The sequence below is a fragment of the Lactococcus sp. S47 genome (assembly GCF_016517475.1).
In the GTDB taxonomy this organism is placed as follows: Bacteria; Bacillota; Bacilli; order Lactobacillales; family Streptococcaceae; genus Lactococcus; species Lactococcus lactis.
Window position 1 is genome coordinate 57,672 of sequence record NZ_JACVUB010000002.1, and the last position, 205,265, is coordinate 262,936.

The window sequence follows — 205,265 nt, forward strand, 5'->3', positions numbered from 1 at the left end:
TACTGACAGAAAAAGTTACTGACAGATCTGTCAGTAACTTTTTAACCTTCTTCATCTTCGTCTTTAATTTTATTTGCTTCTTCGGCAAATTTTTGCGCAACTGCTTCTAATGCCAAGGTTTCTTCGTCTCCAAGGTAATGGTCATCGTTGATTTCATCAAGGTTTACATACATATCCAAATGACCTTTGAGATTATCAAATTGAACTGGAGCATCTCCACCATATTCTCCATCTAAATTAAGAAGAATTTTTTGACCGCCTAAGGCTTCGATTTCTATTTTACTTGTTTTAATGTATTCCAAATTAACATCATCCAAATGTTTTCCATTAGCTACAATCGCAAGTAAAGCAATAAGTTCAAATAGATTATCTGTTTTCACCAAAATCAGTGTGAAAAGTCCATCATCTAATTTAGCATCAGGTGCAATCTTTTCAAAGCCACCAACTGAATTAGTAAGTGCGGCAAAGAACATTGAAATATCACCCTCAAATACGCCTTCATCATGAACAACACGAACCGGTGCTTTACGCACACGAGGTAAAAGTTCTGCACCCTTTGCTAAATAGGCCAAATAACCAAAAGCCGTTTTTAAATGACTGGGAACACTGTAAGTAAGTTCTGTCAAACCGCCCCCAGCAGCGATATTAATAAAATACTGTTCATCTTGTGTTTCTCTGATTACAGCATGACCGACATCAATATTTAGAATCTGATTTTTACCAATAATTTCAATCGCTTCAAGCGGTTTTCCTCTTGGAATTTTTAAAGCCCTAGCAAAATCGTTTGTCGTTCCCGTTGGAACAATAGCTAATTGAGGACGTTTCTCAAAAGGAGAAATTCCAGCTACAACTTCATTAATAGTACCATCACCACCAGCCGCAATGATTAAATCAAAGCCAGCTTCTGTTGCTCTTGCCGCCTCTTTTTTTGCAGAATCTTGTTCTGCTGTGGTTTGATAAGCACTGGCCTCATAACCATATTGCTCTAATTTATCCAAAATATCTGCAATATGTTTTTTTATAATTTCTTGACCCGATGTCGGATTGTAAATCAATCTCGCCTTCATCATTTTCTCCGAAACCTTCTCTCATCCATTCTTAAAAAATAATTTACTGACAAACTCCCAAAAGAGTGACCCCATCAATTGAACCAAGGTTCAAATTTCTGTCAGTAAATTTACGCTCTCACTAAAGTCTGTCAGTAATATTCAATACAAATTAGTTTATAAATCAAGCAAATCTTGCTCTGACCAGATTTCAATTCCTAAGTCTTGAGCTTTTGTCAGTTTGCTACCTGCTTCTTCTCCGGCGACTACCAAATCAGTTTTCTTAGAAACAGAACCAGAAACATTTGCTCCCAACGCTTCCAATTTTTCTTTTGCTTCTGAGCGCTTCAAAGTCGTCAATTTACCAGTTAAGACAACTGTCTTACCTGATAATATTCCTTCAACATTAACAGCCCCTAAATAATCAAAATTTACACCAGCATTTTCAAGTTCATCTAGTAAAATTTTTGCTCCGTCAGTTTCAAAATAAGAAACGACAGCCGTAGCAATGACCCCACCTAAAGATGGAATTTCAGAAATTTCTTCTTCTGTTGCTTTAGAAAGCGCTCGAAGATTAGCAAAACGTTCCAAAAGTAATTTAGCCGCTTTACCACCAACATGACGAATTCCTAAACCAAATAATAATTTTTCCGCCGAATTTTCACGACTCTGCGCAATTGCTGACACAATTTTTTGAGCCAATGTTTCTTTGACCTTATCTAATGTCAGTAAATCTTCAATCGTCAATTGATATAAATCAGCAACATCAGCCACCAATTTTTTATCAAAAAGTTGTGAAATGACTGACGGACCTAAGCCCACAATATTCATAGCATCACGACTAGCAAAATGAATTAGTTTTTCCCGAATTTGCGCCGGACACAAGGGGTTAACACAGCGTAAAGCCACTTCATCTTCAAAATGAATTAACTCCGAACCACACTCTGGACATTTCGTTGGAATTTCTAAGCCTTCAAGATCTTCTGGCCGTTTATCCAAAAGTACTTTCCCAACCTTCGGAATAATATCCCCTGCCTTATAAATCAAGACATGATCGCCAATACGGATATCTTTTTCTTCAATATAGTCCACATTGTGCAAAGTTGCTCGAGCAACCGTTGTCTGTGCTAAAAGAACCGGGGTCATATTTGCTGTTGGGGTGACAACTCCTGTCCGACCGACAGTCCAGTCAACAGACAAAATTTCTGTTTCTGCTTGTTCAGCTGGAAATTTGTAAGCAATCGCCCAGCGCGGTGCCTTAACCGTAAAACCTAATTCCTCCTGCTCAGCAAGATTATTAACTTTTACAACAACCCCGTCAATATCATAGGGGAGTTCGTCACGCAGACGGGTAGCCTCTTCAATAAATTCCCAAATTTCATCCATATTTCGAGCAAATTTACGTTCAGGATTGACTTGGAAACCAAGTTTTTCAAAATATTCTAAGACCTCTTCTTGAGTGTCATTGGTTGCTGGACTTGCTTCTTGATAAAGGAAAGTTGCAAGACCACGTTTGGCAACTATTTTCGTATCAAGTTGACGTAAAGTCCCAGCTGCCGCATTTCTTGGATTAGCAAAAGGAGCTGCTCCTTCAAGTTCACGCTCTTTGTTCAGTTTAGCAAAATTCTTACGTGGAAGATAAGCTTCACCACGTACCACAATATCAATTGCTTCTTTAAGCTTTAAAGGAACATCTTTGATCCGTTTCACATTTTCTGTGATATTTTCACCCGTTGTCCCATCGCCCCGAGTCGCTGCAGTCACAAGCAAACCATTCTCATAATAAAGAGACAATGAAAGACCATCAATTTTTAATTCACAAATATACTCTGGATTAGCAATTTCCTTGCGGACTCGTTCTTCCCAAACTGCTAATTCTTCACGCGAAAAAACATCCCCTAAACTATAGAGATTATAAGGGTGTCTAAATTTAACAAATCCGTCTAAAATAACCCCACCTGTTCGGTGCGTTGGAGAATCCGCTCTAGTTAGTTGTGGATTTTCAGCCTCCAATTTTACCAATTCTTGATAGAGTCGATCGTACTCACTGTCTTCTACCGAAGGCTCATCTAAAGTATAATATTCATAAGCATACTGATTTAATTTTTCCGTAAGCTCTTTAATTTTTGACTCGATATTCATAGCTCCTATTTTAACACAAAAGACCAGTCAGTATGATTACCGAAGCACATCAAAAAGGCAAATTTCTATTAAAAAAATGATGTAATTTAAAACAAAAAAACTTGCTTTTCCAAGCAAGTATCTTTTTTTATTAAGGCGACGGTCGGATTTGAACCGACGATTAAGCTTTTGCAGAGCCATGTGTTACCACTTCACTACGCCGCCACAACATTAACTATTATAGCGGAAAAATAAATTTATGGCAAGCATGAGCTCACTCTACTTCCAGTTAAATCATTTGAGTCACGACCGACAGGCTTTAACAATCATTTGCTAACTCCAAATCAATAAAAAATGACTTGAGCTATGCAACTTTTCTGTTTTAATTACCAATTTTAAAATTTGTTTCTGTGTCCATAAAGACCAAATCCCGCTGAACATTTTCTCTGCTGACAACATGAAATCTTCTTCCATCTTTTTGAATCAAAAAATCGCCAACTAAAGCCAAATCTCCTGAAATTGACTCAAAATTTAAAACGTTTTTATTCCATTCATTCCAAGAAAGCCGTTCTTGTTCAAAAGCCTGCCTAACCCATATTTCATGAATTGGTCGATGCGAAATTTTCCAGACTTCTACAAGCTGTCCCCTATATTTTGCTTGCATAAAACCCCTTTCTGTTACACATGAACTACTCAGTAAAGATATTTTAGCAAAATGAACAAATTTGTCAAAAGCTAGTTGGAAATTTAACCCTTGTTCTTTTCATATCGGAAACGTTTTTTACATGAAAATAACTTATAATCTGATATTTTTACTTTATTAGGCTTTAAAGTTCACCAAAAAATTAATAAAATACAGTTACGTACCCTTTATACTACTTTTTCCACTTTTGGAGTGTTTTCTTTACATTCCAATAAAAATAAAAAGACACTTTCGTGTCTTTTATTTTTAAAGTTCTTCACCATTTGTTGCGATAACTTTTTGATACCAAGTAAAGGAGTCTTTTTTCGAACGTTCTAATGTCCCATTTCCTTCGTTATCCTTATCTACATATATGACGCCATAGCGTTTTTTCATCTCACCTGTCCCAGCAGAAACAAGGTCAATAAAGCCCCACGGAGTATAACCCATTAAGTCAACTCCATCATAATCTACAGCATTTTTCATTGCTTCTATATGAGCTTTTAAATAATCTACTCGATAAGGGTCGTGAATACTTCCGTCAGCTTCAACTTCATCTACAGCACCAAAACCATTTTCAACAATGAAGAGTGGTTTTTCATAACGTTCATAGAACCAATTCATTGCATAACGTAATCCTAAAGGATCAATTTGCCAGCCCCATTCAGAAGCTTTAACATATTCATTTTTGACTAAATCTTTATCTTCATTGTAATCAAAAGTAGGAGCTTTACCATGGTCTTTAATTGCAAAACTCATGTAGTAAGAAAAACCAATATAATCTACTTTTCCTTCTTCCAATGCTTTCAAATCATCATCAAGAATATCAAGTTTAAATTCCTTACGGTCAAAATAGGCTTTTAAATAGCTTGGGTAATGTCCGCGAACATGAACATCTGCAAACCAATAGCGACGTTGCATAGCAACGGTTGAAGCCATCATATCTTCTGGTTTACAAGTTGCAGGATAAATCGGACACATGGCAATCATACATCCAATTTGGAAATCTGGATTGATTTTATGTCCCAGAGCGACAACTTTGGCAGAAGCAACCAACTCATAATGAGCCGCTTGATACATCATTTCTTCACGTTCTTTTTCGCTTGCTCCTTCTGGGAATTTTAAACCAGAGTTAGTAAATGGTGCAAAATCACGCAAATAGTTTGCTTGGTTGTTGATTTCATTGAAAGTCATCCAATATTTAACTTTATCTTTATAACGATTCATTACGACTTCTGAAAAATGGACAAAGAAATCAATGAGTTTACGATTACGAAAGCCACCATATTCTGTCACTAAGTGATAAGGAAGTTCAAAGTGAGATAGAGTAATTACAGGTTCAATCCCATGTTTTAAACACTCATCAAATAAATCATCATAGAATTGCAATCCTTCTTCATTAGGTTCTGCTTCATCTCCATTTGGAAAAATACGAGTCCATGCAATGGAAGTTCTAAAACAATTTAATCCCAATTCATCAAAGAGTGCAATATCTTCTTTGTAGCGATGATAAAAATCAATAGCCTCATGATTCGGATAATTTTCTCCCTCAATTACCCCATCTGTGATTTTTCTCTCTACTCCATTGCTCCCTGCTGTCATGACATCAGCAACAGAAACTCCCTTTCCGCCGGCATTCCATCCTCCTTCAAGTTGATGTGCAGCAACTGCTCCTCCCCAGAGGAAGTCTTTTTTTAAAGTCATAATTTCTCCTTTTAAATTTTTAGAATTAACATTTTTAATAAGATAAGCTCAAGAATTCTTGAGCTCATCTAAAATTTGCTATTATTCAGCAGCATTAATTTCAGCTTCTGTTTCAGCTTCTTCTTTAAGAAGAATATTGTCATAAGCTTTGGCAAATGGCCAGTAGAGAAGTGATGTCAATGCAAGGATAATAACTTGCCAAACCATACCTTGCCAGCCACCTACAAGGTATCCTGAAAGAACTGCAGGTGTTGTCCATGGAACATAAGCTCCGTTAAATGGTGGAATGATTCCTAGATAAATCACTAAGTAAGTCAAGATTCCTGAAATCAATGGTGCTAAGATAAATGGAATTGCAAGAATAGGATTTAAGACAATAGGAAGACCAAAGAGAATTGGTTCATTAATATTGAACACTGCAGGTCCAATTTCCATACGTCCTAAAGTTTTACCTTGAACTGATTTTGCACTCACTAAGAGGAAGATAACCAAACCAATGGTCAAACCAGAACCAGTAACTGTCAAGTATTGGTCCATGAATGATTGTGTAACGATGTGGGCTCCATTTGAAAGACTGAGATGTCCTGCTTTATAGAGGGCAGCATTGTCAGCAGAGTTGGCTTGAAGCAATGGTCCCATAATCCCACCGATGATTGTCGCTCCGTGAACACCGAACCACCAGATAAATACTGGCATAAAGGCAATAACGAAGACGCCGACAGGACCATCAGTTACGTGTTGTAATGGAGTTTGAATCCATTTATAAACTAATTCAATGAAAGTTGTGTTGAATCCGATTGTTGTAATTCCGTGAACAACTCCAGCTAAGGCAATGATTGCTCCTGCAGGAACAAGTGAAGTGAATGATGCCGCAACGTTTTCTGGAACTTGTTCTGGCATTTTAATTGTGATGTTACGACGCATAAAGCCAGTGTAAATCCAACCGACTAAGAGTCCGACGATGATTGAAAGAACCATCCCTTTCCCACCTAACCAAGCTCGGTCAATTACTCCCCCTACTTGATAAGCAGTTGAAACTTTAGTTGGGTCAGTAACAGATGTTACTTGATGAATTGTGTCTGGTTGCAACAAGATGTGAACGATAATACCAGTTAAACCAGCAGGAACTCCTTCATAACCTGCATCTCGAACCCACGCGTAAGCAATACCGAATACGGCAAGCAAGGCCATAATACCAAATGAAGCATTATTAATTTGTAAAAAGAGTGGGCCCAATTTGATTTTGTTCATGAAGTCTTGGCCTGCTTGGAATGGCAATTGACCAAGAATCAAGAATACTGAACCAATAATGATAAATGGAATAGGATAAATCATACCATTTTTGATTGCCGTGACTGCACGGGTATTCAAAAATTTCATCATTGGAGGCATGATTTTGTTTTGAATAAAATTGTTCATGGTTGAACAGTCTCCTTTACTTTTTTTGATGAACTGGTTTCACGTTCATCTTTTCTACATTTTCATTATAACACTAAAGAGCAAAAGAAAGAAAGCGGTTTCTTGTTTTTCCAAAACTTTGGTTCTGTACCACTCGTGAAGACTAATGTGCCAAAAATGTCATATAAGTTTCCTTTAAGGTTGCGAAAATTAGCCTTGCAAATTATATTTGTTATCTCAATTTAACTTTTTTTGTTTTATCCATCAAACGATTAGGAACGGCTGAGCAGATAAAAAAGCCAATTTGGCTTTTTAATTTGATAATTGATAAACCAAATCTGTTAAACGCTCAGTCAAATAAACTGTTGGTAATTGACTCGTCAAATCATAATGCGTATTGATTCGGTGTTCATTAATTCGATAAGTAAGGACAAAATCGCTCAGTTCAGCAATACTTGAATTCAATTTTGGTGTGATACATGAAATATAGACATCTTTATTAGAGCGCAGACTGGTCAGTACTTCAATGATTTCATTCGTTTCCCCAGAGATGGATAAAGCAATTACCAAAGTGTTGGTGGTATTTTGTAATTTTGAAGCAATTGGATAAGTCACATCACTAAATGAAAAGGTATTAATTCCAACTCCCGCTAATCTTCTGGCTGCATAATCGCAAATTAAACCGCTGGAACCTACTCCTGTAAAAATGATATTGTCACTTTCAATGACTCGATGTGCCAGATTATCCAAACGTTGTTCAATATCGTTAGAGAAAATATCTAGTGAAAAGGGAATTGCCATATTTGAGCTTCCTTTTTCCAATTCTTTTTTATCAATAATGTACTCTTTAAAATCTGTATATGAATCATAACCCATTTTATGAATGAGACGCATGACGCTAGAAGTTCCAACATGCGCTTCCAGAGCAATATCACGGACTCGCATATAAGGAATTTTATCAACATTATCTCGTAAATAACTATAACAAGTTCTTTCCGTGTAGGTTAATTTTTGAAAGTCAACATTTCCAAAAAAACTCATCATTCTCTCCTTTCTTCTTTAAACTTTTTGGTTAGAAAAAAGTTGCGTCTCCGCAACTTTTAATTTTGCTTTTCTAATAAGCTAGGAGCTATATTATTTGTTTTCAAGTGCTTGCAGGCGTTGTTCTTGACCGACAACTTCTACAGCAAGGTCTTTAAAGGTAATCGCATTCATTAAGTGGTCTTGAGCATGAACCATGTAAAGATTCCAACCAATTTTTTCGCCTTGAGCTAAACGTGTCAAAAGGTCAGTCTGAACGTCATGTGCTTCACGAAGTTGTTCGCTCGCTTCGTTTAATGAACTTTCAGCTTCGGCAAATTCACCAGCTTTGGCTTGTTGAATGGCTTGGAAGGCTAAACCTTTGGCATTTCCTCCACTCATGATAATGCCCATTACAACACCCATGTAGTCATCACTTGTTGGATTCTCGTATTTATCAGTCATTTCTTATCTTCCCATTTCTCTTTGCTTAGATTTTTACATAGTAAAAGAGCTTTCGCTCTTTCACAAGTTTGAAATTTTCAAACCTTAATTCATCAAGTTTTCAGCTGCTGCAAGAACTTTATCTCCGCGCATCATTCCATAATCTTGCATTTTGATAACGTCCATTGGCACACCAGCGATTTCAGCTTTTTTAGCAACTTCACCTTTCATGAAGGCAACTTGTGGGCCTAAAAGAAGAACGTCAGGTTTTGGTGAGCCTGTTCCGGCAAGCATGTTATCAATGTCCGCTGTTGATTTTGCGAAAATTTCGTAATCTTTCCCGTTATCTGCTGCTGCTTTTTGCATTTTTGATACCAAAAGTGATGTTGACATACCGGCTGCACATGCAAGTGCAATAACTTTATCTGCCATAATTATTTCTCCTTATTCTTAACGTTTTATAATTTAACGTTCTTTATAAAAATAATTATAACGTTTTCATTTTCATAATGCAAGCGTTATCTATTTTTTGAAAGTGCTTTAAAAATTTTACTAATTAGTTTATTTTTCGCTTTGTAGCAAGCTTTAGGAGACTTTTATGGCATAAAATAAAAAAGCTACTATCAAATAGTAGCTTTTTGAAATATTTGTTTCTCTTTTTGGAACAAATTTATTATTTTTTAAGATGATAATCAATCGATTTATGAGCTAAAATTTCTAAAATAGCTAGTACTGGGAGTTGCGTGGTCAAATTCCCTAAAGGATACTGTTTGGACCATTCGTTAACAAGATTGTACGAGAGTTGGTAATCAGCAAGTTTAGCAACGGTGCAATCTTCATTATTTGTAATCGAAATAATTTTTGCTCCGCCCGCTTTAAACTCCAATTCTTTATTAACAACTTGTTCTGTTTCACCTGACACAGACATGATTACTGCCACAACATTTCCCATACCCTGAACTTGAACAGCTTGAAACGGGTCAGAGATAACGAAGCTTCGTAATCCAGTATTTACAAAATATTTAGTAGCATACTCACTTAAGGAACCAGATGTTCCTAAACCTAAAAACACGGTATAATCAGCTTTAGCAATCATTTGTGCAGCATTATTGAGTTTTGCCTGATAATTATCTGTATTCATTCGACGTAAAAACATGTTGAATTCGAGCATATTATCATAATGTTGCTCTTCTGGTGTTTTTTCTTTGAGTTGATTTTTGAGGTAAAATTTTAAATCAGACCAACCTTCAAAACCAAGTTTTGTACATAGTCGGACAATTGTCGAAGTTGAAACATGGGCTTGACTTGCTAAATCACGAATCGTCATTTGTTGGACTTCTTCAGGTGATTTAAGGATAAAATCAAAAACTAGCGTTTCAAGCTCGTTAAGTTTACTGATTTGTTCGGGTAGAAACATCATTTTTTACTCTCCGTATTTGGAAATATTTAGCTCCGCCACAAATTCTTTTGAAAATTTACTGACAGAATCATTGTTTGAAAGGATTTGCCAAATTTTAGCAAAACTGTCAGTAAAAATTACTGACAGCTTTTATCCTTATAATAATTGAAATTTTCTTAGCCTTTTCCAAAAACGAAAGCATAGATTAAGCCAAGAATTTCATGACCATAATAATTAGGATAATAAAGAAGATTATTGACTTTTGTCTTTGCAGCAAAGCCTTCTACTTTTACACCTTCTTGTTTTGTTAGATACAAGGCTCGGTAAAGATGAAAATCGCTAGTGACAATCACAGTTTTTCCGTCAAAATATTTTTTAGAATAAGCGATATTTTCCGCGGTATCACCCGCCTTATCTTCACTAATAATTCTGTCAGCCCTAATATGATGAGTGATCAGATAATTTTTCATACTAAAAGCTTCACTAACAGGCTCGTCAGCTCCTTTTGCTCCAGACACAATAATTTTGGCTTGCGGATTATTCTTAGCAAGCAAAAGTGCTGCATCTAGCCGCTCTTGAGTAATCTTGGCTGGTTTTTTATTTTGATTTATTCGTGAGCCAAGGACTAAAATTGTTTTAATGTCTGTGGAGTTTTCAGCAGTTCTGTCAGTAGATTTGCTAAAAATCAAAGCAAGACAAATTACTGAAATCAAAAGAATTAGACCAACAAAAGCGCCTATAATCTTAAAAACCTTTTTCATTAATTAGAAACTTTGTTTACGAGAATCACGTGTTTTACGGGCATTTTTATTGCGCTCAGCACGGCGTTTTTTCTTGTTATCTTCTTCAATTTGCCATTTAATTGCACGTTTGTAACCTGGTTTAACGTGTTTTTTACCTTTTTTAAGGGCACCAATGGTTTTTGTTGAAATTTCATCTTGTTTTTTCGTCCGTTTTTCACGACGGTCACGGTCATAAGAATCAACAATTTCACCATCTTTAATAGCTTTTGGTTGGAATGTAACACCCATTTTTTCAATCTCACGAATACTTGAATCATCAGAAGGACTATAGAGGGTAATGGCTGTTCCTTGTAATCCATTACGGCCAGAACGACCCACTCGGTGAACAAAGAAAGTTAAATCTTTTGGAATTTCATCATTGATAATGTGTGATACACCTTCAATATCAATTCCACGCGCGGCAATATCGGTTGCCACAACATATTGATAATCCAAATTTTTAATTGAATTCATGATACGTTTACGTTCACGTGGCGGTACATCACCATGAATTTTTGCAACTTTAAGCCCGTTACTTGTCAAGAAATGATGAATGTCATCAACACGACCTTTGGTATTGGCAAAAATCATTGCCATGTAAGGATTCGTTGCTTTTGTCAATTGGAGCAAAAGTTGATTATGAGAACTTCCTTTGGTAGAAACAAGCCAATTTTCGATTGTATCTGAAATTACTGTCTTATTGGCGATTTTTTGCATGACAGGATTATGCAAATATTTTTTCAAAAATGGTTGAAGTTTTTGAGGAATAGTTGCTGAGAAAACGAGCATTTGCACGCGTTTACCAAAACTTGAAGCAATTTGGTCAACATCTGCCAAAAATCCCATGTCAAGCGTCATATCCGCTTCATCAACAACAAAAGTATTAGCAGTATGCACAATTAAAGCATTAGAATTGATTAAATCATGGATTCGACCTGGTGTTCCAATTACGACATGTGGTTGTGATGATTCCAATTTTTTGATTTGACGGGCCTTATCAGTCCCACCAACAAAGTTTGAAACACGAAGCTTGTCATTAACTTTTGTAAATTCTTGAGCTGCTTTGTAAATTTGAGTAGCTAATTCACGTGAAGGAGCCGTAATGACTGCTTGCACTTCATCAAGATCAGTATCAATTTTTTGGAAAATTGGGAGTAAAAAAGTGTGTGTTTTTCCTGAACCAGTTTTTGATTCCCCTACCAGGTCACGGCCTGAGAGAACAATTGGAATCAATTTTTCTTGTACTTCAGTTGGTTTTTCAAATTTGATATTCTCTAACGTTTGGTTAATATAATCTTTAAAATTAAAGTCTGTAAATTTCATTTTTTTCTTTCATTTGTTGAGGATTATTCGTTTCATTTAAAAAATGACGAATCTCTGTTTTTGCTGATTTATCCATGGAAGGGACTTTTTTCTATTATATCAGAAAAAAAACATTTAAGAAACCAGTTCTTGCCACTATTTAAACTCATTTTTAAAATCTGTCAGCATTTTTATTTTTAAAATTTACTGATGGCGCTAAAATTAGAAAAAATTGCTGACAGCTGTTCAACGTTGAAGTCAGTGATTATATTATAAATAAAAAGTTACTGACAGAAATCCTGTCAGTAACTTTTATTTTCCATTATTCATTAACTTTACTTTTTAAAACCTTATGTTCAAGCTTACTAGGCCAGAAACTTGAAGTTTCAAAAAGATTTGATTCTTCAAAAACTTCTTCTGAGCTAAATTTATCACCAACTTCATTTGTTCTTAAAATTTTAGCAACTTCAAAGGCACAGATGACTAATAATATAGCCACACATAGTAAGAAAATGACTGACAGACTTCCTTGAATCATTGTATTACGCATGGTTGCTTGCGCATTCGTTAATGCTAGACCAGATAATTTACCAGAAGCCACTTGGGCTTTTGCTGCTGAATAAGAAGCAAAGTAACCAATATTGACATCATTTGAAAAGATTTTTTGCCAACTGGCCGCAAAAGTTACACAAACATCCCAAACTAAAGGAAGTGCTGGAATCCAAACCCATTTAAGATAACCTTTACGGATAACCATGACACAAACAATAGCCAGAGCTACCGCCGCAATTAATTGATTAGAAATCCCAAAGAGCGGATACATGATTTTTATTCCACCATTCGGATCAGAAACGCCCATCAAAAGCAAAGCACCCCAAACTCCAACAATCACTGCTGTCGTTATAATTTTACTAGGTAACCAATCATCATCACCTAAGCGACCTAATTTTTTGAAGCCACGCAGAGCATCATTAAGTAAATAACGAGTCGATTTTGTTGCCGCTGAAACAGCGGACAGGATAAAGAGCGCCTCAAACATAATCGCAAAATGATACCAGAATCCCATCATATTTGTCCCACCAATAAGTGGAACCTTATGTAGAATATTTGACATTGAAACGGCTAAAGTTGGTGCACCACCAGTCCGTGAAACGATTGATTGCTCACCTACATCTTTTGCCACTTGCTCAAGTGCCTTTTCACCAGTCGTTCCTTCCCAGTCAATACTGAGTTTTGAACCGTCAGGCATCATGGCTACATTTGGAATTGCTTTGGCAGCATTATATTCAGCACTTTTATCTGCTTGATAACTTGAAGCTGCGAGTTTTTGAATACTAGCTTGAGGGGTATTCATAGAATAATAAATTCCAGGATTAAGAGAAATCGCAGCGACTAAAGCCATAATAGCAACGAATGATTCAAAGAGCATCCCACCATAACCAATCATTCGCGTTTGTGACTCTTTAGCAATCAAATGAGGTGTTGTTCCAGAAGACATCATTACATGGAAACCAGACAAGGCTCCACAGGCAATCGTAACAAATAAGAAGGGAAAGAGGGAACCAGCAAAAGCAGGACCATCTGTATTATGTGCAAAATTAGTCAGAGCTGGAATCGTAACATCTGGACGCACACCAACTACAGCTATTGCTAAAACAGCAATTGTACCAATTTTCATAAACATGGATAAGTAATCACGAGGCGTAAGTAAAATCCAAGCGGGGATAATGGCTGCAATGAAAGTATAGCCCATGACCCACCAAACTAAAGCAGTTGGCGAAAGCATGAAAATATGCGCAAATGAAGATTCTGAAACCCAACGGCCACCAAAAATAGCAACTAGAAGGAGAATAAAACCAATCGCTGAAATTTCATTCACGTGCCCTGGGCGAATATATTTCAAATAAATTCCCATTAATAAGGCAATTGGAATGGTCATCCCAATCGAAAAGACTGCCCAAGCAGAATTTGCCATCGCCGTCACACAAATCAAAGCTAAAACAGCAAGAACAATCATTGTCATGATAAATACAATAAATGAAGTCAAGCCACCAGCAAATCTGCCAACTTCATCATGAGCCATTGCCCCAATAGATTTTGCTCGACGACGATGAGAATACCAGAGAACAAGCATATCTTGTACCCCTCCGGCAAAAATAACTCCAAAAATAATCCAAATTGTCCCTGGTAAGTAACCCATTTGTGCCGCTAAAACTGGTCCAACCAAAGGCCCAGCTCCAGCAATTGAAGCAAAATGGTGACCGAATAAAACAACTCGATTGGTTGGGTCGAATTCTTTTCCGTCATTATGGCTTTCCGAAGGGGTTGCCCGTAAATCATTTGGACGCATAATCTTACGTTGAATATATAAAGCATAAAAACGATAGCCAATCAAATAAGAACATACTGCTGCAATAACAAACCAAATCGCATTAATCGTCTCTCCTTGAGCCAGAGCAATCAACGACCAAGCAAGACCGCCTAGTAAAGCGACCGCCACCCAAATGATAATTGATAGAAGACTGGGTTTTGGTAAATGTTTTTTCCAGTCTTTCATTGTTTCTTGAAAATTTGCCTGCTTTAAATCTTTAATTCCGACAATTTTTCCTTGTTTATTCCGTAACAAAAATAGCTCTTCTTCTTCGGTAAAGTTTGAAGAGTTTCCAATATCTTTCATAATCCTCTATTCCTATGCACTTATCAATGCATTTGACCTTCCATATTTTTTAAAACAAAAATGTAACCGATTACAATAATATTTTAGCACTATTTAATCAAAAATATAAACATTTAAGTTTAAAAAAATCTCCTTAAAACATCTTTTTGTAAAAATAAGATAAATTTCCAAAAGAATAGTCTAACATTAAAAAAGGTTTCTCTAAAATAAAAAAAGGCTCTCCTTAAAGGAGAGCCTCATCATCATTTTATTTTGCTTTAGCATAAAGTTCGTTAACTTTATCCCAGTTTACAAGATTAAAGAATGCTTCAATGTAATCAGGACGTACATTGTGATATTTAAGATAGTAAGCATGTTCCCAAACATCAAGTCCTAAAACTGGTGTCAACCCTTCAGAAATTGGATTATCTTGATTTGCAGTTGATACAACTTTCAATTTTCCAGCTTCATCAACAACTAACCAAGCCCATCCTGAACCAAAACGACCTGTGGCTGCAGCTTTAAATTCTGTTTTGAAAGTTTCAAAACTACCAAATTCTTTCGCAATTGCATCCCCAATTTCGCCGTCAGCATGGTTTTCAGAACCGTCAGTGTTTGGACGAAGCCAAAGCCAGAATTGACTATGGTTCAAATGACCACCACCATTATTACGAACAGCTGTACGAATGTCTTCTGGAATTGCTGACAAATCTGTCAATAATTCTTCAAGGCTAAGGTCATCAAGTTCATTATGTTTTTCAATTGCTGCATTAAGATTATTCACATAAGTTTGATGATGTTTTCCATGATGCAAACGCATTGTTGCTTCATCAAAGAAAGGTTCAAGCGCATTTGGCGCGTATGGAAGTTCAGGTAATGTAAATGCCATAGTAATTTCTCCTTTTAAGATGTGAACCCATTTTGAAGTCTTAATACTTTGGTATTTTGACTAGATTGAGAATGAATTCAGTTAGTTTATTTTTTTAATTCTATTCTCATTATAGTCGTTTTTGAAACCATTGCCAAATGATTTGATTTGTAATTTATTATTTTCTTTGTTGGATAAAATTAAGCATATTAGTCGAGTAAAGGAGCTCAACCTTTCGACATTCTTCAATATTTTTTGAACCAGTTAAAACAAATAATTTATTCAAATCTTGTTTCCATTGTTCAATAACTTCTTCTACTTTTTCAGGCCCTGTTTGCATAAGATTTTTCAAGATAAAACCAGCAGAACTTGACAAATCAGCCCCTAAAATTAAAGATTTAAAAATCTCTTGAGCCGAAGTAATTCCACCTGTTGCAATCAAACTTTTTCTATTATCAGCCATTTTAGCTTCTAAAAGACTCTCAATCGTTGACAAACCAAATTCATCCAAGTTAAAACCATTTTTACTCCGTTTACGTTCAATCCAAGCAAAATTAGTTCCGCCAGCTCCCCCAATATTTATTCCTGAGACAGCTGTTTTTGCGAGTGCTTTAAAGGTTTTTTGTGAAATTCCAAAACCGACCTCTTTGACAATGACTGGAACTTCTAATTGACTTGCAATTTCATTAATATTTTCTAACCAATAAAATTCACGGTCTCCTTCATCCATTGGCAATTCTTGCGCTGTATTGACATGGATTTCTAAAGCATTTGCCTCAATCATATCCACCGCTCGCTTGGCATTTTCTAGAGAATGACCTGCGCCGATATTGGCAAAAAGAAAACCAGAAGAGTGTATTTTACGAACTTCACTGAATCCAGCAGCTAGTTCTGGAAATTTCAAAGCAATCGATTGAGAACCGACCGCCATAGCTAAATGCTGATTCTTCGCAATTTCTGCTAATTGAGCATTGATTTTATCTGCTCGCTCTGTTCCACCAGTCATCGCTTCAATATAAAAGGGAAATTCAAAATTCTGTCCAAATACTTCTGATGAAAAGTTGATTTTTTCAGTAGATAATTCTGGCAAACTATTAGGAATGATTCGACTATCAGAAAAAGTCAGGCCCAAGGTCTGATTTTTTTCTTCACGCCAATATTTATAAGCTAACGATATGTGTTCATCTTTGCGATGTTGATGGATTTCTTTTTCAGTTTTCATCAGTTATTTCTCAATTCATTAAAATCTAACTCTGCATTTTTAGCAGACTTATCTCAGTTATTTTTTTGAGCAACCTTAAATTTTTCAAGATTGATTCCATATTCCGATAATTTATTTTGGACTTCAGCAATAGCTTGGGTATTTTGAGCAAATAAAATAATATTCTCCCCAAAACCAGCCCCAGAGATTTTAGCAGCAAATTCAGGATAGCTATTGAGTAAGTTTAAAGCAATAGCTAATTCTTTAGTCATATAGCCTTCTGGAATATTCTCCAAAAGCAAAAGTTGATTTTCTGATAACTTTTCTTTGAATAAAGCAAAATCTTGAATGTCAATCGCCGTTGCCAATTCAATGACCAGCTCATTTGAAGCTTGATAAAATTCATCAGAAAGCTTTATTTTTATTTTTTCACTCGTTTTTGCCGCTTTTCCTGTTTGAACCACATAAGTTGCCCAAGGAATTTCGAGAGGTATGACTCGCTTATGATTTTGATAAAAAACAGAACCACCATACATAATAGCAGCAATATCGCCCATTGAACCTGAGCCTTGAACTTCAAAATGCGTTTTTGCGGCAATTTCAAAACGTTTTTCAAGTGACAACTGCAAATCAAAAAACTGATTGACTGCATTAACTAGACCACAAACGACTGAAGCACTTGAGCCGTAGCCTTTTTTATTTTCACCAAAGCCTAAATCACTGACAATCTCAAGAGAAATTTCTGGAGATGATGATAAAATTTTACTGACAGATTTTTTTTCAAAGCTGTCAGCAGCTGACAAAGTATTTTTTAAAGATGTCAGTGCAAAATTCCACGGATTTTCTTTAGTAAATTCAATTTTAGACAAAGAAAATTCAAAATCAGACAGTCCAACATTTGTTTTGAAAATTGATTTCCCTGTAGTAGCTGAAATTCTTACTTCAAAATTTGTTTCAATTGTTGTGATAAGGGCGAGGTTTCCTTCTTTTGTGACCGAATATTCTCCCGCAAAAAAAAGTTTTCCTGGCACTTTGATTGTCATTTTTTTCTCAGAGATATTCATAAGCGCCCCCAGCACGTGCGATATCAAATGTTAATTCTGGAAATTCCGCTTGTAATTTAGCTAAGAGAATTTTTTCAGTCGCGTGGTCAGTAATAATTTTGACGTTTGGACCGGCATCGATAGTCACAAAAGCAAGCAATCCTGATTGATAAGCCTGATTCACAAAGTCAATCACGTGTCTTGTTTCATGCGTGAAATAATCAAAAGGTTGATTAGAGAGACGATTTTGTTCATGCATACCTAATGCATTATCCTGAGCAATTAGACCAACTTTTTCAATATCAGCATTTAAAATGGCCTGCTTCATTTCTTCCAGTTGAATGGCTGATTTTTCAACCCAAGCACTGTAAGTTGGTGCAGTTTGTGCCAATTGCATGCCCTTAGTTGACGACATTTTTTTCTTTTCAGCAGAGATTTCAGCAACAATCATTGAAAGACCAATATCTTCGTTGTAAAAAGATTCCGCAAAGGAAGATTGATGATCTTCTCCTTTATTCCAAACTGAAAAATTTCCAAAAATTGACCGAGAAGCCGACCCTGAACCGCGTCTAGCTATTCGTGACATTTCTGAATCATCTTTTTCTAAATCTAAAAGTCCAAACATAGCAGCTGTCAGAGCAGCAAAACTTGAAGCACTTGAAGCCAAACCAGCAGCTGTTGGCACATGATTTTCTGATTGAATCATTACTTTAGGGAAATTTCCATATTGTCCACGCATCATTTCCAAAAATTGACTGACACGGCTGCTATCTGCCACTTCAGAATTCAAAATCAAGGAATCAGACTCATTGTCAGTAAATTCAACAGAGGTTGTTGTATAAAATGGCTCCAGAGTCATTGACAAAGAAGAGGTTGTTGGAATATTTAGAGCGATATCCGCTTTTCCCCAATATTTAATCAAGGCGATATTTGTATGCGCCCTTGCAGTAACAATATTTTTCATGAAACTATTATATCAAAAATTTGATTCTTTCTTCTCTCCTATCATTTCAATAAGTTATTTTTTACACTAAAAAATACATTTTTTCAGACTAAATGATGAATTTACAGCCAAAAGAGAAACAAAAACTTGATTTTCAAGAGGAAATTTTATAAAATTGTCAGGTACGTTTTTGTATTCATAATTATGATATTGGAAAAAGTTTATCGAATTTTTCCTTCGATAAGACTTTAATTTAACCAAAATATGCTAATTTGCAGTTCACATTTTCAAAATGAGAAACTAATCTAGCAGGAGAATTGTTAATAATGACTATCAATAAAATGGGGACGGGAATTGCCCATTCCAAACTAATCTTAATTGGAGAACATTCCGTTGTATATGGTCAACCAGCAATTGCCTTACCTGTAACAATTCTTAAAACTACAGTGACAATTACCTCATCAAAATATGGCCAATACATTGAAAATAACGAATTTCGTAGAAGACTTGATTTAATGGGAGATGAATTTGAAGGAATTCGTCAACTCATTATGCGCTTACTCTCTAAATTTCATTCATCAAAAATGCCATTCTCTTTAGAAATTGATTCAAATATTCCTCAAGGACGTGGCTTGGGAGCTTCTGCTTCATTGGCAACTGCCATTATCAGAGCTTTTTATGATTTCTTTGATGCTGAACTTCCGCAAAAAGATTTACTCTTTTATGCCAACTTTTCAGAAAATATTACTCACGGAAAATCTTCTGGAATTGATGTGGCAACTGTAAATTCTGAACACCCTTTGTGGTTTATTAAAGACAGCACAATTGAACCCTTTGAACTCAATCTTCATGGTTTTATCGTGATTGGCGATACTGGTGTTCACGGCTTTACGAGTCAAGCCATCAATATTGTTCGCGAAAAACTTGTTGAAGAAAAAGAAAAAACACAAGATTCAATTAATCATTTAGGTCAATTAGCGACCGATTCAAAAGATTTTTTGATGACAGACAAACTCAAAGAATTTGGTCATGTCATGAATAAAGCTCACGAAAGATTATCTGATTTGGGAGTTTCTCATCCACGTCTAGATAATTTAGTCGAAACTGCTCGTAAAAATGGTGCACTTGGTGCTAAATTAACTGGTTCAGGGCTAGGTGGTGTCATGGTTGCTCTTGCTGAAAATGAAAAAGATGCTATTCGTATCAGTCAACGTCTTCTAAAAAATGGCGCCAAAAATACTTGGATTTACTCTTTTTAAGATGGTTGATGACCATCTTTTTTTGTTATAATGAATCTATCAATTTGCACTAAGGATAACTTATGGAAAATCAATACGAAATTCTTCAATCACTCATCGAAAAAATGGAAATTGTTACTGTTGGCTCGGCTGTCAGTAAAACAAAGCTAAATCGTAAAGAAATCATTGATTTTGTACGTTCACAACATTCTTTAAGAATTTTTGATGAGGAAAATCAAAAATGGATTAACGAAAATGTTGACGGGCACTGTTAAATTTTACTGACAGAAATTTTAATCAATCAAAAATATAAAAAAGTTACTGACAGACTGCCTGTCAGTAACTTTTTGCTTATAAATCATGAAATTCTGCATATAATTCTTGACGATTTAGACCTCGTTCTTTAGCAATTTGTTTAATGGCAACATTGGGTTTTACACTTTGTTCAACTAAAACTTTAACTGCTTCGAGCGCTGTCAATTCTGGCTCTTGAACTTCTTGAGCCACTTCATCCGCTCCTGAAACAATAATTAGGCATTCCCCTTTTATTGGTTGGTCCGTTAAAGATTCTAAAACCTCTGAAATCTTACCACGACGATATTCTTCATAAATCTTCGTTAATTCGCGAACTAAAACAACTTCTCTATCCCCATAAATTTCCTGCATGTTAGCCAAAGTATCCGCAACTCTAAAAGGACTCTCATAGAAAATTTGTGTTTCTGGATAAGAAAGCTTACTTTTCAAGAACTTTTGCTGCTCCCCTTTTTTTCTAGGAAGGAAGCCATAAAAAATATGAGGTTGAGGAACTAATCCTGAGGCAATCAAGGCAGTAATTCCTGCTGAGGCACCAGGAAGAGCGATAACATCAATTTCTTCATCAATTGCAGCTAAAACTAAATCATGGCCTGGGTCAGAAATTGAAGGCATTCCAGCATCAGAAACCTGTGCAATAGATTGTCCTTTTTTCAAAAAATCAATTAATTTAGGAATTTTTTCTTGGGAATTATGTTCATGAAACGACTCTTGCGGAACTTTAATTTCAAAATGGTTTAAAAGGCGCAAAGTATTTCGCGTATCTTCTGAACAAATCAAATCTACAGTTTTCAAAGTTTCAAGAGAACGTAGAGTCATATCTTGCATATTGCCAATTGGTGTTGGAACCAAATAAAGACTTCCAGCAGTTTTTAGGCCTTTAAATGACCGTTGAATACTAAATTTATTTTCCATCAGCGATACAAAAGCTCCAAACAATCTAAACAAGATTCCCCTTCAGCCAATCGTTCTGCATAATGCAGATGGCAAACATGGAAACCTTCATTAAAAATTTGAATCAAGTTAGGATTTGGCTGGTCTTTAGGCGTTTCTTTTTTAACTTCTTTTTTCTCAAATTCTGCCAAACGGTCACGCAATTTTTCTAATTCCATGCGTAAGGTTGCATTTTCAGTCATTGATGCTTCAAGCACTTGGCGAATTCCTGAAATTTGCGTTAATGTGGTATTTAATGTATTTTCAAGTTCGCCCAGTTGGTCGAAAACATCATATTTATCAGCCATGATTCACCTCAATTTCTGCAAGTTCAAAATCCTTGCTATATTCTCCAAAGCGGATTTTTACTCTATTTTTTAAAACATTTAAGCCAACAACTTTTCCTTTTCCTTCTGAGGTAGTTACAAACTCACCAAAATCTGGGAAAAGTTGTTGGGCTTCTTTATAAAAACTATCTTCATAAGTTAAACAGCACATCAAACGACCGCAAAGACCGTTCAATTTATTTTGTTTCAAAGATAGATTTTGATTTTTGGCCATTTTGATTGAAACATTTGGAAATTCATAAACAAACTCAGAACAGCACAAAGGACGTCCACAAGGTCCAAGTCCACCATGAATTTTAGCCGCATCTCTTGGCCCAATTTGGCGAAGTTCAATCCTAATTCTAAAAGTTGTTGCCAACTCACGCAAAAGCAATCGAAAATCAACACGATTCTCTGCTGTAAACGAAATAAAAAGTTGCATTTGGTCGAAATTATAAGCAACATCAATAATTTTCATTTCCAAACCTTGTTCGATGACAAGTTGGCGAACTTTATCTTTGGCTTGTTTAGAACGTTCTTCAAGTTTTGCAATAACTTGGAGATCATCCTCATTTACTTCACGCACAATCGTGTGGTGAATTTCAAGATTCGCTTCTTCAGAAATTTCACGTACAATTTTTCCGTAAAAGTTTCCCTTATCTGAACGAAGGATAACTTCTGTTTGTGGAGCAAGTTCTATATCACTTATTGCAAATACATTTGATTCGCCATGTGCAAATTTTATTTCATAAATCATAATATTCTCCTGATATAAGATTTTTCAATCAAAGGATAAGTTTGACAAGTTTCATAAAACAAGAAAAGTTAAACTTGACTCAAATCGGACATTGCTTTTCCACATTTTTATTGCCTGAAATGTTTTTAAAAGTTCCTGACTCATTCTTTCTTGATTAAAAAGTTGTAATAAAAGTTCAAACGCTTGATTTTGTTTTTCTTTGTCATCAAAAATTTCGACTAATTCTTTCAAATACAAGAACGCCTCGTCAGCAGATGTTTTTAGAAGTTTTACAAATTGTTGAAGTCTTTGGAGCCCTTCGTTAAACCAGCTCTGCTGAGCTAATTCTAATGCTTTGTCAGTCGAATTACAGATTTCCGCAAGAAGTTCTGCTTGTGTTTTTAAAATACCATTCTTTTCCAAAAAATCTTGTAAGTATTGAACATTTTTTGGAAAATTAATAATTTGCGTCCGTGATTTTATTGTTTGTAAAATCATATTTTCATTGTCTGTCAGTAAAAAAACAACAATTTCTGTTTCTGGTTCTTCAATTGATTTCAATAGAGCATTTGCTGCATTAGGATGCATTTTTTCAGCTTCCTTAATTAAAAGCACCTGTTGATTTCCCTCATAACCAGATTCATTGAAAACCTGTGTCAGCTCCCGAATTTGTGCTGTTTTAATCGTTTGTCCATCAGGTTCAACGATATGTAAGTCGGTAAATTCTTGTTGGGCAACAAGACGACAGGAACGACAATGACCACAAGGCAAAGCATTTTCAGGATTCTCACAAAATAAGGCTTGGCTCAGCCAGATTGCTAATTCAAAAGAACCAAATCCCCCTGAAAATAAATAAGCATGACTTAATTTTCCATGTTGCAAAATCGTTGAGAACTGCTTATAAAGTTGAGGCTGAATATCTTTTATTTCCACAAGAAACCTTTCTAAATATTTACCAAATCTAGTCTAAATAACAAAATTAAAAAAACTATTTAACATCCTCATTTTTTGAAAAATGTAAGTATTTTTTAGCATTCTTAATTTTGCTGACAGATTAAATTGTCTTTAAAATTCACTGACAAATCTTTTTTTGAGGACGGAAAGTGTATCAGCTACCACTTTTTCTAAAGGTTGACTTGCATCTATTTTTACAAAACGCTCAGGTTCTTTTACAACAATCTCCAAATAACCTTCACGAACTTTACGATGCATCTCAGCTCTTTCCAAGTCTAAACGATTTACCTCATCAGCTCGATTTTTCATAATTCGCTCAAGGGCAACATCCGTATCAACATCAAAATAAAGCGTCAAATCAGGCTTCAACCCATCTGTTGCAAAATAGTTAAGCCAATCAACAACTTCGACACCCAAATCACGGCCATACCCCTGATAGGCGACAGATGAATCAATAAATCGGTCAACAATGACAACTTTACCCGCTTGTAAAGCTGGCAACATTTTTTCTTGCATATGTAAACGACGCGCCGCCGCAAAAAGCATTAACTCGGTTTTAGAATCAATCTCTGTATTCTTTGGATCAAGAATAATTTGGCGAATTTCTTCCGCCACTCGAACACCGCCTGGTTCACGAGTTGGGACAATTTCGCGCTTCATTTTTTGGATTTCAGGTAAAATTTCTTTTAAAACCGTTGTTTTTCCTGCTCCATCGGGTCCCTCAAGGGAAATTAGAATTCCATTCATAGCCTCTATTATACCAAAAAAACAAATATTTTATCTTTTTTCTAAAAATAATAGGGTCTCTTTTTGCGTAATTTTACTAAAAATTGTATAATATAACTGAAACAGCTTACTTGATTTGTTAATTCAAATAAATACGAGTAACATTCAATAAAAAATTTTCCACTTGAAAGGACAACTATGAAAAAAATTCTTGTTGTTGATGATGAAAAACCAATCTCAGATATCGTAAAATTTAATTTAACCAAAGAAGGTTTTGAAGTCTTTACAGCTTTTGATGGTGAAGAAGCTCTTGAAGCATTTAAAGAAGTACAACCTGACCTTATTCTGCTTGATTTGATGTTACCTAAACTTGATGGTCTTGATGTTGCACGTGAAATCCGTAAAACTTCTGACACTCCAATTATTATGGTGTCAGCTAAAGATAGTGAATTTGACAAAGTAATTGGTCTTGAACTTGGTGCTGATGATTATGTCACAAAACCATTCTCAAACCGTGAACTATTAGCTCGTATTAAAGCAAACTTGCGTCGTATCAATGTCGCGCCTGCTGAATCTACTGACAATGTCAAGAAAGAATTGATTATCGGAAACCTCCGTATCAATCCAGCACACTATGCGGCTTATAAAAATGATAAACAACTCGACCTTACACACCGTGAGTTTGAATTGCTTTACTACCTTGCTCAACACCTTGGCGAAGTGATCACTCGTGAAAACCTTTTGGAAACCGTTTGGGGTTATGACTACTTTGGAGATGTTCGTACAGTTGACGTTACTGTTCGTCGTTTACGTGAAAAAGTTGAAGATACTCCAAGCCGTCCACAATACGTTTCAACACGCCGCGGGGTTGGCTACTACATGAGCAACCCACATGATTAAATTTTTTAATTCAATGATTTTTAAAGGAGTAGTTGCACACCTACTTCTTTTTGTCATCCTTTTTATGAGTAGTTTTGATTACAATTTTGCTCATTTAAGTACTTTTATTGGTTATTACTTATTTTCACTCGTCTTTGTTTTAGTCTTTCTCAATCAGCAACATCGCATGATTGTGAATGTTTCTAAACAGATGAATGACATAAAAAATGGCTATTTAAATCGCGATAAAATCCCAAAAGGGACGAGTGAAATCAATGAATTATATGATGAAATTTTAAAACTTGGTGAAGATATTGTTCGCACGCAGAACAATCTTGAAAATCAGCGTAATCAATTAGATAGTATTCTCGCATATATGGTTGATGGCGTCATTGCCACCGATCGTCGTGGAAATATTATTATGGCCAATAAATCAGCTTTGCACTATTTGAATACAGATAATGATCTCTTGATGCAAAAAAATATTGTTGAAGTTTTAAAAATTACTGACCAATATAATTTTTATGATTTATTAGAAAAAGAACCTGAAATAACTATTGAGACACATGATTCTGGGAATGAATCCATTTCGCTCCACATTAAATTTGCCCTCTTTCGTCGTGAATCTGGTTTCATCTCAGGAATTATTGCCGTCTTACATGATATGACTGAACAAGACAAGGCCGAACGAGAGCGCCGTCTCTTTGTTTCCAATGTTTCTCATGAACTCCGAACTCCGCTCACCTCAGTAAAAGCCTACTTGGAAGCACTAGAAGACGGAGCCATTGAGGATAAAGAAACAGCTTCATCCTTTATTAATGTTTCACTTACTGAAACTAATCGGATGATTCGAATGATTTCCGACCTTTTGACTTTATCAAGAATGGATCAAGACCGAATCGTTCTTAATAAAGAAATGATTAATTTAATTGCCTTCTTAGACTATCAAATTAACCGTTTAGACCAAATTTTAGAAACCGAATCAAACGATTTAATCTCTTCTAATTTCACTCTAGTCAGAAAATACTCTGAACAGCCCATCTGGGTCGAAATTGATACCGATAAAATTGCTCAAGTCATTGACAATATCATCGGAAATGCAATTAAGTATTCACCTAAAGGTGGAACTATTACAATTTCCGTTGAAAAACGTGAAAGTGACGTTCTAATCTCCATCAGTGACCAAGGAATGGGAATTCCAAAATCTGATTTACTTAAGATTTTTGACCGTTTCTACCGAGTTGATAATGCTTCAAGAAATTCAAAAGTTGGGGGGACAGGTTTAGGCCTTTCCATTGTCCATGATATTGTTAAAATACATGGCGGAACAATTTTTGCAAGCTCCGAAGGAGAAGGAAAAGGAACGACCTTTAGTTTCACTCTTCCATATTCTTTAGAAGCCGCAGATGACTGGGATGATGGTACTGATGAGTTTGAATTTGAGGATAATGAATAATTTTCCCTAAAAAGAGTCCATACATATTTGTGGACTCATTTTTTGAATAAACCTAGACTTTTAACACAAAAAACTCTCTTAAGCTAATGAATTACCTGATAAATTTATTTTCAAATAAAATATAAAAGCTCATGGCAATCCCACTATTTTTCTGCTACAATAGACTGTATGACTGAACAAAATGGCTTTAAATATTCCATTTTAGCCTCTGGTTCAACAGGAAATTCTTTTTACTTAGAAACCCCAAAGAAAAAAATTCTTGTTGATGCCGGACTATCTGGAAAAAAAATAGAAAGTTTACTATCAGAAATTGACCGTGACATTCATGATATTGATGCTTTATTAATTACCCATGAACATAGTGACCATATCAAAGGGATTGGTGTTTTGGCAAGAAAATATGGTATTGACCTTTACGCAAATGAAGATACTTGGTCTGAACTAGATAGTAAAAATGCTTTAGGAAAAATCCCTGTTGAACAAAAACATCTGTTTGAAATGGGAAAAACAATGACTTTTGGTGATATTGATATTGAATCTTTCGGCGTGAGTCACGATGCCATCGCACCACAGTTTTATCGTTTCATGAAAGATAACAAGAGTTTTGTTATGCTAACTGATACAGGTTATGTATCCGATAGAATGCGTGGAACCATTGAAAATGCAGATGCTTATCTTATGGAATCAAACCATGACATTGAGATACTCCGCATGGGAGCTTATCCTTGGCGGACAAAGCAACGTATCCTAAGTGACCAGGGCCACTTATCTAATGAGGACGGCGCTGAGGCTGCTTTTAGTATTCATGGTAATAAGACAAAACGAATCTTTCTAGGGCACTTGAGTTTAAATAATAATATCAAAGAACTTGCTCATCTTACTATGGATGGTTACTTACAGCAACATGATGTCGATACCAAAAAGGACCTGAAGATCCTTGATACTAGTCACGAACATGCTAGTCAACTTTACGATATTTAGTTACTCAACAGCAAATAAAAAAAGAACCCTAAGGGTTCTTTTTTTATTACATCATACCACCCATTCCCATGCTAGGGTCCATTGGAGGCATAGCTGGAGCAGCTGGTTCTGGATTATTAGCAACTACTGCTTCAGTAGTCAAAATTAAACCAGCAACAGAAGCCGCGTTTTGCAAAGCTGAACGAGTTACTTTTGCGGGGTCAACAATTCCTTCTTCAATCATATTAACCCATTGACCAGTTGCAGCATTGAATCCTGTACCTACTTCTTCTGAACGAAGTTTATCAATGATAACTGAACCTTCATATCCTGCATTGGCAGCAATTTGACGAACTGGTTCTTCAAGAGCACGGCGAACAATGTTAATACCTGTTTGAATATCTCCTTCTTCTGAAAGTTTATCCAAAGCAGCAATAGCATTAACAAGTGCTGTACCACCACCAGAAACAATACCTTCCTCAACGGCTGCACGTGTTGCATTAAGTGCATCTTCAATCAAGAGTTTCATTGCTTTGAGCTCTGTTTCAGTTGCAGCACCAACTTTAACAACTGCAACACCACCAGCTAATTTTGCAAGACGTTCTTGTAATTTTTCACGGTCAAAATCAGAAGTTGTTTTTTCAATTTGCGCTTTAATAATAGCTACACGATCAGAAATAGCATCAGCAGAACCAGCACCTTCAACAATTGTTGTGTGGTCTTTATCCACAGTTGCTTTAGCTGCTTGTCCTAAAGCTTCAAGAGTAGCATCTTTAAGATCAAGACCAAGTTCTTCAGTAATTACTGTACCACCTGTCAAGATAGCCAAATCTTCCAATTGAGCTTTACGACGATCACCAAATCCTGGTGCTTTTACAGCTACAACATTAAAGACACCTTTAATCTTATTAAGAACAAGCGTTGGCAATGCTTCTCCATCAACATCATCAGCTACAATAAGAAGTGGACGATTTGTTTTCAAGATTTGTTCAAGGAGCGGTAAAATTTCTTGAATGTTTGAGATTTTTTTGTCGGTAATAAGAATATAAGGATTATCTAATTCAGCAACCATTTTTTCTGTATTAGAAACCATATATTGACTCAAATATCCACGGTCAAATTGCATTCCTTCAACAACATCGAGTTCAGTTTGCATCCCTTTTGATTCTTCAATGGTGATAACTCCGTCAGAACCTACACGTTCCATTGCATCAGAAATATACTCACCCACTTTTTCACTACGTGATGAAACGGTAGCTACTTGCGCAATTGCTGATTTATCGTGGACAGGAATTGCCATCTCTTTAATTGACGCAACAGCTGTTTCAGCAGCAAGTTCAATTCCTCGGCGAATACCAACTGGATTTGCACCTGCGGTAACATTTTTTAAACCTTCACGAACGATAGCTTGTGTCAAAACTGTCGCTGTTGTTGTACCGTCACCTGCGATATCATTTGTTTTTGAAGCAACTTCTGAAACAAGTTTAGCTCCCATATTTTCAAAATGATCTTCAAGTTCAATCTCTTTGGCAATCGTTACACCATCGTTTGTAATTAAAGGTGATCCATATGATTTTTCAAGAACAACATTGCGACCTTTTGGTCCAAGGGTTGTTTTTACTGTATCAGCAAGAATATCAATCCCACGCATCATCGCTGTTCTAGCATCACTTGAAAATTTAATATCTTTTGACATTTTAGCTCCTTTTTAAGAATATATTTTTAATTTTATAGATTTTAAGATAGACAAAAGACAACCAAAAAAATGATTGCTTTTATAATTTTACTCTACAATTGCAAGAAGGTCTGAATCTTTGAGAATCAAGAATTCTTCACCATCCATTTTTACGGTCGTTCCAGCAAATTTTTCAAAAATTACTGTGTCCCCTACTTTTACGAGTGGAGAAATCAGTGTTCCATGATGATTTGTTTTCCCTTCACCGACGGCAACAACTTCAGCTGTTTGAGGTTTTTCTTGGGAAGCGCTTGTTAACACAATTCCACCCATTGATTTTTCCTCTTCTTCTTTTACACGTAAAACTACGCGATTCTCTAAAGGTTTCAACATTATATTTTCCTCCATTTTTTATTTTTTAGCACTCTTATTAAACGAGTGCTAACATATTCTTATTTTATCTCAATGGTCAGATTTAGTCAAGAGAAAACATTTAGATTTTATGAAATAAATTAGAAAGGGAGTTCTTCCGCATCAAGTAAGGTTTCTTCAGTCTTTATAGCGCTTTCTCGTAAAGCGATTGTTGCCCTACTTTCAAGTAAATCATAACTCAGTCCTAAGATTTCTGTGACATAATGTTTTTGATTTTGCTTATCCGTATAATTTCTAGTTCTAATTTCTCCTTCAATTGAAATAAGACTTCCTTTTTTTGCGTAAGAAACTAAAGTTTCTGCAGATTTTCCCCAAATAATAATTGAAATAAAATCTGCCTCTCGTTCTCCTTTTTCATTTTTGAAACGGCGATTGACTGCTAAGGTCACACGGACATATGATTTATCATTTGTTGTTTTTGAAATTTCTGGCGCACTGGTTAAGCGTCCAATTAACATGGTTTTATTCATAATAAAATCCTCCTAACTTTTTATACGTAAAGTTAGGACATTTGTCACAAAAAAAATAAAAAATCTATCAATTGATAGATTTTTATGGTTTATTTTGCATTTAAAGCTGCAACAGTCATGTAATTATATGGACTATTGAAGTGTGGTAAGAAGAATAAATCAAGTAAGGCTAATTCATCAATCGTTTTCTTTTCTTGAATAGCTAAACTAAACATATTAATATTTCCTGCAATTATTTCACTCTTGCTAGCAAGTTGAGCACCAATAATTCTGCGACTTTTTGTTTCATAAACGATACGAATTTTCACACTATCATTATTTTCATGAAGGAACCATGCTTTTTGCTTATCTTCAAAATCACTAAACGAAACTTCTAGGCCGATTTTTTTCGCAGCTTTAACCGACAAGCCCGTAGAAGTCATATTGTAACCAAAAATAGAGATTCCATTAGAACCTTGTACACCAACAGACTCTATTGATTTTCCTCCAATATTATGACCAGCAACAATCCCTGAGCGAACAGCGTTTGAGGCAAGGGCAATGTAGGTGAAGTCTTGTAAAGCATTAGAATAGATTGTGGCAACATCTCCTACAGCATAAACATCTGGGTCACTACTTTGTTGATGTTTATCCACTTTGATTGCTCCATTTTTAAAGGTTTCTAAATGTTCACCAGCCAGTGCACTATTGGCTGTAAATCCAATACAATTAATAACGAGGTCAACATCATAAGTTGATTTATTAGTTACAATCTGTGATACATGACCTTTTTCATTTGCCTTAAACTCTTGAGCCAATTCCCCAAAATGGAGTTCAATTCCATGTTGGGCAAGATTTTCATCCATTCCTTTAGCAAACTCTTCATCATAATATGAAGCAAGTGAAGTACTTTCTGCATCAAAAAGTAGAACTTCTTTTCCACGACGTTTGGCAGCTTCAGCAATTTCTGTCCCAATATAACCAGCACCAATCACAGCAATCCGTTTCACATCATTCTTAGCAAACTCTTCGTCAATGGCTTGCCCTTCTTGAAAAAGTTTTAAAAAATGAATGCCTTTAAGATCTTTTCCTGGCAAGTTAGGAATAATTGGACGTGAACCTGTTGCCAGAACGAGTTTATCATAACTTTCTGTAATCTTTTCTCCAGTTTTTGACTTGGCATAAATCATTTTATTAGTAAAGTCAATTTCTGAAACTTCTGTTTCTGTTAATATCTTTACTCCCTTTTTTTCAAAATCTTCTGCTTTGGCATAAAACAGCTCATCTGGTTTTTCAATTTGTCTTCCGACCCAAATAGCTGTCCCACACCCCAAGTAACTCATATTACTGTTACGGTCAATCATAACAATCTCATGGCCTGGATATTGATCAATTAATGTATTTGCTGTAGCAATGCCTGCGTGGTTCGTACCGATAACTACGATTTTCATGCTAATAATTCTCCTTTAAATGTAAAATTCTTTTTACATTATTCAGTTTAGCATAAGTCCTTCTATTTTCTTTTGTAAGCGCTTGTGAACTTTGTGAAAAATTTATTTTATTTTTTTTAGATAAAAAAACTGCCAAAATAAACTATTTTGACAGTTTTATTATTATGCTTGCCACATTGTTTCTGAATCAAAAGCTTTACCAGCGGATAAATCTGATGATAATTCAATGATTCCACGAACCTCAGGAGCATTTGGTAATTCAAGTTCACGAGCTGAACAAAGCATTCCGTAAGATTGAACACCACGAAGGGCTCCTGGGAAAATCAATGAGCCGTTAGGCATCATAGCACCAGGTAAAGCAGCAACTGTTTTTAAGCCAAGAGCTGCGTTTGGAGCACCACAAACAATTTGTACTGGATCGGCAAAACCAACATTAACTTTACAGATATGTAAATGGTCTGAATCTGGATGATCTTCCATTTCAACAATTTCAGCGACAACAAATTTGGGTTGTGCATCGTGAACAAGAACATCGCTAAATCCTGATTTACCAAGCTCTTTGTTCAACGTTTCAATATCATCAGATGATAAGACGACTTGACCATTTCCTGACAAATTAGCCAATAGAGATTTCGCTTCAAAAATATTCCAAGCAACCGTCGCTCCAGTTTCTTCAATAAAAACACGAGCTACTTTTCCCTTACGTTCGAAGTTTACTTTTTCTCCCTTATCATTTGCAGTGATAAGCATTAAAACGTCACCGACATTTGTGTTGTATGTTGCAATCATTTTCTTATTTTTCCCTTTTAATTTCTTAACTTTGATTATTATAGAATATAATCCTTAATATATCAACGCTTATCCTGCGATGATACTATTTCGCACTCGCTAAGAAAGTATTGACTTCTTCTTTTGTTTTACGTAATTTATTTACTAGACGAGCTTTTTCTTTGCCATCCTCAATCACGACAAAACTTGGAATTCCCATAATTCCCCATTCAATCGCAAGATCCATATATTCATCACGGTCTACTTCAACAAATTTAAAGTCTGGATTTTCTACTTCAATTTCTGGCATTTTTGGCTTAATAAAATTACAATCTCCGCACCAACCAGCCGTGAAAAAGAAGACTGTCTTTTCCGGTCCTTTTACAAGTTCGGCTAAATTTTCAATATTTTCTGGAATAATCATTCTACATTCTCCTTTTATTTCTAAATGAATACTAAGCTTTCTTACAGAATTTCTTCATTTTTTTCAAAGACTTCTAAAGTTTTAGCATTGATTTCAAAAGTGATTGCCTTATTTTCACTGACAAGTCCTCCCTCAAAAAGAGCACCCGTAGTTGGCTCCTCAAAAATCCAAAAAGCGTCTATTTTTCTTGTTGAAAAATGTTGCCGAGCTCTGTCAGTAAGTTCATGAATCACTTCTTCTTCCATAGTTTTATAGCCATGATAAGCAACGTGAGCAACTGTTGCACCCGCAATAATTCCCAAACCAAACTTTAGTATTTTTTTCATATGGAAATTTTAACATATTTCTTGGTATAATTATAGTGTAAATCATCAAAATTTTTGCTGACAAATCTGTCAGTAAATGTTTCAGTATTCCGGAGGAGAAAAATGGAACTATTCGACAAAGTAAAAGCACTGACAGAAATTCAAGCGACTTCTGGTTTTGAGGGACCTGTTCGTGACTATTTAAAAACACGCATGATTGCTCTTGGTTATCAACCAGAATTTGATGGTCTTGGTGGTATATTTGTCACTAAAACTTCAAAAGTAGCAAATGCCCCACGTATTATGATTGCAGCCCACATGGATGAAGTTGGCTTTATGGTCAGCTCAATCAAGGCTGACGGAACATTCCGGGTCGTTCCACTTGGTGGTTGGAATCCTTTAGTTGTCTCTGGACAACGTTTTACATTATTCACACGTACAGGTAAAAAAATTCCTGTCGTAACTGGTGGGCTTCCTCCACATCTTCTTCGTGGAACTGGTGTTACTCCTCAAATTCCTGCCATTTCTGATATTGTCTTTGATGGAGCTTTTGAAAATGCTGCAGAAGCTACAGAATTCGGAATCGCTCAAGGTGATGTAATCATTCCAGAAACTGAAACAATTCTCTCTGCTAATGGTAAAAATATTATTTCTAAAGCTTGGGACAATCGTTATGGTTGTTTAATGATTCTTGAACTTCTTGAATTTTTAGCTGACAAAGAATTACCTGCTACATTGATTATCGGAGCCAATGTTCAAGAAGAAGTTGGCCTTCGTGGAGCCAAAGTTTCTACAACTATGTTCAAGCCTGATTTGTTCTTTGCTGTTGATTGTTCACCTGCTAGCGATACGTTTGGTGATGACAACGGTCGTCTTGGAGAAGGAACAACGCTTCGTTTCTTTGACCCAGGTCATATTATGCTCCCTGGAATGAAAAATTTCTTGCTTGAAACTGCTGATAAGGCTAAAGTTAAAACCCAAGTTTATATGGCTAAAGGTGGAACTGATGCAGGTGCTGCCCACTTAGCTAATAATGGAGTCCCTTCGACAACGATTGGTGTTGTTGCTCGTTATATTCACAGTCATCAAACAATTTTCAATATTGATGATTTCAATCAAGCACAAACTTTCTTGAGAAATATCGTAACATCACTTAGTACTGAAAAAGTAGCTGAAATTAAAAACTATTAAATTTAAAAAACAAAAGAAAAAATCACTAGGAAACCTATCCTAGTGATTTTTTGTATTTTATTGACCAAAGTTATAATTAGGCAATATCTTTTTCCAACCAGCAGCTATATCACTTGCCGAACCACCAATAGAAAAATCATATGTGGTTGTAGGGGCACCAGACTTTGTAGCCCAGAAGCTTGTCGTAGTGTCTCCACCGAGATTAACCTCTTGTGTCTTACCATTTGATAATTTAACATTAACTTTTCCTGGTTTTTCACCCGTAGAAACTAATACTTTACTCTTAGTCACATTTGGATCACTATTAGGGTCAGTAAATTTTTGACCAGGTCCGAAAATATTTGGATCGGCAGCATTAATTGCATTCACCAAATTAGCTGTAAATTTTGCGTTATTAATAAAACCTGAATTCTGAGACATTGCAGAATTGTCATCGTGACCAGCCCAACTACCAAGTGTCACTGAAGGTGTCGAAAGCATCATCCAAACGTCTGTATAATTATCAGTTGTTCCTGTTTTACCAGCCCATTGAACATTAGTTGCAAGAGAAGAATTAAGGCTTTGTAGCTCACCATAAAACTTACTTGTTTTTTGAGATTTGATAGCATCTTGAAGCATATATTCCATAATGGTAGATGTTGCTTCAGAATATACTTGAGTCCCCCCAGTAGTTTGATGTTGATAAATTACATTTCCTGTATCATCTTTGATACTATCAACAATATACCATGGTTCATATTTTCCACCATTGGCTAAAGTTTGATAACCATTCGTATGTTGAACCACCGTTGGATCAATTCCTCCTCCAAGAGGAAGTGACTCTACAGAATAATCTGCAACATCATATCCCATCTTCGTCATGTAAGGTTCAACAGATTTTCCTTTATTCAAAATCGTTTGGTAGGTCCAATAAGCAGGAATATTATAAGAAACATTCAAGGCTTCTGAAAATGGCATCATCTCCGTTCCCTTATTGCCGACGTGTTCGATGTCTTGCCCACTCGAATATTTTGCGGGATAGTTAGATAGAACACTTGCAGAACCCATCAAGCCCATGTCAATTGCCGGTCCATAAGCTAGTATTGGTTTGATTGAAGAACCAGGTGAACGTTTAGTATCAAAGGCATGGTTTACTTGGCTTTGTGAGAAGTCTAATCCACCAATAAAGCCATAAACAGCCCCTGTTTTATTATCCATTAAGACATTACCAGTTTGAATAAGACCCGTACCGTCTTGCATCAAACCACTGTAATTAGTTACGGCATTTTGCATTGCATCATATACTTGTTGATTTATAGTTGTAGTTACTGTATAACCACCGTTTTGCAATGACTGTTCAGCTAATTCTCGATAACGTTGTTTAGTACTATCATTTCCTAAATCAGTTGCCGAAACTTTATCTCGCTTAATCAAATAATTATAGATATCAGTAATTGCTTCATTATAAACAACATTATATAAATAACCATGTTCTTGTGATTGAGCTACTCCTGGTTGTAAAAATTCTGTTGAAATATCATAAGCTTTGTATTTCTTGTAATCAGCTTCTGAAATATAGCCCCCACGATAAAGATAAAACAAGACTTCTTTTTGACGTTCAAGACCATAACTCATGTTTTCTTTTGACTTTAGAGAACCATCAGCCGCATAAGGAGAATAGACGATAGGGCTTTGTGGCAACCCAGCAATAAAAGCAGCCTCAGGTATTGTTAAATCCTTAGCAGATTTTCCAAATATACCAAGAGCAGCTTCTTGAATCCCTGCAATATTTTGTCCTTTATTGTTTCGCCCAAAAGGTGAGACATTTAAATAATCAGTCAAAATTTGGTCTTTACTCAAGTAGCTATTAAGTTTAAGAGCATAGACAATTTCACTAGCTTTACGTTGGAAGGTAACACTATCTCCTAAAACTTGTTGTTTAATTAACTGTTGGGTAAGGGTTGAACCACCAGAACTTGTGCCACCACCTACTGAACCAAGAATTCCACGAACAACTGCCTTAGGAACCACGCCCTTATTCGTTTTAAAGCTATCATCTTCTGTTGCAATTAAAGCATTTTTAACATTAGGAGAAATCTCGTCACTTTTGACAGTAACACGCACCAAATCACTAGAGATATCCGAAATTGCTTGACCATTACTATAATTAATGACAGAAACGCCATGAATATCATTAATTTTTGCAAGCATTTCCGTTTTATTTGGTGTCTTCGTTTGCTCAACCAATCGAGCAAAATAGCCTACACCTGTCGCCGCACCAAAGACACCCACTAAAGCAAAAATTATTCCAAAAATTACAATTAGTCCGCGGACCACCTTAAAAGTGATTGACCAACCCGATTTTTCATCATTATCTTTAGGATTTTTGGACAGAGACTTACTTTGTTTCCGCCGCTTATTTTCCATTTTTTCTTTTAAACGCGCACGTGCTTCTTCTTGCGAGTCAATTGAGGATTTTTTCATGCCTTTATTATATCAAATTTAAAATAATTTTTCGCCACTTTCAGAATTTTTTTTATTAATTTGTTATAATGTAAAACAGTGCTGTTAATTTTTTTACTTTTTATCCAAAGTGGACAGCTCAATCATTATAGAAAGGATTTTTTTATGAACATTTTTGACGAACTTAAAGCACGTGGTTTGGTTTTCCAAACAACGGACGAAGCTGCGCTTTCTAAAGCGCTGACGGAGGACATGGTTTCCTATTATGTAGGATATGACCCTACCGCTGATTCCCTTCATTTAGGTAATCTTGTACTAATTTTGACAATGAAACGTCTACAAATGGCTGGACATAAACCTTATGCGCTTGTTGGTGGTGCAACTGGTTTGATTGGTGATCCTTCTTTCAAAGATTCAGAACGTTCACTTCAAACAAAAGACACTGTAACAAAATGGTCTGGAAAAATCCGTAGTCAGCTTGAGCGTTTCTTGGATTTTGAAAATGGTGAAAATAAGGCAGAAATGACCAATAACTACAACTGGTTTGAAAATCTGACTTTTATTGATTTCCTCAGAGATGTGGGTAAACATTTCACCGTTAACTACATGATTTCTAAAGACTCTGTAAAATCACGGATGGAAAGTGGAATTTCTTATACAGAATTTGCTTACCAAATTATGCAAGGTTATGATTTCTACGAATTGAACCAATTGCACAATGTTACTTTACAACTTGGTGGTTCTGATCAATGGGGAAATATGACTGCTGGAACAGAGCTTTTACGTCGTAAAGCGAACAAGCAAGGTCATGTTATTACTATTCCATTAATTACAGATTCAACTGGTAAAAAATTCGGTAAATCAGAAGGAAATGCAATTTGGCTTGATGCTGATAAAACATCTCCTTATGAAATGTACCAATTTTGGCTTAATGTTGATGATGCAGATGCTGTAAAAATGTTGAAAATTTTCACCTTCCTTTCATTAGAAGAGATTGCTGAAATTGAAGAACAATTTGAAGCAGCTCGTCATGAGCGTTTGGCCCAAAAAGTTTTGGCTCGTGAAGTTGTCAGCTTAGTTCACGGAAAAGTAGCTTATGAACAAGCAGTTAAAACATCAGAAATCTTATTTGGCGGCGGAGATTTGCGTCAATTAGATGCTAAATCAATCTTAACTGGTCTTAAAGCAGCTCCACAACATCAAGTTACTGATGATGAAGATTTAACTTTAGTTGAACTTTTAATCTCTGCTGGAATAGCTCCTTCAAAAAGACAAGCTCGTGAAGATATTACAAATGGTGCGATTTATATCAATGGTGAACGTGTTCAAGCACTTGATTATGTTATTACAGATTCAGATAAAATTGAAAATCGTTTAACTGTCATTCGTCGTGGGAAAAAGAAAAACTTCGTTTTGACTTATTAATAAAACAAAAATTCTGTTCTAAATGGGACAGATTTTTTTATTAAAAAATTTGAGCATTGCTCTTTCTTTTAGGCCACAATATGTTATAATAACTGTACTGAATATGTTTTTAGGTGATCAAAATGATAGATAAAAAATTTGAAGATAAGTTAAATAAATTGCGTGAGATGTACATCAATAAACGTCCTGAAGAATCTGAAAAACTTGATGATAGTAAGAAATTTGAAGCTTTCATGGCCCTTTCGGATGAAGAAAAAGAAGAAAAGCTCAACGCTAAACTTGAACTACTTACTGATAAGCTCGTTACCCTTGATGAAAAATTAGGGGATTTGTTGGCTAAAAATGCAAGTGCCGATGATATTTCTGAGCTTAAATATTATATTGATGCAGTTAAAAATAAAAAATTAATTCTTGAACAAAAACTTGAATTAATTAAAAATGGTGAGTTTGATGCTGCTCGTAAAGAACGTGTAAAACGTCAACTCACTGATTTGGAACTCAAACGTTGTAAAGCGCTTTTAGGTAAAAAAGACTGCTCAAAAATCAATGAAAAAATTGCTTTGAAGAAAAAAGCAATTAATCGTTTGAAATAAATTATGTAGATTAGGTACGGTAGAGCTAGCTTTGATAGCTCTACTTTGTACTTTTTAGCGCTCATTAGTCAATTACACAGAAAGGACTCTATGCTCCATATTATTTTTTATGTCATTGTTTTCCTTTTGGTATTAGTTTTTTCAAATGTCCTTAACAAAGTTTTCCCAAAACTTGCCCTCCCTCTTATTCAAGTGGTTTTAGGACTTATTTTGGGCTTTTTTGGTGCTGACGAGGTTTTACATGTCGCACCTGAATTTTTCTTAGGATTTATTATTGCTCCTCTTCTTTTTAGAGAAAGCGAAGAAGCTGATGTCAAACACATTTTAAAACATAGTAAAATTATTTTAGTTTTAATTTTCCCTCTTGTCTTCATTACAACCCTTGGATTGGGTTTGATTTCTAATTGGATTTACATGGGATTACCTTTAGCTGCTTGCTTTGCCTTAGGAGCAAGTCTCGCTCCTACTGATGCTGTAGCTGTTGGAGCTTTATCAAAGAATTTCTCTTTCCCTCGTCGGGTTATGAGTGTTTTGCAAGGTGAAGGTTTGCTCAATGATGCTTCCGGAATTATTTCTTTTCAGATTGCTTTAGTTGCTTTAGTTACTGGTTATTTCTCTTTCCCAGATGCAACAATGAAATTAGTTATTTCAGCACTTGGTGGAGCTGCTATTGGTTTTACTTTAATTTACATCAAAGGACTTGTCTTAAGACTTCTGGAAGATGTTGACGCACGGGATGTTTCTGGTTATCTTCTTTTAGAGCTGGTTGTTCCTCTTGCTGCCTTTCTCATTTCCGAAGAATTACATGTTTCTGGAATCATTGCTGCAGTTGTTGCTGGAGTCATGTCAGCAAACGGTCTTAAGAGAACTACTTTATTTGATGCTCAAGTTGAAAAACTCAAGAGTACAATTTGGGATACTTTAACATTTATTTTAAATTCCTTTGTCTTTCTTTTCTTAGGAATTGAACTTTATCAACTTGTAGTTCCACTTTTAGTTGATCCTGTTTATTCATCAGCACTTTTAATTGTTCTTGCTCTTGCCTTGACTGCTGGATTATTTGCACTCAGATTTATTGTCATTGCTTTTTATTATTGGCTTCGCTCCCTTAAACAAAAACAACCGTTTTCTGCTTATTGGAATGATGTATTTCTCCTCACTTTTGCTGGTTCTAAAGGAACAGTAAGTATCGCAACGATTCTTTTGGTTCCACGAACTGTAGATATTCAACCCGTTCTCGTCTTTCTAGCCGCTGCGGTAACTGGCTTAAGTTTCTTAGTTGGAATGTTCATTCTTCCTTTCTTTGCGGTTAAAAAAGTTTCTAAAGTTAATAATATCTCTAAAATTGCGATTTTATCTGAGGTAGTTGATGAATTACATCAGGATATGAAATCGGCTAAAAACCCTCAGGGTTATGATATCGCTATTGATGCTTATCAGGAACGAATTCAACAATTAATTATTGAACAAGAGTCAACAGATATGGCGATTGATTACAATGATTTGCAACTTTTGATTATCCGAATTGAATCTGAAGGTCTTGAAGTTGCCTTGCGTGAAAATAAAATTTCAATGTATACTTACCGAACTTATCAACGATATATTCGCTCATTAGAAACAAGTATTGTCCATTCACTGGTTTCCAGTATCCAATTTGTTTATGTTATTGCCTTGCGTGCTTTTCATTTACTTACCTCTCGTGTCTTACATGTTGACTTTTATTTCAAGAAAACAAAGGCGGCAATGGAAACAACACGAGATGAAATTACTGAACTTTATTTCAATAATACCGAACTTATCTTGCAAGCTCTTGATAATTTAAATGGTGTCTTTGATGAGCAACTATTGAATTTCTTGCAATCAGAACGTTTAAGAACATCTGAAATCGTCGCAACTGGTGGTCATATTTCACGGATGATGAATAAGGCTCAGCCTAACAACATTACCGAAATGATGCGGGCCTATTATTTGGAACGTAAAGTCATTTTTGAACATGAACTTTCTGGAGCAATTACTGCACGAGAAGCCAAAGATATGCGTCTTAATGTTAATATTCTTGAAGATTATTCACTTGCAAGTAATCATCATACATTACTTTTTGACTTCTTAGAACGTCGGAAAAATAAAAATTAAAATAAAAAGTTACTGACAGACCTGTCAGTAACTTTTTATTTTTCAATTCTAATAATCGTTTCTAACTCAATATTTCCTTGAATCGCTCTTGAAATCATGCAAGAACTTTCTGCCCGTTTGGCAAGTTTAATTGCTTTAACTTCATCTGACTCTTTTGTCAATTTCATAGCGACATGATAAGTTATTTTTTCATAAGTAAAGGTTCCTTTTGTCACATCAACTATTCCTTTAGCATCTACTTTCAGATGTTCCAGGAGAATATCATTTCGCTCAAGCATGGCAGCTAATGTAATCGAATAACAGGTACTGGCTGCTCCGAGTAGCATTTCATCAGGATTTGTTCCGACTCCTGGACCATCCATAGTTTTAGGAATTGAAATTTTTTCATTCAGTGCCCCAGCCTGTAAGTCACCGATGGAATTCCTTCCCCCTAACCAATCAATACGTGAATTAAAAAGATGTTTTACCATTTTTTATCCTTTCAATTTACTGACAGAAAACATATGACTCTCCTATTTTCTGTCAGTAAATTCAATAAAAAGTCTGTTCAATGACAGACTTTTCTTTAGAATGTTTGAGCTTCTAACTCTACTTTATTAATGAATTCAGCAAGAAGTTCTTCTGTTTTTTCTGGATCATAAGCATGTCCTTCAACGGCAATTTGTCTAAAATCGCTACCGATAAAATTGAAGATTGCTGACATGTAAATTGTTGCTGGATCTTGTGCTCCATAAACTCCACCATTAGCTTGTAAGTGCAAGACTTTTTTGCCATTTGCTAAACCAACAGGACCTTCGGCTGTATATTTGAATGTTTTACCGGCAACATTGACTGTATCAACCCAAGATTTAAGTTCAGCAGGAATCATCAAGTTATACATTGGATTAGCAATGACTACTTTATCAGCTGACAAAAATTGTTCTGTAAAACCAGCAAAACGAGCCAATTTATCTTTTTGTGAAGCTGTAAGTTCAGCATTTTCACCTGCGAACATTGCACTGACCAATTCAGTATTCAAAGTTGGAATATCAGCACTGAAAACATCTAGTTCTTCAATTTCATCTTCTGGATGAGCAGCTTTATAGGCTTTGACGAAAGCATCAAGACCTTTGAGTGAAAGTGAATAATCAGCAGTAAGTGGGTGACCTTTTACAACAAGAAGTTTAGACATATTTTGTTCCTTTATAGAAATTATTTTTGTGTTATAAAAATTATTATAGCAAACTTTTCTAAATTATCAATATATTTAGTACGTGAAAATTTACACATGTAAACATTTTACTGACAGAAATTCTGTCAGTAAAAAAACAATCATTTAGATTGTTTTTATTTTACTTTTTACGTCCCAACAAGCGGAATAAGCCAAGAACCCAAGTCACTAAAACAAGAAATGTTGAAAAATAGAAGGCCACGTGGAAACCGTGTAAAAAGACATCTGGTTGATTGTGCAAATAAGTTGTTACCTTATAACCCAACTGATTAGACATCGCTGTGAATAAAATCAATGTTGCTAAAGACGTCCCTAAAACAAAGGCCATATTACGGGCAAGAGAATTAACTGACCCAGCAATTCCTAAATACTTACGGTCAACAGTTTCCATAATCAAAGCATTGTTCGGACTTTGGAAAATCCCCATAGACATTCCTTGAATCAAAAGAATAACAACAACTAGCCATGGAGCAGAATGCGGATTTATCAGTAAATAGCCGAGCTGTGACAAAACAATCCCTGAAATCCCTACAAAAGTAACAATTTCTTTATCCATTTTATCTGCTGCCGAACCTGCTAAAGGGCTAGCAATCAGCATAGCAACAGGATAAGCCATCATAATCATCCCTGCCAAGCCTGGCCCATAATTTCTAAAATCTTGTAAGTAGAATGGTAACAAAATACTTGAGAACATCGCTACTGTAAAATTAAAGAGAGCCATAATAATACTCATTGAAAATAATTTTGATTTAAAAATTCCTAAATCAAGCAAAGGCTGAGCGACCTTTTTCTCTGTTAAAATAAATATTCCAAAGAGAATAAAGCCAAGCAATGCACCAATAATAATTAATGGATTGGTCCAACCCAAAGCTTGCCCAAAATTAAGAGCTAAGAAAAGCAAAACAATAACAGAAGTCATTAATGTTCCACCTTTAAAATCAATATCCGACCATTTTCCACTGGTTTTTTCTTTTGGCAAAGCATGATTTCCAAAAATCCATGCTAAAATTCCGATAGGGACATTTATCCAAAAAATATAATTCCATGAAGCGACCTGTAAAATCAGTCCTCCAAGGGCAGGTCCAGCGATTGAGCCAACCGATACAAACATCGCTGAAATGGAAAGTGCTCTTGCTCGACTTTCAGGTGGGAAAATTTCTGAAATAATTCCAAAACCGGTTGCCATAAACATTGACGCCCCAATAGCCTGAATCACCCGTGCAAAAAGAAGAAAACCTAAGCCCCAACCAAAATTTAACCCAGCAAGTGCAGAGCCTAAAATAAAAATTCCCCAACCAATGCGGGCAATTCGTGATTTACCTATTAAATCGCCTAAACGGCCAAAAATCAGTACAATCGCTGAAATTACAATTAAATAGATTGTCACCACCCAAGTGATTTGAGAAGTAGAGACATGAAGCTCCTTTGACATTGTTGGTAGAGCAATATTAACAATTGAACCATCCAATGTTGACATAAATGTAAATATCCCTAAGGCAATTAAAGCCTTTATTCTGTCTGACATAAAATCCTTTCCTATAAATTGAGTATCATCTTCTTTAAATAAAATTCCTAATAAGTCTTGTTATACTGATGAACTCAATTAATTTTTTCTAAGTTTATAAATAACGTTGGTAATTATATCCTTGTTTCCAATCTTTGTCAAGTTTAGACTATCAATCGTAGTTTCCTAATCAAATGAAAATGCTACTCATAATATTATAAGTAGCATTTTTTATTATAAGAAATCAGCAAATTCTTCTTCTTCAGTTTGGTCCCAGTTTTCACCAGTAATTGTTGTGAGCATAATTCCTTTGACCGCACGGTCAACCATCCCCTCAACATCCATTCTCTTTTCATATTGAATACAATTTTCAAGTTTTGGATTTGTTTTTGGAGAAGGTGGTGCAAAGACAGTACAACAATCTTCAAATGGTAGAATTGATAAATTAAAAGTATCGATTTTTTCAGCTATTTCAATAATTTCATTTTTATCCATTGTTACTACTGGTCGAATAACTGGAGTATTAGTTACTTCATTAATGGCAGACATTGAGCCAAGCGTTTGGCTAGCAACTTGTCCCAAAGATTCTCCATTAATAATCACTTTTCCACCACGTTCTTCACGAACCCGATCAACCACGCGCATCATAAAACGGCGTGTAATTGTCATCAAATATGCTTGTGGAGCCTTGGCTTTTATTTCTTCTTGAATCTCGGTAAATGGTACTTCAATAAAGGTAATTGAACCTCCAAAAACGGTTAATTTAGCCGCTAAGTCTTTGGCTTTCTTCAAAGCTCCTGGTGAAGTGTAAGGAGGGCTAGCAAAGTGAACAGCCTCAATCTCAACTCCGCGTTTCAACGCTAAATAACCTGCAACTGGCGAATCAATTCCACCTGAGAGCATTAGATGTCCACGTCCTGCCGTTCCGACTGGCATTCCTCCAGCACCTTTTATATCTTCAAAACTAAGATAAGTCGCATCTTGTCTGATTTCAACGCGCAATGTGATATCAGGCTTTTTCATTTGTACTTTTGCGTAAGAGAAATTATCAAAAACAACATCTCCTAAAGCAATATTTAATTCTGTTGAATCTAATTCAAAGTTATGGTCAGCTCGTCTGGTAGCAATTTTAAAAGTCTGCCCTTCGCTATAAATCTCCTTAAAAAGTGCCACAACTTCTTCTTTGATAATGGGCATTGATTTTTCGACTTTGATTGAAGGTGAAAAATTTTGGATTCCAAAAACTTTTGTTAAACGATTTGAAACTTCAGCATAATCTGCTCCATTAAGTTCAATGTGTGCTCTATCTCTTACTGCTGTAATTTTTAATTCAGGCATATCTGCAAGGACTTCGCGGATATTTTTTGCCAAACGATTGATAAAGTAACCACGATTTTTTCCTTTGGTTGAAAGTTCACCATAACGAACCATGATTTCATCATATAATACAGTCATTTTTATTCTCCTATATTCTTTTGCATACTTTTAATCATTAAATACTTCAAAAAATTGAATAATTTAAGTTAAAAAACCAGTCAAAACTTCTTTAATTAAAGAAAAAAAGCACGCAGCGTTCTAATTATAACACAATGTGTCCCTTTTTTTATAGGCATTTTTAAAATTATTGTCTCATTTATAAAGGATTTCTTAAGGCTCTATTGAGCTTGATATACTCTATTTTTAAAGCAAAATAAAAAGCCACTAGATTATTGACCTAGTGGTAATTTTTATCAATGATTTATTTTTATATACTTTCAGGAGAATATTTTTCAGACATAATCTGAACTAATTTTGATCCTAAAAAAATACAGTATCTGATGAGCACATAAGTAACGATTGCAATTGCTATAAGGATTTCCATATTCGCTAATAATTCTAAATTCAGGAACTGAAAAACGCTGAGTTTACTTGTTAAATTTACCGCAGTTGCAGAAATAACGAGAGGAAATGTAAAGGCAGCATAACTAGGATAAAAGGCACTTCTCAAAAGTTTTGTCAGCAAGCCTAAAGTTATAAAATAGATAGCTTGCGATAAAATAAATAAAAAGATAACGAATATTTTAGATTTTGCTTCTACAACAGTGAGGTATCCTACTAAACCAAGTGAACCCGGTGCCGTGATAATTGTAATCAAAGGAAGTAAAGATTTGTGCATTTTTCGTAAAATGAAAACTCTATGCATAACAATAGGAAGAAGAATAAAGTAAAAGAGTAATGTTATCCAAACCACAACTTTACCCACTTCAAGACCGAAATCTGGTGATGTTGCCGATATTACCCCAATGCCTACAAAAGTAATAAACCAGCTTGGATAAACATCATGTATTTTTAATTCTTTTGGTAGCACATGAAGATAAATAAAATACATCATTAAGATAAGATGCAAGATTAAAGCAGTCCACCAAGTAACATTCGCAAGAAGACTAAAGCCGGACAAACGTTTTAAAAATACGCTTAGTACCATTAAAGACATCGTAAAAGTTGGTGAAACAGAGGCTACAATTGGGTCATTCAAAGTCGAAATTGTATGTTTCATTGCCAGTACTATCTTGAGCAAAATTAAAAACATCAGGAATAAACCTAACATATCGTAAGAATTTCCTAAAATAGGGTAACCTTTACTGTAAAGGAGATTCCCTAAGGATATTAAACCCAAAATTAAGCCACATATCGGGAGGGGAATTTGTTTTAAAAATGATATGAATTTTGAATACATCATAGACTTCTCTTTCTATATTTTTTATTAATTCGTCTTTAATAATTGATTCTATTAATAATATATAATAGTTGATTTAATTTGTAAAATAAATTATTATAATCATATAAATTAAAAAAAATAATTTGTTATTTTGTATTTTAAGGAGAAAATCACATGTTTTCATTATTTGAGACCTTTATCGTCGTTTATGAAACTAAAAGTTTTACCTTAGCTGGAAAATATTTATTTATTTCCCAACCCACTGTAACCGTGAGAATTAAGAAACTCGAAGAAGAATTAAAATCAACATTATTTTTAAGAGGAAAACACCAAGAAATCATTCCGACTGAAGCCGCCATATTATTCTATCCCAAAGCTATTGCCTATCTAAAAAAATGGGAGGAAGACCAAGCTGAAGTTCAAAAAAAATCCCTTGCAAAACATCCTTTCAAAATTGGGGTTTCACACAGTGCTGCTCTAAGTATTATGCCAAGAATCTTTAAAGTATTTGAAGGCGAGTTGGAACATTTAGATGTAGAAATTAATATGTATGACTCAGAAAAAGTATTTGAATTAGTTGCAAATCATGATTTACATTTTGGAATCATTGAGCGATTACTCATTAGCGATCAAACCGAAACATTTCCTTTATTTTTAGATGAATTAGTACTTGCTGGAAATACGGATTCAGAAACATTCTTTACCAGAGAATCTGGTTCAGGAATTGGATATTATATCAAAAGATATCTCAAATCCGCTCCTTCTGCTCAAAGAAACATCGTTCGTATGAATAGCAATGAGATGATTATTTCCCATATCAAAGCAGGCTTAGGTTCTTCTTTAATTTCTAAATCATTTTTAACTGATGATATCCCTTATCAAGAACTTGGGAGTAATTATCATAGAGAGTTTCTAGGAGTTTCTTTTGATGAAGAAAAAGACCCTATGATTCAAAAATTAATTAGTAAAATAAAAAAAGAAATCGAAATTCATTAGAATTAATAAAAATAGAAAAACATGAGCAAACTGCTTTTGTTTTTTTATTATTTTTATTAATAATAATGATAAAATAAATTCATTTTACACATTATAAAAATAGAGATAAAATAATTATAGATTTTATAAAAGACATCAGAAAAAGGGGTTGAAGGAGGAGATAGAATTGGCTTTTATCATCATTAGTTTTGTAATTTCTATCATTTTAATTTTATGTACTATGATTAGTTATCTTTGGCTTTTTAACAGATAGGCTTTATAAAAAAATATATATAAATTGAAAAGGAGCTAAAAATGAAAATTACAAGCAGAAAAGTAGTTGTTATAGGAACAGGTTTTGTTGGAACAAGTATTGCTTATTCAATGATTAATCAAGGACTTGTTAATGAGTTGGTTTTGATAGATGTTAATCAGGATAAAGCTGAGGGTGAAGCCTTAGATTTATTAGATGGCGTTTCTTGGGGGCAAGAAAATGTTATTGTGAGAGCTGGAGATTACAAGGATTGTAAAAATGCTGATATTGTGGTCGTTACGGCTGGTGTGAATCAAAAACCAGGTCAATCACGTTTAGATTTGGTCAATACAAATGCTAAAATTATGCGCTCAATCGTGACTCAGGTTATGGACTCAGGTTTTGATGGTATTTTTGTAATTGCTTCAAATCCTGTGGATATTCTTACCTATGTCGCTTGGGAAACTTCTGGTCTTGATCAATCTCGAATTGTCGGAACTGGTACAACTTTGGATACTACTCGTTTTAGAAAAGAGTTGGCCACAAAGCTAGAAATTGATCCACGGAGCGTTCATGGATATATTATTGGCGAACATGGCGATTCTGAAGTTGCAGTTTGGTCACACACGACGGTAGGTGGAAAACCTATTCTTGAATTTATTGTTAAAAATAAAAAAATAGGGGTTGAAGATTTGTCTAATTTGTCAAATAAGGTAAAAAATGCTGCCTATGAGATTATTGATAAAAAACAGGCTACTTATTACGGCATTGGAATGAGTACAGCTAGAATTGTCAAAGCCATCTTAAATAATGAACAAGCAATTCTACCAGTTTCTGCCTATTTACGTGGTGAATATGGTCAAGAAGGTGTCTTTACCGGTGTTCCATCTATTGTAAATCAAAATGGTGTTAGAGAAATCATTGAACTAAATATTGATGCTTATGAAAAGAAACAATTTGAAAAATCTGTCAGTCAACTTAAAGAGGTAATAGAATCTATTAAGTAATCTATCCAAACCTTACAAACATAAAGGAAAATAAAATGCTTGCTCTACTCTTTTTAGTCATTGCTTCACTTTGGGGATTAATCTGGTTTAACATTAATGAGTCCGATTGATTAATAATTTTTTACTAGGTTCAAAAATTTAACTGATAATAATTAGCACAAAAAAGTCACTAAATCTCTAGTTTAGTGACTTTATTATCGTTTTAAATCTAATTATTTGATTAAAAGGCTTATTAAAATAAGTGCAAGAACTACTTGAAAGACTAAAATAGATAAACCATAAATCAGTAATTTTTTTCCTGCTTTTATAAATTCAACCAAATTTAGTCGTAAACCAATAGCAGCTAAGGCAATGGTTTCACACCAACCGGATAGAAATTTTGCGGTAGCTGAAACTTCCGGCACAAAATGAATCAATGTATCTAAAGTACAAAGCACTAAGAAACCAAGAACATACCAGGGTAAAAAAGAATTTCTTTTAATTTTTATTTGAGTAGGTCCTTGTTCATTTCTTTTTTGTTTTTTACTTCTGAAACCAAAATATAAAACAACAAAAACGAGCATGATAATTCGCATAATTTTAAATAGAGTGGCTAAGGTTGTTGTGTTTGGATTTACCATTGTTGCTGAAGCAACGACTTGACCAACAGATTGTTCTGTTCCACCAATCAGTGCCCCCCTTAATAAATCATTATTACCGAACATCCAAGTTCCTAAAAATGGAAGACTTAGCATTAAAATAGTTCCCATAAGATTGACCATCGCAATCGATGTTCTTTTCTCACTGGTTTCAGCTCCAATAACTGGTTCAACTGCGGCAATTGCTGATGAACCACAAACTGCATTCCCAGAAGCCATTAGGGCAGAAACATTAGCAGAAAATCCTAGTTTTTTACCCATAAACAAAACAAAAATAATTGTTGAAATCATTTGTATTAGTATAAATCCTACTCCGGAGAATCCTAACTTACCAATGGTTTGGAAAGTGACTGTGGCCCCTAAAAACATCACTGAAAATTCCAGAAGTTTTTTTTCTGACCAAGCTGTTCCTGCAAACAAAGTGACTTGTTTGAAGTACAAATTACCTAAAATAATTCCTAATAATATTGCAATGGTTGCTGAACCTAAACTATGGAAGATGAAACGATTGAGTAAATAACTTACTATAGCAATGGCAAAGGAGAGCAGAAAGCCTGGCAAAATACTCATTATGGCCTGTCTATCATTTTTAATATAATTTTTTAATTTTAACATTTTTCTACTTTTTCCTTTTTTAATTGTCTAGCATCAATTAGTTTACACGATCTCCTTTATTTTGTAAAATAAATTATTATCATTTTTAAAATTACTTTTATTAATTAAAGGAAGATTTATGTTCGCTTTACTCGAAACTTTTATTGCTGTGTTTGAAACCAAAAGCTTTACCAGAGCTGCTAATCAATGTTTTATTTCACAGCCAACCGCAACTGTTAGAATTAAAAAATTGGAGGAAGAACTAAAAGTTCACCTTTTTTCAAGAGGGCAACACCAAGAAGTAATTCCCACAGAAAGTGCCCACCTTCTTTATCCTAAGGCTTTAAAAACGCTCAATGATTGGAATGAATTACAATTTTCCCTAAAAAATCAGACACCTAGTCGTAAACCTTTTAAAATTGCTGCTTCCCATAGTTCAGCAACTACTGTTTTACCTTTGATTTTTAAAAATTTAATTCCTGAACTTGAACAACTTAACATTGAATTAATGATGCTTGATTCTCAAGAGGTTTTTGATTTAATTCGTAATCATGAAATTCATTTTGGAATTATTGAAAAACCGATGATGGATGAAACCATCGAAACTTTCCCACTTTTTAAAGATGAACTCGTTCTTGCTGGCAATCCAGAAAGTGACATCTTTTTTATTCGCGAAGCAGGGTCTGGTGTGGCTCATTATACACATAATTATCTTAAAGAAAATAATCTTAATCCAAAGAATTTGGTCAGCGTCAATAACAATGATATGATTGTCAGTCAACTTAAGGCTGGCATTGGCCTGTCATTGATTTCAAAACGATTTATTAATGAAAATATTGCTTTTCAAGGTCTTGGCGAACGTTATCAACGCATTTTTTATGGTCTTTCTTTTTTGTCTGAACAAGACAAATTGCTCAAAACTGTGATTAAAAAAATCAAAAATTTAAGTGAGTTTTAAAAAATTTACTGACAGAAATTCTTTAAGGTCATTCATCATTTTCTAAATTTCTGTCAGTCATTTTATCAGCATTTTTTACTGACAGTAAAAAAATCTTCTCAAGCCCATGCTTAAAGCGTTTACTGACAAAAAAATTTCTGTTAATTTTTTGAAAATATGTTAAAATAGAGAGAATAAAAAATTACAAGGAGTACTATTTTGGCTGAAATCGAAGAACTTAATGACCAAATGAAAGTCCGCCGTGAAAAAATGGAAAACCTGCGCGAAGCGGGAATTGACCCATTTGGACATAAATTTACACGTACGCACAACTCACAAGAACTACACGAAGCTTATGACGAAAAGACGAAAGAAGAATTGCATGAACTTGCACTTTCAGGAATTGTCGCTGGTCGTTTGATGACTAAACGTGGTAAAGGTAAAGTCGGTTTCGCCCATCTTCAAGACCGCGAAGGCCAAATTCAACTTTATGTTCGTAAAGATGAAGTCGGCGAAGAAAATTATGAAATTTTCAAAAAAGCTGACCTCGGAGATTTCCTTGGTGTTGAAGGCGAAATCATGAAAACTGACATGGGTGAATTGTCAATTAAAGCAAAAAAATTGACTTTCCTCTCAAAAGCGCTTCGTCCTTTGCCTGAAAAATTCCATGGTTTGACTGACACTGAAACACGTTATCGTAAACGTTATTTGGATTTGATTTCAAATAAAGAAAGCTTCAATCGTTTTGTCACTCGTTCTAAAATTATCAGTGAAATCCGTCGTTATATGGATGGTCGTGGATATCTTGAAGTTGAAACTCCAGTACTTAACAACGAAGCCGGTGGTGCTGCTGCTCGCCCATTCTACACACATCATAACAGTCTTGATATTGATATGGCGCTTCGTATTGCAACTGAATTACACTTGAAACGTTTGATTGTTGGTGGAATGGAAAAAGTTTATGAACTTGGCCGTGTCTTCCGTAACGAAGGAATGGATATGACTCATAATCCAGAATTCACAACAATGGAATCTTATGAAGCTTATGCTGATTTTGAAGATATCATGGATTTGACAGAAGGAATCTTCCAACATGTTGCTAAAACAGTGGTTGGTCAAGATGTTCTTGAATACGATGGTAAAGAAATTAATGTTGGTGGAAAATTCAAACGTGTTCACATGGTTGATGCCATCAAGGAAGTTGCTGGAGTTGATTTCTGGCCTGAGATGACTTTTGAAGAAGCAACAGCTCTTGCTAAAGAACATGATATTCATGTTGAAAAACATTTCACTTCTGTTGGTCATATCATTAACGAATTCTTTGAAAAATATGTTGAAGAAACTTTGATTCAACCTACTTTCGTTTTTGGTCATCCAAAAGAAATTTCACCACTTGCTAAAATGAATGAAAAAGACCCACGTTTTACTGACCGTTTTGAACTTTTCATCAACGGTAAAGAATACGCCAATGCTTTCAGCGAATTGAATGACCCAATTGACCAATTGGAACGTTTTGAAGCTCAAGCTAAAGCTAAAGAACTTGGGGATGATGAAGCAACTGGTGTCGATTATGATTATGTTGAAGCACTCGAACACGGTATGCCACCAACAGGTGGACTCGGTATCGGGATTGATCGCTTAGTGATGCTTTTTACTGGCACAACTTCAATCCGTGACGTTTTGCTTTTCCCAACTATGAAATAAAAAATAAAAACCGCTTTTGGCGGTTTTTTTATTTCTGTCAGTAAATTTTTATTGGCAAAAGTACTGACAGAAATTAGCTACACTTAAATTTTAACTTATTCAAATTCAAAACTTTGATCAGCAACATAAATCTGACTTTGGGGAATTCCAACGGCTTTTATTTTCTTATCTTTACTAATAAAAATAGCGCCATAAACTTCCGGATTTTCTGTCAGCCAATTTTCAATTGGACCGTCAGCAAAAAATAATCGGGTCGTTTCAATTTCACCATCAATTGATTTTTGGGATAAAACAGTAACACTGGCCAGCTGATTATGGTGTGGATAACCTGTTTTGGAGTCAATAATATGATGGTAAATCTTATCATTCACTTTCAAGTAACGCTCAGAAATTCCCGAAGTCACAACAGAACCTTCACCAGACAAAAGCTGTAGCACAGGTTTTTTATCATTAGTTAAAGGATTTCTAATGCCTATGCGCCATTTTTTATCTGTCTGATGTGGAGCTTCTCCCACCAATAGAAGATTTCCTCCTAGATTAATGATGCCGGAGGAGATACCGTAAGCATCCCAAAAATCTTTAATCCGGTCGGCAATATAACCTTTTGCTATCGCTCCTAAGTCAATTTCCATCCCTTTTTCTGGCAAAAATATTGAAAATTCATCATCCCTTAGAATAATCCTATCTGGATTAATTACTTTTAACTTTTCATCTATTTCTGCTTGAGTTGGCAATTTAGCGTCTGAAAAGCCAATATGCCAAAGTTTAACGAGAGGACCAATTGCTGCATTAAAACCAAATGCTTCCTTGCTTTTTTCAAGCGCTATTTTTGTTAAGCCATAAACTACTCCTGATACTTGAACAGGCTCTATTCCTGCTTTATGATTGACAGCCATCAATTCTGATTGGTCACGATTTACTGTAAAAAGCTGCTCATAATACTTGATTAATTGATAAGTTTTATCTAATAATTCCTCGTCTTGATGACCATAAATTGTTAAGCTAATGACTGTCCCTAAAGCTCGATAAGTTTTGGAAATTTTCAAGGTTGACTTTTTTTCTAAAATTTTCATCAGTCTTCTTCTTCCGATTTTCCTCTTAATTCTCCAATATCATCAAACTCCCAAGTTTCTCCCTCTTCCAAAAATTGTAGATAGGCCGAATTTTCAGGTTCAATCACTTCTTCATACTCAGAAGCTCCTGTATCTGCATCGGAAAGAACTGGCAATCCTTGATTCGTTTCTTTAGTCCACCAAACTTCATCGGTTTCTGTAGAGTTTTTACTTTCCTCACTCTCAATTATTTCTTTATTATTCTCTTTTTTTAGCGAAGGAAGTCTCATCGGTTTTAATGTTTTACTGTAAATCATAAAATTATTAAAACAATGCTCCAACCAGCTAATTGTCCGTTCATCGATCAATTCATCTTGTTGATTAAATGCTTCAGCTGCTCGTCCTAAAAGAAATTGATTGGAAGGTAAAACAAAAGCATCCAGACCCGGTGAACTCAAAATTTGTCGAAGGTTTTCTTGGGCAAAAACAGTTCCCATATTTCCCAGAGAAACCCCAACAATCATAACCGGTAGACTGTTCAATGGCTGAGGTTTTATCCATGACAGCCATTCTATCAATGATTTCAAAGCAGCAGTAATCGCATGATCATATTCAGGCGTTGAAAAAATCAAACCATCCGCTTCTCTTATTGCCTCTGCAATTTTCTGAACCCCTTCAGGAATTTCTCTGATATCCTCAGAAAATAGTGGCAGGTCTGTAATTTCTACTATTTCAATTTGTGCTTCTTTTGTAAAATGTTTTTTCATGTACCAAAGGAGTTTTCGATTATAAGAAAAACTAGCATTGGTCCCAACAATGGCGATAAACTTCATCCCATTTCCTCTTTCACTTGGTAATTTTGGGTAAGTAACTCTTAAAAAATGTCCTTACTTCTCTTTATATTATAAATAAAAAACCACAACTCTATACGAATTGTGATTCAGATATTATTTTTCCCGACTCAAATCTACTTCTTCAAGTGGAATAATTTTTGTATTATACTTCCATTTATAACCAAAATAAAGAATAATGAAAATAGGAATTGCAGCGTATAAAGCTAAGCCTTCACCCCAGTGCTCACTAAAGAGCATGGCTGGGTCAAGATTAATGGCAATTGCCGCAGTCATCAAGAGCGCAACAATTGGACCAAATGGGAACCATTTAGCTTTGTAAGGAAGATCTTCCAATTTTTTCCCTTGAGCAATATAGGCTCTTCTAAAACGGATATGACTGATAGAAATTCCAAGCCAAGCAAGAAATCCTGTTAGTGATGATAAATCAACCAAGAAAAGATAAATTTGCGTTCCAAATATTCCAGTTAAGAAAGCAATAAAACAAATAATTGTTGTGGCTAATAGGGCATAAAAAGGAATTCCATTTTTTGCTGTTCGTCCAAAGAATTTTGGTGCGCCTTTTTCTTGTCCCAATGAATAAAGAATACGTGTTGAAGCATACATTACTGAATTTGCTGATGAAATTACCGAAGTAAGAATGACCGCATTCATAACTGAAGCTGCAACTGCAAAGCCAATATTTTTAAAGACAATAGTAAATGGACTCATGACAGCTGTCGAATTTGGATTTAACAAGCGAGGGTCTTTAAAATTGATAATTGCAGCAATCACAATGATTGAAAAGATGTAAAAGAGTAAGATACGCCAGAAAATAGAGTTCATTGCTTTAGGAATTGACTTACCTGGGTCTTCAGATTCACCTGCGGTAATCCCTAAAAGCTCAGTTCCTTGAAAAGAGAATCCGGCAATAAGTAAAACTCCAACAAATCCTGAAATTCCACCAACAAAGCCATGATTGCCAGCACTTAAATTGGCAACGACATCAACATTTCCTTGTCCCAAAACTCCAAAAATGGTAAGTAAACCAATAGCTAAAAAGAGGACAATCGTAATCACTTTAATCGTTGATAACCAATATTCTGTTTCCCCGAATGCTCCAACCGCCATAACATTAATAATAAAAATTAAGACCGTCGCAATTCCTGAAAATATCCAAGACGGAAGGTGCGGGAACCAAAACTGCGTAATCAATCCTGCTGTCGTTAAATCCACGGCAATGGTAATCGCTCCATTGAGCCAATAGTTCCACCCTAATGCAAAGCCAAAAGCAGGATCAACATAACGACCGCCATAATCGGAGAATGAACCTGAGGTAGGCAAATATGTCGCCATCTCACCTAAGGAAGTCATTACGAAGTAAACCATAATACCAATAAAACAATAAGCAAGAACTGCGCCCCAGGGACCTGCTTGACTAATTGTTGCTCCTGAGGTTAAAAATAAACCTGTTCCAATTGTACCACCCAATGCAATCATGGTGATGTGGCGCTGTTTAAGGTTGCGCTTGACCTGATTTTGATTTTCCATAATCTTTGCTTTCTAATCTCTTGTTTTTTTCTACAAACCAGAGCACGAACAAATAAAAAGACCAGTTGTCTTTACAACCGGTCTCTTGAGAATCACCGGCATAGATACTTGAGCGTACTCTAAAGCTGTATCTATACCTACTGTATGACACAACTCTTATCTATGCAAATGATGATGGCGTAATGAGAAGTTATTCATTTCGTGATTCTCCTTTCGTGATTTTTCTATATTCTATACCTTTTTTTTAGAAATTGCAAGAATTAATTTGATAAAAATTTATAATTACTCATTTTTATGTTAAAATATTCCTATGAATACGAATAAAAAAAATAATACAATTCTTTTTACAATCTTTGGGATTGTCTTAGTTATTGTCGTTGGACTCCTTGTTTTCTTTGCAAATCGTCCAAAAACAACTGATAATACAGCAAGTAGTACAAGCACTTCTTCAAGTCAAAAAGTTGATTATCCAACAAATTATAAATTACATGATGCAGTAAAAAATTCTACAACTGCCCTTAATGATTTGACTTTGCCACAACTTTCTACAACTGTTGCTGAGGATGAAGCTGAGGTCGAAATTAAAACGACTGCTGGAAATATCAATATTAAACTTTTCCCTAAATTGGCCCCTAATGCGGTTCAAAATTTCCTTGTTCTTGCCAAAAATGGTTACTACAAAAACAATGAATTCTTCCGTGTCATCAAAGATTTCATGATTCAATCTGGTGACCCTTCTAATCAAGGAACTGGTACTGCTTCAATTTTTGGTGGGAAAACATTTGATACTGAAATTTCTAATCAACTGTATAATATCCGCGGCGCACTTGCTTTAGCAAATACTGGCCAAGCAAGCTCTAGCAGTTCACAATTTTTCATTGTGCAAAATTCCCAAGATATGACCAGTCAAATTCAAGACAAGACTAAATATCCTCAAAAAATAATTGATGCTTATAAAAAAGGGGGATACCCAAGTTTAGACGGAAGTTACACTGTCTTTGGTCAAGTTATTTCAGGAATGGATGTCGTTGATAAAATCGCTAAAGCCGAGGTTACATCAAGTGGTTCTGGCGAAGCTTCATCTCCTGTTGACCCTGTAAAAATTAAATCTGTTAAAATTCTTAAAAACTGGAAATTTTAATAAATAAAAAGTTACTGACAGAAAATCTGTCAGTAACTTTTTTATTTCAATAAGTTTTTCATATCTTCTGGCATGTCTAATTCAACATGAACCATTTCGTCAGTAAAAGGATTTAAGAACTGTAAATGGTGACAGTGAAGGGCTTGACGTGAAATCAAATCATGATTTCCACCGTATAAATCATCACCAATTAAAGGATAACCCAAATGAGAAAAATGAACACGAATTTGGTGAGTTCTGCCTGTATGCAAAATAATATCAAGAAGGGCTAAATCATTTTTTCGCTCAGCAACAACGTAAGAAGTCAGGGCATCTTTTGCTTTTTCATCAAAGCGAACTTGCCTTTGAATAATTGAATCATCACGACGTCCAATTGGTAAATCAATTCGACCAGAATCTGGTAAATCTTGGCCATTTACAATAGCAAAATAGCGTTTTTCCATCGTGTCGCGAAATTTATGTTGATTCATTAAAGCATGTGCATAACGATGTTTAGCTAAAAACATGATTCCACTGGTATCACGGTCTAGTCTAGTGATAATATGCACCGTTTGATTAGCATAATTTTTTTGACTAATATATCCTTTGACAGCATTTGACATGGCCCCAGTCGGATGCAAGGACCCTGTAATTGATGGCTTGCCTGCTGGCTTTTCAACCACTAAATAGTGGTCATCTTCAAATAGGACATTGAGTGGAAAATCATCGGGAATTAACTTTTCATTATCTGGCTCATCTGGGACTGTGACCGTAACCAAATCATCTTTTTCCAGACGATAAATAGCATTTTTTTCCTGACCATTAACTGTAATTTTTCCACCATCAAATTTCACTTTTGTCAGTAATCTCCTAGAAATACCGTGACGGCTTAGCATTGATTTAACCATGCTTCCTTCAATCTCGTTTCTAAAAGCAAACTGCATTACTCAACCTCCCCAATAAAGGACTTACTGACCCGTTCCCAAAATGGTGTGTGAGCACAATTTGCAAAAGAAATCGTTGTTCCATCCAATGAAAACTCAATTGATTTAATATTTTTGTATTCAAAAGTCAACTGATCAAAAGTCAAACTATAATCATCCTCTGGCGCAGGACAAACAGTGATTGTATCTTTCTCAGCCACAATCATTGGTGAACCTAATGTTCGATAGACGACATTGTTCAAACTTGCAATTTCAGCAACTTGCATTGCTTTTACCCGCGGATGAACAACGGCTCCCCCAATTGATTTATTGTAAGCCGTTGAACCTGTTGGAGTTGAAATTGACAAGCCGTCCCCACGAAAACGTTCAAAAAGATAATCAGAAATTCTAACATCCCCAACCATCGTTTTACTTGCACGTCGAATCGTTGCTTCATTGAGAACATGTCGTACAATTTGATATCCGTCAGTAAAACTAACTTGAACACGAATGAGTGGATAGTGAATCGCTTGAGCTGGATTTTCATCATAAAGAGCCTCTACGACTTCAAACAAATCTTCGTCAGTAAAATCAGTATAAAAGCCCAAATGCCCCGTATGAACACCCAAAAATCGCACACGATCTAGCTGATATTCGTACATGTGCATTGCTCTTAGAAGCGTCCCATCTCCTCCAACTGAAATCACAATTTCAGGATTAATATCATCAAAAACGAAATGTTCAGCTTTCAAAATCTTGCTCAATTTATTGAGCGTTTTTTTGGATTTTTCACTCGAATTTCCAATAAGCCAGACTTTTTTACCAAAGTTCATTTTCTTCACCATTTTCTTTTTTAAAGTCTTGTTTTTGCTGAGGACTATCAAAAAGTAACTGTGCTTCTTGAATATCCTCACGGATTTCGCCCATTTCCAAATCAAGTTGAGCAGCTTCACGCGCTGCATTAGTCAATCTTGCCTTGACATCCTCAGGAATCAAGCCCCCGTACTTGTAATTAAGGGAGTGTTCAATCGTTGCCCAAAAATTCATGGCTAAAGTTCTAATTTGAATTTCAGCATTGACAATTTGGAAACCATCAATTGTATCAATTGGATATTCAACAATTACATGATAAGAACGGTAACCAGAAGCTTTTTGGTTATTAATATAATCACGTTCTTCAATAATTTTAAAATCTTTGCGTTTACGTAAAAGCTCCAATACATCCCAAACATCATCAACAAATTGGACCATCACTCGAACACCAGCAATATCTTCCATTTCAGCTAAGTTTTCTCGTGTGTAACCACGAAGTTTGGCCTTATTTCTGATTGATTCTCGACGTTTCACTCGCCCCGTAACAAATTCAATCGGAGAATAAAGTCCTTTCTTCAAATATTGCTTACGAACGCCCCGAAATTTTATTTTTAACTCACCAACTGTTTGGATATAAGGGTCCAAGAATTCTTCCCAATTAAACATTTTTTCACTTTGCAAAAGCAATTGCTCTCACATACTCCTTTTTTGAGTATTTAAATCTTAAACGATTTCTGACTTCTATATTTATTAGAATCACATCTAATATTTTAACATAAGTTTGCTTTATTCACATTATTGCTACTTAAATGCTTTAAATTTCAATAAAAAAAGAGCAATCATTTTGCCCTTTTTAGTTCTTAATTATATTTTTTACTTTTATCTTTTTTGAAAAATATCTCTGTAGTTCAATAACAATAATGATTGAAACGATAATCAATAAAGTCCATGAAGAGATTTTACCTAAATCAACAAATTGCCAAGCTTTTAACTGATAAGAATAAGTCCAAGCACTAAAATAAGAACCAATATTCTCTGCAAAATAAATAAAGAGACCGATTAAAAAGAAACTCAAAATTGCCGGCATTTGATAACGTTTTGTCCGCAATACAAAAGTAAATTTAGTTTTCCAGAAAATCATTAAAATAAAGAGATAAAAGATATTTCTGAAATCAAAGCCAAAGGTTCCACTAAAAAAGTTGAGATAAATAAGAACAGAAATACCAATGGACATCAACCAATGCGGCCAATTGATTGCTTCTAAATCAAACTCTTTTATTGCCCGAACAATATATGAGCCAATTGCCGAGTACATAAAAGCACTGTATAAGGGAACATCCATAATTTTAAATAAGCCGGCATCTGGATAGGACCAACTCCCATGCTTTACTTTAAATATTTCTAAAATCATTCCCAAAACATGGAAGACCATGATTGGAATTAAATCATAAGCTCGCTCATATTTGCTGACCAAAAGTATCATTTGAATGACGATGACACAAATCAATAAAGTGTCATAACGTGCAAGATGTGGAATTTTGATGAAGGTAGTCACAATTAATGACAGAATAATGGTAATTCCAAAAATTGCTGACCGAAATTGTTTCAAACCAAAATCCCAAAAATCTTTTAAATGATATTTCTCTTCTACTTTTTCCATAGCCTTAATTCTATCATATTTTCAATCCTTTTCTAGTCTCCTTCATTTTTAAAACTTCCCTTTGTTTCTCTGCTTTGAGCAAGCTTTTCTCCCTCTTCAACTTAGGGCGCAACTTTACTTATAGTCAGCCTTTTGATATACTTTTAATTAATATATCGTTTAACCCAACTGAAAGGAAAGATATTTTCTTTAGAAAATTATCTTAAAAATTAATTAATGAGTACGAATTTGGAGATTGAGTATAAGTCGCTATTGTCGCTGGCTGAGTATGACCAGCTCAAAAAACTCTTTACTCACGTAACCCCTGTTAGGCAAACTAACCACTACTTAGATTCAAAAGATTTTAAATTACGCAAGAAAAAATTGGCTTTGCGTATTAGAACTTTTGATAAGTCCGCAGAAATGACTTTAAAAGTTCCGCAAGAAGTTGGAAATATTGAATATAATATTGATCTCAGTCTTGAAGAAGCTCAACAACTCCTTGGCGAGCGAAATATTGTCTGTGGAGAGACTGATTTAAGTGAAATCTGTGAGTTACTAACTGCACGAGATATTAATCTTGAGGAAATCACTTTAATTGGAAGTTTGACGACGATTCGTTATGAGCAACATCTTCCAATTGGGCTTGCTGCATTAGACAAGAATGATTATCTAGGGCATACTGATTATGAGCTTGAGCTTGAAGTAGATGACAGCAAACAAGGGAAAAAAGACTTTTTTGACTTTTTAGATAAAAATCGAGTTGAATATCGTTTTTCAAAATCCAAAGTTGTTCGTTTTTTAGACTGTTTAAGACATTTACGAAAATAATTTTTAAAATTTTACTGACAGAATCCTGTCAGTATTTTTTTATAAAAAAAATGTCTGACAAGCATCAGGCAGTTTTTTCAATTTGTTCTAAGTATTGTTGTAAGAGGGCATGAGGACAATCTTCAATTTTCAAACATTCCTCATTAGTCATAATCAGACTTGCTGGAGAGGCTTGAAAATCATTTTTTCTAAAATCTTTTAACATTAAAGCGAGATGTCTTTTAGCAAAAGAACGATATTCCATAAAATTCAGAGTAGACACGCCGATTTCTTTCAAAATCTGCTGACGAACTTGAACTGTATAATCTAAAATCGTCGTTTCTTCTAAAACATCCTGCAACAATAAGAGAAAAGCTCTTCCTTGTTTTCGTCCGTAAAGATTTACAGTTAGATAATCAAGTGATACTTTTCGCAAACGGTCATAACAAGCATTTAACGAAACAATATTTTTAGGCAAATCTTCTGCATCCCGTAGTTGCTTAGCCGCAGGTAAAGTGACAATCGGATATAAATGCCAATCATTATGATCAAATGGTTCTAAATGGTCTAAAATGGGAGTGAAGTAATAATGAGTCTCCAACATAGTTTTTCTTCCTTGGTTTTGGGTATCGTTTCATGGTTGAGAAGAAGTGATAATCAGAATCTATAGAATACAACTTTTTTCCAAATTCCAAACTTCATCTAATGAAGCAGTATTACTCTACCAAGTCTCCTCTCTTTTTTTTACTATATTAACAAAAAAAGTCTGCTCACTCAAATAATACACAATACCAATTACATTATTGACACGTGAGCTCACTTTTATTCCCTTACTTACAAGCGCTCAATTTCCTCTTTAACGGCAAGATTAGTTTGAGCAAAAGCTTCAGAAAAGTTTTGGTCAAGTTCTTTAATATGACCCACACGTACCTTTTTAACAAATTTCAAATCTTTTAATTTACTCAATAGATCTGAAAGATTTTCATTATTGACATAGAGTAAACTATAATTTGATTTTTGGCTTGTATAAACCACATCTCCAAATTTACTTAATTGTCTTGTTCCTTTATATGAATAGCAATAAACATAAACTGCAATTCGCTCCTTTATAAAAAGGGGGCGAATTTCTTTTTTCTCAATGCTTTCCATGATGTCGTCCATGTTGCCCTCCTTTCAACGGTAAATTCTCATCAACATAAATCTGTTCCGAAATACTATTTGTAATTTTCTTAGTCAAAGCTGTCAAAATTTGTTGAAGGTCATTTTCTGCCAAACGAAAGGCATAAACCTTCTCATTCAAATTTATTTCATGCTGAAGCGCTCTTAGCTCTGGGCGAAAAGCGATATATTCAGAATTATCCTGTAAAGTTTTAAGCTGACTTTGTAAATTTTCATCTGCCATAAAATCAGCTTTAGCTTTCTGATAAGCTTCAACTTCTGGAAATTTCAAAAACTCGTCCATTATCTTTTCCAACAAATTATCTATTTCCAATAGATTTTGGTCGATTATTAACATATTTTTATTATATCATAAATATCAAATGATACACTTTACTGTTATTTTTAGCAAAAAAGAATATGACTCTTGATACAAATTTATTAATTTGGTATAATAATTAACACATTATTGGAATTATCTGATAATTTAAGGGAGGAAAACTTTTGGAAAATCTTCAAGAGAAACATGAAGCTCAACGGGGCTTACAGAACCGACATATTCAACTTATTGCTATTGCTGGAACGATTGGTACCGGACTTTTTCTAGGAGCTGGGAAAACCATTCAAATGACTGGTCCAAGCGTTATCTTTGCTTATATTCTTATTGGGATTGCGATGTTCTTTTTCTTAAGAACAATCGGAGAAATGCTTTACAACGACCCTAGTCAGCATTCATTTTTAAATTTTGTCACAAAATATTCAGGCGTCAGGACAGGTTACTTCACTCAGTGGTCTTATTGGTTAGTTATTGTTTTTGTTTGTATCTCTGAATTGACAGCAATCGGAACTTATATTCAATTTTGGCTTCCTCAGGTTCCACTTTGGTTGATTGAAATTGTCATGCTAGCTCTTCTTTTTGGACTTAATACTTTAAATTCTCGCTTTTTTGGTGAAACTGAATTTTGGTTTGCGATGATTAAAGTAGCAGCAATCATTGGAATGATTGTCACTGCGATTATTTTAGTAGCTGGTAATTTTCACTATAGCACTGTTTTAAGCGGAAAAACCGTTCATGACTCTGCTTCACTAAACAACATTTTTGATGGCTTTCAACTCTTCCCACATGGTGCTTGGAACTTTGTTGGTGCCTTACAAATGGTTATGTTTGCCTTTACTTCTATGGAATTTATTGGAATGACTGCGGCAGAAACAGTTAATCCTAAAAAGAGTTTACCAAAAGCAATTAATCAAATTCCAGTACGTATTTTACTTTTCTATGTTGGAGCACTTTTGGCTATTATGGCTATTTTCAACTGGCACTATATTCCGGCTGATAAATCTCCATTTGTTATGGTTTTTCAACTTATTGGAATCAAATGGGCAGCGGCGCTCATTAACTTTGTTGTCCTGACTTCTGCTGCTTCAGCGCTTAATAGTTCATTATTTTCAGCAACACGAAATATGTACTCACTTGCTCAACAGCATGACAAAGGAAGATTAACTCCTTTTACAAAACTTTCTAAGGCGGGAATTCCTATCAATGCCCTTTATATGGCAACTGCTCTCTCGCTTTTGGCTCCTGTCCTGACTCTTATTCCTCAGATAAAAAATGCTTTCGATTTTGCAGCCTCTTGTACGACTAATTTATTTTTAGTGGTTTACTTTATTACCCTCTACACTTATTGGCAATATCGCAAATCTGAAGATTACAATCCTAAAGGTTTCTTGACACCAAAACCTCAAATTACCGTTCCCTTTATCGTAGCTATCTTTGCAATTGTCTTTGCTTCTTTGTTTTTCAATGCTGATACCTTTTATCCGGCCTTGGGAGCAATTGTCTGGACAATTTTCTTTGGACTCTACTCGCACTATAAAAAAATCTAAGCGAGTCATCTTTTCCTAGACAGAGTGACTTCTGAAAAACTAAATGAAAAAGCGTATAATATAATATTATGAATACAAATCAAAATGAAGAAAATAAGCCCTCACAACGTGGTTTAAAAAATAGGCATATTCAACTTATTGCCATTGCTGGAACAATTGGTACAGGACTATTCCTCGGTGCCGGAAAATCGATTCACCTCACCGGCCCATCAATTATTTTTGTTTATTTAATAATCGGTGCGCTTATGTATATTCTCCTAAGAGCTATCGGGGAGATGCTTTACCAAGATCCCAATCAACATTCCTTTTTAAATTTTGTTTCACGTTATCTCGGTGAAAAACCTGGTTACTTTATTCAGTGGTCTTATTTACTGGTTGTTGTTTTTGTAGCTATGGCTGAGCTAATTGCTATTGGGACTTATATTAATTTTTGGTTGCCGGATTTACCAATTTGGATGACAGAAGTCTTTGTATTAGTTCTTCTAACTTTATTGAATACTTTAAATCCAAAATTTTTTGGAGAAACCGAATTTTGGTTTGGGATGATTAAAATTGTGGCGATTATTGGTTTGATTTTAACGGCAATAATCCTCATTTTTAGTCATTATCATACAGGAACTGATACTGTTAGTGTAACTAATATCACCAAAGGCTTCGAGTTCTTCCCAAATGGGCTTTCTAATTTCTTTGAAAGCTTCCAGATGGTCATGTTTGCTTTTGTTTCGATGGAATTCATCGGAATGACTGCAGCAGAAACAGATAATCCTAGACCAACTTTGAAAAAAGCGATTAACCAAATTCCAATTCGGATTGTCCTCTTTTATGTTGGGGCACTGTTGGCAATTATGAGTATCTACCAATGGCGCGATATTCCGGCTGATAAATCACCATTTGTTACCATTTTCCAACTCATTGGAATTAAGTGGGCAGCGGCTTTAGTGAACTTTGTCGTACTAACTTCTGCTGCTTCGGCTTTAAACTCTGCCCTCTTTTCAATCACTCGTAATCTTTATTCTTTATCAAAACTCAATAATGATAAAATACTTAAACCATTTACTAAATTTTCAAAAGCTGGTGTACCAGTAAATGCTTTACTTTTCACCTCATTATTAATTCTATTTACTCCATTCATCTCGATGATTCCTGCGATTTCTAATTCTTTTGTCTTTATTACCAGTGTCGCAACCAATCTTTTTCTAGTGGTTTATCTGATGACCTTAATTACTTATCTTAAATATCGGAAATCAAGCGATTTTGATCCTAAAGGGTTTGTTTTACCTGCAGCCCACATCTTTATTCCATTAGCCATTGCTGGATTTGTCTTAATCTTTATTTCACTATTCTGCTTTAAAGATACAATTGTTCCGGCTATTGGTTCTGTGATTTGGGTTCTTATTTTTGGACTATTTACTTTCTTTAAAAAAATAAAAACAGCTGAATAATCAGCTGTTTTTTTAATCTTCAAGTTCGAGTTCAATTTCTTCAGTTTCGACTACTTTTTCTTCTTTTTTAGCTTTAGTTGCCTTAGATTTTGTTGAAGTATCTTCTGTAGTTTCTGCTACTTCTGCTTCATCAAGAAGACCGTGTGCGGCACGAACTTTATGGTCAATTTCATCAAAGATTTCTTGATGTTCTTTGAGATAGTTCTTCGCTTTTTCTGCTCCTTGACCAATTTTTTCGTCATTGTAAGCAAACCAAGCGCCTGATTTTTTGATGATTCCTTCATCAACAGCAATGTTTAAAAGTTCACCGGTTCTTGAAATCCCTTCACCAAACATGATATCTACGAGAGCAACCTTGAATGGTGGAGCCACTTTGTTTTTAACGACTTTGATTTTTGTGATTTTACCGATTTGGGTCTTGTTATCTCCAGAACCTTCTTCGATTTTTGTTGAACCACGTACATCAAGACGTACAGAAGCGTAGAATTTCAATGCACGACCACCAGGTGTTGTTTCTGGCGAACCAAACATAACCCCAACTTTTTCACGCAATTGGTTGATGAAAATAGCTGTTGTTTTTGTTTTATTAATATGTCCTGCAAGTTTACGCATGGCTTGTGACATCATACGAGCTTGAAGCCCAACTGAACTGTCTCCAATTTCACCGTCAATTTCGGCTTTAGGTACCAAAGCTGCAACTGAGTCAATAACAACTAAGTCAACTGCACCAGATGTAATCAATTTTTCAGCAATTTGAAGCCCTTGTTCACCATAGTCTGGTTGTGAAAGTAAAAGTTCATCGATATTGACACCGAGCGCTTTTGCATATTCTGGGTCAAGCGCATTTTCAGCATCGATAAAGGCTGCAATTCCACCTTCTTTTTGAACCGCTGCAACGGCATGAAGAGCGACTGTTGTTTTACCAGAAGATTCTGGTCCGTAGATTTCAACGATACGTCCTTTAGGATATCCACCTGCACCAAGCGCAATATCAAGTGCAAGTGAGCCTGAACTTACTACTGACACTTTCTGGTTGGCTGCTTCGCCAAGACGCATAAGTGAACCTTTCCCAAAGTCTTTTTCAATCAGAGCAAGTGCATCTGCCAAAGCTTTGTCACGTTCAGCGCCATATTTTTTGGTAATATCATCAAAATTTGTTTTTTTCTTTGTTGCCAAATTTTATCTCCGTTATTCTTTATTTATTGTTTAATTATAGCATTTTTCAGGATTTTTTATAAGCCCCTATATTCTATCTATACGTTTTTTTATTAACTTTGTCACTGAGTTTTTTAAATTAATTTTTAAAAGCTGTCAGTAAAAATCAAGTCATTATTTTTGCTGACAGAATGGGCAAAAGTGGGTCCCCCGACCAGCCACTTTTATTTTTTGAATTTCATTGCCACAACGCACACATTTTTCCCCTGTTTTTCCATACACTCGTAATTCGTCCTGCATTTTTCCTGTTGAACCTAAAGCACTATAAGTTCTGATGCTTGAGCCGCCTAATTTAATTGCTTTTTGCAAAATTTCAATGATAGAATCATGTAAAAGACGAATAGAACTTTCTGTCAGTTGATTTGCCACTTTTTCTGGATGAATCTTTGCTAGCCAGAGCACTTCGTCAACGTAAATATTTCCAAGTCCAGCCACTAATGTTTGTTCAAGTAGAAAAGGTTTAATTTTCTTTGTCGATTTCTGCAATTTTTCTCGGAAAATCTGTTCATCAAAAGTTTCATAAGTTGGCTCCGGACCAATGTTTTTCTTCAAAAAATATGGAAGGACTTGGTCAGTAGAAATCAATTCCCAAGTTCCAAATTTTCTTACGTCAGCATAAATTAATTGTTCGTCAGTAAATTTAAGGGCTAAATGGTCATGTTTTTCCATTGGAACATTGAGACTTGCAAGTCGATATTTTCCTTCCATCCGCAGATGAGAAATCAAACGATCTTTCTCGCCAATTTCAAAAATTAAATATTTTCCGCGACGTGAAATGCCATGAATGGTTTTTCCTGTCAATTCTTTTTTCAATTGCTCAAAACCAGTTAAAACCATTCTTGGATAAGTGGCTTCTATAGATACAATTTTTTGTCCAACAATTCTTTTTTCAAGCTCTCTTCTCACTGTTTCAACTTCTGGTAACTCTGGCATTTTTCCCTCACATCAAAAAATTTACTAACAAGTCTGTCAGTAAATTTTAATTCATTTTTTACTGACAACTTTCTTTTGTATTCTTAATTAAATTTAAATATAAAAAAATCACTGACAATTTATCATTAGATAAGTTTCATCAGTGACTATTTTAACATTTCTCATTCATTTTTTTATGATAAAGATTTCAAAATTTATTTTCCAGAAGCACCATAATTTGATAAGACGCGAGCTGATGGGTCAGTAACTTCTGCCCCAACCCAATCGCGATTTGGCATCCAAAAATCAAGAATCCAATCTTCATATCCTGGATAAAATTCTTCAAAAATCTCACGATACATCAATGATTCTTTGGTAAATGGTGTATGTTTTGGATACTTTTCACTGGCCTTTGCTAAGTCTTCATCAGAATATTTTTCGTCAGCAAATTCTTTTAAATAGTCAACCATTGAGTGACCAACAGCGTCAGAAAAAGCAGCTTTTTCTCTGAATAAAATCTCATCTGGCAATAGTTCAGTTCCTTCAAAAGCATGACGCAAGAGATATTTCCCTTTGCCATAAGTATTCAATTTTCTGCTGGGATTAATAGACATGACATAGGCCGCAAAATCCAAATCAGCAAAAGGAACACGCGCTTCAAGAGAATGAGCCGCTAAACAGCGGTCAGCCCGCAGGACGTCATACATATAAAGTTCATGCACTCGTTTTTGAGCTTCTTTTTGAAAGGCACCCGCTGATGGAGCAAAGTCAGTATATTTATAACCAAACATTTCATCAGAAACTTCACCAGTCATCAAAACTTTCAGTTCTGTATTCTCGTGAATATATTTGCAGATTAAATACATGCCAATAGAAGCCCGAATAGTTGTGATATCCCATGTTTCTAAGTGCCAAATCACTTCACGGACTGCTGAAAGTACATCTTCTTTTGTCATCAGAATTTCGGTATGGTCAGTTCGTAAGAAATCTGCCACTTCACGAGCATATTTCAAATCAATCGGATCGGTCTCCATTCCAATTGCAAAGGTTTTGATTGGACTTTCTAATTCCTTAGCTGCAATCGCACAAACCAATGATGAATCTAAACCACCTGACAAGAGATAGCCCATTGGAGCATCTGCATGAAGACGTTTTTTGACTGCACGTTCCAATTTGCGACGAATATGTCCTGAAATTTCAGCCAAAGGTTCTTCAACAATTGTTGAAACCTCAGCAATGTCATTAAAAACATGAAATTCACCATTGGCATAGTAGTAACCTGGAGGAAATGGTGTCACATCATTACATGTTGAAATTAGTGCTTTGGCTTCGGATGAAAACGAAATTTTGCCAGTTACTTTATTATAACCATAAAAAAGTGGACGAATCCCAAATGGGTCACGAGCGGCAAAAATTTCAGCAGTGTTTTCATCAACCAAGACAAAAGCAAATTCAGCATCAAGCATTTTTACCATTGTTTCGATTCCAGTAGTTTCAAAAAGTGGTAAAAGAACCTCACAGTCAGAATCACCAGTAAATTTATAACCTTTTGTTTCCAAGAACTTACGGAGACTTAAAAAGTTATAGATTTCACCATTACACATAACTCTTTTGCCATTTAAACCAAAGGGTTGACGTCCCAAGTCTGATAAATCCATGATTGAAAGTCGGCAAAAACCAAAATCATTTCCCAAAGTATCACGAACATGCTGTTGGTCATCTGGTCCTCGATGCTCAATCAATTCCAAATTACTTTTAAACTCTTCTATCGTTAAATCAGATGTTTCCATAAATAAAAAACCGCACATAATTTCCCCCAATAATAATTATAATTTTCAATATTATATCACAATTGTCTGGAAATTTCATAATAAAACAAAAATAGCGATAATTCGCTATTTTCATTACATATAATCATCACGATTGTAGCCAAAGTCAGCTAAATCCATTTTTCGGTCGCGCCAGTCATTTTTGATTTTGACCCAAGTTTCAAGATAAACTTTATCCCCAAGCATAATTTCAATATCTCGACGAGCCATTTTTCCGATTTTACGAATCATATCGCCGCCTTTACCAAGAATAATCCCTTTTTGGCTCTTGCGTTCAACAATAATTGTTGCCATGATATGAATCTTTCCAGTTTCTTCATCTCGAGTCATTTGGTCAGTAGTGACTGCGATTGAATGTGGAACTTCTTCCCGAGTTAATAATAAGATTTTTTCACGAATCATTTCTGAAACAAGAAAACGCTCAGGATGGTCAGTGATTTGATCTTCTGGGAAATATTGAGGACCCTCGTCCAATTTTTCAGAGAGCGTATCAATTAATCTTTCTGTATTATTCCCTTGTTTAGCTGAGATTGGAACCACTTCAGAAAACTCCATTTGTGAAGTATAATCGGCTACAATTTCAAAAAGACGGTCAGGATGAATTTTATCAATTTTATTGACGACCAAAATGACAGGAACTTCTGCCTTTTTCAAGCGCTCAATAATCATATTTTCACCGGTTGAACGTGGTTCATCAGCCGCAACCATGAACAAAACGACATCACATTCACGTAAAGTCGAATAAGCAGATTGAACCATGAAATCGCCTAAAGCATTGTGTGGTTTGTGAATACCTGGCGTATCAATGAAAACAATTTGTTCATTTTCTGTAGTATAAATTCCTTGAATTTTATTTCTTGTTGTTTGAGGTTTATCTGACATGATGGCAATTTTTTGTCCCATCACGTGGTTCATAAATGTTGATTTTCCAACATTTGGACGACCTAAAATCGCCACAAATCCTGATTTAAATTTGTTATTTGTCATAGCGCTATTATAGCATAAAATCAGTCCTTTTTAAGTAAAATTCTAAAAAATGATTGTGAAAATTACTGACAGAATCATCAGTAAAGCTGACAAATTCTTTATTCACCGATTTAAAGCTCATTAAGCAATCGCTTTAAACTGACGGAAAGCGACAGAGTTTTTAAAAATCATTTGTCATCTCCGTCAGCTTGTTAAATCCAATTATGTTCAGTGCAAATTTACTGACAGAATAATCTTGTATTCAAAAACTACTGACAGATTTATTGTTTAACTTTCAAACAATAAAATTACTGACAGCTGACAAAAGAAAAAATCATCAGCTAATTGATGATTCCTCTATTTACCGAAATTTCTTGATTATTTTTATTTGTCACCACGGCTACGCATTACGAAGCCAGCTGATTTTTCAGTTCCTGTGGTACGTTTACGAGGAGTTTTTTCTCCTTGTTTACGATCGTCAAAACGACGGTCATCACGTTTTCCACGGTAACCGCCACGGTTATCATCACGGTCTTTCCAGTTGCGTTTGCGATCTCCACCGCGTTCGCCATCTTTACCATCACGATTTCCACGGTAACCGCCACGGTTGCCATCACGGTCGCCATTTCCACGACCTTTGTAGCGTCCGCCGCCACCTTTACCTTTTTTCTTGAAGCCTTTTCCTTCACCATTATATGGCAATGGACGTTCAGCTGTAATCTTAACTTCTTCTTGATTATCAGGGTCTTTTACGCGACCTTGAAGAAGTAAAGCAACCAATTCTTTAGCATCAAATTTTTCAAGTAGGCTCGCTGCTTGTTTATCAAATTTAGCCAATTTTGCTTTAGCTGAATCATCAGACAAATCACGAAGCACATCATCCATAGCTACTGAGAGTGACGCTTGGTAAGCTTCTTCTTTTGTAGGTGGTTTCAAGCCTTTCATTGGCTTTTTAGTCATATTTTCAATGGCACGAAGATAACCCATTTCATTGTATGAAACAAATGTTACTGAACGACCTGATTTACCAGCACGGCCGGTACGACCGATACGGTGAACATAGCTTTCTTGGTCTTGAGTAATGTCGTAGTTATAAACGTGAGTAACTCCTGACACGTCGAGTCCACGAGCAGCAACGTCAGTTGCAACCAAAACGTCAATATGTCCTGCTTTGAAATCACGCAAAACAGCCAAACGTTTATTTTGGTCCAAATCTCCGTGCATTCCTTCAGCACGGTAACCGCGCAATTTAAGACCACGAATCAATTCATCAACACGACGTTTTGTACGACCAAAAACAATTGCAAGTTCTGGACGTTCAACATCAAGCAAACGAGTCAAAACATCAAATTTTTCAAATTCTTTTGTTTTTATAAAATATTGATCAATACGGTCAGCAGTCATTTCTTTGGCTGCAATTTTGATGTGTTCAGGATTCTTCATGAATTTCACACCAATTTTTTTGATGTCATTTGGCATTGTTGCTGAGAAAAGCAATGTTTGACGAGCTTCTGGTGTTTTTTCAATGATGAAATGAATGTCTTCCAAGAATCCCATGTTCAACATTTCATCAGCTTCATCAAGAATCAAAGTTTCAAGTTGATCCAATTTAATTGCTTTACGTTTAATCAAGTCAACCAAACGTCCTGGTGTTCCCACAACAATATGTGCACCAGCTTTAAGACCTTTAATTTGTTTTTCAATACTTGAACCACCAAAAACAGTACGAACTTTAAGCCCTTTTGATTTACCAAAACGGAAAAGTTCTTCTTGTCCTTGAACCGCAAGTTCGCGGGTTGGAGCAATAACGAGTGCTTGAATAGCTGGATTAGAAGCATCAATTTTTTCAATTGTTGGAAGACCAAATGCTGCTGTTTTACCAGTTCCTGTTTGCGCTTGACCTAGAACGTCACGCCCTTCAAGTGCAAGTTTAATTGTTTGTTCTTGGATTGGTGTTGGTTGTTCATAACCAATCTCTGTAAGTGTATTTACGATTCCTTCTGACAGGCCGAGTTCACTAAATTTCATTTTTTACCTATATTTCTACTGCGTGTTCCCACGCCAAACTTTTTATTACAGGGTACGAAACCCTTGCTACAGGCGAAATTTATGTGACTCGCCTGACGTAACTTATCTATTATAGCATAATTTTTTGACTGAAAATGCTTACGCCCTTTACTTTTTTAAAATATTTTCATAAAAAATATACTGACAAAGCTGTCAGTAAATTTTTATGATATTTTTTAAAGAATATAAGCTTTTCTACTATATAAAATATCTGTCAGTAATTTTATACTGAAAATTGTTCCATTAATTCAACATCTGGATATTTATCTTTAAACCAACGCATGGCAAATTCATTTTCAAACAAGAATAAAGGATGGTCAAAACGATCTCGTGCCAAAATATTACGTGAACTAGACATTTTTTCATCTAAATCTTCTTCTTTAATCCAACGAACCGTTTTTGTCCCCATGGGTGTCATGATTGTTTCAGAATTATATTCACGCTCCATCCGGTCTTTAAAGACTTCAAATTGAAGTTGCCCAACCGCACCAAGCATAATATCACCAGTTGTATAAGATTTGTAGAGCTGAATGGCTCCTTCTTGTACCAATTGGTCAATTCCTTTTTGGAAAGATTTTTGTTTCATCACATTTTTCGCTTGGACACGCATAAAGAGCTCAGGGGTAAATGTTGGCAATGGTTCAAAAGATTTTTTCAATTTACCTGTGGTTAATGTATCCCCAACCTGATAAGTTCCAGTATCATAAACCCCAATAATATCACCAGCTACAGCATTCTCAACATTTTCTCGCGATTCAGCCATAAATTGTGTGACATTTGAGAGTTTCACTTTCTTACCCGTCCGAACAAGATTAACATCCATTCCTCGTTCAAATTCACCAGATACAATCCGAACAAAAGCAATTCGGTCACGGTGACGTGGGTCCATATTTGCTTGGATTTTGAAAATGAAACCAGAAAAATCAGGATTTAAAGGTTCAATTTCTTCTTCGTCCACCGTTTTGTGTGAATGAGGCTCTGGGGCATATTCTAAAAATGTTTCAAGGAAAGTTTCTACCCCAAAACTAGTTAAAGCCGAACCAAAGAAAACTGGTGTCAATTGCCCTGCAACAACTTCTTCCTCAGAAAATTGATTCCCTGCATCCAAAAGTAATTCAGCATCTTCTAAAGCTTGAGTAAAGAATGGATTTTTTGTCAAAGGATGACTAGCCGGCACTTCCCCATTTTCATCAAATTCAACAAAACGTTTGCCATCCTCAGGTTGATAAACTTCCACACGACCATGCGTAAAATCATAAAGACCTTGGAAATTTTTCCCCATTCCGATTGGCCAATTCATTGGTACACTAGCAATTCCAAGAATTTCTTCCAATTCAGAAAGTAAATCAAGCGGTTCACGTCCATCACGGTCAAGTTTATTAATGAAAGTGAAAACCGGAATCCCTCTGCGTTTTACAACTTGGAAAAGTTTTTTCGTTTGTGCTTCAATCCCTTTAGCACTGTCAATAACCATGACCGCAGCATCAACTGCCATCAATGTTCGGTAAGTATCTTCTGAGAAATCTTCGTGCCCAGGCGTGTCCAAAATATTAACACGTTTGCCTGCATAATCAAACTGCATAACAGAACTTGTTACAGAAATTCCACGTTCTTTTTCAATATCCATCCAGTCTGACTTAGCAAAATTACCAGTTTTACGAGCTTTTACAGTCCCCGCTTCCCGAATGGCTCCACCAAATTTCAACAATTGTTCAGTAATCGTCGTTTTACCAGCATCCGGGTGACTGATGATGGCAAAAGTCCGGCGTTTTTTTATTTCTTCTTGTAAAGTCATTTATACTCTCTTTTTCTTTAATTATTCATTTATATTTTTAATTTATTTTACATTGGTTAAGCCTCAAAAAAATAGTTCTTTTAATTATATCAAAATTTGCCCTGATTTTATAGTTGATTTTTATAAATCTTACCAACAAACTAAAGAGTTAAAAAATTAATTCGATTGGTAATTAACCAAAAGAAAAAACAATCAGCAAAACTAATTGTTTTATCATTAAATTTTTATTTATACAGTAGCGTTTTTCTTGTAAATTTCTGCCTCTGCTTCTGTTGAGAAAACAAAATGTCCTGGGGTAATTTCCCGCATTTCACGTTCTTGTCCATCCAATTCAGCCGTTGGGTCATAAACAATTGGAGTACGTTCCCGCTCAGAAATAGGGTCTGGTGACGGAATTGAGCTCAGCAAACTCTTAGTATAAGGATGAATTGGATGATTGTAAACTTGGTCAGAAGTTCCAACTTCCAAAATTTTCCCCCAGTGCATGACACCAATTCGGTCAGAAATATATTTAACCATTGACAAATCATGAGCGATGAACAAGTAAGTCAAGTTTTCTTTTGCTTGAATATCTCTCATCAAGTTAACAACCTGAGCTTGAATTGAAACATCAAGTGCTGAGATAGGCTCATCAGCTACGACAAATTTAGGTTTTACGGCAAGTGCACGTGCAATCCCAATCCGTTGACGCTGTCCACCAGAAAACTCATGCGGATAACGTGTCAAATGGTCATCATTCAATCCAACCAAACGTAAGAGTTCCAATACACGAGCATCACGTTCAGCCTTTGTTTTTACTAAACCATTAGCATCAAGTCCTTCAGCAACGATATCTTTAACGCGCATCCGTCCATTCAATGAAGCTTGTGGATCTTGGAAAATCATTTGTGCTTCTGAACGATACTCGCGCAACTCTGAACCTTTTAAATTACGAACATCTTTACCTTCAAAGAGAATTTCTCCACCAGTAATGAAATTGTCATAAAGTTTAAGAATTGCTCGACCAATCGTCGTTTTACCAGAACCAGATTCTCCAACGAGACCAAATGTTTCTCCTTCATAAATATCTAAAGAAACATTATTAATTGCCTTATTAGCCCCTTTCTTTCCTTTATTAAAAGTCAAATCAAGGTTTTTTATTTCAATTACTTTTTTAGGTTCTGTCATCATTTATCCCCTTTCAATTCTTCCCAGCGTTTCCAGCGTGCCAAGATATTATCGGAAGGCGTTACTTTTGGTGCTCGTGGGTCTAAAAGCCAAGTTTTGGCAAAATGTGTTGGAGATACTTCAAAGTATGGAGGTTCTTCTTCAAAATCAATTGCCAAGGCAAATTTATTACGTGCTGCAAAGGCATCCCCTTTTGGTGGATTCAATAAATCAGGTGGAGTTCCTGGAATTGAAACCAATCGGTCCACACTTGAATCAACCGTTGGCATTGAATCTAAGAGTCCCCAAGTATATGGATGTTGTGGGTTATAGAAAATTTCTTCAACTGTTCCGTATTCAACAATTTCACCCGCATACATTACCGCCACTTTATGTGCAAAACCAGCAACAACTCCCAAGTCATGGGTAATGAAGACAATTGATGAATTAATTCTTTCTTGCAATTCAGCCATCATATGCATAATTTGTGCTTGAATTGTAACGTCAAGCGCAGTTGTTGGTTCATCTGCAATCAAGATTTCAGGGTCAGCAGCCAAGGCAATCGCGATAACTGCACGTTGACGCATCCCGCCTGACCATTGGTGTGGATAATCATTAATATGCACTTCGGCATCAGGAATTCCGACTTGTTGCATCAATTCGAGGGCCCGTTTCATGGCATCGGCTTTGCTCATTCCTTTGTTGTGTTTCAACAAAGGTTCAGCAATTTGTTTTCCAATACGCATTGTTGGGTCAAGAGAAGTCATTGGGTCTTGGAAAATCATTGAAATTTCATTTCCACGAATTTTTTGCCACTCTTCCTCTTTTAAATCAAGAAGGTTACGCCCTTTAAATAATAATTCACCTTGTGGTATTACCGCATTTTTCGCATTCAAGCCCATCAAAGTTTTTGTTGTTACTGATTTACCAGAGCCAGACTCACCAACAATCGCTAGGGTCTGTCCTTTTTCTAAATCAAAAGATACATCACGAATCGCTTTAACATCTCCAGCATAGGTGTGGAAATTGACATGCAAATTTTTAACTTCTAATACTTTTTCTTCTGCCATTTCTAATCCTCACTTGCTCTAGGGTCAAATGCATCACGCAAACCATCTCCAAAGAAGATAAATGTGAGTGAAAGCACAGACAATACTACTGCTGGAATAATCAATTGGAATGGATAGAATTGCAAGCTTGCAATCCCATCATTAATCAAAGTCCCCAAAGAAGACGTTGGCGGTTTAACCCCAAGGTTAATCGCTGATAAAACAGCCTCATACATAATCATACTTGGAATATCAAACATGATTTGGACAACAATAACCCCTGAAACGTTTGGCAACAAATGTTTTACTGCAATTTTCCAAGTAGATTGTCCTAAAGTTTTTGAGGCCAAGACGAAGTCACGCTCCTTATAGGAGAGAACCATGTTCCGTACCTGCCTGGCCATCCCGGTCCATGCAAATAGACCAATCGCAATAATAATTGATGAAATTCCTTGTCCCAAAAGTAGAGCAAGCATTGTTACTACAACTAAGTTAGGTACAGATTGGATGATTTCAATAATCCGTTGCATGACCATATCGACTTTTCCGCCCATCCAGCCGGAAATAATCCCATAGGTCACCCCGATTACTAAGTCAATCAAGGCGGCAGCAAGGGCAATAATCAATGAAATACGCAAACCAACAATTGTTCGTTTAGCTAATGAACGTCCATATTTATCAGTCCCGAAGACATATTTGTCTTTTTCTGGAACACCTTGTGATTTGTAAACATCTGTTCTTTCAGTAGAACCTGGTGCCTTAAATTCACCATTCCAAAATGGTAAATCACCTGAGAGTTTTGGTGGAAGATTTCCATAAACTTGTGATTTATTTGGATTAAAGTAATTTGCCTTTGATTGTGGTACAACAAATGCGGATATCACTGAGAAAGCCAATGTAATCGCAATAATCCACATGGCAACCAACGCTACTTTATTTTTCTTAAAACGACGCCAAGCATCTTGGAAAAAACTCAAGGCAGGTTTCGCAATTTTTTCTGTTGAATCTGAACCCTTTGAACCAACAAGGGTGAAGTCTTTATTTAAATTTTCCATTTCGACAAACCCTTTCTAGAGACGAACTCGTGGATCAACAATTGCAGTCAGAATATCTGTAACTAAGATAAATACCATCAAAATTACCGCATAGACAATTGTTGTTGCCATAATAACTGGGAAGTCTTTGGCTGGAATTGAATCAACAAATTGAGCCCCAATTCCAGGAATTGAAAAGATTTTTTCAATTAAGACTGATCCTGTCAACAATCCTGCGGCCATTGGACCAATCAAAGTCAACATTGGAATTAATGAATTACGCAACGCATGCTTGTTGACCACTTCTTTTTCAGATAAACCTTTAGCTCGAGCTAACAAAATGTAGTCTGAAGATAAAGACTCAATCATTTCAGAACGAACAAAACGGGTTACCACAGCCATTGGAGCAAAAGAAAGAGCGATTGTTGGCATAATTGTTTGTGAGAAGGTCCCCCAACCAGAAATTGGGAAAAGATTCAAATTAAATCCTAAGTAAAGAAGAATTAAGGTACCAATTACGAATGAAGGAACTGAGATACCAAGAACTGAGAGAAATCCAAAAACTCCATCAAGCAATCCATTTTTACGACGAGCGGAAGCTTTCCCCATCAAGGCTCCAAGAACAGTACCTAAAATAAGTGCTTGAGTTCCTAATTGCATTGATACTGGCAAACGTTGGGCAATCATCGTAATAACAGGTTGATTCGTATAAATGAACGAAGTACCAAAATTACCCGTGAACATGTGTCCTACATAGATAAAGTATTGTTGCCAAAGCGGTTTATCTAAACCATAGGCATGTTTTAAAATTTCCAGTTGATCTGGTGTTAGTTTGGGATTTGAGAAAGGTGTTCCGGGCATGACTTGCATCATAAAGAAAGTCAATGTCACAATCAGGAACAAAGTCAGAAGCAAAAGCCCCAAACGTTTAAGAATATATTTAACCATAAAAAATTTCCTAATCTAAGCAAAAGATAGGGTTGGCAATCTGCCAATCCTAACTTTCTTGCTCTAAAACTCTATTATTATTTGAGGTAAGCCGTTTTGAAGTCATAAGTCAAACCAGTTGAACCAAAACGTACATCTTTAAGGTTAGGGTTACGAAGGACTGGTGAAGTACGGAAGTAAAGCGGATTAATATTTGATTCTGCATAAAGTGCTTCTTCAGCCGCTTTATAGTCTGCATAATGTTTTTCAGGATCAAGGGCATCTGTCACTTCAGCAGCTTTAATTGCTTTATCATAAGTAACGTTATTGATTTTACCATTATTATTTGGTGAAGTTGATGTGAACAAATCAAGGAATGTTGATGGTTCAGCGTAGTCACCACCCCAAAGTGAGATGACCATATCAAAGTTACCAGTTGTTGAGTCATTTAAACGTTGTTTAAATGGTACTGATTTGATATTTAGAGTCAAACCTGGTAGTTTTTCTTCCCATGCTTGTTTAAGGAATGTTGCAGAGTCTTTGGCAGCTTGTGTGTCATCAGTTGTCAAAGTCAACGTAAGTTTAGTTTCGCCAATTTCTTTCAAACCTTTTTCCCAAGCGGCTTTAGCTGCTGTGGCATCATATTTGTAAGGTTGTTCAGCATATTTAGCGAAGTCTTCACCGGTATTTGTTTTAGCCATCCCTGCTGGTGTCAAACCAGTCGCTGGCGTAGAAGCCGGTGTTACTGTATCAACATATTGTTTACGGTCAGTTGCAAGATTGAAAGCTTCACGAATATCTTTATTCGCAAGGGCTTTATTTTTGCCTGATTGGTTATATTGAACGTATGAGGTAGTTGCTTCATTCAGAGAGACAACATTCTTATCTGTTTTATTTGCTTTGTAAAGGTCTGGATCACCAATACCTGTTTGGTCAATTTTACCTTGTTTGTAAAGGTTAAATGATGTTTTAACATCTTGAACAACTTGGAAGTCGATTTCTTTAGTTTTAACTGCGCTCTTATCCCAATAATCGTCATTCTTCACGATTGAGAATGTTTGGTTTGAACCGTTCCAACCTTTTGATTTTTCAAATTTATATGGTCCTGAGTAAACCATTTTTTCTGAAGATGTTCCGTATTGTTTCCCGTATTTTTCAACTACTTTTTGGTTGAGTGGGAAGTAAACAGAGTTAGCTGTCAAGAATTCAAAGTATGGTGTTGGTTGTGCAAGGGTAACAACGAATGTTTTGTCATCAGTTGCTTTAACACCAAGTGTTGATTTATCAGCTTTACCACCATTAATCTCGTTGGCGTTTTTAACTGGGCCAAGGAGGTATCCGTATTCTGAAGCAGTCGCTGGATCAACCGCACGTTGCCAAGAATAAACGAAGTCTTTAGCTGTCAAAGCATCACCGTTTGACCATTTCAAGCCATCACGAAGATGGAAAGTATATGTCAAGCCATCTTTTGATACATCAACTGATTTTGCCAATTCTGGCTGTGCTTTACCATCTTTGTCCACACGTGTCAAACCAGCATTGGTATTACCAATAATGATATTTGAATATGTATCTGTCGCGAGTGATGAATCCAATGTTTGAATAGGTGATGTCAAATTCCATTGAATGTCTTTTGATGATGACGATGAGCTAGAACCGCTATTGCCGCATGCTGCAAGCAAAGCTGCCGAACCAAGTGCAACTGTACCTAAGGTAACTTTTTTCCAAGTCTTCATGTAATTTCCCTCTTTCATGAATTGTGTCTGACTTCGCAATTTTTATTATTGTCAGAAAATTTATTATATTGGTATTATACTTAATTCAACCTGAATTGTAAAGTATAATGGTTATGTTTTCTGAAAATTAACATTTAATTTTTAAATAGCGGAAAATTTTCACAAACTTTTGAAAAAGATTTTTTTACTACACTTTTATTTAAAACCCTTTCATTTAATTGGGCTCTGACTGGTTCGTGTTTTATTTTTGCAGAAAGAATATTCAATAAAAGAGATAAATTTTCAGAAAATTTATCTTTTTGTATTTTTTATTTAACATAAGCCGATTTTAGGTCGTAAGCTAAACCGGTTGAATGAAATTCTAGGCCTGTAATTTTAGGATTCATTAAAGCTGGATTGGCTTGGAAATCAACTGGATTGATGTATGACCCTTGATAGAGGGCTGCTTCTGCCGCTTTGTAATGTTCATCTACTTTGGCTGGTTCAAGAACGTCTGGCGTTGTTGTTGCTGCTTTAAAGGCATCATCATAAGTTTTACTAGAAAATTTACCGTCATTATATGATTGGCCTGTCGTAAAGAGTTGCAAGAAAGTTGAAGGTTCAGCGTAATCTCCACCCCAACCTGAGAGAACCATATCAAAATTTCCATTTTGAGCGTCATTCAATCTTTGTTTGAATGGAACAAGTTTTAAATTGACAGTCAAGCCTGGTAGATTTTGTTGATAGGCTGTTTGTAAAAAGTTGGCTGTTGCTTCTGACGGTGCTAAATCACCAGCAGCTTCAAGGCTAAGACTGAGTTTGGTTAAACCAAGCTCTTTTAATCCTTTTTCCCAGAGGTCTTTTGCTTTTGTCGGGTCATAGCGATAATCTTGTTTTGCATAAGTTGCAAAATCTTCTCCTGTTGAGGTCTTGCTCATTCCCACTGGTGTAAAGCTTGTCGCAACGGTCGAACCTGGTAGGGCTGTTTTGACGACTCCTGCTCTGTTAGTTGCCAAATTTAAGGCTTCACGAATATTTTGATTAGCTAGTGCTTTTTGGGCGTCTGGACTTGAGGCATTTTTACCAGATTGATTGTATTCAATATAATCTGTCCGTGCTTGTTTAAAGACAGTATAACCTTTCGTCTTTTTATTGGCATTAATCAAATCAGTTGTTGAAAGGAGTGTAAAATCAAGTTTCCCTTGTTTATAAAGCTGTGCTCCTGTATTTGCATTTGAAATGACCTGGAAATCAATTTGTTTAGATTTGACTGCCGACTTATCATAGTAGTTTGGATTGGCATAAATTGAAAAGGTTTTATTGGTTCCTGTCCAACCTTTATCTGATTTGAACATGAATGGTCCATTATAAACGGTTTTATCTGAGGACGTTCCATATTGTTTGCCATATTTATCAACAACTTTTTGGTCAAGAGGGTAATAAACAGGTTCTGACAAGAGAAATTTAAAATATGGTGTTGGTTGTGCCAATGTGACTGTAAATTCTGTATCTGACTCGGCTTTAATTCCTAGACTATCGAGTGATGATTTACCAGAAATAATATCATTAGCCCCAGAAACTGCCCCCATCAAATAGGCATATTCTGAACCAGTTTTAGGGTCCACTGCTCTTTTCCATGAATAAACAAAATCTTTAGCAGTCAACTTGTCACCGTTTGACCATTTCAAATTATCTCTAAGAGTAACCGTGTAGGTCAAGCCGTCTTTTGAAACGTCAATTGATTTTGCAAGTGCTAAGGCAGCATTTCCTTTAGAGTCAACGCGTGTCAATCCTTCTTCCACATTTCCAGCAACATCATAAGAATACTGGTCAGTTAAAATTGTAGTATCAAGTGATGCCACATCTGTGGGAATTGAAAATTTGATGTTTTTTTGCTCACTTGTTTTTGTGCCACAGGCCACTAAAATAATTCCTGACAGGGCAATAAGGCTGGTGAGTCCAATAATTTTTCCTTGTTTCATCTGCTTTCTCCAAATCGTAAAGATACTATTGAATTTTCATATTATTCTGAAAATTAAATGTGGACTTATTATACTTTTTCAAAAATACATTATCAAGAATATTGTTGTATTTTTCTGATAATTTAATGAAAATAAAAAAATACTAACTTTCTGTCAGTATTTTTTATCATTATAATTTTTCAACAACCTCTGAAAGTTTCATGCTATTTGAACCTTTGAATAACACTTGGTCAGTTGGTTTCAAATCTGCTGACAGACTTTCTGTCAGTAAATCTAAATCTGTAAAATAGCTGACCGCTTTGTCAGTCGAAATTTCTGCCAAGTTTTTCATCATTTCACCATAAAGATAGACTTTATCAATTTTATTGAAATCAATAGATTTCAATATATCTTTATGGAGTTGGGCTGCACTGGGTCCAAGTTCTAACATATCAGCAAGAACTGCAATCTTTCGACCATTCTCATTTTTAGGAATGGCTTGGAAAGTTTCCAAAATCAAACGCATTGCTGTCGGATTGGCATTATAAACATCACTCAAAAGGTCTGCACCATTTTTTGCTTTTTTCCACTCTGTCCGATTTCTGGTCAGCTCTACTTCTTTCAAAGCTTTTTTAATTTCGGCTTCTGAAAGTCCATAATGTAAGCCAACAAAAGCAGCTAACATAGCATTCGTCGCGTTATATTTACCAGGAACTGGAATAGTAATTGATTCATCTAAAAAATTAGTTTCAAAAGTTAATTTTTCTTTGTGTTCGACTAATTTTGTAATAAATAAATCTTCACCGGGCAAACCAAAGCGAATAATTTTTTGATTGTCTGGGATAAAAGCATTAATAATTGGGTCAGCAGGGGCAATAAGCTCACCATGCAAACCAGCCGTAATCCCCATTTTCCCTTTAGCAATATTTTCGCGACTTCCCATATGTTCAAGATGTGCTTCACCAATTAAGGTAATGACAGCAAGTTCAGGCTTAGCAAGTTCTGATAAAAAATCAATATCACCAGGGTGATCCATTCCCATTTCCAAAACTAATTTTTCAGTATCGTCCGGCATATGTAAAATGGTGTAGGGTAAGCCGATTTCATTATTGTGATTTCCTTGTGTTTTGTATGTTTTAAATTTCTTAGACAAAACAGCAGCAATCATGTCTTTGGTTGTTGTTTTTCCATTTGAACCAGTCACCGCAATGACTGGAACTTTTGTCTTTTCAAGATAATATTTTGCTAATTTTTGGAAAGCAAGCAGATTATCGTCAACCAAGAGATGAGCTTGTTCGACTTCTTTTTCTGAAAAGCTGATTATTGCTCCATTATCAAAAGCGATTTCGATGAAATCATGACCATCTCGTGCCCCCTTAAGTGGCAAAAAGATATCCCCTTTTTCAATCAAACGGCTGTCAAATTCAATTTTATTGACTGACAAATCTGCCAGTTGCGACCAATCATTTTTTGCGCCAACGACTTGGGCGATTTCGTGAATTGTGAGTTTCATAGTGACTCCATTATAACACTTTTTACTGACAAAAAAATCTGTCAGCAATCGATTTACTGACAGATTTGTATTTTTTATAAAAGATGATTTTCACGTGTTTCAAAAGTTTCTTTAGCTAAATCAACTAACTTTTCAATTAAATCAGAATAAGATAAGCCCATATTTTCCCAAAGCAATGGATACATTGACCATTGTGTGAATCCTGGAATGGCATTAATTTCGTTGAGATAAACATTTCCATCCTTAGTCACAAAGAAATCGCAACGTGACAAGCCCGTCCCATTGACTGCCTTGTACGCTTTTATAGCATATTCTTGCATTTTTTGAGCTAAATCAGCAGGAACTTTTGCTGGAATGTCCATTTGAATTTTATTATCAATATATTTTGAGTTGTAATCATAAAACTCAACATCTTTCACAACTTCACCTGGGAGCGTTGCAGAAACGTCACTATTATTTCCCAAAACAGCACATTCGATTTCACGCGCATCCACACCTTGTTCAATGACAACACGGTTATCATATTTATAGGCTTCACTTAGCGCAGGTTGAAGGTCTGCTAAATCATCAACTTTTGAAATTCCAACACTAGAACCCATATTAGCAGGTTTAACAAAAACTGGAAATTCTAATTTTTCGACTACTTCTTGAGCAATTTCTCCTTGATTTTCATCAGCAAAAGCCGCAACATAAGGAACTTGGGGTACACCAACCGCTTCAAAAACGTGTTTTGCCAATAATTTATCCATTGTGCTTGACGCAGATAAAATATTTGGACCAACATATGCCAAACGTAAAATTTCTAAAAATCCTTGAATCGAGCCATCTTCACCCATTGGTCCATGTAAAACTGGGAATACAACGGCATCTTTTTCGTAAATTGCTGCTGGTGAAATCTTTGGATAAGATTCTGCCAAATTATTTGTCAGTAGTTTTTCTTCTTCAGCAGGTTTGTCAGTAAATTCTTGCGTTTTTATGAATTCACCACCCTTAGTGATAAAGTAAGTTTTTACAACAAAACGAGAATAATTAACAGCTCTCATCACCGATTCTGCTGATAAAACTGATACTTCTCGCTCAGCAGAACGACCACCATACAACAAAATTAATGTTTCTTTTGACATATTTCTTCCTTTTTTACTGACAGCTTTGTCAGACACTTCTTTTTACTGACAGCATGCGATATTTTTACAATACAATTCTGTCAGTAATTGTCTTTTTTATTTTACCACAGAAAAAATCAAATTTCCAACCGATTCTCTACCGCTTTTGATAAAGTAATTTCATCTGCGTATTCTATATCAGATCCTACAGCTAATCCACGAGCCAAGCGAGTCACTTTAATTCCTGCAGGCTTAATCATTCGAGCCAGATACATGGCGGTTGCTTCTCCGTCAGAAGTGGCATTAGTTGCGATAATCACTTCTTTAACCTCTGAATCCATTAATCTTGTAATCAATGTTTTAACATTAATTTCATCAGGAGAAATCCCATTCATTGGACTAATCGTACCATGCAAAACATGATAAAGTCCTCGATATTCCCGAATTTTTTCCATAGCAAGAACATCTTTAGATTCTTCAACGACCAATATAGTTGTTCGATCACGCGTTGGGTCGGTACAAATGGCGCAAGGATCACTTTCTGTTAAATTCCCACAAATCGAGCAAAAACTCAAATCCCGTTTTGCTGACAGAAGATTTTTTGCAAATTCATTGACATCTTGATCTTCCATGCCAATCGTATAAAAAGCCAATCGAGTCGCTGTTTTTTGACCAATCCCTGGTAATTTTGAAAACGACTCAATCAGGCGAGCAATAGGTTCAGGATAATACATATTTCACCAATTCTTCACTTGTAAATATTTTATTCAATTTATTAATTTTACTATAAAAGACTGAAAATGAAAAGGAAAGGTGATAGAATTCTCAATCACTTATAAATAAAAAGCCTCTCCTATCAGAGAGAACTTTTTTTAATTTTTACGAAAAGCCTCATTTGAATAATACAAATCAGTAATTCCCGTTACAATACTTTGGTTTGCTTTTGTTCCACTTGAAGCATTGCTTTCAGTATTATCTGGAAGTACAACCGCAATAGCAATTTCTGGATTGTCGGAAGGAGCAAAGGCCACTGCATTATTAGCTGTTACAATAACTTGACTACCATCTGCCAATACTTTTGTGCTTTCGGAAGTCCCTGTTTTACCAGAGATAGAAACCTTTGATGAATCCATTGAACGACCAGTAGTCAATCCACCAGCCCCATGAACAACAGCATACATCCCCTGATGAAGAACATCCATATTATCGGGAGTGATATTTACCTTATCCATGATTTTAGGAGTAATATTTTTGATAAGCGTGCCAGGTTGTCCGTCAGTTCCACCTTCATAAATTCCTTGGACAATGTGTGGTGACAAACGAGTTCCGTTATTTCCTAAAGTTGCCGCATAAACCGCCAACTGAAGCGGCGTATAGTTATCATACTGACCAAATGATTCATACAATACATTGACCCCAGAAGCCGCTTCGGATTTGGCTGAAGGGAGATATCCCGTTGATTCTCCAGGAATATCAAAACCAGTTGATGCCCCTAAACCATAAGAAGCAAAAGCCTTACGAAATTGTTCATAAACTTTTACTCGGTTACTATCATTGAGATATTGCCCCGCTGCAGTATAAGGAGCGCCTAACATTCTCATTGCCAATTGCATCATGTAAGTATTTGATGAATATTGCAAAGCTTCAACAGCTGTTAAAGCCATTGGCGAAGCGTCTCCCCACCAGTCATTGATAGGATTAGAACCTTTAAATTGAATAGACTGCGCCGTTAAAGTGTCATTTCCAGAAATTACACCAGCATTCCAAGCAGCAGTCAATGTTCCCATTTTGACAACAGACCCCGGTGTGAAGACACTTTGGAAAGTCCCTAAAGTATTTTCCGTAATTGTTCCTGTATTAGGATCTCGTTGATAGCCAGATAAAGCTAAGACTGCCCCCGTTTTAACATTTAACACAACAGCATAAGCCCCTCTATTATACTGACCATAGCCTTGGGCAATCAGTTGATCTAATTGTGTTTTAACAATATTATTAACCCCGTTTTGGAAATCTAGGTTAATAGTTAATTTTAAATCATCCCCACGTTTTCCTTTTTGGATTGTTTTTGTTCCAGAAACATCACCATTTTTGTCAAATTTAACCTTACTAATACTATGAGTTCCTTGAAGTTCACTTTCGTATCCCTTTTCAAGAAGCCCAGTTCCCACACGGTCATTACGTTGATAACCTTTTTTAAGATAGGCATCCAAATCCTCTGCTGGAATTCCTGATTTTTGTGAAGTAATAGTTCCCATAAGTGGTGTCAAAGAATTTTGAGCATATGAACGGTCCCAAGAAGTTCCAATTGTAATTCCTGGTAAATCGCCTTCTTGTTCGGCAATTGTCGCTTGTTGCTCTGCTGTAATACTTCCAGTAGCAATTTTAGTAGTGTTAAAAGTAGTGGTACTATTCATTTCTTTGAATAATTTTGCGGCAAAAGTTTGTTCTGCCGTAAAATTCAAGTCACTATCTTTAACTTTACTTAATTCGACATCATAAATTTGTGAACCACTTAAATCATTACCATGTTTATCTTTCTTTTCCTTTTCAGATAAACTATTAGCTATTTTTTCTAGATTTTTAGAATTAGCCAAGAAATAGTCTTTTTTATCACGCGTTGTCAAATCAGCAACATCAATGTTATTAGATAAAATAGTTGCTAACTTATTGGCTACCTGATACATTTCATCAGCAGTAGCATTTTGACTTCTTGTAAATTCAACAGCCTGTACCGCAACTGTAGATGCCAAAGCTTGTCCTGTTGCATCATAAATATTTCCGCGAGGCGCACCTTCAATAATTTGAACATCTCCGCCTGCACTAATTGATTTTTCGGCGTAGAAATGTGAATTCAATACCTGCATATTGAAGAGCTTTCCAATTAAAATCATAAACAAAACAAAGATAACAAAAAACAAGAGATTCACTCGTTTTGGAATTAATTTAGTTGGATCTTTTAAAATTTTTACTTCTTTATGTGATTTTTTAGACTTATCGGATTGCTTGCGCTTATCATTTTTTCTTTTATTATCTGACATTTCGACTCCAAGAATGAGTTTTATAAATAGTTTTTACATTCAAAATTTGTACTTAAACATTTTACCACATTTATGAAAACTTTTCCTTACAATTTTGATTCCTATCAATTTAATCAAATAAAAAAAGAAAACTCAAATACGTTTTCTTTTTTGTCATCTAAAATTTTAGTTTCTTATCAAATAATCAAAAGCACCTAGAGAAGCGGTTGCCCCAGTGCCCATTGAAATAATAATTTGCTTATAAACACTATCCGTACAATCTCCCGCTGCAAAAACACCAGGAAGATTTGTTGCTCCAACCTTATCAGTCAAAATTTCTCCACGTGCGGATAAGTCAATTGTTCCCTCCAACCACTGAGTATTCGGAACTAAACCAATTAATACAAAGACACCAGCAAGTTCCAAATGAACAGTTTCTTTAGAGCCGCGAACTTGATAATTCAAACCTCTAACCTTGTCATCTCCTAAAATCTCTTTTGTTTCTACATTGGTGAGGACAGTAACATTATTTAGGGTCGCAAGTTTTTCTTGTAAAATTTTGTCTGCCTTAAGTTCAGGTAAAAATTCAAGAACAGTAACATGTCTAACCAAACCAGCTAAATCAATAGCTGCTTCGATTCCTGAATTTCCGCCACCAATAACCGCTACATCTTTTCCTGCAAACAAAGGACCATCACAATGTGGACAGTAAGCGACTCCTTTGGTTTTAAATTCTTGCTCTCCTGGAATTCCCAAATCTCGCCAACGAGCGCCCGTTGAAATAATGACTGACTTACTTTTTAGAAGTGCCCCATTTTCAAGACTCACCTCAATCAAATCTTTTTTCTCTAGCTTAACTGCTTTTTGCAAGTTCATCAAATCGACAGGATATTTTTTCACATGTTCTTCGAGCTGACGACCAAGTTGAACCCCTTCAACATAAGGCGTTCCAATGAGGTTTTCAATTCCTAAAGTTTCTAGTGGTTGACCGCCAAAGCGTTCAGCGATTAAACCTGTCCGAATCCCTTTACGTGCAGCATAAATAGCTGCACTTGCACCAGCAGGACCGCCACCAACAACTAAAACATCATAAGGGTCTTTATCAAAAAAAGCTTCCGAACTCTCTGGACCAGTAATTTTTTCTAGTAATTCTTCAAGACTAGCTCGTCCATTATGAAATTCTTCACCATTTTTGAAAACAGTTGGAACCGCCATAATTCCTTTTGCTTCCACTTCTTCTTGAAACATTCCCCCCTCAATCATTGTGTGACTAATATTGGGGTTGAGAATACTCATTGTGTTTAATGCTTGGACAACATCTGGACAGTTATGACAAGTTAAACTCACATAAGTTTCAAAGTGAAGTGGATTTTGAATCGCTTGAATTCGCTCAACTAATTCTTGTTCAATCCGTGGAGGGCGTCCACTTACTTGGACAAGCGCCAAGACCAATGAATTCAACTCATGACCTAATGGTAGCCCTGAAAAAAGGACTCCAGAAACACCTTCTCTTTCAATAGAGAAAGCTGTTTTTCGATTGAGTTTTGCTGTTTCTTTTGAAATCATTTCGGACAAACTTGCAAGTTCATCTGTAAATTCTACTATTTTTTTCCCATTTTCGCTCTCTAAATCTGCATCAACTTTTAAAATAATTGGATTTTCCAACAAATCCATATAAGGCATCAACTGAGCACGAAGAGTTTCATCTAAAATCATATTAAACCTTTCTGTCATTAAGTTTCTAAAGACAAATAAAGTGAGCCAAGACTCACTTTTTTTATTCTATATTTTACCTACAAGGTCAATACCAACGTGAAGACTTGCTCCGTCCTCTTTCCACTTAGCGGGACAAACTTCCCCTGGATGATTACGCACATATTGAGCAGCTTTAATCTTATCGACCAATTGACTTGCATCACGTCCAATACCATCAGCCGTAATTTCAAGCGCTTGAATCACACCGTCTGGGTCAATAATAAATGTTCCACGTTGAGCCAATCCTGCTTCTTCATCAAGAACATCAAAAGCACGTGAAATTTTTTGTGAAGGGTCTGCAAGCATTGGATAAGTAATTTTTGAAATAGCATCACTATGTTCATGCCAAGCAGCATGGACAAAATGGGTGTCAGTTGAAGCTGAGTAAACTTCTACACCAAGCGATTTCAAGGTTGGATAAGTTTCTTCTAAATCTTCTAACTCTGTCGGACAAACAAATGAAAAGTCTGCTGGATAGAAACAAAGCACAGACCATTTTCCATAAAAGTCTTTATCGGAAACTTTAATAAATTTCCCACCAAGATAAGCATCTGTTGAAAATTCTTCTATTTTTTTACCTACTAATGACATAAGATTCTCCTTTTTCTTCTTTAAAGCTTTACTATTAAATTATCTCAAGAATAAAATGAAGAATCAATTAATTTGTTCAAAAACTTACAAACTATTGCATTGATTACAAAAAAACACTCTAAGTCCTAAATAGATGAGTATCTACTATAACTTAGAGTATTTTCATTCAAATATTATGCTTTTTTAGGAGCCAAGTAGTATTCGTTTTGAACGTTCAAGTTGTCATCAAATTCGAAAACAAGTGGTGGGAAGTTAGGGATTTCAACATCCATAATTTCGTCATCAGAAAGTTTTTTGATTTGTTTAACGAGTGCACGGATTGAGTTACCGTGAGCACCAACGAAGACATTTTTTCCTTCTTTCAAAGCTGGAGCGATTTGGTCTTCCCAGAATGGAAGAGCACGTTCCAAAGTAACTTTGAGGTTTTCAGCATCAGGAATCAATGAATCTTCAAGACCAGCGTAACGACGGTCTCCGTGAGCTGTATATTTATCATCATGATCCATTGCTGGTGGCAATACATCATATGAACGACGCCAGATGTGAACTTGTTCATCACCATGTTTTGCAGCAGCGTCAGCTTTGTTCAAACCTGTCAAACCACCGTAGTGACGTTCGTTCAAGCGCCATGATTTAACAACTGGTACCCAAAGTTGGTCTGAATATTCAAGAGCAAGGTTAGTTGTTTTGATAGCACGTTTCAATACTGAAGTGTAAGCAATATCAAATTCGATTCCAGCTTCTTTAATCAATTTACCAGCTTCAATCGCTTGTTTAGTTCCGTTTTCAGAAAGGTCAACGTCAGCCCAACCTGTGAAAAGGTTAGCAAGATTCCATTCAGATTCACCGTGACGTGCAAATACTAATTTTGGCATTTTGTGTATTCTCCGTTTATTTTTACTTGAACGAAATTTAGTTCGTTCATTTACAAAGTTAATTTTACTACATTTTTCCTTTTTTTTCTAGCTTTTATTTTCTGTAAGCCCTTTTATTTACTGACAGAAGCTTTGGCTAACCTAAAAACCATTTCTTCATTTCCATTTTTTAAAAATTACTCATGTAGTTCTATTGGTAAGTCATCTGGATCATAGAAAAAAAGCATTTTTCTGTCAGTAATTTCGTCCTGACGAATTTCCTCCACTTTGACTCCTTGACTTATTAAATAATTTCTATCTTCTTCAATATTTGTCGTTTTAATAGCTAAGTGGCGATAGCCTTTTGCTTCTGGATAAGTTAAGCGTTTAGGGGCATCAGATTTGATAAATAATTCAATTTCTGTTTCTTCATTCATCTTTAAATCAAGCTTGATATCTCCTTTTTCTGGACGATGATTTTCTCGAATGATTGAAAATCCTAAAATATCAACGTAGAACTGACGAGATTTTTCATAATCTGCGGCAATGATAGCGATGTGATGAATTTTATTGAAAGCTGGTTGGTACATCTTGCGGCTCCTCTTCTAAGTTCTCTTATTCTAAAATTTGAACTTCTTCACCCATACTTTTTAAAGTTTGGACATGACCTTCACCCCACGAGCAAAGAATATCTAATAAACCATTTAAAGTTTCACCATAAGGGCTTAGAGAATATTCAACCTTCGGTGGAACTTGATTATAAACCTTACGGACGATAATATTATCAATCTCTAATTCTCTTAATTGCTGAGTCAGCATTTTTTGACTGATTCCTGGAATTTGACGTCTCAATTCTCCTGGACGACTTGGATTATGTCTTAAATTACACAAAATAATTGGTTTCCATTTTCCACCAATAACATCCATTGTCGCTTCGACACCAATATTATAAATTTTTTTCAAAATTAATTTCCTTTCTAATCCCTTATTTTATCCAATTATTACTTTTTAGTATGTATGACACAAAAAAGTAGGTACTGTTCAAGAGGTTTTATTTATTATATACTAATTTTCTGCCAAAATAAAATATATGAGGAGCAAAAAATGAAACTTAATAATCAGATTGAAATTCCGGAACTTGGTTTGGGAGTTTTTCAAATTCCAAATGACGAAACCACTGATGTTGTCAAAAACGCAATTGTTAACGGATATCGTTTAATTGATACAGCTAAAATTTATGAAAATGAAGAAGGAACTGGTCAAGGAATTAAAGAAGGTTTGGCTATGACAGGACTTTCTCGTGATGATCTTTTCATCACTTCAAAACTTTGGGGAGATAATCATTCTTATGAAGAAACAGTTCAAAACTTTGAAGAAAGTTTGAAAAAACTGGATTTAGATTATCTAGATTTATATCTTATCCACTGGCCAGGCACACATTATGCTTACAAAGAAGCTTGGAAAGCAATGGAAGATTTATATAAAGCAGGCAAAATAAAAGCGATTGGTGTCAGTAACTTTCAAAAACCACATTTAGAAGAACTTCTTAGCTATGCTGAAATCACTCCCGTTTTAAATCAAATTGAACTCCATCCAAAATTATCACAAGAAGAACTTCGTAATTTCTTAGAACTTCATGATATCAAGGTTCAAGCTTGGTCACCTTTGATGCAAGGTCAATTATTAGACAATGAAGTCCTCAAAAAAATTGCTGATAAACATGGAAAATCTGTGGCTCAAATTATTCTTCGTTGGGATATTCAACAAGATATTTTAGTAAATGTAAAATCTATTAAAAGTGAACGAATGATAGCTAATCGTCAAATTTTTGATTTTTCACTTGACTCTGAAGATATGAAAGCTATCAACTCACTCAATGAAGAACTTCGTGTCGGTCCAGATCCAGAACATTTTAATTTTTAAGAAAGAAGCATAATGAAAAAAATATCTCCCAGTCTCACTCTTCTAGCTCTAGCAATTAATGCTTTTGCTATCGGCTCAACCGAATTTATCAGTGTTGGTTTAATGCCAATGATTGTCAACACCTTTAATATTAGTTTATCTCAAGCGGGTTTAACCGTTTCTCTTTATGCTTTAGGGGTAACGGTTGGTGCTCCCTTATTAACTATTCTTACAGGAACTTGGAATCGAAAAACTTTGATGGTTTCGATTATGGGTCTCTTTATTCTTGGTAATTTACTGTCAGCTTTCGCTCCAACTTTTCTTTTACTTTTAGTAGGACGGGTTCTTGCCTCACTTGCTCATGGTATTTTCATGTCAATTTCCACAGTCATTGCCGCTGATGTTGTTCGACTTGAGAAAAGGGCCTCAGCAATCGCCCTCATGTTTACAGGATTAACCGTTGCTACTGTCATTGGTGTTCCTTTAGGGACTTTCATTGGTCAGCACTCTAACTGGCATATGTCATTTGTTTTCATTGTTGTTATTGGCTTAATTGGACTGATTGCTACTAGTATCCTTGTTCCAAAAGGGCTTCCAATTCCCGGAAAAATTAATTTAAGTGGGCTTGCTAGAATTTTTACTAATAAATCAATTTTAATGTCTCTTTTTATCACCGCTTTTGGTTATGGAGGAACTTTCGCGGCTTATACTTATCTTACACCAATCCTTGAAGGAACTTTTAGATTTTCAGCAAGTACAGTAGTGATTATTCTGGTTGCTTATGGTGTGATGGTTGCCATTGGTAATTCACTAGGTGGACATCTAGCAAATAAAAATATCCTACCTGCCCTTCAAAAAATGTTTGCGGCTTTAGCTTTGAGTTTACTTTTTCTTTTTATCAGTGCAAGTTTAGCTTCGCAAGCTTTGGGATTGATTGCAACTTTACTTTTGGGCTTGTTTGCCTTTATGAATGTCCCTGGTTTACAACTATACGTTGTTCAATTGGCAGAGAAATTTACGCCAAAAGATATTACTCTAGTTTCAGCTTTTAACATCGCAGCTTTCAATGTCGGAATTACTTTAGGCTCATTTGTTGGAGGACAAATTTCTAAAGGCTCAAGTGTTGTCTTTACTCCACTTGGGGGAATCATTATCATTCTCCTTGCAATGTTCCTCATTCGTTTGGCTCAAAAAGACCACGCAAGTAAATTATAATAAGTTATAAAAATACTCTCTGAAAATTATTCAGAGAGTATTTATTTTAGCTATTGTTTAAAATTCATAGTTTTCAAAGTAGACTTCAAGACTACGTTTATAAGAAGTCGCCGCATTTGATAATAAATGTCCACGATGCTTGACTAAAATCAAACTATTTCCATTGTCTCCCTCCATAGGGACAACTGTTACATTATGGACGCTCTCTTTATCAATAAAACCAAGACCTGTTGCGTAGGCATCTGTCCGTTCTAAAATTCCATTTAAACTTGCACGGTCAGTGACGTTATAAATCAAGGTATTTTCAAAAGTCTCAACCAAATCTTCAGAATAGTAAAGAAACTGTTCATTTTCTTGTGTAAATCGCACACGATCTAGCGGTTTTAAATCATCATCTGAAATTGTTTCACGTTGAGCTAGTGGATGGCCTTTGCGAATATAGATATGCGTTTGCGATAAGAAAATTTCTTCGTAATCTAATTCAAGTTTATTGAGCATTCTTAAAATCCCTGAGCGATTTTGTTTATTGAGATAAACCACTCCAAGTTCACTGTGCCCTTGCGCCACTTCTTGCAAAATATTATAAGTGGTTGACTCAAAAATTCTAAAATTTTTGATTTCAGGATTTTTCTTTGCAAATTCCACTGCAACTGGTGCTAGAAAATCATAGTGTTGACTGGCAACTGAGAAAGTCTTATCAGACTCTTTTGGCTTAGAATATTTTGATTCAAAAGTTTCAAAATTACGTAAAACAGTCTGTGCTTGTTCATAAAAACGTTCGCCTTCAATAGTTAAAGTCGCACCTGTATTTGTTCTCTCAAAGATTTGAAAACCTAGTTCTTGCTCCAAGTCTTTAACCGCAATCGACATTGAGGGTTGACTAACAAAGAGTTGCTCTGAAGCCTCACGAAAAGTTCCACTATTAGCAATGGCGACGACGTACCGTAATTGTTTAATATTCATGTCATAAAGTCCTTAATTTTTTACAAAAAAAGTGTATAAGTTGATTATACACTTTTTCTTTTTATTTTGTAGCTTTAATGATAGCGTCAGTGTAGAGTGACAGCTCTTCTTTAGCCGCTGTTGGTCCGCCAAAGAAGTAAACTTTGTCGTAGTCCATCGTAATCACATGTCCTTCTTTAACTGCTTTGAGGTTTTGCCAAGCTGGATTATTTTTTAATGCAGCATATTGTTCTTTATCTTTATCTGCAAAGTCAATAAAGATATAGTCTGCATCAAATTCTCCTAAGCTTTCGGTATTTACTTCAGCATAACCTACGCCTTTTGAGAGTTCGGCCATTTTGCTTGATTCTTTAAAGCCTAAACCAGTCGTCAAAGCTTGTCCGCCACGAGCAAAATTGTCACCGAAGGCATAAACCTTATCTCCTTGGAGTTCAAGAAGTGAAATTGTGTTTTTAGTTGGTTTAACATCAACCTTTGCCAATTTTTCTTTTTGCTTATCGGCTTCTTTTTTAAAGTTTTTAAGGAAACTTGCTTTTTCATCTTCGCGATTAAGGAGTTTAGCGAAGTAATCCAATGATTTATTCATTCCTGAGAGGTCCTTATAATTGACAAGAACAGTAGGGGCTACTTTTTGATAGTCTGCTACTTGGTCTTTATCAACTGTAATAATCAAATCAGGATTTTGAGCAATTAATTTTTCCATATTGAATTTTGGTGCTCCTAAATCAACCATATTCTTCTTTTGGTCTTTTGATAAGAAGGTATTTGGAAAGGCCCATGAATCTGTTCCAACAACATTTGCACCTAATGAAGCGACTTCATCTGGATAATTTTGAACAGCAATACGTTTAGGATTTTTAGGAACTTTGACGTCCCCATTTAAAGCGTGAAAGGTCACTTTATCATCGCTTGATGTCGCTTTTTTTGATGATGAATTTGATGAACAGGCAGCTAAAGTAAGTAAAGCTCCTGCAGCGATTAGGGTTGTGAGTACTTTTTTCAAAAGATTCTCCTCTATTTTTAGGCTATTTTTTAAAAATAAGCCGATATTTTTTTATAAGAAATTTACTAAAAGTAAATTAATTTCTTAAACTTTTTGAATAAGATAAATATAGTATGGAGCGCCAATAAAGGCAACTACAAAACCTAAAGGTAAACTTGATGGCGCAATGATTGTTTGTGAAATAATATCAGCAAAAGATAAAATAATCATACCAGAAAGTGCGGTGGCAATTAAACTTTTTCGTGATTTAAAACCAGCGATTTCACGAGCAATATGAGGGGCAATTAAACCAACAAATGCTAATCCTCCAACCAATAAAACACCGACAGCTGCAAAAAGGAGCGCTAACAAGTAAAGATAGATTTTCGTTTTTTGAACTTCTAATCCTAAAGTAGTTGCCATTTCTTCGCCAAGTGAGAGGATTTCAAGTTTTCTTAAGAAAAATGGCAAAATAATCAAGCCAATTACTAATAAGAGAACACAAATGAACAAATAAGTGCTTCCCGTTTGCCAAATATCTCCTGACAGCCAAACTGCAACTTTCTGAAAGTCAAAGGCATTGACTGAAAGCTGACCAATTGTGATTAATGCTTGGAAAAAAGCGGTAATTGCAATTCCTGTCAGTAAAACTCTGACAGAAGAAACTTGCTTTCTTAAGGCAAAAAAGTAAATTAAGACAAATGAAAGAAGAGCACCTATTAAAGCAAAAATAGGATAGGAAAAATTCCAAAGTCCTGTCAGCTTAAAATGGTCAGCAATCAGTAAAAAAGCAACACTTCCTGCCGAAGCACCAGAGGTTATCCCAATTGTTCCACTATCAGCTAAAGGATTTTCTGTAATATTTTGGATAATAAAGCCTGATAAGGAAAGAGCAATTCCAGCTGACAGGATTGTTATCAAACGAGGAAGACGAAAATTAGGAATTAGGATTGATAGAATTTGAGGATTTGTTGAAAATTGCGTCAAATCAACCACTATCAAAACCAAAAGCAGGACAAAAAGTAAAGTGAATTTTCTTTTCATTTTATTTTGCCTCCTTTGTAATAACCCAAAGAAAGAAGGGAGCACCTAGAAGCATGGTTAGACTTCCTGCTGGAAATTCGTAAGGTTTAAATAAATTTCTGGCTATCAAATCAGCTAAAACAAGCAATAACATTCCTGTCAGTACTGACAGAATTACATTTTGCCAAAAATTAGCTCTGACAAGCTTTTTGGCAATATGTGGAGCAATCAAACCGACAAAGCTGACCACCCCAACTGAGGCAACAGTTACACCAGAAGCCAGCGCAACTAAAAACATAATGACTAAACGAACAAAATTGACAGAAATCCCAAAAGATTGAGCAAGCTCATCACCAAAATTCAATAAATAAATTTGTTTTGAAAATAAAAGCAAGAGGATAAGAAAAATAAGACTTACTACTGCCATCAAAAGAACTTTAGTATTAGTTATCCCTGAAAAAGAACCCACAATCCAGCGAAAATAGGCCTGTGTATCGTGGCTGGCAAAAGTCAAGGAGCTGGCTAAACTAGTTGCAAAAAGTCCAACTGACGTTCCAACTAGTACAACTTTTAATGGCTGAAAATGCGTTCTGGCAGTCAAAAGCATGACGACGGCTAAAGCAATAAATGCTCCTAGTGATGAAACTAGAACTGAAATCCCATCATTCGTTGACCAACCCAAAGTTAAAATGAGTGATAAAGCCAAGCTCGAACCGCCAGAAATCCCTAAAGTTGCCATTTCGGCAATTGGGTTTCTAGTCATAATTTGAACAATAAATCCACTGACGGATAAGAGAAATCCTGTGAGATAAAGACTTATTAACCGTGGAAATCTTAATTGTAAGACCATTTTATTTACTAAAATTTCTGTCAGAGGAACATTTTTATTTCCAAGCATCAGGTATATTACTGACAAAAAAAGTAAAGAAAAAACTAGGGCAAAAAAGATTGTCAGAAAATGTTTTTTAGGCATCTTTCACCCCAGTAATCATTAATTTTTTGGTAAAGGTATCACATCCTAAAGTGACATCTAATCCAAAGCATTCTTTCAACGTTTTTTGAGTAAATAACTCATCAACAGTTCCTTCTTCAACCACTTCTCCGTCTTTAACAAGGACTAGATTGTCAGCAAAACGAGCGGCATGATTTAAATCGTGAATGACGTAAACAATGGTTTTATTTCTCTTTGTCGCCAAATCTTTTAATAAACATAAAATATCTAACTGATGAGCTAAATCTAGATAAGTCGTTGGTTCATCTAATAAAATAATCTCACTATCTTGAGCTAAAATCATCGTGATAAAAACTCTTTGTTTTTGTCCACCAGAAAGTTCTGATATCTTACTTTCTCGAATGTCCCAAATCTTTGTTTCTCTCATCAATTCTTCTATGAACAAAATATCTTCTTTTGAGAGACGTTGTTGCATTAATTTTTGATGTGGGAAACGTCCTAAACTGACAAGTTCATAGACTGTAATATCAGCTGGGGCAGTAATTGATTGAGGTAAGAGCGCTAAAATTCTAGCAATTTCACGATTAGAATGTTGACTTAAAGGTTGATTATCAAAGATAACCTGTCCATCCGATTTAATTAAACGTCCAAGTGCCTTTAAAATCGTTGATTTTCCAGAACCATTGACTCCAATAATAGCTGTCGTTTTTCCTTTTTCAATCGACAGCGTTACGTTTTTCAATACCTGCTCTTTTCCATAAGACACATTGATATTTTTCGCACCAAAATACATCGTTTTCTTTCCTTTTCACAACGGTTGGTTGATAGTTAAAAAGCTCATCAACGGTTGTCCCTAAGGTTTCCGCAAGTTTGAAAGCAAGCGTTAACTCTGGGTCGTATTTGTCATTTTCAATCGCATTAATCGTCTGACGCGAGACGTGAGCGATATGTGCGACATCCTCTTGTGAAAGATGAGATAATCGGCGCAATTCACGTATTTTATTTTCCATGTTTTTCCCTTCTAATTCTTTTGGAAGTTCTTTTTTAAGATTTAATTCAAATTTTATTATCTTTTGCAAACAATTGGCTTGTCAAAAGTTTTTTACAAGTCCTATTATGCCATTTTCCACCCATTTTTGCAAGATAAGAAAAAAAGCAGAAAACCTGCTTTTCTTAATGAAATGGATTAAAAAATCGGCCCTGATTTACAAAGAAGAGAAGAATAACAATCACCACTCCTAAAAGCGCAAGCAAGATAACCAAGTAATCTTTAACATTCAAAGGTTGATAAGAATACCAACTTCTTTTCTTCTTTTTACCAAATCGTCTAAGCTCCATAGCTGTGGAAATAGTATCAATTTGTTCTAAACTGGAAAAAATTAAAGGAAGTAACAATTGAACATTTAATTTTATTCGCGAAAAAAGTCCTACTTTTTTTGATAAATCCATTCCTCTGGCCTGTCCAGCATTACGGATTGCTAAAAATTTTTCTTGCATATCAGGAATATAGCGCAGTGCTAAGGAAACCGAATATGAGGAACGATAAGGCAGACCAATTTTATTTAAACTACTGGCAAATTGGCTCGGATTAGTAGTTAAGATAAAGAGTAAAGCGAGCGGAATGGTTGAAAAATACTTCAAGACGAGATTAAAAAGGTAAAAAAGTTCTTCTAAAGTAAGAGGTCCCCAAAGGATTGTTTTTGAATCATAAAGTCGCGCGCCATATCCAGGGTCAAAAATAAATACAAAAAGCAGATTTAAAATCGCAAAAATTGCTGCAAATTGGGCAACCCTTTTTACTGATGAAAAAGGAATTTTAGAAAAATAGAATAAAATTACCGAAAATAAAGCAACAAAAGCCAAATATCTCGTATCATAAGTCACCATACTGCTGATAGAAATTAATAGAAAGAAAAGGAGTTTTGCTGTTGCATTCAGTTGGTAAATAAAAGAATTTCCAGCTTGATAGCCTAGAACACTAAGTTGATTATTCATGCTTTAATCTCTCCTGATTCTGAAAATTGATGAAAGCTTTTGTCAGTAAAACGGGATTGGTATCCGTTTGTCTGGCAAGTTGATAAAGGCTTGGTTGACTTAAATTGCCCATTTTTACAAAATCTTCATTTTCTAAAATTTGATAAGGACTGCTGTCAGCAATAATTTTCCCGTCAGCAAAAACAAGGGTCCGGTCACTATATTCTGTAATTAAATACATATCGTGTGTAATCATAATCATTGTTAAATGAAGACGGCGATTAAGTTCGTCAAGAAAATCCATGATTTCCCGATAAGATTGTAAATCCTGAGCAGCTGTTGGCTCGTCAAGGATTAAAATTTCAGGTTCTAGTATTAAAATACTAGCAATCGTTACTCTTTTTTTCTGACCATAACTCAAGGAAGAAATTGGCCAATTTCTAAAAGGATAAAGCCCACAAACTTTCAAAATTTCTTCAACTTTATCTTGAATCATTTTTTCATCAACATGACGGAGTCGTAAACCAGCTACCACCTCATCACTGACAATATTTTGCGAAATCATCAGATTTGGATTTTGCATAATATAGCCAATTTTTTTCGCACGTTCAGAAATAGAATCAGCAATAATCGATTGCCCTCGGTATAAAATTTCGCCACTCGCTTCAACAAAATGACAGAGTGCATTGGCAAAGGTTGACTTACCAACTCCATTTTTCCCGACAATTGAAATTTTTTCTCCTTCTTGAACTTCTATATTAATACCTTTTAGAACTTCATGTTGAGCAAAATTTACTGATAAATTTTTTACTGACAGAATATTATTTTTGCTGACAGCCTTGTCAGTAAATTTATAAGTGTCTAAAAAATCTGTCAGTAATTTTTTTGCTGACAGAACTTCCAAACTTTTTAGGTCAGAAAAATCTGTCAGTAATTTTGTAGCATTTGCAGCTTTTAATGCTGAGAGATAGAGGGGCTCGCGTAATGAATTTTCATTAAAAATTTCTGTTTTTAATAATTCAGCAGGACTTCCAGTTGCAACAATTTCGCCGTCGTTGACCACGACAATTTTATCAATACCAAGCGGTAAAACTTCTTCGATTCGGTGTTCGATGATAATCGTAGTGACTTCATTATTTTCATGAATATCCTTAATCAAAGCCATTGTTTCTAAGCAAGTTTGCGGGTCCAAATTGGCTAAAGGTTCATCAAAAAGCAAAATTGGCGATTCATCAATCAAAACACCAGCTAAAGAAACCCGCTGCTTTTGTCCTCCCGACAAATCTTGGGGACGATGATTCAAGAGTTTATTTGTTTCTGTTTTGTCTGACCAATAGGCCACTTTACTGACCAGTTCATCATGAATCAGACCATCATTTTCCAAAGCAAAAGCAATATCCTCAGCAACGCTCAAACCAATAAACTGGCCATCAGTATCTTGCAAAATCGTCGACACCTTTTCAGATAATTCAGCAATTGAAGTCCCAAAGGGCAAACCAGCAATTGAGAGTTCCCCACTTGCTTCTCCTTTATGTAAATGAGGCAAAATCCCATTAAGACAAGAACCAATCGTTGATTTACCTGAACCAGAAGGACCGACAATCAGTACTTTTTCCCCAGGAAATATTTCCAAATTAATCTTTTTTAAAGTTGGATTTTTTTGTAAATCATATTTAAATGTAAAATCTTTGAACGAAATTAAGGCTTCCATTTTTATCCTTCTTTTTAGAGATACTTTATTTTTTGTGCTTTATTAAACCGATACAAGCGTAAAAGCAGCAAATATTTGCTGCTTTTATTTTAGCATATCTGGAGCTTTTTATTCTTTATCGAGTGAGCCAGATTTGGTTCTGGTAGCAGCATAGAGTTTGAGTAGTAAAGTTCCTGCTACGGCAATAGTCAATGCATTTACTAAACCAGCAACAATTCCTTGTGTGAAGACCTTATTTGCCGGTTCACTATAAACTAAAACATCCCCAATTGGAGCAATAATTCCCCAAACTACGACATTGGCTAAAAATTGAACAATATTAAAACGAATGATTTCTTTATTTCCAAAAATTCCTTGAGTCAAAGTTTCTCTTTTGACTCCAAAAGCTAGAAATAAGCCCATCAAACCTGAGCCTAAAACCCAAGTCCACCAAGGCGCACCATAGAGAAATGAATCTTTAAGGGCATGACCAATAAATCCGATCAAGAAACCAGCTAAAGGGCCAAATAAGGCTGAAAATAGGGCAAGGACCGCATATTGCAATTGAATACTAGTATTTGGAATTGGTGTAGGAATATTAATTAGCCAACCAATAATCACAAACAAAGCAGCCCCAATCCCAGTGGCAACAACAATTTTTACAGAGTTATTTTTCATTGTTTCTCCTTTTTATAAAATATTTTTATCTAAAATTATTTGATAAATTATCGATGTGAAACCCGTCTAGCTAAGAAATCACCAACAAGCTGAACCAATAAAACAAAAATCAAGATTAAAATGGTTGCAAACCAAGTCACATCATTGGCAAAGCGATTATATCCATAAGAAATGGCCGTATTTCCTAGTCCACCAGCTCCAATCGCACCAGCCATTGCAGTCAAACCAATCAAGGAAATTAAAGTAACGGTTGAAACACGAATTAAACTAGCTAATTCTTCACGAAGATAGACCGTGAAAACAATATCGAGAAAATCAGCTCCCACCGTTTGAGCTGCTTCAACTTTTCCATGGTCAACAGACTCAAGCGAAGCTTGAACTTGTCTGGCATAAAAAGGAGCCACTCCTAGAGCCAATGGAACTAAAGCCGCAGTAACACCAATCTGCGTCCCCACCAAAATTTTAGTCAAGGGAGCAATTGCTGCTAATAAGATAATAAAGGGAAAAGCCCGTCCGATAGAAACAATTTTATCTAAAATCCAAAATAATGGTCGATTAGGTGTAATCCCATCTTCAGCAGTCACCACAACACCAATTCCAAATATCAATCCCAATAAACCACCAATAAGTGCTGAAATAAATGTCATATAAAGCGTTTGAACAATTGCTGTCCACCAACCCGTCTCACCTGTCCATCCTAAATAAACCACATTAGGAAATGTATGTGCAAACCATTCTGCCATTAGTCTACCGTCCTTTCAATTTTACCTAAAACTTCAAATTTTAAATGTCTTTCAACAAAATATGCCTTTGCGGCAGCCCGATGTTCACTTGAACCTTTTAAGGTCAAAACTAATGAACCAAAAGGTTGTCCTTGAAGTAACTCAACATTACCATAGAAAATGTTGGTTGTTACATCAAATTTTTTCGTAATATCAGAAACCACAGGGTCTTCAAGCTCTGAACCTGAATAATCTAAGTGAATTAATTCTTCGTCATCTGCTAATTGTGCCAGAAGTTCTGTTCTAGAAAGACTGGCAATAAAACGATTGACCGAACTTGTTGTTTCAATAAATTGTTTTGTTAAAGCTTCTTTAGGTTGTGCAAAAATATCAATTAATGAATTTTGTTCAATGATTTCACCATTTTGCATAACAGCTACTTTATTAGCAATTTCCTTAACCACTTGCATCTCATGTGTAATTAAAACAACTGTGATTCCCAATTTTTCATGAAGAGATTTAAGTAAATCTAAGATTTGATTGGTTGTTTTTGGATCAAGTGCTGATGTTCCTTCATCTGAAATCAAAATCTCAGGGTCATTAGCAAGCGCACGCGCAATAGCAACTCTTTGTTTTTGTCCCCCAGAAAGCTGAGCTGGATACTTATCAGAAAGCTCTTCTAAATCAACTAATTTTAATAATTCGGTCACTTTATCCGTTTTTTCTTTTTTTGTAAGATAACGTTTTTTCCCGTTTTTATCTTCGATTTGGCTATGCTGTAAAGCAAAAGCCACGTTATTAAAAACGGTTTTTTCACTTAAAAGATTAAAATGTTGAAAAATCATCCCAATCTTTTGACGAAACTCACGTAATTTCGCGCCAGTAAATTTTACAGGATTTTCACTATCAAAAATCTTCTCACCATTAATCACAATTTGACCTTTGGTCGGTTTTTGAAGGAGATTAATGGTTCTGACCAAAGTTGATTTACCAGCCCCAGAATAACCAATTACTCCATAAATATCCCCTTTTTCAATGTGTAAAGTAGCATCTTTTACTGCTGTGACTAATCGTCCTTTCTGATGAAATTGTACAGAAAGATTATTTAATTCAATAATTGCTGTCATATTGTTTTCCTTTATCTTTTTTCATTCTCTGTCAGTACTGACAAAGTTATTTTCTCTTTTGTCAGTACTGACAGAAAATCTCGTCTCTGACGAGTTTTCTTAGTTACAATTTTAAATTCCAAGCGGGGAGTTCTCCACCATCTGGATATTCTTTTTTAATGGTATCAGCGATATTTTTTTGCTCATAAGCTTTGACCACTTCTTTATAAACTTTATTATTTTTATCAGACTGATTTGCCGCAATAAAATTAATCCATTGAGCTGAATCTTCATTTAAAGGTTCTTGATAAATTGATTCTTTCTCCGAAATTTTTGCTGAAATAGCAAAATTATAATTAATGACTGCTGCAGCAACAGAATCAAGCGCACGTGGGGTTTGACTTGCATCAATTTCTTTGATAATTAAGCCTTTCGGATTATCTCTGATATCTTTAACCGTTGCTAATGCTCCTCTAGAAGTATCAAGTTTAATGAGTCCTGCATTTTTTAAAACATAAAGGGCGCGGCTTTCATTGGTAACATCATTTGGGATAGCAATCGTACTTTTATCAGGAATTTCCGTCACATTTTTATACTTTGTCGAATACAAATGAATCGGCGTAATAATTGTATCACCAATTGATACGATATTTCCATTATTAGCTTTATTCCATGATTTCAAGTAAGCGTAATGTTGAAAGGCATTGAGGTCCACTTCATGGTTAGCCAAAGCTTTATTGGGCTGATCTCCGTCAGTAAAATTGACAAATTTTAAAGTAATCCCAAATTGGTCTTTTGCATTTTTTTGAACTTGTTTCCAAATGGCATCTTCTTGTTTCCCACCAGGCATCAAACCTATTTTTACGATTTTACTGACAGAAGTAGATTTGCTTTTTCCTTGCCTTAAAGTAAAAGTGATTAAACCAACGATAATAACCAGCAAAAGCAAACTTCCAAAAAGAATTTTTCGATTTCTTGGATTCATAAATAAATCCTTTCATTTTCAAAGTTTCAAGTTCCAAGCTGGCAATTCTCCGCCATCTGGATATTGTTCTTTGATTGCTTTTTCTGTCGCTTTTGAAGCATAAGCCTTGGCAACTTCTTTGTAAACTTTATTATTTTTTTCTTTACTTGTCGCAGCAATAAAGTTAATATACTGAGCAGAAGTTTTGTTGAGAGGTTCCATATAGACAGATTCAGAATTTGGTAAGCTAGCTGCAGTTGCATAATTATAGTTAACCACTGACAAAGCAACAGAATCAAGCGCACGCGGTGTTTGGCTTGCATCCACTTCCTTGAATTTCAATTGATGCGGATTTTCTGTGATATCTGGTAAGCCAACTAATTTGCTAGAATCACTTGTTGTCAATTTAATCAAACCTGCACTTTGGAGCACGAACAATGCCCGACTTTCATTTGAAGCATCATTTGGTATTGCAACGGTTGACCCTTCTTTTAAATCTGACAATTTGCTGACTTCTTTTGAATAAATGTGCATTGGTGTAATATAAGTATTTCCTACTGCCACAATATCACTCTTATGTGCTTTATTCCAAGTTTTCACATAATTATAAGATTGAAAGGCATTGACATCAATATCTCCCGAAAGAAGTGCTTCATTAGGTTGATTATAATCAGAAAAATAAACAAATTTTAGCTTTAAATCATATTTTTCTTTGGCGGTTTTAGCTACTGATTTCCAGACCTCTTGATCTTGCTTGTCCCCACTCATGATTCCAACCTTAACTGTTTTTTGAGCGGTTGATTTTTTACTTGCTTGATGATTTAAACTAAAGAAAGCAACCAAAGCAACAACGATAATTACTGCGAGTGCAACAATAATATTTCTATTTTTCGGATTCAAATTTTTCCCCAAATTCTACTGAATACTTATAAAATATTCTATTTCACAAGTGTCCAGACCTTCTTTGAACGATAAGTCTCTCAATGAAGAGAGACTTATTTGAGTATTAAAAACAATTATTTTAATTTCAAGCCCCAAGCAGGAATTGTACTCTTGTCCGGATAAGCTTTAGCAATAGTTTTTTTGGTTGCTTCTGTTTCATAAGCTTTGACAACATCTTTATAAACAGTGTTGTTTTCGTCTTTTTTATTAGCAACAATAATATTAATCCATTGTTGGCTATCTTTATTAACTGGTTCTGTAAAAATGGCATCAGATTTCTTTAAACCAGCAGTAACGGCATAATTATTATTGATAACTGCTGCATCGACTGAATCTAAAGCACGCGCAGTTTGTGAAGCATCAAGTTCTTTAATGACCAAATTTTTTGGATTTGATGTGATATCTTTGACCGTCGCCAGTGTTTGACCAGAAACATCCAATTTAATCAAGCCCGCAGACTTCAAGACATAAAGGGCACGACTTTCGTTAGAAGCATCATTTGGTACCGCAATGGTTCCACCCTCTTTGATATCTGAAATATTTTTGAGTTGTTTTGAGTAAACGCTGATTGGCGAAATCACTGTATCCCCAATCGCCACTAAATTGCCATTATTTGCTTTATTCCATGCTTTTAAAAAAGCATAATGTTGAAAGGCATTTAAGTCAATATCGCCATTTTTCAATGCTGTATTTGGCTGAGTATAATCCGTAAAGTGTGTGAATTTCAAAGTAATTCCATATTTATCTTTAGCAGTTTTAGATACCGTTTGCCAAATGCTGTCATCTTCTTTTGTTCCTGTCATTATCCCAATTTTCACTGTTTTATTTACCGTTTTATTTGCTTGAGATTTTTGACCAAAGCCGATAAATCCAGCAATAGCTACAATAACAACAACAATTATTCCAATAATTATATTACGATTTCTAGGATTCATAATCTTCTCCAATTTCTACTGACCAAACCGTTCGTAATCAGTTTGAGTCTTCTGTCAGTAAAATTTATTAGCCCTAAGGCAGAAATTTCTAAAGTAGAAATTTCCAAAGTTTTCACCTAACCGTTACTTTTTAACGAAATTACTTAGTCGAGTTTCAATCCCCAAGCAGCAATTTTTCTCTTATCAGGATAAGCTTTCTCAATTGCTTTTTTCGTTGCTTCAGTTTGGTAGGCTTTGACAACTTCTTTATAAATTTTGTTATTAGCATCTTTTTTATTTGCAACGATAATATTAATCCATTGCTCGCTATCTTTGTTTACAGGTTCAGTGTAAATAGACTCTTCAACCGTTAATTTTGCTGTTGTTGCAAAATCGTCATTAATTACTGCCGCTGTAAGTGAATCAAGCGCACGCGGTGTTTGTGCCGCATCTAATTCTTTAATGACCAAATTTTTTGGATTTGAATTAATATCTTTGACCGTCGCAAGTGTGTCACCTGATACAGAAAGGCCAATCAAACCAGCATTCTTCAAGACATAAAGTGCGCGACTTTCATTTGAAGCGTCATTAGGTACTGCAATTGTATCTCCTGATTTAATTTGGCTCAATGAAGTAATTTTTTTAGAATAAAGACGAATTGGTGAAATTGTTGTATTACCAATTGCTTTCAAATCACCGTCATTAGCTTTATTCCAAGCATTCAAGAAAGCATAATGTTGGAAGGCATTCAAATCAATATCGCCGTTTTTCAAAGCTGTATTTGGTTGTGTATAATCTGTAAAATGAGTGAATTTTAAAGTAATTCCATATTTATCTTTAGCTGTTTTAGAAACAGTTGACCAAATGGCATCATCTTCTTTTGTTCCTGTCATTATTCCAATATTCACAGTTTTATTTGCCGTTTTACTTTCACCAGATTTATGATTAAAACCGAAAAATGCAGCGATAGCAACAATTACAACAACAATAACGACAATTAAAATATTTCTGTTTCTTGGATTCATTTCTTCTCCCTTTTTTCTAATTGATTTATTTTTCAAAATCAATTATTCCCCTTTTGATAAACTTTTACATCTATTAGAAAAATTAACCGTGCACCTGTTAATTTTTCTAAATCTAAACAAATTCTTCAAGATAAAGCGCTCATGCTAAATAAAAATAGCTCATTTCATATAAAGAAACGAGCTATATCGTGGTACCATTCTTGATTTAAGCACTTTTTAGTTCACTGAAAATTTTCAGATTCCAAAGGCAACTTTCAAGTTCAATAACGAGAACCATTCCGTCAAGAGCTTAGTTAAACCTTACTCTTGCTACGCTTATCAAGCCATTTTCATTGCTTCACTCAGGCTTGCTCTCACCGCTACAAGCTCTCTGTGCTGACCTTCACAATTACTTACTCGACCGCTTTTATTTTGTCCGAATTTGTGTATAGACTTATTCTAACAGACTTTCGTTTTTTTTGAATTATTGATTTTTTATGTTGCCTTAAATATTTTTTAAGTTTAATTTATAAAATAGATTAACAATCTTAAAAAAATGCTTTTCAACTTAAAATATGCTAAACTTAAAGGGTAAAAATAAATATTTGCACAATGGGTCTATTGACAAAACTGTCAGTAGCGAGAAATACCATCTGACCTGATCTGGGTAATGCCAGCGTAGGAATGTGTTAAGACAAATGTCTAATTTCTAACCCTCCTTTTGTGCGCATCAAAAAGGAGTTTTTTTATGTCTAATTCTAAGTTCAATGTCCGTTTGTTAACGGAAATTGCCTTCATGGCGGCACTCGCCTTCATCATCAGCCTTATTCCAAATACTGTTTATGGCTGGATTATTGTTGAAATCGCCTGTATCCCAATTCTTATTCTCAGTTTTCGTCGCGGCCTAACAGCTGGACTTGTCGGTGGATTAATCTGGGGAATTCTGTCAATGATTACTGGGCACGCTTATATTTTAACCTTGTCTCAAGCCTTCCTTGAATATCTCATCGCCCCTGTTTCACTTGGAATTGCTGGACTTTTCCGCCAAAAAACAGTCCCTCTAAAACTTGCACCAGTTCTTTTGGGAACTTTTGTTGCTGTTCTTCTTAAATACTTCTTCCATTTTATTGCCGGAATCATTTTCTGGAGCCAATACGCTTGGAAAGGCTGGGGAGCCGTGGCTTATTCTCTTGCTGTCAATGGAATCAGTGCAATTTTTACTGCTATTGCTGCATTTGTCATTTTGATCATTTTCGTCAAAAAATTCCCCAAACTTTTCATTTATAGCAATTACTAATAAAATCTGTCAGTAACTTTTACAAAAAATAAAATCTGTCAGTAAAATTACTTTATCTTGTCAGTCAGCATAAATTCTTCTATAATAAAGCTATGTCTAAAAAGCAAAAATTAAAGAAAACACTTGTAGAACAAATTCTTGATAAGGCAAAAATTGAGCATACTGGACTTGCAATTAACGCTTTAGAAAGTAATAGCCTCCCTGTGGATATCAGTCGCAGTGATATTTATAAAACCCTAGCACTAATCGGCGATAAAACTGGTCCTGTCATTGGTATTCTTCCACTGACAGAGCATTTATCAGAAAAAAAATTGGCCAAAGTTTCGGGCAATAAAAAAGTAAGCATGATTCCTCAAAAAGACTTGCAAAAAACGACAGGTTATATTCACGGTGCAAATAATCCTGTGGGGATTTGGCAAAATAAAAAATTCCCAATTTTCATTGATTCTATTGCCTTAGAGCACGACTTTATCGTTTGTTCAGCTGGCGAAGTTGGGCGTAGCATAAAAATCGCTCCTAAAGTCCTTGCTGACTTTGTTCATGCTCAATTTGTCGAAATTAGAGAATAAAATTACTGACAGAATTTCTGTCAGTAATTTTTTGTTTATTAGAGCAAGAGTTTGCAAAAATTCTTCTTTTTTAGTATATTTTATTTTATACATAAAACAAAGGATTCTTAATGCAAAATACAAAATTATATTCTTTAATCCTAATTGCTCTTGGTGCAGCAATTATTGCGGTTCTCTCTCCTCTGTCTATCCCAATTGGTATTGTGCCCGTCACCTTACAAACACTTGCCGTAGGACTTGTTGCCACAGTACTAAAAGCGCGTGAAACTTTTTTTGCTATCTTACTCTATCTCCTGCTAGGATTTATTGGAATTCCCGTATTCACTGGAGGGACATCAGGAATTGCGGTTCTTTTTGGTCCAACAGGTGGTTTTCTAATTGCCTTTTTAATAATGGGAACCCTTATTTCTTTTGGCCTTCATCAAATTAATTATAAGACCATCCCTGCTTTTATCATAAATATTGTAGGACACCTGCTTATGTTAGTTATCGGAACATTGTGGCTCAAATTTTTTACCAATGTCGACTGGTCATTGGCCTTAAAGCTTGGATTCACACCATTTGTCATTGTTGAAATTATTAAAGCTGTCCTTGTCACTATCTTTGGCTTAGCACTTATTCGTGCACTTTCTCACACAAATAAATACTTTACAAACTAAGGCAAAACCGATACAATTAGTCTATGTTTATAAAAGTACTTATGGCGCTTTATCCCCTTATTGTCTTTATTGCATTGGTTTTCATTTTCAAGTTTTTTAGACTTCGTCACTTAACCAATCGCAAACTAAAAATTCCAGATGTTTTTACAATATTTCTCATCTTAGGGATGCAAATTTTTTCTAAAAATGTTACAAGTATCAGCATCATTCCATACTACCTGCTAATCATTTCTGGCTTAGCGCTTGTTTTGTTGTTGCTTGATTTGCTTTATTATAAACAATTTACCTATCGTCGCTTTTTAAAACTCTGGTGGCGCTTGACCTTCTTTATTACTTTGATTATTTATCTTATCCTTATTGTGATAACATTTACCCATTAAATAAAAGCCCTGAAATCTCAGGGCTTTTATTTATTTCCTAATTCTTTTAAGAGAACACCAAATTCTTCTTCAGATAAAGTAATTCCTTTACCCATTTTTTCATGGTCAGGTGACCAAGTACGAATGTCATATTTAGGTTCAGCATCATTCCAAGAAACACGATTTAATTCTTTACGCCAACCTTTTGCATTTTCAGAGAGAACAATCAATTCTTCAATGATTTCAAATTTTAATTTATCAGCCATCTTATTTCCTTTCTCATTAGTCTATACGAAAATAAATCACTTTTGTCACTCTTCAATCAATTGAATATCTACACCAACAGCAGTCAATTTTTCAATAATGTGGTCATAACCACGTAGGATAAACTCAATATTAGAGATTTTTGTAGTTCCACTGGCAATAATTCCAGCAGTAACCAAAGCCGCACCAGCACGTAAGTCAGTTGCTTGAACACAACTACCAGTTAATTCATTGGGAGCGTCATAAATAATTCGATCATCTAAAACAGAAATATTAGCACCCATACGAGCTAATTCAGGGACATGATTGACACGTTTTTGATAAATCGTATCAACAATTGAACCACGACCTTTTGCTTTCAATAAAAGTGGTGTAATTGGTTGTTGCAAATCCGTCGCAAACCCTGGGTAAGGAACAGAAGTAATATTGACTGATTTTAGATTTTCTGATTTATGAACTTCAATACTATCTTCACGAATGGTCAAACCTACACCCATTTCTTCAAGTTTAGCAATGAAAGATTCCAAGTGTTCATAAATAACATTTTCAATGATGACACCATCTCCCATAGCAGCTGCTAAGGCAAGATAAGTTCCCGCTTCGATACGGTCAGGAATCACCGTATGTTGAGCACCGTGCATTTCATCCACTCCAGTAATGCGGATAATGTCAGTCCCAGCTCCTCGAACTTGTGCGCCCATATTATTTAGAAGTGTCGCCACATCAATAATCTCAGGTTCACGGGCAGCATTTTCAATGATAGTTAAACCTTTTGCACGACTAGCAGCAAGCATAGTATTAATTGTTGCCCCAACAGAAACAACATCCATATAAATGGTTGTTCCAACTAACGAATCACCAATCACTTCTAAGTGCTCAGCTTCTTCTTCTTGAATCTTCTTAGCCCCTAGAGCTTTAAAGGCTTTATCATGTAAATCCGTTGGACGAGGGCCTAAATCACAGCCACCAGGCAAGCCTACTGTTGCCTGACCAAAACGTCCCAAAAGTGCCCCATTGAAATAATAAGAAGCACGTAAAGAGTTGATTTTTCCATAAGGAAGGGGACGAGAAACAACACTGCGTGTATCAATCACAAGTCGTCCTTCTTCAAGATTTCGTTCAATTTTTGCTCCCATGATTTCCATGATTTCGACTAAACTTGCGACATCAGAAATATCTGGAACTCCTTCAAGCGTTACAACATCGTTAGCTAAGATAGTTGCTGGAATCAAAGCGACTACTGAATTTTTTGCGCCAGAAATTGGGATGGTTCCTGAAATACGCTTCCCACCATTAATTACTATTTTTTTCATATTATTTCAAAATCACTTTTCACATTTTTATTGTCTTAAAAAAATTATATTTTTAAGAACCGCTCTCTATTTTAACATTTTATAGTAGTTTTTCATAGACTTTTTTATCTAAATAAAAAATCACAGCTAAAATTTTAACTGTGATTTTATTTTCCATTGCTTAACTGAATAATCTCTTATTCAAAAACAAATTGATTGTGATAAAGTTCAGAGTAGAAGCCACCTTGAGCAACGAGTTCATGGTGATTTCCTTCTTCGATAACTTCACCATCTTTAAGAACAACAATCTTATCTGCATTAAGAATTGTTTTCAAACGGTGAGCAATAACGAATGAAGTACGACCAGCAATAGCAGCTTCCATCGCCCATTGAATTTGTTGTTCAGTTACTGTATCCACATTTGAAGTTGCTTCATCCAAAATCAAAAGTTCTGGATTTGTCAAAATGGTACGTGCGATAGAAATTTGTTGTTTTTGACCAACTGAGAAGACTGATTCATCATCTGAAACATGTGTTTCGTACTTGTCAGGTAAGCTATCAATGAAATCATGAATGTGAGTTGTCTTAGCCACTGTTTCAATTTCTTCTTGAGTAGCATTTGGTTTACCAAACTTGATATTATCAGCAATCGTTCCATCAAAGAGAACAGACTCTTGCAAAACAATTCCGACATTTGAACGCAAGCTATCTAAATCAAATTCACGAATATCAGTTCCATCAAATTTAATTGCTCCACCATTAACATCGTAGAAACGGTTCATCAAGTTCATAACTGTTGTTTTACCTGAACCAGTTGGACCAACGAGGGCAACCATTTGTCCTTTTTTAACATCAATATTAACTTTTTTGAGGACTGGTTTTCCTGGAAGATATTCAAAATCAAGATTTTCGATTTGAATTCCGTCTTTAATCGTATCAAATTTCTTACCATTTTCAGGACGAACTTCTTCTGGTTCATCAAACATGACATTCAGACGAGTTGCCCCTGTGATGGCAAGTTGAAGTTGACCAAAGTTTGATGAAATTTGCATGATTGGGTTGTAGTAACTTTGAACGTATTGAACAAAGGCAACCAAAAGCCCTAAACCTGTGGCAATTGACATGCTATCATCGTTAAGAACATAGGCCGTTCCACCAAAGATAACAATGGCAATTGATAAAAGTTGGAAACCATTCATCAATGGGAAAATCATACCAGACCATGCTTGAGCAGCAAAGGTACGTTTTTTAACATTTTCATTGTGTTCCAAGAATCCATTAATAGAATCTTCTTGTAAACCTTCAACGATAATTGCTTTTTGCCCAGAGATTTTTTCATCCATATAGGCATTAAGTTGTGAAACTTCTTCTTGTTGTTTGTCTGTTGCTTTTTTCGATTGACGAATGATAATCACAGCAGATAAAATAGCAACTGGAGAAGCGGCAACTGTCAACCAAGCAAATGTCACATCTTTATTGAAAATCTGGATAATGACACCCACAAAGACCGCAGCATTTGAAATAACTGAAACGAGTGCTTGGTTTAAAGTATTTTGAATGTTATCCAAGTCAGATGTGAAACGAGCAAGGATATCACCATCTTGATGACGGTCAAAATATGAAATTGTCAAACGTTCAAGTTTACCAAACAAACCTTTACGCATGCGATTTGTTGAATGAGCAACGATACGGCTAAAGAGCAAGGTATAAATCAACATTGATACACCTGTTGCTACATAAACTGCAAGCAATTGCCACATTCCTTTCATGAATGTAGAAGTGCTGGCTGCATGTGAAGTTGCCACTGTTTTAAGTGTTTCTAAAGTTGTTCCTTTAGGAAGATTAGCAGTGATTTGGTCTTGTGCTGCTTGTGGCAAAGATTTCACAACTTCAGGAACATTGTGCCAATCTACTGTTTGGTGCATTTGTTGGCTTAATTGTTGAGCAATTTGTTGTAGTGCATCTTGGGATTGACCAGCATGTTGATGTGTAAAGAAGTCAGTCACATATTTAGTCAAATTAGTGATGGCGTCCCCCAAAAGTGATGGAGAAACAACCTGTAACCAAGTTGCTAAAATGATGAAAATCATAATTACAGCAAATTGGAGTTTATATCTTTTCAGATAGAGGTAAAAAAATCGGATGGCACGTGTGGTGTCAGACATTTTTCTTGTTGATTTGGTATTTTCCATGTCTTAGTCCTCCTGTGCTTTCTGTGTGTCGTAGATTTCTTGGTAAATTTTATTCTCAGCAACTAATTCTTGGTGAGTTCCTTGACCAACAAGTTTTCCTTGGTCAAGAACCAAAATATTATCTGCATGAACCACTGATGAAATCTTTTGAGCAATAATAATTGTGGTTGTGTCTTTAAGGTCTTTATTCAAAGCTTCTTGAACAAGTTTTTCAGATTTAGCATCAAGGGCTGATGTTGAGTCATCTAAAATTAAGACATTTGGATTTTTAACAACTCCACGTGTAATTGAAAGTCTTTGCTTTTGACCACCTGAGAAGTTATTTCCGCGTTCTTCAACTTCAGAATCATATTGACCATCTTTAGTTGTAATAAATTCTGCGGCTTGGGCAATGCGTGCAGCACGAGTCATTTCTTCATCAGTTGCATCGGCTTTCCCTTGTTTAATATTTCCAGCAATTGTTCCTGAGAAGAGAATGGCTTTTTGAAGAACAATAGAAATATTTTTCTTCAATGTCCCACGACTAACTGTTTTAAGATCTTTTCCACCAACTGAAACGGTACCTTCTGTTGGGTCAAAGAGTCTTGGAATCAATTGTGCCAATGTAGATTTACCAGCACCAGTCGCTCCGACAATCCCAACCATTTGACCAGGTTCTACTTCAAAGCTAATATCTTTAAGTGTTGGTTCTTCATCATTAGGATAAGAGAATGACACATGGTCAAATTTGACAGAACCTGAAAGAACTTCATCTTTAGCATTTTCATCAAATTTCATGGCTGGATCAGTATTTAACACTTCATTAATACGACCAATTGATACCATACCACGTGAAGCAAACATTGAAATCATACCACCCATGATAATGGCAAACATAATCATTCCCATATAAGTCATGAATGTAGCAATCCCACCAATACTATCTTGGGCAACTGTTGTTGACTCTGTTACAAAAGTTGAAACAAAGTAAATAGCAAGCCAAATTGCTCCTTGAGCAATCACAGTAAAGAGTGGAATCATTGCTGAGAAGAGTTTTCCTACTGCCCAGTTATGATCGTAAAGTTCATCAGAAGTTTCATCAAAATCTTTGATTTGATTTTTTTCTTGAACGAATGATTTAACGACACGTGAACCACGCAAGTTTTGTTTAGCAATGGCGTTAATACGGTCCATCAATTTTTGGAAAGCCATAAAGTGAGGGCCCATGCGTCCCATTAAAACGGCTGTGACTAATACGATTAAAACAATTAAAAGAACTGTAATCCACCATAATCTTGGAAGAGTCGTGATAGAAAGAACAACCGCACCAATCAAAAGGACTGGAATCCGCATCAAAATTTGGAAAACCATCATCATCAAGTTTTGAACTTGTGTGACGTCATTTGTCATCCGAACAACAAGGTTTCCGGCATTGAACTTTTCAACATTTTCATAAGAAAATGTATTGATTTTTTTGTAAGTCGCTTCACGAACGTCTGCTCCAATTTCTTGGGCAATACGTGCCGCTGAAAGTGTACTAAAGATAGCAAAAATTATCCCTATCCCAGCAACAACCAAAAGCTCAACTCCATATCCTGAAACCTTGTCAGCCATTTGATGACGGCTATAAGTTGTTGATGACATTACGGTCATAATTCGTTTCATGATTTGGGGCTGGTAAAGCTGTACTCCTGCATAAATAAAGGTTGAAACGATTGAGAATAAGGCAACCCATTTATGCTTCATGATTGATTTGAAAATCATAAAATTCCTTTCTAGAGTTAAATAATGTAAATAAGTTTACATTAAATTGAATTTTCAATTTCATTTTACTTCAAAATAATTTCAATAAATTTTTTGAGAAAATAATTATAACATTATTTTTTTTAGTAAACAAGCATTAATTGTTAATGCTGTTAAATATTACAATAGTTAGTTTCAAAAAAGATAAACTAACAAAAATATTGTAACGCTTTTCAAAGTTTAAGTCAACAATTTGCGACGAATATTTTTTACCTTCATCCCTTATTTAGTAACTTAAATTTTAATTGGAAATTATTTATTAGATTCATCTTTTTTATTTGCTTCTAAATTTTCAATAATTTCATCGACTCTAGACCAAGATTCAAAAGCAAGTCGCATATTTTCATGACCAATTTCTGTCAAGCGGTAGTATTTACGACGGCCACCTTGGCTTTCGTCTCCCCAATAAGAACTGATAATCCCATCCTTTTCAAGTCTTTTAAAGATTGTATAGAGCGTGGCTTCATTAAGCTCCATTTCTCCATTTGAGGCTTCTTTGACTTGCTTGATAATGCCATAAACATAATTATCCCCTTGTTTTAAGACATTGAGCAAAATGACATTGGTTTGGGCGCGTAACATTTCCTTTGGTATTTCTGCCATTCTTTTTCCTTTCTATCATTTTAAACAAAGTATATTATACTTCACATTACTATGTAAGTCAAGGTACTTGAATTTTTTATATAATTATTTTATTTTTGACTGATTTCTACTACATTAATATAGTAGAAAGTGGGTATTTTTATATAAATTAGTCAGCCCTTATTTTTTATTTATATTTTGTGAGCCCTTGTTATAAAAGCTTTTTTGGCAATAGATACAAACTTTCATTCAAAATTTTGTTATAATGGAATGATGTAAATTTGGGAGGATTCATATGGCAGCTTCAAGTACAAACAATCTGAAACTCGCTGAAAAAGGAGTTTGGGTTTCTATTATCGCTTATATTGTTTTATCCATTGGACAAATTGCTTTTGCAGCAATTGTGCATTCTAGTGCTCTTCAAGCTAATGGTTTTAACAATGTGACTGATATTATGGGAAATATTGCAATTTTGATTGGTCTTCGACTTGCTCGAATTCCAGCAGATAGTGATCATGTTTATGGTCACTGGAAAATTGAGTCAATCGCTAGCTTAATTTCTAGTTTTATCATGTTTTTCGTTGGTTTTGAGGTTTTAAGAGAAACAGTTATGACACTTCTTTCTGGTAAAGAAGAAGCCATAGACCCACTGGGAGCTCTTGTTGGTCTATTCTCAGCTTTTGTCATGCTGGGCGTTTATCTTTATAATCGGGCATTGGCTAAAAAAACGAACTCACAAGCGCTGTCAGCAGCAAGTAAGGACAATCTCTCTGATGCGGTGACTTCTATTGGAACTGTGGTTGCTATTTTAGCAAGTAGTGTAGGCTGGGAGTGGCTTGATACTGCGATGGCTGTAGTTATTTGTGGTTTCATTTTAAAGACTGCTTATGATATTTTCCATGAATCTGTTTTTAGTCTCTCTGATGGTTTTGATGAAAATCTTGTCGAAGAATATCGCGAAGCAATTTGCTTAGTTCCAAAGGTAAAAGGGGTTAAGCTTGTCCGAGGTCGTTCTTATGGAAGTAATATTTTCCTTGATGTAGTGGTTGAAATGTCTCCTGATTTAAGTGTTTTCGAGAGTCATGAAGCGACCGAGTTCATTGAGAAAATGTTAATTGACAATTATGGTGTTTATGATGTTGATGTCCACGTTGAACCTGCTGCCTTACCTGAAGAGGAACATTACGCCAGTCGCTCACTTGAACTTTTGGCAAAAGAAGAACAGTTTTTAAATCTGGAAAATTTGGACAAATTAACTGACAGTACTTTTCAAGAAATTCTTGCTGATGGAAAAATCATCAGTGCTTCTGATAAATTGATAGATTTTGCAAAAATTACTGACGAAAATTCTGTCAGTAAAAATAATGACTCTAAAAATTCATTGACAAGTCTGTCAGTAATTCCATTAGCAATAAATCACTATAGTAGTTCACAAGTCAGCAAGAAAACATTTATTTTAACTTATGATTACTGGAAAAATGAACAAAATTTTGTGGTTACAAGTATCTGGCGACGCAATGACTATTGGCGCTGTATTTATAGACAGACAACTTTAAAAAGAGAGGAAAAGTGATTATGACCAATCTTCAGCAAAATCAGGAACAAATCATGACTTCTTTAACTGATTTATTTAATAAGATTGATGCCTATTACAAGCCACAAATGGAGGCTGAATTCTCAAATATTTCGTTATCAGAAATTGAAACGATTGAATTTATTGCTAAAACCCCTTATCCAAATGTGACCAAATTAGCTCATCATCTCTACATGACACGTGGTGCTGCCAGTAAAATCGCTAAAAAACTGCTCAAAAAAAATCTCGTTGAATCTTATCAAATTCCTCAAAATAAAAAGGAAATCTATTTTCGCTTAACAAAAGAGGGTCAAGAAATTAATGACCGTCACGAAAGTTTGCACCAAAAATTTTCAGAAAAGGATCAAGTTATCTTCGATGAATTAACTGATGAGTCTGTCAGCAATATTTTAGAATTTCTCAATAAATACAATAATCATCTTGATTCTGCTATTCGGAATAATATTGAAAAATAATTCTGTCAGTAAATTAATTTTTACTGACAGTTTTTTTGTTTGTTTTTTTGTTGACACGGAAACAATGTTATGATATACTATTTTTGTTTCCAGGGAAACTGTGTAGAAAAGTGAAATCACAAGTCTATAGATTTCACTTTAGCAGACGCAAGTCTGCGCAAAAAACTTCCTAAGAAATCATCATCAATTATTGTAATTGAGTTCAGACCGCTAGAAGTTTATGAAAAAGACAAAATTTTGAACCTGCCTGTTGGGTAGAACCACCAATTTTTCTAAATTTCATCGCTTCAACACAGTCGGGCTCATATCTTATGGAGGTTTTACCTATGAAAATTAATAAACACGCCCTCACTTTTGGGCTTATCACCACTTTCCTGACAGGACTTGGTTTTACAATCATCTCACCAGTCGTTCCTTTTATGGTCGCACCTTTTGCTAATGCTCATGACCAAGCACTCATTGTCACTAGTTTAATGGCAATCTATGCACTATGTACTTTCTTTGCCGCTCCTGCTCTTGGTTCTTTATCAGACCGCTTTGGTCGTAAACCTATCTTACTGATTTCTTTAGCTGGCTCTGCTCTTGGTTATCTTATCTTTGGCTTAGCTGGTAGTCTCTGGATGCTTTTTCTCGGACGAATCATTGATGGTTTAACTGGTGGAAATATCGTGACCCTTTTTGCTTACTTCGCTGATATTACTGATGAAGAAAATCGAACTAAAGTTTTTGGTTGGACAGCCGCCGCTGTTGGTGTTGGAACAATTTCTGGCCCAACAGTTGGAGGACTTCTAGCTCATTTTGGCAATTCAGTTCCCTTTTACTTCGGCGCCCTAATCTCAATCGCCAATCTTCTTTACGGTGCATTCGTAATGAACGAGAGCTTGCCCGAAACTCATCGCACACGTAATTTTTCCCTTAAACAACTCAATCCTTTCACTCAACTTTTTCAGCTCTTACGCATGAAAAATCTCAATCGTCTGCTCTTTGCCGGTATCTTACTTTGGCTACCAAATGGTGCACTCCAAGCAATTATTAGTCAATTTTCATTAGATTCTTTTGCTTGGACGCCTGTATTAATTGGTCTAGCCATATCCATCATGGGTTTAATGGATATCTTGACTCAAATCTTTATCATGCCAAGACTTCTAAAATTAGCTAATGAAGATAAACTCATCCGTTTGGCACTAGTCTGCGAAATTATTGCTTACCTTCTTTTCGCACTTTCTGCTTTTTCTAAAATGTGGCCCTTCTTCATTCTGGCAATGTTTATCTTTGCTTTTGGAGATAGTATTTTTGGAACTGCCTTTAACGGTAAACTTTCAAAATCAGCGACTTCTTCCGAACAAGGTAAACTTCAAGGTGGAAGTCAAGCACTTCAAGCACTTACTCGCGTGATAGGCCCTTTAATTGGTGGACAAATCTATATCAGCCTTGGTCATTTCGCTCCAGCACTCATGGGATTTATCTTTCTAATTATCGCTCTACTTGTGCTATCAAAAACAAAGTCAGACCAAGAATGAATAAAAAAAATCACCTCAAAAAGGTGATTTTTTATTTATTATAATTTTTCAGAAATTTCTTTGATTGATTTATCAACGTCAGCCTTTTGGCTATCAATCAAAGCAACACGTGCTGTGATTTGCTTGATTGCCATTTCGATTGAACGTTTCAAACCTTGATTTTCTAATTTTGGCTCAAAGAAAGCTTTATATTCTGCTAATTTATCAGCAGTTTTAAAAGTATTTCCTGGATAGATAACAAATTTATCATAACTCATATCTCCACCCAATTTTTCTTCAAGGAATGCCCAATTTGCTTTTTCCCAAGCCCAAGCAGCATCTTGTGAGAAATCATTGCGCAAAAGGTAGAACCAAGAGAAAGCAATATCTTGTGGCTTAACAATATCAGCATTTTTGAAGCTTTCAAGCAATTCAGCAATGACTTTTTCATCCTTGATTAATGCGACAGCCCCTTCAAGCTCACGTTTAAATTCTTGCAAGCTAGTTTTAACATAAGTTTCACGATAAGTTTTAACCAATTCAGCAGAATTTGTCGTCTTAATTTCATTATTTAAAACAATTGGACGAATATCAGCCGGAATTCCTGCTAGATTTTCTTTATGTGCTGCAAAGATTTGACTGGCTTTTGCTTTGGCATCTGTATTCTCAGCATACAAAGTCTTACTCAAAACAATTCCACGAAGGCTCTCATCACCAGCAGATTCGCCAGCAACTTTATCCCAGCCTAAGCGAGCATAGTTTTTAGCGAAAAGTTTTCCTACCAAGCTTTGGAAAGCTTTTTCAGTTTCTGAATCTTCATCAACAAAAAGTTCCAATTCGCTAATGAGTTGACTCAAACCAGTATTGACAAGGTAAGATTCTTCATTAGTAAATGCCGGCAAGATATTTACGACATCAGCATAAGAAATTACACCTGCTTTAGCCAATAATTTACGATCTTGCAAGATTTGGAATTTAGTGACATTCTCCAAAGTCTCAACTTCTGAGAGGAGGTCTGTTAACAATTGTCCTTTGTAATCAATAATGTAATGAGCCATATTTGCATCATTCAAAAAGAGGGCTTTACCATTATTTTTTGATTTCAAAGCAGCAAAACCAGGAATTTCAACTTTTTTAGAAGAAAGTAAGTCTGGCAATCCTGACCAATTTGTATTCAAAGGAACATTCCACAAACGTCCTTTATCAGCACCCTCACCAACGAAGAATTGTTTTTGACTCAAAACTAAAGTATCATCAATGACTTCGGCAGTAACGACAGGGTATCCTGGTTGGTTAACCCATGAATGCATGAAAGCTGCCACATCTTTTCCAGAGACTTCAGCCAAGGCATCCCAAAGATTATCTCCGACTGTATTTCCATATTGGTGGCGTTTGAAGTAAAGAGCTAAGCCAGCAGCAAAATCTTCATCTCCAAGCCATTTACGAAGCATAACCATCAAACGTGAACCTTTGGCATAGACGATTGCTGGGTCAAAGAGCGTTCCAATTTCATCTGGGTGAGTCACTTCAACGTGGACAGATTGGACTCCATCAGTTGCATCACGATTCAGTGCCATATTGGCTTCCGAGATTGAGAATGATTCCCAAACGTTCCAACTTGGTTCCAAAGCATCCATACAAACATATTCCATGTTGTTGGCAAATGATTCATTGAGCCACAAATCATCCCACCATTGCATTGTTACAAGGTCACCGAACCATTGGTGTGCCAATTCGTGTGCAATAACGGTTGCTACATATTGTTTGCTTTGAATGGTTGCATTTTCAGGGTCAACAAGCATGCAGACTTCACGATAAGTGATACATCCCCAGTTTTCCATTGCTCCTGCCGAAAAGTCAGGTAAGGCAATGTGCCAACTGTGTGGGAGTGGATATGGCGTTTTATAGTAATCTTCATAAAATTCAATTGAACGAATAGCAATATCAAGTGGGAAATCAAGCGCAGCTTCACTATGAGCTTTAGTTGCAAAAGCACCTACTTCAACACCAGATTTTGTTTTTCCTTTTTTAAATTGAAGTTCACCGAATACAAAAGCCAAAAGGTAAGAACTCATTTTGACAGTACGTTCAAAAACGTGAATTCCGTTAATATTCAAGAGTTCTGGCATGTTTGAAACAATGATGTCGCCTTCTTCTTCATCAAATTTTACTGACAAATCGAAGGTTGCTTTTGCTTCTGGTTCATCAATAGAAGGAAAGGCTTGACGAGCAAAATGGCTTTCAAATTGTGTACCAATGAGCATTTTCTTTTCGCCATTGACTTCATAGTATGAAGGGTAAATTCCCATCATGTTGTCAGTCAATTCAGCTTCATATTCAAATGAAACAGTCACGCGCCCTGTTTCACCAATTTTAACAACGATTTCTTCATCTTCTTCATTTTCAATGAAGTTTGTGTCGACACTAAAAGCACGAACTTTACTAAAGTGTAAACCTTTGGCATGAAAGGCAATAACACTATCTTTTGCTTCCCCAGTAATTGCCACTTGACCTTTTATTTTCTTGGTTTTACGGTCAATATCGAGGAAAATCTTATAATTTTCCGGAACAAAAGTTTCAATTAAACGTTTTACAGCCATGTTTTCTCCTAAATATTCAGTATTAATCTAATTATATCAAATTGAATAGAAAATTTCGAGTACAAAGAAAAATTACATCTATTCTTTTTACTACTAAAAAAGCTGCCTGTTGACAGCTTATAAATAGAAGACAAGCATCAATTGCAATTATCCCCTATTTTGTCAGTTATAACTATTTAGTAGCTGCTAGTGCTTTTTCATAATTTGGTTCATCAGAAAGCTCTGACAAAACTTCACTATAGACAATTTGACCATTTTTCACAACAAAGACGCTTCTGGCAAGACGTCCTTCAAGAGGACCACCATTTAAAATAAGACCATAAGCCTTTCCAAAAGTTCCATCATCAGCAAGAATTGTCATGTCAACACCTTCGGCTGCACACCAATTTTTTTGCTCATCTGCTGTATTATTTGAAATACTCAAAAAGTCAATTTCAGAATGTTTTGCTGCTTCAAGATTAAAATGTTTGGTTTGAAGTGAACAAACTCTAGTATTAATATCAGGAAAAACACTAATCAAAACAGGTTTTTCAAGTTTTGATAATTTAATTTTATTTCCTTTTAAATCTGTCAGTTCAAAATCAGGTGCATCACCACTTATTGTCGGATTTAGTGTTGCTATTTTTTCACCATGAGATGTGATATTCATTGTCATTAATGCTCCTTTGTTAATCTTTATGACTTCATTTTATCATATAATCTCAACTCATTTGGCTCTTATTGCTCATATTTTACTGTTAAATATTGACTTTCTAAAGGACTTGGAAGTAAAAGTGAGTCATCTTCTGATTTCACAAATTGATAATTGATTTTTGGAATTATTACTGTATGTTTCATGCTAGGCTCCTCCTTTTGATAAATAAAAGTATATCAGTAAAAACTTTAGAAAAACTTAGCTCATTCTCAAGTATAACTTAATAAAAAAATTACTGACAGATTTTTTTAGCACCTATTATTCTGCTAAAATTTCTGTCAGTAAATTTATTTTAGAACTGTGAAGTTATGATTCACACTTGCCTCAATTATCGGATGTTTCTTCAAATAATCAGCAATCAATTCGGTCATATCAACAGTAATTTCTCTAACAATCTTGTCCGCAGAAAACATTGGATAATTTCCACCCCCAACTGCGCGATATTGATTGACGACAATTTCTAAAATTTCGTCATCTTTTACCTGATGCCCCTTGAAATTTAAACGTACAATTCGCTGACCAATTTCTTTTTGCAAATCGATAGCATATTCAACTCCTTCATACATATCATAATTATAATATTCAGGTTTTGGTTCAATAAATCGTGGACTAAAAACAATTTCGCCACTTTCGTCAAGTTCAAGATGTTCCGCTGTCCGCTCTAAGGCAGCCTTTAAATCTGCACCTGTCACTCTTAAAACAGCTAAAGTGTTGGGATAAATATAATTTGTCAGAATCGATCTCATCGTAATTTCTTTTGCAAAACCCTTCGCTTCATTATTAAAAAGTGCAGTCCCAGAAATTTCGGTCCCTGTCGCTTCCATTTGTATTTTATTAATTAATTCAATATAAGGATGTTCAATCAATCGAGCAGTCATTGGATCACGAATAATCATTTCTCCATGAACTTCTCCCATTGGCTGGTCTAACCAATCCTCTGCTTCTTCACTCACAACGGATATCAGCTGATTGACCTCCGATGAGACTTTGCAATTCTCCGTTTTATGAAGTCTAGCGTTTGAAGCCACAACTTTTTTATGATTATCTAATTCAAGTTCTATTTCCCCAACAAAAGCACCACGATAGCCTGGTTGAATAACTGGAACTCCAAAAAGATGGTCAGCAATTTCACGATGCTGGTGTCCAGTCACCAAGGCATCAATGTAATCTTTATACTCTTCAACTAACTGATAAGCCTCATTTTCCCCTGTCAAACTTTCTGTCGGAAGACCTGTCTGTAAATCTCGCTCAAAGCCTCCATGATATGCAACAATCAAAAGGTCAACTGATTGGCGCAAATCGGGCAGAATATCTTTTGCAGTTGTCAGAATAGATTGGAAAGTCAAATCTTTGATAATTGACGGTTTTTCCCAATGTGGAATATATTGTGTCAAAAAACCAACAATTCCAATTTTCACCCCCTGCGCTTCAATGATTTTATAAGCAGGGCCAAAAGCAGGTTGACCTTCATTATTCAATACATTCGCAGCCAAAATAGGATAATTTACCTGATTAACATAACTTTTTAAATAATCAATCCCATAATTAAACTCATGATTACCAAGCAATCCCACATCATAACCAAAAGAATTAGTGACATTGACCAAGTCTTTAATACCGCGACTTGATTTTTTAGCTAGATAATAAGCCAAGGATGAACCTTGCAATAAATCACCATTTTCAATTTTTACAATAATTTCACCCTGCTCTTGAGCCACTGCTGTAAGTTCATCTATTTTAGATTTGGCTTTGGCCATTGAAAAAGGCAAATTCATTTCTCTTTCGGTGAAGTTTGTTGGGAGAACAAAACCATGTAAATCACTCGTTTCTAGAATTCTTATTTTCATATTATTTATCCCTTTGCTAATTTTTTCCGAATTCTTGATGAAATGAGTTCAACAAGGATAATTAAAACTAAAAGTCCCAACAAAATTGCACCAACGGCTGACCATTTATAACCAGACATTGCAAAACTCAATGGCGCACCAATTCCACCGGCACCAACTAATCCCAAAATAGCTGCATCACGCAGATTCATATCTAAACGGTAAAGTAAAATCGAATATAAATCTGGTAATAATTGGGGTAAAACTCCAAAACGAATTTTTTGAAATGTTGTTGCACCAGCTGCGTCCATAGCCTCAATAACACCCATATCCAAATCTTCAATAGCTTCAATAAATAGTTTTGCAATCATCCCAATTGACTCAAAACCAAGCGCCATTACACCAGCTGAAGAACCTAAACCAACGACTGGAATAAATAAAAGGGCATAAACAAAAGAAGGAATTGTCCGAATCGCCATCAAGACAAAACGAATCAGATAAGCTAACCAATTCGGAACCAAATTAGTCGCTGCAAGAAAAGAGAGTGGAATGGCAACAATTGCACCAACCAAAGTCCCAAGCAAACCAATTGCAAAAGTTTGTAGCAAGAGATAGGGTAAGCCAGTTTCAGTTAGGTTAAACATTAAACTGGTGTCTGGATGGAAAATCCCTGTGAAAATATTTTTGGCGATTAAAGCTCCATGTTCTGAAACGCCATGATAATGGACGACTGAAGTCGACCAAATCGAAACTGCTAATAAAACAATAAATATCAAAAGATAATAAAACCAGTTTTTAGGTCTATGATTATATTCTTCAATAATTTGTGAATTCATTTTTCCTCTCATTCCTAGGCAATTTTCTTACGAATTAATGCGCTGATTGAATCAATAATCATGACTGTAGCTAGAATAGAAATTAAAATCATACCAACAGAGGAAAAATCGCGAAAATTCACTCGGTCATTTAAGATATTTCCTATCCCTCCAGCCCCAACATATCCCAAAATTGCAGCATAGCGGACATTTCCCTCAAATGCATAAAGAGCAGTTGAAAGATAAGTAGGTAGGACTTGAGGAAAAACAGCAATGAAAAAGGCTTTTAAAGGACTGACCCCTAAAGCTTCTGCCGCTTCAAAAGGTCCCATATCAACGGTTTCAATCACCTCAAACAATTGTTTTCCTATGAAAGAAAAGGTAAATACAAAAATTGCAACAACTCCAGCAAAAGTTCCTAGACCAAAAATATAGGTTGCAATTAAAGCCAAAACCAAAGTTGGCAAAGTTCTTGCTAGCATAAAAATCAAACGAATGATGCCATTAACAAAACGATTTTTAAGGATGTTATTTGCCGCTAATATCGCAAATGGAACTGACAAAATTGCTCCAAGTAAGGAAGCAAAAAAGCTCATCTTAATCGTATCTAGTAATGGAGGAAGAACTTTATGAAAGTAAGCCCAATTTGGGGGAATCATACTTGCTAATTTTTGAAAAAAGAGACCACTTCTGCTAAGCGCACTAAAATCAAAATTTGTAAGAATAACAGAAAAAGCAATCAGTAAGATGATAATTAACCAAGTCAACCAAGTTCGACTGACTTTTTCTTCAACAACTTCTCCTGTAATAAGTTTTATTTTTTTAGGCTTAAAAATTTTATCGTACATTTAGGCCTCTTTTCTATAAACTTCATCCAAAATTTCTTTGGTTACCTCTTGCGAAGGACCATCATAAACAATTTTCCCTTTTTTTACAGCAATAATCCGCGAAGCGTATTCTAAAGCAAGTTCAACATGGTGAATATTCAGTAAAATTGTTTTATTGAATTCTTCATTAATTCTTTTAAAATCATCCATTACTTCTTTAGCTGTGACTGGGTCAAGTGCTGAAACAGGTTCATCAGCGAGTAAAATTTCACTTTCTTGACTAAGAGCACGAGCGAGTGATACACGTTGCTGTTGTCCACCTGAAAGTTGATCTGCTCGGATATAAGCTTTATCTAAAATTCCTACCTTATTCAGAGAATCTAAGGCAACAAGTTTATCTTCTTTTGAAAACAAACCAAAAATGACCTTAAATAAACTCATATCTGGTACACGAGCAAACATTACATTTTTCAAAACCGTCACTCTAGGAACTAAATTATAGGATTGAAAAATCATTCCCACATGTCTCCGAAATTTTCTTAACTCTTTTCCTTTAAGTCTTGACACTTCTGTATCATTCACAATTAACGAGCCTGAAGTAATATCATTTAAACCATTAACACAACGAATCAGAGTTGATTTTCCTGCTCCCGATGTTCCAATAATAGCTACGAATTCTCCTTGATTGATTTGTAAATTAACATCCGTCAAACCTTTTGTGCCATTTGGATAAATTTTTGACACATTTTCAAATTTTATCATTACTTCTCCATCCTTCTTCACTAATGAAGGCTTTTTAATTAATATTAGTCAATTTCCACAAAAAGAGTCTGGAACTCATTGAGTAACCCAGACCCTTATTAAATGATTTATTTGTTCATTAGTTGGCTTTACTCATTGAATTTGCCACTTTAATGGCTGTTTTATAGTCAGCTTTTGTTGAATCAACATAGCCATCATGTGAATAAATGGCAATGACTTTCTTTCCTTCATCAGTTTTAGCCATATCTTTAATTGCTGCTGAGAGTGCTTTTTTGAAGTCGGCCGTCATGATTTTTGATTTTTCTGAAACCATGATTCCATCATTGGCAATGGCAGGTGTCACACCAATCACATTTGTATCATCCCAAATACTTTCTTTTGCACCGAAAGTTGTGGTCCACTTAGTAGCGTCATCCATTCGTGCATCAGCATATTCTGGCATTACATCAATTTGACCTGAAGCAAGTTGAGCCATTGCTGAATCATAAGAATCCATGGTAACTGTATTTTTTAAATCACGAATTGAATGTTTAAAGTTCTCAGTTAACCATTGCGAAGGATACATATAGCCTGCCGCAGATGAAGTTGATTCAAGCCCCCATTTTGCTTCGTTTAAATCTTTCCATGTCAAAGTTCCGTCGTTGGCTTCTTTAGCTAACTTTTTGCCCATTGGAGAATTACCAGCAATGATCAGCGAACGGTAAGAAGTCACTTCTTTATCGGTTTTAGTTGTTGGTTTGTGCTCATTCCAATATTTTGCAGAATCTGAGCCATCATTTGAAAGTCCTTTACGTGTTGCCATCAAGAGTGGAGTTGAACCATCTTGATACATGGCATAAGTTGTCGCTGACATTCCATAACCGACGTCAACTGAACCAGCATCAAGCCCTTCACCAACCGCTTGATAATTTGTACCAACACTAGTATCAATATTTTTTACTGTATAGCCTTGTTTTTTCAATTCAGATTTCAAAATATTTGCGATTGGTTTAGTCGCTGTGGTAATATCATCCGGATTTTTGGATGGAATAAATGAAATCTTTAAATTTGAAATGGTTTTGCTATCAGATTTTGATGCAGAGCTACTATTTCCACAAGCTGCAAGTAATGATACTGCAATTAGTGCACTTGCTGTAAGTCCAATGACTTTCTTCGATGTCTTTTTCATTATAAAAATGAATCTCCTTAAGATTTTTATCAATCGGTTGATGAATCGGTGTGCTTCACAAAATAATTCTAACCCATTTTAATTTATCTGACAATGACCTTTTTGTAAATATTCTGTTAACAGTTACCATTGTACGTAAATACCGAACTTTATTTTATAAAATTACATTATTTTGTTTTTTTATAGATTCATTTTTTATAAAATACAAAAAAAAGTTTGCATTGTTTGTATATACCAAACTTTAGCTTGATGATGTATTGTTTGATAAGGCTGTCAAACTTTCTGCTATAATAAAGTTATGAAAAATTTAACTTTTACGGTCAACATGTCTGACCTTGGTTTAGAAATTCGTCTTCCATCAACTGCCTTTTTACGTATTTTTGATCAGAATAACGCACGTTTTGATTTGCAAAATGATGAGCTTTTCTTTTTACTAAAAAAAGGGCAGATTAAAATGATTGCCAATGATTTAGAATTAATTCCTAAGTTAGAATTTGATAAAGTCGTGATTTTAAATATGGCTGCCTATGATTTAGAGCTGGAATATCTAACGCAATATTTAGTTAATTTGGCTGAGGAAGCTGGCATTATTTTACGTGATAAAGCCGAGCCAATTAAAATTCCAAGCAATATCGAAAAACCTTGTGCCACTTCTGCTGACGAGTTTTTGACTGCTTTAACTGCTTTTGGCATTAAATTAGAAAAGAAAAAAGCTTTTTCTCCTAAAGCACAACATCGCTGGAAAAAAGGACTTTCTGAAGTTGAATTTTTTGTTAATCGTTCCGACAGTAAAGCGACCATTATTTGGGAAAAATCCAATCAACTCGTGATAAAAGCCGGAGCAAAAATCGCCGAAAGCGGTGGAATGAAATCTGATGGTACACCAGGTTTAGCCTATCGTTTTACACAGACTTTAAGAGAAGAACAAAAAGCCAATTGGGATGCTAAAACATTCACAACTACTGAGGATATTGTCTTAAAATCAGTCAATGAAGTGGGACATTTCCTTTACTTCGCTGGAACAAATAGCTGGTTACAATTAGTTGATAAAGAAGGACGGACAATTCATGAATTATCTGTGGTCTAGCAATTTTTATTAAAAGATGACAATAGGACACCCAATCTGTGAAGTTCCCCTTGCTAATCTTTTTTTGTGGAGTTATAATATAGCAAAAGGAGGCGGTTACATGACTACTGCTTATCTGCTACTTGGCAATGACAAATCGCTAGAAACACCCGCGGGATTACCAATTGGAAAAATGTTTGCTTACAAAGAAATGGAAAAACTTTGGTTAAAAAAAGCTCAAGTGATAGTTGGCAATGACATTCAACTCCAAAAAATATATTTGTCCGAATTACTGACGAAAAAAAATGAAATAATTGATTATATCTTTTGTTATCCAGAGCTCAAACTTCATCTGAAAGAGCTTAAAGAAAGTTTTCCACAGACAAAAATATTAATGATTAATCAACTCTAAATAAAAAAAGTTACTAACAGAACTGTCAGTAACTTTTTATTTATTTCATGAGTTCATAGTAAAGTTGGCCCATATTTCCTTTAAAATCAAGGACTTCATCAGCAATTTTTACTTCAACAACTTCAATTTCATCAGCAATGGCATTATAATCGCTTTGTTGAAGGGCTAGGAAATCGTTGACTCCGTCAAATTCTTCAGTAAAGGTCATGCCATTTTGAAGTTTTCCAATTAATTTCATCATTAAACTTCTCCTTCTTCTATGTCTTCAAAAACGAGACTAGGTTTTGCATTTAAATCTAATCCTGCTTGAACTTTTTCTAAACCTTTTTTCCATTCGATATATGCTGCTGCTGCAATCATTCCAGCATTGTCACCACAGAGTCTTAAAGGAGGAATAATTAACTTTTCGTCAGTAATTTCTGCTGACAAACGTTCGCGTAAGCCTTGATTTGCTGATACTCCACCACCAATTATTAGCGTTTTTACTGGGTATTTTTCCATGGCTAATTTGGTTTTGGCCATAAGGACATCGACGACCGCAGCTTGAAAGGAAGCAGCTAAATTTTCTAAATCATCAGCAATCACGTCATTTCCTTTTTGATTTTCGTTATGAACGAGATTAATAAAGGCTGATTTTAAGCCTGAGAAGCTAAATTCTACTTCATGTGTGTTCATCATTGCTCGTGGGAAATTGTAAGTATCAGCTCCTTTGTGTGCTAATTCATCAATGACTTTTCCACTCGGATAAGTCAGGCCCATCACTCGACCAACTTTATCATAAGCTTCACCGGCAGCATCGTCACGAGTTTCACCAACTTTTTTATAGCTTCCTTCTTTTTCTACGTAAACAAGTTCAGAATGTCCACCTGAAACCAAAAGGGCCATAGCTGGATATTCAATGGTATCCACTAAACTTGCAGCCATCAAATGACCGGCCATGTGATTAACTGGAATCAAAGGAAGATGATTTGCCCATGCAAAAGTTTTTGCTGCCATGATTCCAACTAGCAAAGCGCCATTTAAGCCTGGACCTTCGGTCACCGCAACGGCCGTCAGTTGGTCAGCCGAAATTTCTGCTTCTTCAAGTGCTGCTTCAATACAAACAGTAATTTGTTCGACGTGATGACGGCTGGCAATTTCTGGCACAACTCCACCAAAGCGTTTATGACTATTGATTTGACTGGCAATGATATTACATAATAATTCATTTCCATTCTTTAAAATTGCCACTGAAGTTTCATCACATGAAGTTTCAAAGGCTAATATATAATTATCTTTCATTTTTAAAATTGCTCTTTTCTCATTAACAAAGCATCTTCAAGAGGTTTGTCATAATAATTTTTTCTTGTATGATAAATCTTAAAACCAAATTTTTCATAACATTTTTGAGCGGCAAGATTGGACTTCCGAACTTCCAAAAATAAAGTCCCACTAAATGTTGACACTTCTGTCAGTAAAAAACTCGCTAGTCCTTGCCCCTGAAAATCAGGATGAATAGCGATATTTGTAATTTCTAATTCATCCATTATTGTTGAAATTGCTAAAAGACCAACAATTTGCCCCTCTTCTTCTAGGAAGAAATAATCGGAATTTTCATTGATTATATCAGCTAAAATGTAAGCTTGTGTCCACGGTGATTCTTCGTAAGCAAGTGACAAAAGTTCATAAATCTGAGCTGATAGGTTTTCTATGGTTGGAAAATATTTTTTATCTTCTAATTTTTCTTCAAAGTAAGAGAGATGTTTTAGTTTCATTTTTTCAATTTCTTAATCATCCAAATGGCATCAGCACCGTCTTCATAGTACTCTGGTAATAATTTGTCAGTGACAAAACCTTGCCTACGATAAAGTCCTTGTGCTTTAGTATTGTCACGACGGACTTCCAAAGTCATCTCATTTTTTCCGAGTGCGCTCATCAATACAATCAGTTGTTCAATCAAAGTTGAAGCAATTTGTTGTCCTTGAAAGGCTTTAAACACTGCGAGATTAGTGATATGTGCATCTTGACCATGGTGATTGATTCTAGTTCCAATAAAACCAATGACACTGCCAGAAATTTCGGCCACAATGAAAAAGGCTTCATCATTTTTGACAATTTCATGTTCAAAATGAGAGAAGGTCCATGGAATATCTCCATTGTAAACATCTCGTTCAATCGCAAGCAAAGCAACAATATCAACTCTGTCTGCCAATCGATAGTGAACACCTTCTCGGTCATGTTCAAGTTCAATGTCAGCCATTTCTAAATAACGACGAGGATTAAATTTTTTTCCACTAAACCCTTTGAACGTAGTCGTCAGGAGTGTTTTCAGCTTTTTCATGACTTTCCAACCATTTCTCTTCGGCCTCAACTTTTTTGAGGTAATTTGGCACAAAAGCGTGCACATTTTCAGGAGTTAATTTTTCAGCAATCTTAGCAATTTCATAGGCTGACGGGAGCTTTTCTAAACTGTCAGAAATGATTTGTTCTTCAGAGAAACCAGCATTTTGAATTGCTTCAACGAAATTATCAGTTTCTCCTGTGAAAATAATTTGTTCAAATGAAGAAACTTTTTCTGATAAATCAGCCAAAAATTCACTAAAATTGCAATGTTGATCCGCAATTATTTGCTGATCATTTTTATAAAGAGCTGCATAGGCATTTCCACGTCTTGCATCAATTATCGGAAGCACGTAAGCATTTTTGTCTTGAACACGATTAGCAATTGCCAATAAACTTGATAGACCAACAAGCTCTTTATTTAAGCTAAAAGCCAATGTTTTTCCAACTGTCGCAGAAAGTCGCAAACCTGTATAAGAACCAGGTCCTTGTGCTACCGCAATCCGGTCAAGTTCTTTGGCTTCAAGACCAACTTGAGCCATCAAAAAATCAATGCTTGTCATCAAAGTTGTACTGTGATTTTTTTTCAAATTTAATGTTACTTCACCAAGTAATATTCCGTCAGCAACCACAGCTACTGACAAAGCCTTTGATGAGCTATCAAATGCTAATATTTTCATTTTTTACCTATAATATTTCTGAAAGTATGTTATTTTTTAATTACTGATAGACTTTTACTGACAGCCACTTATCCAATGCGACCTATCTACAAATAATTTTTATCTTCTCTGTCATCAGTTCTACTTCCTTATATTTTACCACGCTTGCCTTACAAGTTCCACCATTATTTTTTAGGAAGCGCTTCATTTATAAAATTAATGAACTCAACTTTCCATTTCCTTGCAAATATGCTAAAATGATAGTAATTGCAAAGAACAGCAAACACGAACTATTAAGAAAGGAACGAGCTTTTGCTCGTGATTTATAGAATGATTTTTAAAGTTTTCTACCAAAAAGATAATACCCGCTCACCACGTCGTGAGACTACTGAGGCTCTTTACCTCGACCTTGATGTTGCTACTAAAGAAGAAGGAGTTATCCTTGCACGCGAACTTCTTGCTAAAAATACTGCCTACCATGTAGAGTTTATTGACTCACTTTCTGATGAATCTGTCGAATATGAAAAAGAAACTGGCGTATTTGAAATCACAAGCTTCTAAGACTGACTGGAGTATAAAGGAGAGCACTTTAGATTTTTGTCAAAAATGACAGCAATCTAAAGTGATTTTCTTGTACCTTTAAAATTCTGTCAGTAAATATTACATTAAAAAACCGAACTGACCAACTTGTCAGTCAAAAAATAAAATAAAAAATCCAAAGAATAGGAGAAACATGCCAAAGCAACTTAAAATAAAAGCTGATGAAGTCGCAGTTTACGCCATTGGCGGACTGGGTGAAATCGGTAAAAATACTTACGGCGTTGAGTATAAAGATGAAATTATCATCATTGACGCCGGAATTAAATTCCCAGAAGACGATTTATTAGGTGTTGACTACGTCATTCCTGATTATACTTACATCGTTGAAAATATTGATCGTATCAAAGGTCTCTTCATCACTCACGGACACGAAGACCACATCGGAGGAATTCCATTCCTCTTGAAACAGGCCAATATTCCAATTTATGCTGGACCATTGTCACTTGCGCTCATTCGTGGAAAGCTCGAAGAACACGGACTTTTACGTGATGCTAAACTTTATGAAATTCATGCAGATTCAGTCATTAAATTTAATCATTTAAGTCTTGACTTCTTCCGCACGACTCACTCAATTCCAGAACCTTTAGGGATTGTTGTAAATACTCCTCAAGGTAAAATTGTCGCTACTGGTGACTTCAAGTTTGACTTCACACCAGTGGGTGAACCTGCTGACCTTCACCGAATGGCTGAACTTGGAAGCGAAGGCGTTTTACTCCTTCTTTCTGACTCAACCAATGCTGAAATTCCAACTTTTTCACATTCTGAAAAAGTCGTTGGTGCAAGCATCATGAAAATTTTTGAACGTATTGAAGGTCGAATTATTTTCGCTTCATTTGCCTCAAATATTTTCCGTTTGCAACAAGCCGTTGATGGAGCAGTTAAGACTGGACGCAAAATTGTCGTTTTCGGTCGTTCAATGGAAAAAGCAATCGTGAATGGTTTGGAACTCGGTTATATCAAAGCTCCTAAAGGAACTTTCATTGAACCAAATGAAGTTAATCAATACGCTTCACATGAACTTTTGATTATGTGTACAGGTTCGCAAGGTGAGCCAATGGCTGCACTTTCAAGAATTGCCAACGGAATGCACCGTCATATTACCTTACAAATGGGCGATACGGTTGTCTTCTCATCAAATGCTATTCCTGGGAATACCCACGGTGTTAACCAATTGATTAACAAAATCGCTGAAGCTGGTGTTGAAGTTATTTATGGTAAAATGAACAACATTCACACCTCTGGTCATGGTGGGCAACAAGAGCAAAAACTCATGTTACGTCTCATCAAACCAAAATACTTTATGCCTGTTCACGGTGAATATCGAATGCTCAAAATTCACGCTGGACTTGCTCAAGATACTGGTGTCCCTAAAGAAAATTGTTTCATTCAAGAAAATGGTGACGTCCTTGCATTAACTGCTGACAGCGCAAGATATGCCGACCATTTCCCAGCCTCTGACACTTACGTTGATGGTTCAGGAATTGGTGATGTCGGAAATGCCGTTCTCCACGACCGTCATGAACTTTCAGAAGACGGAATTGTCCTTGCGGTTGCAACCGTTGACTTTGAAAAGAAAACCGTTCTTGCTGGTCCTGACATGCTTTCGCGTGGATTTATCTATATGCGTGAGTCTGGTGATTTGATTCGTAGTGGTCAACGTGTCCTTTTCAATGCCATTCGTGAAGCGATGCATGAAGAAAATGCAAATGAAGCTTCTGTGGCTCGTGCGATGCGTGAAGCACTCTCACCATTCCTTTATAAACAAACTGAACGTTCACCACTTGTTGTTCCAATGATTATGACACCTGATGAATAATATTTATTAATAAAAAAGGCTGAATATATAATGATTCAGTTTTTTTTATTGTCCTAAAGCAACACCTTAGAAATAAAAATATCTAAATAAAGCTCATTCCAACAATAGATTATACCCAAGTAGAAATATATTCTAAGATTATAGTAATCATAGCTAAATTTTACTTTATAAAAATTTAATGGTATTATTATAAAGTAATAAAAATGGAGAATAAATCTTATGAAAAAAACAATCCTTTGGTCAGCTACATTTTTGAGTTTATTTGCCTTAGCTGCCTGTTCAAATTCTAAAAGTTCTGAAAATCAGACCAAAAAAGAAAATACTTCTAGTTCTAAAGTTACCTCAAGTTCAAAAACTAGCAATAGTAAAAATTCTGCTACTCATTCTACGAACACTTCTCCTTCAAGCAGTCAAGCAAATACCAATAATTCTGAAAAAGTACAAAAAAGTTCTTCGCCTTTATCTGGATATAGCGCTGAACAGGTTGAGTATGCACGCGTAACCGAAACCCTTCTAAGTTATTATAAATATGATTATCAACCTGTTTCTATCAGTGTTACTAAAAATGGAGCTAATCACCAAGTCTTTCCTTTTTCCGGTTCTGTAGTTGTTCCTCAGGACACAGTAACATTATCTTTTAGTTCTGATAATACAATGGCTGGAACCACTATTGTTACCTATAGCTCTAATCATAATGGGTCAATCAATTTCTATAAAGACCCAAATCATTACCAAGACGAAAGATATCTTAAAGATTCTGCTTGGGTAAAAGAAGAATCTCAAAAACTATTGGACAGTAGCCAAACGCTTGCCATTCCAACTTCATTTGATGAACAAGCTGCTCAAATCATTTCTAAGATAGAAATTAAATAGTAATAATTCATCTAATCTAAAAAACCTCTGATTATTCAGAGATTTTTTTGTATTCTTTGGTAAATCTTTGATGAAGTTCTTCTTTTTCTTCTTGACCAATAAAGGCGCCATCAATTGCGTAATGATTTATTTTTTCAAAATCAGAAAGAGAAAAATCTGGGTACCAAGCTGAGATTTTCTCATATTCTTTGCTTAAATTTGTAGCCGAAACCATTCGATTATCGGTATTTAATGTCACGTGTATTCCTTTGTCATAAAGTTCTTTAAAAGGATATTGCGCAAGCTCTGTTACCGCTTTTGTTTGAAAATTGCTAGTCGGAGCCATTTCTAAAACAATTTGTTTTTCAATCATCATTTTTTGTTCGGCTTCGGACAGATTTTTAGTCATAATTCCATGTCCAATGCGACTTGCTCCCATTGCAATTGAATCTAAAATATTTTGCTCACAGGCTGGGCATTCTCCAGCATGAAGCGTCACATTGACACCCTTAATTTTTACATCATGAATCAAATCTACAAATTTTTCCTGTGGATAATTTAATTCATCACCCGCCATATCAAATCCGACAAAATGTTCATCAGGAATCTTATCAAAAAGTGGCAGCAGTTTTTGTAATTTTTGAATTGGTTCTTGTTTTAATCCACAAACGAGTGCATTTGCTCTTATATCAAAATCATTTTCTGCACGAGAAAGTCCAGCAATGACAGCCTCTACTGCTTCTTCAAGGGTTAGATTTTCTAAGAGATGTTGACTTGGAGCAAAACGGATTTCAATATATTTAATATTATCATTTGCTGCCTGTCTGACAACATCATAAGCAGCTAACTCTAAATTCTTATAAGTTTGCAAAAGTGGTAAGACGAAATCAAAACGTTGCAGGTATTCTAGTAAATTTTTTGTATTTTCTGGGGCTTGTGCCTTTTCTAAAATTTCCTCATCGGACATTGTCATATGAATTCCAGCATTTTTAGCGAGTTCTTTAATGACTGACAAGCTAAGCGAACCATCAAGATGGCAATGAAGTTCAACTTTTGGCATTTGAGCAATAATTTCTGATTTAAGCACGAGTTTCTCCCTTTTCTTTTTCATCCAATATTATTTTACATGATATAAAAGATTTCGAGCTAAATAGCTCGAAGTCCTTCAAAAATGTATTTTTACTATTCTACGCTTTTTTGTGAGAAAAAGCAATTATCATCTTTACGCATTTATTTTATCTTGTGGATAAGATTTTTTTGGCTCAATTAAGCCATTTTTTTGTAATTATCCCCAATTTATCTTAACTTATTCACAGTTTTTGGGGAAAAAGTGAAGAAAATGTGGATAAACTTCTTAATTCTTAATAAAAAAACAAGCGGAATTTTTAATTTCCGCTTGTTTTTAAGATTAATTTCCCTCGACATTTTCCACAGCGATACTTTTTTGTATCAATTTTTCTTTGTCGAGGATAAAGTTGGCCGCAATTTTGACAGCTATAATAATATTTTATCTTCTTATCAATCACTGAGGGAGCATATCGTAAGCCACCAACTTGTGACAGAAGCCTTTTAAAATCAGCATCTCGATGTTTATAACCTCTTTTAGACCGATACAGATGATAATGAGTTAATTCATGAAGTATCACTCCTTCAAAATCTTTAAGTTCAGCCATTTTAGGATTAAAATCAAGATGTAAATCTTTGGGAAAGAAACGACCACCAGTCGTCCGTAGGCGTTGATTCCATTTTGCTTCGTGGTCAAATGATCGCTTAAAATATGTGAGTGATATTTCTTTTACTTTTGCTGTCAATTCTTGATTAGTTAACACTTTTCCTCCTTTGACAGGCTCGCACAAACGACTGTCAGTAAATTTTACTGACAACTTCACCTAGCGAAACTAAAATTTGAAAAATATTTACTGACAGCTTCGCTTAATGAAACTAGAATCAAAAAAATTTACTGACAGATTATTTTTCTCGTGGGTTCACTAAGGTTAAATTAATTTTCCCTCTTTGTAAATCGAGAGATTTAACCCAAACCGTTACGATTTGCCCTACAGCGACAACATCACTTGGATTTTTGACAAAGGATTTACTCAAATCAGAAACGTGTGCCAAGCCATCATTTTTAATTCCGATATCAATAAAGGCACCGAAATCGACAACATTACGGACCACACCCTCAAGTTGCTGACCAATTTGTAAATCTCCAGCTGACAAAACATCTTGTCTTAAAATTGGGGCATCAAAACTATCACGCAAATCACGGCCTGGTTTTTGTAAATCATTGATAATATCAGTCAATGTTTCCTGACCAAGACCAAGTTTTTCAGCCATTTCAGGAATATTTACTGACGAAAGTTTGGTCAGCAATTCTTCGTTACTGACAGGTTTATCAGCGGAAATTTCCGCCAAAAGTTGTTCCGTCACTTTATAAGATTCTGGGTGAACACCAGTATTGTCAAGGAAATTTTTACCTTCTGGAATTCTTAAGAAACCTGCCGCTTGTTCAAATGCTTTAGCTCCCAAACGTGGGACTTTTTTTAGTTCCGCTCTTGTTTTGAGTGCGCCATTTTCTTCACGATATTTTACTACATTCTGTGCCAAACTTTTATTAAGGCCAGCTACGTGTGAAAGCAAACTAGGACTGGCTGTATTGACATTAACACCAACTTGGTTAACTACTGTTTCCACGACAAAATCAAGATTTTCTGTTAATTTTTTCTCAGAAACATCATGTTGATATTGACCAACACCAATGGCTTTTGGTTCGATTTTTACAAGTTCAGCCAATGGATCTTGCAAACGGCGTGCAATCGAAATTGCTGAACGTTTTTCAACAGTCAATTCTGGAAATTCTTCACGTGCCAACTCGCTCGCTGAATAAACAGAGGCTCCAGATTCACTGACAATCACATAATAAACATCAGAAAAATTATTTTCCTTGAGCACTTCTGCAACAAAACTTTCAGATTCGCGACTGGCAGTTCCATTCCCAATCGCAATCATATTCACACCATATTCTCGAATGAATTTTGCTAAATCTTTTTTCGCTTGAGCAATTTGACCTGCATTTGCTGGCTTCACAGGATAAATGACCGTTGTCATCAATAATTTACCTGTCTCATCAACAATAGCAAGCTTTGCTCCAGTACGGTAAGCAGGGTCAAATCCCATGACTACACGCCCTTTAAGCGGAGCCACCAATAATAAATTTTTCAAATTTTCGCCAAAAACTTCGATGGCAGAAGCTTCAGCTTTTTCTGTCAATTCAGTCCGAATACTACGTTCCATAGCCGGAATCAATTTTTTCTTGACAGCATCTTTAATCGCCACTTGCATCATTGGATTATTTTGAGCAGCAAAACGGGCGGCAAAATAACGTAAAATTTTATCTTCGTTATTTTCAAATTTTACTGACAGAATCCCCAATTTTTCACCACGGTTTAAAGCCAATACACGATAATTTGGTAATTCTGAAACTTTTTCTGAGAATTCATAATACATTTGAAAAACTTGCTTTTCATCAACGGCATCTTTTTTCAAACTACTTGTCAGTAAACTATTGTTTTTGATTTCACCAGTCAGCCATGAACGCAACCGTGCATCCTCAGAAATCGCTTCTGACAAGATATCCACGGCACCTTCCAAAGCTTTTTGAGGACTTGTAAAATTCTCATTGACAAATTTTTCAGCTTCTTCTTCAAGATTCGCTGAATTTTTTACAATCAATTGAGCCAAAGGAAATAAACCATTTTCCTTTGCAATCGTTGCTTTTGTGCGCCGTTTTTCTTTGTAAGGCAAATATAAATCTTCAACTTCTGTTAGTTTTTCAGCAGCCAAAATTTGTGCCTTTAGCGAATCAGTCAACTTACCAAGCTCTTCAATTTTTGACAAAACAGCCGTTTTACGTTCTGATAATTTTGTCAGTAAATTATCTTCATCAATAATTTTTTTGATTTCAACTTCGTCAAGTGAACCTGTTGCTTCTTTACGATAACGAGCAATAAACGGAACTGTGTTCCCCTCTGCCGTCAATTCTAATACTTTTTCAACTTGTGAATTTTTAATATTCAACAATTCAGCAATTTTTTTAACATTTTCCACTTAGAAATAATCCTTAACTAGTTTTTGTCATCAATTTTAAAGGACAGTGTCCTACCTCTATTTTACCAAAAAAGTCACAAAAAAATCGCTCCCAAACAGGAGCGATTTCAAAATGCAAATAAGAAATTACATCATTTTGTTGTAGAATTCAACGATCAATGCTTCATTGATTTCTGGGTTGATTTCATCACGTTCAGGAAGGCGAACAAGAGTTCCTTCAAGTTTATCAGCATCAAATGATACGAAGTTAGCGCGACCTTTAGTAGCTTCAACAGCTTCAAGGATTGCAGGAACTTTCATAGATTTTTCGCGAACTGAGATCACTTGACCAGGTTGTACGCGGAATGATGGGATATCAACGCGTTTTCCGTCAACAAGGATATGTCCGTGGTTTACGAATTGACGTGCTTGACGACGAGTAGTCGCAAGACCAAGACGGAAAACTACGTTATCAAGACGTTGTTCAAGCAAAGTCATGAAGTTGAAACCAACAGTTCCTTCTTTAACTTTAGTTGCAGCAATGTACAAGTTACGGAATTGACGTTCAGAAAGACCGTATGAAAAACGAAGTTTTTGTTTTTCAGCCAATTGAAGACCGTATTCAGAAAGTTTTGAACGGTTGTTTGGACCGTGTTGTCCAGGTACGTAGTTACGACGAGCGATTTCTTTACCAGAACCAGAAAGTGAGATACCGTAACGGCGTGATTGTTTCCATGATGGACCAGTGTAACGTGACATAATTTATGTCCTCCAAATATTTTATTTGAAGAATATTGACAGCCTCGAATTCGTTCATTTTACCTTCGCTTATAGCTTCAGTTACTTGACACAAGGAGTATAATAGCTTACGCTCCCTGACATAACAGCAAAATGTTGACGAGCTTTCTAGCTGACTGCTATATTCAACTTTTCTATTATACCAAAAATCCTTATTTTGTCAATATTTTTCACATTAGAACGAGTGATTTAAATAAAAAAACTCATCTGCAAGAGATGAGTTAGAAAATCAAGAGATTAGGATTCAATTTTAAGTAATTTAAAATTCCTAAACAAAAATTATTTTTCTTCTTTTTTAGCTTCTGGTTTTGGTGCAGTTCTTACGCCTACTGCGTTGAAATGTTTTTTACCGTTACGTTTACCAAATTTATGTGATTTATATGCCATGATGGCTCCTTTCATTTAATGCTCGCTTTTAGTAATTTTCTAAACTCACATTATCACTTGAATTTTATCATATCTTGATAACACTTTCAAGAATTATGGAAGATTATTTAATTTTGACATCAAAAAAACTCATCCACGAAAGATGAGTTAGGGTTAGTCGGTAATCGGGAAGACAGGATTCGAACCTGCGACACCTTGGTCCCAAACCAAGTACTCTACCAAGCTGAGCTACTTCCCGTAGCTAATATTAAATTTTTGAAACTTCTTTGTTCAGTATCTCCACTTTTAAAAGTACTTGTAAAGTAAATTTGCTTCGCAAATTCCTATCCACAGCCTCAAAGCATGCTTTGAGCTCTACCAAGCTGAGCTACTTCCCGGACATGAAGTGCTTGACGCTTTAGCGTTTAGCAATTCAGTTCTTCGCGCTTATCGCGAAGTTCCAAATATTATTTTAGAATTTTTAAATTCTTACCGATACTTCTCTCATTTTATCTAAAATATCAGTATCAAACAAAAAAATGACTTTCGCCATATTCTGTTTATGCAAGCGGTAGGATTCGAACCTACAACCGCCTGATTCGTAGTCAGGTACTCTATCCAGTTGAGCCACGCCTGCGTTTCTCTCAAACGACTATATTAGTATATCAAGTTTCCCATAAGTTGTCAAGAATAAACTCATTGGATATGAATTTTTTAGAATAAACCTTCGTTAAAAACGAATAAAAAGAGCAGAATCACTTCTCCTCTTCTTATTTTATTATCTACCAAAATAAACTTGTTGAGCCTTAGCTCCCCCATCTTGTACTGTTAGCAAAGTGCTGACCGTTACAAAGGTATAACCTTGTGCTTTCAAATTTTGAATAATCTGCGGCACAGCATCTACTGACCATTGGTGAATATCATGCATCAAAATGATTGCTCCATCATGAGCGTAAGTCGAAACATTTTGAACAACTGGAGCACTTGTACGATAACGCCAGTCATTTGTGTCAACAGTCCAATTAACTGCACTTAAATTTGTTTGACTTAAAACAGATTTATTATAACTCCCATAAGGTGGACGGAAGAGTGTTACGTTTTTACCTGTAATTTTATTAATTAACTGATTTGCACTCTCAATTTCTTGCTTTTGTTGGTCTGGTGAGAGTGTTACCAAGTCTTTATGGTCCCATGTATGCGAAGCGACTTCATTTCCTCTATCAGCTTCTTCTTTAATAATTTGGGGGCAGGCTTGGGCTTGTTTTCCTAAAGCAAAAAAGGTTGCTGGAACTTGTGCATCTGATAAAATTTTTAATAATTGAGGGGTCGTATTAGGGTTTGGTCCATCATCAAAGGTCAAGGCAATCAATTTTTTATTTGCATATTGATTTTGAACGTTCGCAATACGCTCCGCTTCTTTTTGACGTTCAATAAGTATTTGTTTGTCAGCATTTACTTGTTTTGCCAATGCTTCTTTGTCTGATTTCTCATATGGAGCCTTTAATAATTCTAAAGCCTCTTCAGAGCTTTTTATTCCTTCTTCACTTATATTTTCATGGGCTTTTGCAACAATCTGGTTCACTTTGTCAATCTCTGACAAATAGTTTGTCAATTGGCTCATTGATTTATCTAAAGATGTTTTATCTTTAACATGAAGCTTATCAATTAACTTATGAGCCTGTTCAATATCGTTTGCTTTTCTTGAATCATAAGCCTTGTCTTTTGCATTTCTCGCCTCATCTACTTGTTTTTCATAAGCAATTTTTTGCTTTTGAACTCCTTGATCATAATAATAGGTTCCTACTCCCGCTACCACTATTAATAACGCACCTATAAGCAAGGTAAGCTTCCAAAAAGCTTTTTTTGCTCCTTTTGATTTTAATCTTCTTTGTTTCATTATTCTTCCCTAAATAACTTTTATCATTTCAAAAAAGTTCAATTGTAACAATTTAACTACTGAATGATTTAAAAAAACTCTATCCTCCTATCTTAACATATCCATTCTTAAGATTAAAGCCATTAATTTATTGTTTTTTCATCTTCTGATAACCTATTAACTTTAAATTGTAAAAATTGGCTAATTGTATCAACAGCAAAATTGAGAACGTGCTCGTCTGGATTCATTTTTTGTGAATGAAGGGGAGCATCACTATCAATTCCTAACCAAAACATGACTCCAGGAATTTTGCTCAAAAGGTAACCAAAATCTTCACCAGTCATGGCTGGAGCGATGTCAATAAGATTAGCCTTAGTTTCTTTTTTGAAAAATTCCATCAGTTCTTTAGCAAGTTCAGGATGATTTTCAACTGGAAGATAGCCGCCTTGTTTAAGTTTAAGCTCAATTTCCATGTTAAAAGATTGCGCGATTCCATTTGCAAGTTCTCTTAAACGTTTTTGAGTCAATTCATTGACTTCTTGGGTCAGACTCCGGATAGTTCCATGTAAAAAAGCACGTTCAGCGATAATATTATTCGTTGTCCCAGCCTCCATTTTTCCAAATGTAACCACTGCTGAAGCTAACGGATCCACATTACGGCTTACAATCGTCTGAACCTGAGTGATAAAATAAGCGGCTGCTACCAAAGCGTCATTTGCTGTGTGGGGAAAAGCAGCATGTCCTCCTGTTCCAATAAAGGATAATTCAACTTCACAAGTCCCTGCAAAAAGCGTATGCTGATTCGTAGCGATATCACCTACTTTTAAATCTGGTCTGACATGTAATCCATAAAATTCATCAGGAAGCCAATTTTCAAATGCTCCAGCATCATACATTAATTTTCCGCCCGCTTCATTTTCTTCAGCAGGTTGAAAGAGAAAGAGGAGATTATCTCTTGGTTGGCTTTCACTCATTTTTTCCAATAAACCAAGAGCAACGGTCATGTGAATATCGTGTCCACAAGCGTGCATTCGTCCATTTTTACTAGCATAAGGTAAATCAGTTAATTCCTCAATAGGCAGACCGTCAATATCTGTTCGCCAACCAATTGTTTTTTGACCCTGACTTCCTGCTAGATAAACTAGAATACCGGTTTGCCATGTTCTTACTTGAATAAATGGTTTATTTTGAGTCAGTTCTTGAATAATGGCTAGTAAATACTTTTGAGTTTCGTATTCTTCAAGACCAATTTCAGGAATTTGGTGAAGCTGCCGTCTGATTTCGATTAAATTTATCATATTTTTTCCTCATTACTAGGCTTAATTTCAATCTTTTTTATTTATTTTACTCTTTTTTGGCTGTATATTGCTCTTTTTAGCAAAAAAACTTTTGCTAAGATTAACAAAAGTTCAGAAATAAGCTATTTCTTTAATTTTACAAATTTCTAAGGGCATCTTCTAAAGCCGTTTTTTGTTGTGTTTTTTCATCTATTTCTTTGATAATTCGAGCTGGAACACCAGCAACAACAACGTTTTCTGGAACATCTTGGGTAACAATTGCCCCTGCTGCAACAACAGAACCTGAACCGACTTGTACTCCTTCGATTACAACAGCATTGGCTCCCACAAGGACATTATCCCCAACACGAACAGGTTCAGCACTTGCAGGCTCAATAACACCAGCCAAAACAGCTCCAGCACCAATATGAGAGTTCTTACCAACCGTCGCACGGCCACCCAAAATTGCCCCCATATCAATCATTGTGCCTTCACCAATTTCAGCTCCGATATTGATGATAGCCCCCATCATAATGACCGCACTATCGCCAATAGTTACTTGGTCACGAATAATTGCTCCTGGCTCAATTCGAGCATTGATTTCTCTGGTATCAAGGAGAGGAACAGCTGAATTTCGGCCTTCAAGTTCTAGGGTGTAATCTTTATTCTCAGTCAAGCCAGAAAGCAATGGACGTACTGCTTGCCAATCTCCAATGATAATTTTTAAGCTGTAATGTGTGTGAAAATCTCCCAGAACTTGGATTCCTTTATTGGCTAGTGCCTTAAAATTTGGACGCCCATTTTCAGCAAGAAAACCAGCTGCTTTAAAACTAGGCATTCCTGATAAGGTTACCTTGACACGTGTTTTTTTCTCAGCGTTCCCGATAAATTGAATTATTTCTTGTGCTGATAGTTTTTGTGCTTCCATTTTTACTCCATTCTAGGGCCATTCAGTTATTGATGACACTTTATAGGCCTTTTTATGATTCTGTCAGTAAAAATTTACTGACAGAATCATTTTACCTACAATATTATTGTTCTATATTATAGCAAATTATCAAATATTTGGAAAATTTTCAATTCTGCTTAAAGAAAAAACAGCCGAAACTGTTTTTTTACTGACAGAACTGTCAGCATTTATTTTATAAACTCAGAAAGACTTTCTTTCTTTTTATCAAATTTGATAAAAGTTCCGTCAGCACTTCTCTTCATAAATGTTGGAACGGTTTCTACTTCGTGAGCTTTACGAATCGCTTGTAATTCTGGATTGAGGTCTGTATTTTCTGTGTCAACGTAATAAATCATTTTGTCAGCATAGTCAGGAAGAGCCTTAACAAATCTTCTGGTCCAAGGACAAGTGACACGTCCAAAAAGTACAAATTGGCCTTCTGTCAGCTCTGACAGACGTTCTGGCGCAAGTGGAATTAGTTCTTTTACATTTTCAAAAAATTCAGTGCGCATTTCTCCAGTGTAGGGTCTTTCGACCCATTCACCAATAACAATAAAGGTATTGTCCTCAGGAGCAATAAAAGAAAACATGAATCTTCCATCAACAGCTGGCGTAATTGGACTTACAGGAAGTCCAAGTTCAATGATTTTATCATGAATTTCATCAATTGTTTCTACTGAAATTGCTAAAGTTTCAGGATTTGGGTCATAGGTTTCATTAAGTGCTACTTCATCTTCCAAACCTAATTCTTTCCAAAAAATTTCTGCATTTTCCAAGCTATTTACGTTTAAAGTAATCATTTTTTCTCCTCTTGAGCATTTATTTAGGAAACTTTTGACCATAAAATAAGTAAAATTGTCATTATGATAATAGATACAACGAGCAAGCTATCTCGCATTTTCCATTTGAGTTGACGGTATTTTGTACGTCCATCTCCCCCTTGATAGCCTCTGCTTTCCATTGCGACTGCTAAGTCATCCGCACGGCGGAAAGAACTGACAAATAATGGAATTAAAATTGGAATGACTGATTTGATTTTTTTCAGTAAATTTCCTTCGCCAAAATCCATTCCTCTGGCTTTTTGAGCATTCATAATCATTGTTGTGTCATCCATTAATGTTGGAATAAAGCGTAAAGAAATAGATAACATCAAACCTAATTCGTGAACAGGGACTTTGATTTTTTTCAAAGGTCCTAAGCCTTTTTCGATTCCATCAGCCAAGGTCAATGGTGGCGTGGTCAGCGTCAAAATTGTTGACATAAAAATAATCAAGACAAAGCGAAAGAAAATATAGACGGCATTAATCAAAGATTCTGTGGAAATTTTGATAAACCATAGACTAAAAATGACATGTTGACCATTAGTAAAAAGCATTTGGAAAATAACTGTGAACAGAATTAAACCAATCATTGGCCGTAGGCCTTTTAAAAAATAGGAAACTGAAATTTTGGATAATAAAACACCCGCTAAAGTGTAAAGCACTAAAAGAAGATAACCTAACCAATCATGAGCCAAAAAGATAATGACAACAAAAGCAATCATCACCAAAAGTTTTGAACGCGGGTCCATGCGGTGAATGATACTATCACCTGGAATATAACGTCCCATCAGCATATTTTGCATCAGTTTTCACCTCCTGATTTTACTGACAGACTTGTTAGTAAATTAACAAGTTCAACTCGTGTGATTGGCAATTTTTCAAAAGTATAGGCTCCTGTTTTTTGAAGTTGGTCAGCAAAATGAGTCGCTTTTGGCACTCCCAATTCATGTGCTTTCAAAAAATCAACTTCTTGAAAAACATCTGACGGAGTACCGCAGCTGATAATATGTCCTTTTTCAAGAAGATAAACGTAGTCAGCATAATCGGCCACGTCATCCATTAAATGAGTGACTAAAACAACGGTTTGACCCGTCTGATGAATACTCTCAAAAAGTTTCATCATCTCAATTCTAGCTTTTGGGTCAAGGCCTGCTGTTGGTTCATCAAGTACCAAAACTTCTGGTTCCATCGCGAGAATCCCAGCAATGGCCACACGACGCATTTGTCCTCCTGAAAGTTCAAAAGGAGATTTTTCCCAAAATTCTTTTGAAAGACCAACCATTTCCAGTTTCTCAGCAGCAATTTTCTCAGCTTCTTCTTTTGAAATTCCAAAGTTTTGTGGTCCAAAAGCGACATCTTTTAAAACCGTTTCTTCAAAAAGTTGGCTTTCAGGAAATTGAAAGACTACACCTACTTTTTTGCGGACAGGTTTAATCTCTTTTTGTTTACTTGTTGAAGTGACAACAATATCACCTACTCTAACCGTCCCTTGTGTAGGTTGCAACAATCCATTCAGATGTTGCAAAAGTGTCGATTTACCAGAACCAGTATGCCCAATCAAAGCCGTGTAACTTCCTTTTTTGACTTCTAAATCAATGTCAAAAAGGGCACGACTGGCAAAGGGACTGTTGGGCTGATAAGTATAATTTACTTTTTCAAATTTAATCATTTTTCTTTTTTCTCAAATCCAATAATATCCATTTTAATGACAGAAATTCTAGCATACTAGAATTTTATTAAGTCACCGATTCAAGGACTCTCATTAATCGCCTTGAACTGACAGAAACTTCATTTATCCGCCAATTTCACACTCACGTTAATCGCGTGTAACTGACAGAAATTCTGTCAGTAAATTTAGCGCAACTTATCAGCCAAAAGCTCTACCAATTCGTCTTCTGACAGATACTTTTCTGGTAAATCAAAGCCATTTTTTCGCAGGTCTTTCATTAAATTTGAAGAGAAGGGAACATCTAGTCCAATTTCAACCATATCCTCACTCGTTGCAAAGAGTTCAGACGGTGCCGCTTCCTTAATTATTTCTCCTGCTTTCATCACTAAAATTCGGTCAGAGCTTGCTGCTTCATCAAGGTCATGAGTAATAGATAAAACGGTCAGTTGATATTTCTCTTTAATTTCATGAATCACGCGCATAATCTCTTGACGCCCGGTCGGATCAAGCATTGAGGTTGATTCATCAAGAATAATGATTTCAGGTCGCAAAGCAATAATTCCGGCCACAGCTACCCTTTGCTTTTGTCCACCAGAAAGTCTCGCGGGTTCGCGGGTTTTGAAATCAAGCATATTGACAGCAAGCAAAGCTTCGTCGACTCGTTTAATCATCTCTTCCCGTGGAATTCCTTGATTTTCCATACCAAAAGCGACATCATCTTCAACTGTTGCCCCAACAAATTGGTTATCCGGATTTTGAAAAACCATCCCAATCTTTCGACGAAGATTCCAGACATTTTCAGCAGTCAAAAGTTCTCCATCAATTTTGACTTTTCCTTCAAATTCTTCAAAAAGACCATCAATCAGTCGAGCAGTTGTCGATTTACCAGAACCATTTTGGCCAATAATCGAAACCCATTCCCCTTTTGTAATCGAAAAGGAAACCCCATTAAGCTGATTTACATCGCTTTCTTTTTCATATTTAAAAACTAAATTTTCTACTTCGAGAATTTTATTCATAGCCCTTATTATACCAAATTTTAGACACTTTTAAGCATTTAGTTTTATATTTCTACTAAAAATGACATTCTTTATCGCCAAAACAAAACATTCAAAAGTCATTGCTAAACGAGAAGGTATTTTGTTATAATATTAAAGTAATCGGAGAAGTGTCCGAGTGGCCGAAGGAGCACGCCTGGAAAGTGTGTATACGTCACAAGCGTATCGGGGGTTCGAATCCCCTCTTCTCCTTTATAAATTCACATTCTTAAAAATAAAAAAACATTAATTATAAAAATTAATGTTTTTTATTTTTATCTATCCTGGAAAACTAGCAAGAGCTACATCTTTTCCTAATTCTTCTTCAATTCGCAAGAATTGATTATATTTTTCAACCCGTTCACTTCGAGCCATTGAACCTGTTTTTATTTGGCCAGCATGCATGGCTACCGCAAAATCGGCAATGTAGCTATCAACTGTTTCACCTGAACGATGAGAAATCATTGTCTTATAGCCTGCTTTTCTCGCTAAACTAATGGCTTCAATCGCTTCAGTTACTGTTCCGATTTGATTAAGTTTAATCAAAATAGCATTTGCTACACCTTTTTTAATTCCTTCTTTGAAAATTTCAGGATTTGTCACAAAAATATCATCACCTACTAATTGAATTTTTTGACCTTGAGCTTTCGTTTGAGCTGCAAAGCCCTCCCAGTCATGTTCAGAAAATCCATCTTCAATGGAAATAAGTGCTGGATATTTTTCAACTAAATTTTCATAGTAAGTCAATAGTTCTTTAGAAGTCAATTTTTGCCCTTCAAAACGATAAACTTTTTCTTTATCATCATAAAATTCACTTGAAGCTGGGTCAATGGCAATCGCAATTTCTTCACCAGGAACATATCCTGCACTTTCAATTGCTTGATAAAGTGTAGCAATTGCATTTTCAGTAGAACCAAGTTTAGGGGCAAAGCCACCTTCATCACCTACGGCTGTTTCTAGCCCTTTGTCAGCTAAAATTTTCTTCAGAGTATGGTAGATATTTGCAATTTTTTCTAAACCATCGCGAAAGCTTTCCCGTTTGACTGGTGTAATCAAAAATTCTTGAACGTCAATTCCTGAATCGGCATGTACTCCACCATTAATGACATTGAAAAAGGGTTGTGGAAGTTCCAAATCAACTCCACCAAGATAGCGATAGAGTGGAATTTTTTCACTATTCGCTGCCGCACGAGAAATGGCCATTGAAACCCCTAAAATTGCATTAGCCCCTAAACGAGATTTATTTTTTGTCCCGTCACGCTCAATCATCAAATGATCTAATTTTGCTTGATTAAATGGTGATTGTCCTTTCAAGGCTTCATAAATTTCGCCATTGACATTTGCGACGGCTTTAGAAACGCCTTTCCCTTGAAGACGGTCTCCACCATCTCTTAATTCAACTGCTTCACGGTCTCCGGTTGATGCTCCTGAGGGTACTGCTGCGCGTCCTAGTGTCCCATCTGTTAATCTAACATCTACCTCAACGGTTGGATTTCCTCTAGAATCAAAAATTTCTCTTGCGTGGATGTTTTCGATTGTGACTGTCATAATAAATCTCCTTTTCTTTGCCTTTAATGCCTTGTAAGTCAAAGAAAAAATGGCAGACTACAAGGCAAAAAAAGACTTTGCTTTGTAGGCGCCATTAGATTCAAGCTATTTCTTGAAACGGTTTCGGGTGTGCACCATACCCATCTACTATTAATTTACCACTTTATTTTTATGAGGTCAAATTTTTGAAACTTATATTTAAAAAAATACATTTATCATTAAGCAAAATTGTGTTATAATCACTATAATTCGCTCCTGTCAGTAAAGACAGAGCATCAGTAAGGAATGACATGAAAACACTACTTGTTCTATGTGAAGTTAAATATTGGCATGATTTTAGAGAGGGCTTGGCAAAAGTTGGCGTTTCTTTTCTTGGTTTTGATAAGAAAAAACCTAATCGATTTGAGATTGACCAACTTGTTGCCAAAGCTGATTTCGTCGTTATGAGAAACCGCAATGTGGCTCATCATTCAGTTCAATTTGCTAAAGAAGCTTGTAAAGCAACCGATACACCCTTTTGGATTAGTAGTAACTTTGGTTTAGAAACCATTATCAAGCAACTTTCTCAAACTTTTCCAGATGAATCTTTTGAAAGCACCGACGAAAATAAGAAAAGCAAAAGAAAAATTGAAAATAGAGTTATACAAAAGCAAAATTCTTTAGCCGAAAGTGCCCAAAGCAAAGAAAGTCAAAATTATTTAAAAGGAAAAAAGAAACATCTCCCTCTAAAATCGGCGCTAAAAGATTTCAAAATTACTGACGACGAACCAGATTTTACAAAATTATTTAAAAAATAAGCGCTGACGCATTTGTCAGTGCTTATTTTTAGTGACAGAATTTCTGTCAGAAGATAGCCGTTGGCACTTTAGCGCTTACGGATATACTCAAATGTCCATCAGTAACTTTTAAATTAATTTTTCTTTATGAATTTGTTCAAAAGTTTTTTCACCATCATTGAGTTTTTCCCAAATGACAACTTGTCCTTGTTTTCGAGATTTTGGTACATCGATAATCCGCTGATTTGATGACCCACGGAATTGGAGCATTAAGTTTTTCTTTGATAATTCAAAACGACCGTCAACTAAAATATCTAACAAATCAAGCATTTCTAATTTGTCATCTGTTTCAAGCAACATCTCTTCCCATGTATAACCTGTCCATGACCAAATATCTTTATCCGGTAACTCACGACGAATCCGTTTGAGCAAAGGAATCAAAAATGTCGTATTCAAGAAAGGTTCCCCACCAAGAAGCGTCAGTCCTTGGACATAAGGCTGAGCAAGGTCAGCCATAATTTTATCTTCAAGCTCTTTGGTATAGGGCGTTCCATAACGAAATGACCAAGTGGCTTGATTATAGCAGCCCTCGCAATGAAACATACAGCCACTCACATAAAGTGAGCAGCGCACCCCTTCACCATCAACGAAATTGAAGGGCTTATAATCTGCAATATAATTTTGTGAGAGTTCATCAGCTCTCCATTCTCCTGGTTTTGGATTGTTCATACTTATTTCTCCGCAAAATATTTTGATTTCGCTTCGTCAACTTCGACTGAATCAATCAAATTTCCATCGTTCAAGGCTCCGACAGAACCATTCATATGTTTTACACGTGATGAAATTTCTTTGTGACGACCATGAACCATTGGACGTGCTTGCGGATTTCCAAGATATCCACAAGTTCTTTTGACAACGTCACAGGTTTTAGGATCATCATTGCCACATTGTGGACATTTAAACCCACGTTCCGTTGCCGCAAAATCTCCTTCAAATCCACAAGCATAGCAGTGGTCAATTGGTGCATTTGTTCCAAGATATCCAATACGATCGTAGGCAAAGTCCCAGACTGCTTCAAGAGCTTTCGGATTTTGTTGAAGAACAGGATATTCACAGTAATGAATGAATCCACCATTGGCATAAACAGGATAGTCTTTTTCAAACTCTAATTTTTCAAATGGAGTTGGATTTTTACGCACATCATAGTGGAAAGAATTAGTATAGTAATCTTTGTCAGTAATATCTGCAACTGAACCGAATTTTTCTTTATCCATTCGGCAGAAACGGTCAGTTAAACTTTCTGACGGTGTTGAGTAAACAGAATAATGATAACCAGAGGCTTTAGACCAATCTTCACAATCTTCATGCATTCGTTTCACAATTTCAATTGTAAAAGCTTTAGCTTCAGGATTATTTTCCCAAGTTGGGCCATAAAAAGTAGTCGCCACTTCATAAAGTCCAATGTAACCTAAACTTACAGTTGCACGTTCTTTATTGTACAATTCATCAACTGAACCTTCGGCATCAAGACGTCCCAATGCACCATTCATAAAGAGAATAGGTGCATTTTTAGGTTGTGCTTCTTTAGCACGTTCAACACGAAAAGCAAGGGCATCATGAGCAATTTCAATTCTTTCATTGAAGATTTCCCAGAATTTTTCTTTATTTCCAGCGGCTTCAAGAGCAATACGTGGAAGGTTAACTGTAACAACTCCAAGATTATTACGTCCAGCAGTCACGTCATTCCCATTTTCATCTTTCCAGCCTTGCAAGAATGAACGACAACCCATTGAAGCTTTAAATGAACCTGTTAATTCAACAATTTTATCATAGCTCAAAATATCAGGGTACATCCGTTTTGTTGAACATTCAAGCGCAAGTTCTTTGATGTCATAGTTTGGTGTCCCTACTTCGAGGTTAAGTCCACGTTTGAGTGTGAAAATTAATTTAGGGAAAATAGCAGTACGGTGTTCTGAACCTAAACCACCAATCCGGACATTCAAAATTGCTTTTTGAATTTCACGCGCATACCAATCGTCTCCAAGACCAAAACCAACTGTTACAAAAGGCGTTTGACCATTTGAAGTAAACAAAGTATTAATTTCATATTCTAAAGATTGCATTGCATCATAGATATCTTTGGCTGTTTTTTCACGAGCATAAGCTTCTTGTTTTTCAGCACCATCAATCCATTTTTGTGCTTCTTTTAAATGTTTTTTATAATTTAATTTCGCGTAAGGCGCCAATACTTCATCGGCACGGTCAAATGAACAACCACCATATTGTGAACTAGCCACATTAGCGATGATTTGACTGGCTTGCGCAGTTGCTGTTTGAATTGATTTTGGCGAATCTACTTGCGCATTTCCAAGTTTAAAACCATTTTCAAACATATTTTTAAAGTCAATCAAACAACAGTTAGCCATTGTAGTAAATGGACTATAATCAAGGTCATGATAATGAATATCACCCTTTTGGTGAGCGTTTGCCACATGTGGCGGAAGAAGTTTCAAACCAATTGCTTTGGAAACCGCACCAGCTGTCAAATCACGTTGAGTATTGAAAACGTTAGAATCTTTATTGGCATTTTCATTAACGACAGTTTGGTCGCGATTAATTAATTTTTCAATCGTGAAATTGATATCCGTTGCTTTGGTACGGGCCAAATCACGGTTAGCACGATAAGAGATATATTCTTCAGCCAATTGAGTTTCACCAGACTCAAGGAGTTCTTGCTCAACAATCGATTGAATTTCATAAATTTTGACATTTTCAGAAAAACGAGTAAAGATTTCACTGACTACTCTGTCAGTAAGTTCTGAAAGAACCGACATATCTGTCAGTTCGACTTTTTTAGCCGCTTTAGTCAAAGCATCAAAAATTTTCTCACTGTTAAATTTCACTGAGCGTCCGTCACGCTTTATCACATTAATTTCTTCTAGTGTTACATCTTGATATTTTACTTCACTTTTCATATTAACCATCCTCTTCAATTACATCATCTATTTTATCAAATTCTCGAAAATGACACAATATATAGGTTAAATTATGTAAACACACACAATATCTTGTGTTGCTTGTTTTCATTCCCTTTTCTCAATTTCGCAAAGCAAAATATAATCTCTTTGTATTTAAAATGTAATCATTGCGTCTTAAATCAGATTTTTTATCTAAATTCTCACATTTTCTAGCCAATATAAAACATTAAATAAAAAACGTTTACAAACCGCCACATAATTGTCATCTTTTTCTTCCATTAACCGTGGTAAAATAGGGTAGTACTTATTTTATTCTGTATTTTCAGGAAAGGAATTATTTATGCCAGTTTCTCGTATTAAAGTTAAAAATAGACATTTAAAAAAGAAAGCCAAAAAACCACTGGCTTTTTATAAACCAGCGACCAAATTTGCTGGCGCTGTTCTCATTGCAGGAACTTTGACGACCACTCACGAGCTTTTGCTCCAACAAACAAGCCCAATGGTTCAGGCTGCAACCAATTCGACAGAAGCTTTTATTGAAAGTATTGCTGCATCAGCAAAACCAGTTGCCGATAGTAATGGTCTTTATCCTTCAGTTATGATTGCTCAAGCTATTTTGGAAAGTAACTGGGGTTCAAGCCAACTTTCTCGTGCCCCCTATTATAATTTATTCGGTATTCAAGGAACTTATCAAGGAAAAAGCGTTGTTTTTAAAACTCAAGAATATCTCAATGGTAAATGGGTCACAAAAGATATGCCATTTAGGGTTTATCCTTCCTTTAATCAAAGTTTCCAAGATAATGCTTATGTTTTAAAAACTACAAACTTTGGAAATGGTCCTTATTATGCTAAAGCTTGGCGAGCAAACGCGGCAACCTATCAAGCTGCAACCGCAGCTTTAACAGGAAAATATGCAACTGACCCTAATTATGGTGCTTCCCTGAATCGAATTATTTCTCAATATAATTTGACTCGTTTTGACGGTGCTTCTTCTGCTGGTACTTCTAATTCCGGTGGTTCAACAGCTACAAATACCAATAATAATTCAAATACAAGCTCAACCACTTATACAGTTAAATCTGGCGATACACTTTGGGGAATTTCGCAAAAATATGGAATTAGTGTTGCTCAAATTCAAAGCGCAAACAATCTTAAAAGTACAGTCATCTATATTGGGCAAAAGCTTGTATTGACAACTTCAAGTTCTTCGTCTAATACAAATAGTTCAACTTCTTCAGGAAATTCTGCCGGAACTACAACGCCTACTACTTCGGTCACTCCTGCCAAACCAGCTTCACAGACGACGATTAAGGTTAAATCTGGTGATACGCTTTGGGGACTCTCTGTCAAATATAAAACGACGATTGCTCAACTCAAGAGTTGGAATCATTTGAATTCTGATACAATTTTCATTGGACAAAACTTGATTGTTTCACAATCTGCCGGTTCTTCAAGTTCTTCAACAGGTTCAAGCTCAGCCTCTACGAGTTCAACTTCTAACTCTTCTGCAGCTTCAAATACCTCTATCCATAAGGTTGTTAAAGGAGATACGCTTTGGGGACTTTCACAAAAATCTGGTAGCCCAATTGCTTCAATTAAGGCTTGGAATCATTTATCAAGTGATACCATTTTAATTGGTCAATATCTTCGTATTAAATAAATTGTAATTTATAAAATAAAAAAAGAATGAAAGTTAATTCATTCTTTTTTTAATTCTTTTAAAACAGACTGAAGATGAATCGATTGAGTCGGTTCAGACATGCCAACAGTCATTTCCCAAGGTGTTGTTTCTTTTTCAAGCGCGAGTTCAAGAAAAACGCGTTGAAAAGAAGTTAATTCTTCAGAACTCATTAAATAATCAATATCTGTTTTTGAAAGTAAAATTTTGTCCCGTTGAATCACTTTATTTAAATAACGGACCCAAAGTTCTAAATTCCATTTAGACTTTTGAGCAGCATTCAGGAGATATTCAATCCACGTCATTGCAATAACCTCAGTATTTTTGGATTTTTTCGTAAATAATTTTTTAAGGCATCTTCACCGTAAGCTAAACTAAAAGCCTCTAAAATGACCGCTGGGTCTGCTGAACCATCTGTATGTTTAAATCGTTCTAAGAGAGGATCTGGACTTTCAATTTTTAATTTTTTCATTATTTTTGCGATGTCTGGAACATCTTTGGTTCGGCCAGCCTGTATTTTATCGATAAGAATAGATTCGAGTGATGACAGACCAACAGTCAAATGACTTTCCACAAAAATAATTGTTTCATCTGTTTTTGAATGAGACATGACTTCGCCGACTGCTTGACTCAACCAAGGTTCATTAGAGGTTCCGACATGAAATTCTTCACCAATTTCTTGAATGATTTTTTCAACTTTTTCGGTACTTTCATAAAAGGCATCTATATCTTCTGTTGCCTTCATTCCATAATATTCAAGCACGAAACCACCAACACAATGTAAGTGAAGTTGCAAATTTTCTTCTGAAAGTTTTTCGTTCAAGCGGGAAAATAATTGATGATAATCCAAATTTATACCTCGCACTCACCTTCAAAATTTTTCTTATTTCTCACTCCATTATCAATTATCATAAGGATTTTGTCAAGTTGAAATTACTGACAGACCTGTCAGTAACTTTTTAGCAAAATTAGGCATTCGTGATTTCTATTTGACAAGAACGCATTGTTTCAAGTGCTGCCAAATGTTTTTCAGGTGAAACTCCAGCACAGCAAGAAGCATCAACACTTATTTTTACTTCTGGCGCATAGGCTTTGATTAACAAGGCATTGGAAACAACACAAATATCCGTACAAATTCCGACAAGTTCAACTTCATCATAATTTTCATCTCGAATAAATTCTGCCAATGTTCTGGAACCAAAAGTTGTTTTTTCAAAAATTTTAGCAAAGCCAACTTGAGCTTCTTTACGAATTTCCCAACCAAAAGTACCATTTTGACAATGAATAACTGGCAGATTTTTGCCTTCTTGTGTCGTTAAATAATCTTCAAAATGGGTGTCTTGGGTTGCTAGACGATTTTCTTTAGAATATTGAGAGAGTTTTTCAATAACATTTGGGATAATGGCTTGTGCTTCTTTCGTGCCCAAACTTCCATCAATAAAATCATTTTGAAAATCAACTAAAACAAGTGCTTTTTTCATCATTTCTCCTTGATATTTGATCATTTTTCTTTATTATAGCAAAAATCTAAAAAGCCTGTCAGCAAAATTTTACTGACAGGCCTTTTTTAAATTACTGACCAAATTCTCTGCTGTCTTTTAAGAGATCTAAACAATCTGTCAGTAAAATATGTTCATAATTATTCTTTAGAAATCAACTTCATCAGGGTTTTTAGCCAAACCAGCTTTTCCATGAAGGCTGTCAATAAAAGCAATATCTTCAATACTTAAATCAAAATCAAAGATTTCTGCATTTTCTTTAATTCTTGCAGGGGTTACTGATTTAGGAAGTGGTAAATATCCTTTGTGAAGAGACCAACGCAATACCACTTGAGCAATACTCTTGTTGTATTTACTTGCCAAGTCTGCAAGTTCTGGAACTTCAAAGATTTTACCTGTTCCAAGTGGGCTGTAAGCCTCAGTCAAGATATTGTTGTCAACATTAAAACTTACAATTTCTTCTTGTTGATCACTTGGGTTGACCATAATTTGGTTAACTGCTGGTTTAATTTCAGCAAATTTCAACAATGGTTTTAGGTGACGTGGGTGGAAGTTTGAAACACCAATTGCACGGATCTTACCAGCTTTTACGCCTGCTTCCATGGCTTTCCAAACTGCAAGATTACGTGTTTCAAAATCAGGGCGGAATGCTTTAGGATTTGGCCAATGAATGAGGTACAAATCAACATAATCAAGTCCCAATTTTTTCAAGGATTCATCCAAGGCTTTCGCAGCGTCCTCTGTTGTTCCTACACCCCAAAGTTTTGTTGTAACGAAAAGTTCCTCACGGGGAATTCCTGAATCAGCAATTGCTTGACCGACTGATTCTTCATTTTTATAAACTGCCGCTGTATCAATATGACGATATCCTGCTTCAAGTGCTGCTTTTACCGCATTATAAGCTTCTTCTCCGCTCGCAGATTGCCAAGTTCCAAAGCCAACTTTTGGAATTTTAATGCCATTGTTTAGTGTGTAAGTGTCTGTTAATGTCATGATTTTTTCTCCTTAGTAATTTTTGAAATACAACAACTCGTCATCAATGAAACCATTTGGACTTTTATATTCTTTCAATTGGAAACCATAGTTCTAACTCTTCAGGATTTTCTGCTGAAATTGATTGATGTTCTTGTACCGCTCCAACAATTTTTAAATCATTTTGAGTTAGATAATTCCACATATCTGAATAAGTCTTGTTCATTTCATAAGTTGTTGTTTCAACAACTAAATAACGAAAGCCCGGAAGTGTCCATTTAGTCCAATTTTCAGGCTTTTGCGCTGAATTTTCAACTTCAACACCTGCCAGATAGAGTCCACCATTATTCCATGGTTTAAATTGCCCTGATTCATCAGACATGGCCCCCCAAATTGTGAGTGGCTGCTTAATCAAATGAATAATTTCCTCAAAAGCGTTGGTTGCTTCTTGCCAGAGTGGTGGAATCCAAATGTCAGCTTCTTGTGCTTTACCTAAGCCTTCTTTTCCAATGATGGAGAAAGATGACTTTTCAACTTCTCTGATGTTCACTTCCCCTCCTCACTCTTTTTGACAATGATGTTTCTTGCTTTTTTAAGCAATAAGGCTTCTTTTGAAACCGTTATAAAGTCATTTTACCACTTTATAATTAAAATGAAAAAATATTTCGCTCAAAAAATGATAGAATAGAATTAGAATTTAAAATAAAGGAGGAGATACTAACAAGGCTGACTTTTATCAGCTGAGTTTTGTATCCTATATCTTATGGCTGAAGTAGAATCTTTTCAATTAGACCACACAAAAGTACTTGCCCCTTATGTCCGTTTAATCGGTAGCGAAACTGGGCCTAAAGGCGATGTTATCACTAATTTTGACGTTCGTTTTGTTCAACCTAATGCGAATGCCATTGGAATGGCCGCTTTACACACTATTGAGCATAGCATGGCTAGTTTAATTCGCGATAGAATTGATGGCATGATTGACTTTTCACCTTTTGGATGTCAAACTGGTTTCCACATGATTATGTGGGGTGAACATAGTTCAGAAGAAATTGCTAAAGTAATTAAATCTTCTCTAGAAGAGCTTGCAAGTGACGAATTTGGTTGGGATAATGTCCCTGGTGTTGCTGAAAAAGAATGCGGAAATTACCGTAATCACTCACTTTTCGGTGCTAAAGAATGGTCTAAGAAAATTCTTTCTGAAGGAATTTCTACTGACCCTTACGAACGTAAAGTAATTTAAAGTTTACTCCAAAAGTTCAGCATTTTTAAATTACAAGTGCAACTTCATTTCCTTTAGTAAGGAATTTAATCGGTCAAATTTTTACTGACAGCTCTTGTCAGTAACTTTTTGACTTTTATCAGTCAAATCCACTTAGAAAGGAACTGAATTCAGTAGGCACTTTACTTACTGAAACCTAATTTATCTTATGGGAAAATATCAACTTGATAATAAAGGACAGAAATCTGTCGGAAAATTTCACGAAAAAAACTCAACGGTAGGCGGAAAAGGCATTAATACAAAGAATGCCACTCAAGCTAAAATTGAAGCCCTCCGTGCCAAAATGGAGAATAAAAAGAATGACAAAAAAGCTTAATATTGCCTATGTTGGTTTTGGTAAATCAACAAATCGCTATCATATTCCTTACGTGAAAGAACGTGAGAATATTGTGATTAAACGAATTGTCAACCGGACTTTAGGGAAACGTCCTGAACAAGCAGAATTAGAAGCAAATGGAACTTTGTTCTCCACTGACATCGCTGACATTATTAATGATGATTCAATTGATTTAGTAGTCATTGTGACTCCAGCTTTTGCTCACTATGACTATGCTAAGGAACTCCTTTCAGCTGGAAAAAATGTACTCTGTGATAAACCATTAGTCGAAACCTTGGAACAAGCTAAAGAATTGGTAGCTCTTGCCAAGGAAAAAAATCTTTTCTTCATGCCTTTCCAAAATCGACGCTTTGACAGCGACTTTTTAACCGTCAAAAAAGTGATTGAGCAAGGTTATTTGGGTGATTTGGTAGATATCACTGTCAATATGGACCACTTTAGACCTAATGATGCCAGTCAAGGTGGAAATTTTGATGGCGCTTGGTATGGTCACGGTGTTCATTTAGTGGACCAAATGGTTTCACTTTTTGGCGCTCCCAAAGAAGTTCAATATGATATTCGAGCAACAAGAGATTATGACAGTGTCGATGACTATTTTTCTGTCAATCTTCTTTATCCAAACTTGCGAGCAACTGTTGCTGCTACTGAAGTCGCTGCTCTACCACATCCAAAATGGCTTGTTTATGGTACGAGAGGAACTTTCATCAAAATGGATGTTGACCAACAAGAAAATGATTTAAAAGTTGGCATGTTCCCAGGTGATGAAGGTTTCGGGCAAGACAGTCCAGCTGATTTTGGGCAACTTACCTATTTCAATCAAAATGGTGACCGCATTGTGAAGCATATTCCAACGGTTGCTGGTGATTATGGTAGAGTTTATGATTCAGCTTATGAATCAATTATTAATGGAGCTGACAAGTTGGTTTCCGATGAACAAATTTTGGCTGTCATTAAAACTTTGGAAAATGGTTTTTCTAAATAATAATAAAAAGACTTATCAACTGATAAGTCTTTTTTTACTGACAGCCTATTTTTTCTTATTGGCTTTTTGTAATTTACTGACCAAACCTTTGAATTGACCTTCAAAAGTCAGGACATTATTGAAAATATCTTCGCCATCATTAAGCATTTTGACAGTTACCCAGCCTAAGGCTTCTGTAATTGTTGTCGCCACTGTGGCATTAATTGCTCCACCTGCAATTGTTCCCACCGCAGGAACAAATTTTAAAACATTCCCTACAAGGCTTCGACCTAAACCAACAACAACTAATTCCTTAGTGATTCCTTTTGCCAATGCTTCTGACCAAGAAGCCCCAAATATCTTATAAAGTCGCATCATCATTGTCAATTGAATCGGAACAAGCAAGACGGCATCTGAAAAGGGAATTGGTGAAAAGCCAACAATTGCCGCCGTCAAGGTAGCGAAATGAATGGTTTCATGGCATTTCCTTCGCGTTTGACTGTCCACTCCAACCAAAAATTCATCAAAGAGGTGGTCAAATTTCTGAGAATTGCTAGCTAAAAACTGCTCTGCTTTCGCTTTTGAAACAGTTAAAGAAGAACTGATTATTTTTGCGGAACGAGCAGGCATTTTTTTGAGCACTTGATTAAAAAACTCCTCAAAAGCTGCATTGCTTTCTTGATCATTTTCTTTTATTTTCTTGTCTGATTTTTTAAACATTATCGCTCCTTCTCGCCTATTTTTAACTCATTATAACAAAATAGACGCTTAATAAACAAAAAAATCAATCAAAAAGAGACTGATTTTTTCGATATCTTATTTTGCAAATTGCGAATTATAAAGGCTGGCATATAATCCGTTTTCTTTAAGGAGACTTTCATGGTTCCCCATTTCCACAATATTTCCATTTTCCATAACCAAAATCTGATTGGCATCACGAATAGTTGATAAACGGTGAGCAACGACAAAGCTTGTCCGTCCTTTTAATAGACGATTCATCGCTGATTGAATCAGGCGCTCCGTTCTTGTATCTACACTGGATGTGGCTTCATCCAAAATCAATATTTCTGGATTTGCTAAAAAGGCACGGGCGATGGTTAATAACTGCCTTTGCCCCTGAGAAATATTGCTTGCGGCTTCATTCAAAAGGGTTTGATAACCTTGAGGTAAAGTGGTGATAAATTCATCAGCATGTGCCATTTTAGCTGCTTGAATCACTTCTTCTTGTGTTGCTTCAAGACGACCATACTGTAAATTATCCATAATTGTCCCTGAGAACAACCAGGTTTCTTGTAAAACCATTGCCATTCGTCCACGTAATTGTTCACGGTCAATTTCGCGAATGTCTTTTCCTTCAAGTAAAATTTTTCCCGAAGTGACATCGTAAAATCGTTCGAGCAAGTTAATCATTGTTGTTTTACCTGCTCCAGTTGGTCCCACAATGGCAATCATTTGCCCAACTTCAACGGAAAAATTAACATCTGTCATTAAGGATTGATTTTCATTATAAGAAAATGCGACTTGGTCAAAATTGATGAAATCAGTCTTGTCAGTCGCTCCTAAATTACTGACAGCTTTTTTTGAACTTTCGTCAGCAACTTTTTCACTGACAGGAATTCCGTCAGTCATTTCTTTTTCATCTAATACTTCAAAAATTCGTTCGGCTGACGCAACTGTAGCCTGAATGGTATTGAGCATATTCGAGATATTTGTGATTGGCTGTGCAAATTGATTGGTATATTGCAACATGGCTTGAACATCTCCGAGATTAACCGTCCCTGAAATAACTTTAAGACCACCAATTACGGCCATGGCTAAGTAATCTAAATTATTGATAAATCGCATGGTTGGATAAATCAAAGTCGATACAAATTGAGCTTTCCAAGCTGATTTATAAAAATTATCATTTCTTTTTGCGAATTCTTTTTCAGCTGAGGCTTCATGATTGAATGTTTTAATGACCGCATGTCCTGCATAATTTTCTTCAATTTGGTCATTCAATAATCCCAGATTTTTTTGTTGTTCAGCAAAGAATTTTTGCGATAAAGGTGCAACAATCCTTACCGTAATCATTGCCAAAGGAACTGTGATAAAGGCGACGAGTGCCAACTGCCAAGAGATGGTCAACATGAAATAAATAGTTCCAACAAATTGCAAGAGACTTGTGATAAGCTGAATCAAAGTTTGATTTAAAGTCCCTGAAATATTATCCATATCATTTATCATTCGACTCATGATATCCCCATTACTATGACTATCATAATATGAAACTGGCAATTTTTTCATTTTGTTTTTAAATTCACGACGTAAAGTATAAACTGTTCGTTGCGAAATGCGTGTCATAATGCTTTGTTGCAAAATCCCAGAGATAAATGAAATCAGATAAATGACCATGACATAAAGCAAAATAGATTCGACCTTAGTCATGTCAATTTGAATTGCGGTATGATTTTTTAGACTTTTTGTTACGCCATCAAATATCACTGTGGTTGCATTTCCCAAAATTTTGGGTGCCTGAACCGACAAAATGACTGACAGCGAAGCAATTAAAATTGAAAAAAGAAGTCCCCATAAATCTCTGCGCATATATTTGAAAAGTCGAATAATCGTTGGAAAGAAATTTTGAGCTCGCCGACCTTTTTGAAAACGGTCAGCCCCTTTGCCACCTCGATTGAGATAATTTCCTCTCATCATTGGTCATCACCTCCTCTGGCGGTCAAATGTGCAATTGAAACACCCATCTTGACCAAATCATCATCCGAGAGTTGAGATTGCATTGTTTCTTGATATTGCGGACATGATTTTGCCAAACTTTCATGAGTACCAAGTCCTACGGCAATTCCATTTTCTAAAACTAAGATTTGGTCAGCTGACATAACGGTTGCGATTCTTTGAGCCACAATCACCTTGATTTTATTTTTATGTTTTTCCGAATGATTAATAGCTGTTCGTAATTGTCTGTCAGTAGCAAAGTCCAAGGCCGAAAATGAATCGTCAAATAGATAAATTTCTGCCTCTTTAATCAAGGTTCTAGCAATCGAAATTCTTTGTTTTTGACCACCAGAGAAATTTGCGCCATTTTGTTCGACCGCCAGCTCAAGTCCACCTTGTTCACGAACGAAATCAGCAGCTTGTGCAATTTCCAAAGCTTGCCACATTTCTTCATCTGTTGCATCACTTTTCCCAAATTGAAGATTCGAGCGGACAGTTCCCGAAAAAAGTTGAGCTTTTTGTTGCGTAAAAGAAACTTTTTCATGCAAGTCATACTGTGAAATTTGGCGAATATCAGTACCATCAATTGTGACACTTCCATTTGTCGGGTCAATTAATCTGGCAATCAAATTCAAAATCGTTGATTTACCAGAACCAGTCCCCCCAATAATTGCTAAGGTCTGACCAGCTGCTACATTTACTGACAAGTCACTTAGCGCTTGTCTTTTTGCTTCATCAAATTTGAAAGATACATGATTAAGAGCTAGAGAATTGCGAACAGAATTGCTTTCAGACAATTTGTCATTTCCGTCAGAGGATAGCCGTTGGCGTCTTAGCGCCTCTACGGATATGCTCGAATTTTCATCAGTAATTTTATCTTTAGTTTCTAAAATTTCTCGAACTCGAACAGCTGAAACCTGAGCTCGTGGCACCATGACAGCAACTGCTGATAATTGCATAAATGACATCAAAATCTGTGTGGCATAGGTCAAAAAGGCAACTAATGAACCCATTTCCATCATATTTTTACTGATAAGATGAGCGCCAAACCAAACAATTCCAATATTTGTAAAACTGAGAATAACTGTCATAATTGGCATTAACATCGCAATCGTCGTCAAAACCACTTGACTGGTATGTGTCAAATCACGGTTAGCCTCATCAAATTTATCAATTTCATATTGGTCTCGTCTAAAAGCACGAATCACCCGAACACCAGTCAAACCTTGTTGAAAAATCAGATTAATTTTATCAACTTTTGTTTGCATTGACCGAAACCGTGGCATGGAAATAGCAATATTAATAACGACAGCCAAAGTTAAAATAGGCAGGGCAATCAAAAAAACCAGCAGTAAATCATGTGATAATTTCCAAGCCATGAAAATAGAACCAATGAGCATCATTGGCGCCATGAGCATCATTCGTAACATCGTTTGAAAGACATTTTGCAATTGAGTCACATCATTTGTTGTACGTGTAATTAAAGTTGCATCACCAAATTCCTGAAAATTGCGCTCGTCCATGAATAAAACTTTCTTAAATAAATCATGGCGTAATTTTAAGCCCAATCCTTGAGATTGTTTGGAAGCAAAATAAACATTTCCAATTGCCGAAAGCCAACTGGCCAGAGAAACGAAAAGCATAATTAGACCCATAAACCAGATATATTTCATATCAGATTGACCAATACCTTTATTGATAATATCCGCTGTAATCGTTGGAAGCCAAAGATTAGTCACAACTTGAATAACTAACAAAAAAAGTGCCCAAAATACAGGCCAAAAATTTAAATATCGCCTTCCAATCGTTAGCATAATTTCCCCTTTTCCCCAGAAACTACCCTTAGTAGTTTTTCTTTATTTTTCTTAGTTTTCATTCAAATATTATAGCACTTTTATCAGAAATTAACAGAAAAGTTACTGACAGAATGATTAATTTAGTAAATAATTTTACCAAATATTTTAATCATTCTGTCAGTAACTTTTTAATGAATTTCGACTGCTGGATAGGCCTCAACATAGCTTTCTCCTTGACTTCCTAGATAAGTGACTTTTCTTTCTGAAAAATCAGCTTCATAAGAAATCACACCAGCTTCCCAAGTGGCACTCAAGAATTCCGGAAAAGTCGTTTGTCCAGCTTGGTCAGCCCGCAAGGCCTTAATCAAAGCTTCTTGGTCAAAAACTGGCACCTCATGAAAACCACTCACCATTGGTGAATTGGTCACGCTAATTACGCCAGCGCTTGTCCAAAACGTGCTTTGTCCAGCAGGAAGGGTCCAAACATTTTTTAAAACTCCAGCTTCTCGCATACATTCAGCCAAGTATGGAAAACCACCTACTTTTGGACGAATTTTCTCTGCTTTTTTCATGGCGCCTTGCACAAGTTCAATTGCATTCATCTTTTGACCTCATCTTCATTTATTTTGATGATTAATTATAACAAAAATTCTAAGAAAAAAATGCTGACGGAGGACTGAAATTTTCGTCAGTAATTTTTTTATTCCCAACTTCAATACTCCCCTTGTCGCATTGAACTGACAGAATTAATCAGCATTCATATTTTTTCATAAATAATGGAATTTCTTCAATTAATCGACTTGGCAAGACCACATATGTTTTCCGAGCTAAGACGCTTGCGATTAAACTATGCAAATAAGTTGCAGCAGCAACTACTTCCTCTGTTTCTCCATGAAACTGAGCTAAAAAGCCACCAACCATCCCGGCTAAAGTGTCCCCCATTCCCCCAGTTGCCTGAGCTGGACTTCCTATTTTCAAGATAAATGATTCCCGATTTGGCGCAAAAATTCGTGTTTCTGAAGATTTAGCAACGACAATCGCTCCGAGTTGATTAACAAAATCTTGAACTTCTTCTTTGGTTTGTTGACCAATTTTCAAACCAGAAAGTCGTTCCAATTCCATTTCATGAGGTGTAAAAACCGTATTTTCAGGAAATGGTAAGTCTAAATGCTCTCTAGCAAAAAGGGTCAGTGCCGAACCATCAATGACCAACTTTTGATTTTCTGTCAGTAAATTCAAAACTTCTGTCAGTAAATCTAGTCTTTCTAAGCCCAATCCTGGACCAATAACAATAACATCAGCAGCTTTTGCTACTTCTCTTAGCTTTATCAAATCATCAAAATCTAAAGTCATTGCTTCTGGAAGTCTTGCCTGTAAAGCACTATGATTTTCTTTAGCCAGTGCCACAGAAACTAAGCCCGCACCTGAATAAACTGCACTTGTCGTCGCCAAAATAGCCGCACCACCATATTGACGATTACCGCCAATCACTAATAAGCGACCATAAGTTCCTTTGTAAGAAGCTTTTTTACGTTTTTTAATTACTTTTGCTAAAATTTCATCAGTCAGTTCAATCATAATGCTATTTTACCGCATTTCATATTGATTTCCAATATCAAATATCAATATTTAAAATCCTTATCGCTCGCTGAATTTAAATTTACTATTTTTCAATACTCTTTCCCCTATTTCTGCTCACATCATGTTAAAATTAAAGCATGACAAAATCAGCTAAAACATTTGACGTTATTGTTGTTGGCGCAGGCCCTTCTGGAATGATGGCTGCCATCTCAGCCGCGCAAAATGGAGCAAAAGTTGCTCTTATTGATAAAAATAAAAAAGTCGGAAAAAAATTATTAATGACAGGTGGCGGACGCTGTAATGTGACAAATGCCCGTTCTGTTGACGAAATATTAACAAATGTTCCTGGAAATGGTCGTTTTCTTCATTCAGCCTTTTCTCAATTTTCTAACCTTGATATTATCGAATTTTTTGAAAGCAATGGTGTTAAATTAAAAGAAGAAGACCACGGGCGCATGTTCCCTATAACCGACAAATCAAAAACAATTGTTGATGCCCTCTTCAATAAAATTTTGAGCCTCCATGTTTCTTATTTTCCAAGCCAAGCGGTTGATAAGCTTCTCATTGAAAACGGAGCGGTAATTGGTCTTGAAACGGATAGCGAGAGCTTTTTAAGCCCTACAATTATCCTCTCAACAGGCGGACGCGCTTATCCTTCCACAGGTTCAACTGGTGATGGCTATCGTTTAGCACGCTCAGCAGGGCATAGTATTTCACAACTCTATGCCACTGAATCTGCCCTGATTTCTGACGAACCATTCATTTTAGACAAAAGTCTTCAAGGCATTTCCCTACGCGAAATCAAACTCTCAGTACTCAATTCTAAGGGAAAAGCAATCATCTCTCATCAGCATGATTTATTATTTACGCATTTCGGAATTTCTGGTCCAGCTGCTCTGCGTTGTTCAAGTTTCATTAACCAACTTCTTGCTAAAGGTGAAAAAATGGTCACAGTCAGCTTAGACCAATTCTCCGAAAAAAAGTTGGGCTCTTTGAAAAATGAACTGACTAGCCTTTCTAAAACAGATAAATCAATTAAAAATGCCTTCTCAGGATTGACCCAAGAACGTATGCTTCTATTTATCCTTGAAAAAGCTGGAATTGACCCTAGTCTTTCTGCCAAGACGCTATCTGAGCAGCAAATTGATAAAATCGCTAGTCTTTTCAAAAATTGGCAAATCACAATTAGCAAAACTTTACCAATTGAGAAATCTTTTGTAACAGGTGGCGGTGTTTCTCTCAAAGAAATAAATCCTAAAAGTATGGAGAGTAAACAAACCCAAGGTTTATTCATGACCGGTGAACTTTTAGATATTAATGGATACACTGGCGGTTATAATATTACCTGCGCCTTTGTGACAGGTTTTGTTGCTGGAAAACACGCTGCCCAAATCGCATCTTATTTCCAACAATAAGTTAGCCCTAGCTCAGGCTTGCACATTCTTTATAGAAATGGTACTATATTAAAGTACTGTTTTGCGGTGGTGGCGGAATTGGCAGACGCGCAGGATTAAGGATCCTGTCGGGAATTTTCTTGGTGCGGGTTCAAGTCCCGCCCACCGCACTAATATTAACTCGGCTAAGGCTGAGTTTTTTTATTGTCTTTTTTGGAAAACAAATAAAAAGTACCAACACTGGTACTTTTAAAATTCCTCATAATGTTCAAAAAGTACTTCTAAATCTGCTATTTCACTTAACAAAGTTTGGCCAACATTCGTATCCTTGACTCGTTTTCTTTGGTCAACTTCGGCTACCAGGCGTTTCAGGCTTATAATATCCGTCCCTTTTTCAACTGCTTCTTTAACGGTTGAAAAGGGTTGATGCGCAACCAGTTGAATGCCAAAACTATTATAAAGAAGAGTATACCCAGCAATTCCTGTTTCCTTTTGATAAGCTTTTGCAAAACCACCATCTATCACAATCAACTTTCCATCTGCCTTGATTGGATTTTCACCATTTTTTTCTTTGATAGGGGTGTGCCCATTCACCAAATGTCCCCCTTCATCTAAACCAAAGTTTTCTAAAATTTTCCTGATAATTTCAGCTTCCTCACGCAATTGATAATAAGGATTTTTCTTTTCCACATGCGTTTTCTTATCCTTGATATAATAGCGTTCAAAGGTTGTCATTGCCGTTTTACCAAATAATGAAGAGCATTCTCCCACCCAAAGATACCACATCAAATCTGTTGCTAAATCCGTCGAGTTTTCTGGATGAGCAAGACATTTTCTAACCTCTTGGTCAAAGAAATCAAGTAAATCACGGCCAGCATGAGCCTCTTTGTTAACCGTAAATGATTTAAAATCACCATTTTCATGTAAGGGAAGACAGCCATGAATCAACAAGTTCCCATTGTAAGAAAGATACATGGCTCCCTTTTCTTGTAAAAATTCAACATGACGTTTAAGTTTATCAGAACTTCTAAAATTATTTAATAAATGACTGATTATTTTTTCTTCTTCAGCGGTCAAACTTTCAGGCTGCTCAGGATTTACTGTGGGCGCTTGAAAATCAGTTAATTCATAAACTTCAGTTCCAAATTTTATTGTTTTTTCGGAAAAATCAATGAAATGAAGGACATCACGATGTTCAAGTTGAAAATCAGGTCGGCGTTTTATCAACTGACTCTCTAACTTAAATTGTAAAATGGCTGTGGCTGCTTGTAATTTATTAAGGAGTGCCTTTTCATCATCTGACAAACGAACCCCGTCGACCAAGCGTGGTTGAAAAGCCTCACTTGGCTCATAATAACGTTCAGCATACTCTAAAATCATCCGTAAATTAATCCCATAAGATTCTTCAAGAATATCGAGATTTCCATAGCGGGCACAGATTCTAATTACATTCATCATGGCTAAAGGTGAACCACTAAAAGCTGCCATCCATACAATATCATGATTGCCCCATTGAACATCAACTGAGGGCATTTTTATTAAGCGGTCAATGATTTTATCTGGATAAGGTCCTCGATCATAAATATCTCCCACCACATGAAGGTGGTCAACCGTCAATCTGCGAATCGTATCTGCAAGTGCAACAATTAAGCGAGTAAGTTCACCCAAATTTTGCAATTGCGAAAGGATTGAATCAAAATAATCTCTTTTATCAGTCGTCGAATCCACTTCATTGATTAACTCTTCTAAGATATATCGAAATTTTTCTGGAAAAGCTTTTCGGACTTTTGATCGAGTATATTTTTGACCGACAAATTTTACAGTCTTTAAAAGATAAACTAAATTGATTTGACAATAGTTCTCAAATTCTTCTGTCTCTTTTAGTTGACACTCAGAATCTAGTTTTTCTTGTGGATAATAAATCAAGGTTGCAAGTGATGATATTTCTGTCGCAGAAAATTCTGGAAAACAATCTCTAAGTTTTTCTTTGATACTGCCAGAACCATTTCTCAAAACATGATTAAAAGCATCATATTCACCATGCACATCACTCATAAAATGCTCTGTTGCTTTTGGTAGTTCACAAATAGCACTCAAATTAATAATTTCTGTCAGTACTGCTTCCTTTGACGAAAACTGTTTTTTTAGTAATTGATAATATTTTTTATCCATAATAAAAGTAAATGAGGTTTCGATCCCTCATTCACACTCTGCTTTCTATCTAAAAAAGTCGGGAATTATTAGACTTATTCTTGCATTTTATCATATAGAAAGCAGATAGTAAAGCGCTCACATTTGTAATTAATCATTATTTCTGTCAGTAAAATTTTTACTGACAAAAAAATCTGTCAGTAATGACAGACTATTTTTTGATTTTAATAAATAATACTTTAAGATAATTTCCTTCTGGAAAGCTGTCAGCAATATGAAAATCAGCTGGTAATTTTTCTTCTTGGAAAACGGTAAATTTTACTCCCTTATTTTTGAGCGCTTCTTCAATCATTTGACGGAATTTTTTATCAGAAACATTTGCTGCATTTGTTGATGCAATTAATGTCCCATTATTTTCTAAAATTTCAACAGCTTCTTTAACAAGGTCGCCATAATTTTTAGCTACTGAGAATGTTTTTTTACCATTTCTGGCAAATGAAGGAGGGTCGAGGACAATCATGTCATAAGTCAATTCTTTTTTCTTAGCATAATTAAAATAACCAAAAACATCCATCACATAGATTTTTTGACTCTCTGGTTCAATTCCATTGATCAAAAATTGTTCTCTCGTTTTATCAAGCGAACGTTTCGCCAAATCGACTGACGTTGTTTGACTGCTCCCTCCAAAAGCTGCTGCAACTGAAAAAGCGCCTGTATAACTAAACATATTTAGTAAAGTTTTACCAGTTGAAAGACCGCCCGCAAGTGCCCCGCGAACATTTTTTTGGTCAAGAAAAATTCCTGTCATTAACCCTTCATTTAGATAAGTCGCATAAGTCACGCCATTTTCCATGACCAACAAAGGTTCAGCCGCTTCTTGGCCAAAAATATGTTGACTTTCTAAAGCAGCCTCAGAAAAACGAAGTTTTTCATAAGCCCCTTTAATATCTGGGAACACGACTTGAAAAGCCTTAACAATCGCTTTTTTTTGACTATATATAAATTGATTGTACCAAGAAAAGACAGCAAAACCATTATAAAAATCAATGGTTAAGCCGCCTAATCCATCTCCTTCACCATTAAAAAGACGAAAGGCGTTCGTTAATTCATCCTGATAGAAGTTCGCCCGTAAAGCGCGTGCATTGACAAATTTTTCCACATAAAAATGATGGTCAATTTTTACTGACGAAGAATCTAAAAGCCAACCCACTCCTTTATTTTGTTTTGAAAGATAACCTGTTCCAAGCGCTTGCCCTTTTTCATCAAAAAATTGTGCAAAATCATCCTCCAAAAGGGGTGAATTTAAATCTTCTGCCACCAAAAGTGGATAACCAGCCCGCAATTTCTTTGCTGCTTTTGTCCGTACTGTAATTTTTTTCATGCTTTAATTATAACAAAAAAGTACTTTCTTTTTCTTTTAAAAACCAAAATAACCACCAGATAGACTATCCAGTAGTTATACAATCAAAAGCATATTTTTAAGTCCGACGAACATTTTTCAAAGCTAAAACATTCGCAAGATAGAGCAGAGCCGCAAAAAGTAGCATAATGAGCAAATCAAACCAGATTCCAGAGAATCCTACTCCTCTTTTAACTACCTCTTGCATGGCAGAAATTCCATAATAAACCGGAATACAATGAGCGATTGCTTGAAGAATGACAGGCATCGTATCCACAGGAATCAAACCAGAAAATAAAAATTGGGGAACAATCGCTAAAGGAATCATCTGTACAAATTGAAATTCTGTTTTTGCTAATGTGGATAAAAGTAATCCAAACAATAAAGCGATGATGGCGATAAAGAAATTAATGACAAAGACCCAACCAATATTTCCGTTATTATGAACCCCTAAAATCCAATAAGTAAAAACAACCATGAGTGCTGTTTGAATCATTGCAAGAATTCCATAACTCAAAGTATAGCCCGTCACGATTTCAGTTCGTTTCACAGGAGTGACTAACATTCTCCCCAGCGTCCCTGAGGTTCGCTCGTTCACTAATGAAATACCTGAAATTAGAAGCACCAAGAAGAAAGCAAAGGCTCCAACTAAAATCGGTGCTAAATCATCAAAAGTAGCATTTGTACTACTAGGATCTCCGTACAAATAGTGACTCGTTACTTTATACTGCTCTGTATCAACCCTGAAATTTGTTGAAAAACTTTGACCTGATGTTTGAGGTAACTTACTTATCAAATTTTGCAGAGCCTGCTTAGTCTCCTCTTTAGTTGCCTTAACTTGGCTTTCTTGAATGACTTGTGTTAAAAGTAGCTTAATCGCAGAACTTGTTCCATTTGATTGATTAGCATAACTAACATCAATATTTTTTCCCGAAATACTAACAATTGCACTCAAATCTTTCTCATTCATTGTTGAGCGATTATTTTCAGAAACACTAATCACTTTCAGATGTGCTTTATCATTTGGCATATCCTTCAAAGCTCTTGTTAATTCTGTATTATCAGACTTCAAACCCACTCTATAAGCAGTATTTGACGGTACTTGAAAGAGAAAGTACATGAGCGTCAAAATAAATATTGGAGCTAAAAACATCATTGCCAGCGTCCTAGGGTCACCACGCCGTTGAAGCATAATTCGTTTAAAGATAGCAAGTGTTCTCATTTCGCTGCCCCCTTATTTTCTAACTCTAAATTTTTTCCCGCAACAATAAAGGCTTCCTCAACCGAGGCAACTTGATACTTTTCCTTAATTTCCTTTGGCGAACCTTCTGCTATAAATTTACCATTTCTAAGCATCAGTACGACATCACAACGTTCAGCTTCATCCATAACATGCGTCGTAATTAATATTGTTTTCCCTTGATTTGCTTGATTTCGCAGCTCTTCCCAAATTTCTTGACGCAATTCTGGATCAATCCCAACAGTTGGTTCATCTAAAAGTAAAATCGGAGCATCCGTTTGCAGAGCAATAGCGAGTGATAAGCGCCTTTGCATTCCTCCTGAATAATTAGAAATTGATTGATTTAACTGCTTAGTCAGATTTACTGTAGCAGCTGCCTTATCAAGTTTTCCTTGTAAATCCTTTTTTTTGATTCCTTGCAAAGAACCAAAAAATTCTAAATTTTGTTTGCCGGTCAATTCCTTAAATAGGGCGTCTTCTTGCGCCATATAGCCTAATTTCCCTAATACTTCTCTGTCAGGAATTTTTCTTTCAAGAATCTTAACATTGCCAGAATCCAATTTTTGCATTCCAACAATGGCCTTGATAAACGTTGACTTACCAGCTCCAGAAGGTCCAATCAAACAAATAATTTTTCCACTTTCAAACTCATAGGATAAATGGTCTAATATTGCCTTATCGCCAAATTTCACACTAATATCATTAATAGCAATCGGTGATTTCATATTATTCTCCCTCAAACAATGAATGAGCGCTCGTTCATTTTTCTTGTTGAAGTAATTTTATCACTTCAATTCATGATTGTCAAAAATTAAACTTTGAGTGTCTTTATAGTAATTTCAGTGGCAAATTCGATTTCTTCCTCTAATGACATATTGTTAATTCCCAAAACTCTTTTACCTATATAGGTCGCTAAAGGATAAAAAAGAATCTGTAGAATTTTTTCAATCGGAAGATTTTTTATTTTTTGTTCCGCTTGGAGGCGAACAATTGTTGGTAAAACTAACTGTTTGGCCTGTTGCTCGAAAAATTTTTTTAAGTCTTCAACAAAAACGGAATTAACAAGCATTTGTCCCAACATCAAGCGAATCACATTTATATTTTTATCGGCAAAATAAAAACGGTCAGCAATGGTTACCTTAACGAGCTCTTCCACGCTTTCAAATCCTTTGCCAAATGTATTATCATTAAATTGATTGGCGACAGTATCCATTGTCCCCTCAAAGATAGGTGCAAGTACCGCTACAAGAATGGCTTGTTTCGTGGGGAAAGTGTGGTAAACAGAACCAACAGAAACTCCCGCCCTTTTTGCAATTTGTTGAGAAGTTGTCGCTTCAAAGCCTTGTGATGCAAAGAGCTCTAATGACGCCTGTAAAACTTTTTTTTGCTTTTCTGTCAAATTTTCCATTTTTTTTAGGGTATCAGCATAAACCTCATTTAATGTTTGTTCTTCAGACATGATATCTCCTTTTAAACTGAATAAATGATTACTCATTCATTATAATATTTTGAAGAATGAACATCAAATAAAGTCTAATAAAGCTATCTAAAAATAGCGTTTTGTAGTATAATGATAAGAACTTTAAGCTTTGAGGAACTTAGCACAAATCACTTATATCTTTATAAAGGAGTTCATATGGCCTGTACAACATTTCTCGTCGGTAAAAAAGCCTCATTAGATGGCACAACTTTAATTGCACGAAACGAAGATGGTGGGGATAAACCTAATCCTCAACGTTTTGTTGTCATCAATCCTGAAAATCAACCCAAGCACTATCGCTCTATCGCCACAGCTTGTGAATTTGACTTACCAGAAAATCCCCTAACATATACTTCTACACCTGATGCGGATTCAACCTATGGTATTTGGGCAGCGGCTGGAATTAATAGTGAGAATGTTGCCATGACTGCGACAGAAACCTCAACAACAAATAGTCGTATTTTGGGATTGGACCCTTATGTTGAAACAGGACTAGGTGAAGAAGACTTCACAACAATTACCCTCCCTTATATCCAGAGTGCGCGTGAGGGTGTTGAACGGCTGGGGCAACTCTTAGAAAAATATGGAACTTATGAATCAAACGGGATGGCTTTTTCTGATAAAGATGAAATTTGGTGGTTAGAAACACTAGGTGGGCATCAATGGGCAGCTATTCGTATCCCCGACGACGCTTATGTTATTGCTCCTAATCGTCTTAATATTGATTGGTATGATTTTGAAAGTTCTGACACGATTTATTCAACTGGTTTGAAAGAATTTATTGATAAGAACAAGCTTAATCCAGACTTTGATGGTTATAACCTTCGTCATATTTTTGGTTCAAGTACCATTAAAGACACGCGCTACAACAATCCACGCGCTTGGTATGTGCAAAACTATTTTTCTCCAGAAACCACAGGAAATGACGATCCATTTAACCAAGATTTACCTTTCATCTGCCATGCCAATCGCAAAATTTCCATTGAAGAAATTAAGTTTGTCATGTCAAGTCATTATGAAAATACAGCTTATGACCCATACAGCACAACATCAAGCGCCGCAGAACAAAAAATGATTCGACCAATTGGACTCAATCGTAATTTGGAACTCCATGTTTTACAAATTCGAGATAATATAGACAAGGAGCTTGCTGGCATTCATTGGCTTGCTTTTGGACCTAACAGTTTCAATAGCCTTGTTCCATTTTATGCTAGAGTAAGTGATACCCCTACTTGTTATCGCGATACAAAAGCCGACTTTGACCCAACCAAAATGTATTGGTTGACTACAATGACCGCTGTTCTAGGAGACAGTAATTTCCAAGGCTATGTCGATAAAAGAGACAATTTTGACCTAAACACAATGGCAAAATTAAGAGCCTTACAAAACGAAACCGACAAAGGAAGTGACCAATCACTTGAAGCAGTGAACGAAAAACTTGCACAGATTGCTCTGACTGCTCAAACTGAACTTCTTGGTAAAATGGTTATTTCTGGTTCCAATCACATGAAACTTCGCTTTGATTTTAATGATTAAAAAAATAGGCAGTTTAAACTGCCTATTTTTAATTATTATCATATATATCTAATATAGAACGACTTACTAGAAAAGTATTTATTTGGGGAGAGAAAACTCATAGTATTTTTATTTTTTATCCCCACTACTTAGAAATGGACTAAGTACCATAGACACTAATAATAGTATTCCTAAAATAGCAAAAGAGCTTGACAATGGAAAACATGAAGATATTCCTCCCACTACTAAAATAGATAGTGGGCTTATTGATAATGATATAAATTTAAACGTAGCGAAAACTCTTCCTAGAAATTCTTTCGGCGTGTTTAACTGAATCATTGCGGCATTTATAGTAGAAATTATCACATTTGATAGTCCCAAAAAAATTGCCGATAGGATTAATAAAAATAACTTTTTACCGAGTAAGCTATATATTCCAACAACTCCAAAGCCAAAGCCAATCATCATTAAAATACTATTTTTAAATTTTTTATTAAAGTGAGAAATAAATACTACCCCTAAAAATGAACTTAGTGTAGAGAACAGCATAAATAAAGAAAAATAATTAATATCTCCAAAATATTTCCCCAAATATGCGGTCATCATTGATTCTACCGGTGCAATCGCAAAATTTCCTATCAAAGACAGAAGGATTAATAAGATTAATATTCTTTTTTTATAAATAATATTAATTCCCTTTAGTGCTTCTCTCATAAATCTTCTATTTTTATTTTTTAAAGGGATGTTGTAACAATTTATTTTGCTTATAAATATTATCCCTATAATAAAACTTATTAAGTCAATCATTATACAAGTTTTATAACCCAAACTGGTAATAACTAATCCAGCTATGGTATAACCTATAATTTGTGATAGATTTTGCCCTCCAAATAATAAACTCCTTGCTTTTACAATTTCTACATCTTTTAATATATATCCGATTAGTCCACTTTTGGCTGGTGTAGAAAAGGCTCCGAATCCAGCATTAATAATAACTACTATAAAAATAAGCCAAACTGGAGGTATTATAAATAAATATATTATCAAGAATAGTAAAAGGGATGTGAACTCTCCTAATTCTGATAAAACAATAACTCTTTCTTTTCTCCAATAATCTGTCAAAGCTGCCGTAAATATCGAAATAAAACTAAAAAATATCCTAATCACAACTACTAATCCCGTCAAAAATGCAGATTTAGTAATTTGATAAATTAGCATTCCAAATGCAATGTCATCAATCGCATCTCCAATATAACTAGAATTTAAAGCTAGAAAGAAATTTCTAAAGTTTTTATTTTCTTTTAAAATTTCAAACATAACCAAGTTCCTTGGATTTTTTCATTATCCCATTGTAAATTGAATCGTTTAAGACTTTCTTCATTCTACAAAAGTCTTCCAACCTTTTTTCCGCTGTAACTTTATCCGAATCATGAAACCATAACCATTTAATTTTTCGACAATCATCATACCACGGACAACTCTTATCTTGACAAGGATTATTAACGTAACTTTTTCCTAGTTTTTGATATAATCTTTCCGCAATTTCATCAATATTCCCTTCACTTACATTTAAAGAATTTTCTAAATCTAATTCACTCAAAAAGTTCTTTTCTCCATTTGCAAAAAACTCTGGAGATACATAGGGAAATAAGCGTATGGGTGCCACTCCATAGTATTTATAGCAAAGCTCTTCCACATTCTTAGATAAATCTTTTAATTCCTGTTCCGTTGGGCTTTCAAAGGCCTGATAAGTCAATTCCGATATAGCCGGTAGTGTTCCTGTTTCTTCATAAATATAGTCTGCAATTTTCATTAGATGTTTAAATGAGTTATTTTTGACAATCATAATTGCTGGTGCAACTTTCACAATTTCTGAATTAAAATCTTTGATATTTTGTATGACTACTTTTGGAATAGGTGCCCCTGGGGCGGGGTCAAATGGATTTTCTATTGAAACATAAAATCCAGCCAAATGATTTTTTTCCGCATTTTCAATAACTTTTTTGTCTATACTTTTACCGTTTGATAGGGCAAATGGTTTAATCCCAGTTTCATTAAATAGATATTCTGAATATTTAAAAAGTGTATCTCTAGCCATAAGCGGCTCCCCACCAGAAAATCTTACTTGCAAGTTTTTATGATATTTTTTCTTTATTATTTTGATTAGCTGCACATACTTCTTAAAAATTTCCTCATCAAGATTGAAATTATATTCTTTTCTGTCTTTTCTAGCATAAAAATGACAATAATCACAGTATGCATTACATTTCCCTGTAATAGTAATACTTAGAGCCCAGATATCATTTTTATCAATAAATTTATTTTCCATAGTTTATTCTCTCCAATAAAAGAAAATACTTCTACAAATTCTGTAGAAGTACTTTTTAGTTTTATAAGTCAGTTGAATACATAATTACTTCAGCTTCTTTTTCTTGCTTTGCCAACAATTTTTTGAGTTGTTTTGCTTTTTGCATAATAAAGTCCTCCTATATTATTTACACTAAGCAGTTGGCCGAGCGGTTTAGTGTATCTTCAAAATTTTTTAGAAGATAGTTTTATTATATTCTTCAAAATTCGGAATGTCAACAACTTTTTTGAATTTTCATATAATTTAATCTAAAAATAAAAGTGCTCAGAAATTGTCCCAATAACAGAAATAAAAAGAGCTTGATTTAAAAAATCAAACTCTTTTTATTTATTAGCTTTTAGATTATTTTTCAGTCAAAGCTGCAAGTCCTGGAAGTACTTTACCTTCGAGGAGTTCCATTGAAGCTCCACCACCAGTTGAAATCCATGAGAATTTATCTGCATAACCAAGGTTGATTGCTGCTGCTGCTGAGTCACCACCACCGATGATTGATTTAACACCTGGTTGTTTAACGATAGCTTCCATCAATCCAACAGTACCTGCTTGGAAGTCTGGGTTTTCAAACACACCAACTGGACCATTCCAAACAACTGTTTTAGCACCTTCAAGTTGTGTGTTGTAGTCAGCAATTGTTTTGCTTGCTACGTCAAGTCCCATGAAGCCTGCAGGAATATTTTGGTCAGCAGTTTCTTTAACTTCTGTGTAACCAGCAAATGCGTTAGCAACTTTGTGGTCAAGTGGCAAAATCAATTTTCCAGCTGCTTTTTCAAGCAATTCTTTAGCAAGATCAAGTTTGTCATCTTCAACGAGTGAAGTTCCGATTTCGTAACCTTGAGCTTTCAAGAATGTGTAAGCCATTCCACCACCGATGATAACTTTATCAGCTTTTGAAAGAAGGTTTTCGATAACACCGATTTTATCTGAAACTTTTGAACCACCAAGGATTGCTACGAATGGACGTTCTGGAGCTTCAACTGCTTCTTGGATATAAGCAATTTCGTTTTCAAGAAGGAAACCAGCAACGGCTTTATCAACGTTTGCTGAGATACCAACGTTTGATGCGTGAGCACGGTGAGCTGTACCAAATGCGTCATTAACGAAGATTCCGTCACCAAGTGAAGCCCAGTATTTACCAAGTTCTGGGTCGTTTTTAGATTCTTTTTTACCGTCGATGTCTTCAAAACGAGTGTTTTCAACGAGAAGGATTTCTCCATCTTTAAGTTCGTTGATTGCTGCTTCAAGTTCTGCTCCACGAGTAGCTCCTGGGAAAACAACATCTTGACCAAGTTTTTCAGAAAGAGCTTTAGCTACTGGTGCAAGTGATTTACCAGCTTTGTCAGCTTCTTCTTTAACACGTCCCAAGTGAGAGAAGAGGACTGCACGTCCACCTTGTTCAAGGATGTATTTAATTGTTGGAAGCGCAGCAGTGATACGGTTATCATTTGTGATTACGCCATCTTTAATTGGAACATTAAAGTCAACACGTACGAGGACTTTTTTGCCTTTAAGTTCAACGTCTTTTACAGTCAATTTTGCCATTTGGAAAAATTCTCCTTATAAGATATTTTTGTTGAGATTGAAAAAGCACCATGCTGATTCAATTCAAATCGATAGGTTAATTATATCACAAAATCGAATAATTTGGCTTTGAGAATTTTACTTTTAGCTTGTAAAGGGTTACTTTTAAAAGATTTTTGCTGACAGATTTTTTATTTTTAAAAATGAATTTAAAAAGGGCTGTCAGTAATATATTTTTGAATTCCATAAGCGACACCATCTTCTGTATTGCTTTTCGTAATCACTTTTCCTATTTTTTTTAAGTCATCAGAAGCATTTGCCATGACAATTGGTAGCCCAACAGCTTTTAACATACTTAAATCATTTTCATTATCGCCAAATGCTGCAAGTTCGCTTTGCTCTAACTGTTCTCTTTGGGCAATAAATTGGACTGCTTTAGCTTTTTGAGCTTCAAGATGTGTAATCTCAAGATACGTTTCCCAAGTTTTTTGAATGATTATATCAGGAAAATTTAGCTTTTCTAAATGTTTTTTAATTTCTTCTAACTTACTTTCATTTGGTGTAATCAAAAGAATTTTAAATATTTCTAGTCTTGGTCGCTCAGTTATCAATGTTTCCAAATCTACTAACTTAGGAACCTGTGGAGTAAATTGCATTTCTTGTTTGATGTCTTTATCAATCTTTTCAACATACCAATCGCTTAAACTGTACAGGGATAGATTTATTTCAGGATAATCTTTTTTGATTGTCTTAATCAATTCTTGAGCGCTAGCATGAACCATTGGATTTGCTTTAATAACTTCATTTTTAGCAAAAATAAGCCCGCCATTAAAAGCAACTTGTGAGCTTTTTAAATTCAATTGATTAATTAGACTCTCCATCGCTTGAGGCGCTCTTGCTGAAACCAAAGAAAACGGAAGATTAGAGTTTTCAATCACTTCTTGAGTCTTTTTGGAAATTTTACCTTGGTCATCAAGTAAAGTCCCGTCTAGGTCAGAAAAAATATGTTTAATCTTAGTCATCTTATCCCCCTCTATCCTCTATTTTAACAAAATTTACTGACAGATAAAGTAACTTTTAAAGACGAAATTTATAAAGAGGAAAAAATTATTATATTTTCTTTTTTCTGTTATCAATAATATCAGGATAGAATTTTCGCAATTTTCTCGCTGACAATAGTGCAAAAATAGCAGCTAAAAATTGTAAGATAAGCGTCACCAATCCCAATAAGACCCCCACCGTTAACTCCAAAAGATTATGCGCCTGATTTGCAAAAATAATCAAAACAACACCAATAACACTCAAGATATTAAGACCATATACTAAAATCGAAGCAATACTTTTTATTTTTAATTTATGATTTTGGGTATGAAGCGCAATCCCATAAATTAAAATAATTAAACCAAAACCTAAAGTTAAATATTGGTCTGTAATAATTTTTGTTATTTGTAGCAAAAAAATGATGAATACAGCGATAATTCAGATTCCTAACAAACCATTGTATTTATAAGCTTTTTGAATCACTTCTTTTTCTTTATTTTCGTCAATCTCTTCTTTCATCCTTTTCATCCTTTTCATCCTTTACATCCTTTACATTCCTAGATAATTGTACTAGTCCTTTTAATATTCCAATTGTCTGGAAAGTTCTTTTTGTAATTGGAAAAAGGATTAGAATTAACAGTGCAAAACAGACAGTCAAAACAAGTATGGTCAACTGAGAGGTCATAATAAAACTGATGGCTAATCCCAAAAATATAAATGGAACTACAAAAAGTAAAACTCTTGTAAAATACCACATCTTAATTCCCGTAGAAAGTATTTTTTGTTTCATAGCTAGTGAAATCTCTTCCTTTTGATAATTTATTCGCTTGACATAATGAGTGTATAATTTTTCAAAAAAGAAAATCTCTAATACAATTACTGATAGTGTGACCAATAAAATCAAAAATATTATTAAAATATTATATTTAAAGTTAGTATGGATAAAAAAGTTTCTAGAACCCTTTTCAGCCCAAGAAGAAAGCAAAGTAGGAAAAACAATTATCGCAAACATTATAATACTTATTGATTTTTGAGTAGGTTCCTCGGCTATATAAATTTCTTTTGTATTCTGATTGATATAGTATCGTTTCTTTCTACTTTTATCTACAAATCCTAATGGAGTCATGTTATTAACTATTTTTGACATATTAACGTTTCCTCCTTAATTTATCATATAAAAAGTCAAATCCTGTATTGAGAATAAACCCGAATGCAAACCCAGCTACAACATCCAAACCCGGAACTGGTATAGCCATACCGGCTGCCATTCCAGCCTCCCCTAATACAAAGTGTGCTCCTGTTTTAGTGAGAGCATCAGCCGTATCTTCTCCCTCGGCTTTTTGCATTCCATAATCTATAATGACTCCATATCCGGTGTCATCTTCAGCGTAAAGAGCCCATTTACTAAACTCACTCATACCTTTGCCGAGAACAGCATCTCTTGTTTCTTCTCCTAAATTGAAACCTCCCTCATTGTCTTTTTCTGCTCTTTCCCCTTCTTCTGCTACAAGCTGAGCTTCTTTAGAGTAATAAGCAGATTGTGGAACATAAAGATAATAACCTCCTCTTGAAGCTACACTTGTAGAGCTATATCCAGCTCCTGATGAGTAACCATTCCCACCAGAATAAGGAGTACCTCCGTCCATACCATAGTAATCATAAGTGGTTGTTAGTCGAATAAGTCGGTTCTTTTGATTATTCATCATTATTTTACTCATATTTTTGTAGCATTATCTGATTTCATTCGCTCTTCCCATGCCTTTTTTAAGGCAATATAATCAGCATATCGGCAACCAGCGGTAATTGTTTCACCAGCTTTTGTCTTAATTTCCAAATTGTTTTCATAGCCTACACGCTTAGGACCGAAAGAATAGCTGTAAATGTCAATACTTGCAATATCTTCCCACTTTATTGGACCTATCTGGTCTTTCCTGTTTGGCTGATATGTAATACCTAATGCTGTATAACATATATTTGTAGAGGAACGTAATGTAAAAAAAGCTATAATTATACTAAATCCTCCCATAATTAGTAACCATATCCCTCCTACATGAGGAGCAGCCAAAAATTTCGTACGAATTCCTCCTGACAACCAGTGTTGTAACCAACTCATGGAACTAGGAGAATGATAATATCTAGCTCCAATAAATATAAAAGTTAATCCAAGGACAAACCATAAAAGCGAGAAAGTTATCCTTGCAACGAAAGAACTTTTTATAGAAGTTTCATTTATCATGATATTACCCCCTAAATCTTTCTACAACACTATCAATAAAATCATTGACTAAACCATCTGTAATAGACTCAAGAGCCCAAGCCAAAGCTTTAAAAGCTAGAAGAACAACTCCACCTATCGCTACTGCTATCATCCAAAGACCGATACTCATGGCAATACCGAACGCTTCAACTGAGGCATCTACCCCAATATCTGTTGCCCAGTCATCAATTGCAGGATTTATTAACCATTTATCTATATAAGTTTCAAACAATGAAACGGTAACATCGTGGTTATGTTCATAAGCTTTGAAAAAGTCAATGCCATAGAATAACCTCTCCAGTGTCCCTTTAAGATTAATAATATTTGACAATTTTTTGAAAAATTTATTTGTCATATTAGTTGAGATAAAATGTGATAAACCAGTACCAAATTCATCTTTTAAATATCCATAAATTCTGTCTGGTAGTCCCCTGATAAACGAAGAAATAGAGTTGGCAACTCTTGAAAGTATATTTTGAGTGGAACTACTATTATTTTTCCTTTTAGTGGAATTAGAAGAATGACTATTTCCGCTATCAGTATTTCCACTTGTATTATTGGAATAATTTTCTTCACTACCAGCACTGTAGTCTCCACCATAATTTTCGCTATTAGAAGAATAAGTTCCGTAATAGCCATAAGTCGACGCATAATAAACAACTGGCGGAATATAATTCGGCACATATTCATAACCATTGGCATAATAAGTCGTCGCATAGGGATTGCCCGTGTTATAGTAAACAATCGGTGGCACATATTTGTAGTACACATCAAGTATTTCATCATATTTTGGATAAGTCCCTGACTGCGTGGTGCTTCCTTCGATATAGTAATTGCCAAATTTATAAGGCACATTGACCGAATAAGGTTTGTTATAAAGCCCCGTGATTGATTGTTGTCCTAGATAAATACCGTCCATACCATAGTAATCATAAGTGACGGTACTTTGGATGTGATAATAATCACCAACTATTATTGTGTTCCCATTTCTATGCTGACTTTCTTGTCCATAAGCATAATGTGGAAATTCACTGGCTGGAACATTCCAAGAAACATTTGGAAACCAGATAAATTGATGTTGGGGAACGATAAGCTGATTGTTTTCGTCCGCATCATAATAGTTAAGATAAACAATATCCCGGACTTGGGTCGCCAAATGTGCTTGAAGCGCTGAACCAAAGAGGTCATAGCGAACCCCTTGCGAATATTGATAGGAATTTTCACTACGAACTGGTGCTGGGCTGTAAAAATCATAGTCAAAGTTTGACAGAAAACCGACACCCAGATAACCGCCATAAGGGAGACTAGCTTGACCATTCAAGTCGGTATCAGGGCTTGTCGTATCATAAATAACACCACTTGAATCTGTCGCAAGATTAGTGGTCTTTGGAATGACGGTTAAGAGATTGGCAAGGTTAGTCTTGACTCCTTGAGCCATATCAATATCCGTTGTGATAAAAGAGGCGAGAACAGGGATTTGAAAATTCGTGTTATGGGCGACAATTTGATAATTGAGGTTGACATTATTTGCCCCGTAGTAGAGGGCGACAATCGAGTTTCCGTCGGAGTTGGCAATGTTTTGTTCGCCTGTAAAAGCCAATCCAATCGGACAGTCAGACGTACTTTCTGCGGGGGCTTGCCAGCTTGATTCATCTGTTGAAATGACTTTGTAGATCAAATCTAGATTGGTTCCGGCTAGGGTCCTTCCAACATTAGTAATTCGTCCAGAATCTCCTGCATTCATAGTATAAGTGGTCGCAGGTATGGTCGGGCCATCCGTTTGTCCAAAGTTTTCAGTACTGATTTGACCTGTTACCTGACCTGTGATTGGAATAACCTCTGTATTTGCCGACCAATGAAGACCATCAGGCGTTAAAAAGTTATTTGGCACAAGATTATTAGCCTTGATTGTAATATTGATACCATCTAGCGTGGCTGGTCCTGTAATGTCATTGGCGACTGAACCGGTTGCTTCAATAGTGCTTATTACAGGGTCTTGACCATTGGCTTGGCTGGCAATTGAACCATTTGTGAGAGCAGGACTTATGATTGTTCCGCTCGCCGACAGGCTTGAAGCAATTGTGACGTTTGCTTTTGGTGAATCAAGGGGAACACTTGGGGCTTTTGAAGTTGAGGCTTTTGAACTCAATGAAGTTGAAACCTCTGAAGAATTATAGCTTATTTCTACACTTGAAGCCTGAGCCGAACTGGTTGAAGATGATGAAACTGAACTGGCGCTTAGGGTTGTGCTTGCCTGCGAAGTTAGTGAGTTTGCCTCTTTAGTTCGCGTTTCTGCCTGTGAACTTCCTGTATTTCCTTCGGTTGTCGAATCAGACGCGGCAAGAGAAGAATTTACAGTTGGATTGGTGACAGCTTCTGTTTGGTTTGGTGGGGTAACAGCCGAATTTTCATCAGCCTTTACTGCTAAAGGCAGACTAGTCACTAACAAACTTAAAAGAATTCCAGTGCTAAGTAACCAAAATTTACTTGATGACTTCATCTGAAAGTGCTTTTTCTGATTTTCCAATGCAAAACCTCCTTTTAGTGAATATTTTTTGTTTTCTGATTATTTAATATTATACGCTTAATTAGAAACTTTGGTAAAAATAAAGTAACCGTTTTAACTTAATTAAAAAACAAGACTTTTAGAATACAAAAAAGCCCACCAAAAGTGGTAGGCTGATATTTTAAAACTAAAAAAATCACTGACAGAAGTCAGTGATTAAAAATTCTAATTAGTATTTTTTACGTTTACGTGCTGCTTCTGATTTACGTTTACGTTTTACAGAAGGTTTTTCGTAGTGTTCACGTTTGCGAAGCTCTTGAAGAGTTCCAGCTTTTGTTACTGAACGTTTGAAGCGACGGAGTGCGTCGTCAAGTGATTCATTTTTGCGTACAAGTGTTTTTGACATAGATTTTCACCCCATTTCCAGCTCGAGAGTTCGTGGTCTTTCACACGACTTTCCTATTATATCAAATGGAAAAGACCTTGTCAAACTAGACTAGCTTTGTCGCCTCCTCATTTAAGCGTTCTTGATGAATATTAATTTTTTTATCCAAATAAGCCATCGATTTTTCAAGTTCGGCTAATTCTTTTTCCATTTCCTTTTTACGAGCTTTTAAAACTCCAATTATCATTTCATGCTTATCTGTATTGGCAAAAACTTCTTTAATTTGTGCTAGACTCAATCCAGCACAGCGATAATGGCGAATGGCATTAATTCTTGATTCTGTTGCTTCATCAAAATCACGAATTCCAGCTTTAGTGCGTGGAACTGAGATCAATCCTTCTTTTTCATAGAATCGTAGATTGTAGGCTGAAATTCCTGTTCTCCCTGCAACTGTCGCAATCGTGACCATTTTTTCTCCTTTGAACTTATAAAAATCACTTTTTTATGGCAATTTTACTTTTTTATTTTATTAATTAATAAAAAGTCAATTTTTTCTCTTGACTTAGAGTAACTCTAACTTGCTATAATATAGCATGTTGATTTCAAAGTGTCAACCACCGCATTTTGAATCATAGTTTAAAATAGAAAAGAGTAAAAATTGAATAAAATACAAGAAAAACGTTCCATAAGAGCCTTTATGCTCTCCAATGTGATGGCAGGTTTGGAAGGGTCAATCGTAGCGACCGCTCTACCTGCAATGATGGCGGAATTACATGGAATTAAATTAATGAGTTGGGTTGTAACCATTTATATGCTTCTCATGGCGGTTTCTTCTCCCATTTGGACCAAATTAGCCGAACGCTTTGGATATAAACAAATGTTTGTGCTTGGCACACTCTTATTTACAATAGGTTCTCTCGGCGAAGGATTAGCCATTAATATGCTAATGGTTATTGTCGCACGCGCGCTCATGGGACTTGGTGCTGGTGTGATGATTCAACTTCCTTTTGTCATCTATGGAATGATGTATCAGGCCGATGAGCGAAGACGAGTGATTGGAAATACTGTCGCTGCTTATTCATTTTCAACTATTGCAGGACCAATTGTCGGGGGGCTGATTGTCACTTTACTTGACTGGCGTTGGGTCTTTTTCATCAATATTCCAATTGGGATTTATATGGCTTTTATTGTTTGGAAAAATTTCGACTTGAAAACAGATCATACTAAAAAATCAATTGATTTTGCTGGCTCTGCTTCTTTATCCATCGCTGTCATTGCAATAATGTTGCTTTTTCAAATGATGGGAAATGCAGTCATTAATCTTCCTCTCCTCCTTATCTTATTAGTTGTAAGTTTTCTCTTTTTCATCGGATTTTATTTTGCTGAAAAACGAGCAGTTGACCCAATTGTTCCACTTGAACTTTTCAAAAACCCTTCATTTATCGCTAAAAATATCATGTTTTTCATGCAATATGGCTTCTTTGGTTTTTACACAAATTATCTGCCTACTTGGGGACAAGGAGTCATGGGCGCAACGGCTTTAGTCGGCGGAATGGTTTTGATTCCATCAGCAATCATGCTGGTTATAGGCACTAGAAATGTCAATCATCTCATTCAAAAAGTGGGAGAAAAGAAAACAATCTATATTGGATTTTCCATTATGGTTTTAGGGGCAATTTTCTTATTTAGTTTGCCTGAACATGCCTCAATTATGATGCTCTTTGTGGCAACAGCAATTCTTGGAACTGCCTTTGGAATTGTCAATATCACCTTGCAAGTTGCGGTTCAAGAAAGTGTTGCTAAGCATTTGATTGGTGCAGCCACCGCGGTTAATGCACTACTAAGAACAATGGGAACAACGCTTGTTTTATCTGGGCTATCCATTGCCCTTAATCGTACATTTACTGAGGCAACAGCACATAATCCAAAACTTACAACAACACTTCTTAATCAAATTTCTGATGCAAAAGCTTTAAAAAATATTCCAGTAAATCTTATTGCCCCTTTGCGTCACACCTTATTTAACGGCATGCACTTGCTTGCTCTTATCTCAGGATTACTTCTTTTCATCGCTCTTTTTGTCAATTGGCTCGACCCTTGGAAAAAAGGCTTAGAATAGGAAAAAAACTGCTGACAGGCTCGTCAGTAGTTTTTATTTTGCTGACAAAATTTCTGTCAAAGGATAGCCGTTTGCGCTTTAGCGCATTTACGGATATGCTAGTATTTCCGTCAGTAATTTTTGAGTTCATTAAAGTCTGCAATTGCTTTTTCTAATAAATGATGTAAACTGTCAGCATCATTTTCTAACCATTCTTCCCAAGCCACACTATAAACTGCTCGAGCTAGGCGAACAGCTAATCTTGCACTTCTTTCACCATAAGCCGTCAGTAAATATTCAACTAATAGTTCTTCGATTTTACTTTGTTTTAAAAGTTCACGTTCTTCCAAATCTGGGTGACTGGCAATTATTTTTTGTCTTTTGACTGTTCTTTCTCGATGTTCATCAAAGAAGTCTGCAGCGTAAAAATAACTTTCAAGAACAATAGCCAAAGGATTATTCGCTTTTGATTCTTTCATTTTCGTCAGTAACATTTGGCTGTATTGCTCACCGCCAGCAAAGAAAATATCTGCTTTATTTTTAAATTTACGAAAAAATGTTCGCTCTGTTAAACCAGCTTTGGTGGCAATTTGTAGAACAGTTGTATTCTCATAACCTTGCGCTGTAATCAATTCCAAGGCTGCTTCATATAATTTTTCTTGACTTGTTTTTTTCATCTCTTCCCCTAAATGTCAGTTTGTGACATTTTCCTTGACAAGACTCCTCTAAAGGATTATACTATTCTCAAATGTCAGTTACTGACATTATATAAAATGCCTTTAAAACTGTCAAGAAAAGTTGATAAAGCACATTAAGGAGAAAATAAATGGTTAAAGCACTACAATACAAAACATTTGGTAAACCCGATGTTCTTCAACTCGTGGACCTTCCTCTCGTCCATCCAAAAGCTGACGAAGTTTCTATCAAAGTCAGTCATGTTGGACTCAATCCAATGGATTGGGCTATTATGGGAAATCCTGAAGTGGCTCCAAATTTTGGTGTCAAACTTCCCCAAACTTTTGCCTATGATTTTGCTGGAATAATCGATGAAATTGGTCCAGAAGTGACCGACTTTAAAGTTGGCGACCATGTTTTTGGAACAACAATGAAAGGTGCAGCAACCGAACAACTCATTTTTTCAACGAAAGAACGTGGACTTTTTCATAGACCCGATTTTGTAGAAGATGACGTCGCCTCTACTCTTGCCGTGGCTGGCCATACTGCGGCAGTTGCTCTGCGAAAAGCTCACGTAACAGCAGGGGATACTCTTTTAGTTGGTGGTGCAGCCGGTGGCGTAGGAATTTTTACGGTTCAACTTGCTCAAATTTTAGGCGCTAAAGTAATCGGTACTGCTTCTGACCCTACCGCTGACTTCCTACAAGATTTAGGTGCCGAACAAATAAGTTATGGCCCGGGTCTGGCTGACCGTTTGAAAAATAAAGAAATCACGGCGGCTATCGATTTATTCAGCCATGAAACGCTTAAAGCTGCTCTCGAATTAGGAGTCAAAGCTGATAAGATGTCGACTGTCATCATGTATCCAGAGCCTCCAGCTGGGATTCCAACGGCTACAGGTGGCGAAGCTCTTCCTTCTGATATGGAAATGATTTTAAATGCCATCTCTAATCATCAACTGACGGTTCCAATTGCAGCTAAGTACTCTATCGATGACTATTTGGAAGCAATCAACTTACAGATGAATCGTCACGCACATGGAAAAATCGTTCTTTATTTTTAAATAAATAAAAAAACAGTCAAATCAGACTGTTTTTATTTACTCCAATCAATTGGACTTTGACCAGATTCAACCAGAAATTCATTGGTTTTTGAGAAAGGATGCGAACCAAAAAATCCACGACTTGCTGACAAAGGTGACGGATGCGCCGCTTCTAGTATGAGATGCTTACTTCCATCAATTAGTTTGGCTTTCTTTCTAGCAAAACCACCCCAAAGAATGAAAACTTTTGGTCGCTCATCATCTGAGGCAATCTTGATAATTTCGTCTGTCAACGGTTCCCAAATTTTACCAGCATGGGCATTTGAAGCAAACTCAGGTACGGTCAGAACTGCGTTTAGAAGTAAAACACCTTGTTCGGCCCAAGCCGTCAAATCACTGTCATCTTTAGAAAAACCTTCCTCACGCAATTCTTTTTGGATATTAACAATCGAGTCTGGACGATTCACTTTGAAAGTAGCAGGATAAGAAAAAGCCAAGCCTTGAGCTTTCCCGGGCTGAGGGTAAGGGTCTTGCCCAACAATGATAACCTTTGTTTGTGCCAAAGGAGTCAATTCAATCGCCCGAAAAATTTGATTTTCTGGTGGATATACTTTGCCCTCTTGATAAGTCTGATTGATAAATTCAATCATTTTAGGAAAATAATCTTCTGCTAATCGATTGCGTAAGGGTTGTGACCAATCTGTTTTCTTCATTTTTCTTGTCCTCTCTCCACAAAAATTCGGAGGGTTGTTTTCAATTTTTCTGTTGCTGTCTTTCTGAAATCACTGATATAAATTTCTCGATGATGAAATTCTTTGTGAACAGCTTTTAAATCATGTTCTTTAGCATACTCAAAGAGTTTCTCAAAGCTTTCCCCTTCGTCATCAAAAGAACCTAAATGAATGGTTTGCAGACATAATCCGTCTTGAATAGCTTCAAATTTAACTTTTGATAAATCAAATCCTTTTTTACTCTCAACTAACTTCTTAGCTTTTTCAACTATTTCAGAATCCACAAAATCGGGCATTCTAATCATCAATCGCCAAATAAAGTCATTTTTATCTAGTTTACCAGCTCTAGGTTCATTTTTACTGGTCCATAAACCTTCAAGAGGCGGAACCACAAAAGGTTGGAAATTTTCAATTATAAAGTCTGGGTTTCGATAAGACATTGAAATCATATAGGCTGTCGCATACAAATATTGAATGGCTTCTTGAAAAGCTGGACTTGTTGGTGCTCCTTTGCCATCTATCATTAGATAATTAAGGGCAGGCAGCTCAATTAAAGAAATTCCTTTTGGTAAATAATAATTTTTATCAGATTTTTTATAATCAATTTTCGGGCTAGACATGCTTTTATTATATCAAATTTATAAATAAAAAAACCTGCCTTAATGACAGATTTTTTATTTTCAAATTAGAGATTTGCAACGTTATGATAAACTTTTTGGACGTCATCGTCATCTTCAAGAGCATCAATGAGTCCTTCAAAGATTTCTAAATCTTCAGGTGAAAGTTCAACTTCTGATTGAGGAATCATTTCTAATTCTGTTGTTGAGAACTCAGTAATTCCAGCTTCTTTAAGTGCTGCAATTCCTTTATGAAGGTCTGTTGGTTCTGTATAAACAACAATATTTCCTTCTTCTTCGGTCACATCACGAACATCAACTTCAGCATCAAGCAAAATTTCAAAGATATGGTCAGGGTCAGTTCCTTCAAAAACAATCACCCCTGTATTGTCAAACATATAGCTGACAGCACCGGCTGCTCCGATATTCCCACCATTTTTGTGGAAAGTAGTACGGACATTAGCGATTGTACGGTTAACATTTGAAGTCAAAGTTTCGGCGATAACCATTGAACCATTTGGTCCAAATCCTTCATAACGGCCTTGAACAAAGGTTTCATCTCCGCCACCTTTGGCTTTGTCAATGGCTTTATCAATGACGTGTTTTGGAACTTGCGCTTGTTTGGCACGTTCAATAACGAATTTTAATGATGAATTTGATTCTGGATCTGGTTCACCTTGTTTAGCAGCGGCATAGATTTCAACACCGAATTTTGCATATACTTTAGAAGTTGCACCGTCTTTAGCGGTTTTTTTAGCAACAATATTGGCCCATTTACGTCCCATTGGAATAATCTCCTTGAAATTTTATTTAAATTATTGGCAGAGGATTAATCTGCATGATTTTTTCTATCATATTATATCACAATTTGTAAAGGCTCGTCTATGAGAAATCAAAAAAATCCCGATTTTACGGGATTTTACTTTAATTTCATCAGGGATTATTCTTGTGAGGAAATTTCATTAGAGTTTTCTTCACCTTCTTTTATTTTCATTCTTAATAAGAACACGGCAGCAATAATCCATAAAACAAGCGAAACAAATATAATAACCCAAGCAAAGATTCCTGCAATCAGTGTTAAAATTGCTGCTGCATTGCTCAAATTGAATCTTCTATTTTGGCGAAGTAAAATAATCGCAAGGATAAATGTTGCTATTCCTACAAACCCAATAATAATTTTGATAAACATAGCAGGTCCAGAATTTGCTGCATTAAATCCGGCTTCAAAGCTGTTTGAACCAGTTGAATTGAGTGCTTGCGATAGTGAAGCCATTGAAACGATGGTTGAAAGCACAACCAAGGCAGCACCAATGATGTTAAGAATCCCCGTCACTTTGACAAGATTCTTCATGCTTTTTTCAGTCATAATAAAATTTCCTTTTCTTTTTATCATAACATATTTTTTACGTTATTTACAAATATTTATCGTAAATGTCTATCTGATTGATGAACGAATTGGTTTTCGACCAAAATTTTGTTCTTCAAATTGAACATTTCCTAATTGATAAATTTCATCAGCTTTTTGTGTCAAGTTGTCCCATGGGTTTTGCCCAATTTTACTGATAATTTTTCCCCGATTTTGAGCTAAAATTTCTTGACCAGTTTTTGAAAAGCCTAGCACATGAATTTGTTCTGGTAAATCAAACTGCTTTGGAATATTTAACAAAATATAAGTTAAAAGCCTACGAACACGTGCTTTCGTATAACGTTTGGTATAAACTTGTTCGACCAATTCATCAAAATTTTTAGCAGATTTGACCGCCTTTTTTAAGCGGACAGAAAGTTCTTGATTGACTTGAAAAATATTTTCCAAGTGCTCATCAACTCGAATTTTATATTGCAGAAGTGGAAAATAAGCTGCCCAATTAGTTTTTGGACTTGCATAAGCCGCTAAAATGGCTGACGGAACATGATTTTTTATTGCTGACAAGTCTGTCAGCACCGATTTATTACTGACAGATTGATTAGTTTGCTCTGTCAGTAAATTTTGCCTTTCTGTCAGTGAAAATAACTCCTGACGGAGTGCGGTTGCACTAGCAAATCCTTCTGTCAGCTCTAGTGAATGAAATTTTCCGACGCGTTTAATCGCTTGTAAATTAATTTGTTTACCTGCCGCTGCTTTAGCATAGGCAAGAGCTAAGACGTGATTTGGTGTGTTCCCGTCAAATTCAATTCCCGTAAAATGCTGCCACATTTTTTGAGTTTTTTCAGGGTAGGAAAGCTGGTCAGCTAATGATTGAATGTAACTTTCCATTTCCCCCCCTCTTTTTTCATAAATATCAGCAATTTCATTATAATCAATTGCTGATTCTGAACCAAAAGCCAGGTCAGTAATTCCAAGATTTTTTAAAATAGCCACAGCACCACTTGCAAAAAAATCAGCTGCCTGTACCGAAACAGTGACAGGTAATTCAACCACTAAATCAGCACCACAAGCTAAAGCCATTTGAGCTCTCGTCCATTTATCAAAAATAGCAGGCTCACCTCGCTGCATCCAATTCCCTGACATGGCTACTATTTTTATGCCCTCAATCTGGTTCAAAAGATATTCATGTCCCTTATGAAATGGATTAAATTCGGCAATAATTCCTGTAATCTTATTCATTTTCTACCTCTAAAAAAATCTGTCAGTAACTGACAGAAATATTTTTTCGATTATTTTTTACAGACAAAGAACCAACGCGCACTTTCTTCGCTCGGCGCCTCGTCAGTAAAATCTGCACAGACCATCGCTTCTTTAAAGCCAGCAGTTGCCAAGCGTGCGAGATAATCGTCGATTGGATAAGTCCGTTCTTCATGAACTTCGTCTTTTCTTGTAAATTTCCCATCAGAACCCTGAATGAAAAAACTTAATTCATGGACAATAGAATGTGGAACTTCTCCTCCAAATGAGTCCCATAAAAAAGCAAAATCTTCCGCATTTTCATGGTAAGAGTAATTGGGGAAAACTTCATCTACTTGATAAGTTGAATGCACATCAAAAATAAAAGTTCCACCTTCATTTAGTATTTCAAAAACACCATCAAACGTAGCTTGTAATTCATCCAAATTTTCCAAATAGCAAAGTGAGTCAGAATAGCAAGTTACCGCATCAAATTTTCCAAGTCCAGAAAGTTCGCGCATATCTCCAGCAGTAAAATCAAGTTGATAACCAGCTTGTCGAGCTTTTTTACTGGCCAAAGTTAACATTTCTTCAGAAATATCAAGTCCAGTCACTTTGTAGCCTTCTTGGGCCAAACGAACTGATAAAGCACCAGAGCCACAAGCTAATTCAAAAACTGATTTTGTTTCTTTTGGTAAATGTCTTTTTGTAAAATCAAGCCATTGCTCATAAAGTTCTTGGTCCATGACCTGATCATAGACTCTCGAAAAATCTTCGTAAAATACCATTTCAGCCCTTTCTAGAATTACTGACAGCTCTTTTAATAGGGCTGTCAGTAAATTTTAAAATAAATAAGAGCTCTGTCAGTAAGACCGACAAAGCTATTAATTATTCAGCCATAAATCCAGAAATATCTACCATTGGTGCATCAGACCAAAGTTTTTCTAAATTAAAGTGTCCACGTTCATCATGTCCAAAGACACTGACTACGATATCACCAAGGTCAATCAAAATCCAACCTGTTTTTGCATCGCCTTCAATATGACCTGCTGCTTTTGCTCCAGCAAGTTCAGCCGCTTCAGCAATATTATCAGCAATTGCATCTAACTGACGGCTATTCATTGCTTCCATGATCACAAAATAATCTGCAACAAATGTCACTTCAGACATATCTAAGGCCACAATATCAAGTGCTTTTTTATCATCGGCTGCTTTTACAACCACTTCAAGTAATTTTTTTGAATCCAATTCTTTCCTCCGAGACTTTTTGCCTCTTTTTATTCATTAAAAATCTTTTTAAGATTTATTATTCATTTTCTCTAGATCCTTTACAATCAAATGTAAAAACTAGACCCACTTATTTTAACATAAAAAGTTACAGCAACCAAAAGTTGCCTGTTATATTCATTATTTTTAGAGAAATTTTAAAAAACGCTTCTGTGAATGATTACTGGTATAACCTTGATGTTCATAAAATTGATGCGCCTCATGCCTTTGCACTCCGGAGTTCAGTCTAATAACTTTAATCTCTCTCGCTTTAGCCTTTTCTTCTAAGGCATTAAGTAATTGAGCACCAATTCCCTGTCCTTGATTTTTTTCATCCACAACTAAACCTAAAACATTTAGCATCACTTGTTCAGCATAAACCGGAGCATAAATTTCCGCTTCGATGAAAGCTGTCACTCTTTCTCCCAATTCAAAAACAAGAAATTCATGGTCAGCATCTTTTAAAATACGTGCAAGATTTTTCTTGACAGCCACTTCAGAAATTGGATAACCAAGTACTCCAGAAAGGCGAGCAATGTCAAGATAATCTTTCATTTCAGCTTTTCTAATCATTCATTTTCCTCTGTTCATAATAAACAGTTTATCTCTAACGATATTTCAAGACAAATAACCAATAAAAGCATTATAGGCTTCAAAAGTTTGAGGATAAATGGTCAAACGACGTTCTGCCAAATACTCAACCAAACGCATGGTTTCAAAAGCAACTGCTTGATTTAAATCTTGATTAGCAACGGCACGAGCTTCAATGACCCCAGGAAATGTTCGACCTTCCTCAATGTAATCTGCTACATACAACACCTTAGCCAAACCAGACATTTCTTTATCTCCGACCGTATGAATCTCAATCGCCCTTAAAATTTCTTCATCTTCAAGTCCGAAATCTTCACGCATTTTATAAATTCCGACTTTTCCATGCCAAATATTATTATCCCAATTTTTCAAATCAGCATCTAAGCCATATTTATCAATCAAGGCTAGAAAAGTTTCATCATCCACTTCTTTACAATAGTCATGTAAAAGTCCAGCTAAACTTGCTTTATGCGGGTCAACTTCATATTTTTGCGCTAACGCAATCGCTGCTTTTTCCACACCGAGCATATGTTCAAAACGTGATTTTTTGACCATGCTAGCAATTTTCGCTAACAAATCTTCTCTTGATAAATTCACTTCTGGATAAAAGTCAAACATATAAGCCTTCTTTCAAAATGTAATCTAAAACCTTCGGCGCCAAAAGAAAATGTGGTTTAATTCCACGGTGCAATTGTTCCCGAATCAAATTTCCAGAAATATCCATCATTGGAACATCCACCCACATAATCGGATAAGAAGTTCCTGCCCGATAACGAGGCCTACGAATCCCAACGAATTGAACTAATTCTAATAACTCATCAATATGTGCCCAATGAGCTAAACCAGAAATCATGTCACCACCGATAATAAAATAAAAATCACAATCTGGATTTTCTTCATGAAGCTCAAGTACCGTTTGATAAATATCAGCGCCATCTTTAGCTTTCAGGCGACAAGCGTCTACTTCTAAACCAGGACAATCTTCAATAGCTGCGGTCAGCATAGCTGCAACATGCCCGTCAGTATTATGTTCTGGTAAAAAGACAACTTTTTCCAAATTAAGTTCTTGGCGCACTTGGTCAGCAATTGTCAAATGGCCAACATGAACAGGATTAAAATTACCCCAAAAAAGTCCGATTGCCCGTCGTTTCTCGTCTTCTTTAGCTTTTAATTCTACCTTTGTAAAAGGAGTCAATAAATCTATTGCCATTTGTTCACCCATTATATCTTAGTCTTTGATTATTTTTTAGAACACTTTATTTCACAATATTTTTAACTTCAACCGAAATTTTGCGATTTTCTTTGCGGTCAGAAACTTTAAACACAATGAGATTTCGACCGATGATTTGAACCACATCAAGTCCCATTTCTTCAATTGCTTCTGCCACATCTGTTGCCACTTCATCTGAGTTTTGTAAAATATTAACTTTGATTAGTTCACGTGCATCAGCAGCATTACGAATGCTTGTCAAAATTTCATTAGACAAACCACTTTTGCCAATTTGAATAATTGGTTTAATATTAACTGCCAAGCTACGCAAGTAGCGTTTTTGTTTTCCGTTCATTTCCATGATTTAATTTTTCCTATTTCTATTTTTAAAATTTCCGAGCAACCTTTAGTTATTGGGTAATTTCCAACTCAATTCAGGCGCAATCAATCCTTTAATCAGATATCCTTTTTCACCCTCAACCACTGATTGCACCAAGGCACTTTTTCGTAATTCAGGTAACTGATAGGCTTTTTCGTATGGTAACTCTAACTCAAAAGCATCAAAAAGTTCATGTAATTTTTCCAAAATTGCTGTTTTCAGCCATTGCACGCCACTTTCAGATTTAATTGAGAGTTGTAAACTTGGCGATAAAGTTGGCAAGAAATCACTTGGTGCTATATCCATTTTATTATAAACATTCAGCACAGGAATATTGGTAAGCTTCAAATCTTCCATGATTTTTAATACTGTTTGTTCATGAATTTCATGGTGAGGGTTGCTAGCATCCACAACATGAATCAGTAAATCAACATTAGCTGATTCTTCTAGTGTTGATTTGAATGCTTTAATCAGCTCTGTTGGCAGGTTTTGGATAAAACCGACAGTATCGGTCAGTGACACCGTAAAATCTTCAACCAATTTAACTGCTTTTGTTGTGGCATCCAAAGTCGCAAAAAGTTCATTTTGCTCATATTGTTCTTTATCAAGCCCAACTAAAGCATTCATAATGCTGGATTTTCCGGCATTGGTGTAACCAATTAAACCAATCCGAAAAATTCCTGATTTTGAGCGTTTTTGACGAATATTTTCCCTTGTTTTTTCAACTTTTTTGAGGGCTTTATCAATGTTTTCAATTCGAGTGCGAATATAACGTCGATCTGTTTCAAGCTTGGTTTCACCCGGCCCTTTAGAACCAATTCCCCCACCTTGACGGCTGAGCATAATCCCTTGTCCCACCAAACGAGGCAAAAGATAATTGAGCTGGGCTTCTTCAACTTGAAGCATTCCTTCATGCGAGCGCGCACGCATAGCAAAAATATCCAAAATCAATTGCATTCTATCGATGACTTTGACACCCAAAGCTTCTTCTAAATTGACATTTTGCCTTGGTGATAAGCGGTCATTGAAAATAACCGTATCAATTTCACCCACTTCAATCGCCCAACGCATTTGTTCTAATTTTCCAGAACCAATCATTGTCCGACTATCTGGACGTTCTCTTTTTTGAGTGAATTGGTCAATAACCAAGCCGCCAGCTGTTTTTGTCAGTTCAGCAAGTTCAATCATTGATGACTCAAAAGCCTGAAAATTTTCAGCTGTTTCCACTCCTGCAAGGAGAACTCTTTCTTGTTTTTCTTCTAAATCTATCAAATTTTTAGTAAAATTTTCCTTTTTTATTTTTGTCAGCTGAGTTTAGTCTAAAATTGTTATGGAACCAAACTCTGCTCATTTATTTATTCAGTTGTCACAATTCTTTTGATTTGAGAATTTACTGACAGATTTTTCAGCTCGTCAGCAAAGAATGTCGGGAAAGCTTTGTAATTTTTATACTCAGCAATTGGAATCCATTTCAAAAATTCTTTGCTCCCATCAGTCCCAAAACTCTCCGATTTTACTGACAGATTTTCTGTCAGTGGTTTCATCAGAAAATAAAAACTCAATTCATACAATTGACCTTATTTAAAAAATCACTTTCCTGACCTGTAAAAAAATTTTCATGGATAAAAGCTAATCTTTCGATTTCAAGTTGTAAACCAGTTTCCTCATAAAGCTCACGCAGACAAGCCTCCTCGGCCGTTTCACCCAGTTGCACGGCACCACCAACCGAATAATAATAATCATTGTGGTCATTGCCAACCATCAAAACAGTATCATCTTTAATAATAATTCCAGCTGCCCGATATCGAAACCACTGATTATTACGCGTAAAACCAATATCCTGACTAGTCTCTTCCATTTTAATTCTCCAAGATTTTACTGACAGAAATTCTGTCAGTAATTTTACAAGACAAACTGTGAATATTCTTTACCCAATCAAAGCCTTACGAACAACTACATCCACACCTTCTGGCACCCAAGCTGCCACAACTGCTTTTTGTGGCACACGAACCCAGCCGAGACCAGAAAAGACAATATCCGATTTGTCAGTAATTTTAAACTCACGACGAACCAATTTAGCACCAACTAAAGCAGGAGCCAAGAGTTCTCCTTTATGCTTTTCATAAAATTCAGTTGCACCTTCAAGTTTCGTCCGATGAACGTTGATTTCATTGTCAAAATAAGCCGTCATTCCTTGACGTTCGCCACTTATAAAATCAAAACGTGCCAAACCACCAAAGAACAATGTTTGTTCAGGATTGAGCTGATAAGTTTTCGGCTTAATTTCTTTACGCGGTGACACGTATTTCAAATCTTCTGGTTCCAAATAATGAGCCATTTGCCCACGGTGAATAATCCCCGGTGTGTCAATCAATGCCGAATCTTCATCAAGCGGAATTTCAATCTTATCAAGAGTTGTCCCAGGGAAACGTGAAGTTGTAATCACATCCTCAGAACCTGAAGCTGATTTAATAATTGCATTAATCAAAGTTGATTTACCAACATTCGTTACCCCAACCACATAGACATCACGCCCACGGCGGTAGTATTCAATAGCTTCCATCAATTCAGCCACATCATCTTTATTTTGAGCCGAGGTCACTAAAATATCTTTAGGTTTAAGCGAACGTGAAGCCGCTTGTTCTCTCAACCAAGCAGTTAATTTCCCGACTTTTAGTGATTTTGGTAAAACATCACGTTTATTGGCAACCATGAGTAAATCATTTCCACCAGTCAATTTATGAAGGTTAGGAATCAAAGAGCCATTAAAGTCAAAAATATCAACCACATTGACAATCAAAGCATCATGTTGACCAATTTCTTTAAGTAAACGCAAAAAATCTGCATCCGTCAAACTTGTCGGTGCAATCTCATTATAATGACGCAAGCGGAAACAACGCTGACAGTATAAATCCTCAGTTTTGATAGAAGCTTCGCTTCCCTCATCTCCAGCCTGAACAGCTTCCATTTGGTCGCGTTCAGCTATTTTTTTCTTCAAAGCACCCGCAGGCAAAAAGCCAAGTGCATTTTTATCCTCAGTTTGAATTTTTGCACCACAACCAATACAGTACAAATCTTCCATTGTATTTTCATTTTCAATCATATTGCTTATTATACCACATTTCAACAGCATTTTTAGCCTTTTTTCCTATAATAAAAGACCTATTTTTATCATCTTTTTACTGACAAATTTTTCTGTCAGTAAATTTCAAAATAAAAAAGAGAACGACAACTTGTCAATTCCCTTTTTTTACTGACAGAATTATTGTCAGTAATTTTTATTGTACAGAATAGTTAGGTGCTTCTTTAGTAATTTGTACATCATGCGGATGTGATTCTTTCAAACCAGCACCAGACATTTCGATAAATTGTGCTGAATCATGCAAAGCAGTAATATCAGCCGCACCAGTATATCCCATTCCTGCTTTCAAACCGCCAAGCATTTGGAAAACGATATCTGTCGCTGTTCCTTTATAAGCCACACGTCCTTCAATTCCCTCTGGAACAAGTTTGTTAGCTTCATTAACAGCCCCTTGGAAATAACGGTCTTTAGAACCTTTTTTCATTGCTGCCAAGCTACCCATTCCACGGTAAGTTTTAAACTTACGACCTTGGAAGATTTCAAATTCTCCAGGAGATTCGTCAGTACCTGCAAGCATTGAACCAAGCATAACAGCGTCTCCTCCAGCAGCAAGCGCCTTAACAATATCACCAGAATATTTAATCCCACCATCAGCGATGATTGTTTTACCAAATTCACGCGCCACATTTGCCGCATCATAAATGGCTGTAATTTGCGGAACACCTACACCAGCAACAACACGAGTCGTACAGATAGAACCAGGACCAATCCCAACTTTAACCACATCAACACCAGCTTCAAACAAAGCACGAGCACCCTCACCAGTAGCAATATTACCAGCAATCAAAGTACGGTCTGGGAAATGATTACGGATTTCACGGATTTTACGTAAAACACCAGCTGAATGTCCATGAGCCGTATCAATAACAATCGCATCAGCCCCTGCAGCGAACAAAGCTTCCGCACGCTCAAAAGTATCAGAAGATACACCAACTGCTCCAGCAACAAGCAAACGACCTTGCTCATCTTTAGCAGCATTTGGGAATTCAATCACCCGTTCAATATCTTTAATTGTAATCAAACCAGCCAATTTACCAGCTTCATCAACCAAAGGTAATTTTTCAATTTTATGCTCTTGCAAAATACGAGCAGCTGTATCTAAAGTTGTTCCAACCGGAGCAGTAATCAGATTTTCAGAAGTCATCATATTTTTGATTTGTTGATTATAATCCGTAATAAAACGCAAATCACGGTTAGTAATAATCCCCACCAATTTACGATTTTCAAGCGTATCAACGATTGGTACACCAGAAATTCGGTAAGTTGCCATCAAGTTTTCAGCTTCTTCAATTTTATGATTTGGAGTCAAGAAAAACGGATCTGTAATAACACCAGATTCTGAACGTTTCACTTTATGAATTTCTTCAGCTTGTTCCTCAACAGACATATTTTTATGAACTACACCAAGTCCACCTTGACGCGCCATTGAAATAGCCATTTTTGAGTCAGTTACAGTATCCATGGCAGCAGAGATAATTGGAATATTCAAAGTCAAATTTTTAGCCAACTTTGTCTTCATACTCACCTCATTTGGTAAAACATGAGACTCTGCTGGAATCAGCAATACATCATCAAAAGTAAATCCCTTTTTCAAAAACTTAGTTTCCCAGTTTGACATCGAAAATATTCCTCCATTATCGTGCTATATATAAGCAATATAGCTATATTTCTATGGCATTCGCCAATTTTTTATTTTTACTATTCTACCACTATTCCCAAAGCATTTCAACAGTAGAAAACAGATTAAATAAAAAATATGCATAATTTAAACTCATAATTACCTTATTATTTCATAAACTTGCCTTAAATATGGTAACATATATTATGAAAGGCAAAAAAAACAACTTAAAATTACATTTTAAATCAAAGAAAAACAAAGCCGTTAAATTGTTAATTTTTTTTTACTTAAATGCAACATCCTATTCTTCTTATCATTGTAAAATATGATAAGAACTCTTATTTATCCTACACCATCAAAAGAAAGCAATAATTTTAGAAATGAAACTGAAAAAATCTTATATTATTTCCTTAATGCTCTTTTCTGGGCTACTATTTGCGAAACCAGTATTAGCTGAAGATGCTATTAGTTCAGATAATACACCAATGGGACATTACATCGAGCAAGAACAAAGTCAAGAAGCTTCAAAAGAGAATACCAGTGATTCTTCTACCACTACTCCCAGTATCAGAGCACGATCTTTTGCAGCAGTTCCAGCTGCCAATGTTCCTTCTGATCTCAAGTCTGATGATAACACCCTGCCAAGAAAAGATGCTGTGGATATTGCCAGCTACCAATCATGGATGACACAAGCAGACTTTAATTCTCTTAAGGCATCGGGTGTCCAATCAATTGTTGTTAAACTAACTGAAGGAACCAACTATACAAATCCATATGCTGCTAATCAAATTAAAATGGCTCAAAATGCCGGCTTAAACGTTGCAGTCTATCACTATGCACGATTAACAGGAGCCAATTCACAAAGTACTGCAAATTCATTAGCTATACAGGAAGCCGCATACTTTGCAAAGGTAGCTAAATCTTTTGGATTAGCTAGCAACACTGTAATGATTATGGACTGTGAGCAACCTTATAGAGATGGTTCTGGAAATATCATCGGCCCGAACCCAGTAACAGTTGATTGGGCAACAGCTGGGGTACAGTTTGCTAACAGCCTAAAAGGAAATGGTTATAGCAACACAAAGTTTTATACCTCTGCTTCATGGATTGGAACAAATACAGCAACTTGTCAAATGAATTATAATACCCTAGGAGGTCCCAAAAACCTATGGGCTGCCCAATATCTTTACGGAAAACCATCTTCTAGTAATCTACAAAATACACAATATGGCGCTTGGCAATATACAAGTCAGATGTATTATCAAGGAACCTCTAACTTAAAAGCCAATGCTGTTGATACTTCAATTGATTATAGTAATTTTTTTGCATCATCTGGTACAACTCCCCCCGATAATTCTATCATTCCTCCCGGAGATAATTTAGTAGCTAATGGTATCTATAACATATCATCTGCAAACAGAGCGATAGATATTAGTGGAGGTGGTGTAGTAAATAATTCTACAATTCAAACTTATAGTAAAAATGGATCTGCAGCTCAAATTTGGCAAGTAACACGTTTGAGTAACGGCTACTATACTTTCATGAATCCTCAATCAGGAAAATATTTAGAGATTAAAGCCGCTGCAACAGCTAATGGGACTCGAGTTAATCTTTATCAAGGCAATGGAACCGATGCCCAACAATGGGTTATCGCGCCAAATAGTTCTGGAGGATATTCTATTCTATCTAAACTTGCAGGAAAAGCCATTGATATTCCAGCAAATTCTTATAATAATGGTTCACAATTACAAATATATGCTTCAAATAATACTCTTGCTCAAAGTTGGTCTTTCACTAATACAAGTACTCCAACGCCTGTCACCGATGGAATTTATCGTATTAAAAATCTTACTCATCCTCTTTTTGTTGATCTTGCTGGAAATAATAGCGCAAATAAGACACAAATTCAAATTTATTCCGAAAATAATACACCAGCTCAACTTTGGAAGTTCACAAAACTTTCAAATGGGAATTACGAAATTTCAAATCCAAATTCTGGAAAATGTATAGAAGGTGCAGGTGCTAATCTGAGCAACGGCACTAAAGTACAGCTTTATCAAAGAAATGGAACCATGGCACAGCAATGGATAATTACTTCATTCTCTTCTGGAATAAGAATTAAAAATGCCAATTCTGGAAAAAGTTTGGATATCAAAAATGGGAACTATTCTCCAAATGCGCCATTACAGTTATACGACTCAAACTATACAGAAGCTCAACAATGGCAACTTATAAAATAAAAAAACTCGTGTGGAATAATCTCCACCGAGTTTTTTTTATTGATTAAATAAGATTCAATTTTTATCTAAATCTTTAAATTCTTTCTCAACTGCTTTTAAAGCTACTCCAAAGACCTGATCCATATCATAGTATTGATAATTGCCTAAGCGACCACCAAAAATAACATTTGGATATTTTTTAGTCTCTTCTTTATATTTTCTAAAA

General features: G+C 35.7%; 194 protein-coding genes, 5 tRNA genes, 2 pseudogenes and 2 riboswitches. Of the genes and pseudogenes, 43 read left to right on the top strand and 158 right to left on the bottom strand.

The window, feature by feature from the left end; all coding sequences use genetic code 11:
• Positions 1-41 precede the first annotated feature (41 nt).
• The 17 genes from IAE52_RS02725 to mvaD form a co-directional block, all read right to left on the bottom strand.
• Positions 42-1,070 (bottom strand): diacylglycerol kinase family lipid kinase, encoded by a 1,029-nt coding sequence (locus IAE52_RS02725; protein ID WP_080735938.1) that lies wholly within the window; start codon positions 1,068-1,070, stop codon positions 42-44.
• A gap of 153 nt (positions 1,071-1,223) precedes the next feature.
• On the bottom strand, positions 1,224-3,188 hold the full coding sequence (ligA, locus tag IAE52_RS02730) for an NAD-dependent DNA ligase LigA (protein ID WP_109990658.1): 1,965 nt from the start codon (positions 3,186-3,188) through the stop codon (positions 1,224-1,226).
• A 133-nt stretch (positions 3,189-3,321) separates the two neighbouring features.
• Positions 3,322-3,392 (bottom strand) — tRNA-Cys (locus IAE52_RS02735).
• A 157-nt stretch (positions 3,393-3,549) separates the two neighbouring features.
• Positions 3,550-3,831 (bottom strand): hypothetical protein, encoded by a 282-nt coding sequence (locus IAE52_RS02740; protein ID WP_003131548.1) that lies wholly within the window; start codon positions 3,829-3,831, stop codon positions 3,550-3,552.
• Positions 3,832-4,116: 285 nt separating this feature from the next.
• A complete protein-coding gene (locus tag IAE52_RS02745; protein WP_003131549.1) occupies positions 4,117-5,553 on the bottom strand; it encodes a 6-phospho-beta-glucosidase in 1,437 nt (478 codons plus the stop codon).
• A gap of 81 nt (positions 5,554-5,634) precedes the next feature.
• Positions 5,635-6,972 (bottom strand): PTS sugar transporter subunit IIC, encoded by a 1,338-nt coding sequence (locus IAE52_RS02750; protein ID WP_003131550.1) that lies wholly within the window; start codon positions 6,970-6,972, stop codon positions 5,635-5,637.
• Between the two features lie 291 nt (positions 6,973-7,263).
• Positions 7,264-7,995 (bottom strand): MurR/RpiR family transcriptional regulator, encoded by a 732-nt coding sequence (locus IAE52_RS02755; protein WP_052062155.1) that lies wholly within the window; start codon positions 7,993-7,995, stop codon positions 7,264-7,266.
• 90 nt (positions 7,996-8,085) lie between these two features.
• The gene (locus IAE52_RS02760; protein ID WP_003131552.1) at positions 8,086-8,436 is read right to left on the bottom strand and encodes a PTS lactose/cellobiose transporter subunit IIA; all 351 of its coding nucleotides are present in this window, start codon (positions 8,434-8,436) and stop codon (positions 8,086-8,088) included.
• Between the two features lie 84 nt (positions 8,437-8,520).
• Positions 8,521-8,847 carry a PTS sugar transporter subunit IIB gene (locus IAE52_RS02765; protein ID WP_003131553.1) on the bottom strand — a complete coding sequence of 109 codons (327 nt, stop codon included), beginning with the start codon at positions 8,845-8,847 and terminating at the stop codon, positions 8,521-8,523.
• A 241-nt stretch (positions 8,848-9,088) separates the two neighbouring features.
• Positions 9,089-9,835 (bottom strand): MurR/RpiR family transcriptional regulator, encoded by a 747-nt coding sequence (locus IAE52_RS02770; protein WP_109990656.1) that lies wholly within the window; start codon positions 9,833-9,835, stop codon positions 9,089-9,091.
• A 155-nt stretch (positions 9,836-9,990) separates the two neighbouring features.
• Positions 9,991-10,575 carry a YdcF family protein gene (locus IAE52_RS02775; protein ID WP_109990655.1) on the bottom strand — a complete coding sequence of 195 codons (585 nt, stop codon included), beginning with the start codon at positions 10,573-10,575 and terminating at the stop codon, positions 9,991-9,993.
• 3 nt (positions 10,576-10,578) lie between these two features.
• Entirely contained in the window at positions 10,579-11,919 is a 1,341-nt protein-coding gene (locus IAE52_RS02780; protein WP_017864136.1) for a DEAD/DEAH box helicase, read from the bottom strand.
• Between the two features lie 301 nt (positions 11,920-12,220).
• Complete coding sequence (locus IAE52_RS02785; protein WP_109990654.1) at positions 12,221-14,575, bottom strand: carbon starvation CstA family protein; 2,355 nt, start codon at positions 14,573-14,575, stop codon at positions 12,221-12,223.
• A 247-nt stretch (positions 14,576-14,822) separates the two neighbouring features.
• A complete protein-coding gene (locus tag IAE52_RS02790; protein ID WP_003131560.1) occupies positions 14,823-15,443 on the bottom strand; it encodes a superoxide dismutase in 621 nt (206 codons plus the stop codon).
• A 157-nt stretch (positions 15,444-15,600) separates the two neighbouring features.
• Positions 15,601-16,644 (bottom strand): type 2 isopentenyl-diphosphate Delta-isomerase, encoded by a 1,044-nt coding sequence (fni, locus tag IAE52_RS02795; protein WP_109990653.1) that lies wholly within the window; start codon positions 16,642-16,644, stop codon positions 15,601-15,603.
• Positions 16,645-16,697: 53 nt separating this feature from the next.
• A complete protein-coding gene (locus tag IAE52_RS02800) occupies positions 16,698-17,687 on the bottom strand; it encodes a mevalonate kinase (RefSeq protein ID WP_109990652.1) in 990 nt (329 codons plus the stop codon).
• Positions 17,674-18,630 carry a diphosphomevalonate decarboxylase gene (gene mvaD, locus IAE52_RS02805; protein WP_109990651.1) on the bottom strand — a complete coding sequence of 319 codons (957 nt, stop codon included), beginning with the start codon at positions 18,628-18,630 and terminating at the stop codon, positions 17,674-17,676. Before mvaD ends, IAE52_RS02800 begins: the two co-directional genes overlap by 14 nt.
• Positions 18,631-18,935: 305 nt before the next feature.
• Between mvaD and mvk the strand changes: the two genes are divergently transcribed.
• Together mvk and IAE52_RS02815 are read left to right on the top strand one after the other, a co-directional pair.
• On the top strand, positions 18,936-19,868 hold the full coding sequence (gene mvk / locus IAE52_RS02810; RefSeq protein ID WP_003131564.1) for a mevalonate kinase: 933 nt from the start codon (positions 18,936-18,938) through the stop codon (positions 19,866-19,868).
• A 62-nt stretch (positions 19,869-19,930) separates the two neighbouring features.
• The gene (locus tag IAE52_RS02815) at positions 19,931-20,122 is read left to right on the top strand and encodes a hypothetical protein (protein WP_003131566.1); all 192 of its coding nucleotides are present in this window, start codon (positions 19,931-19,933) and stop codon (positions 20,120-20,122) included.
• 76 nt (positions 20,123-20,198) lie between these two features.
• Here the strand turns inward: IAE52_RS02815 and rsmI are convergent, their stop codons facing one another.
• The 5 genes from rsmI to tmk form a co-directional block, all read right to left on the bottom strand.
• Complete coding sequence (rsmI, locus tag IAE52_RS02820) at positions 20,199-21,074, bottom strand: 16S rRNA (cytidine(1402)-2'-O)-methyltransferase (RefSeq protein WP_033900473.1); 876 nt, start codon at positions 21,072-21,074, stop codon at positions 20,199-20,201.
• Positions 21,074-21,400, bottom strand: a complete 327-nt coding sequence (gene yabA / locus IAE52_RS02825) for a DNA replication initiation control protein YabA (protein WP_011675472.1) — start codon at positions 21,398-21,400, stop codon at positions 21,074-21,076. The genes rsmI and yabA overlap by 1 nt, the downstream gene beginning before the upstream one ends.
• Positions 21,393-22,175 (bottom strand): stage 0 sporulation family protein, encoded by a 783-nt coding sequence (gene ricT / locus IAE52_RS02830; RefSeq protein ID WP_010905316.1) that lies wholly within the window; start codon positions 22,173-22,175, stop codon positions 21,393-21,395. Before ricT ends, yabA begins: the two co-directional genes overlap by 8 nt.
• Before the next feature lie 51 nt (positions 22,176-22,226).
• Positions 22,227-23,087: a DNA polymerase III subunit delta' gene (locus tag IAE52_RS02835; RefSeq protein ID WP_003131573.1), complete on the bottom strand. Its 861-nt coding sequence runs from the start codon at positions 23,085-23,087 to the stop codon at positions 22,227-22,229.
• Between the two features lie 132 nt (positions 23,088-23,219).
• Positions 23,220-23,855, bottom strand: coding sequence for a dTMP kinase (tmk, locus tag IAE52_RS02840; RefSeq protein WP_012897230.1), 636 nt, complete (start codon positions 23,853-23,855; stop codon positions 23,220-23,222).
• Positions 23,856-24,032: 177 nt separating this feature from the next.
• On the opposite strand from tmk, the gene yycF reads away from it, so the two are divergent.
• The 3 genes from yycF (at position 24,033) to IAE52_RS02855 (ending at position 27,150) form a co-directional block, all read left to right on the top strand.
• A complete protein-coding gene (yycF, locus tag IAE52_RS02845) occupies positions 24,033-24,734 on the top strand; it encodes a response regulator YycF (RefSeq protein WP_003131580.1) in 702 nt (233 codons plus the stop codon).
• A complete protein-coding gene (locus IAE52_RS02850) occupies positions 24,727-26,169 on the top strand; it encodes a cell wall metabolism sensor histidine kinase WalK (protein WP_010905315.1) in 1,443 nt (480 codons plus the stop codon). The genes yycF and IAE52_RS02850 overlap by 8 nt, the downstream gene beginning before the upstream one ends.
• A gap of 168 nt (positions 26,170-26,337) precedes the next feature.
• Entirely contained in the window at positions 26,338-27,150 is an 813-nt protein-coding gene (locus IAE52_RS02855; RefSeq protein ID WP_003131583.1) for an MBL fold metallo-hydrolase, read from the top strand.
• A gap of 46 nt (positions 27,151-27,196) precedes the next feature.
• Here the strand turns inward: IAE52_RS02855 and groL are convergent, their stop codons facing one another.
• The 7 genes from groL to IAE52_RS02890 form a co-directional block, all read right to left on the bottom strand.
• A complete protein-coding gene (gene groL / locus IAE52_RS02860) occupies positions 27,197-28,825 on the bottom strand; it encodes a chaperonin GroEL (RefSeq protein WP_109990650.1) in 1,629 nt (542 codons plus the stop codon).
• A gap of 87 nt (positions 28,826-28,912) precedes the next feature.
• Entirely contained in the window at positions 28,913-29,197 is a 285-nt protein-coding gene (groES, locus tag IAE52_RS02865) for a co-chaperone GroES (RefSeq protein ID WP_003131589.1), read from the bottom strand.
• Between the two features lie 119 nt (positions 29,198-29,316).
• A complete protein-coding gene (locus IAE52_RS02870) occupies positions 29,317-29,706 on the bottom strand; it encodes a single-stranded DNA-binding protein (protein WP_010905314.1) in 390 nt (129 codons plus the stop codon).
• Between the two features lie 89 nt (positions 29,707-29,795).
• Positions 29,796-31,136: a H2O-forming NADH oxidase gene (gene nox / locus IAE52_RS02875; RefSeq protein ID WP_023188995.1), complete on the bottom strand. Its 1,341-nt coding sequence runs from the start codon at positions 31,134-31,136 to the stop codon at positions 29,796-29,798.
• A gap of 162 nt (positions 31,137-31,298) precedes the next feature.
• Positions 31,299-31,925 (bottom strand): YtpR family tRNA-binding protein, encoded by a 627-nt coding sequence (ytpR, locus tag IAE52_RS02880; protein WP_003131594.1) that lies wholly within the window; start codon positions 31,923-31,925, stop codon positions 31,299-31,301.
• A gap of 85 nt (positions 31,926-32,010) precedes the next feature.
• A complete protein-coding gene (locus IAE52_RS02885; protein WP_003131595.1) occupies positions 32,011-32,328 on the bottom strand; it encodes a thioredoxin family protein in 318 nt (105 codons plus the stop codon).
• 41 nt (positions 32,329-32,369) lie between these two features.
• Positions 32,370-32,654 carry a hypothetical protein gene (locus IAE52_RS02890; RefSeq protein ID WP_012897223.1) on the bottom strand — a complete coding sequence of 95 codons (285 nt, stop codon included), beginning with the start codon at positions 32,652-32,654 and terminating at the stop codon, positions 32,370-32,372.
• Positions 32,655-32,756: 102 nt separating this feature from the next.
• Here IAE52_RS02890 and pepA point away from each other — a divergent pair, with 102 nt between their 5' ends.
• Complete coding sequence (gene pepA, locus IAE52_RS02895) at positions 32,757-33,824, top strand: glutamyl aminopeptidase (protein WP_058212015.1); 1,068 nt, start codon at positions 32,757-32,759, stop codon at positions 33,822-33,824.
• Between the two features lie 57 nt (positions 33,825-33,881).
• Here pepA and IAE52_RS02900 read toward each other — a convergent pair whose 3' ends face one another.
• The gene (locus tag IAE52_RS02900) at positions 33,882-36,287 is read right to left on the bottom strand and encodes a transglycosylase domain-containing protein (protein ID WP_033900466.1); all 2,406 of its coding nucleotides are present in this window, start codon (positions 36,285-36,287) and stop codon (positions 33,882-33,884) included.
• Positions 36,288-36,431: 144 nt separating this feature from the next.
• Between IAE52_RS02900 and tyrS the strand changes: the two genes are divergently transcribed.
• The 3 genes from tyrS to IAE52_RS02915 all read left to right on the top strand — a co-directional run bounded on the left by tyrS (position 36,432) and on the right by IAE52_RS02915 (position 40,417).
• Positions 36,432-37,691: a tyrosine--tRNA ligase gene (gene tyrS / locus IAE52_RS02905; RefSeq protein ID WP_033900464.1), complete on the top strand. Its 1,260-nt coding sequence runs from the start codon at positions 36,432-36,434 to the stop codon at positions 37,689-37,691.
• A gap of 122 nt (positions 37,692-37,813) precedes the next feature.
• Complete coding sequence (locus IAE52_RS02910; protein WP_010905310.1) at positions 37,814-38,284, top strand: hypothetical protein; 471 nt, start codon at positions 37,814-37,816, stop codon at positions 38,282-38,284.
• Between the two features lie 90 nt (positions 38,285-38,374).
• A complete protein-coding gene (locus tag IAE52_RS02915; protein ID WP_200136661.1) occupies positions 38,375-40,417 on the top strand; it encodes a sodium:proton antiporter in 2,043 nt (680 codons plus the stop codon).
• A 35-nt stretch (positions 40,418-40,452) separates the two neighbouring features.
• On the opposite strand, the gene IAE52_RS02920 is transcribed toward IAE52_RS02915, so the two are convergent.
• The 5 genes from IAE52_RS02920 to IAE52_RS02940 all read right to left on the bottom strand — a co-directional run bounded on the left by IAE52_RS02920 (position 40,453) and on the right by IAE52_RS02940 (position 45,850).
• On the bottom strand, positions 40,453-40,887 hold the full coding sequence (locus IAE52_RS02920; protein ID WP_109990649.1) for an OsmC family protein: 435 nt from the start codon (positions 40,885-40,887) through the stop codon (positions 40,453-40,455).
• Between the two features lie 95 nt (positions 40,888-40,982).
• Positions 40,983-41,588: an FMN-dependent NADH-azoreductase gene (locus IAE52_RS02925; protein ID WP_015425833.1), complete on the bottom strand. Its 606-nt coding sequence runs from the start codon at positions 41,586-41,588 to the stop codon at positions 40,983-40,985.
• Positions 41,589-41,748: 160 nt separating this feature from the next.
• The gene (locus IAE52_RS02930; protein WP_003131604.1) at positions 41,749-43,152 is read right to left on the bottom strand and encodes an MFS transporter; all 1,404 of its coding nucleotides are present in this window, start codon (positions 43,150-43,152) and stop codon (positions 41,749-41,751) included.
• Between the two features lie 213 nt (positions 43,153-43,365).
• On the bottom strand, positions 43,366-44,586 hold the full coding sequence (thiI, locus tag IAE52_RS02935; RefSeq protein WP_012897217.1) for a tRNA uracil 4-sulfurtransferase ThiI: 1,221 nt from the start codon (positions 44,584-44,586) through the stop codon (positions 43,366-43,368).
• A 289-nt stretch (positions 44,587-44,875) separates the two neighbouring features.
• Positions 44,876-45,850: a TDT family transporter gene (locus tag IAE52_RS02940; protein ID WP_003131606.1), complete on the bottom strand. Its 975-nt coding sequence runs from the start codon at positions 45,848-45,850 to the stop codon at positions 44,876-44,878.
• A 153-nt stretch (positions 45,851-46,003) separates the two neighbouring features.
• Between IAE52_RS02940 and IAE52_RS02945 the strand changes: the two genes are divergently transcribed.
• Both IAE52_RS02945 and IAE52_RS02950 read left to right on the top strand, forming a co-directional pair.
• On the top strand, positions 46,004-46,825 hold the full coding sequence (locus tag IAE52_RS02945) for a LysR family transcriptional regulator (RefSeq protein WP_200136662.1): 822 nt from the start codon (positions 46,004-46,006) through the stop codon (positions 46,823-46,825).
• Positions 46,826-47,119: 294 nt separating this feature from the next.
• Entirely contained in the window at positions 47,120-48,064 is a 945-nt protein-coding gene (locus IAE52_RS02950) for an L-lactate dehydrogenase (RefSeq protein WP_003131609.1), read from the top strand.
• A gap of 212 nt (positions 48,065-48,276) precedes the next feature.
• On the opposite strand, the gene IAE52_RS02955 is transcribed toward IAE52_RS02950, so the two are convergent.
• A complete protein-coding gene (locus tag IAE52_RS02955; protein ID WP_109991405.1) occupies positions 48,277-49,272 on the bottom strand; it encodes a YeiH family protein in 996 nt (331 codons plus the stop codon).
• Between the two features lie 163 nt (positions 49,273-49,435).
• Here IAE52_RS02955 and IAE52_RS02960 point away from each other — a divergent pair, with 163 nt between their 5' ends.
• Positions 49,436-50,254 (top strand): LysR family transcriptional regulator, encoded by an 819-nt coding sequence (locus IAE52_RS02960; RefSeq protein ID WP_021722006.1) that lies wholly within the window; start codon positions 49,436-49,438, stop codon positions 50,252-50,254.
• Positions 50,255-50,452: 198 nt separating this feature from the next.
• The gene (lysS, locus tag IAE52_RS02965; RefSeq protein ID WP_010905307.1) at positions 50,453-51,937 is read left to right on the top strand and encodes a lysine--tRNA ligase; all 1,485 of its coding nucleotides are present in this window, start codon (positions 50,453-50,455) and stop codon (positions 51,935-51,937) included.
• Positions 51,938-52,032: 95 nt separating this feature from the next.
• Here the strand turns inward: lysS and IAE52_RS02970 are convergent, their stop codons facing one another.
• The 3 genes from IAE52_RS02970 to IAE52_RS02980 all read right to left on the bottom strand — a co-directional run bounded on the left by IAE52_RS02970 (position 52,033) and on the right by IAE52_RS02980 (position 55,370).
• Complete coding sequence (locus IAE52_RS02970) at positions 52,033-53,010, bottom strand: FAD:protein FMN transferase (protein ID WP_109990648.1); 978 nt, start codon at positions 53,008-53,010, stop codon at positions 52,033-52,035.
• On the bottom strand, positions 53,010-53,822 hold the full coding sequence (locus tag IAE52_RS02975; RefSeq protein WP_017864118.1) for an NADPH-dependent FMN reductase: 813 nt from the start codon (positions 53,820-53,822) through the stop codon (positions 53,010-53,012). Before IAE52_RS02975 ends, IAE52_RS02970 begins: the two co-directional genes overlap by 1 nt.
• Before the next feature lie 114 nt (positions 53,823-53,936).
• Positions 53,937-55,370, bottom strand: coding sequence for an amino acid permease (locus IAE52_RS02980; protein ID WP_010905304.1), 1,434 nt, complete (start codon positions 55,368-55,370; stop codon positions 53,937-53,939).
• Positions 55,371-55,680: 310 nt separating this feature from the next.
• Here IAE52_RS02980 and IAE52_RS02985 point away from each other — a divergent pair, with 310 nt between their 5' ends.
• Positions 55,681-56,511, top strand: coding sequence for a peptidylprolyl isomerase (locus IAE52_RS02985; protein WP_003131617.1), 831 nt, complete (start codon positions 55,681-55,683; stop codon positions 56,509-56,511).
• Positions 56,512-56,552: 41 nt separating this feature from the next.
• Here the strand turns inward: IAE52_RS02985 and IAE52_RS02990 are convergent, their stop codons facing one another.
• The 4 genes from IAE52_RS02990 to IAE52_RS03005 all read right to left on the bottom strand — a co-directional run bounded on the left by IAE52_RS02990 (position 56,553) and on the right by IAE52_RS03005 (position 59,886).
• Positions 56,553-57,434, bottom strand: a complete 882-nt coding sequence (locus tag IAE52_RS02990; protein WP_017864117.1) for an RluA family pseudouridine synthase — start codon at positions 57,432-57,434, stop codon at positions 56,553-56,555.
• Positions 57,434-58,246, bottom strand: a complete 813-nt coding sequence (locus IAE52_RS02995; RefSeq protein ID WP_003131619.1) for an NAD kinase — start codon at positions 58,244-58,246, stop codon at positions 57,434-57,436. The genes IAE52_RS02990 and IAE52_RS02995 overlap by 1 nt, the downstream gene beginning before the upstream one ends.
• On the bottom strand, positions 58,233-58,892 hold the full coding sequence (locus IAE52_RS03000; RefSeq protein WP_025016557.1) for a GTP pyrophosphokinase family protein: 660 nt from the start codon (positions 58,890-58,892) through the stop codon (positions 58,233-58,235). The genes IAE52_RS02995 and IAE52_RS03000 overlap by 14 nt, the downstream gene beginning before the upstream one ends.
• A 187-nt stretch (positions 58,893-59,079) precedes the next feature.
• Positions 59,080-59,886, bottom strand: a complete 807-nt coding sequence (locus tag IAE52_RS03005; RefSeq protein ID WP_023163745.1) for a DUF817 domain-containing protein — start codon at positions 59,884-59,886, stop codon at positions 59,080-59,082.
• Positions 59,887-60,102: 216 nt separating this feature from the next.
• Between IAE52_RS03005 and IAE52_RS03010 the strand changes: the two genes are divergently transcribed.
• The gene (locus IAE52_RS03010; RefSeq protein WP_010905301.1) at positions 60,103-60,696 is read left to right on the top strand and encodes a CYTH domain-containing protein; all 594 of its coding nucleotides are present in this window, start codon (positions 60,103-60,105) and stop codon (positions 60,694-60,696) included.
• Positions 60,697-60,760: 64 nt separating this feature from the next.
• Here IAE52_RS03010 and IAE52_RS03015 read toward each other — a convergent pair whose 3' ends face one another.
• The 3 genes from IAE52_RS03015 to IAE52_RS03025 all read right to left on the bottom strand — a co-directional run bounded on the left by IAE52_RS03015 (position 60,761) and on the right by IAE52_RS03025 (position 62,191).
• Positions 60,761-61,279 (bottom strand): hypothetical protein, encoded by a 519-nt coding sequence (locus tag IAE52_RS03015; protein ID WP_003131623.1) that lies wholly within the window; start codon positions 61,277-61,279, stop codon positions 60,761-60,763.
• A 230-nt stretch (positions 61,280-61,509) separates the two neighbouring features.
• On the bottom strand, positions 61,510-61,824 hold the full coding sequence (locus IAE52_RS03020; protein ID WP_003131624.1) for a YlbG family protein: 315 nt from the start codon (positions 61,822-61,824) through the stop codon (positions 61,510-61,512).
• Positions 61,811-62,191 carry a YlbF family regulator gene (locus IAE52_RS03025; protein ID WP_010905299.1) on the bottom strand — a complete coding sequence of 127 codons (381 nt, stop codon included), beginning with the start codon at positions 62,189-62,191 and terminating at the stop codon, positions 61,811-61,813. Before IAE52_RS03025 ends, IAE52_RS03020 begins: the two co-directional genes overlap by 14 nt.
• 146 nt (positions 62,192-62,337) lie before the next feature.
• Here IAE52_RS03025 and IAE52_RS03030 point away from each other — a divergent pair, with 146 nt between their 5' ends.
• Both IAE52_RS03030 and IAE52_RS03035 read left to right on the top strand, forming a co-directional pair.
• Positions 62,338-63,717, top strand: a complete 1,380-nt coding sequence (locus IAE52_RS03030; RefSeq protein WP_012897204.1) for an amino acid permease — start codon at positions 62,338-62,340, stop codon at positions 63,715-63,717.
• 68 nt (positions 63,718-63,785) lie between these two features.
• A complete protein-coding gene (locus IAE52_RS03035; protein WP_003131627.1) occupies positions 63,786-65,159 on the top strand; it encodes an amino acid permease in 1,374 nt (457 codons plus the stop codon).
• A gap of 12 nt (positions 65,160-65,171) precedes the next feature.
• Here the strand turns inward: IAE52_RS03035 and recA are convergent, their stop codons facing one another.
• The 21 genes from recA to IAE52_RS03140 all read right to left on the bottom strand — a co-directional run bounded on the left by recA (position 65,172) and on the right by IAE52_RS03140 (position 91,571).
• Positions 65,172-66,335 carry a recombinase RecA gene (gene recA, locus IAE52_RS03040; RefSeq protein WP_033900453.1) on the bottom strand — a complete coding sequence of 388 codons (1,164 nt, stop codon included), beginning with the start codon at positions 66,333-66,335 and terminating at the stop codon, positions 65,172-65,174.
• 153 nt (positions 66,336-66,488) lie between these two features.
• Entirely contained in the window at positions 66,489-67,307 is an 819-nt protein-coding gene (mutM, locus tag IAE52_RS03045; protein WP_109990647.1) for a DNA-formamidopyrimidine glycosylase, read from the bottom strand.
• Between the two features lie 194 nt (positions 67,308-67,501).
• A complete protein-coding gene (gene asnB, locus IAE52_RS03050; protein ID WP_033900451.1) occupies positions 67,502-69,094 on the bottom strand; it encodes an asparagine synthase B in 1,593 nt (530 codons plus the stop codon).
• A gap of 96 nt (positions 69,095-69,190) precedes the next feature.
• A complete protein-coding gene (gene era, locus IAE52_RS03055) occupies positions 69,191-70,102 on the bottom strand; it encodes a GTPase Era (RefSeq protein WP_003131632.1) in 912 nt (303 codons plus the stop codon).
• Between the two features lie 363 nt (positions 70,103-70,465).
• The gene (locus IAE52_RS03060; RefSeq protein WP_033900449.1) at positions 70,466-72,109 is read right to left on the bottom strand and encodes a DEAD/DEAH box helicase; all 1,644 of its coding nucleotides are present in this window, start codon (positions 72,107-72,109) and stop codon (positions 70,466-70,468) included.
• A 262-nt stretch (positions 72,110-72,371) separates the two neighbouring features.
• A complete protein-coding gene (locus IAE52_RS03065; protein WP_015425810.1) occupies positions 72,372-73,943 on the bottom strand; it encodes a peptide chain release factor 3 in 1,572 nt (523 codons plus the stop codon).
• Between the two features lie 228 nt (positions 73,944-74,171).
• A complete protein-coding gene (locus IAE52_RS03070) occupies positions 74,172-75,113 on the bottom strand; it encodes an ABC transporter ATP-binding protein (RefSeq protein WP_003131636.1) in 942 nt (313 codons plus the stop codon).
• Positions 75,110-76,159: an ABC transporter ATP-binding protein gene (locus tag IAE52_RS03075; RefSeq protein WP_003131637.1), complete on the bottom strand. Its 1,050-nt coding sequence runs from the start codon at positions 76,157-76,159 to the stop codon at positions 75,110-75,112. The genes IAE52_RS03070 and IAE52_RS03075 overlap by 4 nt, the downstream gene beginning before the upstream one ends.
• A gap of 2 nt (positions 76,160-76,161) precedes the next feature.
• Entirely contained in the window at positions 76,162-77,193 is a 1,032-nt protein-coding gene (locus tag IAE52_RS03080) for an ABC transporter permease (protein ID WP_012897196.1), read from the bottom strand.
• 15 nt (positions 77,194-77,208) lie between these two features.
• On the bottom strand, positions 77,209-78,120 hold the full coding sequence (locus IAE52_RS03085) for an ABC transporter permease (RefSeq protein WP_058204071.1): 912 nt from the start codon (positions 78,118-78,120) through the stop codon (positions 77,209-77,211).
• 77 nt (positions 78,121-78,197) lie between these two features.
• Positions 78,198-79,835, bottom strand: a complete 1,638-nt coding sequence (locus IAE52_RS03090; protein WP_200136665.1) for a peptide ABC transporter substrate-binding protein — start codon at positions 79,833-79,835, stop codon at positions 78,198-78,200.
• 308 nt (positions 79,836-80,143) lie between these two features.
• Positions 80,144-81,796, bottom strand: a complete 1,653-nt coding sequence (locus IAE52_RS03095) for a peptide ABC transporter substrate-binding protein (RefSeq protein ID WP_033900438.1) — start codon at positions 81,794-81,796, stop codon at positions 80,144-80,146.
• 169 nt (positions 81,797-81,965) lie between these two features.
• Positions 81,966-83,288: a UDP-N-acetylmuramoyl-tripeptide--D-alanyl-D-alanine ligase gene (gene murF, locus IAE52_RS03100; protein WP_010905294.1), complete on the bottom strand. Its 1,323-nt coding sequence runs from the start codon at positions 83,286-83,288 to the stop codon at positions 81,966-81,968.
• A gap of 74 nt (positions 83,289-83,362) precedes the next feature.
• Complete coding sequence (locus tag IAE52_RS03105; protein WP_109990645.1) at positions 83,363-84,412, bottom strand: D-alanine--D-alanine ligase; 1,050 nt, start codon at positions 84,410-84,412, stop codon at positions 83,363-83,365.
• Positions 84,413-84,528: 116 nt separating this feature from the next.
• Complete coding sequence (recR, locus tag IAE52_RS03110) at positions 84,529-85,125, bottom strand: recombination mediator RecR (RefSeq protein ID WP_003131648.1); 597 nt, start codon at positions 85,123-85,125, stop codon at positions 84,529-84,531.
• A 138-nt stretch (positions 85,126-85,263) separates the two neighbouring features.
• Positions 85,264-87,429 carry a penicillin-binding transpeptidase domain-containing protein gene (locus IAE52_RS03115; RefSeq protein ID WP_109990644.1) on the bottom strand — a complete coding sequence of 722 codons (2,166 nt, stop codon included), beginning with the start codon at positions 87,427-87,429 and terminating at the stop codon, positions 85,264-85,266.
• 165 nt (positions 87,430-87,594) lie between these two features.
• Positions 87,595-89,124, bottom strand: a complete 1,530-nt coding sequence (ahpF, locus tag IAE52_RS03120) for an alkyl hydroperoxide reductase subunit F (RefSeq protein ID WP_010905291.1) — start codon at positions 89,122-89,124, stop codon at positions 87,595-87,597.
• Between the two features lie 66 nt (positions 89,125-89,190).
• Positions 89,191-89,754, bottom strand: coding sequence for an alkyl hydroperoxide reductase subunit C (gene ahpC, locus IAE52_RS03125; protein WP_003131651.1), 564 nt, complete (start codon positions 89,752-89,754; stop codon positions 89,191-89,193).
• 173 nt (positions 89,755-89,927) lie between these two features.
• A complete protein-coding gene (locus IAE52_RS03130) occupies positions 89,928-90,629 on the bottom strand; it encodes a phosphoglycerate mutase (protein ID WP_003131652.1) in 702 nt (233 codons plus the stop codon).
• Positions 90,630-90,805: 176 nt separating this feature from the next.
• Positions 90,806-91,198 carry a VOC family protein gene (locus tag IAE52_RS03135; RefSeq protein WP_003131653.1) on the bottom strand — a complete coding sequence of 131 codons (393 nt, stop codon included), beginning with the start codon at positions 91,196-91,198 and terminating at the stop codon, positions 90,806-90,808.
• 25 nt (positions 91,199-91,223) lie between these two features.
• Positions 91,224-91,571: a helix-turn-helix domain-containing protein gene (locus IAE52_RS03140; protein WP_003131654.1), complete on the bottom strand. Its 348-nt coding sequence runs from the start codon at positions 91,569-91,571 to the stop codon at positions 91,224-91,226.
• A gap of 141 nt (positions 91,572-91,712) precedes the next feature.
• Between IAE52_RS03140 and IAE52_RS03145 the strand changes: the two genes are divergently transcribed.
• Both IAE52_RS03145 and IAE52_RS03150 read left to right on the top strand, forming a co-directional pair.
• Entirely contained in the window at positions 91,713-92,531 is an 819-nt protein-coding gene (locus tag IAE52_RS03145) for an aldo/keto reductase (protein WP_109990643.1), read from the top strand.
• Between the two features lie 12 nt (positions 92,532-92,543).
• The gene (locus IAE52_RS03150) at positions 92,544-93,725 is read left to right on the top strand and encodes an MFS transporter (RefSeq protein WP_109990642.1); all 1,182 of its coding nucleotides are present in this window, start codon (positions 92,544-92,546) and stop codon (positions 93,723-93,725) included.
• A gap of 57 nt (positions 93,726-93,782) precedes the next feature.
• Here the strand turns inward: IAE52_RS03150 and IAE52_RS03155 are convergent, their stop codons facing one another.
• The 15 genes from IAE52_RS03155 to IAE52_RS03225 all read right to left on the bottom strand — a co-directional run bounded on the left by IAE52_RS03155 (position 93,783) and on the right by IAE52_RS03225 (position 107,660).
• Positions 93,783-94,688, bottom strand: coding sequence for a LysR family transcriptional regulator (locus tag IAE52_RS03155; protein WP_012897186.1), 906 nt, complete (start codon positions 94,686-94,688; stop codon positions 93,783-93,785).
• A gap of 61 nt (positions 94,689-94,749) precedes the next feature.
• Complete coding sequence (locus IAE52_RS03160) at positions 94,750-95,691, bottom strand: iron-hydroxamate ABC transporter substrate-binding protein (RefSeq protein ID WP_109990641.1); 942 nt, start codon at positions 95,689-95,691, stop codon at positions 94,750-94,752.
• 84 nt (positions 95,692-95,775) lie between these two features.
• Positions 95,776-96,714 carry an iron ABC transporter permease gene (locus IAE52_RS03165; RefSeq protein WP_003131660.1) on the bottom strand — a complete coding sequence of 313 codons (939 nt, stop codon included), beginning with the start codon at positions 96,712-96,714 and terminating at the stop codon, positions 95,776-95,778.
• Position 96,715: 1 nt separating this feature from the next.
• Positions 96,716-97,666 (bottom strand): iron ABC transporter permease, encoded by a 951-nt coding sequence (locus tag IAE52_RS03170; protein WP_010905286.1) that lies wholly within the window; start codon positions 97,664-97,666, stop codon positions 96,716-96,718.
• A complete protein-coding gene (locus IAE52_RS03175; protein WP_014570376.1) occupies positions 97,659-98,438 on the bottom strand; it encodes an ABC transporter ATP-binding protein in 780 nt (259 codons plus the stop codon). Before IAE52_RS03175 ends, IAE52_RS03170 begins: the two co-directional genes overlap by 8 nt.
• Positions 98,362-98,655 carry a helix-turn-helix transcriptional regulator gene (locus IAE52_RS03180; protein ID WP_010905285.1) on the bottom strand — a complete coding sequence of 98 codons (294 nt, stop codon included), beginning with the start codon at positions 98,653-98,655 and terminating at the stop codon, positions 98,362-98,364. The genes IAE52_RS03175 and IAE52_RS03180 overlap by 77 nt, the downstream gene beginning before the upstream one ends.
• 163 nt (positions 98,656-98,818) lie before the next feature.
• A complete protein-coding gene (locus IAE52_RS03185) occupies positions 98,819-99,640 on the bottom strand; it encodes an energy-coupling factor transporter transmembrane protein EcfT (RefSeq protein WP_021722383.1) in 822 nt (273 codons plus the stop codon).
• The gene (locus IAE52_RS03190) at positions 99,633-101,330 is read right to left on the bottom strand and encodes an ABC transporter ATP-binding protein (protein ID WP_033900425.1); all 1,698 of its coding nucleotides are present in this window, start codon (positions 101,328-101,330) and stop codon (positions 99,633-99,635) included. Before IAE52_RS03190 ends, IAE52_RS03185 begins: the two co-directional genes overlap by 8 nt.
• Positions 101,331-101,438: 108 nt before the next feature.
• Positions 101,439-101,987 (bottom strand): ECF-type riboflavin transporter substrate-binding protein, encoded by a 549-nt coding sequence (locus IAE52_RS03195; protein ID WP_012897180.1) that lies wholly within the window; start codon positions 101,985-101,987, stop codon positions 101,439-101,441.
• 47 nt (positions 101,988-102,034) lie between these two features.
• A complete protein-coding gene (locus tag IAE52_RS03200; protein WP_003131669.1) occupies positions 102,035-102,730 on the bottom strand; it encodes a methionine ABC transporter permease in 696 nt (231 codons plus the stop codon).
• Positions 102,730-103,836, bottom strand: a complete 1,107-nt coding sequence (locus IAE52_RS03205; RefSeq protein WP_003131670.1) for a methionine ABC transporter ATP-binding protein — start codon at positions 103,834-103,836, stop codon at positions 102,730-102,732. The genes IAE52_RS03200 and IAE52_RS03205 overlap by 1 nt, the downstream gene beginning before the upstream one ends.
• Before the next feature lie 103 nt (positions 103,837-103,939).
• Positions 103,940-104,800, bottom strand: a complete 861-nt coding sequence (locus IAE52_RS03210; protein ID WP_003131672.1) for a MetQ/NlpA family ABC transporter substrate-binding protein — start codon at positions 104,798-104,800, stop codon at positions 103,940-103,942.
• Between the two features lie 18 nt (positions 104,801-104,818).
• A complete protein-coding gene (locus IAE52_RS03215; protein WP_010905281.1) occupies positions 104,819-105,679 on the bottom strand; it encodes a MetQ/NlpA family ABC transporter substrate-binding protein in 861 nt (286 codons plus the stop codon).
• 116 nt (positions 105,680-105,795) lie between these two features.
• Positions 105,796-106,656, bottom strand: a complete 861-nt coding sequence (locus IAE52_RS03220; RefSeq protein WP_033900421.1) for a MetQ/NlpA family ABC transporter substrate-binding protein — start codon at positions 106,654-106,656, stop codon at positions 105,796-105,798.
• A 143-nt stretch (positions 106,657-106,799) separates the two neighbouring features.
• The gene (locus IAE52_RS03225; protein ID WP_033900532.1) at positions 106,800-107,660 is read right to left on the bottom strand and encodes a MetQ/NlpA family ABC transporter substrate-binding protein; all 861 of its coding nucleotides are present in this window, start codon (positions 107,658-107,660) and stop codon (positions 106,800-106,802) included.
• Between the two features lie 581 nt (positions 107,661-108,241).
• Positions 108,242-108,341, top strand: a riboswitch (TPP riboswitch).
• 46 nt (positions 108,342-108,387) lie between these two features.
• On the opposite strand from IAE52_RS03225, the gene thiT reads away from it, so the two are divergent.
• The 4 genes from thiT to IAE52_RS03245 all read left to right on the top strand — a co-directional run bounded on the left by thiT (position 108,388) and on the right by IAE52_RS03245 (position 110,544).
• Entirely contained in the window at positions 108,388-108,936 is a 549-nt protein-coding gene (gene thiT, locus IAE52_RS03230; RefSeq protein WP_162551422.1) for an energy-coupled thiamine transporter ThiT, read from the top strand.
• A gap of 92 nt (positions 108,937-109,028) precedes the next feature.
• Complete coding sequence (locus tag IAE52_RS03235; RefSeq protein ID WP_003131680.1) at positions 109,029-109,505, top strand: aminoacyl-tRNA deacylase; 477 nt, start codon at positions 109,029-109,031, stop codon at positions 109,503-109,505.
• Positions 109,506-109,615: 110 nt separating this feature from the next.
• Complete coding sequence (locus IAE52_RS03240) at positions 109,616-110,164, top strand: biotin transporter BioY (protein ID WP_200136663.1); 549 nt, start codon at positions 109,616-109,618, stop codon at positions 110,162-110,164.
• A 23-nt stretch (positions 110,165-110,187) separates the two neighbouring features.
• A complete protein-coding gene (locus IAE52_RS03245) occupies positions 110,188-110,544 on the top strand; it encodes a DUF3397 domain-containing protein (RefSeq protein ID WP_015425786.1) in 357 nt (118 codons plus the stop codon).
• A 26-nt stretch (positions 110,545-110,570) separates the two neighbouring features.
• On the opposite strand, the gene IAE52_RS03250 is transcribed toward IAE52_RS03245, so the two are convergent.
• From IAE52_RS03250 to IAE52_RS03270, 5 genes are all read right to left on the bottom strand, one after another.
• Entirely contained in the window at positions 110,571-110,789 is a 219-nt protein-coding gene (locus tag IAE52_RS03250) for a YdbC family protein (protein ID WP_003131683.1), read from the bottom strand.
• A 45-nt stretch (positions 110,790-110,834) separates the two neighbouring features.
• Positions 110,835-112,100, bottom strand: coding sequence for a UDP-N-acetylglucosamine 1-carboxyvinyltransferase (locus IAE52_RS03255; RefSeq protein WP_012897169.1), 1,266 nt, complete (start codon positions 112,098-112,100; stop codon positions 110,835-110,837).
• Positions 112,101-112,276: 176 nt separating this feature from the next.
• Positions 112,277-114,271 carry a multidrug efflux ABC transporter LmrCD subunit D gene (gene lmrD / locus IAE52_RS03260; protein WP_003131686.1) on the bottom strand — a complete coding sequence of 665 codons (1,995 nt, stop codon included), beginning with the start codon at positions 114,269-114,271 and terminating at the stop codon, positions 112,277-112,279.
• Positions 114,272-114,274: 3 nt separating this feature from the next.
• Positions 114,275-115,996, bottom strand: coding sequence for a multidrug efflux ABC transporter LmrCD subunit C (lmrC, locus tag IAE52_RS03265; RefSeq protein ID WP_047205617.1), 1,722 nt, complete (start codon positions 115,994-115,996; stop codon positions 114,275-114,277).
• A 309-nt stretch (positions 115,997-116,305) separates the two neighbouring features.
• Positions 116,306-116,656: a PadR family transcriptional regulator gene (locus IAE52_RS03270; RefSeq protein ID WP_003131688.1), complete on the bottom strand. Its 351-nt coding sequence runs from the start codon at positions 116,654-116,656 to the stop codon at positions 116,306-116,308.
• A gap of 274 nt (positions 116,657-116,930) precedes the next feature.
• Here IAE52_RS03270 and IAE52_RS03275 point away from each other — a divergent pair, with 274 nt between their 5' ends.
• From IAE52_RS03275 to IAE52_RS03285, 3 genes are all read left to right on the top strand, one after another.
• Positions 116,931-118,208, top strand: coding sequence for a cation diffusion facilitator family transporter (locus IAE52_RS03275; RefSeq protein ID WP_021722392.1), 1,278 nt, complete (start codon positions 116,931-116,933; stop codon positions 118,206-118,208).
• A 2-nt stretch (positions 118,209-118,210) separates the two neighbouring features.
• Positions 118,211-118,684: a MarR family transcriptional regulator gene (locus tag IAE52_RS03280; RefSeq protein WP_003131690.1), complete on the top strand. Its 474-nt coding sequence runs from the start codon at positions 118,211-118,213 to the stop codon at positions 118,682-118,684.
• 326 nt (positions 118,685-119,010) lie between these two features.
• The gene (locus IAE52_RS03285; protein ID WP_010905276.1) at positions 119,011-120,204 is read left to right on the top strand and encodes a tetracycline resistance MFS efflux pump; all 1,194 of its coding nucleotides are present in this window, start codon (positions 119,011-119,013) and stop codon (positions 120,202-120,204) included.
• 38 nt (positions 120,205-120,242) lie between these two features.
• On the opposite strand, the gene IAE52_RS03290 is transcribed toward IAE52_RS03285, so the two are convergent.
• The 7 genes from IAE52_RS03290 to IAE52_RS03320 form a co-directional block, all read right to left on the bottom strand.
• Complete coding sequence (locus tag IAE52_RS03290; protein ID WP_109990639.1) at positions 120,243-122,783, bottom strand: M1 family metallopeptidase; 2,541 nt, start codon at positions 122,781-122,783, stop codon at positions 120,243-120,245.
• 172 nt (positions 122,784-122,955) lie between these two features.
• Positions 122,956-123,438 (bottom strand): peroxiredoxin, encoded by a 483-nt coding sequence (locus IAE52_RS03295; protein WP_017864087.1) that lies wholly within the window; start codon positions 123,436-123,438, stop codon positions 122,956-122,958.
• Between the two features lie 326 nt (positions 123,439-123,764).
• On the bottom strand, positions 123,765-125,324 hold the full coding sequence (locus tag IAE52_RS03300) for a bifunctional UDP-sugar hydrolase/5'-nucleotidase (protein ID WP_109990638.1): 1,560 nt from the start codon (positions 125,322-125,324) through the stop codon (positions 123,765-123,767).
• 5 nt (positions 125,325-125,329) lie between these two features.
• Positions 125,330-126,139: a phosphonate ABC transporter, permease protein PhnE gene (gene phnE / locus IAE52_RS03305; RefSeq protein WP_010905273.1), complete on the bottom strand. Its 810-nt coding sequence runs from the start codon at positions 126,137-126,139 to the stop codon at positions 125,330-125,332.
• A gap of 14 nt (positions 126,140-126,153) precedes the next feature.
• Positions 126,154-126,966, bottom strand: a complete 813-nt coding sequence (gene phnE, locus IAE52_RS03310; protein ID WP_012897159.1) for a phosphonate ABC transporter, permease protein PhnE — start codon at positions 126,964-126,966, stop codon at positions 126,154-126,156.
• Complete coding sequence (gene phnC / locus IAE52_RS03315) at positions 126,967-127,707, bottom strand: phosphonate ABC transporter ATP-binding protein (protein ID WP_033900408.1); 741 nt, start codon at positions 127,705-127,707, stop codon at positions 126,967-126,969.
• Positions 127,708-127,825: 118 nt separating this feature from the next.
• Positions 127,826-128,875, bottom strand: a complete 1,050-nt coding sequence (locus IAE52_RS03320; protein WP_033900407.1) for a phosphate/phosphite/phosphonate ABC transporter substrate-binding protein — start codon at positions 128,873-128,875, stop codon at positions 127,826-127,828.
• Between the two features lie 298 nt (positions 128,876-129,173).
• Between IAE52_RS03320 and IAE52_RS03325 the strand changes: the two genes are divergently transcribed.
• Positions 129,174-129,962, top strand: coding sequence for a hypothetical protein (locus IAE52_RS03325; protein WP_109990637.1), 789 nt, complete (start codon positions 129,174-129,176; stop codon positions 129,960-129,962).
• A gap of 100 nt (positions 129,963-130,062) precedes the next feature.
• Positions 130,063-130,353, top strand: a complete 291-nt coding sequence (locus IAE52_RS03330; RefSeq protein ID WP_029344795.1) for a hypothetical protein — start codon at positions 130,063-130,065, stop codon at positions 130,351-130,353.
• A gap of 40 nt (positions 130,354-130,393) precedes the next feature.
• Here IAE52_RS03330 and IAE52_RS03335 read toward each other — a convergent pair whose 3' ends face one another.
• Genes IAE52_RS03335 through tsaB form a run of 5 tightly spaced genes read right to left on the bottom strand, consistent with a single transcriptional unit; the run spans position 130,394 to position 133,352 of the window.
• Positions 130,394-130,594, bottom strand: a complete 201-nt coding sequence (locus tag IAE52_RS03335; RefSeq protein WP_003131704.1) for a DUF4649 family protein — start codon at positions 130,592-130,594, stop codon at positions 130,394-130,396.
• Complete coding sequence (gene tsaD, locus IAE52_RS03340) at positions 130,594-131,634, bottom strand: tRNA (adenosine(37)-N6)-threonylcarbamoyltransferase complex transferase subunit TsaD (protein WP_058211347.1); 1,041 nt, start codon at positions 131,632-131,634, stop codon at positions 130,594-130,596. The genes IAE52_RS03335 and tsaD overlap by 1 nt, the downstream gene beginning before the upstream one ends.
• A 2-nt stretch (positions 131,635-131,636) precedes the next feature.
• Positions 131,637-132,107, bottom strand: a complete 471-nt coding sequence (gene rimI, locus IAE52_RS03345; RefSeq protein WP_033900405.1) for a ribosomal protein S18-alanine N-acetyltransferase — start codon at positions 132,105-132,107, stop codon at positions 131,637-131,639.
• Entirely contained in the window at positions 132,104-132,673 is a 570-nt protein-coding gene (gene rimI, locus IAE52_RS03350) for a ribosomal protein S18-alanine N-acetyltransferase (protein WP_010905268.1), read from the bottom strand. The genes rimI (IAE52_RS03345) and rimI (IAE52_RS03350) overlap by 4 nt, the downstream gene beginning before the upstream one ends.
• Entirely contained in the window at positions 132,627-133,352 is a 726-nt protein-coding gene (tsaB, locus tag IAE52_RS03355) for a tRNA (adenosine(37)-N6)-threonylcarbamoyltransferase complex dimerization subunit type 1 TsaB (protein WP_021722407.1), read from the bottom strand. The genes rimI (IAE52_RS03350) and tsaB overlap by 47 nt, the downstream gene beginning before the upstream one ends.
• A 309-nt stretch (positions 133,353-133,661) precedes the next feature.
• Between tsaB and IAE52_RS03360 the strand changes: the two genes are divergently transcribed.
• From IAE52_RS03360 to IAE52_RS03370, 3 genes are all read left to right on the top strand, one after another.
• On the top strand, positions 133,662-133,892 hold the full coding sequence (locus tag IAE52_RS03360) for an RNA polymerase epsilon subunit (protein ID WP_003131711.1): 231 nt from the start codon (positions 133,662-133,664) through the stop codon (positions 133,890-133,892).
• Between the two features lie 172 nt (positions 133,893-134,064).
• Entirely contained in the window at positions 134,065-135,747 is a 1,683-nt protein-coding gene (gene rnjA / locus IAE52_RS03365; protein ID WP_003131712.1) for a ribonuclease J1, read from the top strand.
• A 219-nt stretch (positions 135,748-135,966) separates the two neighbouring features.
• The gene (locus tag IAE52_RS03370; protein WP_033900404.1) at positions 135,967-136,620 is read left to right on the top strand and encodes a hypothetical protein; all 654 of its coding nucleotides are present in this window, start codon (positions 135,967-135,969) and stop codon (positions 136,618-136,620) included.
• Between the two features lie 31 nt (positions 136,621-136,651).
• On the opposite strand, the gene add is transcribed toward IAE52_RS03370, so the two are convergent.
• From add to IAE52_RS03435, 13 genes are all read right to left on the bottom strand, one after another.
• Positions 136,652-137,710: an adenosine deaminase gene (add, locus tag IAE52_RS03375; protein ID WP_109990636.1), complete on the bottom strand. Its 1,059-nt coding sequence runs from the start codon at positions 137,708-137,710 to the stop codon at positions 136,652-136,654.
• 274 nt (positions 137,711-137,984) lie between these two features.
• Entirely contained in the window at positions 137,985-138,428 is a 444-nt protein-coding gene (locus IAE52_RS03380) for a SprT family protein (protein ID WP_026138856.1), read from the bottom strand.
• A 139-nt stretch (positions 138,429-138,567) separates the two neighbouring features.
• Complete coding sequence (locus IAE52_RS03385; protein ID WP_010905263.1) at positions 138,568-140,706, bottom strand: Tex family protein; 2,139 nt, start codon at positions 140,704-140,706, stop codon at positions 138,568-138,570.
• A gap of 126 nt (positions 140,707-140,832) precedes the next feature.
• Positions 140,833-141,444 (bottom strand): 30S ribosomal protein S4, encoded by a 612-nt coding sequence (gene rpsD, locus IAE52_RS03390; RefSeq protein ID WP_004255752.1) that lies wholly within the window; start codon positions 141,442-141,444, stop codon positions 140,833-140,835.
• A gap of 590 nt (positions 141,445-142,034) precedes the next feature.
• Positions 142,035-142,108: transfer RNA gene (locus IAE52_RS03395), tRNA-Pro, on the bottom strand.
• A 304-nt stretch (positions 142,109-142,412) separates the two neighbouring features.
• Positions 142,413-142,486 (bottom strand) — tRNA-Arg (locus IAE52_RS03400).
• A gap of 141 nt (positions 142,487-142,627) precedes the next feature.
• Positions 142,628-143,746 carry a polysaccharide deacetylase family protein gene (locus tag IAE52_RS03405; RefSeq protein WP_021723048.1) on the bottom strand — a complete coding sequence of 373 codons (1,119 nt, stop codon included), beginning with the start codon at positions 143,744-143,746 and terminating at the stop codon, positions 142,628-142,630.
• Positions 143,747-143,868: 122 nt separating this feature from the next.
• Positions 143,869-145,023, bottom strand: a complete 1,155-nt coding sequence (locus tag IAE52_RS03410; RefSeq protein WP_012897145.1) for an N-acetyldiaminopimelate deacetylase — start codon at positions 145,021-145,023, stop codon at positions 143,869-143,871.
• A gap of 136 nt (positions 145,024-145,159) precedes the next feature.
• Positions 145,160-145,930 (bottom strand): 2,3,4,5-tetrahydropyridine-2,6-dicarboxylate N-acetyltransferase, encoded by a 771-nt coding sequence (gene dapD / locus IAE52_RS03415; protein ID WP_010905260.1) that lies wholly within the window; start codon positions 145,928-145,930, stop codon positions 145,160-145,162.
• A 209-nt stretch (positions 145,931-146,139) separates the two neighbouring features.
• Positions 146,140-146,751 (bottom strand): thiol-disulfide isomerase, encoded by a 612-nt coding sequence (locus IAE52_RS03420; RefSeq protein WP_033900400.1) that lies wholly within the window; start codon positions 146,749-146,751, stop codon positions 146,140-146,142.
• Positions 146,752-146,774: 23 nt separating this feature from the next.
• Entirely contained in the window at positions 146,775-147,575 is an 801-nt protein-coding gene (locus IAE52_RS03425) for an energy-coupling factor transporter transmembrane protein EcfT (RefSeq protein WP_004255779.1), read from the bottom strand.
• Positions 147,575-148,441: an energy-coupling factor ABC transporter ATP-binding protein gene (locus tag IAE52_RS03430; RefSeq protein WP_033900397.1), complete on the bottom strand. Its 867-nt coding sequence runs from the start codon at positions 148,439-148,441 to the stop codon at positions 147,575-147,577. Before IAE52_RS03430 ends, IAE52_RS03425 begins: the two co-directional genes overlap by 1 nt.
• Positions 148,442-148,626: 185 nt before the next feature.
• Complete coding sequence (locus tag IAE52_RS03435; protein WP_004255784.1) at positions 148,627-149,460, bottom strand: energy-coupling factor ABC transporter ATP-binding protein; 834 nt, start codon at positions 149,458-149,460, stop codon at positions 148,627-148,629.
• A 143-nt stretch (positions 149,461-149,603) separates the two neighbouring features.
• On the opposite strand from IAE52_RS03435, the gene IAE52_RS03440 reads away from it, so the two are divergent.
• Positions 149,604-149,691 (top strand) — tRNA-Ser (locus IAE52_RS03440).
• Positions 149,692-149,757: 66 nt separating this feature from the next.
• Here IAE52_RS03440 and eno read toward each other — a convergent pair.
• Entirely contained in the window at positions 149,758-151,026 is a 1,269-nt protein-coding gene (eno, locus tag IAE52_RS03445) for a phosphopyruvate hydratase (protein WP_033900396.1), read from the bottom strand.
• Positions 151,027-151,104: 78 nt separating this feature from the next.
• A riboswitch (Fluoride riboswitch) is annotated at positions 151,105-151,177 on the bottom strand.
• A 139-nt stretch (positions 151,178-151,316) separates the two neighbouring features.
• On the opposite strand from eno, the gene IAE52_RS03450 reads away from it, so the two are divergent.
• On the top strand, positions 151,317-151,823 hold the full coding sequence (locus IAE52_RS03450) for a DUF2325 domain-containing protein (protein ID WP_033900395.1): 507 nt from the start codon (positions 151,317-151,319) through the stop codon (positions 151,821-151,823).
• 108 nt (positions 151,824-151,931) lie between these two features.
• Here IAE52_RS03450 and nrdG read toward each other — a convergent pair whose 3' ends face one another.
• Together nrdG and nrdD are read right to left on the bottom strand one after the other, a co-directional pair.
• The gene (nrdG, locus tag IAE52_RS03455; protein ID WP_025016575.1) at positions 151,932-152,537 is read right to left on the bottom strand and encodes an anaerobic ribonucleoside-triphosphate reductase activating protein; all 606 of its coding nucleotides are present in this window, start codon (positions 152,535-152,537) and stop codon (positions 151,932-151,934) included.
• Positions 152,534-154,777, bottom strand: coding sequence for an anaerobic ribonucleoside-triphosphate reductase (gene nrdD, locus IAE52_RS03460; RefSeq protein ID WP_109990600.1), 2,244 nt, complete (start codon positions 154,775-154,777; stop codon positions 152,534-152,536). Before nrdD ends, nrdG begins: the two co-directional genes overlap by 4 nt.
• A gap of 343 nt (positions 154,778-155,120) precedes the next feature.
• Here nrdD and IAE52_RS03465 point away from each other — a divergent pair, with 343 nt between their 5' ends.
• Complete coding sequence (locus tag IAE52_RS03465; protein WP_010905256.1) at positions 155,121-156,440, top strand: LysM peptidoglycan-binding domain-containing protein; 1,320 nt, start codon at positions 155,121-155,123, stop codon at positions 156,438-156,440.
• Between the two features lie 38 nt (positions 156,441-156,478).
• Here the strand turns inward: IAE52_RS03465 and IAE52_RS03470 are convergent, their stop codons facing one another.
• The 5 genes from IAE52_RS03470 to IAE52_RS03490 all read right to left on the bottom strand — a co-directional run bounded on the left by IAE52_RS03470 (position 156,479) and on the right by IAE52_RS03490 (position 159,479).
• Positions 156,479-156,763, bottom strand: coding sequence for a hypothetical protein (locus tag IAE52_RS03470; RefSeq protein WP_003131192.1), 285 nt, complete (start codon positions 156,761-156,763; stop codon positions 156,479-156,481).
• Positions 156,760-157,308 (bottom strand): DUF6036 family nucleotidyltransferase, encoded by a 549-nt coding sequence (locus IAE52_RS03475; RefSeq protein ID WP_033900392.1) that lies wholly within the window; start codon positions 157,306-157,308, stop codon positions 156,760-156,762. Before IAE52_RS03475 ends, IAE52_RS03470 begins: the two co-directional genes overlap by 4 nt.
• 118 nt (positions 157,309-157,426) lie before the next feature.
• Complete coding sequence (locus tag IAE52_RS03480; protein WP_023189990.1) at positions 157,427-157,939, bottom strand: cysteine hydrolase family protein; 513 nt, start codon at positions 157,937-157,939, stop codon at positions 157,427-157,429.
• 165 nt (positions 157,940-158,104) lie between these two features.
• On the bottom strand, positions 158,105-158,950 hold the full coding sequence (locus IAE52_RS03485; protein ID WP_003131189.1) for an aldo/keto reductase: 846 nt from the start codon (positions 158,948-158,950) through the stop codon (positions 158,105-158,107).
• Between the two features lie 64 nt (positions 158,951-159,014).
• Entirely contained in the window at positions 159,015-159,479 is a 465-nt protein-coding gene (locus IAE52_RS03490) for a GyrI-like domain-containing protein (protein ID WP_109990599.1), read from the bottom strand.
• Positions 159,480-159,692: 213 nt separating this feature from the next.
• Between IAE52_RS03490 and IAE52_RS03495 the strand changes: the two genes are divergently transcribed.
• From IAE52_RS03495 to IAE52_RS03505, 3 genes are all read left to right on the top strand, one after another.
• Positions 159,693-160,169, top strand: a complete 477-nt coding sequence (locus IAE52_RS03495; protein ID WP_003131187.1) for an S-ribosylhomocysteine lyase — start codon at positions 159,693-159,695, stop codon at positions 160,167-160,169.
• A 187-nt stretch (positions 160,170-160,356) separates the two neighbouring features.
• Positions 160,357-160,524, top strand: coding sequence for a hypothetical protein (locus IAE52_RS03500; RefSeq protein WP_003131184.1), 168 nt, complete (start codon positions 160,357-160,359; stop codon positions 160,522-160,524).
• Complete coding sequence (locus tag IAE52_RS03505; RefSeq protein WP_017864067.1) at positions 160,508-161,527, top strand: Gfo/Idh/MocA family oxidoreductase; 1,020 nt, start codon at positions 160,508-160,510, stop codon at positions 161,525-161,527. The genes IAE52_RS03500 and IAE52_RS03505 overlap by 17 nt, the downstream gene beginning before the upstream one ends.
• Positions 161,528-161,572: 45 nt before the next feature.
• Here IAE52_RS03505 and IAE52_RS03510 read toward each other — a convergent pair whose 3' ends face one another.
• The 5 genes from IAE52_RS03510 to IAE52_RS03530 form a co-directional block, all read right to left on the bottom strand.
• On the bottom strand, positions 161,573-162,226 hold the full coding sequence (locus IAE52_RS03510; protein WP_010905251.1) for a YcjF family protein: 654 nt from the start codon (positions 162,224-162,226) through the stop codon (positions 161,573-161,575).
• Between the two features lie 96 nt (positions 162,227-162,322).
• Entirely contained in the window at positions 162,323-164,200 is a 1,878-nt protein-coding gene (locus IAE52_RS03515) for an ABC transporter ATP-binding protein (RefSeq protein ID WP_033900385.1), read from the bottom strand.
• Positions 164,197-166,032 carry an ABC transporter ATP-binding protein gene (locus IAE52_RS03520; RefSeq protein WP_109990598.1) on the bottom strand — a complete coding sequence of 612 codons (1,836 nt, stop codon included), beginning with the start codon at positions 166,030-166,032 and terminating at the stop codon, positions 164,197-164,199. Before IAE52_RS03520 ends, IAE52_RS03515 begins: the two co-directional genes overlap by 4 nt.
• 170 nt (positions 166,033-166,202) lie before the next feature.
• Entirely contained in the window at positions 166,203-166,616 is a 414-nt protein-coding gene (locus IAE52_RS03525; protein WP_003131176.1) for a DUF1398 domain-containing protein, read from the bottom strand.
• Positions 166,617-166,764: 148 nt separating this feature from the next.
• Complete coding sequence (locus IAE52_RS03530) at positions 166,765-167,592, bottom strand: NAD(P)H-hydrate dehydratase (RefSeq protein WP_031559148.1); 828 nt, start codon at positions 167,590-167,592, stop codon at positions 166,765-166,767.
• A gap of 140 nt (positions 167,593-167,732) precedes the next feature.
• On the opposite strand from IAE52_RS03530, the gene IAE52_RS03535 reads away from it, so the two are divergent.
• Positions 167,733-169,010, top strand: a complete 1,278-nt coding sequence (locus IAE52_RS03535; protein ID WP_012897078.1) for an NAD(P)/FAD-dependent oxidoreductase — start codon at positions 167,733-167,735, stop codon at positions 169,008-169,010.
• 63 nt (positions 169,011-169,073) lie between these two features.
• Positions 169,074-169,159: transfer RNA gene (locus IAE52_RS03540), tRNA-Leu, on the top strand.
• Positions 169,160-169,238: 79 nt separating this feature from the next.
• Here the strand turns inward: IAE52_RS03540 and IAE52_RS03545 are convergent.
• From IAE52_RS03545 to IAE52_RS03565, 5 genes are all read right to left on the bottom strand, one after another.
• Positions 169,239-171,161: a fructose-1,6-bisphosphatase gene (locus IAE52_RS03545; RefSeq protein WP_109990596.1), complete on the bottom strand. Its 1,923-nt coding sequence runs from the start codon at positions 171,159-171,161 to the stop codon at positions 169,239-169,241.
• Positions 171,162-171,351: 190 nt separating this feature from the next.
• Complete coding sequence (locus tag IAE52_RS03550; protein ID WP_033899333.1) at positions 171,352-172,521, bottom strand: class I SAM-dependent rRNA methyltransferase; 1,170 nt, start codon at positions 172,519-172,521, stop codon at positions 171,352-171,354.
• Between the two features lie 97 nt (positions 172,522-172,618).
• A complete protein-coding gene (locus tag IAE52_RS03555; RefSeq protein WP_023190001.1) occupies positions 172,619-173,761 on the bottom strand; it encodes an ABC transporter permease in 1,143 nt (380 codons plus the stop codon).
• Complete coding sequence (locus IAE52_RS03560; protein WP_003131167.1) at positions 173,758-174,504, bottom strand: ABC transporter ATP-binding protein; 747 nt, start codon at positions 174,502-174,504, stop codon at positions 173,758-173,760. Before IAE52_RS03560 ends, IAE52_RS03555 begins: the two co-directional genes overlap by 4 nt.
• An 86-nt stretch (positions 174,505-174,590) precedes the next feature.
• Positions 174,591-175,238 (bottom strand): TetR/AcrR family transcriptional regulator, encoded by a 648-nt coding sequence (locus IAE52_RS03565; protein ID WP_025016583.1) that lies wholly within the window; start codon positions 175,236-175,238, stop codon positions 174,591-174,593.
• Between the two features lie 177 nt (positions 175,239-175,415).
• Between IAE52_RS03565 and IAE52_RS03570 the strand changes: the two genes are divergently transcribed.
• Positions 175,416-176,795, top strand: coding sequence for a C69 family dipeptidase (locus tag IAE52_RS03570; protein ID WP_109990595.1), 1,380 nt, complete (start codon positions 175,416-175,418; stop codon positions 176,793-176,795).
• A gap of 108 nt (positions 176,796-176,903) precedes the next feature.
• Here IAE52_RS03570 and IAE52_RS03575 read toward each other — a convergent pair whose 3' ends face one another.
• The 11 genes from IAE52_RS03575 to IAE52_RS03625 all read right to left on the bottom strand — a co-directional run bounded on the left by IAE52_RS03575 (position 176,904) and on the right by IAE52_RS03625 (position 187,318).
• Positions 176,904-178,091: an MFS transporter gene (locus IAE52_RS03575; RefSeq protein ID WP_109990594.1), complete on the bottom strand. Its 1,188-nt coding sequence runs from the start codon at positions 178,089-178,091 to the stop codon at positions 176,904-176,906.
• Positions 178,084-179,103 carry a radical SAM protein gene (locus tag IAE52_RS03580; RefSeq protein ID WP_085623551.1) on the bottom strand — a complete coding sequence of 340 codons (1,020 nt, stop codon included), beginning with the start codon at positions 179,101-179,103 and terminating at the stop codon, positions 178,084-178,086. Before IAE52_RS03580 ends, IAE52_RS03575 begins: the two co-directional genes overlap by 8 nt.
• A 381-nt stretch (positions 179,104-179,484) precedes the next feature.
• Positions 179,485-180,681 carry a phosphoglycerate kinase gene (pgk, locus tag IAE52_RS03585; protein ID WP_033899323.1) on the bottom strand — a complete coding sequence of 399 codons (1,197 nt, stop codon included), beginning with the start codon at positions 180,679-180,681 and terminating at the stop codon, positions 179,485-179,487.
• Between the two features lie 188 nt (positions 180,682-180,869).
• Complete coding sequence (locus IAE52_RS03590; protein ID WP_033899321.1) at positions 180,870-181,682, bottom strand: Cof-type HAD-IIB family hydrolase; 813 nt, start codon at positions 181,680-181,682, stop codon at positions 180,870-180,872.
• Positions 181,683-181,770: 88 nt separating this feature from the next.
• The gene (locus IAE52_RS03595; RefSeq protein ID WP_230584879.1) at positions 181,771-182,115 is read right to left on the bottom strand and encodes a hypothetical protein; all 345 of its coding nucleotides are present in this window, start codon (positions 182,113-182,115) and stop codon (positions 181,771-181,773) included.
• A gap of 88 nt (positions 182,116-182,203) precedes the next feature.
• Complete coding sequence (locus IAE52_RS03600) at positions 182,204-182,848, bottom strand: hypothetical protein (RefSeq protein ID WP_033899319.1); 645 nt, start codon at positions 182,846-182,848, stop codon at positions 182,204-182,206.
• A 1-nt stretch (position 182,849) separates the two neighbouring features.
• Positions 182,850-183,419, bottom strand: coding sequence for a hypothetical protein (locus tag IAE52_RS03605; protein WP_162551421.1), 570 nt, complete (start codon positions 183,417-183,419; stop codon positions 182,850-182,852).
• Positions 183,416-183,937 (bottom strand): hypothetical protein, encoded by a 522-nt coding sequence (locus IAE52_RS03610; protein WP_033899314.1) that lies wholly within the window; start codon positions 183,935-183,937, stop codon positions 183,416-183,418. Before IAE52_RS03610 ends, IAE52_RS03605 begins: the two co-directional genes overlap by 4 nt.
• A 4-nt stretch (positions 183,938-183,941) precedes the next feature.
• A complete protein-coding gene (locus tag IAE52_RS03615; RefSeq protein WP_109990593.1) occupies positions 183,942-186,485 on the bottom strand; it encodes a cell wall anchor protein in 2,544 nt (847 codons plus the stop codon).
• A gap of 208 nt (positions 186,486-186,693) precedes the next feature.
• The gene (gene rpsU / locus IAE52_RS03620) at positions 186,694-186,870 is read right to left on the bottom strand and encodes a 30S ribosomal protein S21 (RefSeq protein WP_003129844.1); all 177 of its coding nucleotides are present in this window, start codon (positions 186,868-186,870) and stop codon (positions 186,694-186,696) included.
• Between the two features lie 85 nt (positions 186,871-186,955).
• Positions 186,956-187,318: a MerR family transcriptional regulator gene (locus IAE52_RS03625; RefSeq protein WP_010905229.1), complete on the bottom strand. Its 363-nt coding sequence runs from the start codon at positions 187,316-187,318 to the stop codon at positions 186,956-186,958.
• A gap of 228 nt (positions 187,319-187,546) precedes the next feature.
• Between IAE52_RS03625 and IAE52_RS03630 the strand changes: the two genes are divergently transcribed.
• A complete protein-coding gene (locus IAE52_RS03630; protein ID WP_058206201.1) occupies positions 187,547-188,968 on the top strand; it encodes an MDR family MFS transporter in 1,422 nt (473 codons plus the stop codon).
• Between the two features lie 110 nt (positions 188,969-189,078).
• On the opposite strand, the gene IAE52_RS03635 is transcribed toward IAE52_RS03630, so the two are convergent.
• Positions 189,079-189,624, bottom strand: a complete 546-nt coding sequence (locus IAE52_RS03635; RefSeq protein ID WP_010905227.1) for a TetR/AcrR family transcriptional regulator — start codon at positions 189,622-189,624, stop codon at positions 189,079-189,081.
• Between the two features lie 149 nt (positions 189,625-189,773).
• Here IAE52_RS03635 and IAE52_RS03640 point away from each other — a divergent pair, with 149 nt between their 5' ends.
• Positions 189,774-190,685, top strand: a complete 912-nt coding sequence (locus IAE52_RS03640) for an NADP-dependent oxidoreductase (RefSeq protein WP_109990592.1) — start codon at positions 189,774-189,776, stop codon at positions 190,683-190,685.
• 32 nt (positions 190,686-190,717) lie between these two features.
• Here IAE52_RS03640 and IAE52_RS03645 read toward each other — a convergent pair whose 3' ends face one another.
• The 15 genes and pseudogenes from IAE52_RS03645 to guaB form a co-directional block, all read right to left on the bottom strand.
• Entirely contained in the window at positions 190,718-191,377 is a 660-nt protein-coding gene (locus IAE52_RS03645; protein WP_003129839.1) for a uracil-DNA glycosylase, read from the bottom strand.
• On the bottom strand, positions 191,374-192,015 hold the full coding sequence (locus IAE52_RS03650; protein WP_010905224.1) for a GyrI-like domain-containing protein: 642 nt from the start codon (positions 192,013-192,015) through the stop codon (positions 191,374-191,376). The genes IAE52_RS03645 and IAE52_RS03650 overlap by 4 nt, the downstream gene beginning before the upstream one ends.
• A 65-nt stretch (positions 192,016-192,080) precedes the next feature.
• Positions 192,081-192,797, bottom strand: a complete 717-nt coding sequence (locus IAE52_RS03655) for a YebC/PmpR family DNA-binding transcriptional regulator (protein WP_010905223.1) — start codon at positions 192,795-192,797, stop codon at positions 192,081-192,083.
• Positions 192,798-192,952: 155 nt separating this feature from the next.
• Positions 192,953-193,378, bottom strand: a complete 426-nt coding sequence (locus IAE52_RS03660) for a hypothetical protein (RefSeq protein ID WP_014570363.1) — start codon at positions 193,376-193,378, stop codon at positions 192,953-192,955.
• A 69-nt stretch (positions 193,379-193,447) separates the two neighbouring features.
• Positions 193,448-194,617: a nucleotidyltransferase gene (locus IAE52_RS03665; RefSeq protein ID WP_058206198.1), complete on the bottom strand. Its 1,170-nt coding sequence runs from the start codon at positions 194,615-194,617 to the stop codon at positions 193,448-193,450.
• A gap of 50 nt (positions 194,618-194,667) precedes the next feature.
• The gene (locus IAE52_RS03670; protein ID WP_021210976.1) at positions 194,668-195,402 is read right to left on the bottom strand and encodes a class I SAM-dependent methyltransferase; all 735 of its coding nucleotides are present in this window, start codon (positions 195,400-195,402) and stop codon (positions 194,668-194,670) included.
• A gap of 100 nt (positions 195,403-195,502) precedes the next feature.
• The gene (gene rsfS / locus IAE52_RS03675; RefSeq protein WP_109990591.1) at positions 195,503-195,862 is read right to left on the bottom strand and encodes a ribosome silencing factor; all 360 of its coding nucleotides are present in this window, start codon (positions 195,860-195,862) and stop codon (positions 195,503-195,505) included.
• 165 nt (positions 195,863-196,027) lie between these two features.
• Positions 196,028-196,453, bottom strand: a complete 426-nt coding sequence (locus tag IAE52_RS03680) for a GNAT family N-acetyltransferase (RefSeq protein ID WP_023163692.1) — start codon at positions 196,451-196,453, stop codon at positions 196,028-196,030.
• 45 nt (positions 196,454-196,498) lie between these two features.
• Positions 196,499-197,089 (bottom strand): bis(5'-nucleosyl)-tetraphosphatase (symmetrical) YqeK, encoded by a 591-nt coding sequence (gene yqeK / locus IAE52_RS03685; protein ID WP_017864046.1) that lies wholly within the window; start codon positions 197,087-197,089, stop codon positions 196,499-196,501.
• The gene (locus IAE52_RS03690) at positions 197,082-197,681 is read right to left on the bottom strand and encodes a nicotinate-nucleotide adenylyltransferase (RefSeq protein WP_012897052.1); all 600 of its coding nucleotides are present in this window, start codon (positions 197,679-197,681) and stop codon (positions 197,082-197,084) included. Before IAE52_RS03690 ends, yqeK begins: the two co-directional genes overlap by 8 nt.
• A 46-nt stretch (positions 197,682-197,727) precedes the next feature.
• Positions 197,728-198,042, bottom strand: coding sequence for a ribosome assembly RNA-binding protein YhbY (gene yhbY / locus IAE52_RS03695; protein ID WP_200136664.1), 315 nt, complete (start codon positions 198,040-198,042; stop codon positions 197,728-197,730).
• A gap of 45 nt (positions 198,043-198,087) precedes the next feature.
• On the bottom strand, positions 198,088-199,332 hold the full coding sequence (hflX, locus tag IAE52_RS03700) for a GTPase HflX (protein WP_010905219.1): 1,245 nt from the start codon (positions 199,330-199,332) through the stop codon (positions 198,088-198,090).
• 83 nt (positions 199,333-199,415) lie between these two features.
• Positions 199,416-199,918, bottom strand: a pseudogene (locus IAE52_RS11685) (NUDIX hydrolase).
• A gap of 69 nt (positions 199,919-199,987) precedes the next feature.
• Positions 199,988-201,163 carry a ribosome biogenesis GTPase YqeH gene (gene yqeH, locus IAE52_RS03710; RefSeq protein WP_014571938.1) on the bottom strand — a complete coding sequence of 392 codons (1,176 nt, stop codon included), beginning with the start codon at positions 201,161-201,163 and terminating at the stop codon, positions 199,988-199,990.
• Between the two features lie 175 nt (positions 201,164-201,338).
• Positions 201,339-202,820, bottom strand: coding sequence for an IMP dehydrogenase (guaB, locus tag IAE52_RS03715; RefSeq protein ID WP_003129822.1), 1,482 nt, complete (start codon positions 202,818-202,820; stop codon positions 201,339-201,341).
• A 380-nt stretch (positions 202,821-203,200) separates the two neighbouring features.
• On the opposite strand from guaB, the gene IAE52_RS03720 reads away from it, so the two are divergent.
• Entirely contained in the window at positions 203,201-205,060 is a 1,860-nt protein-coding gene (locus tag IAE52_RS03720) for an RICIN domain-containing protein (protein ID WP_080735905.1), read from the top strand.
• A gap of 54 nt (positions 205,061-205,114) precedes the next feature.
• On the opposite strand, the pseudogene IAE52_RS03725 reads toward IAE52_RS03720, so the two are convergent.
• A pseudogene (locus IAE52_RS03725) lies at positions 205,115-205,265 on the bottom strand (UDP-galactopyranose mutase); the annotation flags it as partial.

Coding starts and splice junctions, on each gene's coding strand:
- IAE52_RS02725 (WP_080735938.1), bottom strand. CDS start 1,070: ATGATGAAGGCGAGATTGATTTACAATCCGACATCGGGTCAAGAAATT.
- ligA (WP_109990658.1), bottom strand. CDS start 3,188: ATGAATATCGAGTCAAAAATTAAAGAGCTTACGGAAAAATTAAATCAG.
- IAE52_RS02740 (WP_003131548.1), bottom strand. CDS start 3,831: ATGCAAGCAAAATATAGGGGACAGCTTGTAGAAGTCTGGAAAATTTCG.
- IAE52_RS02745 (WP_003131549.1), bottom strand. CDS start 5,553: ATGACTTTAAAAAAAGACTTCCTCTGGGGAGGAGCAGTTGCTGCACAT.
- IAE52_RS02750 (WP_003131550.1), bottom strand. CDS start 6,972: ATGAACAATTTTATTCAAAACAAAATCATGCCTCCAATGATGAAATTT.
- IAE52_RS02755 (WP_052062155.1), bottom strand. CDS start 7,995: ATGATGAGTTTTTTTGGAAATGTTGACTTTCAAAAATTAACCTACACG.
- IAE52_RS02760 (WP_003131552.1), bottom strand. CDS start 8,436: ATGACTGATAAATACGAGAATCCAACAAGTGATGACTACATGGGTGTT.
- IAE52_RS02765 (WP_003131553.1), bottom strand. CDS start 8,847: ATGGCAGATAAAGTTATTGCACTTGCATGTGCAGCCGGTATGTCAACA.
- IAE52_RS02770 (WP_109990656.1), bottom strand. CDS start 9,835: ATGATGTTTCTACCCGAACAAATCAGTAAACTTAACGAGCTTGAAACG.
- IAE52_RS02775 (WP_109990655.1), bottom strand. CDS start 10,575: ATGAAAAAGGTTTTTAAGATTATAGGCGCTTTTGTTGGTCTAATTCTT.
- IAE52_RS02780 (WP_017864136.1), bottom strand. CDS start 11,919: ATGAAATTTACAGACTTTAATTTTAAAGATTATATTAACCAAACGTTA.
- IAE52_RS02785 (WP_109990654.1), bottom strand. CDS start 14,575: ATGAAAGATATTGGAAACTCTTCAAACTTTACCGAAGAAGAAGAGCTA.
- IAE52_RS02790 (WP_003131560.1), bottom strand. CDS start 15,443: ATGGCATTTACATTACCTGAACTTCCATACGCGCCAAATGCGCTTGAA.
- fni (WP_109990653.1), bottom strand. CDS start 16,644: ATGAAAACTGAAAAAGAAATCCATCAACATCGCAAAGATGAACACATA.
- IAE52_RS02800 (WP_109990652.1), bottom strand. CDS start 17,687: ATGAATATCTCTGAGAAAAAAATGACAATCAAAGTGCCAGGAAAACTT.
- mvaD (WP_109990651.1), bottom strand. CDS start 18,630: ATGAAAAATATTGTTACTGCAAGGGCGCATACAAATATCGCCTTGATT.
- mvk (WP_003131564.1), top strand. CDS start 18,936: ATGACTATCAATAAAATGGGGACGGGAATTGCCCATTCCAAACTAATC.
- IAE52_RS02815 (WP_003131566.1), top strand. CDS start 19,931: ATGGAAAATCAATACGAAATTCTTCAATCACTCATCGAAAAAATGGAA.
- rsmI (WP_033900473.1), bottom strand. CDS start 21,074: ATGGAAAATAAATTTAGTATTCAACGGTCATTTAAAGGCCTAAAAACT.
- yabA (WP_011675472.1), bottom strand. CDS start 21,400: ATGGCTGATAAATATGATGTTTTCGACCAACTGGGCGAACTTGAAAAT.
- ricT (WP_010905316.1), bottom strand. CDS start 22,175: ATGATTTATGAAATAAAATTTGCACATGGCGAATCAAATGTATTTGCA.
- tmk (WP_012897230.1), bottom strand. CDS start 23,855: ATGAATGGAATTCTAATTTCCCTTGAGGGACCCGATGGAGCAGGAAAA.
- yycF (WP_003131580.1), top strand. CDS start 24,033: ATGAAAAAAATTCTTGTTGTTGATGATGAAAAACCAATCTCAGATATC.
- IAE52_RS02850 (WP_010905315.1), top strand. CDS start 24,727: ATGATTAAATTTTTTAATTCAATGATTTTTAAAGGAGTAGTTGCACAC.
- IAE52_RS02855 (WP_003131583.1), top strand. CDS start 26,338: ATGACTGAACAAAATGGCTTTAAATATTCCATTTTAGCCTCTGGTTCA.
- groL (WP_109990650.1), bottom strand. CDS start 28,825: ATGTCAAAAGATATTAAATTTTCAAGTGATGCTAGAACAGCGATGATG.
- groES (WP_003131589.1), bottom strand. CDS start 29,197: ATGTTGAAACCTTTAGAGAATCGCGTAGTTTTACGTGTAAAAGAAGAA.
- IAE52_RS02870 (WP_010905314.1), bottom strand. CDS start 29,706: ATGAATAAAACCATGTTAATTGGACGCTTAACCAGTGCGCCAGAAATT.
- nox (WP_023188995.1), bottom strand. CDS start 31,136: ATGAAAATCGTAGTTATCGGTACGAACCACGCAGGCATTGCTACAGCA.
- ytpR (WP_003131594.1), bottom strand. CDS start 31,925: ATGATTGCAACATACAACACAAATGTCGGTGACGTTTTAATGCTTATC.
- IAE52_RS02885 (WP_003131595.1), bottom strand. CDS start 32,328: ATGATTATTCCAGAAAATATTGAAAATTTAGCCGAACTTGTAAAAGGA.
- IAE52_RS02890 (WP_012897223.1), bottom strand. CDS start 32,654: ATGAAAAAAATACTAAAGTTTGGTTTGGGAATTATTGCGGGTGCAACA.
- pepA (WP_058212015.1), top strand. CDS start 32,757: ATGGAACTATTCGACAAAGTAAAAGCACTGACAGAAATTCAAGCGACT.
- IAE52_RS02900 (WP_033900466.1), bottom strand. CDS start 36,287: ATGAAAAAATCCTCAATTGACTCGCAAGAAGAAGCACGTGCGCGTTTA.
- tyrS (WP_033900464.1), top strand. CDS start 36,432: ATGAACATTTTTGACGAACTTAAAGCACGTGGTTTGGTTTTCCAAACA.
- IAE52_RS02910 (WP_010905310.1), top strand. CDS start 37,814: ATGATAGATAAAAAATTTGAAGATAAGTTAAATAAATTGCGTGAGATG.
- IAE52_RS02915 (WP_200136661.1), top strand. CDS start 38,375: ATGCTCCATATTATTTTTTATGTCATTGTTTTCCTTTTGGTATTAGTT.
- IAE52_RS02920 (WP_109990649.1), bottom strand. CDS start 40,887: ATGGTAAAACATCTTTTTAATTCACGTATTGATTGGTTAGGGGGAAGG.
- IAE52_RS02925 (WP_015425833.1), bottom strand. CDS start 41,588: ATGTCTAAACTTCTTGTTGTAAAAGGTCACCCACTTACTGCTGATTAT.
- IAE52_RS02930 (WP_003131604.1), bottom strand. CDS start 43,152: ATGTCAGACAGAATAAAGGCTTTAATTGCCTTAGGGATATTTACATTT.
- thiI (WP_012897217.1), bottom strand. CDS start 44,586: ATGACTGTATTATATGATGAAATCATGGTTCGTTATGGTGAACTTTCA.
- IAE52_RS02940 (WP_003131606.1), bottom strand. CDS start 45,850: ATGATGTATTCAAAATTCATATCATTTTTAAAACAAATTCCCCTCCCG.
- IAE52_RS02945 (WP_200136662.1), top strand. CDS start 46,004: ATGTTTTCATTATTTGAGACCTTTATCGTCGTTTATGAAACTAAAAGT.
- IAE52_RS02950 (WP_003131609.1), top strand. CDS start 47,120: ATGAAAATTACAAGCAGAAAAGTAGTTGTTATAGGAACAGGTTTTGTT.
- IAE52_RS02955 (WP_109991405.1), bottom strand. CDS start 49,272: ATGAGTATTTTGCCAGGCTTTCTGCTCTCCTTTGCCATTGCTATAGTA.
- IAE52_RS02960 (WP_021722006.1), top strand. CDS start 49,436: ATGTTCGCTTTACTCGAAACTTTTATTGCTGTGTTTGAAACCAAAAGC.
- IAE52_RS02970 (WP_109990648.1), bottom strand. CDS start 53,010: ATGAAAATTTTAGAAAAAAAGTCAACCTTGAAAATTTCCAAAACTTAT.
- IAE52_RS02975 (WP_017864118.1), bottom strand. CDS start 53,822: ATGAAGTTTATCGCCATTGTTGGGACCAATGCTAGTTTTTCTTATAAT.
- IAE52_RS02980 (WP_010905304.1), bottom strand. CDS start 55,370: ATGGAAAATCAAAATCAGGTCAAGCGCAACCTTAAACAGCGCCACATC.
- IAE52_RS02985 (WP_003131617.1), top strand. CDS start 55,681: ATGAATACGAATAAAAAAAATAATACAATTCTTTTTACAATCTTTGGG.
- IAE52_RS02990 (WP_017864117.1), bottom strand. CDS start 57,434: ATGCAGTTTGCTTTTAGAAACGAGATTGAAGGAAGCATGGTTAAATCA.
- IAE52_RS02995 (WP_003131619.1), bottom strand. CDS start 58,246: ATGAACTTTGGTAAAAAAGTCTGGCTTATTGGAAATTCGAGTGAAAAA.
- IAE52_RS03000 (WP_025016557.1), bottom strand. CDS start 58,892: ATGTTTAATTGGGAAGAATTCTTGGACCCTTATATCCAAACAGTTGGT.
- IAE52_RS03005 (WP_023163745.1), bottom strand. CDS start 59,886: ATGGAAAAAGTAGAAGAGAAATATCATTTAAAAGATTTTTGGGATTTT.
- IAE52_RS03010 (WP_010905301.1), top strand. CDS start 60,103: ATGAGTACGAATTTGGAGATTGAGTATAAGTCGCTATTGTCGCTGGCT.
- IAE52_RS03015 (WP_003131623.1), bottom strand. CDS start 61,279: ATGTTGGAGACTCATTATTACTTCACTCCCATTTTAGACCATTTAGAA.
- IAE52_RS03020 (WP_003131624.1), bottom strand. CDS start 61,824: ATGGAAAGCATTGAGAAAAAAGAAATTCGCCCCCTTTTTATAAAGGAG.
- IAE52_RS03025 (WP_010905299.1), bottom strand. CDS start 62,191: ATGTTAATAATCGACCAAAATCTATTGGAAATAGATAATTTGTTGGAA.
- IAE52_RS03035 (WP_003131627.1), top strand. CDS start 63,786: ATGAATACAAATCAAAATGAAGAAAATAAGCCCTCACAACGTGGTTTA.
- mutM (WP_109990647.1), bottom strand. CDS start 67,307: ATGCCAGAGTTACCAGAAGTTGAAACAGTGAGAAGAGAGCTTGAAAAA.
- asnB (WP_033900451.1), bottom strand. CDS start 69,094: ATGTGCGGTTTTTTATTTATGGAAACATCTGATTTAACGATAGAAGAG.
- era (WP_003131632.1), bottom strand. CDS start 70,102: ATGACAAATAACAAATTTAAATCAGGATTTGTGGCGATTTTAGGTCGT.
- IAE52_RS03060 (WP_033900449.1), bottom strand. CDS start 72,109: ATGAAATTTAGTGAACTCGGCCTGTCAGAAGGAATCGTAAATACACTT.
- IAE52_RS03065 (WP_015425810.1), bottom strand. CDS start 73,943: ATGACTTTACAAGAAGAAATAAAAAAACGCCGGACTTTTGCCATCATC.
- IAE52_RS03070 (WP_003131636.1), bottom strand. CDS start 75,113: ATGATGACAGAACCTAAAAAAGTAATTGAAATAAAAAACCTTGATTTG.
- IAE52_RS03075 (WP_003131637.1), bottom strand. CDS start 76,159: ATGGCAGAAGAAAAAGTATTAGAAGTTAAAAATTTGCATGTCAATTTC.
- IAE52_RS03080 (WP_012897196.1), bottom strand. CDS start 77,193: ATGGAAAATTTAAATAAAGACTTCACCCTTGTTGGTTCAAAGGGTTCA.
- IAE52_RS03085 (WP_058204071.1), bottom strand. CDS start 78,120: ATGGTTAAATATATTCTTAAACGTTTGGGGCTTTTGCTTCTGACTTTG.
- IAE52_RS03090 (WP_200136665.1), bottom strand. CDS start 79,835: ATGAAGACTTGGAAAAAAGTTACCTTAGGTACAGTTGCACTTGGTTCG.
- IAE52_RS03095 (WP_033900438.1), bottom strand. CDS start 81,796: ATGAAACAAGGAAAAATTATTGGACTCACCAGCCTTATTGCCCTGTCA.
- murF (WP_010905294.1), bottom strand. CDS start 83,288: ATGAAACTCACAATTCACGAAATCGCCCAAGTCGTTGGCGCAAAAAAT.
- IAE52_RS03105 (WP_109990645.1), bottom strand. CDS start 84,412: ATGTCAAAAGAAACATTAATTTTGTTGTATGGTGGTCGTTCTGCTGAG.
- recR (WP_003131648.1), bottom strand. CDS start 85,125: ATGTATTATCCTGAACCTATTGCTCGCCTGATTGAGTCGTTTTCAAAA.
- IAE52_RS03115 (WP_109990644.1), bottom strand. CDS start 87,429: ATGTCAGATAATAAAAGAAAAAATGATAAGCGCAAGCAATCCGATAAG.
- ahpF (WP_010905291.1), bottom strand. CDS start 89,124: ATGATTTTAGATGAAACTCTTCGTGCTCAGTTGATGCCTTATATGGAT.
- ahpC (WP_003131651.1), bottom strand. CDS start 89,754: ATGTCATTAGTAGGTAAAAAAATAGAAGAATTTTCAACAGATGCTTAT.
- IAE52_RS03130 (WP_003131652.1), bottom strand. CDS start 90,629: ATGCCAAAATTAGTATTTGCACGTCACGGTGAATCTGAATGGAATCTT.
- IAE52_RS03135 (WP_003131653.1), bottom strand. CDS start 91,198: ATGTACCAACCAGCTTTCAATAAAATTCATCACATCGCTATCATTGCC.
- IAE52_RS03145 (WP_109990643.1), top strand. CDS start 91,713: ATGAAACTTAATAATCAGATTGAAATTCCGGAACTTGGTTTGGGAGTT.
- IAE52_RS03150 (WP_109990642.1), top strand. CDS start 92,544: ATGAAAAAAATATCTCCCAGTCTCACTCTTCTAGCTCTAGCAATTAAT.
- IAE52_RS03155 (WP_012897186.1), bottom strand. CDS start 94,688: ATGAATATTAAACAATTACGGTACGTCGTCGCCATTGCTAATAGTGGA.
- IAE52_RS03165 (WP_003131660.1), bottom strand. CDS start 96,714: ATGAAAAGAAAATTCACTTTACTTTTTGTCCTGCTTTTGGTTTTGATA.
- IAE52_RS03170 (WP_010905286.1), bottom strand. CDS start 97,666: ATGCCTAAAAAACATTTTCTGACAATCTTTTTTGCCCTAGTTTTTTCT.
- IAE52_RS03175 (WP_014570376.1), bottom strand. CDS start 98,438: ATGTATTTTGGTGCGAAAAATATCAATGTGTCTTATGGAAAAGAGCAG.
- IAE52_RS03180 (WP_010905285.1), bottom strand. CDS start 98,655: ATGGAAAATAAAATACGTGAATTGCGCCGATTATCTCATCTTTCACAA.
- IAE52_RS03185 (WP_021722383.1), bottom strand. CDS start 99,640: ATGAATAATCAACTTAGTGTTCTAGGCTATCAAGCTGGAAATTCTTTT.
- IAE52_RS03190 (WP_033900425.1), bottom strand. CDS start 101,330: ATGGAAGCCTTAATTTCGTTCAAAGATTTTACATTTAAATATGATTTA.
- IAE52_RS03195 (WP_012897180.1), bottom strand. CDS start 101,987: ATGAAAAATAACTCTGTAAAAATTGTTGTTGCCACTGGGATTGGGGCT.
- IAE52_RS03200 (WP_003131669.1), bottom strand. CDS start 102,730: ATGGCAGAATGGTTTGCACATACATTTCCTAATGTGGTTTATTTAGGA.
- IAE52_RS03205 (WP_003131670.1), bottom strand. CDS start 103,836: ATGACAGCAATTATTGAATTAAATAATCTTTCTGTACAATTTCATCAG.
- IAE52_RS03210 (WP_003131672.1), bottom strand. CDS start 104,800: ATGAATCCAAGAAATCGAAAAATTCTTTTTGGAAGTTTGCTTTTGCTG.
- IAE52_RS03220 (WP_033900421.1), bottom strand. CDS start 106,656: ATGAATCCTAGAAATCGTAATATAATTATTGGAATAATTGTTGTTGTT.
- IAE52_RS03225 (WP_033900532.1), bottom strand. CDS start 107,660: ATGAATCCAAGAAACAGAAATATTTTAATTGTCGTTATTGTTGTTGTA.
- thiT (WP_162551422.1), top strand. CDS start 108,388: ATGTCTAATTCTAAGTTCAATGTCCGTTTGTTAACGGAAATTGCCTTC.
- IAE52_RS03235 (WP_003131680.1), top strand. CDS start 109,029: ATGTCTAAAAAGCAAAAATTAAAGAAAACACTTGTAGAACAAATTCTT.
- IAE52_RS03240 (WP_200136663.1), top strand. CDS start 109,616: ATGCAAAATACAAAATTATATTCTTTAATCCTAATTGCTCTTGGTGCA.
- IAE52_RS03245 (WP_015425786.1), top strand. CDS start 110,188: ATGTTTATAAAAGTACTTATGGCGCTTTATCCCCTTATTGTCTTTATT.
- IAE52_RS03250 (WP_003131683.1), bottom strand. CDS start 110,789: ATGGCTGATAAATTAAAATTTGAAATCATTGAAGAATTGATTGTTCTC.
- IAE52_RS03255 (WP_012897169.1), bottom strand. CDS start 112,100: ATGAAAAAAATAGTAATTAATGGTGGGAAGCGTATTTCAGGAACCATC.
- lmrD (WP_003131686.1), bottom strand. CDS start 114,271: ATGGAAAATACCAAATCAACAAGAAAAATGTCTGACACCACACGTGCC.
- lmrC (WP_047205617.1), bottom strand. CDS start 115,996: ATGAAGCATAAATGGGTTGCCTTATTCTCAATCGTTTCAACCTTTATT.
- IAE52_RS03270 (WP_003131688.1), bottom strand. CDS start 116,656: ATGGCAGAAATACCAAAGGAAATGTTACGCGCCCAAACCAATGTCATT.
- IAE52_RS03275 (WP_021722392.1), top strand. CDS start 116,931: ATGGCAGCTTCAAGTACAAACAATCTGAAACTCGCTGAAAAAGGAGTT.
- IAE52_RS03280 (WP_003131690.1), top strand. CDS start 118,211: ATGACCAATCTTCAGCAAAATCAGGAACAAATCATGACTTCTTTAACT.
- IAE52_RS03285 (WP_010905276.1), top strand. CDS start 119,011: ATGAAAATTAATAAACACGCCCTCACTTTTGGGCTTATCACCACTTTC.
- IAE52_RS03290 (WP_109990639.1), bottom strand. CDS start 122,783: ATGGCTGTAAAACGTTTAATTGAAACTTTTGTTCCGGAAAATTATAAG.
- IAE52_RS03295 (WP_017864087.1), bottom strand. CDS start 123,438: ATGACAATGAATATCACATCTCATGGTGAAAAAATAGCAACACTAAAT.
- IAE52_RS03300 (WP_109990638.1), bottom strand. CDS start 125,324: ATGAAAATAAGAATTCTAGAAACGAGTGATTTACATGGTTTTGTTCTC.
- phnE (WP_010905273.1), bottom strand. CDS start 126,139: ATGAATTCACAAATTATTGAAGAATATAATCATAGACCTAAAAACTGG.
- phnE (WP_012897159.1), bottom strand. CDS start 126,966: ATGTACGATAAAATTTTTAAGCCTAAAAAAATAAAACTTATTACAGGA.
- phnC (WP_033900408.1), bottom strand. CDS start 127,707: ATGATAAAATTTGAAAATGTGTCAAAAATTTATCCAAATGGCACAAAA.
- IAE52_RS03320 (WP_033900407.1), bottom strand. CDS start 128,875: ATGAAAAAGACATCGAAGAAAGTCATTGGACTTACAGCAAGTGCACTA.
- IAE52_RS03325 (WP_109990637.1), top strand. CDS start 129,174: ATGAAAAATTTAACTTTTACGGTCAACATGTCTGACCTTGGTTTAGAA.
- IAE52_RS03330 (WP_029344795.1), top strand. CDS start 130,063: ATGACTACTGCTTATCTGCTACTTGGCAATGACAAATCGCTAGAAACA.
- IAE52_RS03335 (WP_003131704.1), bottom strand. CDS start 130,594: ATGATGAAATTAATTGGAAAACTTCAAAATGGCATGACCTTTACTGAA.
- tsaD (WP_058211347.1), bottom strand. CDS start 131,634: ATGAAAGATAATTATATATTAGCCTTTGAAACTTCATGTGATGAAACT.
- rimI (WP_033900405.1), bottom strand. CDS start 132,107: ATGAAACTAAAACATCTCTCTTACTTTGAAGAAAAATTAGAAGATAAA.
- rimI (WP_010905268.1), bottom strand. CDS start 132,673: ATGAAAAAGCTGAAAACACTCCTGACGACTACGTTCAAAGGGTTTAGT.
- tsaB (WP_021722407.1), bottom strand. CDS start 133,352: ATGAAAATATTAGCATTTGATAGCTCATCAAAGGCTTTGTCAGTAGCT.
- IAE52_RS03360 (WP_003131711.1), top strand. CDS start 133,662: ATGATTTTTAAAGTTTTCTACCAAAAAGATAATACCCGCTCACCACGT.
- rnjA (WP_003131712.1), top strand. CDS start 134,065: ATGCCAAAGCAACTTAAAATAAAAGCTGATGAAGTCGCAGTTTACGCC.
- IAE52_RS03370 (WP_033900404.1), top strand. CDS start 135,967: ATGAAAAAAACAATCCTTTGGTCAGCTACATTTTTGAGTTTATTTGCC.
- add (WP_109990636.1), bottom strand. CDS start 137,710: ATGAAAAAGAAAAGGGAGAAACTCGTGCTTAAATCAGAAATTATTGCT.
- rpsD (WP_004255752.1), bottom strand. CDS start 141,444: ATGTCACGTTACACTGGTCCATCATGGAAACAATCACGCCGTTACGGT.
- IAE52_RS03405 (WP_021723048.1), bottom strand. CDS start 143,746: ATGAAACAAAGAAGATTAAAATCAAAAGGAGCAAAAAAAGCTTTTTGG.
- IAE52_RS03410 (WP_012897145.1), bottom strand. CDS start 145,023: ATGATAAATTTAATCGAAATCAGACGGCAGCTTCACCAAATTCCTGAA.
- dapD (WP_010905260.1), bottom strand. CDS start 145,930: ATGGAAGCACAAAAACTATCAGCACAAGAAATAATTCAATTTATCGGG.
- IAE52_RS03420 (WP_033900400.1), bottom strand. CDS start 146,751: ATGATTACTTTAAACGTAAATAGCTTGGAAAATGCAGAAATTTTTTGG.
- IAE52_RS03425 (WP_004255779.1), bottom strand. CDS start 147,575: ATGCAAAATATGCTGATGGGACGTTATATTCCAGGTGATAGTATCATT.
- IAE52_RS03430 (WP_033900397.1), bottom strand. CDS start 148,441: ATGATTAAATTTGAAAAAGTAAATTATACTTATCAGCCCAACAGTCCC.
- IAE52_RS03435 (WP_004255784.1), bottom strand. CDS start 149,460: ATGAATAAAATTCTCGAAGTAGAAAATTTAGTTTTTAAATATGAAAAA.
- eno (WP_033900396.1), bottom strand. CDS start 151,026: ATGACAGTCACAATCGAAAACATCCACGCAAGAGAAATTTTTGATTCT.
- IAE52_RS03450 (WP_033900395.1), top strand. CDS start 151,317: ATGAAAACACTACTTGTTCTATGTGAAGTTAAATATTGGCATGATTTT.
- nrdD (WP_109990600.1), bottom strand. CDS start 154,777: ATGAAAAGTGAAGTAAAATATCAAGATGTAACACTAGAAGAAATTAAT.
- IAE52_RS03465 (WP_010905256.1), top strand. CDS start 155,121: ATGCCAGTTTCTCGTATTAAAGTTAAAAATAGACATTTAAAAAAGAAA.
- IAE52_RS03470 (WP_003131192.1), bottom strand. CDS start 156,763: ATGACGTGGATTGAATATCTCCTGAATGCTGCTCAAAAGTCTAAATGG.
- IAE52_RS03480 (WP_023189990.1), bottom strand. CDS start 157,939: ATGAAAAAAGCACTTGTTTTAGTTGATTTTCAAAATGATTTTATTGAT.
- IAE52_RS03485 (WP_003131189.1), bottom strand. CDS start 158,950: ATGACATTAACAGACACTTACACACTAAACAATGGCATTAAAATTCCA.
- IAE52_RS03495 (WP_003131187.1), top strand. CDS start 159,693: ATGGCTGAAGTAGAATCTTTTCAATTAGACCACACAAAAGTACTTGCC.
- IAE52_RS03500 (WP_003131184.1), top strand. CDS start 160,357: ATGGGAAAATATCAACTTGATAATAAAGGACAGAAATCTGTCGGAAAA.
- IAE52_RS03505 (WP_017864067.1), top strand. CDS start 160,508: ATGACAAAAAAGCTTAATATTGCCTATGTTGGTTTTGGTAAATCAACA.
- IAE52_RS03510 (WP_010905251.1), bottom strand. CDS start 162,226: ATGTTTAAAAAATCAGACAAGAAAATAAAAGAAAATGATCAAGAAAGC.
- IAE52_RS03515 (WP_033900385.1), bottom strand. CDS start 164,200: ATGATGAGAGGAAATTATCTCAATCGAGGTGGCAAAGGGGCTGACCGT.
- IAE52_RS03520 (WP_109990598.1), bottom strand. CDS start 166,032: ATGCTAACGATTGGAAGGCGATATTTAAATTTTTGGCCTGTATTTTGG.
- IAE52_RS03525 (WP_003131176.1), bottom strand. CDS start 166,616: ATGAATGCAATTGAACTTGTGCAAGGCGCCATGAAAAAAGCAGAGAAA.
- IAE52_RS03530 (WP_031559148.1), bottom strand. CDS start 167,592: ATGATTGAACTGACTGATGAAATTTTAGCAAAAGTAATTAAAAAACGT.
- IAE52_RS03535 (WP_012897078.1), top strand. CDS start 167,733: ATGACAAAATCAGCTAAAACATTTGACGTTATTGTTGTTGGCGCAGGC.
- IAE52_RS03545 (WP_109990596.1), bottom strand. CDS start 171,161: ATGGATAAAAAATATTATCAATTACTAAAAAAACAGTTTTCGTCAAAG.
- IAE52_RS03550 (WP_033899333.1), bottom strand. CDS start 172,521: ATGAAAAAAATTACAGTACGGACAAAAGCAGCAAAGAAATTGCGGGCT.
- IAE52_RS03555 (WP_023190001.1), bottom strand. CDS start 173,761: ATGAGAACACTTGCTATCTTTAAACGAATTATGCTTCAACGGCGTGGT.
- IAE52_RS03560 (WP_003131167.1), bottom strand. CDS start 174,504: ATGAAATCACCGATTGCTATTAATGATATTAGTGTGAAATTTGGCGAT.
- IAE52_RS03565 (WP_025016583.1), bottom strand. CDS start 175,238: ATGTCTGAAGAACAAACATTAAATGAGGTTTATGCTGATACCCTAAAA.
- IAE52_RS03570 (WP_109990595.1), top strand. CDS start 175,416: ATGGCCTGTACAACATTTCTCGTCGGTAAAAAAGCCTCATTAGATGGC.
- IAE52_RS03575 (WP_109990594.1), bottom strand. CDS start 178,091: ATGTTTGAAATTTTAAAAGAAAATAAAAACTTTAGAAATTTCTTTCTA.
- IAE52_RS03580 (WP_085623551.1), bottom strand. CDS start 179,103: ATGGAAAATAAATTTATTGATAAAAATGATATCTGGGCTCTAAGTATT.
- pgk (WP_033899323.1), bottom strand. CDS start 180,681: ATGGCAAAATTGACTGTAAAAGACGTTGAACTTAAAGGCAAAAAAGTC.
- IAE52_RS03590 (WP_033899321.1), bottom strand. CDS start 181,682: ATGACTAAGATTAAACATATTTTTTCTGACCTAGACGGGACTTTACTT.
- IAE52_RS03600 (WP_033899319.1), bottom strand. CDS start 182,848: ATGTCAAAAATAGTTAATAACATGACTCCATTAGGATTTGTAGATAAA.
- IAE52_RS03605 (WP_162551421.1), bottom strand. CDS start 183,419: ATGAGTAAAATAATGATGAATAATCAAAAGAACCGACTTATTCGACTA.
- IAE52_RS03610 (WP_033899314.1), bottom strand. CDS start 183,937: ATGATAAATGAAACTTCTATAAAAAGTTCTTTCGTTGCAAGGATAACT.
- rpsU (WP_003129844.1), bottom strand. CDS start 186,870: ATGTCAAAAACACTTGTACGCAAAAATGAATCACTTGACGACGCACTC.
- IAE52_RS03625 (WP_010905229.1), bottom strand. CDS start 187,318: ATGGTCACGATTGCGACAGTTGCAGGGAGAACAGGAATTTCAGCCTAC.
- IAE52_RS03630 (WP_058206201.1), top strand. CDS start 187,547: ATGCTCTCCAATGTGATGGCAGGTTTGGAAGGGTCAATCGTAGCGACC.
- IAE52_RS03635 (WP_010905227.1), bottom strand. CDS start 189,624: ATGAAAAAAACAAGTCAAGAAAAATTATATGAAGCAGCCTTGGAATTG.
- IAE52_RS03640 (WP_109990592.1), top strand. CDS start 189,774: ATGGTTAAAGCACTACAATACAAAACATTTGGTAAACCCGATGTTCTT.
- IAE52_RS03645 (WP_003129839.1), bottom strand. CDS start 191,377: ATGAAGAAAACAGATTGGTCACAACCCTTACGCAATCGATTAGCAGAA.
- IAE52_RS03650 (WP_010905224.1), bottom strand. CDS start 192,015: ATGTCTAGCCCGAAAATTGATTATAAAAAATCTGATAAAAATTATTAT.
- IAE52_RS03655 (WP_010905223.1), bottom strand. CDS start 192,797: ATGGGACGTAAATGGGCCAATATTGTTGCTAAAAAAACCGCTAAAGAC.
- IAE52_RS03660 (WP_014570363.1), bottom strand. CDS start 193,378: ATGACTGAAAAAAGCATGAAGAATCTTGTCAAAGTGACGGGGATTCTT.
- IAE52_RS03665 (WP_058206198.1), bottom strand. CDS start 194,617: ATGAATAAGATTACAGGAATTATTGCCGAATTTAATCCATTTCATAAG.
- IAE52_RS03670 (WP_021210976.1), bottom strand. CDS start 195,402: ATGGTATTTTACGAAGATTTTTCGAGAGTCTATGATCAGGTCATGGAC.
- IAE52_RS03680 (WP_023163692.1), bottom strand. CDS start 196,453: ATGATTAGAAAAGCTGAAATGAAAGATTATCTTGACATTGCTCGCCTT.
- yqeK (WP_017864046.1), bottom strand. CDS start 197,089: ATGTTTGACTTTTATCCAGAAGTGAATTTATCAAGAGAAGATTTGTTA.
- IAE52_RS03690 (WP_012897052.1), bottom strand. CDS start 197,681: ATGGCAATAGATTTATTGACTCCTTTTACAAAGGTAGAATTAAAAGCT.
- yhbY (WP_200136664.1), bottom strand. CDS start 198,042: ATGGAAATGAACGGAAAACAAAAACGCTACTTGCGTAGCTTGGCAGTT.
- yqeH (WP_014571938.1), bottom strand. CDS start 201,163: ATGATTGAAAATGAAAATACAATGGAAGATTTGTACTGTATTGGTTGT.
- guaB (WP_003129822.1), bottom strand. CDS start 202,820: ATGTCAAACTGGGAAACTAAGTTTTTGAAAAAGGGATTTACTTTTGAT.
- IAE52_RS03720 (WP_080735905.1), top strand. CDS start 203,201: ATGAAACTGAAAAAATCTTATATTATTTCCTTAATGCTCTTTTCTGGG.